The sequence below is a fragment of the Flavobacterium fluvii genome, assembly GCF_900129545.1.
In the GTDB taxonomy this organism is placed as follows: domain Bacteria; phylum Bacteroidota; class Bacteroidia; order Flavobacteriales; family Flavobacteriaceae; genus Flavobacterium; species Flavobacterium fluvii.
The window spans coordinates 115,343-346,028 of record NZ_FQWB01000004.1 but is presented as its reverse complement, the minus strand read 5'-3'; the positions used below and the strand labels follow the sequence as shown (position 1 = coordinate 346,028).

Below are 230,686 nucleotides of genomic sequence, written 5' to 3'. Positions count from 1 at the left end.
CCCAAGTCCAGAATCTCCAAGCAGTAGTTGAGGTAAGTGTACCACCTCCAACTTTTGTGTCAACATTAAGAGAAGCACCACCTAAATCTTGTCCAGAGCGCCATGGTGTATCATGATCAATTTTACGGTCAAAAGCATTTAAGCTGGGAAGTTTGTAATTTAAATCAGCAATAATTGCGTTAAATTGACGTTGTGGAACTCTTTTTGTTGGAGCAACACCAGCAACTACTTGGGCATATCCATCATTATGCTGTGTTGTAAGGTCAGCAGATAACGTAATATTGGTGTTTTCTGTTGGAGTGAAAAGTAATTGTCCTCTAAATCCTTGATTGTTAAGAGTGTTAGTTGGTTTTCCAGTTGCGGTGTTATCAATTATACCATCACGCTGTGTACCTGAAAAAGATAATCTACCAGCAATTTTTTTGCTTAATGCACCTGTAATCGAAGCTTTTGCTTGCAAGTATGCATAGTTTCCATAACTTATTTCAAAGTCGGCACCTGAAGTAAAACTTGGTTTGCGGGAAGTGATATTGAACGCACCAGAAGTTGTGTTTTTACCAAACAACGACCCTTGTGGTCCGCGCAATACTTCAATTCGCTCAACATCAATAAAGTCGAGAGTAGTTGCTGCAGGACGAGCATAATACACGCCGTCAACATAGAAACCTACCCCAGGATCGATTCCGTCATTGGTAAGTCCATAAGGAGAACCCAGACCACGAATGTTAATACCAGTATTTCTTGGGTTAGAAGAATAAAGTTGTACTGAAGGAACTAATTCTTTAATACGGTTCACGTTGAAAGCACCTGCTTGTTCTGCTTGTTTGCCAGTTACTACTGATACAGCAATAGGAATGTCTTGTACTTTTTCTATTCTACGTCTTGAAGTAACAACAACCTCAGATAGAACTTTCTCTTCACCAGTAGTAATGACAATTTGTAATGGACTAGTTGGTATTTCAGTTATTTTAATTTCTTTAGTGTTAGAACCAGCGTATTGTACAATAATTGTAAATGGAAGTTCTTTGGCTTCAATGCTAAATTTACCATAAGCATCGGTTGTAGCATTTTTGATAGTCCCTTTTAGAACTACATTTACTCCTTCTATCGGTGAATTTTGGTCATTTTTAACTAATCCTTCAAGCACGTTTTGAGCAAAGGAGGTAGAAAAAATTAATAATAAGATTAAGGTAGATATTGTTTTTGTGTAAATTGTTTTCATTATTATATATATTATATGTAATTAGTAGAGTTTAAATTAAAATTTTTTTAAATTAAAGGCAACACATACACATTATTTTATAATCCCGTTTTTCAATTTTTATGAGTGCTTGGTTTTCTAAAAATGAGAGTTTGTTTTGATTTGCTTTCATAAGTTTTATTTTGTCTTGTTGATAATGTTTTAATTCTGGATGCAAATATATAATTAATTCTATAAAATTAGTAGAGTTTAGCTTAAATTTTTTTATTTTTTTATCAAGGAGGCAATAGTAATGCCTTCCATGGCAGCCAAAGTTTTTTCTCTAATGGTTATTAACCCCAGTCTTAATAGGCATTCATCTTCAGTTTGACAATCGTGGCAAGGCTCGTAAAAATTTAAGGAAGCACAAGGAAGAAGTGCAATTGCACCATCAAATAATCGATGAATATCGGACAATGTTATGGTGTTTTTCGATTTTATGAGATAATAACCGCCTAGTTTTCCCTGTTTGCTACTTACGAAATGGCCTCTTTTTAACTCCAATAATATTTGTTCCAAAAACTTTTTTGGAATATTGGCTTCTTCTGCAATTTCGATGGTCTTGGCAATGTGGCCTTCCTCTTGTTGCGCTAGATAAAGCAGGGCTTTAAGAGCATATTTGGTTTTGTGTGATAACATATATTTCTGTTTTTATTTATTTAGACTTAGTTACTAAAAAAGAGAGCACTAATTACTGGAATCTACCAACTTCCACCTGAACCGCCACCAGAGAAACCTCCGCCGCCAAATCCACCGCCGAAGCCGCCTCCACCAAATCCTCCTCCAGAAGAACCACCACCGAATCCACCTGATCCGCCGCCAAATCCGCCGCGACCCAAATTACTCAAAATAATGACATCCAACAAACTTGGTCCACCGCCACCTGAATTTCCAGAATTTCCTCCTCCTTTTTTATTTTTGGAAGCAAGTACAAGAACGATAACAATTATGATTATTAAAGGAACGATAGGGAATTTTTTTCCTTTGGATTGTTGTTTTCTTTCGCCTTTGTATTTGCCTTTGAAAACATCGAAAAGGGCATCGGCACCTTTGTCCAACCCTTTGTAATAACTTCCAGCTTTGAATTCGGGAATGATGATGTTTCGAGTGATTTCTCCGCCAATTCCAGCCGTTAATTTATCTTCGAGACCATAACCTGGAGAGATCCAGATTTTTCTTTCGGCTTTTGCCAATAATATAATGACACCATTATCATTTTTTTCGCTTCCTCCAATTCCCCAGGTTTGTCCCCATTTTGGAGTCAAAATCCCGATATCTTCGCCTTTCAGGCTTTCTATCGTGATAACCACGATTTGTGTTGAGGTGGAGTCGGAATAACGAATGAGTTTTTCTTCTAATTGCGATTTTTCATCTACACTTAAAACATTGGCATAATCATAAACTGAAGTTTGAAAATCCGGTTTTTTAGGAATGTCAAATTGGGCAAAACTAATTTGTGTTAACAGGAAACAAACGAGTAGTTTTAGGAAAATTGAAGTAATCTTTTTTTGTAATAACATTATCCTTTAGATATTTCGTTTGATAATTCATTGGTGTCACCGTGATGGTAAGGGAAGTATTTTTGCAATTGTTCGCCGGCTTTAGTGATTCCGTCGATTAGTCCTTGCTTGAAATTTCCAGTTTTAAATTGGTTTGCCATTGCATCTTTTGTACAATCCCAAAAATCTTTGGGAACAACATCGTTGATGCCTTTGTCACCACAAATGACAAAATTATGGTCATCAACGGCAAGGTAAATCAAAACACCGTTTTTGAGATCGGTTGCATCCATTCCCAATTCGTGAAAAACTTCCAAAGCCCTGTCATAAGGAACCTTGGAAGTTGTTTTTTCTATATGGACTCTAATCTCGCCAGAAGTTTCTTTTTCAGCCATACGAATAGCTTCAACAATCGCTTGTTCTTCTTCTTTGGTTAAAAAATCTTCAACTTTTGACATTTACTTTTGAATTAGAATTTTACTTCAACAGGTTTTTCAGCACCGGCAACCGATTGGAAATATGCTTTTTCCTTGAACCCAAACATACCTGCAAATAATGAATTTGGGAAAGTTTTGATGTGCGTGTTGTAAGGCATAACCGCTTCGTTAAAACGGGTTCTGGCTGTCAGAATTTGGTTTTCCGTGCTTGCCAATTCATCTTGTAATTTCAAGAAATTGGCATTGGCTTTCAATTCTGGATATTGCTCCACGGTTACCAATAATCTTGACAAAGAACTGCTCACGCCACTTTGTGCTTGGTTGAATTGAGCCAATTGTTCTGGTGTGATGTTTTTTGGATCCACGGTTACAGAAGTGGCTTTCGCTCTAGCTTCGATAACGGCGGTCAAAGTGCTTTTTTCGAAATCGGCAGCACCTTTTACGGTATTTACAAGATTTCCGATAAGGTCATTCCTTCTTTGGTAAGACGTTTGCACATCACCCCAAGTTTGTTCCACAGTTTGACTTAAAGTCACCGCAGTATTGTTGATTCCTTTAACCCAACTGTAAATTCCAATAACCAATACAGCTGCAATAATCCAAGGTAAAAATTTTTTAAAATCCATTTTTGTTTAATTTAAGGTTTAGTATTTATTTTCTATGTTTAATTTTCATTGTTGTTGCCATCGAAATTGCCGTTTCAAAGTTCATTCTTGATATTGGTCAACTGTACTTTTATGGTTTCGAGTTTGCTGATAATGTCATATTTATCCAAAGTTTTCTTTTGTCCTTCCTTCAAATGTGTTCTGGCACCTTCGAGCGTGAAACCTCTTTCTTTTACCAAATGATAAATTAATTGTAGGTTTTTCACGTCTTCGGGTGTAAACATCCGGTTGCCTTTGGCATTTTTCTTTGGTTTGAGAATGTCAAATTCACTATCCCAAAATCGAATAAGCGATGCATTCACGTCAAAAGCCTTGGCTACTTCACCAATGCTGTAATATCTTTTGTCTTTAGATAATTCTATATGCATGTCTATTTTTTGTTTTTCATCATTTATCTGAACAATTCAAATAAAATTAGTCATAAGATTGATTTTCCTGATTCGCCAATTGTGCAATGGCAACATATTCCACCGCCGAAATATTGCCATAATAAAAGTTGAGTGGATTTACCACTTTGCCATTTTTATGCACTTCATAATGCAAGTGTGGCGCTTCCGATCTTCCCGTGCTTCCCACATAACCTATTACGTCTCCACGATTGATGCGTTGGCCGGCCCTGCATTTGTATCTGCTTAAATGTGCATATAAAGTTTCATACCCATAACCGTGTCTAATCACGATATGATTTCCGTATCCCGAAGCCGTATTGTCGGCTCTTGCCACAATTCCATCACCAGTGGCATAAATTGGAGTGCCGGTTTTAGCGGTAAAATCCATTCCTTCGTGCATTTTTCTAGCCTTGGTAAAAGGGTCTGTTCGATATCCAAAACCAGAAGCCATATTTTTTAAATTTTCGTTCCTCACAGGCTGAATGGCTGGAATTGCCGACAATAATTTGTCTTTTGCTTCAGCCATTTTCAAAATATCGTCCAACGATTTCGACTGGATGCTCAATTCTTTTCGAAGTTTGTCAATTCTTTTCGTGGTATTGGCAACCAATTGCGAATTGTCGTAACCTTCTAAATCTTTATATCGATCAGCGTCTTTAAAACCTGATTTCCGCTCCTCTTCGGGAATCGGGGAGGCGTTAAAATAGACCCTGTACAGATTATTGTCTCTTTCTTCAATCAACTCGATCACATTGTCCACTTCGTCCATTTTCTTGTTCAAGATGGCATATCGTAATTTCAAATTTTCTATTTCGCGAGCCTGCAACCTGTTTTTTGGAGTTTCAAAATAAGGCGTATTCAATAAAATCACGAAACTTAAAAAACCAAACAATGCCGAAGCCACTAAAAACAACAAAACAACTCCAATTTTCTTTCTGGTTTTTGTTATTATCTTTCTATAGGCTAGATTTTCGGAATCGTAATAATATTTTACTTTCGCCATATTTTAAAATACCCTATTTTTGCACATCGTAAAAAGGTTAGTCGAACAAATTTAATAAATGTTTCATTTTTTCAACCCTTTTTCCGATAATAAATATTTTAGTTACTGTTTTGAAATAAAGCGTCCAAATTTAGCGACGTTAGTTTGTTCTTTTTCAAGGCAAAAAATAGTTTAATAGTTTTTGCTATTGAAATATTTTTTAACAAATAAAAAGGGCAAATGAACAAGATAAATAAGATGGTTTATTTTAAAATAGTAACTATTGTGCCTTTTCCAGCTTTCCATTGCAAGTTCTCGTCATGAAATTCTTTTTTTCTAATGAGCCAGCAGGAGCTTCTTCCAGTCGCCCTGCCATCTCAAGAAAAAATAGATTTCAAAACTTCGAAGCTTTCCATTACTGTCTGGGGCATAAAATAACAAGATAATTTTAAAAAAAATTGTGCCTTAATGGCAAACATAACAAGAATATGAAATCACAAGACGTACGTAAACAATTTCTGGATTTTTTCGAAAGTAAAGGACACTTAATCGTTCCATCGGCTCCAATAGTTCTCAAAAACGACCCCACCCTGATGTTCAACAACTCAGGAATGGCGCAGTTCAAAGAATATTTCTTGGGTAACGCCACACCGAAAAGCAAAAGAATTGCCGATACTCAAAAATGTCTTCGTGTTTCAGGAAAACACAACGATTTGGAGGAAGTAGGGATTGATACCTACCACCATACGATGTTCGAAATGTTGGGGAATTGGTCTTTTGGTGATTATTTCAAAAAAGAAGCCATCAACTGGGCTTGGGAATTGTTGACAGAAGTCTATAAAATACCAAAAGACATTCTTTATGTTTCTGTATTTGAAGGAAACGCCGAAGAAAATGTGCCTTTCGACCAAGAAGCTTATGATATTTGGAAAACCTTGATTGACGAAGACCGAATTATTCTTGGAAACAAGAAAGACAATTTCTGGGAAATGGGAGACCAAGGACCTTGTGGGCCTTGTTCAGAAATTCACGTTGATATTCGTTCTGCCGAAGAAAAAGCTTTGGTTTCAGGAAAGGATTTAGTGAATAACGACCATCCACATGTTGTCGAGATTTGGAACAACGTATTTATGGAATTCAACCGTAAAGCCGATGGTTCTCTTGAGAAATTGCCTGCCCAGCACGTCGATACCGGAATGGGATTCGAAAGACTTTGCATGGTTTTGCAAGGCGTTCAGTCGAATTATGATACCGATGTTTTTACGCCACTTATCAGGGAAATCGAAACGATTACCGGAACTAAATATACAATTAAAGCAAAAGACGAAGCGGAGGAAAAAATAAATATCGCGATTCGTGTCATTGCAGATCACGTTCGTGCGGTAGCTTTTGCCATTGCCGACGGTCAGTTGCCATCGAACACGGGAGCAGGTTATGTTATCCGTAGAATTTTGCGTCGTGCGATTCGTTACGGTTTTACTTTCTTGGATACCAAAGAGCCATTTATCTATAAATTGGTAGAGACTTTGAGTACGCAAATGAGCGGTTCTTTTCCGGAAATCCGTACTCAAAAAGCGTTGTGTTCGAACGTGATTCGTGAGGAAGAGAGTTCTTTTTTGAGAACTTTGGATCAAGGATTGGTGTTGTTGGATGCCGTGATTAATACCAACTCAGGTAAAATAATCGAAGGTAAAAAAGCATTTGAATTGTATGATACTTACGGTTTTCCAATCGATTTGACGGCTTTGATTTTGTCTGAAAAAGGATTAGAATTGGACGAAAAAGGATTCCAGGAACAATTGCAATTGCAAAAGGAACGTTCCCGTGCCGCATCCAAAGTTACGACAGGAGACTGGAATGTTTTGGTTGAAGATGATGTACAGGAATTTGTGGGTTACGACCGATTGAAACACAATGTTAAAATCACCAAATACCGTAGAGTGGAAAGTGTAAAAGATGGCGAGATTTTCCAGTTGGTTTTCAACTCTACGCCATTTTATGGAGAAAGTGGAGGGCAAACGGGAGATAAAGGATACCTGGAAGCCCAAAACGGCGACATTATCTATATTGTCGATACCAAGAAGGAAAACAGCCAGACAGTTCACCTTGCCAAATCATTGCCTGAAAATTTAACCGATAGTTTTACGGCTGTTGTGGATGGAATCCAAAGAGCAAAAACATCTTCAAACCATACGGCAACCCACTTGTTGCACCAAGGATTGCGAAAAATATTGGGAACTCATATTGAACAAAAAGGTTCGATGGTACGTTCTGCTTCTTTGCGTTTTGACTTTTCTCATTTTTCTAAAATGACGGATGATGAAATTAAAGAAGTGGAGGATTTCGTGAATGCCAGGATTCGAGAGAGTTTACCGTTGATTGAAAAAAGAGCGATTCCAAAAGACCAAGCATTGCAGGAAGGTGCGATGGCCTTGTTTGGAGAAAAATATGGAGATTTGGTACGAATGATCAAATTTGGGGATTCGGTAGAATTATGTGGAGGAACCCACGTTCCTAACACGAGCGATATTTGGCATTTCAAAATTACGTCTGAAGGTGCTGTTGCTGCTGGAATTAGACGTATTGAAGCGATTACCAGTGAAGCTGCCAAAGAGTTTTTTGAATCACAATTGCTTTCTTTTTATGAAATCAAAGAAGTGTTGAAAAATGCCGTTGATCCTGTAAAAGCGATTCAAACATTGCAAGATGAAAACACTTCACTTAAAAAACAATTGGAGGTTTTATTGAAAGATAAAGCCAAGAATATGAAAGGGGAATTGGCTCAGGAACTACAAGAAGTAAACGGAGTTCAATTCTTGGCGAAACAGGTAAATTTGAGTCCAGAGGGTGCAAAAGATTTGGCTTATGAATTGGGAACTTTGGGTAAAAACATTTTCTTGGTATTGGCAACGGCCGAAGATGGAAAACCAATGTTGAGCTGTTATATTTCCAAAGAATTAGTTGCCGAGAAAAACCTGAATGCAGGAGCTGTAGTTCGTGAATTAGGAAAATGCATCTTAGGTGGAGGAGGAGGCCAACCTTTCTTCGCTACTGCTGGAGGTAAAAAAGTGGAAGGAATTCAGGAAGCTTTGGAAAAAGCAATTGAGTTTGTGAAATAAGCACTTTTAACAATAATCATTAAAAAAGGGTTTGACTTAAAAATGTCAAACCCTTTTTTTTGAATTTATTATTTGGATTTTGTATCTCTTTTCTTTTGTGCGTTTACAGCGTCTCTATAGATTTTGTATTTGGCGTCTCCTAACAGTTCTTTCATTCTTGCATTTTTAATTTTAGAATATACTTTAGCTTTTAAAATTTTCTCTTCGTCAGTAAAATCGGGGTCGGCTCTTAGTTGTTTGCCGTATTCACCACTTTCTACTATAAATTCTCTCATTTTTGCTTGTTCTTCCGGTGTTATTGCGGCTATTTTGAATACTTCTAGAAGGTCGGCTTCTTTTTTGGCTTTTGCAGCTTCTTTATCTTCTTTGGAAACGGTTTTTTCTGGGGGAGTCTTAACCGCCTCTTTTTCTTGTGCCATTGTCGTTAAAGTAAGGCATACGGCAAAAAATGTCGTCAAAAGGGTTTTCTTCATTTTATTATGTTTGTAGGTTTGGGGGTTTGGGGGTTTGTTTTAGTTGTAGGCAACTTTTACAAATGTAAATAAAAATGTAAGTCAACATAAAAAGTCTTGAAAAAAAGTAAAAAAAAAACTTCCCAATTTCTTGAGAAGTTTTGTGGGCGATGAGGGGTTCGAACCCCCGACCCCCTCGGTGTAAACGAGGTGCTCTGAACCAGCTGAGCTAATCGCCCTATTGCGTGTGCAAATATAGGGTGGTTTTTTGCTTTTGCAAAACATTTTTATGGAAATTTCCATATTTTTTTTGAAGACTATTGTATTTGGTTGGTATTTAATTTATTAAGTTGGGAATAAAATTTCAAACAAACTCCGATTCTGTCTTGGAATCGGAGTTTGATGTGAAATAGTGCCATTATTTTGCCATTGTTGGTTCGTTTCGGTAAACGTAATCACCGTGAATACCGGTAAAAGACTTTTTCATTTCGTCAAAAAAGGCTTTTCTGTCGGCTTCTTTTGGCCACGCGGCTTTTTCTAATTCATCGTCTTTGTCGCTTGATTTTTCCATATCCGACATTGAGTCAAATAAAAAGGCTTCCACGAATTCTCGGCTATCGGAACCCCAAGCATGACGGTGGGGATAATAAGCTTTAATGTATGGGTTTTTCATGGTTACCTTGTCGTTAAACTCTTTCATTTCTTTTCCTTGCCCTTGCCCATTCATTGATAATTGGGATTTGCGAAGGTATACAATCATCGGCTCTTTTGAAGTTGTTTTTAACTCTTTATAGCCTATCGTTGGGAGTGAAGTGTAAATTTCATCGGAATGGTAAGTTGTGTAAAAACTTCTTTGTTTGTCAAAAAAAGCTTTTCTTGCTGTTTCGTCCGGCCATGCTTTTTTAATTAATTCGGTTGAAATTTCATTTGCTTTTTCTATGTCTCCCCAGGTTTTGTATACTGAAATGTGTAAAATTTCAGAGCTGTTCGCCGTATAATAGTGGGTCAGGATTTCAGAGCCTATTATTAAATCATTCTTGCTGATGACTTTGTCATAATACTCCTGTTCCGTTTTTAGCCAATCGGTTCTGTTGGCATTATCGAAATTTCGATGCATGGTGGTAACTGTAATGTATACAGGTTTTGGTTCTTCTTGAGCGTTAACATTTACGCTCGCTAGAAATGTGAGAATTAACATTCCTAAAGCTAAAAATTTGTTCAGTTTCATGATTGTTTAGTTGTTAAAGAGTTAATTAATTAGAAAATTAGTATTAAAGTTAATCATTTATTAATCAACTATTTATACATAATTAACATAAATTATAAACAACAAATCATCAGATATGTTAAATTGCTGTATTTAATGGCAATTCGGCTACTACAAAGGTGCTTCCTCCAATAAAGATAAAATCATTTTTCGTGGCGATATTCTTGGATTCATTGTAAGCTTCTGTTACTGAGGGGTATGTTTCTCCAAGCAAATGGAATTTTTGGGCTTTTTCTTGTAAAATTATGGCTTCCAGTCCGCGAGGAATATTTGGTTTACAGAAATAATAAGTGGCATTGGTAGGGAACAGGGGCAAGACTTCGTCCAAATCTTTGTCGTTTACCACTCCCAAAACAATGTGTAAATTGTCGAATTTTTGTTTTTGGATTTGAGTCATCACGATTTCCAATCCATTTTTATTGTGTGCAGTATCGCAAATTATCTTTGGTGATTCTCCCAGTTGTTGCCATCTTCCTTCGAGTCCCGTGTTTTTTACTACATTCAACAAACCTGATTTGATGTCTGTTTCGTAAATTTTAAATTCCTTTTGGGAGTTTATTATGGCGATGGTTTGTAAAACCGTTTTTTTGTTGTGGACTTGATAATCCCCAATTAAATCGGATGGATAATTTTGTGAAATTAATTTGGAAGCAAAATAGATTTCCGAATTGTTTTCCTTGGCTTTTGTTTCGAACACGGGTTTTGTTTCATTGGTGTATTCTCCAATGACGACAGGGATTCCGGGTTTGATGATTCCGGCTTTTTCAAAAGCGATGGATTCTATTGTGTTGCCCAGAAATTGGGTGTGGTCCAAAGCGATATTCGTAATTACGGAAACCAATGGCGTGATAATATTGGTAGCGTCCAATCTTCCGCCCATTCCCACTTCGATAATGGCGATGTCCACTTTTTCTTTGGCAAAATAATCGTAAGCCAAACCCACGGTCATCTCGAAGAAACTCATGTCATTGTTTTCAAAAAAATGTTTGTGTTTGCTGATGAAATCGCACACAAAATCTTCCGAAATTTCGATTCCGTCAATCTTGATGCGTTCCCTGTAATCTCTCAGATGGGGAGAGGTATACAGACCCACGGTGTAACCCGCTTCCTGAAGTATCGAAGCCAACATGTGCGAAGTGGAACCTTTGCCGTTTGTTCCCGCAACGTGAATGCATTTAAGATTTTTCTGTGGATTGTCAAGATGATCGGCCAGCAAATAGGCATTGGTCAAATCTTTTTTATACGCCGAAGCACCCTGAAGTTGGTACATCGGCAATTGATTAAACATCCAGTTTATTGTTTCTTGATAATTCATTTTTATTAAAATAGGGGTGGGTTAAAATATTTTTCGTTTTTTTTAGTTTAATTGTACATCGAAAAGTATCTTTATTGCAAATTTCAAATATTTTTTAGAATTAATGAGTAAAATAATAATATATGTTTAGTTTAATACAATTACAAGCCGACACCATCGCCAATGCCGCATCAAACGTAATCATAGAAAAAATTGCCACAAACAATGAAATTTCTGTTTTACAATTTATTTTAAAAGGAGGTTTTTTCTTGATTCCAATTTCAATATTGTTATTTTATACTTTTTATTTGATTGTAGAACGCTATTTATACATTCATAGAGTTTCCAAAATCGATGCGCTTTTAATGCGAGATGTGAGGGACAATCTGCATTCGGGCAAATTGGATATGGCTCGTTCAATCGCCGAAAGAAGTAATACGGCCTCGGGAAATATCATAAAAGAGGGAATTCTTATTATTGGAAGACCGATTATCGAGATTGAATCCAATATGGATCGCGCTGCCGATATTGAAATTGGAGAGATGGAAAAACATTTGGGACAATTGGGGCTTATTGCCGGTATTGCGCCAACATTAGGATTTATTGGAACCATTTCTGGGGTTATCAAAATATTTTACAGCATCTCGGTTACCGAGGATATCAGTATTGGTAATATTTCTGGAGGACTTTACGAAAAAATGATCAGTAGTGGTGCCGGATTGTTGGTTGGTATTATTGCTTACAGCGCCTACCACTTGTTGAACGGGAAGATTGATAATTTTGCTTTGAAAATTCAAAAGCAAATACTGGAATTTGTAAATATTATTCAAAAAGCATAGCGATGTCCATAAAACGAAAAAGAAGATTCCACGCCGAAGTCGCCACGTCTTCGTTGAGTGACATTATGTTTTTCTTGTTGTTGTTTTTTCTGATTATATCGACTTTGGCAAATCCCAATGTGATTAAAATGACATTGCCAAAAGCCAAATCCAACGAGAAAACCAATAAACAATACATTAGTTTGTCTGTTACCGAAGACAAGAAATTCTATCTCGACAAGCAAGCTGTTCCTTTCGAAGAATTAGAAACGACTTTAATGTCGAAAATGAATGCCGAAAAAGACCAAACGGTTATTGTTAGAATTCCTTTTAATCTACAAGTGCAGGATTTAGTGGATGTATTGCAAATAGGAGTAAAAAACAATCTGAAATTCGTGATTGCAACCAGTCCGAAGTAAGCATCAAAATTTCACAAATAAAAAAATGCCTCGATAAATTAATTTCGAGGCATTTTTGTTTTATCAGTGAAAATCCGTTTAATACGTGTTATCTGTGGCGTCTAATCCTTTTTTAATTCAAATTGAAATTATAAATAATCTTGCCTACTTGTTTATCCGGTGCATTGCTGCTGGCATCCCATCTTGTATTCATTGCAGCAATTCTGGCTTGGTCCAATAAACATTTTGCCGTATTCGTGGTTCCTTTTATTCCTGCAATGGCGTCTATGGTTTTTCCATTTCTATCCACGGACACTTCCACAACGACTTTTCCGGTTTCATTACAAGTGTATTTTGGAGCAGGTTTAGAAATTGCTTTCCTGTTTCCCAGCGAATAACCAGTTCCATTTCCAGAACCTCCGCCACTTCCAGAGCCATAACCGCTACCTGTTCCCGTTCCGTTGCCCGTTCCATTTCCTCCACCGGTTCCGCCTCCAGAACCTCCCGTTCCGTAATATCCGTTAGAACTTAAACTTCCGTTTGATTTTCCTTTGTTTCCAGCCACATTGTCATCTCCATCGCCACCTTTATTGGAACCTTTCATGATACTTGCCAAGGCATCATTGGTATTGTTGGAAACTTTTGGTTTTTGTGCAACAACTGGCTTTGGTTCTTCTTTTAAAACAGGTGTTGGTTTTAATGGTTTTTCCTTCTGTGGAATGACCACGCTTTCCTCGGTGGAATTTTCCTGAGATAAAATAGATTCGTCTGGTGTTGCTTTCGTTGGAGTTTGTCTGGCTTTATTTTGCACGTCCAAAACTTCGCTTTTATAATTGGCACCCGATCCCAAATCGCTGTCGCCAAAGTTTATGGTAACGCCACCGCCACCTCCGCCGCCAGTTAGCTCTTCCAAGTTGGCCGGAGGCCAAAATCGGATGAAGAATAAAATCAACAACAGCGTTCCGAATAATAGTGTGGCTATTAAAAATGATTTTTTTTGGTCTGAAGAAATAGTGGAGCTCATTCGTGGTTTAAAATTTATAAAGCGTATTCGTTTTAAAAACGTTGAAAATTACTAAAAATTGTTGGCTATTGAAATGTTTGTGGCTTCCTTTTTAAAGTTAATTTCAAACTAAAAAAACCAATTGTTCCCGCTGCCAAGGAAGAAAGCAGAATGATGAATTTCGCATTGTTGATAATTGTGGCATCGTCAAAAGCCAACAAGGTGACAAAAATAGACATCGTAAAACCAATTCCTCCCAAAAAGCCTACGCCAATTATGGATTTCCAGTTTAAGTCACTCGGAAGGTTGCAGATTCCCAATTTCACGGCCAAGAAACTCAATGCAAAAATCCCCAGCGGTTTTCCCACGATGAGTCCCAAGGCTATTCCAATACTGTAATGTTGCACTAAAACTTCGCCCATATTCGAACTCAAAACGATTGCCGTATTGGCCAATGCAAAAACGGGAAGTATGATAAAAGCAACTGGCTTATGGAGGAAATGCTGCAAAATATAAGAAGTGGATTCTTTGTTTCCGTTTCCAAAAGGAATTGCAAAAGCCAATAGAACTCCCGTAATAGTGGCGTGAACACCCGAATGAAGCATAAAATACCACATTATCACGCCGCCAATTAAATAAGGAATCAAGTTTCTGACTTTCAATCGGTTGAGGATTAACAAGAAGCCAAAAATTCCCAAGGCAATTAAAAGATTGTCCCAAAACAATGCTTTGGTATAAAATACGGCTATCACCAAAATCGCTCCCAAGTCATCAATTACGGCCAAAGCGGTCAAGAATATTTTTAGGGAAGTTGGCACTCTGTTGCCTAACAACGATAATATTCCCAAGGCAAAAGCAATATCGGTTGCCATCGGGATTCCTGCTCCCGATTGCGTATTTGTGCCGTAATTAAAGGATAAATACAAAGCTGCGGGAACAAGCATTCCTCCAATTGCCCCGAAAATGGGTAAAAGTGCTTTTTTGATATTGGACAATTCTCCTTTATAAACTTCCCTTTCTAATTCCAAACCGATTAGCAAAAAGAAAATGGTCATCAGTCCATCGTTAATCCAATATTCAATAGGTTGTCCGCCTAAATTAGTATGCCAAAAATGCAAGTAGGTTGAGCCAAAAACAGAATTAGCCAATACTAATGAAATCACCGTGCAGCCTATCAATACAAGGCCACTCGACTTTTCGCTTTCGAAAAAATCTTTGAATAGTTTTGTGGTTGTATGCTGTAATTCCATTTTCTATTTTAATTAGCAAGAATAAATTATTCCCGAACTATGGTCCATTTTAGCTCCCGTTACACTACTCAAAACATTGATTTCGTCTCGTAATTTCAAAACGCCAAGCAAGGCAAATATTAGGGCTTCCTTGAATTCCAATATTTTGGCGGATGGAATGATGATTTCCATTTCGGGCAAATGCGATTGAATGCGTTCGACAAGAAAATTATTGTAAGCACCACCTCCAGTTACCAGCATTCGACCATTGCGAGTTTCAATATCTTCTAAAGCCAAAGCCGTTTGCAAAGCCACGTGTTCAGTAAAAGTACGTAATTTGTCTTCAATGGAAATTTCGTGGCTTTCGATTAGAGGTAAAATGATTCCTTTTACAAATTCAAAACCCAATGATTTAGGAAATTTTTGTTGGTAAAAATCCAATGCGTTTAATTCATTCAACAAATCGGCATTGATTTTTCCTGTTTTGGAAAGTTGTCCTTTGTCGTCATAATCCAATCCCAATTGATTGGCATAATAATTCAAAACCGTATTCACTGGCGAAATATCGAATGCGATTCGTTTTCCGTTTTGTTCGAAAGACACATTCGAAAAGCCCCCCAAATTGATGCAATAATCATATTCCGAAAATAAAATGCGATCGCCAATTGGAACCAAAGGCGCACCTTGACCTCCCAATTCTACATCCTGAACCCTGAAATCACAAACTACCGTTTGATGAATTAAAGTAGATATTTTAGGTAAATTCCCAATTTGCAGCGTAAATCCATTTTGCGGTTGATGCAAAATAGTATGACCGTGTGAGCAAACAGCATCCAAATTTTCAATTTTATGTTTTTCAATAAAAGTGGAAATGATACTTGCCAAGAGTGCGGTGTAGTCTTGGTTTAGTTTCTCGAGTTTAGTTTCAGAAAAATCTACTGCCGATTTTAATTGGTCAATCCAATTTTGGCTGTAGCCAACAGTTTCGCTTTCCAAAATTTCAAAAGCCCATTTATTGTTGATGAAATGAAATTTAATATGAGCTAAATCAACGCCGTCCAGTGAGGTTCCAGACATAACTCCGATGACATTGTAGTGTTTTTTTTTCATTGCTCAAATTTACGAATCAAAATTGAAAATTTCGGTATTTAGAAGTATCTTTGAGAGAGTTCAACATTTTTATCTTAAACTATTATGGATTTTAATCTAACCGAAGAGCAATTAATGGTGCAACAAGCCGCCAGGGATTTTGCTCAAAACGAATTATTGCCAGGTGTAATTGAAAGAGATGAAAAGGGGGTTTTTCCTGCCGATCAAATCAAAAAAATGGGAGAACTTGGATTTATGGGAATGATGGTAGATCCAAAATACGGTGGGAGCGGTCTCGACACGGTTTCGTATGTCCTTGCCATGGAAGAAATTTCGAAAGTTGATGCTTCGGCTTCGGTAGTGATGTCCGTCAATAATTCGCTTGTTTGTTGGGGTTTGCAGGAATTTGGAACCGAAGAACAAAAACAGCAATGGTTGCCGCTTTTGGCTTCAGGCCAGATTCACGGCGCTTTTTGTTTGAGTGAACCCGAAGCGGGGAGTGATGCCACTTCGCAGAAAACCACCGCCATTGATATGGGCGATTATTATTTGGTAAACGGAACCAAAAACTGGATTACCAATGGCGGAACAGCTTCGGTTTATATTGTTATTGTCCAGACGCATATAGAGAAAAGCAGCAAAGGAATCAACGCCTTGATTATGACCAAGGATATGCCAGGATTTTCCATTGGTCCCAAAGAACACAAGATGGGAATTCGGGGTTCCGACACCCATTCTTTGCAATTCAATGACGTGAAAGTGCCAAAAGAAAACAGGATTGGAGAAGAAGGTTTCGGTTTTAAATTTGCGATGAAAACTTTGGCAGGAGGAAGAATTGGAATTGCTTCCCAGGCTTTGGGAATCGCTTCCGGCGCTTATGAATTGGCTTTGAAATATTCGAAAGAGCGTAAATCCTTTGGAACGGAAATTTGCCATCATCAGGCTATTGCTTTTAAATTGGCCGATATGTTTGTAAATATAGAAGCGGCAAGGCATCTTTGTTTAAAGGCATCTTGGGACAAAGACAATCATCACAATTATGATGTCAGTAGTTCAATGGCAAAGCTTTTTGCTTCACAAACTGCCATGGACACCACCATTGAAGCCGTGCAAATTCACGGTGGAAACGGTTATGTTCGTGAATACCACGTGGAGCGATTGATGCGGGATGCCAAGATTACCCAAATTTACGAAGGCACTTCCGAAATTCAGAAAATCGTGATTTCAAGGAGTATTATTTCGGGATAATTACTAGATTATTTTATGAGAAACCCTTTCGAAAGTATAAAATCGGAAGGGTTTTTTATTTTTGAGATTTTGGTATTCAAAAAAAGCTTTATATAGTTTCTATAAAGCAAAAACTTCTTCAATATTAATTGTTTTTTAACAGTATTTGTGGTTTGTAATCGGGTTTTTTAACGTTTAGTCGTTTTTATTTGTTGTTTAATATGTATTTTTCTATGTTTAATATGTTCTTAATCATTTATGTTTCAATAAAAGGAAGTGCATAAACACAATATCGTGCATAACTACCCTGTTTAAAAATGGTTTAAAAAGACTAATTCATATTTTTAGTTGTTTTTTTGTTAAACGAAATTAATAATTACTCGATATGAAAAATTGTCTAAATAAACTTTGTGCAATTGCTGAAAGGCTTTTTCCAGATCAAGTAAAGGTTTTCGATATAAGTTCTTTGGATATAAAAAAAGCGGATGATTCGATGCTTAATCAAACTTTTTTTGAGCCCCTCTCTGAAGAAAGTCAACAAGAATTAGCCAGACAAATAGCCGGATTTTTAAATAAAGAAGATGAGGAAACAGTATATAGTTTTTTTTGGGGTAATAACGAAACAGAAAATCTTGAGGCTAAATGGTATGTTTCTTCTGCAAGATTAAAAAAAAGCGAAAATGGAACTTTTCAAAAAATTGTAATTTTTACGTATGATTTGGAATTAATAGGAGATTGCAAAGAGAAAATATATAAGGTTATGGAAGACCTGGATTTTCTAAAAAATATATATAATAAACTCGGTTTACTCACAAAAAGAGAAACTGAAATTCTGGAATTATTGGCAATGGGAAGAACTAATATTGAAATTAGTGTCAAACTTTACATTTCGGAACATACTGTAAATACACATCGGAAAAACATAAATAGAAAACTTGAAATAAGAACTTTGGCAGAATTAATGAAATATGCAGTTGTTTTTGATATGTCCACTTCCTAATATCCGAGTTATATGAAAACTAACCTGACAACCCGTGAAATAATCTGTACTAGCAGGCAGCAGCTATTTACATTGGAAAACAAGATACATAAAGGCGATTTTTCATTAGAAACAATAGGAGACTATTTGCCCGGAAATATTTTGGTAATTGATCTTACTAAAGTAGCTACTATTTATATGAACAATTGTGGTTGCAATATTCTTAAACATAATGTGGAAGAACTTGCTGAACTGGGGCCAGGCTATTTTAATCATTTTTTTGTGCCAGATGAGATAAATAAAATTGTTGCCAGTTATTACGTAATGCAAAAAAATCAGGAGAAAGAAAGAATCCTCAATTTTGTCCATCGTGTAAAAGCACTGGACGAGACTTCTTATAAATGGTATTTTGCTTCTGCAAAATTGCTATACACTCCCGGTCAATTGGTTTCCGATAAAATAATTCTTTCGGTCAATGAAGTGAATTCCTTAGGCACTGTAGCAAAAAAAATTAACAGTGTATTGGAAGAAAGTGACTGGATGAAAAAGAATTTTGCAAAATATTGCAGACTTACCCCCAAAGAAAAAGAAATTATAAGTTTATTGGTTCTTGGTAACAATAACGCTGCCATTTCTGATACTTTATTCATCACAAAGTTGACCATAAACACACACCGTCGAAATATTAAGCAAAAGCTTGAAATTAAAACCTTTTCGGAGCTTTATAAATTTGCCACTGCATTTGGTTTAAGCCCTAGTTAAGTTTACTGCAATTTTTCTTTTTATTTACCACACAAAATTTTTAAAATTCTGAGAACCGGTTTAAGTAAAAATACCCAATAGTAGGTATTTTTATTTAAACCGGTTCTAATTAAATTTGATATATAGCAGTTCCTTTAAATTCCTTCAAGATTTTTAAACACTATGGACAAAGAAATCAATGTATTGAGTAAATCCGAATTGAAAGTCTTGACGTTGATCTGCAACGGTTACACCAGTGAAACTATTGGACTAAAACTGGGTATTACAAAAAGTACCGTTCAAACGCACCGCCGCAATATGTTGCGTAAGACAGGATTTAAAAACACGCAGCAATTGGTAGGTTGGGCAGTGAGGGAAGGGTTTCTGAAGTGAATTCAAAACAACTATATCATAAAAAATATTAACCATAAAAACAAATAAAATTATGAAAAAGCTAATAACCGTAACAGCCTTTAACCTTTTATTTATGAAAAAAAATAAATTAATACTTTTTATGTTTATAGCCTTCGCTATAAATTCTTGTGACAATTTGGGAGAAGACTTAGGTGGCGACCAAACAAATAGTGACAGCACGACAGGAACTGGAACAGTCGGTACTGGAACTAGTGGAACTGGAACAAGCGGGAGTATTTATAATGGTAGTAAGCCTACTGGAAATTATTGGAGTAGAAATGATGGTGCTGGAACAGCATATCTGTCATTATCAGGTTCTATTGCTAAAGCTTGCTCTAGTGGTAAAGAAACAATTGGAACTTTTAATTCTTCCAAACCCTCTATGACTTTTACTATTGGGAAAGATGTATTAGAATTTCCGTTGTTATTTACAAACGGACTTTTAATTGTAGGAGTTCCAAATCAAGCCGTCACCACAAATAATCCAACCCAATATGTTGCGACTTCAAATTATCCTTGTGGCACAGGAGGAACTACTGCTGTTTTACACCCTAAAGGACAATTCAAAATAATTATAAATAAGCCTACAGGAAACTGTAGTAGCTTAAATACTACTTTATATCATTTAGCTTGGAAGGCTGGAACTGTTGTATCCAATAGTTATAACTCACAAGGAATTCTATCTGGTTCCAACAGAATAATAAATCAGGGATATGGTCCAGAATTTAAAAGTTCTGAAACTAGTTGGACTTATTTTTCTTACTCAGGTGAAAGTAAATTATACTGGGAATTCTTTCCAGACGCATCCCAATGGCCAAGTAGCTGTTCTCAAATTGGAGAAGCAAATATTGATTATGAGGGTCAGATAAAGACTATTATTATTTGGTAAGATGGCAATTTCTCATTTTATAATTACAAAAAGCAACAGTTGAGTTCAGAAACAACTAAAAACGAGGCGCACTCTGAAAAGCCTAACGAGTAAGAAAATTAATTTATACGATTATGAAAAACTTAAATGTAATTATTTTAGTAGTATTATCTGTAGTATTGTTTTCTTGTTCTAAAGACGACGAGGAAACAAAAGAATTTGACGGTTCAATTAAATCAATTGAAAATTTTTTCTCCCCAGAAGTTTTGACTGCAATGAGAAATTTAGGTTTTACTTTTAATACTGGGGCAAATCCTCCTATTATAAATGGGTCTTATTTAATTACACCAATGATTTCACAATCTAGTTCCGTTCCAAACGATGTAATTGGAACTGTTTATGCAGATGCTTTGCTAAAATTTTCAAATCAACTAAATGAAAAATTGATTGTTGACTATGAATCTATTCAAGGAACCTCCACACAAGTTGGGGTAAATTCTTTTATTTCTGGAATTGACAACAAATTTTCTGTTTTCTTAAAAGTTAATACTACTCTAGATGGAAATACATCCGTAATGGCAATAGCATATTCCGGTACACTGACTACCAATGGTATTGAAAATGTTCAATATGTACTGATTATGTTAGATGATAATGGCGATCCAAAAAACAATTTAATCGAAAACAACACCGGGAGATTATTTGTTGATAAAGATGGGATATCAGTTAAGCAATGAATTTTATAATAGACAGGAAATTTAATAATCTTTAACAAACAGAAAAATGAAAAGACAAATTATATTACTACTACTACTACTACTACTACTTATTTGTACAGGATTCCAGTTACAAGCTCAGGGTTCAATTGAGAAAATTACTTTAAAGGGAACTGTTTACACCGTAACCAGAAAAATACCGACCGATATGAAGGTGGTTTTTGGTACCTATATTTACGAATGGGGTAAAGAAACTGAAAAGCCGATAGTTGAATTAAACGAAAATGGAACAGGATTGTTTCAGCCACATATGGTAAATCCCATTCCAATTAAATTTTGGTTTGATTGTGATGAAAAAGGTATTGTTCGCAAACAAGAAGGAATAAATGGTCGATATGCAGTCACTCTTTTAGTTCAGTATGGAGAAAGCTCAAACGGGAATTATGCTACTGGAAGTTACGATCTTATGGGGGTAACGGTAGTCTCGGATGAAAACTATGCCGTTATTTATGGTGAGCGATTTAAAAAACTACATTAAATAATTTACGAAGTAAGTGAAAATTTAATAATTTAAATTATGAAAAAAAAATTACTCCCTATTTTAGTCGTAGTGTTCACCCAACTAATTAATACACAATACACTTACGCCCAATGGTCTTCTAACGCTGCGGTGAATAACGCCATCTGTACAGCTTTTAGTAATCAAGAACGTCCACAAATAATTTCAGATGGTAGTGGAGGAGCTATTATTACCTGGCAGGATTACAGATCATTTAATGATTACGACATCTATGCCCAGCGCATCAATGCCGGCGGAATGGTACAATGGACTGCCAATGGAGTTGCCATTTGCACAGCGACAGGTAATCAACAACGGCCAAAAATTGTTTCAGACGGCATCGGAGGAGCTATTATTACTTGGCAGGATAGCAGAAGCGGATTTGACGTCTATGCCCAGCGCATCAATGCCAGCGGAGTGGTACAATGGACTGCCAATGGAGTGGCCATTTGCACAGCAGTAGGCAGCCAATATTCTCTAAACATAGTTTCAGACGGTAGCGCAGGAGCCATTATTACCTGGGGGGATTACAGAAACGCAAGTCATGATGACATCTATGCCCAACGCATCAATGCCAGCGGTGTGGTTCAATGGACTGTCGATGGAGTAGCCATCTGCACAGCAGCTGGATTACAAGCAGATCCAACCATTGCATCAGACGGCAATGGAGGAGCTATTATTACCTGGCAGGATTACAGAAGCTTTAATGGTTATCATATCTATGCCCAGCGCATCAATGCAAGTGGAACAGTGCAATGGACTGCCAATGGAGTTGCCATTTGTACAGCGACAGGGGATCAATACTTTCCTACCATCGTTTCTGATGGCAGTGGAGGAGCCATTATTACTTGGTATACATATGGAACCATAAGTGGAAATAATAACGACATCTATGCCCAACACATCAATGCCAGCGGAGTAGTACAATGGACTGCCAATGGAGTTGCCATCAGCACAACTACAGGTAGTCAAGATATGCCAACTATCGTTTCAGATGGTAGCGCGGGGGCTATTATTACCTGGACTGATAACAGAAGTAATATTAATGATGAATATGACATATATGCCCAGCGTATAAATAGCAGCGGAACGGTACAATGGACTGCCAATGGAGTTGCCATCAGCACAGCGACAGATCGTCAACAATGGCAAACCATCGTTTCAGACGACAATGGAGGAGCTATTATTACTTGGGAAGATTACAGAAGCGGAAGTACTAATACTAACATCTATGCTCAGCGCATCAATGCCAGCGGAGTGGTACAATGGACTACCAATGGAGTGGCAGTAGCTACAGCGACGGGCAGTCAAGGTTTTGTAGCCATCATTTCAGACAGTAGCGCAGGAGCCATTATTACTTGGTCAGATAACAGAAGCAGCGTACCGGACATCTATGCGCAGCGTATAATTTCGAGTGGATCACTAGCTATTTCTGTTTTTGAGAAACAAGATATAGTAATTTATCCAAACCCGGCAACCAACATTTTAAATATTAACCTTTCTGACAAATCAGAAATAAATAAGTTAACAATCACCGATTTGTCAGGTAAAATAATAATGGAGCAAAACAATTCAAATCACTTAGATGTTCGCAACCTCTCTAAAGGAATATATGTTTTAGAGATTTTTGTTGGGGATGTAAAAGAAACTAAGAAATTTATAAAGGATTAAAAAATAACCTTAAAACCATACAAATTATGAATTACAAAAATCTCAAAATCTCAAAATCAATTTTTTTACCATTAACAATGTCTTTTTTTTCTTTTAATCTTAGAATGTTCAAAAGTAGATGGCGCATTAGATTATGCACTAGATTTTGATGGAGTATTCAAAAACAACCGTTGAGTTCAGAAACAACTAAAAACGAGGCGTACTCTGAAAATCCTAACGAGTAAGAAATATATAAAATGTAGAATTATGAAAAAATTTTATGTAATTATTTTAGGTCTTTTCACTGTAATTATTTTAGGATTACTTACGGTGGAAGTGTTTTCATAATCTATAGACAAAGAGGAAACCGAAAATCTTTAAAAGAGTAGGTGATAATTTTATGAATTAAAATTATGAAAGCATTTTACACAATCTTTTTCGTTCTGCTAATTGGGATTCTAAGTTCCCATACTGCTCGAAGTGGCAACGTTAAAAATAATTTGGTTGACTGTGAAGGTTCTCCTGATTATTTAGCTGGCTATAATGCCGGACATTTAGTTGGTTATAATCTAGGTGTTGCCGAGGGCACTAAAAATGGGTCAGCAGTTTGTTATAACGTTGGTTTTAACGCTGGTTTCCAAGATGGTTCTGCTGATGGTTATGATATTGGTTATGATGATGGATATGATGATGGTTCTAAAACCATTAACAATAATAAAATCAGCATACATCTTGCTGTTAATGTTGTTAATTCCGATTGTTATGATCTTGGTTTTGCCAATGGTCAATCCGATGGTTATAAAGCTGGTTATAATAAAGTAATAAATTCTTCTTATGGGGATGGATATGATGTTGGATATGATGATGGTTTTGGAGATGGATGGTATAATGGATATGATGATGGTTTTGTAGATGGAGGTGTCAAGATTTATAATCCACATTATAACCCCAGTGATTACCCAGATAAATACCCAAATAATAATTTGGGGTGTAATCTTCTGGGTATTTCAAGTATATCTGAAATTCAGAAGGAAAATGTAAGTTTAAATGTTTATCCAAACCCTTCAATTTATACGGTCAATCTACAATTGTCAAACAGTGTGGTCATTGATGAAATTTTTATAACTAACATTTTAGGACAAATAGTTTACCAGAAAGAAGAAAACATATCACTAATAAACATAGAAGACCTTGCGAAAGGATTGTATATAGTTGAAGCTTATTCAGATGGGAAAAAATATGCAAGCAAGTTTATAAAAGAATAATAATGTTTAGCATATTTAAGCCGGACTTTATATAATAAAGGCGTTTTCTGGAAAAGAGAAATTCCAAACTAAATTTGTTAAACAATAGATTCTTTCAATGCAAACAAAGAGTTTACAACTATTATTTTCTTAAAAAAATCCATCTGGTCATAGACTTGATGGATTTTTTTTAATTTAGCAAAATGAAAAACATCATCATCACGGGAACTTCAAGAGGAATTGGTTATGAACTGGCTTTGCAGTTTGCCAATGCCGGACACAATGTGTTGGCAATTTCCAGAAAAACACCACAAGCACTTATCGAAAACGAAAAAATCAGTTGTCTTTCCATCGATTTATCCGATGAAAATGAAATGCAGAAAGTAGAAAATTTTCTGTCACATTCCTGGAAAAAAGTGGATGTCATAATTCATAATGCAGGGAGTTTGCTGCTGAAACCTTTTTCGGAAACTTCTCAAACCGATTTCGAAAACATCTATAAAGTCAACGTTTTTGGCGTGGCCAATTTGACGCGTGTTTGTTTGCCGTATTTGCAAAAAGGAAGCCATGTGGTTACCATCAGTTCGATGGGCGGAATTCAAGGAAGCTTGAAATTCGCTGGATTGGCGGCTTACAGTTCCAGTAAAGGAGCGGTAATCACCTTGTCGGAATTATTGGCAGAAGAATACAAGGAAAGAGGAATCGCCTTTAATGTTTTGGCACTTGGGGCTGTTCAAACCGAGATGTTGCAAGAAGCATTTCCGGGTTATGAAGCGCCAATTTCGGCAAAAGGAATGGCAGATTATATTTTTGATTTTGCCCTGACCGGAAATAAATATTATAACGGAAAAGTATTGGAAGTTTCATCCAGTAATCCTTGATTCAATTAACTTTTTTGTCTTCCCGAGCGCAGTCGAGGGATTTTTATAAATGAGCGATACACTTGCGAAATACATACCGGAACATGCCGTGAAACCAATTTTTGAATTGATTGTGACCAATCAAGTTCATCTCAAAATCGTGAATGAACGCGTGACCCGTCACGGAGATTATCGAAAAGGCCCCAGTGGAAAACACGAAATAACGGTAAACGCCAGCTTGAACAAATACAAGTTTTTGATCACGTTGGTTCACGAAATTTCGCATTTGGTGGCTTTCGAAAAATTTGGGCGCAACATTAAACCCCACGGGAACGAATGGAAATATTCTTTCCAGCGATTGATGGTTCCGTTTATACGTCCCGAGATTTTTCCTGGTCATTTGTTGCCATTGTTGGCAAGGCATTTCAAAAACCCGACTGCCAGTAGCGACACTGATGCGACTTTGGTATTGGCACTCAAGCAGTTTGATAAACAAAACGATAAAAATCATATCTTTGAAATACCTTATGGAAGTATTTTCAGGATTCACAACGGGAAAATATTCAAAAAAGGGGCATTAAGAACCAAGCGTTATGAATGTGTTGAGGTAAGTTCAGGAAGAACCTATCTTTTTAATCCAAACGCAGAAGTAGAATTGTTGCCGAGTTGACAATTTTACATTTTAAATCAAAAAAATGAAAGTATAAATCTATTAACTTAAAGAAGATTTATCATGAAAAACATATTTGATTTTTTAATGATATCAGGAGTTATACTTGGAATCATCTTTATAGTTGCCACACAATTTTCTAAAAACGGAAGAGACAAGTCCATTATTTATTTGAACTTGGTAGTCTTGTTTATAATGCTCAACAATCTTCAGGCTTTAACACTCGAAACTATTTTTGTGGATGCCAATTTTTTTATCCATAGAATGCAAATTCCGTGGTATGTTCTTATTTTTCCCTCTTTTTATACCTTTTTGATTTATTATTTGAAGATCGAAAAGAAGATTTCTTCCTTTGTGTATGTATCCATTTCGCTATTTGTAATAGAAATAGTCATAAGAATTGCATTGATTCCCAATTATTTTAATGAAAACAATAATTTTTTTATTGCCAAATATGCCCAGATAGAAGAAATAGTAAATGCTTCTTATTCGGTATTTCTCTTCATAAAAGCAATTGTCATTCTTTTCAACTATTCAGAATTGTACGAACAAGTATTGGCTTTTGATAATGTAAAATGGCTTAAAAATTTCATGTTTTTTGGCAGTATAGTCATCCTTATGTGGATTTGCGCCATATTGTTGAATTTAGACAAAGTGTTAAACCCCGAAGTTTTTATTTATTATCCTTTGAGGCTAAGCAGTACGTCGCTTTTGTATTGGATTAGTTATCAGGGGTTTTATAATTATTCCTTGATGTTGGAACGTATTGAGTTAAGAAAGGAAATTATTGCCGAACCAACCATTATAAACGGGAATTCCAATACGAAAGAATCAGAAGAGGAAAAGTTTCTGATAATCAAGAATTACATTAAAAAGAACAAAAGATTTCTTGACCCTTCCTTTAGTTTGGAAAGATTGTCCTCTGAAATGGGAATAAGCACTAGTAAATTATCTCATTTGATTAATCAGGAAAGTGGATACAATTTTCCGGATTACATTAATCTTTTGCGAGTGGAAAAAGCAAAAAAGTTTCTGATAAAATCTGATTACTCCAGCTATACTATCGTGGCCATAGGTCTTGAATGTGGGTTTAACTCCAAATCCACATTTTATACCGCTTTCAAAAAATTCACGAATGTTACTCCTTCCGAGTTCAAGGAGCAATAAAACGAGCTGTCCAGATTTATCCAACTTGTCCAGATTTTTACAATTTGGGTAATGTTGGATATTCCTTTTTGGTCTTGTTTCTAATTTTGAGATGAATTTAAAACTCGAAATCATGAAAACTTCAGTCATTTATTTAATCGTCATTTCTTTTTTGTTCCAAAGCTGTTACACTTATAGAACAATAGATTTGAAAGACAGTTCACTCGTAGTTGGGAAAAATTACAAAATACGTCAAGACGCCAAGTTTGCGAAATCAAAAATGGTACTGGTTAACGATAGCACAATAACTGTTGAGGAAGGCAGCATCCAAAAAGAAATTCCAATCTCCGAAATCTCCGAAATTAAAGAAGGCGAGTTTTCCACCTTGAAAACCGTGGGGTTAGTGCTTGGAATTGGATTGGTCGTGCTTGGTGTGGTTGGAGCCATTGCAGTGGAGTCAATGGGAGATATGTCTTTTGAGTTTCCTGCGGATTTTTAAACTTCTTGAATTTTAAACCCTAGAAATCATGCTAGTTTTTATTATTTGTACTTTTTTAAAAAAGTACGGCAATCAATTGTGGATGAAGGCCAATTTGAAAACAATCCGGTTTTTCAAAGCCAACTTCCACGGCTTTCTGGCGATTCTCCTGGTTGGTTTCATGTTGTTTGTTCCTAACTGGACATCCGCGCAAAACCTTCAATTGAATTATAAAATAGTTCGATACGGGAAAGAAATCGGCTGGTTGAAACTGGAGAAAACCACCGTTGGAAACACATCCGTTTTGCTGTTGGTTTCCGAGATCAAGACCAAAATTGTTTTTCCAATTACTTTTTTTTCCAAAGAATCTTCCACTTTTGAAAAGGGAAAACTGGTTTGTTCTACTCAAATCAGAAAGTTCAACGGTTCTGTAAAATCGGAGAAACAAACCAGGCTTTTGAGAAATGAATATGAAGTTACGGCAAATGGAGAAAAGGAAAAATTATCCTTTGCAACAATTACCGAAAATTTGTTGAGTCTCTATTTTCAGGAGCCAATAAATTCTAAATGGGTGTATTGTGACAATCAACAATGCTTTGTAAAAGTGGCAAAAACTGATGATGGCGGCTATAAAGTACAGTTCCCAAATGGCAATGTCAACTGCTTTTATTATAAAGAAGGCGTGTGTGTAAAAGTAAAAATTGTGCATGGTTTTTATTCAGCGGAGGTAATTCTTGATCCTTTAAACAAAAGTTATGCAAGCAACAGATAGTTTGGTTTATGTCTTCATTTATGTGCTGTTTTTATTTGCATATCCACTGTATGTTTTAGTCCACATTTTCAACAGCAAAAAAGGAATATTGGCTTGCATTCCTTTTGGATTAATGGTTTGTTTTTTTAGCATAACATTTAATTCGTCATGGCCTGCCATACTACTGCATATTGTTTTTTCCTCGATTTACGAACTTAATTTCTGCCGATTGAATTTAATTAACCCTAAAACTGTAAAGTCATGAAAATTTTAATAACAGGCGCAACGGGATATGTAGGACACCGACTAGCCCTTACCTTGGCCGAAAGAAATAATGAAGTACATATTTTGGTAAGGAATCCGGATTCCCATAATATTCCCCAACATAAAAACATCAAGATATTTGCTGGAGATATTACCGATAAGCAATCCATGACGCCTGCCATCAAGGAATGTAAACAAGTATATCATACTGCTGCATTGGTAAAAGCTTTTGACAAAGATGCTACCCTTTTTTACAAAGTAAATGTCGAGGGAACTCGAAATCTGCTGGAATCAGCTCTTGAAACTGGTGTCGAAAAATTCGTGTTTACCAGTAGTTGCAGCGTTATAGGTCCAACTTTAAATACAGCGATGTGCGAAAATGACGAACGCATCTCGCCACTTGACAATGATTATGATGCCACAAAATATTTGGCCGAAAACTTGGTAAAAGAATATGGCAAGAAAGGTTTGCATACCGTAATTGTATCTCCATCAAAAGTGTTTGGACCAAGTGGTTTGGATACAAAAAGTATTTCCGTGAATAAAATCATCAATAGATTTATCAAAGGCGAACCCACTTTCATCCCCAAACCAGGTAAACTAATTGCTAATTTTTGTTTTATCGATGATGTGGTAGAAGGTCACATATTGGCTATGTCCAAAGGGAATGTTGGTGAAAATTACATACTTGGAGGAGAAAATATTTCTTTTTCGGAGTTTTTCCAGACGATTGGTGCGCTTTCAGAAAAGAAGAGAATGCCGATTGAAATCCCCAGGTTTGTCATGAAAATATTCTCGATGATACAATGGTTGCAATTTAAAGCAACCAACCAAGAACCATTGATAACTGAAAATAGTATTAGGCAAATTTACTGCAATAAAATTTTCAGCAGCGAGAAAGCAATCCGAAAATTAGGATATCAAATTACTCCTTTGAGAGAAGGACTTCAACAAACTATTCACTTTTTAAAAAATCAACGTTATGAAAACTAATTTATACACTTTGATAACTGGCGCCAGTGAAGGATTTGGCAGAGCATTGGCCATAGAATGTGCGTCCAGAAAAATGAACTTGATTCTGGTGGCATTGCCTGATTCCAAACTTCATTTATTGGCCGAAACATTGATTCAAAAATATGCCATTGATGTAATAGCGATAGAAAAAGATTTGTCAATTGAAGAGAATTGTACAATGCTTCATAAACAAGTGGAAGAATTGGAAATCCCTGTCAATATGCTCATCAATAACGTGGGGATAAGCAGTACTGCGTTCTTTGGAGAAGGAAGTATCGGGCTTTACCAAAAACAAGTCAAATTAAATGTGCTGGCAACTACACTGCTTACCAGCCTGTTTCTTGATATGTTGAAAGCCAATAAACCTTCCCATATATTAAATGTAGGGAGCCTGAGCAGTTTCTTTTATTTGGCAAAAAAACAAGTTTACGGTGCGACCAAATCCTATATTTACTCCTTTTCGAAAAGCCTGCGCGGTGAATTGAGTGCAGAAGGTATTAATGTAAGCGTGATTTGTCCCGGCGGCATGAACACCAATGAAACCATAATCAAGACCAACAAAGCCAATAACTGGTTGGCAAGACAATCTATCATGAATCCTGAAGAAGTTGCTCCTATAGCCATTAAAGGGCTGTTGAGCCGAAAAGAAATCATTATTCCGGGACGTATGAACAAACTTTTTTTGCTAATAGACAAGTTGTTGCCTTCCTTCCTTATTAAAATGATTGCCAACAATCATGTGAATAAATTTAAGTCCTACAGTATTGGAAATTATCCAATAAATAAAGGAGTCTATAGTGGGGTGCTGGAAACAACAAATTGACTAGGGTTGAAAAAACAATTGGTTATAATTAGGAACTAATTATAACCAATATTTTAAATATAATTATCTTTACTTTATGATGAAAAAACTACTAATTATATTGTTTTTATTAGTCTCTAATTTTTCCAATTCACAGGGATTTGTAGATTTATTCTCCATCAATTATGGGAAATCTGCGGCAACTGCTTATGAAAATAGTTCCCAGACCACGACAATTACGAATTTTGACACTAATCTTACTTTGCCAATTGAATTGAATGACAAATATGCGATTATTACAGGCGGAGATTTCAGCTTAAATAAATTGCAACTATTTCCGGATTCAGGCTACAATAATTTGTATTTAACGAGAATAAAAGCAGGAATAAACATAACCCATTCCGAACATTGGAGTGGAACTTATATTTTGCTTCCCAAAATATCTTCGGATTATGTAAATCTCGGCATGGATGATTTTTATATGGGAGGCGTGGCTGTTTTGAAATACAAGAAAAACAAAAACCTAAGTTACAAGTTTGGGTTTTACGCAAGTGATGAGGCTTTTGGTTTGTTTATTTCTCCCATCATCGGGATTTATTATTTAAATCCAAATGCCCGCTTTGAAATAAATTTATATTTACCAAACGATGGGGATTTAAATTATAAACTGACTGATAAAACTAAAATAGGTATGGATTTTGTTGGCCGTGGAAAAAGTTTCAAACTAACCACTGACGGTGTCCGTTCGAGTTATGCCGAGAATAACTCTATGGAATTTTCTTCCTACTTGCAAAATAATTCACTTAATAAAAATGTGCTTCTTCGCTTAAAACTGGGTTTTTCCACCAATAGTTTCGAAGTTTATCCGATCGACCAAAAAATAGATTTTGCAACTTCTTTATTTAAATTTGGCGACAACAGGACGCAATTAAACGGTAATTTGTCAAGCAGTCTTTTTCTGAAAATTGAGGCAATATATAGGTTTGATATTGCTTCTAGGTGATTGTTTGTGATTTAAAACTATTTTTTAAAGTTTTAAGGGAGTCAATTTTTATTTTTCTGTTTTTCACCAAATGATTTACTATTTTTGCACCCAATAAAATTTGCACTAAACAATCAAGATGAATAAAAATTATTACGCAATTATAATGGCCGGTGGAGTTGGTTCTCGATTTTGGCCAGTAAGCACAACCGAATTTCCAAAACAATTTCACGACATGTTGGGTGCGGGAGAAACCCTGATCCAGAAAACATTCAGCAGATTGTCGAAATTGATTCCGGTGGAAAATATTTTGGTGTTGACCAACGAGAAATACAATTCGATAGTATTGGAGCAATTGCCAATGGTGAAGCAAGAGCAAGTTTTGCTGGAACCTGCAATGAGAAACACGGCTCCATGTATTTTATATGCTTCCCTGAAAATTCAAAAACAAAATCCAGATGCCGTTATGGTCGTGGCGCCAAGTGATCACTGGATAGAAGACGAAAATGCTTTTGCAGCCAATTTGCAGCAATGTTTTGATTTTTGTTCCAAAGAAAACGCCTTGATGACGCTTGGAATTCAACCCACATTTCCCAACACGGGTTTTGGTTATATTGAATATGACAAAACAGATTCGAATTCGACAAAAAAAGTTTCGCAGTTCCGTGAAAAACCGGATTATGAAACAGCAAAATCGTTCTTGGAAAGCGGTAATTTCTTGTGGAATGGCGGTATTTTTATTTGGAGTGTTAAAGCCATAACCGATGCATTCGAGAAATTTCAACCCCAAATGAATGGGTTGTTTCAACAAGGATTCGAAAGTTACAATACGGCTGCCGAAAAATCTTTCATTGAAGAAAATTATGCCTTGGCCGAAAATGTTTCCATTGATTACGCCGTGATGGAGAGTGCCAAAAATGTTTATGTGCTTCCTGCCACTTTCGATTGGAATGACCTTGGAACTTGGGGATCGTTACACGAAAAATTGGACAAGGACGAAAACAACAATGCAGTGGTAAATGCAAAGGTTTTACTGCAAAATGCCTCAAGCAACATCATTAGTACATCCAAGGATAAACTGGTAATTATTGATGGTTTGGAGGATTTCATCATTGTGGATAAGGACAATGTTTTGCTGATTTATCCAAAAAGCAAAGAGCAAGAAATAAAAGGGGTTGTCAGCCAACTGAATAAATAAAAAAAAGCGGAAATTAATTTCCGCTTTTTTTATCCTTTTAAGTATGCCTCCCGAACTTTCTTGAACAAATTCGAGGAGTAAACGAAATCGACGATGCCTTCATTGTCGGTTCTGAAAATTTCTTCCTTGGTTCCTTCCCATTCTTTTAGGCCGTTTTTCAGGAAAATAATTTTTTCTCCAATTTCCATCACGGAGTTCATATCGTGTGTGTTAATAACCGTGGTAATATTGTATTCTTCGGTAATTTCCTTGATAAGGTTATCAATCAATGTTGCCGTATTTGGATCAAGTCCTGAATTGGGTTCGTCACAAAACAAGTATTTGGGATTATTTACAATGGCGCGAGCAATGGCAACCCTTTTTTGCATTCCACCCGAAATTTCGGAAGGCAGTTTATTGTGAGCGTCCACTAAAGCTACCCTTTTAAGAACAAAATCTACTCGTTTCTGAATTTTATTGTTGTTGTCCTTGGTAAACATTTTCAGAGGGAAAGCCACATTTTCGGCCACGGTCATCGAATCAAATAAGGCGCTTCCTTGAAAAAGCATTCCGATTTCAGTTCTTAATTCCCTTTTTTCTTCTGAACTAAGATCAGAATAAACCCTGCCGTCAAAAGAAATGGTTCCTACTTCGGGCGTGTGAATTCCCAATAACGATTTTAGCAATACTGTTTTTCCGGATCCACTTTGCCCAATAATCAAGTTCGTTTTTCCTGTTTCAAAAACTGCTGAAACACCTTTGAGTATTTTGGTGCCGCCAAATGATTTTTCTATGTTTTCTATTGTTATCATTAGGTCAGCAATAATTGGGTTAAAATATAATTCATCAAAATAATTGTAACTGATGTCCAAACGAATGCCACGGTACTTGCTTTACCTACTTCAAGTGCGCCGCCTTTCATGTAATACCCGTGAAATGAGGGTATCGTTGCCAATAAAATGGCGAAAACAAAGGCCTTGATAAAGGCATAGGTAACGTGGAAGGGAACAAAATTAATTTGCAAACCATCGATGAAATCCGAGCTTGTGGTAAATCCTCCGTAAACTGCCGCGATATAACCGCCAAAAGAGCCTAAAAACATGCTGATTCCAATGATGAAAGGATAAAGCAAAACTGCAATAAGTTTTGGGAATACCAGATAATTCAATGAATTTACCCCCATGACTTCCAGGGCATCAATTTGTTCGGTCACGCGCATCGATCCAATGCTGGACGTGATAAATGAGCCCATTTTTCCAGCCATAATGATGGAAATAAATGTTGGAGCAAACTCCAATATTACAGATTCCCGGGTAGCATATCCAATGATAGTTCTAGGAATAAGTGGATTGTTCAAGTTCAATGCGGTCTGGATAGAGACAACACCTCCCACGAAAAAGGAAATAAAAGCCACAATTCCGAGTGAACCAAGAATTAAATCGTCAATTTCTTTGAAGATGAGGACTCGCATTACGGACCATTTGGTCTGTTTGCTGAAAATTTCTTTCCACATCAAGAAGTATTTTCCAATTTGGGATAAATAACGAAGGAGCATCATAATTTTTAAATATTGCCAAAAATACTAAGAAGTTGTGAGTTATAAGTTATGAGTTGTGAGTTTTTAACTTAAAACAATTTCTCTTTCATTTTTTGCAAACGATACTTGCGAATAAATTTGGCTTGTTCGGTATTGACCAGCATTGGTTTTTTTGCAGATTTTGCTTTCCAAAAACCGTTGATGTAGTCAATAAACAATAATGGCTTGCCTTTACGCATCGCCAATTTCAATGAAGCGATTCCTGTTATGAAGAAACCATACCCCAAGGCGTAAAAGGCTTCTCCTTGTTTAAAACGAGCCGCCTGGTTGTAGCTGGCTCCAGTGGGTTTGAGATGTTTTACGTGCAAACTTTCGTCGGTTACTACTTTCCAATTGTAGAATTTGCAAAGCAATTCGTCCACGGTGTCCCAACCCATTGCGGGTTTGAGACCTCCAATTTGTTGAAAGGTTTCTTTTCGGTAGGCTTTGAGTGCACCTCGAATATGGTCTTTGTCGGTGAGGTTTTCCAGAATCCAATCGCCATTTTTTTCTATATAGCAGAATCCTCCCGCCATTCCAATGGTTGTATCGGATTGAAAATGGTTGATGACGGTTTCGAAATAATTGGCGGGAAAAATCAAATCGGCATCAATTTTCACGATTAAATCATAATTGTCGTCCAAGGTTTCAAATCCTTTCTGAAAAGCCTGAATTACCTTGCTTCCGGGTAAATGCTTTGCTTCCGAAGTTTTGTTTACCAAAGTGATAAAAGGATTGTCCTTGGCGAAATCCAAAACTATTTCGGGGGTTTTATCGGTAGAATTATCATTGACAACCACTATTTTTGAAGGCAAGACAGTTTGCGAAATCAAAGATTGCAAGGTCAAAGCGATAAAAGTTTCTTCGTTGTAGGTCGGTATGACGATGTAGTATTTCATTTAAAGAATTTTAGATTTGCTTCGCCAGTTCGCTGGCGCTCGGGTCAGATTTCAGATTAGCTCGTGGCTTAATCTAAAAATCAAAAAATCGTTAATCTGCAATCTTAAATCTTGATTTTTTCTGCGTAAACGATATAATATCTTGGAGTGAAAAATCGCAATAGGGGACGGAATCCAATCTTTTTTACAGGATGGGTAAATTTCTCCCTGTCGATAATTTTCCAGCCTGTTTTTTCCAAAAGCCAATCCAATTGCCAATCTTCGAACTCGTGGTAATGTCTGTCCCACATATCGGTTTTGCTGCGATAAGCTGAGGAAAACCATAAACGCAATGGGATTGAAATGAGCAATTTGTCGCATTTCACGTTTTCTAAAACGGTATAAGGATTTAGCAAATGTTCGAAGATTTCGAAAGCGGTAAAAACGGTGTAGCTTTCGTTTTGCAATGCGGTTTGGTTGTTGTCGATATCTTCGCCCGTGGTGTTTTTTACGGTATATCCGTTGGTTTCCATTATTTTGGAAAAAGGATTGGGAACGCCTAAATCGAAAATGGTTTCGGAAGTGGAAACGTGTTTTTGTAAAAATTCTAAGGTGTGTTTGAATCTTTTATTGGGAAATGTTTTTTCGTACATTATAGGTTTTTTAGCCCCGATAGCAGTGGAAATCCTTTTTGTGCCTGGGTTCGGCACAAAAGATTGCAACGGATAGCGGGAAATTGCTTCAAATAAAATTAATAGCGATATATAAAGGCATTGATGTTCATTCCTGCTCCAACGGAAGCGAAGATGAGAATGTCTCCTTTATTGACTTCTTGATTTTCTATTTTTCCTCGAATCAGCAAATCCAATAGCGTAGGTACGGTCGCCACACTGCTGTTTCCCAATTCGTGAATGCTCATGGGCATGATGTCTTTGGGGACAGGTTTGTCGTATAATTTGTAAAAACGCTCAATGATGGCTTCATCCATTTTTTCGTTGGCTTGATGAATCAGGATTTTTTTCACGTCGTCAATACCTAATCCGCTTTTGTCTAAACAGCTTTTCATGGCTGCAGGAACATTACTTAATGCAAATTCATAAATTTTTCGGCCATACATTTTGATGTAGCAAGTGTCTTCTTTTTTCAAATCTGGATTGTATGATTTTCCGAAAAATAAATAACCAGCTTCGTCATAGGCATAAGTGGCGCTTTCATAAGACAACATTCCAGTTTCGTCATCCGAAGCTTCGATTATTGCCGCTCCAGAACCGTCAGAATAAATCATGGAATCCCTGTCGTGTGGATCGACCACTCTCGAAAGGGTTTCTGCGCCGATTACCAAACAACGTTTTGCCATTCCCGATTTGATGAAAGCATTGGCTTGAAGCACGCCTTCTATCCAGCCTGGACAACCAAAAAGAATGTCGTAAGCCACACATTTTGGGTTTTTTATTTGCAGTTTGTGCTTGACACGAGTGGCCAAACTCGGGATGATGTCCGATTGTTTTGAGCCGTGTTTTACATCCCCAAAATTATGGGCAAAAATAATGTAATCAATGGTTTCAGGGTCGATTCTTGCATTTTCGATAGCTTTTAACGATGCTAAAAAAGCCAAGTCAGAAGCACATTGGTCAGAAGATGCGTAACGTCTTTTTTCGATTCCGGTGATGCTTTTGAATTTTTTGATTACGACATCATTTGGATATCCAAAAGGAGTTCCATCTTCATTTAAAAATATATGTTTACTAAAGTCTGTATTGGAAATTTTGATTTCTGGAATATAACTTCCTATTCCGCTTATTTTTATTTTCATTAGAAAAAATGTAATGGATTTAGAACAAATTTATAGATAAAAAATGATAAAACTATATAAAATTTATTATGCACGCATATAATTATATAAAAAGTTGTTTTTTGCTAAAAAACCGATTAATATTCATCAAATAGTAAAAAGTTACATTTTTATTTTCATCACGGTGGCAATCGACAAGGCTCTTGTTTTCATGTTTTCTGCAATTTGGCCTGTAAAGTTTTCGTCAATAGTTGTGTTGAAATAATGGAGCCAAATGGTGAAATGTTCTCCGGATAATTTTGATTTTTGGTTTACGTCCATATGCAGCTGCATCACGTTTTTTCGGTAACTGCCCGTGTCAAAAAGAATTTGTTCCCAGAAATCAACCAGTTCCAACAGATGGGGTTCCAAATCTATTTTGGCCACTTCGGTAAATATAAAATTGATTTTGTCGTCGATAAGTAATTTCTTGTAGAATTCACTCATCAATAAATGTAAATCTTCCCGTGTTTGAATGTCTCTCATTGGTATTGTTAAAAAAAATGTCCCGATTTCTCGAGACATTTCAGTTGTATATTAGTTTTCTATATAAGCCTCGATTGGTGCGCAACTACAAACCAAGTTTCTGTCTCCAAAAGCATCATCGGCTCTGCGAACGGTAGGCCAGAATTTGTTTTCGGCGATATAATCCAATGGGAAAGCGGCTTGCTCTCTGCTGTATGGGAAATCCCAGGTATCGGCAGTAAGCATCGCTAAAGTATGAGGGGAATTTTTCAATACGTTGTTGTTGTCTTCGATGGTTGCCGCTTCGATTTCTTTACGAATGGCAATCATGGCGTCACAAAAACGGTCTAATTCTTCCAGGTTTTCACTTTCGGTTGGTTCAATCATCAAGGTTCCTGCCACAGGGAAAGAAACCGTTGGTGCGTGAAAACCATAATCCATCAAACGTTTGGCGATATCGGTAACTTCAATTCCTTTTTGTTTAAAAGGACGACATTCCAAAATCATTTCGTGAGCCGCACGCCCCATTTCACCGGAATATAAAGTGTCGTAATGACCGTTCAGTTTTTCTTTTATGTAGTTCGCATTTAGGATAGCGTGTTCCGTAGCTTCTTTCAATCCATCGGCACCCAACATCGTGATGTAACCGTAAGAAATCAAACATACCAATGCCGATCCCCAAGGTGCTGCAGAAACGGCTGTAATAGCACTGCTTCCACCTGTTGGGATAACCGGGTTAGATGGTAAGAAAGGAACTAAATGTTCCGCTACGCAAATTGGTCCAACGCCCGGTCCACCACCACCGTGAGGGATGGCGAATGTTTTGTGAAGGTTCAGGTGACAAACGTCGGCTCCAATAGTTGCCGGGTTGGTCAAACCAACTTGTGCGTTCATATTGGCTCCGTCCATATAAACCTGTCCTCCGTTTTCGTGGATAATTTTTGTGATTTCACAAATGGCACTTTCAAAAACACCGTGAGTCGATGGGTAAGTCACCATCAAACAAGCTAAATCGTCTTTGTGCTCAATCGCTTTTTGACGCAAATCTTCTACGTCAATATTTCCGTTTTCCAATGTTTTGGTTACGATGATTTTCATACCCGCCATTGCTGCAGTAGCCGGATTGGTTCCGTGAGCCGATGATGGAATCAAAGCAACGTTTCTGTGGTGATCGCCACGTGATTGGTGATATGCACGAATAACCATTAATCCTGCATATTCTCCCTGTGCTCCTGAATTAGGCTGCAAAGTCGTTCCTGCAAAACCGGTAATTACGTTTAATTGTTGCTCTAGTTTAGACAACATTTCTTGGTATCCTTGTGCTTGGTCTAGCGGTGCAAAAGGGTGGATGTTGTTCCAAAGTGCGTTGCTTAATGGTAACATTTCGGCAGCGGCATTCAGTTTCATCGTGCAAGAACCCAAAGAAATCATCGAGTGATTCAATGATAAATCTTTACGTTCCAACATTTTGATGTAACGCATCATCGCCGATTCCGAGTGGTATTGGTTGAAAACGTCGTGTTGTAAGAAAGCTGACGTTCTTGCTAAATCCTCAGGGAAATGTACGGCTTCTGATAAAGTTTCGATAGTCGTTGCCTGCTTACCATTTGCGGAAGCGAAAATCCCAACGATTTTGTTGATATCGGCAATGCTTGTAGTTTCATTCAAAGAGATAGAAACGGTATTGTCGTCGATATAATAGAAGTTTGTCTCGTTTTGCTCAGCAATAGCACGTACTTTTTGAGCATCGGCTTTGATAACGATAGTGTCGAAGAAAGCCGTATTCGTTTGTTGTAAACCTAGTTTTTCCAATTCGTTTGACAAAGTAGCTGCTAAAGCGTGAACTTTATCAGCGATATACTGTAAGCCTTTTGGTCCGTGATATACGGCGTACATTCCCGCCATAACCGATAGTAAAACTTGGGCAGTACAGATATTGGAAGTCGCTTTATCACGTTTGATATGTTGCTCACGAGTTTGCAAAGCCATACGCAAAGCACGGTTTCCGTTGGTATCAACCGTTACCCCGATTATTCTTCCCGGCATAGAACGTTTGTACTCTTCTTTGGTTGCAAAATAAGCAGCGTGTGGACCACCATAACCCAAGGGAATTCCGAAACGTTGTGTTGTTCCAACCACTACTGCAGCTCCCATTTCTCCCGGAGGCGTTAGTTTTGTCAAACTTAAAATATCGGCTGCTACTGCAACTTTGATTTCATTTTCTGCCGCTTTTGTAATAAATGCAGTATAATCATTTACCTGACCGTATTTACCCGGATATTGAAGAATGGCTCCGAAAAATTCTGATGAGAAATCAAAAGTTTCGTGGTTTCCTACAACCAATTCTATCCCGATTGGAGTAGAACGAGTTTCTAAAACCGATAAAGTTTGAGGTAATATTTCTTCAGAAACGAAGAATTTGTTGATGTTGTTTTTCTTTTGGTCGCGCGATCTTACGTCGAATAGTAATGCCATGGCTTCCGCAGCAGCAGTCCCTTCGTCCAATAAAGAAGCATTGGCGATTTCCATTCCGGTAAGTTCAACTACCATAGTTTGAAAATTCAAGATAGCTTCTAGACGACCTTGTGCAATTTCTGCTTGGTAAGGTGTGTAAGCAGTATACCATCCTGGGTTTTCAAAAATATTTCTTTGAATAACAGCTGGAACGATAGCTTGATTGTATCCTAATCCGATATAAGTTTGAAAATTTTTGTTTTTGCTTCCCAATTCAGCAATATGATTCGAATACTCATATTCAGTCATTGCTGGGTCTAATGCAAGAGGAGTTTTTAGACGAATATCATCCGGGAGTGTTTCATAAACAAGTCGCTCTATGGAGTCAACTCCTATGGTTTTCAACATATGTTGTAAATCTGTTTCTCTCGGGCCAATGTGTCTTAAAGCAAAAGAATCTGTTTTCATCTGTGTAAAAAGGGTTGTTTTTTAAAGCCGCAAATTTACGGAGAATATTCAAAAGAAATAAGCTTCAAGGAATTGATTTTTAGGAATCTTTCAACTAAAGTTGCTAGTTGTTAACAACGTTGATTATTTTTGTGTGATGAAAGTTTTAAAAAAGGTATTCGATTTTTATATTCAAAGCAGTATTCACGTGGCTTTGTCGGTATATTCATTGGTACAAATGACTAATTTTATGTTTCACATTCCAGAAGATAAGCCGATGGCTAATTTTGCTTTTTTTGGAACTATAGTTGGTTATAATTTTGTTAAATACGACAGTTTTGCTCGAACACATAAAATAAAAATGCGCAGTAGTTTGAAACTTATCATTTTGTTTAGTGCTTTTTCTTTTTTGGCTGTTGGTTTTTACTTTTTTCAATTGCAACGGGTAACACAAATTATTTCGGTAGGCGTTTTGTCACTCACTTTGTTATACACTTTGCCCTTTTTTCCAAACCGGAAAAATGCCCGAAATTGGGCTGGTGTAAAAATTTATATTGTCTCTTTGTGTTGGGTTGGAGTGACTTTGGCTTTGCCAATCGTAGATGCGGGCATCTCCATAACCTCTGATTTTTATCTAAAAAGTGTTCAGCGATTCATACTGGTTTTTGTGCTGATTCTTATTTTTGAAATCATTGATTTAGCCAATGATGATCCACATTTGCAAACCGTTCCGCAACAAATAGGAGTGAAGCGGACTAAAAAACTAGGCTATGTTTTATTGATGATTTTTTGTGCTTTGGAACTTTTCAACAGTAATTTCAATTATCATATTGAGCATTTCGTATTGGTTATTGCCATTGCAATTATTATCGCTTTGTTTTTGGCTTTCGCCAATGAAAAACGCTCCAAATATTATACTTCTTTTTGGGTGGAGAGCGTTCCTATTTTGTGGTGGCTTTTATTGTTTTTTATTCAATAAAAAAACCGAAGTATTTCTACCTCGGTTTCTATCTGTATTCTGAAATCTTTTATATCAACCCCGCTCTCTTCAGCAAAGCATCCGGTTTTGGTTCCTGACCTCTAAAACGTTTGTACAATTCCATTGGCAATTCAGTTCCACCTTTAGAAAGTACATTGTCTTTGAATTTTGCAGCTACTTCTTTGTTGAAAATTCCTTTCTCCTGAAAATAAGCAAAAGCATCAGCATCGAGTACTTCAGCCCATTTGTAGCTGTAATATCCGGAAGAATAACCTCCTTGAAAAATATGAGAGAAGGAAACTGACATACAATTTTCGGCTACATCAGGATATAAAGTGGTTCCTTCAAAAGCTGTTTTTTCAAAAGCTTTTACATTGGTGATTTCGGTTGGATTGTTGCTGTGGAAAGCCATATCCAATAAGCCAAAACTCAATTGACGTAAAGTAGCCATTCCTTCCTGAAAACTGGCACTCTCTTTGATTTTTTCTACATATTCCTGCGGAATGATTTCGCCCGTTTCATAATGTTTAGCAAACAAAGCCAAAGCTTCTGGTTCGTAACACCAGTTTTCCATAACTTGACTTGGCAATTCTACAAAATCCCAATAAACCGATGTTCCTGATAAACTTGGGTAAGTGGTGTTGGCCAGCATTCCGTGTAATCCGTGACCAAATTCGTGGAATAAAGTGGTTACTTCATTGAAAGTTAGCAACGATGGTTTGGTTTCAGTTGGTTTGGTAAAATTACAAACATTAGAAATATGTGGTCTTTCGTTTTTGCCGTCTTTAATATATTGTGATTTGAAAGAAGTCATCCAGGCACCATTTCGTTTTCCTTTTCTTGGAAAGAAATCGGCGTAGAAAATAGCCACCAATTCGCCAAATTCGTCTTTGACTTCATAAGTGGTTACTTCTTCGTGGTATTTATCGATGTCGAATATTTCGGTGAATGTCAATCCGAATAATTTATTAGCAACAGTAAAAGCACCGTTCAAAACGTTTTCTAATTGGAAATAAGGTTTTAGTTTTTCATCATCCAAATTGAATAATTTTTGTTTCAATTTTTCAGAATAATAAGCACCGTCCCATTTCTCTAAATGGTCAATTCCGTCGAGTTCTTTGGCGAAAGCAGTTAATTCTGCAAATTCTCTTTGAGCAGCAGGTTTGGCTTTGGCTAATAAATCATTCAAAAACGATTTTACTTTGTTCGGATTTTGAGCCATTCTTTCTTCCAAAACAAAATGAGAATGCGTTTCATAACCTAATAAGTTGGCTCTTTCAAAACGTAATTTGGCAATCTTTAAAGTGATTTCCTGATTGTCGAATTCGTTGTTTTGAAATGCTTTCTTACCAGCAGCAATAGCGATTTCCTTTCTCAATTCGCGATTGTCGGCATAGGTCACAAACGGAATATAACTTGGGAAATCCAAAGTGAAAATCCAGCCTTCCAACTCTTTGCTTTTTGCCAATGATTTGGCAGCTTCAATGGTTCCTTCAGGAAGTCCTTTCAGGTCGCTTTCGTTGGTAATATGCAATTGATAGTTGTTGGTTTCTGCCAAAACATTTTCGCCGTAAGTCAGTTTTAGTTTCGCTAATTCCGTGTCGATTTCACGCAGTTTCAATTTTTTATCTTCAGAAAGTAAAGCTCCATTTCGGGAAAAACTTTTGAATTTTTTGTCCAATAAAGTGGCTTGCTCCGGAGTTAAATTCAGGCTGTCTTTTTGCTCGTAAACGGTTTTTATTCTTAGGAACAAATCTTCGTTTAACGTAATGTCATTGCTGAATTCCGTTAATAAAGGCGAAACTTCCTGGGCAATTTTTTGCATTTCATCGCAGGTTTCCGCCGAATTCAGATTAAAGAAAATAGACGATAACCGATCCAAAGCATTTCCAGAAAAATCCAAGGCTTCGATGGTATTTTCGAAAGTTGGAGCTTCAGGATTATTGATGATGGCATCAATTTCTGCTTTTGCAGCAGCGATATTTTCGATAAAAGCAGGTTGGTAATCGGCTAATTTTATTTGCGAAAATGGTGCAGTATTGTGTTTGGTTTGGAACTTTTGAGTTAAAACTTTCATAGTAATATCAATGTTTTTATTTTGTACCATTAAGAAATTAAGGTTCATTAAGATAATCTAAAACTTAATGAACCTTAATTTCTTAATGGTTTCTATAAATTTTATTTTTTTAAACCTTCGGCTGCTTTGTTAACGGCAGCTTTCAAACCTTCTTTGTAGGCTATGATTTTGTCCAACACATTTTTGTCTGAACTTCCAATGATTTGGGCAGCCAAAATACCTGCGTTTTTAGAACCATTTAAGGCAACAGTTGCCACAGGAACACCTCCTGGCATTTGCAAAATAGACAAAACAGAATCCCAACCATCAATAGAGTTGCTTGATTTTACTGGAACTCCAATTACGGGAAGCGGCGACATTGAGGCTACCATTCCAGGTAAATGTGCGGCTCCGCCAGCTCCGGCAATAATTACCGAAATACCGCGATTGTGGGCATTTTTGCTGAAATCAAACAATTTTTCAGGTGTTCTGTGTGCCGAAACAATATCGACTTCTGTTTCTATGTCAAATCCTTTCAGGATGTCGATGGCTTCCTGCATTACGGGCATATCGGATATGCTTCCCATTATTACGGCTACTTTGCTCATATTTTTTTATTTAAAGATAAAAGATTAAATCTTTTAATTTATTTACTAATTACTCTGATTGTATTCTTCACATCCTCTGCGATTTTTCGTGCGACATTGATGTCTTCGTTTACTATGGTAACGTGGCCCATTTTTCTAAAAGGACGTGTTTGTTTTTTTCCGTAGATGTGAGGTGTAACACCATTCCAGCCTAGAATAGTTTCGATGTTTTCATAAATCACGTCTCCTGAAAAACCTTCGGCACCTGATAAATTCACCATAATTCCGGCTACTTTACTGTCGGTATTTCCCAAAGGCAAATCCAAAATGGCACGCAGATGGTTTTCAAATTGCGAAGTATAACTGGCTTCGATGCTGTAATGTCCTGAATTGTGTGGGCGAGGAGCTACTTCGTTTACCAAGATTTCGTCGTCCTGGGTTTGGAACATTTCCACTGCCAAAAGACCAACGTGATTGAATTTTTTAGAAACCTCAAGTGCAATGGCTCTGGCTTTTTCGGCTACTTTTTCGTCAATCCGGGCAGGACAAATTACATATTCCACCTGGTTGGCTTCGGGATGGAATTCCATTTCCACGACAGGGTAGGTTTTTATTTCGCCGGAAGGATTGCGACAAACGATAACGGCCAATTCATTTTTGAAAGGAACCATTTCTTCGGCAATGCATTCCACGTTGGGTAAATTCTCGACGTCTTGCAGGCTTCTGATAATTTTCACGCCGTTTCCGTCATAACCAAATTCGGTACATTTCCATACAAAAGGCATCTCGAGTTTGGATTCGACAATTTCGACCACCAATTTTTTTAAATTTTTGAAGGTTTTGGCTGGAGCTGTCGGGATATTGTGTTCCAAATAAAAGTTTTTCTGGATTCCTTTATTTTGGATCAATTTCAAGGTTTTTGGCGAAGGATAGACTTTTTTGCCTTCGTTTTCCAATTTTTCCAAGGCTTCAAGGTTGACCAATTCTATTTCGAAAGTCAAAACATCGACTTGTTTGCCAAAATTATAAACGGTTTCAAAATCCATTAAATCGCCCTGGAAAAAGTGATTGCAGGCAATTTTACAAGGTGCTTCCTCGCTTGGATCCAAAACATACGTTTGAATATCAAATTTTCTGGTGTCAAATAACAGCATTTTGCCAAGTTGTCCACCACCAAGAATTCCTAATTTAAAATTGGAAGAGAAATAGTTCATTTGTTTTAGTTATTGTTTATTAACGGTCAAATGCAGTCGCTTCGCTCGTGTCATTTAGTTTATTGTTTAATGCCTACAAAGATACTTCATAATGCCCGAACAGGAAAATGCTATTTTATTTTCTTCAAAATTTCCCTTCCCACGGCTTTGTAGGCAGCAGAATGGTTGATGTAATCCTTTTCTAAAATAATTTTCAATTCGGGATGAACCCAATCGAAATGTTTGCCTAATAGATGCAATGTGCGAATAGCATAACATTTTGAAGCGACTTTAGTATTTTTAATTAACCAATCAAAACAGGTTTCGGTGATTTGTTGCAGCTGATTTTCTGAAAGTAAAATTTCTTTTTTCTTGAAATGGGCTGTTGACAACAAGAGACAAACTTTTGATACAGCACGAATGGCACCGTCATCGGTTAAGTTTTTGATATTGGAACAGATAATATCCAAATGTTCCTGAAACCATTCGGGTTTTTCATAACAAACCAATTCGAGAACCCAACAGGCTTTTGAGTTGTTTTTGTTTGACGTTTGAAAACAAAGTCGAATCAATTCAGGAAAAAGCTCGGGATTGTCCAGTACTTCATCGGCATATTTTTGCCTGCTGTCTTTGTATCCGGTTACAGAATCTAATTTTTTTTCGAACTCAGTGAACATCACTCTCTAATTTTGATTGAAAAGTACAAATCAATTATCAATTGTCAAAAGTGAAATCCCTATCTTTGCGAATTATTTTTAAATCTGAAAAATGATTCAACTTCACGATAAACAATTTGTCCCTTTTATTTCTGCACAAGAAATAGATTTTGCAATAGCTCAAATAGCCAGGCTGGTAGAAGATGATTTTGCCGAAGAAACACCTATTTTTATTGGGGTTTTGAACGGAGCTTTTATGGTTGTATCCGATTTTATGAAACATTATAAAGGAGCTTGCGAGGTGAGTTTCGTTAAAATGGCATCTTATGAAGGGACAACTTCTACCAATGAAGTAAAACAATTGATAGGTTTGGATAAGGATTTATCCGGAAGATCGGTTGTTATTATTGAAGATATAGTTGACACGGGAAACACTTTGGTTGTATTAAAAGCTTTAATCAAAAGCCATAATGTGAAACGTTTCAAAATTGCCACCCTGTTTTTTAAACCAGACGCATACTTGCAAGACATCAAAATTGATTATGTTGGAATCAGGATTCCGAACAAATTTATTGTCGGTTACGGTTTGGACTACGATGGATTAGGCAGGAATTTACCCGAAATATATCAATTGAAAGAATAAACAATTACAACACTAATAAATTACATAACTTACAATTACAAAAATGATTAACATTGTTTTATTTGGGAAACCAGGTGCAGGAAAAGGAACTCAAGCAGAGTTTTTGAAAGGAAAATACAATTTGACACATCTTTCAACAGGAGACATTTTTAGATTTAACATCAAAAATGAAACTGAATTAGGGAAATTGGCCAAAACTTATATGGACAATGGCGATTTGGTTCCTGATGAAGTAACGATTAAAATGTTGCAAAGCGAAGTGGATAAAAATCAGGATTCAGCAGGATTTTTATTTGATGGTTTTCCAAGAACAATTGCCCAAGCCCAAGCATTAGATGCATTTTTGGCTACTAAAAACGAAAAAATTACTGCCACAATTGCATTGGAAGCAGACGACGAAATTTTGGTGGCGCGTTTATTGGAAAGAGGAAAAACCAGCGGAAGAGTTGACGATCAGGATGAAGAAAAAATCAGGAATCGTTATCAGGAATACAACGAAAAAACGGCTCCTTTGATGGAGTATTATACAGGTCAAAATAAATTTTATCCAGTAAATGGAATTGGTTCTATAGCTGATATTACGGAGCGTTTGAGCACTGTGATCGAAACTCTATAAGGAACATACGTTTTCTAATCAACTATGGAAATATTAATAATATTATTTTTAATTCTCTTGAATGGTGTTTTTTCCATGTCGGAAATCGCATTGATTTCGGCACGAAAAAACAGATTGGAAACGGCAGCCAAAAAAGGCCAAAAAAATGCCCAAATAGCATTGGATTTGGCCAATTCGCCAAATAAATTCTTGTCCACAGTTCAAATAGGAATAACACTTATCGGAATTTTAACGGGTATTTATTCGGGCGACAAAATAACTACCGATGTTGAAAATTTCGTAAAAACCTTTACGGCATTGGCTCCTTTTGCAGATTCTATTGCGGTTGGAATCGTGGTTGTGATTTTGACATTTTTCTCCTTGGTTTTAGGTGAATTATTGCCAAAGAGAATTGGATTAAATCATCCCGAATCGATAGCAAAAGCAGTGGCTTTGCCGATGAAAATTGTTTCGATTATAACTGCTCCTTTTATTTGGTTGTTAACCACTTCAACTGATTTCTTGTTGAATGTTTTACAAATAAAGCCCACGGCCGACGGTAAAGTAACCGAAGAAGAAATCAAGGCAATCATCAAGGAAGGAACCGAAGGTGGCGAGGTACAGGAAATAGAACAAGATATTGTGGAGCGTGTTTTTCATATTGGAGACCGAAAAATAAATTCCCTGATGACGCACCGAAAATCGGTGATGATGTTGCCGTTGCATTCCAATAAGGAGCAGGTGAAGGAATTTATGCTAAAAGAGTTGCATTCGATTTATCCAGTTTATGGAGAAAACCACGATGATATTGTTGGGGTGGTAAATTTGAAAAACATCTTCGCTCATTTTGAAAACAGCAGTTTCAATTTGCCCGAAATTATGACCGATGCTCCTTTTATGATGGAACAAACTACGGCTTACAAAGCTTTGGAGAGTTTTAAAAAGACAGGAATTCATTACGCATTGGTTTCTGATGAATATGGTGTTTTCCAAGGAATCATTACTTTGAATGATATTTTGGAAGCTTTGGTGGGTGATGCTTCTGATTTTTATAAAGATGATTTCAAATTGATAGAAAGAGAAGATGGATCCTGGTTGGTTGACGGACATTATTCGTTGCACGATTTCCTGACCTATTTCGAATTGGATGAATTAATCAATGATTACGAAGTAACCACCGTGAGTGGATTAATAATGACTGAACTTTCTCATATCCCAAAAGAAGGGGAGAAGTTGATTTGGCAAAAATTTGAGTTGGAAGTCATTGATATGGATGGCGTGAAGATTGATAAAGTGATGGTGAAAGCCTTAAAAGTGTAAAAATAGTTTTCAGTCGCAGTTTTCAGTCTCATTGGTACTGAAAACTGCGACTGCGACTGAATACTAAAAAAAATGACAGAGGGAAATTTTGTAGATTACGTAAAAATATATGTTTCTTCCGGAAAAGGAGGAAAAGGATCTACGCATTTGCATAGAGAAAAATTTATTGAAAAAGGGGGACCTGACGGAGGTGATGGTGGTCGTGGAGGACACGTTTATTTGGTTGGAAACAAAGGACTTTGGACTTTATTTCACCTGAAATTTGCCCGTCATATCAAAGCGGGTTATGGTGGAGACGGAAGTGGAGACAGAAGTACTGGTGCCGATGGTGAAGATAAATATATTGAAGTGCCATTAGGAACCGTTGTAAAAGACAAAGAAACCGGTGAAACTTTATTCGAAATTACCGAAGATGGCGAAAAGCAAATTCTTTGTCGTGGTGGAAAAGGCGGGTTAGGAAACTGGCACTTTAGAAGTTCGACGAATCAAACGCCAAGATATTCGCAACCGGGTTTACCTGGGGTGGAAATGGACGTGATTTTGGAACTAAAAGTTTTGGCAGACGTAGGTTTGGTAGGTTTTCCAAATGCAGGAAAATCGACTTTATTGTCTGTTTTGACTTCGGCGAAACCAAAAATTGCCGATTATCCGTTTACAACTTTAAAACCAAATCTTGGTATCGTGGCTTACAGGGATTTTCAATCTTTTGTAATTGCCGATATTCCCGGAATTATCGAAGGTGCCGCGGAAGGAAAAGGTCTTGGTCATTATTTCCTGAGACATATCGAGAGAAATTCAACCTTGCTTTTCTTGGTTCCTGTTGATACGCCGGACATCAAAGCGGAGTATGATATTTTGGTCAATGAATTGACAAAATATAATCCTGAAATGCTCGATAAAGAGCGTCTTTTGGTGATATCAAAATGCGATATGCTGGACGATGAATTGAAAGCTGAATTGAAAATACAATTAGACAAAGAGTTCAAAAACATTCCTTATATGTTTATTTCATCTGTTGCCCAACAAGGTTTGACAGATTTGAAAGACAAACTTTGGAAAATGTTGAATGACTAAAAGTCAAGATTTATATTTAAAAGGGTTCTAGAAATAGAGCCTTTTTTTGTTTATAATAGTTTTGAATTTGTGTTTTAATTGCCCACAGATGTCACGGATTTAACTGATTATCACAAATTTTTTTATATTGAAATATAAATCATTTAAAAAAAAATCAGTCTACATCCGTTTGATCTGTATAATCAGTGTGCTATTATATATTAGTTGTGATATGTATCAAACAAAAACTTCAGGGTTTCAGGTATGTTGTTGGCTTCCATTTTTGGATAAATGATGTCGGATTTCAACCAATTTTCGATGACTAAATCAAAATCATCTCCCACTTCATAAACAATAGGGATTCCCATTTGCTTTAAGGCTGCTGCATTGCATTCTTGTTCGTAATGGTCACGAATGGGGATGCTCAATATTTTTTTTCCAAGGTGTAAAGCTTCTGCAGGAGTTTCGAATCCGCCACCAGTGATAATGCCGTGGCAATTAATCAGGCTTTCGTTGAACAGCTTTTGATTTACGGGATAATAGGTGATATTTCTTTCGGTATATTTGAAAGGAACGTCATTCAGGAACCAATGAAATTGGATATCCTGAAGTTTATTGAACGCTTTTTCCAAACAATCTTTTTGGAAAGAAGGCAAGTAAACCGTGATGTGTTTTAAGTCTTTGGGTTCGGCTTGCACGATTTCATCTTTGATGATGGGTGGATGAATAAAGGAATCGTATTTTTCGAAATGCAAACCGATATTCTTTGGTGATGGCGCATAATGTTTGAGGATCATTTCGCCCATAATGCTTCTTTTTTCTGGTCTTGGCGTGTTTTGGGAAACAAAACTCGCTTGATGACCAAACTGCACAGAATGAATTTTTTGCATTTTGCAAGCCAGGGAAGTTACAGAGTCAAAATCGTTGATGACAATGTCGTAATTTTTCAAAGGCAAAGAATCTGCGTCTTTGTAGATTTGGTGTGGCCTGATGTTTTTTACGATATCCCAATAATTCAATCCCCCGCATTTGCTGTAATGCAAGCTGCAACCCGCACTCCTGAATTTTATGGGTAAGTCAATATCCAGACTGGCATTGTTGCCGCTCAGAAAGAAATCTACCGAACCAAATTTTTGCAAGTAAGGATACAATTGTGTGGCCCTGCTAATGTGTCCGTTGCCTGTGGCTTGTATGGCGTAAAATATTTTCATTTGGTTTGGTGATTAATTGAAGGAATTTTTAAGATAAAATTTTGGCAATAATGTCATTAACAATAGCATCGTCTTTATTTTCTTGATTCAAATAATGAGATTTGTCATATTGATAAATCTTCCATTTTTCTTTCTTGTATTCCAATGCGGTGAGGTTTTCAACCCAATCGCCACTGTTTAAATACAAGACTTTTCCTTGTTCGTTTTGAACTTCTTTCATTTGTGGCATATGGATGTGTCCGCAAACCACATAGCTGTATTTTTTTTCGATGGCGATTTCCGCAGCAGTAGTTTCAAAATTGGAGATAAAGGAAACGGCTTTCTTTACGCTATTTTTGATTGTTTTGGAAAAACTTCGCTTCTCTCTTCCGCAAGCGACCAAAGCCCAATTGACCAAACTGTTGATCAAAATCAATAAATCGTATCCTTTTCCACCCAATTTCGCCAATATTTTGGCATACCCTTTTGTGGAAGAATCAAACACGTCTCCGTGGAAAATCCAGGTTTTCTTTCCGTCCAAATCCAAGATTAGCTTATCGACCAATTCCAGATTTCCTAAAATAAAATCGGAATATTTTCGCAAGGCTTCGTCGTGATTTCCGGTAATGTAAACCACACGGGTTCCCAAATTGGACATTTTTATGATGTAGCGCAACACCTCCATGTGGGCAACCGGAAAATAGCGTTTGCTAAAGCTCCACATGTCAATTATGTCGCCGTTTAAAACCAAGGTTTGAGGATGGATTGATTTTAAGTATTGCAGTAATTCTTTGGCGTGGCAGCCATAAGTGCCAAGATGTACATCGCTTAAAACCACCAAAGGTATTTTTCGTTTTCTTTTCATAAAAAGTTTTTACGAAAGTAGGAGGAGAATGTTAGGATAATGTTTGTTTTGTGTTAAGATTGTGCTTGTTTTTATGCTAAAAAATCTCTCTCTCCTTTTATAAATTTCCTTATTTTTGAACAATGAAACAATTTTTATCTTTCCTTTTGTTATTTCCGTTGATGGTTTGGTCACAATCCGATTATGGAAAGGCCGAAAAATTATTCGAAGCCGGGAAATACGCCCTTGCGAGACCTATTTTCGAAAGTTTTTTAAAAGAAAATCCTTCCCATTTAAAAACGATGGAATATTTGGGAGACATTGCGGGTCATCAAAAATCTTGGGACAAAGCCATGGTGTATTACCAAAAGTTGAAACAATTGAAACCCTCCGAAGCCAATTATTATTACAAATATGGTGGCGTACTTGGGATGAAAGCCAAAGAATCCAATAAATTTGCAGCCCTCGGAATGATTGGCGAAGTGAAGGAATCTTTCGAAAAAGCAATAGAATTAAACCCAAAACATATCGAAGCACGCTGGGCATTAGTGATGATTTATATTCAACTGCCTGGAATTGTTGGCGGAAGCGAGTCCAAAGCCATCAAATATTCGAATGAATTGCTTAAATTGTCGCCTGTTGACGGTTATTTGTCAAGAGGTCAAATCGACGAATATTTCAAAAGATATTCCGCTGCTGAACAACAATATAAAAAAGCAATTGCCGCAGGAAGCACAAAAGTGGGCGGGCAAATGCTGGACAATTTGCATAAAAACAAGATGAAAAAATCTGTAAAAAAGAATTAAAAATATGAGAACTCATTTTATCGCCATTGGCGGAAGTGCGATGCACAACTTGGCTTTGGCTTTACACAACAAAGGATATCAGGTTACAGGTAGCGATGATGCTATTTTTGAACCGTCGAAAACGCGTTTGGAGAAAAAAGGAATTTTGCCGGCAGAAATGGGTTGGTTTCCAGAAAAAATAACCAAAGATATTGAGGCAGTAATTCTCGGAATGCACGCCAAAGCCGATAATCCGGAATTGTTGAAAGCACAAGAATTGGGATTGAAAATCTATTCGTATCCAGAATTCTTGTACGAACAATCCAAAAACAAAACCCGCGTCGTTATTGGTGGTTCACACGGAAAAACGACCATTACTTCGATGATTTTGCACGTGATGCATTACCACAATATCGAAGTCGATTATATGGTTGGCGCACAATTGGAAGGTTTTGACACGATGGTTCATCTTACCGAAGAGAATGATTTTATTGTTCTTGAAGGCGACGAATATTTGTCTTCGCCAATAGACAGAAGACCAAAATTCCATTTGTATCAGCCGAATATTGCACTGATTTCAGGAATCGCTTGGGATCACATCAATGTTTTTCCAACTTATGATTTCTATGTGGAACAGTTTGAAACTTTTATTGCCAAAATTACCAATGGTGGAATCTTGGTGTATAATGAAGAAGATCTGGAAGTAAAACGTGTTGCCGAAGCGGCCACAAATCCAATTCGAAAAATTCCTTACACAACACCAAAATACGAAGTGAAAGATGGGGTTACGCTTTTGGAAACACCGGAAGGAGCAATGCCGATCGAGGTTTTTGGAGCGCATAATTTGAATAATTTGGCAGGGGCCAAATGGATTTGCCAGAATATGGGTGTTGACGAAGCCGATTTTTATGAAGCGATTGCCAGTTTCAAAGGAGCTTCGAAACGATTGGAAAAAATTGCCGAAGGAAAAGGAAAAGTAGCTTACAAAGATTTTGCCCATTCACCAAGTAAAGTGGCTGCAACCACAAAAGCCGTGAAGGAACAATATCCAAACCGAACTTTGGTGGCTTGCTTGGAATTGCACACTTACAGCAGTTTGAATGCCGAGTTCCTGAAAGAATACGAAGGGGCATTGGAATATGCCGATGTTGCGGTGGTTTTTTATTCGCCGGATGCGGTAAAAATCAAGCAATTGGAAGAAGTGACTTACGAGCAAATCGCCAACGCTTTCAATAGAAAAGATTTGATTATTTATACCAATCCTGCAGAATTTAAAACGTTCTTGTTCAACCAAAATCTGGAGAATTCCGCTTTGTTGTTGATGAGTTCAGGGAATTATGGAGGGTTGAATTTTGACGAGGTGAAAGGCTTGATAGAATAACTTGATAATGGAAGAAAATAATTTCCCGATAACGAATTGGTCCGAAGACGACAAACCTCGCGAAAAGCTGATGCTGAAAGGCAAAAGTGCTTTGAGCGATGCTGAATTGATTGCCATTTTGATTGGTTCTGGAAGCAGAAACGAATCGGCGGTGGGATTGAGCAAAAGGATTTTGGCGAGTGTCGACAATAATTTGAATGCCTTGGGGAAATTGACTCTTTCACAATTGATGAACTTCAAAGGGATAGGCGAGGCGAAAGCCATTTCGATTATGGCTGCAATGGAATTGGGAAGAAGGAGAAGGGCAGAAGATGCGGTGGAATTGAAGAAAATCACGTCCAGTAAAATGATTTTCGAGTTGATGCAGCCCATCATTGGCGAATTGCCACACGAAGAATTTTGGGTTTTGTATTTGAACAATTCGAACAAAGTGCTTTCGAAGTCACAACAGGGCAAAGGTGGAATCACGGGAACTTTGATCGATGTGCGTTTGGTTTTTAAAGCCGCTCTCGAATTGGGAGCAACAGCTTTGATTTTGTGTCACAATCATCCTTCGGGAACTTTGACTCCCAGCGATGCCGATAAACAAATTACTCGAAAGTTGAAAGCGGCAGGCCAGAATTTGGATATCCAGGTTTTGGATCACGTTATTGTTGCCGAGAATGGCTATTACAGTTTTAATGACGAAGGGATTTTTTAAGAAATGAAAACAACGAATACACATATAACGGACGTCTTTTTTGATTTGGACCACACGCTTTGGGATTTCGAAAAGAATTCTGCTCTTGCATTTGAAACGGTTTTTAAAATTCAAAATTTAGATATCGAGATGTCCGAGTTTCTTCCAATTTACATCCCCATGAACAGGGAATATTGGGAAAGGTATCGTAAAGACGAAATAAACCAAAAAGAACTTCGTTTTGGTAGATTGAAAGATACTTTTGATTTGCTGAAATTTGATATTGACGACGATTCAATTGTGTTTTTGTCGCAACAATACATTCATTATTTGCCAAAATTCAATCATTTGTATGAAGGAACAATTGAAATATTGGATTATTTGAAGACTAAATATAATTTGCATATAATTACCAATGGTTTTGCTGAAGTTCAGGAAAATAAATTGAATAATTCGTACATTACGCCTTATTTCAAAACTGTCACCAATTCGGAAATGGTGGGCGTGAAAAAACCAAATTCCCTCATTTTTGACTTTGCCTTGAATTTGGCCAAAGCCAAAAAAGAAAACAGCATCATGATAGGGGATTGTATTGAAGCCGATGTTCAAGGAGCTTTAGATGCTGGTTTGGATGCCATTTTCTTCAATGAAAACAATATATTTGTGACGGAAAATATAAAACAAGTGAACCATTTATTAGAATTAAAAAAATATTTATAAAACATGAAAACTAGAATCCTATTCCTGATGTTGTTTATTGCGAGCTACGGTTTTTCGCAAACGGTTAATGATTATAAAGGGGTGATTATTCCAATGAGATATGATTTGCAAAAATCCGAAAATCAGTATCGACTCCAGACATTGACAAAATTCAATTTGACAAAAGCAGGGATTCAATCTTTTTACAATAATGAACAAATTCCCGTTGAATTCAACGATAGATGCAGTCTGTTGTATTTAGACGTGAAAAAAGAAAATGCTTTTTTGATTACCAAACTGTACATCACTTTTAGAGATTGCAATAATAAAATCATTTTCCAGTCGGCTATTGGAAAAAGCAGGGAAAAAGAATTTGAAGCAACTTATACAGAAGCATTGAACGAGGCTTTTAAATCAGTGTATGCTTTGAATTACAAATACAATGGGGGAATTAATGTTAGCTCAAAAACAGCTGCTCCAGTTGTATATGCTCCCGTGGATCCTGCGACTACTCCTGCTCCTTCAGTTGCCGCTCCAGTGGCAGTGATTCCTGCCGTGGCTGTTCCGGTTGTGGCTTCCAAAAATGAGGCAAGCGAACCTAAAACTTCTGGAAATACGAGTGCAGGTATGTTGTATGCACAACCCACTTCGTATGGGTATCAATTAATCGACAGTGAGCCAAAAGTAGTCATGAAAGTGTATAAGACGTCCAATCCAGCCAGTTATATGGCTAAAAAAGGAGATGTTCAAGGTGCTTTGGTTTCCAAAGACAACCAATGGTTTTTCGAATATTATCAAGGGGATAAATTGATTTCGGAAAAAATAGACGTTAAGTTTTAGATTTCAGATTTCAGATTTCAGATTTCAGATTTCAGATTTCAGATTTCAGATTTCAGATTTCAGATTTCAGATTTCAGATTTCAGATTAAGAAGGTTAAACCTCTAATCTGAAATCTTTTTTTTACCTATATTCTGCTAACTGAAACCTGCTAACTGAAACCTGATTTAATACCCATACTTATCTTTCCAACGGTTCTTTAAAAATTCACGGTTGCTGTTCTCTCTAGAATTGTTTCCAGGATTGTAAAGAACCGTTTCTTTTATGGCGTCCGGAAGAAATTCCTGCTCTGCAAAGTTGTTGGCATAATCGTGGGAATATTTATATTCATCTCCATAGCCCAATTCCTTCATCAATTTTGTTGGTGCATTGCGCAAATGGATGGGGACTGGTAAATCTCCTGTTTGTTTTACTAATTGCTGTGCAGTTCCAATCGCCAAATAAGAAGCATTGCTTTTTGGGGAAGTTGCCAAATAAATGGCACATTGACTCAAAATAATCCTGCTTTCGGGATAGCCGATGGTGGCTACTGCCTGAAAAGTATTGTTGGCCATTATAAAAGCGGTAGGATTTGCATTTCCAATGTCTTCGCTTGACAAAATCAGCATTCTTCTGGCAATGAATTTCACGTCTTCACCACCTTCAATCATTCTGGCAAGCCAATAGACGGCACCATTGGGATCACTGCCTCGAATTGATTTTATGAAAGCCGAAACGATATCATAATGTTGTTCGCCGCTTTTGTCGTACAAAACGGTATTTTGTTGCACAAGTTCAAAAACTCGGTCATTCGTGATTGAAATTTCATCTTCATCGGATGCGTTTACGACCAGTTCGAAAATATTTAATAGTTTGCGTCCATCGCCACCCGAAAGTCTCAATAGCGCTTCTGTTTCAGTTAGTTTGATGTTTTTACGGGCTAAATAGATGTCTGTTTTCAAGGCACGCTGCAACAAAGTTTCCAAATCGTCTTTGGTAAACGCATTCAAAATATAAACCTGACAACGGGATAACAAAGCGGGAATGACTTCGAAACTTGGGTTTTCGGTCGTGGCGCCAATGAGTGTTATCCAACCTTTTTCGACGGCGGCCAATAAGGAATCCTGTTGAGATTTGCTGAAACGATGAATCTCGTCTATGAAAAGAATCGGGTTTTTTGAAGTGAAAAGTCCACCGCTTTGTTTGGCTTTCTCAATCACGTCACGAATGTCTTTCACACCCGAATTGATGGCGCTCAAAATATAAAAAGGACGTTTTGATTCTTGGGCAATGATTTGTGCCAAAGTTGTTTTTCCGGTTCCTGGCGGTCCCCAAAAAATCAATGAAGGAATAATTCCTTTGGCAATTTGTTGAGTCAAGGAGCCGTTTGGTCCAACCAAATGCGATTGACTGATGTAATCTTCTAATTTTTGTGGACGTATGCGTTCTGCCAGTGGTGCTTCCATTTTTGGTTATTCGTTTAATCGAAAATTTTGAACATTCAAATTTAGGATATTGCAACTATTAAATCTAACGATATTATGACAAACTTAGACTGTCTATTTTCTTTTTTAAATATGACAAAATAGCACTAAATTAGTTTTGGATACATTTTTGCGTAAATTTAGATATCTGATTTAATCCAAAATTCTCAATGAGCGACAACCATTTCAAATATTCCAATTCCGTTATTGCGCTCCCACTTTTTTTTGTGTGGGTCTTGTGGTTTGTATATTGGTTGCAAATCAAATATGATTTTGATTTTGATGAAAATGGAATTCTTCCAAGAATATTTTCGGGTTTGCAGGGTATTGTTTTTAGTCCATTTATTCATGCTGATATTCAGCATTTGTATAATAATTCGATTCCGTTATTAATTTTGTTGGCGGCTTTGCGTTTCTTTTATGCCAAGCAAACTTATGCTGTTATCGGTTATGGAATCTTGTTTTCGGGATTTATTACTTGGATTATTGGCAGAGAAAATTATCATATTGGCGCCAGTGGATTGATTTATGTTTTGGTCAGTTTTATTTTTTTCAAAGGAATCCAAACCAAGTATTATCGATTGGTAGCTTTGTCTCTCGCGGTGGTCGTTGTTTACGGTGGAATGATTTGGTATGTTTTTCCAAAAGTGGACGAGAATATTTCTTGGGAAGGTCATTTGGCAGGATTTATTACCGGTTTTGCACTTTCGCTATTTTACAAAACACCGGAATACAAGAGGATAATCAAATACGATTGGGAGCATCCCGATTTTGACCCGATGAGGGACAAGTTTATGCAACGATTTGATGAAAATGGCAATTTTGTAAATCTTCCAAAGATGGAACCTGAAGAAGAAATTCAGGCTTATTATTCTTCTAATCTTTCTGTAGATTACACTGTTGTGGAAAACGAAAAAAATGAATCAAAACCGGAGCTCTAATTCATTTTTTATATTTCTAGAAATCTGAAATCAAAAATCTAACTTCTCTGTCTAACCGCTTCATATAAAAAAGCGCCACAAGCCACGGAAACATTGAGCGAGCCAATGGTTCCAAACATAGGAAGTTTTGCTTTTTCATCCACTATTTTAAGAACCGAAGGGTTGATTCCCCTGTCTTCCGAACCCATAATGATGGCAACCGGTTCGTTCAAGGCTATATCATAAATATTTTGGTCTGTTTTTTCTGTGGCGGCAACTGTTTTTATGCTTGAACCTTGAAGAAAAAATATGGCATCTTTGATGTGCTCCACTTTGCAAATAGGCACATTAAAAACTGCACCAGCCGAAGTTTTTACTGTATCTCCATTTACTGGAGCCGAACCTGCTTTTTGAACAATAATTCCGTTCACGCCAGTACATTCTGCAGTTCTGATGATGGCACCAAAATTACGTGCATCCGAGATTTGGTCCAAAATCAAAAACAAAGGAATTTTTCCAGATTCAACGGTGGCTTCCACTAAATGTTCCAAGTCAATGAAACCTATTGGAGAAATTGAAGCCACGGCACCTTGATGGTTGTTTGGAGTCAAGCGATTCAATTTTTCGACAGGAACGTATGAAAAGTTAACGTTGGCACGTTTCATCACTTTCATCAAATCTTTCATCAATTCGCCGGATATTTCTTTTTGTATAAAGACTTTGTCGACTTCCTTTCCTGCTTGTATAGCCTCTATAATGGCTCGTATTCCGAATATTAAATGTTCTTTTTCCATAGGGCAAAGATATAAAAAAAAACCACCCCAAAAGGGATGGTTTTCTGTAAAAGAGGTAAAAATTAAACTTTAAAGTTTAACTAAATTAAATTTCTGATTAGGAAAACTACCTGATGCTCTTGTCCATGTTAGCACTAAATTAATGTCCCCGTTACACGTACCGACAGTTCCAGTACCTGCAACTGTAAATGAATTAGCTGCGCCTGCACCATATAGATAAGGTGCGTTTGAAACTACGGTAACAGTTGCTGTCTTAGTATCAAGAGTACACTCTAAGTAATTTGAGGCAGATGCCGCAATAGTACTTGGGTTTGTTGAGTTCATTACCCTAAATTTCAGAGTGCCATTTGCTGGATTGTAAACAACCGGCACAGTGGCGCCAACGGCGTAATCTGCCCAATCATCAACAACTACTTTGTAGTTTCCATTAAAAGTGGATGCATCAGTTAGTGTACAAGCCGTTAGATAAGTTTGTTGAACTTTAAATACCGCTGAATTGGCTATATCCGCTCCATAAAGACGAGTTCCATCATCTGCATACATTTTAAGAACTCTTCCGTCTTTTAAAGTCATTTCGGCAGAGACAATCAACGAGCTTGACTGCGTAAAATCACTGGCAGAATTTACGGTTGTAAAAGCATTCATTAAAGTGAATTGATCAAACTTAAATGTCGTTGGAAAAGTTGTGATCCCTTTTTGCAAGTAGGCTTTTTCATAGGTTGTGGTTTTTTTGTAAAATCCCACAATGTCAATTGATGCGATGTCGCCTTGGCCTGGAGAAACTGTTACGCCTAAATTGATTTTTACACCATTGTTTATTGCTATTATATTCATTGATGCTTCAGTACCTTCCGCTTTGAGCACATTAGGTACTGCACCAACTTCAAAATCCATTTTAGATTTACCGCCATCGTCTTCACAAGAAGGCATTAGTACAACAACGGTCAATATCGCGAGTATTAATTTTATTTTTTTCATAATGTCATGTTTATATTAAAGATCCCAAAATATTTTATAAGTTGTTGCGTCTTTTTGGGCAGGTGCATTTTGATTCGAATTCAACTCGCTTTGTGGCCAGAAAAAGGATACTTGAAACGGATTGTTTTGTACCGTTTGCGAATCATCTATCGGAAATGCATCACCATTGTTGAGTTGATATTCTTTTGTTGTGCTATTTGGATTTGCCAATATTGGATAACCAGTTCTTCTGTAATCGGTATATTGATCCATTGCGTCACCACAAGTACCTACCCATTTTTGGGTCATTATGATTTCCAATTTTTTTGCAGGAGTAGCAGCAGCAAATTCTGTCATTATTTTGGTTATAAATGTTGTTACTGCAGCTGAACCAGTAAGTACAGGTATCGTTTGTGTGTTGCCACTTACTTTGTTAAGAGCTACAACTTCATCTACTTTGGCAAAACTGGCTTTCATTGCTTGGTCTAATTTTGCTTCTACGGTACCAGCAGTAGTTAGTTTTCCTGCTAGAATCAATTCAGCTTGAATGTACAAGAATTCATCGTAAGTCAACATTCTGAATGGAGCGACACCAGTACCAGTTGATCCAGTCACAATAGCACCTTGTCCATCATCATATCTACCGCCTGTTTGAAAAATACCAGGGTAAGAATAAGAATTTTCGGCTGTTTTGTCTCTGTTTGGACCAACACTACCAAATCTAATAGTGTAAAATCCTGTAGATTTATCCCAATAATCAGCATTCGGATTTCCTGTGGTTGCGTTTCCTTGATCAGGAGGCAATACACCTGCTTTTAGCTGATTGAAGATAAAATACTTCATTCTAGGGTCAGGATTTGAATTGTGTATGTTTGGATTCACTCCTTTCAGGATTTCATAAAACCAAGGGCTTTGATAAGTGGAAAATTGTGTACTGTTGTATGAGTCTATGTAATAATTATTTCTTTCTTCAGGTGAAATGTTTTTTGTGTGATTAAATTGGAAATCATCGGCTATTGAGGAGAAAAAATTATTTTCGGCAATCAAGGCATTAAATCCTGCGGTGTCAAAATCGGGAGTTAATCGTACTTGATTGTATAGTTTTAATTTGAACGTATTGGCAAACTTAATCCATCTTGCTGTGCTTCCTTTATAAAACAAGTCGTCTGTACCCGGTTTCTTGGCTCCTGCATTGCTTTTAATATTTGCTTTTGCAGTTTCAATTAATTTAAAGACATCGGCATAAATTGCTTTTTGATCGTCAAATTTTGGACTTACTAGACCAGTTGTCAGCTTTGTTGCTTCAGAATAAGGAACATCTCCCCATAAATCTACAGACAGAGCTATTAAATAAGCTTTTTCAAGTTGAGCAATACCTAAATAAACCAAATCTCCAGATTCTGTTGATTGTTTTATCAAGGTTTCAATATCGGTCAAGGTCAAATAAACTTGATCCCAATCATTTTGCATATTTACATTGTCAACTTTAGTTCCATATTGGTCATACTCTTCTCTCGCAGTCATTTGATGTGTATACACGGCAAGAATGTTTCCAGAATAGTCGTTGTAATCTGTAACTCGACCTACGCCTACTTGAGTGTTTGTAAGTAAAAGTGAAAGAGGTGCGACGGTAGGGTTGTCCTTGTCTGTATTAACATCCAAGAAATCGCTACAACTAATAAAAAGTGTTGTAAGTAATAACAAAGCAATATTGTATTTGTTATTTTTTATTTTTATTAAAAGTTCCATATTTTTTTTTTTAGAATGTTAAATTAAGTTTCAATCCAAATCTTTTAGATGTAGGAGCAGCCGAGATTTCAATTCCTTGAGCTATTCCAGAACCTAAACTGGTTATGTCTGGATCGAAATTCGTGTATTTAGGCACGTTTGGTGCGAAATACCAAAGGTTACTTCCAATAAGACTCAAACTGATTTGTCCAAAAGGAGTTTTGTCAATAAAATCTTTTGGTACATCATAAGTTAAACTTAGATCACTTAGTCTGTAAACAGTAGCGTCATAAACAGATGCTTCGTCCACACTGTTTATTGCAAATGTGTTTCCACCTGCCGGAGAGAAATACAGTTCATTTTTTGATAATTGAACAGTGTTCGGAATTTGATTTCCAGCCCCATCCAATAAAGGAACTCCAGTTGTAGGATTACCATAGTATCCAGGGATTATATAAGTATGTTCCCTGTCTTCAGTATCCTTGGTTACTCCACGACCCAATAATGATTCAATAGTTGTTGAGTGAATATCACCACCTTCTTTCCAGTCAAATTGTGCTTTTAAAGTAAATCCTTTGTATGTTAAGGTATTGATAAAAGCCATTTTGAAATCCGCCTGAGGATCACCTATCCTGCCTGGTGTTGGGTCTTGAATGATTCCACCGCCTGATTGGTTAATAAGGAAGTTTCCATTAGCATCTCTCGCAAATTTTGAACCATAAAAGAATCCGTAAGGTTGTCCTACTTCAGCATATCCAACTGCATTTGGTCTTAATTCGAATCTATCTAGGCCTTCAATTAATTTGGTTACCTTATTTTCATTTTTAGTGAAATTGGTTAACAAAGTCCATTTAAAATCTTTTGTTTTGATTGGAACAAGTGTTAATGCTATTTCAACCCCTTTGTTTTCAATAGAACCTAAATTAGTATTGAAAGTTGAAAATCCACTAGATGAAGGAACGGTAATTGGAGTAATCAAATCTGTTGATTCTTTTTTGTACACACTGAAATCTAAAACAATTCTTCGTTTAAAAAACTCTAAATCTGCTCCAATTTCAAATTCTTCGGTAAACTCTGGTCTGACATCTTGATCTGCCAAACTAGTTGAGTTGCCAATTGTTGGAGTGCCATTGAATCCAACTCCTAAATCAAAAGTTTGGTTGGTAAATTCTGATGGAGCATCTCTACCCACTTTTCCATAACCTCCTCTTATTTTGGCAAAAGACAAGATGTCGCTATTCATTTTTAAGGCTTCTGTAATTACAAAAGACCCACTGATGGAAGGGTAGAAATATGAATTGTTTCCTTTTGGCAAAGAAGAACTCCAGTCATTTCTTCCCGTAACGTTTACGAATATAAATTTCTTGTAATCGAAAGTTGCATCGGCGAAAACCCCAACACTTCTTTTTTCGGTTCCAGAATCCAATAGATTTACAACGGTTTTTACATTGCTTAAATTAAAAATATCTGGAACTTTAAATTCTGTTCCTTGATTCGCGGTTCTGCTAGTACTGTTAGATAAAATGTTGTTCCCAAGAATTGCAGTTAAACCAATATCTTCAGTTAATTTGTAATTGAAGTTAATTAACAACGTTGACTCTAAATCCTGATTAGTGAAGTTATCAGTAGTTAATGCTCCCAAACCGCCATCGGCTCTTGAGTTCAAATCACGAATTTCATCTCTGTCTAATGAGTATCTGTTGAAGCCAGCTCTGTAAAAAGCATCAATATTGTCGTTAAATTTATAGGCTAAATTCAAACCGGCTACGGTTCTGTTTGTATTGGTGATAATTTGATCGTGTTCCCATGACCATAATGGGTGGTCAAATTGACCAACGTTTGGAGTAACTGATGCTCCAGTTACAGGGTGTACATAAGGCAGATTCAAATCCCAGTTTCTTGCCAAAAACAATGCTCTGGCAAATGAAGAAGAGGATCCTGTAAATTGATTTTCTCCAAAAAAGCCTCCTACTTGTTTTGTGTCAGAATAACTCATGTTGGCACCGGCCGTAAGCTTTTCTGTAAGTTTGAAAGTTCCTCCTGTTGAGAAAGAAGTTCTGTCATAAGTATTGAATGGGATATATCCATCTTGTCCTAAATCAGAAATGGTTACATTAAAACTTCCATCTTGACCTGCATAAGAAAATCCAAGAGTGTTTTCTAATATTGATCCTGTTCTAAACAAGTCTTTTACATTGTTTGGATAAGCAACATAAGGAACTGTTGGTCCAAATTGGTCTGGAAAAGCTGCAAGAATAGGAGCCCATGTGGGAATAGTTGCTATTGTGCCAAATTTTGGTCCCCAAGAACCATTTGAATTGCTATATTGAAAGTTTGCTCCTGCACCATAGGAATTTTGGTAATCAGGCAAGTTTGCAATTTCTTCAAGATATGCTCCAGAACCAAAGTTTACACTTAATTTATTTTTGGTTTGAGTGTTTTGTGAACCAGATTTGGTTGTAATAACTATAACTCCATTTACGGCTCTTGAACCATATAATGCAGCTGCGGCAGCACTTTTAAGAACGTTCACGGTAGCAATGTCATTAGGGTCTAAACTAGACAAAGCAGATTCGTATCCACCACCACCAGTAACTTGATTCGATGTGGTTACTTGAGTGTTGTTGTATGCGATTCCGTCAACAATGATTAAAGGTTGGATATCTCCACTAAAAGTAGAAATACCTCTAATTGTAATTTGGTTTGAAGCACCGGCAACACCTGTAGAAGTATTCACGTTAAGACCTGCAACTTTCCCTTGAAGAGAACGTACTAAATCTGGTTCTGAATTTTCTGTAATGTCTGCAGCTTTAATACTACTAACGCTGTATCCTAATTTTTTAGGATTTCGTTTAATACCAAAGGCTGTTACCACAACTCCTTCAAGTTCTACGGCAGTACTTTCTAATTTAACATTAAGTTTGGCTGAACTAGCTGAAACTTCGTGGGTTTTCATGCCAATGTAGCTAAAAACCAAGACTTGGCTTGGTGTTGCTTTGATGGAATATTTTCCGTCAAAATCTGTTTGAGTTCCGTTTTGAGTTCCTTTCACTAATACACTCACGCCCGGTAGAGGCAATCCTGCATTATCGGAAACAACACCCGAAACAACTCTCTCTTGCGCAAAAGTAATTTGCGCCACAAGTACTATAAATAGTACTAAGAATCCATTGAACTTTAGTTTCATTTTTGAATATTTTGAATTAGTTAAGCAAAACTCTTAATAATTTGTTAACTTTCCTAATATTTGTTTTGTTTTTTTATGCGCGCATACAAGATTTAACATTTTAACATATGTAAAGACTATTGTTATATAATGTGTATTTTAATGGGCTTAAAATTCAATATTGTAACATATTGCCACAATGGTGTTGTAGAATTTTGCTTCTTGGCTTTTTGAGGTGCCGTTTGCGAATGTTAATTTAAGTAGTCCGTTTTTGGTTTTTAATCCTGTTCCAAATCCAAATCCAAATAAATTTTCTTTGTTGTTTGTGCTTTTGTCTTCATAATATCCATAATCCATTATGGAATGAATATATAATTCCTGTGAAATGATGTAGCGATATTCTGTAATGATAGCCGTCATAAAGTTGGCTTGCAAGCTGTTTTCGGTAAAGCCTCGTATGGAATTCATTCCTCCAAAGCGGAATAGCTCATTTATTATGTAGCTGTCACTTTTCAGGAAATAATTTTGATAATTTATGTTAATGCAATTTTTCTTGTTCAAATAGAAATTATTCATCGCATTGATGTTGATGTAGGTTTGTTTGGAAGTTCCTAAAGTTTCGACTAATCCATTCGTTGTTCTTTTTCCGGTTCCTAGAGTAAGGGATAGTCTTGATTTTTTTGGAAAAGTAGAATTTGCATAATCTAATTTTGTGTATTCTAAATTCGATGTCAAAAAGGAGTTTTTGTAATCACTTATGGTATTGTTGTTCGTGTTTTGTATGTCGCTGGATTCTGTGGATTGATATCCTAGATAGATTCGGGTATTGTAATCTACAAAATAACCTAGGTCTATTGATGTTTTTGTGTTTTGGAATATGCTGTCTTGTTTGAAGATGTGAATTTGGGCTTTTAGTCCAATTGGGCTTTTAAATAAGTAAGGCAAATCGATGCTGGCTTTGAATGTTTTTTGATTGTTTCCGTCGCTTTTCCAATTCAGTGAGAATTGTTCTCCCGCTTTAAGGGCGTTTTCTAATGTTAAATCTAGATAGCCATTAAATGTTAATTTGTTGTTTTCGTTATTGGTGAAACCGATGAAGCCATCAAAAGTATTGGATTTTCTTTTTTCTAAATATACATATACTTGGGTGGTGTCTTTGGTGAATAAAATTTCTGGATATTTTATTTGGCTTACGAATCTAAATTTTTCAAAATCATCATGGATTTCGCGAACGATGTCTTGATTGAAAGGGTTGTTGTTGTATTTTCGGTTGATTTGAGTTAGATGGCCTTGTGGGAAATTGTTTTTTTTGTTGCTTTCTGCAAATTTTACGACAATTGAATTTAATTGTCTTTGTTGTCCTGATTCAAATTGTAAATCGGCATAAAGTATGTTTTTTTTCTTTTGGATATTAATCAATTTTAATTTTGCCAGAGCAAAGCCTTTTTGTTCTAGTTTGAGCAAAGTTTGATTGAGGAATGTTTCGGTTTCTTTATATGGAAGAATTATTGTGTCTTTTGTTTTCTCTAATGCAATCAGGTTTAAAAGAGTAGAATTTCTACCTATATATATATGTATTGATTTTGTTCTTTCTCCTAAGTTGAATTTTGCGGTATAACTGGAGTCGTTCTCTTTTGTGGTTTCTAATATCTGATTCTCGATGAAGCCTTTTTTTGATAGTTTTTCGGAGGTTAAATGGATTTCATCTGTTATTGATTTTATGTTGCTGTGTTTTGAATTATAATTTAGGGAATCGAGTATTTTGTTTTCGGAGTCGGAAGTTCCAGTTAATTGTAATTGAAAATTCTGGGCCGAGCAATTCAAGCCAAAAATGAATAAGGTTAAGGCGATTATAAAATGTTTCAAAATGAATTAAAATTTTAATAAATATAACGCAAAATAGTAATGTTTCATATATAAAATGCAATGATGAAAAATATCGTTGAAAATTAATGGGTTATGATTTGTTTAGTGAAAAATAATTTCTACATTTGCAACCCCGTAAAAAGCGGGAATTTTATAAACAAGTAATTTTTAGTATTTAACTATGCCAACTATTCAACAATTAGTAAGAACAGGAAGAACTCAAATCACTAAGAAGAGTAAATCGGTTGCTTTAGATTCTTGTCCTCAAAGAAGAGGTGTTTGTACGCGTGTTTACACTACAACTCCAAAAAAACCAAACTCTGCAATGCGTAAAGTAGCGCGTGTACGTTTGACAAATGGAAACGAAGTAAATGCCTACATCCCTGGTGAAGGACATAATCTACAAGAGCACTCGATAGTATTAGTGCGAGGTGGAAGGGTAAAAGATTTGCCAGGAGTAAGATATCACATCGTTCGTGGTGCGCTTGATACATCAGGTGTTGCAGGAAGAACGCAAAGAAGATCTAAGTACGGAGCAAAACGCCCAAAAGAAGCAAAAAAGTAATTTAAAAAGTTGTCCTGATATGGATGCGATTCGTCGTGGGTATATTGGTATGACATTTAATTAAAAAAAAGACATGAGAAAAAGAGCGGCAAAGAAAAGACCACTTTTACCAGATCCAAGGTTTAATGACCAACTGGTAACACGTTTTGTGAACAACTTAATGTGGGATGGAAAAAAATCGACAGCGTTTAAAGTATTTTATGATGCAATTGACATCATTGAGTCTAAAAAACAAGATGCGGAGAAACCGTCATTAGAAATATGGAAAGATGCTTTAACTAACGTTATGCCTCACGTAGAAGTACGTAGTCGTAGAGTGGGTGGAGCTACATTTCAAATTCCAATGCAGATTAGACCAGACAGAAAAATTTCTATGGCAATGAAATGGTTGATTCTTTATTCAAGAAGAAGAAACGAAAAATCAATGGCCCAGAGATTGGCTTCGGAATGTTTAGCTGCGGCTAAAGAAGAAGGTGCTGCTGTCAAGAAAAGAATGGATACTCACAAAATGGCAGAAGCTAACAAAGCTTTCTCTCACTTTAGATTTTAATTCTTAAGAAATGGCTAGAGATCTTAAATATACAAGAAATATAGGAATTGCTGCTCACATTGATGCTGGTAAAACAACAACGACGGAGCGTATTTTATTCTATACTGGAAAATCACACAAAATTGGTGAAGTGCACGATGGTGCTGCAACAATGGACTGGATGGCACAAGAGCAAGAAAGAGGTATTACAATTACTTCTGCAGCTACAACTTGTGAGTGGAATTTTCCAACTACACAAGGTAAATTATTGCCTGAAAGTTTACCATACCACTTTAATATTATTGATACCCCGGGACACGTTGATTTTACTGTAGAAGTAAATCGTTCTTTGCGTGTGCTTGACGGGTTGGTTTTCTTGTTTAGTGCTGTTGATGGTGTTGAGCCACAATCAGAAACTAACTGGAGGCTTGCAGATCAATATAGAGTTCCAAGAATTGGATTTGTTAACAAAATGGACCGTCAAGGTTCTAACTTTTTGATGGTTTGTCAACAAGTTAGAGATATGTTGAAATCAAACGCTGTGGCGATTACTTTGCCAATTGGTGAAGAAAATGATTTCAAAGGGGTGGTTGATTTGGTTAAAAACCAAGCTATTGTTTGGCATGAAGAAGGTTTGGGTGCTACTTATGATATTGTGCCTATTCCAGAAGACATGCTTGCAGAAGTAAAAGAATACAGATCTATCCTTATTGAAGCGGTTGCTGATTATGATGAAAATCTGTTGGAAAAATTCATGGAAGATGAAGAGTCTATCACGGAAGAAGAAATCAACATTGCGTTGAGAGCTGCTGTTATGGATATGGCTATTATTCCTATGATCGCTGGTTCTTCTTTCAAAAACAAAGGAGTTCAATTCATGTTGGATGCGGTATGTAAATACTTGCCATCTCCAATGGATAAAGCTGGTATCGAAGGAATTCATCCTGATGATGCTGAATTGTTGGAAGAAGATCAAACTAAAATCTTGCGTAAGCCAGATGTTAAAGAGCCGTTTGCTGCTTTGGCATTTAAAATTGCTACTGATCCATTCGTAGGTCGTTTAGCTTTCTTTCGTGCTTATTCAGGACGTTTGGATGCGGGTTCTTATGTTTTGAACACTCGTTCAGGTAACAAAGAAAGAATCTCTCGTATCTACCAAATGCATGCCAACAAACAAAACCCAATCGAATATATCGAGGCAGGTGATATTGGAGCGGCAGTTGGATTTAAAGATATTAAAACTGGAGATACATTGTGTGATGAAAAGAATCCAATTATTTTGGAGTCTATGAAATTCCCTGCACCGGTAATTGGTATTGCGATTGAACCTAAAACAAAAGCTGACGTTGATAAAATGGGTATGGCTTTAGCTAAATTAGCTGAAGAAGATCCAACTTTTACAGTTAGAACTGATGAGGCTTCAGGGCAAACAATTATCTCAGGAATGGGAGAGTTGCACTTGGATATCCTTGTGGATCGTATGAAACGTGAATTCAAAGTTGAAGTAAACCAAGGTGAGCCTCAAGTTGAATACAAAGAAGCGTTTACTAAAAAAGCACAACACAGAGAAACTTACAAAAAACAATCAGGTGGTCGTGGTAAATTCGGTGATATCGTATTTGTTTTGGAGCCAGCAGATGAAGTTGACGGTAAAACTCCTGTAGGGTTGCAATTTATCAATGCTGTAAAAGGTGGTAACGTTCCTAAAGAATATATTCCATCTGTAGAAAAAGGTTTCCGTGAAGCTATGAAAACTGGTCCTTTAGCAGGATACCAAGTAGATAGTTTGAAAGTAACTTTATTGGACGGATCTTTCCACCCTGTGGATTCTGATGCACTTTCTTTTGAACTTGCAGCAAGAATGGGGTATAGAGAAGTGGCTAAAGCTGCTGGAGCAATTATTCTTGAGCCTATCATGAAAATGGAAGTTATTACACCTGAAGAAAACATGGGAGATATCGTAGGTGATATCAACCGTCGTAGAGGTCAAGTGAATGACATGGGTGACAGAGCTGGTGCAAAAACCATCAAAGCAGATGTGCCGTTGTCAGAGATGTTCGGTTATGTAACTACATTAAGAACACTTTCATCTGGTAGAGCAACATCTACAATGGAATTTTCACACTACGCAGAAACACCTTCCAATATTTCGGAAGCAGTTATCAAAAAAGCAAAAGGAAACGCATAATCTTTAAGAAAATGAGTCAAAAAATCAGAATAAAACTAAAATCTTACGATCACATGTTGGTAGACAAGTCTGCCGAGAAGATTGTAAAAACGGTTAAAAGTACCGGAGCAGTAGTAACTGGGCCAATTCCATTACCAACTCACAAAAAACTTTTTACTGTACTACGTTCTCCACACGTTAACAAAAAAGCGAGAGAGCAATTTGAAGTAATGTCATACAAGAGATTGATCGACATTTATTCATCTTCGTCAAAAACTATTGATGCCTTGATGAAACTTGAATTGCCTAGCGGAGTTGAAGTAGAGATCAAAGTTTAAGTAGCTTACTAGTAAGAAAAGGACGCTGTTTTTAAACGAAAAATATTTTTTTGGTTCGTGTGTAAATAATGTTTACTTTTGCACCACTTTAAAAAATAGGATTCGCTTAAAAGCTGCGTTCTATATTTATATTTAATAATTAATAATTAATATTTATGTCTGGGTTAATCGGAAGAAAAATTGGCATGACAAGCATCTTTGACGAGAACGGGAAAAACATTCCTTGTACTGTTATTGAAGCTGGCCCATGTGTAGTTACCCAAGTCAGAACCAAAGGTGTTGACGGGTATGAAGCGTTGCAACTAGGTTTCGATGACAAAAACGAGAAACATTCCACAAAAGCGGCCGTTGGTCACTTTGCGAAAGCAGGAACTGTAGCTAAGAAAAAAGTCGTTGAATTCCAAGATTTTGCAAGCGAACAAAAATTAGGTGACGTTATTGACGTTTCTATTTTTGCAGAAGGAGAATTTGTAGATGTACAAGGTGTGTCTAAAGGTAAAGGTTTTCAAGGGGTTGTGAAACGTCACGGTTTTGGTGGTGTTGGACAAGCAACTCACGGTCAACACAACCGTTTAAGAGCGCCAGGTTCTGTGGGAGCTTCTTCTTATCCATCTAGAGTATTCAAAGGAATGCGTATGGCTGGAAGAATGGGAGGAGATAATGTAAAAGTTCAAAACCTTAGAGTTTTAAAAGTAGTGGCTGATAAGAACCTACTTGTTATTAAAGGATGTGTTCCTGGTCATAACAACTCTTATGTAATCATTCAGAAGTAATGGAAGCAAAAGTATTAGATTTCAACGGAAAAGATACTGGAAGAAAAGTTCAACTTTCTGATTCAGTATTCGGTATAGAACCAAACAATCACGCAGTATATCTTGATGTTAAGCAATATCTTGCTAACCAACGTCAAGGAACGCACAAAGCTAAAGAAAGAGCTGAAGTTGCAGGAAGTACTCGTAAAATTAAAAAACAAAAAGGAACTGGTACAGCTCGTGCGGGTAGTGCAAAGAATCCATTGTTTAAAGGTGGTGGAACAGTTTTCGGACCAAGACCAAGAAGTTATTCATTCAAATTGAATAAAAGCTTGAAAAGATTGGCAAGAAAATCTGCTTTCTCAATTAAAGCAAAAGAGTCGAATATTATCGTTCTTGAAGACTTCAATTTTGAAACACCAAACACTAAAAATTTCATTAACGTTTTGAAAGCTTTAGAGTTGGAGAATAAAAAATCTTTATTTGTGTTGGGCGATTCGAATAAAAATGTATATTTGTCGTCACGCAATTTAAAGGCGTCTAACGTTATAAGTAGCTTAGAATTAAGTACTTACGACATTTTAAACACTAATACTTTAGTGTTGTTGGAAGGTTCTTTAGAAGTAATTGAAGAAAATTTAAGCAAATAATAGGATATGAGCATCATAATTAAACCTATAGTAACGGAAAAAGTAACCAAAGAAAGTGAAGTTTTAAACCGCTTCGGATTTGTTGTTGACAGAAAAGCAAACAAAGTGCAAATTAAGAAAGCTGTTGAAGCTGCTTATGGAGTAACTATCGTTTCAGTTAACACGATGAACGTAAGACCGGACAGAACTACAAAATACACTAAAAGTGGACTTATCAGTGGAAAGACAAATGCTATCAAAAAAGCAATTGTACAAGTACAAGAAGGAGAAACAATTGATTTTTACAACAATATCTAAGATAAAATGTCAGTAAGAAAATTAAAACCTATTACCCCAGGTCAGCGATTTAGAGTTGTGAATGGTTATGACGCCATTACAACTGATAAGCCGGAACGCTCTTTGATAGCGCCGATAAAAAACTCTGGAGGTAGAAATAGTCAAGGAAAGATGACCATGCGTTATACGGGTGGTGGTCACAAGCAGAGATATCGTATTATTGATTTCAAACGTACAAAAGAAGGAATTCCGGCTACAGTGAAATCAATCGAATATGATCCAAATCGTACTGCGTTTATTGCTTTATTAGCTTATGCTGATGGTGAGAAAACTTATGTTATTGCTCAAAACGGATTGAAGGTTGGTCAGAAATTAGTTTCTGGTCCAGAATCTCAACCAGAAATTGGTAATACATTACCTTTAAGTAGAGTTCCACTTGGAACTGTAATTTCTTGTATCGAATTGAGGCCAGGGCAAGGGGCTGTAATTGCTCGTTCTGCTGGAACATTTGCTCAATTAATGGCAAGAGATGGAAAATATGCAACAATCAAAATGCCTTCTGGAGAAACAAGATTAATCTTGTTGACTTGTTCGGCTACAATTGGTGCGGTTTCTAATTCAGACCACCAATTAGTTGTATCTGGTAAAGCAGGTAGAACAAGATGGTTAGGTAGAAGACCGAGAACAAGACCTGTTGCAATGAACCCTGTCGATCACCCAATGGGTGGTGGTGAAGGACGTTCTTCTGGTGGACATCCACGCTCTAGAAACGGTATACCTGCTAAAGGTTATAGAACACGTTCTAAGAAAAACCCGAGTAACAAGTACATTGTAGAACGTAGAAAGAAATAATAAGATATGGCACGTTCATTAAAAAAAGGACCTTTCGTTCATTATAAGTTAGAAAAGAAAGTTGAAGAAAACATTGCCGGAGGTAATAAAGGAGTGGTTAAGACTTGGTCTAGAGCTTCCATGATTACTCCAGACTTTGTTGGTCAAACTATCGCAGTTCATAACGGTCGTCAATTTGTACCAGTTTACGTTACTGAAAACATGGTAGGTCACAAATTAGGAGAGTTTTCACCAACTAGATCTTTTAGAGGTCATGCTGGAGCAAAAAATAAAGGTAAAAAATAAGAAGCAATGGGAGTTCGTAAAAGAGAAACAGCAGATGCAAGAAAAGAGGCTAACAAGTCACTAGCTTTTGCAAAATTGAATAACTGCCCTACTTCACCTAGAAAAATGCGCTTAGTAGCAGATCTAGTAAGAGGTCAGAAGGTAGAGAGAGCACTAAATATTTTAAGATTTAGTTCTAAAGAAGCTTCAAGAAAATTAGAGAAATTGGTTTTATCTGTTATTGCCAACTGGCAAGCAAAAAACCCTGACGCTAATATGGAAGAAGCAGGCTTATTCGTAAAAACTATCACTGTAGATGGTGGAATGATGTTGAAAAGACTTCGTCCAGCTCCACAAGGTAGAGCACACAGAATTAGAAAACGTTCAAACCACGTAACAATCGTGTTAGGAGCTATTAATGATAACACACAAGCAAAATAATTAAAGATGGGACAAAAGACAAATCCAATTGGAAATAGACTTGGTATCATCAGAGGATGGGACTCTAACTGGTATGGTGGAAATGACTACGGTGATAAATTAGCCGAAGACTATAAAATCAGAAAGTACATCCATGCTCGTTTATCAAAAGCTAGTGTATCGAAAGTAATCATCGAGAGAACTTTGAAACTTGTAACCGTTACTATCACTACTGCTAGACCTGGTATTATTATCGGAAAAGGTGGCCAAGAGGTAGACAAGTTGAAAGAAGAACTTAAGAAAGTTACTGACAAAGAGGTTCAAATCAACATCTTTGAAATAAAAAGACCTGAACTTGACGCGTATCTAGTTGCCACAAGCATCTGTCGTCAAATCGAAAGCCGTATTTCTTATAGACGTGCAATCAAAATGGCTATTGCTGCTTCTATGCGTATGAATGCAGAAGGTATCAAAGTTTTGATTTCTGGTCGTTTGAATGGTGCAGAGATGGCTCGTTCAGAAGGTTTCAAAGAAGGAAGAATTCCTCTATCAACTTTCAGGGCTGATATTGATTATGCTTTGGCTGAAGCACATACTACTTATGGTAGAATGGGTATCAAAGTATGGATCATGAAAGGTGAAGTTTATGGAAAGAGAGATCTTTCTCCACTTGCAGGAATGGATAAAAAACAATCTGGAACTGGTGGTGGTAAAGGTGGTGATTCTCCGAGAGGAGACAGAAAACCTTTTAATAAAGGTGGAAAACCAGACGCTCGTAAAAGAAAGTAAATTTTTAAATTAAAGTAAAATGTTACAGCCTAAAAGAACAAAATACCGTAAGGTACAAAAGGGTAAAATGAAAGGGAACTCCCAAAGAGGGCACGAACTTTCTAATGGAATGTTTGGTATTAAATCTGTACATGAAGATGGAATGTTCTTGACCTCACGTCAAATCGAGGCTGCGCGTATCGCTGCAACTCGTTTTATGAAAAGAGAAGGACAATTATGGATCAAAATATTTCCAGACAAACCAATCACAAAGAAACCTCTTGAGGTACGTATGGGTAAAGGTAAAGGTGCAGTCGAGTATTGGGCGGCCGTTGTTAGACCCGGAAGAATTATGTTTGAAGTTGGAGGAGTACCTTTGTCAGTTGCAAAAGAGGCATTACGTCTTGCAGCCCAAAAGCTTCCTTGTAAAACAAAATTCGTTGTTGCTAGAGATTTCGAAGCATAATTAATTATATATTATGAAACAATCAGAAATAAAAGATCTTTCTGCAGCAGAGTTGCAAGAAAAACTTAACCAAACTAAGAAGGCATATGCCGACTTAAAAATGGCTCACGCTATTTCTCCAATTGAGAATCCACTTCAAATTAGAAGTGTAAGAAGAACAGTTGCAAGATTAGCCACAGAACTTACTAAAAGAGAGTTACAATAACTGTATTCTGCTGAAAGATGGAAGAAAAAAGAAATTTAAGAAAAGAAAGAGTTGGGGTTGTAACTTCAGACAAAATGGACAAGTCTATTGTTGTTGCTGAAGTTAGAAGAGTAAAACACCCACTATACGGTAAGTTCGTGTTGAAAACTAAAAAGTATCACGCACACGACGAAAAGAACGACTGCAACATTGGAGATACCGTAAGGATTAGCGAAACGCGTCCTTTGAGTAAAACAAAATGTTGGAGGTTAGTTGAAATCATTGAAAGAGCTAAATAATTATGGTACAACAAGAATCAAGACTAAAAGTAGCAGATAATACGGGAGCAAAAGAAGTTTTAACTATCCGTGTTTTAGGAGGTACCAAAAGAAGGTATGCCTCTGTTGGTGACAAGATTGTAGTTTCTATCAAAGATGCAACTCCAAACGGAAACGTTAAAAAAGGAGCTGTTTCAACTGCAGTTGTTGTACGTACCAAAAAAGAAGTGAGAAGAGCCGATGGTTCTTATATCCGTTTCGATGACAATGCATGTGTTCTTTTGAACGCAGCAGGGGAAATGAGAGGAACTCGTGTTTTTGGTCCAGTAGCAAGAGAACTTCGTGAAAAACAATTCATGAAAATTGTATCATTAGCACCAGAAGTGCTTTAATTATTTTAAGATGATAAAGCTAAAAATAAAATCAGGAGACATCGTAAGAGTAATTGCTGGAGACCATAAAGGTGCTGAAGGTAAAGTTCTACGTGTTTACCGTGAGAAAAATAAAGCAATTGTTGAAGGTGTAAATATGGTTTCAAAACACACGAAACCTAGTGCAAAAAGCCCTCAAGGTGGTATTGTAAAAAAGGAAGCTTCTATACAAATTTCCAACATATCTTTAATTGATCCTAAAACTAAGGAAGCAACTAGAGTTGGAATTAGAGTTGAAGGAGATAAGAAAGTAAGATTTTCAAAAAAATCTAATCAAGTACTATAGTAATGGCATATATACCTAGACTAAAAGAAGAATATAAGAGTAGAGTTATCTCTGCTCTTAAAGAGGAATTCGGATACGTAAACGTAATGCAAGTTCCAAAATTGGAAAAAATCGTTTTAAGTAAAGGAGTTGGTGCAGCTGTATCTGACAAAAAACTAATCGACTATGCAGTTGAGGAGTTGACAAAGATCACTGGACAGAAAGCAGTATCTACAATTTCAAAGAAAGACGTTGCGTCTTTCAAATTGAGAAAAGGGATGCCTATTGGAGCAAAAGTTACTTTGCGTGGAGAAAGAATGTACGAATTTTTAGATAGATTGGTTACTTCTGCTTTGCCACGTGTTAGAGATTTCAGTGGTATCAAAGCTACTGGATTTGACGGAAGAGGAAACTATAACCTTGGAGTTTTGGAGCAAATCATTTTCCCGGAAATTGATATTGACAAAGTAAACAAAATTTCAGGTATGGATATTACTTTTGTTACTTCTGCAAAAACAGACAAGGAAGCAAAGTCATTATTGGCTGAATTAGGATTACCTTTTAAAAAGAATTAAGACATGGCTAAAGAATCAATGAAAGCCCGTGAGGTGAAGAGAGAAAAAACGGTAGCAAAGTATGCTGAGAAAAGAAAAGCTTTGAAAGAAGCTGGAGATTCAGTAGGTTTACAAAAATTACCAAAAAATGCTTCACCGGTTCGTTTGCACAATCGTTGCAAATTAACAGGAAGACCAAGAGGTTATATTCGTCAATTTGGTATTTCACGTGTAACATTCCGTGAGATGGCAAATAATGGATTAATTCCAGGTGTTAAAAAAGCATCTTGGTAATCTCATAAAAAGTTAGTACTTTTGCAATCCAAAAAATAATTTTAATTGGTTAAAGGTTCATTTGATGAGTATCCTATGAAAACCATAACCGCAAATTTATACATATGTATACAGATCCTATTGCAGATTATTTGACGAGAGTTAGAAACGCTGTGGCTGCAAACCACAAAGTTGTCGAAATCCCGGCTTCTAATCTAAAAAAAGAAATAACTAAGATCTTATTTGATCAAGGATATATCTTGAGTTACAAATTTGAGGACAACTCTGTTCAGGGTTCAATCAAAATCGCTTTGAAGTACGATAAAGATACTAAAGAGTCAGTGATCAAAGATATCCAAAGAATTAGTAAACCAGGTTTACGTAAGTACGCAGGTTCTTCTTCCATCCCAAGAATCCTTAACGGATTAGGAATTGCCATTGTTTCAACTTCAAAAGGTCTTATGACCGGGAAACAAGCCAAGCAATTAAATGTTGGTGGTGAAGTAATTTGTTACGTATACTAATTAAAAGACTTATAAGAGATGTCAAGAATAGGTAAAAATCCCGTTGTAGTCCCTGCCGGAGTAACTGTTGAAGTTGCAAATGGCATTATTACAGTAAAAGGAAAAAATGGTCAACTGACTCAGGAGTTTTCGGACGTAACTGTAACAGTTGAAGGAGATCAAGTTCAAGTGGACAGATCATCTGATCACAAAGACCAAAGAGCAAAACACGGTTTGTACAGATCTTTAATCAATAACATGATTACTGGTGTAACAGAAGGTTTTACTAAAGAATTAGAATTGGTTGGAGTTGGTTATAGAGCTTCAAATCAAGGACAAAAATTAGATTTAGCTCTTGGATTTTCTCACAATATTGTATTGGAAATTGCTCCAGAAGTGAAATTGGAAACTATATCTGAAAAAGGTAAAAACCCAATTGTAAAATTAACATCATTTGATAAACAACTTTTAGGTCAAGTAGCTGCGAAAATCAGAGGTTTCCGTAAGCCAGAACCATACAAAGGAAAAGGTGTTAAATTTGTAGGTGAAGTATTAAGAAGAAAAGCAGGTAAATCAGCGTAAAAAATAACATTATGTCATTAACAAAACCTGAAAGAAGACAGAGAATCAGATTCAGAATTAGAAAAACAATTAGTGGTACTGCCACTAACCCAAGACTTTCTGTATTTAGAAGTAACAAAGAAATTTATGCTCAACTTATTGATGACGTAAACGGAGTTACTTTATTAGCTGCTTCTTCAAGAGAAAAAGAAATAGGAAAAGGTACTAACGTAGAAGTTGCGACAGCAGTTGGAAAACTAGTTGCAGAAAAAGCGTTAAAAGCCGGGATTGAAGTGGTAACTTTCGATAGAGGAGGTTATTTGTATCACGGTCGTATTAAATCATTAGCGGAAGGCGCGAGAGCGGCTGGACTTAAATTCTAATATAGTATGTCTAATAGTAAATACAAGAATGTAGAGCTAGTAAAACCAAGTGGTCTTGAATTGAAAGATCGTTTGGTAAGTGTAAATCGTGTTACTAAAGTTACAAAGGGTGGTAGAGCTTTTGGTTTTTCTGCTATTGTAGTTGTAGGTGATGAAAATGGAGTAGTTGGTCACGGATTAGGAAAATCTAAAGACGTTTCTGAAGCAATTGCGAAAGCAGTGGAAGACGCAAAGAAAAATCTAGTTAAGATTCCTTTGAATGGTCAATCTGTTCCTCACGAACAAAAAGGTAAATTTGGTGGAGCACGTGTGTTCTTGATTCCTGCCTCTCATGGTACTGGAGTTATTGCAGGTGGAGCTGTTCGTTCAGTACTTGAGTCAGTTGGAATACATGATGTATTGTCAAAATCTCAAGGATCATCAAATCCTCACAACGTGGTAAAAGCAACTTTTGATGCTTTATTACAAATGAGAAGTGCTTATACTGTTGCAAAACAAAGAGGCGTTTCTTTAGAAAAAGTTTTTAAAGGTTAATTCAAGGAAATTATGGCTAAATTATTAGTAAAACAAGTTAGAAGCAAAATCAACTGTCCCCTTACTCAAAAAAGAGGATTAGAGGCTTTAGGTCTTCGTAAAATGGGTCAAGTTGTAGAACACGATTCAAATCCAACTATCCTTGGAATGATAAATAAAGTTAAACACTTAGTTTCTGTAGAAGAAGCTAAATAACAAATACGTTATGAATTTAAGTAACTTAAAACCGGCTGAAGGGTCAACACACAATCAAAATAAAAGATTGGGTAGAGGAGAAGGTTCTGGAAAAGGTGGTACCGCTGCACGTGGTCACAAAGGAGCAAAATCTCGTTCTGGTTATTCTAAAAAGATTGGTTTTGAAGGTGGACAAATGCCACTTCAAAGACGTGTGCCTAAGTTTGGTTTCACAAACATCAATCGTAAAGAATACGAAGGGGTGAATCTTGACACGCTTCAATTATTGGTGGATAACGGTATTGTAACAGACGCAGTTGACATGACTGTTTATGTTGCTAATCGTTTGGCTACCAAAAATGAAATCGTTAAGATTTTAGGAAGAGGAGAATTGAAAGCAAAATTAAAAGTAACTGCTCACAAATTTACTGCTACTGCAAAAGCTGCTATCGAAGCTGCTGGTGGAGAAGCAGTGACCATTTAATTTTCCGATTAAGATGAAGAAATTTATTGAATCACTAATTAATGTTTGGAAAATAGAGGAACTAAAAAATAGAATCCTGATTACCTTGGGAATACTTTTAGTTTATCGTTTTGGAGCACATGTTACGCTTCCTGGTATTGATGCTACACAATTGACTGGATTAGCCGGACAAACTAAAGATGGAATTGGTTCAATTCTTGACATGTTTACTGGTGGTGCTTTTTCTAAAGCTTCAGTTTTTGCATTAGGTATCATGCCTTATATTTCTGCCTCGATTGTTGTTCAGTTAATGGGAATTGCGATTCCTTATTTGCAAAAACTTCAAAGCGATGGAGAAAGTGGCAGGAAAAAAATCAATCAAATTACCCGTTGGTTAACAATTGGTATTACATTGGTTCAAGCACCTGGATACATTTACAATCTTTATAGAACATTGCCTAGTAATGCTTTCTTGTTAGGATTTGATTCATTCGAATTTTTGTTTTCTTCAGTAGTTATTCTAGTTTCAGGTACAATATTTGCCATGTGGTTAGGAGAAAAAATTACTGATAAAGGAATCGGAAACGGAATATCACTGTTGATTATGGTTGGTATTTTGGCTAGATTTCCTCAAGCTTTTATTCAAGAATTCGCAGCTAGGGTTACCAATAATAATGGTGGTCCAATGTTGTTGGTTGTTGAAATAATTGTTTGGTTGCTAGTTATCATTTCTTGTATATTGCTAGTAATGGCAGTTAGAAAAATTCCGGTTCAGTATGCACGTCGTACAACATCTGGTGATTTCGAAAAAGACATGATGGGAGGTAACAGACAATGGATTCCATTAAAATTAAATGCTTCTGGTGTTATGCCAATCATCTTTGCCCAGGCAATTATGTTTATTCCAGCTGCTTTGGCAGCGTTGTCAAAATCAGAAGCTTCTCAATCAATCGTTAGTACTTTTAGTGATATGTTCGGATTTTGGTATAATTTTGTTTTTGCAACTTTAATAGTTGTATTTACTTACTTCTATACTGCAATCACTGTTCCTACCAATAAAATGTCTGATGATTTAAAAAGAAGTGGTGGTTTTATTCCAGGTGTTAGACCGGGAGTTGAAACTTCTGACTTTCTTGACAAAGTGATGTCTTTAATCACATTTCCAGGCTCTTTATTTCTTGCTTTGATAGCTGTGTTCCCAGCCATTGTAGTTAGTCTTATGGATGTTCAACAATCTTGGGCAATGTTCTTTGGAGGTACATCATTGATAATTATGGTTGGTGTCGCAATAGACACTATTCAGCAAATCAATTCATACTTGTTGAACAAACATTATGATGGATTAATGAAAAGTGGTAAAAATAGAAAAGCAGTAGCTTAATCTTATGGCAAAACAATCAGCAATAGAACAAGACGGATCGATAATTGAAGCATTGTCAAATGCAATGTTCCGTGTTGAGTTAGAAAATGGACATATAGTAATTGCTCATATATCTGGAAAAATGCGTATGCATTACATCAAATTATTACCTGGTGATAAAGTGAAACTGGAAATGAGCCCTTACGATTTGTCAAAAGCAAGAATTACTTATAGATATTAAAGATATTCAAAATGAAAGTAAGAGCATCAGTTAAAAAAAGAAGTGCCGAGTGCAAGATTGTACGAAGAAAAGGCAGATTATACGTAATCAACAAAAAGAATCCTAGATTTAAACAAAGACAAGGATAGTTATGGCAAGAATAGCAGGGGTAGACATCCCAAAAAACAAAAGAGGAGTTATCGCTTTAACCTACATCTTCGGAATTGGTAGAAGTAGAGCAGTTGAGATTTTAGAAAAAGCTCAAGTTAGCCAAGATACAAAAGTGCAAGATTGGAATGATGACGAGATCGGAGCAATTCGTGAAGCTGTATCATTTTTCAAAATTGAAGGTGAACTACGTTCAGAAGTTTCCTTAAACATCAAACGTTTAATGGATATTGGATGTTATAGAGGTATCCGTCACAGATCTGGTCTTCCATTAAGAGGACAAAGAACTAAGAACAACTCTAGAACAAGAAAAGGAAAAAGAAAAACTGTTGCCAACAAGAAAAAAGCAACTAAATAATAAGTAATATGGCTAAAGCAACTACAAAAAAACGTAAAGTTATCGTTGAATCAACGGGTGAAGCTCATATTAGTGCCACTTTTAACAACATCATTATTTCTTTGACAAACAAGAAAGGTGATGTTATTTCTTGGTCTTCAGCAGGTAAAATGGGTTTCAGGGGTTCTAAAAAGAACACTCCGTATGCAGCTCAAATGGCAGCAGAAGATTGCAGTAAAGTAGCGTTAGAAGCTGGACTTAAAAAAGTAAAGGTTTATGTAAAAGGACCAGGAAACGGACGTGAGTCTGCTATCCGTTCTTTGCATAACGGTGGAATTGAAGTGACTGAGATCATCGACGTTACTCCAATGCCTCACAACGGATGTCGTCCTCCAAAAAGACGTAGAGTTTAATACTCAAACAATATTTATAGTATAACCTAGATTGAACAACGATTATCGAAGGATAAGACCTGAATTCATAATCTCAATCTTAAACAATTTAAAATGGCAAGATATACTGGTCCTAGTACAAGAATCGCACGTAAATTCGGCGAAGCAATTTTCGGAGACGACAAAGCTTTCGAAAAAAGAAATTACCCTCCTGGACAACACGGGATGGCTAAAAAAAGAGGAAAAAAATCTGAGTATGCTGTTCAGTTAATGGAAAAGCAAAAAGCTAAATATTCTTATGGAATTTTAGAAAAACAATTCAGGAATTTATTCGAAAAAGCATCAGCTACTAAAGGTGTTACTGGTGAAGTTTTATTACAATTATGTGAAGCAAGATTAGATAACGTAGTTTTCAGAATGGGTATTGCTCCTTCTAGAAGAGGTGCTCGTCAAATCGTTTCTCATAGACACGTTACTGTTAACGGTGAAGTGGTTAATATTCCTTCTTACCACCTTAAACCTGGTGATAAAGTTGCTGTTCGTGAAAAATCTAAATCTTTAGAAGCTATCGAACGTTCTTTATCAAATTCAAGTCATGTTTATGAATGGATTACTTGGAACAATGAATTAAAAGAGGGTACTTTCGTTTCTGTACCAGCTAGACTTCAAATTCCAGAAAACATTAAAGAACAATTAATCGTAGAGTTGTACAACAAATAATAATTGACTTAGTCGAAATTTATGGCAATATTTAATTTTCAGAAGCCCGATAAAGTTATCATGATCGATTCAACCGATTTTGAAGGTAAATTTGAATTCAGACCTTTGGAACCTGGTTACGGATTGACAGTTGGTAACGCACTTAGAAGAGTTTTGCTTTCAGCATTAGAAGGTTATGCAATCACGTCGGTTCGCATCGAAGGTGTAGATCATGAGTTTTCTACTATCTCAGGAGTTGTTGAAGACGTTACCGAAATTATTCTTAATCTTAAGCAAGTACGTTTCAAACGTCAAATAGAAGATATAGATAATGAATCAGTTACTATTTCGGTTACAGGAAAAGATCAATTAACAGCTGGCGATTTCCAGAAATTTATTTCAGGTTTCCAAGTTTTGAATCCAGAACTTGTAATCTGTAATTTAGATTCTAAAATCAAATTACATTTCGACCTAACAATCGAAAAAGGTAGAGGATATGTTCCTGCTGAAGAGAACAAAAAACAAAATGCTGCAATTGGAACTATATTTACTGACTCTATTTTTACTCCGGTAAAAAATGTTAAGTATGCTATTGAAAACTTCCGTGTAGAGCAAAAAACAGATTACGAAAAATTAGTTTTTGAAATCAAAACTGATGGTTCTATCAATCCAAAAGATGCTCTTACTGAAGCTGCCAAAGTTTTAATTCACCATTTCATGTTGTTCTCAGACGAAAGAATTACTCTTGAGGCTGACGAAATCGCACAAACAGAATCATATGACGAAGAGTCATTGCATATGAGACAATTGCTTAAAACTAAGCTTGTTGACATGGATCTTTCTGTAAGAGCATTAAATTGCTTAAAAGCAGCTGAAGTTGATACACTTGGAGATTTAGTATCTTTCAATAAAAATGACCTAATGAAATTCCGTAATTTCGGTAAAAAATCTTTAACTGAACTAGATGAACTAGTGGCAATTAAAAATTTGAACTTCGGAATGGATTTGGCAAAATACAAACTAGATAAAGAATAATCTAATCCCGATTCTATCGGGGTTAAATTCATAAAGCAATGAGACACGGAAAAAAATTCAATCACTTAAGCAGACAGACTGCGCATAGAAGTTCTATGTTGGCTAATATGGCTTGTTCTCTTATTGAGCACAAACGTATTAACACTACTGTTGCAAAAGCAAAAGCGCTTAAACAATTTGTTGAGCCATTAATAACAAAATCTAAAGCTGACACGACTCACAACCGTCGTATCGTTTTTGGATACTTACGTAGCAAATATGCCGTAACTGACTTGTTCAGAGACGTAGCTGCTAAAGTAGGTGATCGTCCAGGTGGATACACTCGTATCATTAAAGTTGGAAATCGTTTAGGAGATAATGCTGATATGGCAATGATCGAATTGGTAGATTTCAATGAACTTTACAACGGAGGTAAAAAAGAAGTTAAAAAAGCAAAAAGCCGTCGTGGTGGAAAAGCCAAGAAAGCTGATGAAGCTGTTGAAGCAGCTCCAGTTGCTGAAACAGAAGCTCCGGCTGCTGAAACTCCATCAGAATCTGCAGAATAATTATGAATATAATCATTCAATAAAAATCAAGGATAAACTTTTATTAGTTTGTCCTTTTTTTTTTGATTTTTTGGAGCATAAGTTCAGTGTTTTTCATTACTTATTTCAATAGATTGAAATTTTCGGTTTCTATGAGAAATACTTCAAAAAATATAAATTTTCAAAAAACATTGCATCCGCTGTTTTAAAGAATTAAATTTGCAAAAAATTTGACTACTGATGAAACGAATTTTGCACTTTCATTAGATCATAAAAAAAATAATAGACACCAACGAATGAAATACACAACACGAAAAAGCGCCATACTCTTATTAAGCGACGGAACCATTTTCCACGGAAAATCTATTGGAATTTCAGGAACCACTTTTGGCGAAGTATGCTTTAATACCGGGATGACGGGTTATCAGGAAATTTTCACTGACCCTTCTTACTTTGGTCAAATTATGGTGGCAACCAATGCTCATATTGGGAACTACGGAGTAAATGATAAAGAAGTAGAATCTGGTGATATCAAAATTGCAGGATTGGTTTGTAAAAATTTCAGCTTCAATTTTTCACGTGAAGACGCTTCAGGAAGTTTGGAAGACTATTTTACAAAACAAAACCTAATCTGTATCTCTGATGTTGATACTCGCGGATTGGTAAGTTATATTCGTGACAATGGAGCAATGAACTCAGTAATTTGTACTGACGGAACGCCAATTGAAGAACTAAAAGCAGCTTTGGCAAAAGTTCCGGACATGAAAGGTTTGGAATTGGCATCTAAAGTTTCTACCAAAGAACCTTATTTCTTTGGAGACGAGAATGCAACTTATAAAATTGCAGCTTTGGATTTAGGAATTAAAACCAATATCCTTCGTAATCTTGCCAAAAGAGATTGTTACATCAAAGTATTTCCATACGATTCAAAATATTCAGAATTGGCAGCATTTAATCCAGATGGCTTTTTCTTGTCCAATGGGCCTGGGGATCCAGACCCGCTTTTCAGTGCGATTGAAGTAGCAAAAGAAATTTTGGCAAACGATAAACCGTTGTTTGGAATTTGTTTAGGACACCAAGTAATTGCTTTGGCGAATGGAATTTCTACATACAAAATGTTCAACGGTCATAGAGGAATCAACCACCCTGTAAAAAATATAATTACTGGAAAAGGGGAAATCACTTCTCAAAATCACGGTTTTGCCGTAAACAAAGAAGAATTGGATAATAATCCTGATATGGAAATCACGCACCTTCATTTGAATGACGGAACTGTTGCAGGAATGCGAATGAAAGAGAAAAATTGTTTCTCTGTTCAATACCATCCAGAAGCAAGTCCAGGACCGCATGATTCATCTTACTTGTTTGATCAATTTATTGAAAACATAAAAAAATAAACTTCTTAATTGAATGTTTGTTCGGATTTAAAAGCTGTCAATTTTGACGGCTTTTTTTATTTATTTTCGATTCTAGTCAATTTTTTGAACTCAACATTTTTAACAAACAAAAAATCCATTAAGCTTAAAGGATTTTTTTCTTCTAGAATTATTTTTGATTTAGTGTCTGCATCACAAAATTCTAGAAACAGGGCTATTTCTTCTGGTTTTAATTGCAATGTTTTGTTGAAATAATCTTGCGTGCAAGTGGCTGTGGCCAACTCCTTAAATTCAATTTTTGGAACGATTTCTTTATTGTTTTCTTTTTTCTTTACAATTAAACCTAAAATCATCTTGCCAATTCTAATAAAATCGACCCCGTTCTCAATTGTTCCATCATAGATTTCCCGATTTCTATATTTTCCTTTTTCTAATTTTATTTCATCGGCTACTTCTTGACTAAAATAACCCACATGACCAAGATCTACTTTAGTAATCACGACTTCCTCCAGTTGTTCTGGTTTTCGAGTCAATTTAATTACAAGATCGGGTTTGTTGATGTCTTCTTTTTCCAAAAGCAACCTTTTATAATCGTATTTTTCAGAAACAAAAACAAGCATGTCTTCCGCTTTTCCCAAAATAGTAAATTCTCCTTTCTCATTGGTAATTGTGGTTTTTTCGGTAACTAAATTGAGGACTTCAATGCCTTGAATGGGTAAATCATTGCATAAAACTTTACCTTTTACAGGCTTTTCGGTTTGAGAAAATCCAAATTGTGAAATGAATAAAAGTATGGGGATAAATGTGTTGGCTTTCATTTTTTGGAATTAGTTGATTGTAAAGCTATTTGAATTATTTTAAATTGTAGTAAAAAATGTCTATAAAGTTTTGTTAATACTAGTGAGGAAACTTGTATTGTCTGATTGAATTGTTATTTTTGTTTTCCAACAACTTTAGAACGAAATTGTTGCTGTTAACAGTGCTTTTTCTTGATTCTTAAAGCGTATATTTGGTCAAAATTAATCAGGTATACAAAATTGAATCTAATTTTAGTTTCATATATAATTAAAATAAAATATTAAAAAAATAATGCTTTTAAAATCAAGACGAATGAAATTCATAAATAATAAAATTGCACTTACTTTTTTTCTTTTACTGTTTTCAAGTGGAATTGCAATAGCTCAGGAAATTATTAAGGGAGATGCAGTTGATACCATTGCTAAAACGAAACCGAGCCAAAAGCAAAAAATTGATGGAGTAATAGCAAAAGTTGGAGATTACATTATTTTGGATTCAGACATTGATAAATCGTATTTGGAAATTTCAAGCCAAGGTGGTTCTATAAAAGATATTACAAGATGTCAAATGTTGGGAAAATTAATGGAAGACAAATTGTATGCGCACCAAGCCGTACAAGACAGTTTGAAGGTAACGGACTCGGAAGTGAAATCCTTGATGGAAGAAAGGTTGAGCTATATGGTTGAACAAATCGGTTCTATGGAGAAAGTGGTGAAGTACTACAAAAAAAGTTCCGAGGAAGAATTTAGAACTTATTTCTTTGATATTTTGAAAGAACAAAAATTGACTTCTGAAATGCAAAAGAAAATCATTGACGGTGTCGAAATAACGCCTGAAGAGGTTCGTAATTTTTTCAAAAAAATCCCTGCAGCAGAATTGCCGGTTTTTGGTGCCGAGATGGAAGTGGCCCAGATTATCGTGACTCCAAAAGTTTCTGATGCCGAGAAACAAAAAGTAATCAACAAGCTGAAAGAATTCAAAAAAGAAATTCAAGAAGGTGGATCCAGTTTTGCCACTAAAGCGGTTTTGTATTCCCAAGATCCTGGTTCCAGAGCCACTGGTGGATTTTATAAAATGAACCGAAAAACCCAATTCGTAAAAGAGTTCAAAGAGGTTGCTTTTAGCCTTGCCGAGGGTGAAATATCCGAGCCTTTTGAAACAGACTTTGGTTTTCACATTATTTATGTCGAAAAGATAAAAGGCCAGGATGTGGAACTGCGTCATATATTATTGATTCCAGCAGTAACTCCCGATGATTTGAAGGCGGCCAAAGAAAAAATTACCTTGATCAGAAAAAGAATAGAAGACAAGGAAATTACTTTTGCCGAAGCTGCAAAAACAATGTCGGACGAAAAAGAAACCAGGGCAAATGGTGGCGCTTTGATTAATCCAAGAACTCAAGACACTCGTTTTGAATTGACAAAAATGGAGCCTACTTTGTATGGGCAGATTTCAAATTTGAAAGAAAATGAAGTTTCATTGCCTATATTGGATGAAGATCAATCAGGAAAGAAAAAGTACAAGTTAATCACGGTTACGAATAGAATAGAAGACCATACTGCAGATTATGCGAAGGATTATACCAAAATAAAAGATTTGGCATTGAAAGAAAAACAATTCAAGGCCATCGGAAAATGGTTTGACGATAAAATTAAAGATACTTATATTAAAGTTAACGGAGAATACAGAGATTGTACTTTTACAAACAATTGGCTGAAAAAATAATATTGAGAAATCCGTTTGCAGATTTAAAATCCTAACCGTCACCCTGAACTTGTTGAAGGGCTAAAATCTAAAATCTTTATGTCAGACGTTGCAGCAATACATAATTTGGTTCAAAAGAGGAATGAACTAAAAAGTGAAATCGCCAAAATTATCGTGGGTCAAGATGCGGTTGTAGATCAAATTCTACTCTGTATTTTCTCTGGTGGACATGCACTTTTGGTGGGAGTTCCCGGGTTGGCAAAAACATTGATGGTTAACACTTTGGCACAAGCACTGGGGTTGGATTTTAAAAGAATCCAGTTTACTCCAGATTTAATGCCTTCGGATATTTTGGGAAGTGAAATATTGGATGAAAATCGTCAATTCAAATTCATAAAAGGACCTATTTTTTCGAATATTATTCTGGCTGACGAAATCAACAGAACGCCTCCTAAAACTCAGGCAGCTTTACTTGAAGCGATGCAGGAGCGTTCGGTTACCATTGCAGGTCATAACTATAAATTAGATTTGCCTTATTTTGTATTGGCAACCCAAAATCCAATTGAGCAAGAAGGAACTTATCCTTTGCCTGAAGCGCAATTAGATCGTTTTATGTTTGCCATTAAACTAGATTATCCTTCTTTTGAAGAGGAAGTTCAGGTGGTAAAACGAACTACGTCAAACGAAAAAAATCCAATAAATCCATTGTTTTCGGCTCAAGAAATAATTGACTTCCAACATTTGATTCGCAGGATTCCAGTGGCTGACAATGTGATAGAGTATGCAGTTACTTTGGTTAGTAAAACACGTCCGGACAATCCTTTGTCCAACGAATTCGTGAAAAATTATTTGGATTGGGGAGCAGGACCAAGAGCATCACAAAATTTAATTTTGGCAGCCAAAGCCAATGCTGCTTTTAATGGAAAATTTTCTCCTGACATCGAAGACGTGAAAGCTGTGGCAACAGGAATTCTTCGTCACAGAATCATCAAAAACTACAAAGCCGACGCTGAAGGAATTACCGAGGAAATGATTATCGATAAGTTGATTTAATTATTTGTTTTCGTTTTTCTTGGGTGTATTTTTCTTTGCGATGAGCGCGAAATAACATATTTAATGCTGTATTGCCAGAAATCAGTCAAAAACAGGCTGGCTTTTTTACTTTGTTTAGGTGGTAATTAGGTAAATAATCATTCTGATATTTAGAATTTTTCAATAAAAATCACATAATTTCATTTATTTGTAATTATAGTGTTTCAATTGTCATCTTCTGCTAAATTCTTTTTAATTCTCATCATTAATTCTTTAATTTTGCATCACAAAAAAATAAACTAAACTAAATATTGTGGCTTTTTTGATTTTGAATATAATCAAGGAAATCTGCCATTAAAATTGAAAAGACATCATTATGAATACTTATAAAGATTACATCCAAGAGATTGAAGAACGAAAAGGCCAAGGTCTTAACCCGAAGCCAATTGATGGTGCCGAATTGCTAAGCGAAATCATTGAACAGATTAAAGATTTGAATAACGAGTACAGAGCAGATTCTCTTAACTTCTTTATTTATAATGTTGTTCCTGGAACTACTCCTGCAGCTACAGTAAAAGCTAATTTTTTAAAAGAAATCGTTCTGGATCAATCAGTAGTTGCTGAAATCACGCCTGCTTTTGCTTTAGAGTTGTTATCACACATGAAAGGTGGAACTTCTATAAAGGTATTACTTGATTTAGCTTTAGGTAATGATGTTGCTATTGCTAAACAAGCTGCTGAAGTTTTGAAAACACAAGTTTATCTTTATGAAGCGGATACAGATCGTTTAGCGGCAGCATTCGAAAATGGTAATGAAATCGCTAAAGACATTTTAGAGAGCTATGCTAAGGCTGAGTTCTTTACTAAATTACCTGAAATAGCAGAAGAAATTAAGGTAGTTACTTTTATTGCTGGCGAAGGAGATATTTCAACTGATTTACTTTCTCCAGGAAACCAGGCGCACTCTCGCTCAGATCGTGAATTGCATGGGAAATGTTTGATTTCTCCTGAAGCACAAGCTGAAATCAAAGCGTTAGCAGAAGCTAATCCTGATAAGAGCGTGATGTTAATCGCTGAAAAAGGTACTATGGGTGTTGGTTCTTCAAGAATGTCAGGTGTAAACAACGTGGCACTTTGGAGTGGAAAACAAGCAAGTCCTTATGTTCCATTTATTAATATTGCTCCAATCGTTGCAGGAACAAACGGTATTTCTCCGATTTTCCTAACAACTGTTGATGTTACTGGTGGTATTGGTCTTGACCTTAAAAACTGGGTAAAAAAATTAGATGAAAATGGTAACCCTGTTCGTAATGAAAGTGGAGACCCTATTCTAGAGGAAGTTTACTCTGTTGCTACTGGTACTGTTCTTACAATCAACACAAAGACAAAAAAACTTTACAACGGCGATAAAGAATTGATTGATATTTCTAAGGCATTCACGCCCCAAAAAATTGAATTTATAAAAGCGGGTGGGTCTTACGCAATTGTATTTGGGAAAAAATTGCAAACATTTGCATCAAAGACTCTAGGTATTGATATTGTACCTGTATATGCTCCGTCAAAAGAGGTTTCTGTTGAAGGGCAAGGTCTTACAGCTGTAGAAAAAATATTTAATAAAAACGCGGTTGGAACAACTCCGGGTAAAGTTTTACATGCTGGTTCAGATGTTCGTGTTACCGTAAATATTGTTGGTTCGCAAGATACAACTGGTTTGATGACTTCTCAGGAATTAGAGTCTATGGCTGCTACCGTGATTTCTCCAATTGTTGACGGTGCTTACCAATCTGGTTGTCATACAGCTTCAGTTTGGGATAATAAATCTAAAGCAAATATTCCTAGATTGATGAAATTTATGAACGACTTCGGATTGATCACGGCTCGTGACCCGAAAGGCGTTTATCACTCAATGACTGATGTAATTCATAAAGTGCTTAATGATATTACTGTAAACGAGTGGGCAATCATCATCGGTGGTGACTCTCATACCAGAATGTCAAAAGGTGTTGCTTTTGGTGCCGACTCAGGAACTGTTGCTCTTGCATTGGCTACTGGTGAAGCTTCAATGCCAATTCCAGAATCTGTAAAGGTAACTTTCAAAGGAGACATGAAAGGGTATATGGATTTCCGTGATGTGGTTCACGCTACACAAGCTCAAATGTTGAAAACATTTGGTGGAGAGAATGTATTCCAAGGAAGAATTATTGAGGTTCACTTAGGAACTCTTAATGCGGATCAAGCATTTACGTTTACAGACTGGACAGCAGAAATGAAAGCAAAAGCTTCTATCTGTATTTCTGAAGATTATACTTTGATTGAATCTCTAGAGATGGCGAAAGGTAGAATCCAGATCATGATCGACAAGGGAATGGATAACAAAAATCAAGTTCTTAAAGGATTGATTGCTATTGCTGATAAGAGAATCGCCGAGATTATTTCAGGTGAGAAACCAGCACTAAGACCAGATGCTAACGCTAAATATTACGCTGAAGTTGTTGTTGATTTGGATCAGATTGCTGAGCCAATGATTGCAGATCCAGATGTTAATAATGCTGATGTTTCTAAAAGATATACTCACGATACCATCAGACCTTTATCTTTTTATGGAGGTGTTAAAAAAGTAGATCTTGGATTTATTGGTTCTTGTATGGTTCACAAAGGAGACATGAAAATCCTTGCTCAAATGCTTAAGAATATTGATGAGCAAGAAGGTAAAGTAGAGTTCAAAGCGCCACTAGTTGTAGCTCCTCCTACTTATAATATTGTTGATGAATTAAAAGCAGAAGGTGATTGGGAAATTTTACAAAAATATTCTGGTTTCGAATTCGACGATAATGTTCCTAAGGCTGCGGCACGAACTTCATACGAAAAAATGCTGTATCTAGAACGTCCAGGCTGTAACCTTTGTATGGGTAACCAGGAAAAAGCAGCCAAAGGAGATACGGTAATGGCAACATCTACTCGTCTTTTCCAAGGAAGAGTTGTTGAAGATACAGAAGGTAAAAAAGGAGAATCTTTACTTTCTTCTACACCGGTTGTAGTTTTGTCAACAATCCTTGGTAGAACTCCAACAATTGAAGAATATAAAACGGCGGTAGAAGGTATCAACCTAACTAAGTTTGCGCCTTCACATAAGTTGCTAGTTAAATAATCACAAGATTAGTCAATCATAATTCAAAAGCCTGAGCCATAAACTCAGGCTTTTTTTTATAACTACTCAATTTTTTTGTACCTTGTAATGTTCAAAATTGAATAACAAATTAAATATGTAAATCTTATGGCATTTGATATTGGAATGATTGAAAAAGTGTACGCAAATATGACAGCTCGTGTGGACAAGGCACGTGAGTTGGTTGGTCGTCCGCTTACATTGACAGAGAAAATTTTATACACTCACCTTTGGGAAGGGCAGCCTACCCAAACTTTTAAAAGGGGAGTGGATTATGTAGATTTTGCTCCGGATAGAGTAGCTTGTCAAGATGCAACGGCTCAAATGGCTTTGTTGCAATTTATGCATGCTGGAAAGAAAACAGTTGCTGTTCCAACAACGGTTCACTGTGATCACTTGATTTTGGCTAAAAATGGAGCTGAATTTGATTTAGCAGCAGCAAATACACAATCAAAAGAAGTTTTTGATTTCCTTTCTTCAGTATCTAATAAATATGGAATTGGTTTCTGGAAACCAGGTTCAGGAATTATTCACCAAATCGTTTTGGAAAACTATGCATTTCCTGGTGGTTTGATGATTGGTACTGATTCCCATACCGTGAATGCTGGTGGATTGGGAATGTTGGCTATCGGTGTTGGTGGTGCTGATGCGGTAGATGTAATGTCGGGAATGTCTTGGGAATTGAAATTTCCAAAATTAATAGGTGTAAAACTGACTGGAAAACTTTCTGGTTGGACTGCGCCAAAAGACGTAATTCTTAAAGTAGCCGATATTCTTACCGTGAAAGGAGGAACAGGAGCTGTTGTTGAATATTTTGGGGAAGGAGCTACTTCAATGTCGTGTACCGGAAAAGGAACTATCTGTAATATGGGAGCCGAAATTGGTGCTACCACTTCTACATTTGGTTATGACGAGTCAATGAGAAGATATCTTTCTGCAACGGGTCGTCAGGATGTTGTAGATGCTGCTGATAAAGTAGCTTCTTACCTAACTGCTGACCCAGAAGTTTATGCAAATCCAGAAACTTATTTCGACCAATTGATTGAAATCAACCTTTCTGAATTAGAACCACATATTAATGGTCCTTTTACTCCAGACAGAGGAACTCCGGTTTCTCAAATGAAAGCTGAAGCTGCTGCAAACGGTTGGCCAATAAAAGTGGAATGGGGATTAATCGGTTCTTGTACTAATTCTTCTTATGAAGATATGGCTCGTGCAGTTTCTATAGTAAATCAAGCAGTAGAGTTAGGAATAACTCCTAAAGCTGAGTTTGGGATCAATCCGGGGTCGGAGCAAATACGTTATACTATTGAAAGAGATGGTATGATTGCTGCTTTCGAAAAATTAGGAACTAAAGTATTTACAAATGCTTGTGGACCTTGTATTGGACAATGGGATAGAGCAGGAGCTGACAAGCAAGAGAAAAATACCATCGTTCACTCTTTCAACCGTAACTTCTCTAAACGTGCCGATGGTAACCCAAATACGCACGCTTTTGTAACTTCACCAGAAATGGTTGCTGCATTGGCAATTTCTGGACGTTTGGATTTTAATCCAATTACAGATACTTTGATTAACGACAATGGCGAAGAAGTGAGATTCACTGCGCCTTTTGGTGATGAATTACCTAAAAAAGGATTCGCTGTTGAAGATGCAGGATTCCAGGCACCTGCAGCTGATGGTTCAGGTGTTCAAATTTTGGTTAACGAAACTTCGGATAGATTACAGCTTTTGGCACCATTCGAAGCTTGGGATGGAAAAAATATTACAGGAGCTAAATTATTGATCAAAGCCTTTGGAAAATGTACCACGGATCATATTTCCATGGCTGGGCCTTGGTTGCGTTTCCGTGGTCACTTGGATAATATTTCAAACAATATGTTGATTGGAGCAGTTAATGCTTTTGGTCAAGCGACCAATAAAGTTAAGAACCAATTGACAGGAGAATACGACGCTGTTCCTGCCGTGGCACGTGCTTACAAAGCAGCTGGAATTCCTTCTATTGTTGTGGGGGACCACAATTACGGAGAAGGTTCTTCTCGTGAACACGCTGCAATGGAGCCTCGTTTCTTGGGCGTGAAAGCGGTTTTGGTAAAATCTTTCGCCCGTATCCACGAAACTAATTTGAAAAAACAAGGGATGTTGGGGATTACCTTTGCCAACGAAACAGATTATGACAAAATTCAAGAAGACGACACCATCAACTTCACGGATTTGGTTGATTTTGCTCCGGGAAAACCATTGACATTGGAATTCGTTCACGCTGATGGTTCTAAAGATAGTATCCTCGCAAACCATACGTATAATGCCAGTCAAATTGGTTGGTTCGTTGCCGGTTCTGCATTAAACTTGATTGCCGCTGAAGCTAATTCATAATTAATTTCAAGCATTTTATATAGAAACTCCCGAAGTGATTCGGGAGTTTTTTTTGGAGTATTTTTATTTGTTAAAATGTTGATAATAAAATAGTTGTATTTAAAAAGAGGTGTTGTTATTTTGTAATTTTAGGGGTGTTAATTTTAAATCCAATTGCAATGAAAATGTTAGTTAACGTTATTCTTCCCATTGAGCCTTTTAATTCAATGGTAAGAGATGGTTCTGTTGGTGAAATCATCGGTAGGGTGATTGATGATATTAAACCGGAGAGTATTTACTTCTCCGAACAAGACGGTAGTCGAGGAGCTGTTATGGTGGTTGAAGTTCCTGATGCTTCTGCTATTCCGTCGATTGCTGAACCTTGGTTCTTGAATTTTGAAGCACATTGTGAATTTAGAATTGCGATGACTCCCGATGATTTGAAGCGTGCCAACCTCTCCAAACTTGCCGAAAAGTGGAATGGTGTTCATGCTTGATCCTAAATTTTTTAAATAACGATACAATGCCCTGTGTGAACGGGGCATTTTTTTATGCTCTTATTTGTTAAATTGAATGTAAAGAGTTGTCTTAAAATTGCGAAATTTATATTTATGGCTTAAATTTGTTTTTCTGTTATACTTTATTGGTGGGTTTTGCCGTTAAAGTAAAACAATTATTCAATTTTTGGATGATTGCAGTTTTCTATCGCATTGAGAATTAAAAAAATGGTGCGTTAAAAGTTTAAATTTAAATTACGTTTATGAAGTATTATCAGTGCCTTTTTTTGATTGTTTTTTTTAGTAGCATAAGTCTTTTTTCACAAGAAAAATACAAACAACATACTGTAGCCAAAGGCGAAACAATCAGCGAAATTGCACAGAAATACAATGTAAAACCAGCAGCAATTTATGAACTAAATCCAGATGCCGCAAACGGAATAAAATCGAAGATGGTTTTGTTGATTCCAACAAAAACAAAAAAGAATTCCACGGTTTCCACTCCAGATACAGCAAGCAATCTTCCTGAAAACACACACGAAGTATTGCCTAAAGAAACACTTTACGGAATTGCAAAACAACACAATGTTACTATAGATGATTTGTATAAAATCAATCCGAATTTGGAAAAAGAAGGTTTGAAAACAGGACAAACAATCAAGATTCCACAAACGGCTTCAGATGATTTGGCAGTAAATAAAAAGCCTGAAAAAGGAATTGAAGTTAACAAGCAAGCCGTTACCCAAAAAACTGTTCCAAAGAATGAAATAGTTGTTGCTCCTAAAGTGGACGAAAAAACAGCAATTCCGACAGAAGGAATTGAATATGAAGTTTTGCCTAAAGAATCCTTGTATTCCATTGCCAAAAAATACGGAATCACGATTGCCGATTTGCAAAAAGCCAATCCGACATTGGAAACCAAATCTTTGAAAGTGGGTCAAAAGATTGTTGTTCCTGTAAAAGCGGATGCCAATCCGAGTGTGGTTGTAGAGAAATCAGCAGAGAAAAAAGAAGTGAAAACTGAAAAAGAGGTTGCAGTCTTGCCCAAAACCGTTGTTGATGACAAGAAAACTGAATCTGGAATTACTAGAGAAGTTTTGCCAAAAGAATCTTTTTATTCCATCGCAAAACAATATGGAATCACGATTGCCGATTTAAAAAAAGCCAATCCAGAGTTGGAAAATAAATCTTTAAAAGCGGGTCAAAAGATTATTGTTCCGGTTAAATCGGATGCCAATTCGAGTTTGGTAGAGGAAAAAAAGGTAGAGAAAAAAGAAATTAAAACCGAAAAAGACATTGCTGTCGCACCACAAGTGGTTGTTGAGGACAAGAAGCCGGAAACCGAAACAACCCACGAGGTTTTGCCAAAAGAAACCAAGTACGGAATTGCCAAACAATATGGTCTCACGGTTGCCGAATTGGAAAAACAAAACCCCAATATTGCAAAAAAATTACTGGTTGGCTCCGTACTCAAAATTCGCAGTTCTAAAGCGGTGGAAACATCTGTTCCTGTTGTTGAACCGCTTGTTGTCAAGGTCAACGATGAACCAGAAAACAAGGATTTGAATAGCAATACAAACCGAGTTTACGATGCTGCTTTTGTGGATCAATTGATTTCGAAAGCTTCCGAAAATATCGGGACACGGTATCGCTCTGGCGGAACCACGACAGAAGGTTTTGATTGTTCCGGATTGATGTGTTATACTTTTGGTAGTTACGATATCAAGTTGCCGAGATCATCCATAGAAATGGCTTCATACGGTTCGAAAATTGAGACCGAAAATGCCCAAAAAGGCGATTTGATTTTTTTCAAAACCAATGGAAGAGGGAGAATCAACCACGTGGGAATGGTGGTCGAAGTTCTGGAGGGCGAAATTAAATTCATCCATTCTGCAACTCACGGTGGCGTGATTATTTCTTCTACCAAAGAATCCTATTACCAGAAGAATTTGGTTCAGGTGAATCGGGTGTTGTAAAGATTTAATTTTGAGTTTTTTGCTGTTGAGAATTATTTTTAATCAGTTTTGATCATTTCTATTTCTAGCGTTACCCCGCCACCTTCACTTTTACATAGGATTGTATTTCCGGTAATTTTTATTATTTCTACTTTTAATTTCTGACCAATTGCTTTGGCGTATTTTGGTTCACTTACTTTTGTATATGTGAGTTCATATTCGCAATCCGATTTCCAACTTATGGAACCTTCCATTTTAACTCCAGTTGTAGTGTCTGTTTCAATTTGAATTGAATTATATCTTGTAACTTTATATTTTTTATACTCTTGTTTAGAGTATTTGAAATTGCCAGTCTTAAAATCAGAACATTTTTTTTCTTGTGCAAATGTTGAAAGGTTTATCAATAAAATAAGCCCGACAATAAATTTAATGTTAGTTTTTAGAATCATATATTTTCTATTTATTGTTTTTTTATTAAAAGCTTCTGCTAGCGCGAGCGTCCCGCTCGTGTCCATTCCAATTTATTTATCAGTCTTTGTTTTAATTGCTTTTGTTTGTGGGCACGAGCGGGACGCTAGCGCTAGCGAGGGAAGAAGAGTTTTATATGTTTTTAAACCAATCGGATTTTATTTTTACTTCTTCTACCATTTCAACATCAACTCCAAGGTTGAGCATTTTTAATCTTTCTGAAAATTCATTTCCATCAATCAAGTCGATTGGAATTGCTCCATCTCTTACCGCTTCTTTTTTCGCTTCACGTGTAAAACTTCCTGTCGTTAATATTAGTCCTTTATCAGCTCTTCCGCTCATTGCTCCGCGAAAATCACGAATGGTTGAAGAAGATACGGAACCCTGATATCTTTTGGCTTGGAATACAACGTGAAATGATAAAACACTTCCAATTTTAAATATTCCTTTCCCATCAATTCCACCGTCATTTGTTCGACCAGTAACTTCAACATTTATAAAACCTAATTCCCTTAATAATCTTTGACAAAGTCGTTCGAATTGGTCAGGTTTTATTTCACGTAATATTTTTATCAGTTTATCTTGCCAACCAAACTCTTCTATTTCTTCAGTAGTAATTTCTACTTGAGGTTCGTCAACTTCTTTTTTAGGTTTTTTATTTCTTTCTTCTTTATCTATTTTAACTACTGTTCTTTTTACCTTTTCTTTGTCAACTTCTTCTGTTTTCTGTCCTTTTTCTGTAAGCGCCCAAATCCCACGTGAAGAGTTGTCAAGTATACCATATCTTTTTAAGTAATTTCGAGCCCATGCAAGGCGATAAGCAATTTTTGTCGTGCTTTCACGATGAATTTCATTTATTTCATCTTCGCTCAACTTCAACATTTGAGCAACTTCTTCCTCAATTTCGCTTATAGAACCTGAACCTCCTAATTTCTTGAGTGCTTTGATGAGCGGATTAAATAGGTCGTCGTATTTATATTTAAAATGTTTATCCATTTTTATTGTTTGTTCAGTTTGTTTTGAGTTTTATACTAGTTTGACAATCTCTACACAATCCTACCTGATTGAGTAAGCTTAGTCTAAGGCAGGTCTTTCAAAGATATAAAAAATAGACTACAAACCATTCAAACTAATTTTCTAATTTAAAACCAACTATTCGGCTATTTCCAAAAAAAGTATATCTTTAGCCAACCAAAAAAACAAAACCAAAATAATATGCAAGACCACAGTCAAGACCATTTTAAAAGAGAACTCGGATTACTGGACGGAACAATGCTCGTGGTGGGCTCGATGATAGGTTCGGGGATATTTATTGTAAGCTCGGACATCGCCAGACAGGTGGGTTCAGCAGGATGGCTGACCTTGATTTGGCTTGTTTCTGGATTAATCACGATGATTGCCGCCGTGAGTTATGGCGAGTTGAGCGCAATGTTTCCCAAAGCGGGCGGACAATACGTGTACCTCAAGGAAGCTTACAACAAGCTGATTGCTTTTCTCTACGGTTGGAGTTTCTTTGCGGTGATTCAAACGGGAACTATTGCCGCGGTGGGTGTGGGGTTTTCGAAATTTTCGGCTTATATCATTCCCTCTTTGAGCAATGAAAATATTTTGTATGAAATAGGTTCTTTCCAATTGAATGCAGCCCAAATTGTTTCCATAATTACCATTGTTCTGTTGACTTACGTCAATAGTCGTGGGGTGAAAAACAGTAAAATAATGCAAACAATCTTGACAATTATCAAAATTCTGTCTTTGTTTGGTTTGATTGTTTTCGGTTTCCTCTTGGCTGCCAAAGCAGAAATTTGGAATGCCAACTGGGCCGATGCTTGGAGTCCTCGTTCCTTTGATGTGGACGGCGGCTCTTGGATGCCAATTGGCGGAACGGCTTTGATTGCCGGTGTGTCTGCAGCGATGGTGGGTTCGTTATTTTCAAGTGATGCTTGGGTTGGCGTGACTTTTATTGCCGGCGAAATCAAGAATCCAAAGCGTAATGTGGGATTGAGTTTGTTTTTGGGAACTTTCATCGTGACCATCATTTATATTCTTGCCAATTTGATGTATTTGGCCGTGATGCCGCTTCAAGAAATAGCCACAGTTCCTTCGGACAGGGTTGCGGTAGCCGCTTCGCAACATACTTTTGGCGATATGGGGACGATTATTATTGCCGTAATGATCATGATTTCGACTTTTGCCTGCAACAATGGTTTGATTATGGCGGGAGCCAGAGTATATTACACTATGGCAAAAGATGGTTTGTTTCTTAAAAAAGCGGCAACTTTGAACGATGCCAGTGTTCCGGCTTGGGCTTTATGGGTACAATGTATCTGGGCTTCGGTTTTGTGTTTGACAGGAAAATATGGGGATTTGTTGGATTATGTGGTCATCATTGTATTGATATTTTACATTTTGACCATCTACGGAATATTTATTCTGCGCAAGAAAATGCCGGATGCAGAAAGACCATATAAAGCTTTTGGTTACCCTTTCTTGCCGTTTTTGTACATCATTATTGCTTCGGCGGTATCCATATCTTTATTGCTGACTAAATTCTCGACTTGCGGTTGGGGCGTCTTGATTATGCTGACGGGAATTCCGGTGTACTATTTGACGAAACCGAAAGAGTAGTGGTCAGTATTCAGTTTTTAGTGTTCAGTTTGTAACTCATAAAATCTGCGTAAATCTGCGTGCCAATTATTTACTAAAACGAAAGAATAGTGTTGCTTAAGTAATTAAAAAACAGGCCACAGATAACACGGATGAAACGGATTTCCGCCGATAGAATTTAAATCCGTGATAATCCGCACCATCTGTGTCATCAGTGTGCCAAAAACAATAAAAAAATCCGTCTCGTTATAAAACTTGACGGATTTCTGTTTATATAGGAATCAAGTCTTGAAACTTAATTCTTGATGCTAATGAAATTACGCATAAACAAGATCTTCCAAAGCGGTTTCTACATCTTCAAAAGGCAAGTTCCAAGCATCGGCAACACCTTTATAGACAATCTTGCCATTGGCAACATTGAGTCCTTTTTTCAATTCTTCATTCTCGGCGCAAGCTTTTTTCCATCCTTTGTTGGCCAATTGCAAAGCATAAGGCAAAGTGGCATTGGTCAACGCCAATGTGGAAGTATAAGGAACGGCACCCGGCATATTTGCCACGCAATAGTGAACAATGTCGTCGATGATGAAAGTTGGATTTTCGTGTGTTGTTGGGGAACAAGTTTCGATGCAACCTCCTTGGTCAACGGCAACGTCAACTACCACGGTTCCGGGAGCCATTAGTTTTAACATGTTGCGAGTGATTAAATGTGGCGCTTTGGCACCAGGAATCAAAACTGCTCCAATAACCAAATCGGCTTGGGCAATGGCTTCGCGAATGTTGTAATGGTTTGACATAAGAGTCGTCACATTGGCTGGCATCACGTCAGACAAATAACGCAAACGTGGTAAACTCACGTCCATTATGGTTACTTGGGCACCAAATCCAGCGGCCATTTTTGCAGCTTGAGTTCCAACGATTCCGCCACCTAAAACGACTACTTTTGCTGGCGCAACTCCGGGAACTCCTCCAAGAAGAATTCCTTTTCCTTTCATCGGTTTTTCCAGATATTTGGCTCCTTCCTGAATAGACATTCTTCCTGCCACTTCGGACATTGGTACCAATAATGGCAAACTACGATCTGGTTTTTCAACCGTTTCATAAGCCAAGCAAACTGCTTCGCGTTCCATCATCGCATAAGTCAATGGCTCGGAAGAAGCAAAGTGGAAATAGGTAAATAGTAATTGGTCTTTTTTGATAAGCGGGTATTCTGAGGCAATGGGTTCTTTTACCTTGATAATCATTTCGGCAATGTCATAAACGGCTTCAATGGTCGGCAATAGTTCGGCTCCAGCTTCGGCATAGTCTTTGTCGCTAAAACCGCTGTTCTCTCCTGCGCTTTTTTGCACATATACACGATGTCCGTGTTTTTTGAATTCGGCTACTCCGGCTGGGGTTAGCGCCACACGATTTTCGTTGTTTTTGATTTCTTTCGGGATTCCAATGATCATAATAGTCTGGTTTAGTGATTGTATTGAAAATATATACAAATTTACAATAGAAAGAAAATATTAGGTTGAATGGGTTTGAATTAAGAAAATAACAGTTTTATTTGGTATTTTTACATAAAATATTTCTGAATCGATAGCTTTTTGTCTTTCCAAAACGAAAAAATATCTGATTTCAAATGTTTTAAATATAACAAATTAAATGTTTATTGTTATGATTTTAGACGAAACCGACAAAAAAATCCTGCGTCTCCTTCAAGTGGATGCGCATCTGACGCTGAAGGACATAGCCAATAAAATCAATCTTTCGCTTACGCCGGTTCACGATCGCGTGAAGCGTTTGGAAAAGGAGGGTATTATCGAGAAATATGTTTCGATTTTGAACAAGAAGAAATTAGGCAATAACCTGATGGTGTATTGTCAAGTGACGTTGGTCAAACAAACCTACGATGTTTCGGCAGGATTCAATCAATCCATCATGAACATGCCGGAAGTGGTCGAATGTAATTTTATTTCGGGAAGTTTCGATTATATGCTCAAAATCATCTTGCCCGATATGGAAAGCTATCACAATTTTCATCAAAAAAAGTTGTCGATTTTACCCGAGGTTTCCCTGATTAACAGTTTTTTTATTATTTCGGAAGTAAAGAGCACGACTGTTTTGCCTATTTAAAAAGTTAGCCGCAGATTCCGCTAGATTAATTAAAAAAAATCTGCGAATCTGCGGCCTGTTTTTTTAACCTAGTTGAGGGTTTCTAAATTATGATTCGAATGATTTCTCCTCGTTTATTGATCATTTCCATTTGAACGCTTTGGTTTTCGGCTTTTTTGTTCAAAAGTTTGGAAGCTGATTCGATGTCTTTAATTTTGACATTGTCGATGCTCAGGATAATGTTTCCTTTGAGGTCTTCTTCGTATTGTTTCAAGTTTTCATTGGTAATGGATTTGATTCTTGCACCACCATCCAGATGGAACCTTTTTTTGTCAGCAGCATCAATATTTTCTAATTCCAAACCTTTGAATTCCATGTTGAAAAACTCGTTTTTGCTTAGAGTGACTGGAACCACTTTGTTTTTCCCTTCCCTGATGTAGGTCACTTGCACTTTGTCGTTTGGTCTTTTGGTGTTGATGTAACCCGAAAGATCGGCATAGGTTGAGATATTTTGGTTGTCCAATTTGATGATGATGTCTCCTTTTTGCATTCCGGCTTTTTCGGCACCCGAATTTTTCTGTACTTCATCTATGTAGAAACCTTGAGTATCTTTAACTCCCAATTTTTTTGAAACTTCTCCATTCAATTCGCCTCCTTTAACACCAAGAACGCCTCTTTGCACGTTTCCAAATTCAATTAAATCATCGATAATTTTTTTGGCATTGTTGGATGGAATTGCAAAGGAATAACCGGCATAACTGCCTGTTGGAGACGAAATCATCGTGTTGATTCCGATCAATTCGCCACGGGTATTGACCAAGGCACCACCACTGTTTCCGGGGTTTACGGCGGCATCGGTTTGGATGAACGACTGGATTCCGCTGGTGTCCAGATTTCTGGCTTTGGCCGAAATAATTCCCGCCGTCACGGTCGAGGTCAAGTTGTAGGGATTTCCAACGGCCAAAACCCATTCGCCAATTTTTACCGAATCAGAATTGGCAAAGGTGGTGTAAGGCAGTTTCTCGTCGGCATTTATTTTTAATAAGGCAATATCCATTTTCGAATCGGTTCCGATGAGTTTTGCGGGATACGATTTCTTGTTGTTGAGCGTGATTTCTATTTCCGAGGCATCTTTTATCACGTGGTTGTTGGTCACGATATAACCGTCTTCCGAAATGATTACGCCGGAACCTGTCCCCACTTGTTCTTGCTGTTGACCTCCTCTAAAACCATAAAAATATTCTAAAATAGGATTAGAAACGGTTGTTCGGGAAACATTTTTTACGTGAACCACGGTGTGAATGGTTTTGTCGGCAGCTTCGGTAAAATCAACGGTTTCTGCCGATAAGCCCACTGTTCGACCATACGAATCGGGAGCTAAAGTGGTTATGGATTTGTTTTTTGAAAAATAGCCATTGTCGTCAAATAACAATTTGTAAGAACCTAAAGTTACGGCTCCACTTAACAATGACACTAAAAATAGGCTTGAAAATCGTTTCATGGTTTTATAGTTATTTAAAGAATTTACTACGTAAAATTATAAAATTTGAAATTTCAAAAAAACAGTTTAACGCTCGGTTAACAATCTTTAACGTATCATTAATATTTTGCGTTTTCTTGCCACGAAGAAGCAAAGGCGCAAAGAAAAAAGTCAAATAAGATATATGATGGTTTATTTCTATGAATTAGTGAATTAATAGTTTTTTTTAAAATTAAAACTTTGTGCCTTCGTGTCTTTGCGGTGGAAATTAACCTAATATTTTGAAATCTATTTGTACTTTTGTAACTCTTAATACATAAATAATGCAATTAGAATTCTATAAATATCAGGGAACAGGAAACGATTTTGTAATGATTGACAATCGCTCCGGGTTTTTTCCAAAGGAAAATGTACAACTTGTTGCCCGTTTGTGCGACAGACGTTTCGGAATAGGTGCCGATGGACTTATTCTGTTGGAAAACGACACCGAGACCGATTTCAAAATGGTCTATTACAATTCCGACGGAAACACCAGTTCTATGTGTGGTAATGGTGGTCGCTGTTTAGTGGCTTTCGCCAAAGATTTGAACGTGATTGCCGATAAAACAACGTTTATTGCTACCGATGGTTTGCATCACGCTACCGTTGCCAATGATGGAATCGTTTCTTTGCAGATGATTGATGTTGCCGATATAAAAAAAGAAAGCGATTATACTTTTATGAATACGGGTTCGCCACATCACGTGCAATTGGTGGAAGATTTGGAACATTATAACGTAAAAGAAAACGGAGCTGCTCTTCGTTATGGGCCTTTATATGGAAAAGAAGGAAGTAACATCAATTTTGTAAAAAAAGTCAATGAAGATACTTTCTCCCTTCGCACCTACGAAAGAGGGGTTGAGGATGAAACTTTGGCTTGCGGAACGGGAGCCACGGCGGTTGCCATTGCAATGAATGCCACGGGACAAACCAATGCTTCTTCCATTAATTTGAACGTGGAAGGCGGAAAATTAGCCGTTTCTTTTGATAAAATCAGTGATTTGTTTACCAATGTTTTCTTGATTGGTCCGGCAAAATTTGTGTTTAAAGGAGTGATTGAAATATAAACCGGAATGATAACTCTAAAAGGCGAAAACATCTACCTCCGTGCATTAGAACCCAATGATTTGGAGTTTGTTTATGCTATGGAAAATGACCAAAGTATTTGGGAAGTAAGCAATACCCAAACGCCTTACAGTCGGTTTTTGGTGAAGCAATACCTTGAAAACGCGCATCAGGATATATATGAAGCCAAACAACTGAGATTGGCGATTTGTCAGGATGAGGATTTTCCGGCACTTGGATTAATTGATTTGTTTGATTTTGACCCCAAGAATAATAGGGCAGGAATTGGCATCGTAATTCAGGGAATAGAAAACAGAAGGCAGAATATTGGTTCCGAAGCTTTGGAGTTGTTAATTCGATATGCTTTTTATCATTTGAACCTGCATCAATTATATGCAAATATTGGCACCGAAAATGTTGCGAGTATGGCTCTTTTTTCTAAATTTGGATTTCAAAAAATAGGCACGAAGAAAGATTGGAATTTAGTCAATGGAGAGTATAAAGACGAGGCTGTTTTTCAATTAATTAATCATCAACTTTAAAATTTTCAGTTTTGAATTTAAAAAAGAACATCACAATAGCATCTGTCGTATTAATATCAGGATTACTGATTTATGGAGGGATACTTGCCAATCAAATTTTTTCTAAAAACACCAAGTTTTCACAAAACGAAGTTTATGTTTTTGTGCCAACAGGTTCTACTTATGAAGATGTCAAAAAAATATTGGAACCTTTTGTTGAGAATATGAATCGTTTTGAAATGGTGGCCAATAAAAGAAGCTATCCAGAAAATGTAAAACCAGGGCGTTTTTTATTCACCAAAGGAATGAACAGTTATGAATTGGTGAAAGCGATGCGAAGCAATGTTCCCGTGAAGCTGGCTTTTAACAATCAGGAACGTTTGGAGAACTTTGCCCAGCGAGTGAGTTCTCAAATAGAGCCAGATAGTTTGACTTTGATGAATATTTTCAAAGATTCTGTTTTTCTGAAAGAAAATGGTTTTACCGACGAGAATGTATTCGTAATGTTTATTCCTAATACACATGAAGTGTATTGGAATATTACTGCCGAGAAATTCCGTGATAAAATGATCAAGGAATACCATAATTTCTGGAGCAAGGAACGAATGGCTAAAGCTGAAAAACAAGGTTTAACACCAGTTGAAGCAACGATTTTGGCCTCGATAGTGCACAAAGAATCGGTTAAAAAAGACGAAAGACCAAGAATTGCAGGGGTTTATTTAAACAGATTGAGACTTGGAATGCCGCTTCAAGCTGATCCAACCGTGATTTTTGCCATAAAAAAGAAAGACAATGATTTTGACCAAGTAATCAAGAGGGTTTTTTATAATGACTTGTTTTTGAATTCGCCTTACAATACTTATAAAGTGATTGGTCTTCCTCCAGGACCTATTGCAATGCCGGATATCACCGCTTTGGATGCTGTTCTGAATCCAGAAAAACACGACTTTATTTATTTCTGCGCCAGTGTGGATCGTTTTGGCTATCACGAATTTGCCGCTACTTTACCAGAGCACAACGTGAATGCCAAGAAATATTCAGATTGGATCAACAGTCAGGGAGTAGCAAGATAATTTTGGAGTATAAAAGGCTATACTGTTTTTTATTTTTTCTAGTGTTCCAAAGTGTTTTGGCGCAAAACTCATTCGATAATTTCTTCAAACCATCCGATTCCCTAAACAAGAAAAGACAGAACTCTGTGTTTGTTACTGAAGCAGTATTGGCGTCCGGAGCTTTGATTGGACTGAACCAGCTTTGGTATGCCGATTATCCCAAATCCGATTTTCATTTTATAAATGATAATTCCGAGTGGATGCAGATGGACAAATTGGGACATCTTTATTCTTCGTATCAAATTGGACGATTTGGTGCGGAAACCCTGAATTGGAGTGGAGTCAACAAGAAAAATCAATTGATTTATGGCGCCAGTTTAGGATTCGTATTTCTAACGGCTGTTGAGGTTATGGACGGTTTTTCTGCCGAATGGGGAGCATCGATGGGAGATGTTGTTGCCAATGCTGCAGGAACGGCTTTGTACGTTTCGCAAGAGTTGATTTGGAAAGAGCAACGTATTGTTCCGAAATTCTCTTATCACAAAACAAAATATTCCGATTATAGACCCGATTTGTTGGGAAGTACAACCCAGGAACAAATTCTGAAAGATTACAACGGACAGACGTATTGGTTTTCGGCTAATTTGCATTCTTTTGCCAAAAAATCAAAAATTCCGAAGTGGTTGAATCTTGCTTTGGGTTATGGAGCCGAAGGAATGATTGGCGAAAATGAGGGCATAAACCCGCTTATTTTTCTTTCAAAACCGTTAAAATTTAGACAATTTTACCTTAGTTTGGATTTAGATTTGACAAAAATAAACTCAAAATCCCACTTTTTGAAGACCATTTTTTCGGTTTTAAATACGGTCAAAATCCCCGCACCGACCCTTGAATACTCGCCTCAGCAAGGATTCAAATTTTATGCCTTGTATTTTTAAATATCCATAACTAACTGATTGTCAGGATTTGTATTTTTTATTGTATATTTGCACCGCAGAAATTTCAAGACGGGACAGCGTTTTGAAGAAAAACAATTTATGATAAACAAGTGGTCTTTTTATACAAGTTTGACTATTATTATTTCCTTTTTAAGCTCGGGTTTTAAACCTTCAGATTTAGATACCGACGAATGGTTTCTTGTGAATGACTCCGATGCGACTCACTACTTATTTCCCTCCCAAAAACAAAACGATTATACTGATTCAAGTGTTCCTTATACGGGAAAATTCTTTATTGGTTACAAAGAAGCCATTGCTTTCAAAGAATCACAAGGAAAATACAAAAAAGTAAATTCTCTGGGGTATTTGGGTAAATACCAGTTTGGTAAGGAAACCTTGAAAACAGTTGGAATTCACGACAGCAGGCAGTTTTTGAACAGCCCAAGAATGCAGGAAAAAGCTTTTGTGGCTCTTCTGTCCAAAAATAAATCGGAATTGAAAAACATTATCGAAAAATACGAAGGAAAAATTGTTGCAGGTATTCAAATTACTGAATCTGGAATATTGGCTGCGGCACATCTTGGTGGAGTAGGTTCGGTGAAAAAGTTTTTTAGATATAAAGGAAGCCGTTATTTTAAAGATGCTTACGGTACTTCAATACGATCTTATATGAGAGATTTTGGGGGTTATGAAACTTCTGGAATCGTGGCTGATAGTAATGCAACAGTGATGATGTAGTTTGTTTGGAACAAATTATTTTTGCATTATAAAATAAAAACAAAATAATTGATTAAAGACAAAACCTTTTGACTTGGATGTTTTTCCAAATCAAAAGGTTTTTGTTTTTTAAGAATTCTCTCAAAATTTTAATGCAATACAAATTATTTCTGTAAATTTATCGATATTAACTATAGGGTGAATGGCTGTAATTCTTTTTGAATCTGCACTTTAAAGCATTATGTCGTTTCATTGTGCATGATTTCAAATGAAATTATCAGTTAAAATTCTTGCTATCAAAATATCAAAAATGAAATCATTTTATTTCGTTGTTTGTTTTGGCTTAGGCACTTTTTTAGTGCAAGCACAGCAGAAAGTTTCTTTTAAAGACTCTCTGGATAATAAGTTGGATTTGAGTGATTGGGTAATTACGGCCAAAGGATTTATACCGATACCTGTAGTGATTACTGAACCGGCCCTTGGCGGTATTGGTGGATTGGTGGCTGCCGCTTTTATTCAACCCAACACTCCTTATTTGGATTCTATTGATGGCAAACTGGTAAAAACTCGTGTAAAGCCGCATATTTATGGAGGAGCTGGAGGTTATACGGCCAACGGCACTTGGCTTGTTGGAGGCTTTACGATGGGAGCTATAAAAAAGTGGAGGGCAAATTATCGCGTGGTTGGTGGATTAGCCAATGTTAATCTTGATTTTTACAGAAATTTTCCAAACCTTGGCGAACGTTCTTTCGAGTTCAATATGAAAACGATACCTTTTAGTGCTCATCTTGTCAAGCAAATCAATAGAAGTTCATGGTACGCAGGATTGGATTACCTTTTCCTGAAAACAGAGCTCAAAAATACAAACGTTGATTTCAATACTCCAAAAGAAGTAAATAGTGTCATAAGCCGATTGGGTTTACTGGTGGATTATGATAAGCGGGACAATGTTTTTACACCCAATAAAGGTTTTTGGCTGAATAGTTTGGTTGGTGCTTCTGAAGATTTTTTAGGCAGTGATTATAATTATGTTTTGATTAATACAGCTGGATTTGGATATATTCCTGTATCAAAGAATATTACTTCTTCATTCAGGCTCGAATACCAGCAGATTTTTGGAGATGCGCCATTTTATATGTTGCCTTACATCAATATGAGGGGAATACCCGTGATGCGTTATCAAGGAGATGTGATAGCTCTCGCAGAAACTGAGTGGAGATGGGATTTTACCAGTCGATATAGTTTGGTCGCTTTTGGAGGTGTTGCCAACGCTTTTTCAAAGCAAAGCGAGTTTGAGGATTCTTCTTGGAAAGCTTCTGGAGGAATGGGGGCAAGGTATTTAATCGCAAGAAAACTTAAATTGCGAATGGGAATCGATGTGGCTCGTGGCCCAGAAGAATGGGCGTATTACATTGTTTTTGGCACAAGTTGGAATCGTTAATTATGTCGTGTTTACATAAAAAAAAAGGCTCTCAAAATCAATTTTGGAGAGCCTTTGTGATAAGAATTCTGTTGGTCTTACATTTTGTGGATGATGAAAATAGTGGGGCGATTGTGTAAATCAACTTTTACTTTTTTCCAATCTGCCGCTCTCATCGTTTTGATGAATTCTGTTGGCAAGGTGATATCAGTTGCAACACAAATATAAGTCGATGGATTTAAGGCTTGAATGATGTCCTCCAGCATTTTGTTGTTTCTATATGGAGTTTCAATAAATATTTGGGATTGATTTTTGTCTTGCGACAATTTTTCCAAATTTTTCAAGGCTGTTTTTTTTTCGGCTTTATCAATGGGAATGTAACCATTGAACGCGAAACTTTGGCCATTCATTCCAGACGCCATAATCGCCAATAAAATAGAAGATGGGCCAACAAGTGGCACCACTTGAATTCCTTTTTCGTGAGCCAATTTTACAATCACGGCTCCAGGGTCGGCAACTCCAGGGCAACCGGCTTCGCTCATCAAACCCACATTTTTTCCTTCTAAGCAAGGTTGCAGCATTTTGGAGTGTTCTGAAACTTCGGTGTGTTTGTTCAGGGAACTCAATCTTAATGTAGCTTGAACTTTTTGCGGTTGAATGTTTTTTATGAATTTACGAGCCGTTTTTTCGTTTTCCACAATGTAATCGTCAATGAAATCAATGCTTCTTTTTATGGTTTGGGGCAAAACATCGTTGGGGTCGCCTTCTTCTCCTAAAGTGGTTGGAATCAAATAGAGTTTTCCTAAAGAAAGGTTTGGTTTCATTGGTCTTGATTTTATGAATCTTAATGATCAATTAAGATTAAAATAAGTAATTAAGCGTGTTTTTCGATTAGCTTATGGGCAATTACATCGCAAGCTTGATCGAGCATTTTATAAACCTTGTCGAATCCGTTGGCTAAGCCATAGTAAGGATCGGGAACATCTACATTTTCGCCTGGAAATAATTCGTTCAAAATGAGCTGTACTTTGTTTCTATGTTCTGGTGTTTTGGCAAGAAATACGACATCATTGTAATTGGAATTGTCCATGACATAAATGTAGTCGAAAGTATCAAAATCGCGAATTGCAAATTGTCGCCCTTTTTGAGATGAGATGTCTATGTTGTTTTTTTTGGCAGTAATAATCGAACGCTCGTCAGGCTGGCGGCCAACATGCCAAGAACCTGTTCCTGCAGAGTCTACCTTGAATTTATCTTTTGGGAGTTTGGATGCCAATATTCCTTCGGCTAATGGAGAACGGCAAATATTGCCTAGACAAACCATCAAAATCTTTACGGGCATAATGCGCTTATAACGTTAATTTTTTATTGATATCTTCGACAAATTTTTTGAATTGTTTGTCGGTGGCAACTAAATTATCAACGGTTTTGCACGCATGCAATACGGTGGCGTGATCGCGATCGCCTATTTGAGAACCGATGTTTGCCAAAGAAGCTTTCGTGAATTTCTTTGCGAAAAACATGGCTAATTGACGGGCTTGAACAATATGTCTTTTTCTGGTTTTGGATTGAAGTGTTTCTACATCCAGTTGAAAATAATCGGAGACAATTTTTTGAATGTAATCGATGGAAATTTCTCTTTTTACATTCTTGACGAATTTTTCGACAACGCTTTTGGCTAGTTCAAGCGTTACTTCTTTTTTATTGAAAGAGGATTGTGCGATCAGGGAAATGATGGCGCCTTCCAATTCTCTTACGTTCGATTTGATATTCCGGGCAACATATTCTATGATTTCTTCAGGAATTTCAACTCCGTCCCGATATAAAATATTTTTCAAGATAGAAATTCTGGTTTCGTAATCAGGTTGGTGTAGTTCCGCCGAAAGACCCCATTTGAAACGAGACAATAAACGTTGTTCAATGTCTTGCATATCTACAGGAGCTTTGTCTGAAGTCAAAATTACCTGTTTTCCGTTTTGGTGCAAATAGTTGAATATGTGGAAAAACACGTCCTGAGTTCCTGATTTTCCGGACAAAAATTGAACGTCGTCAATAATTAAAACGTCAATCAGTTGGTAGAAATGAATGAAATCATTCCTGTTGTTCTTCTTGACCGAATCAATATATTGTTGCGTGAAAATTTCTGCCGAAATATATAAAACCGTTTTTTCGGGATATTTGTCTTTGATTTCAACACCAATGGCGTGTGCCAAATGTGTTTTTCCTAAACCAACACCGCCAAAAATTAATAACGGATTAAAGGAAGTTCCGCCAGGTTTATTGGCCACGGCCATACCTGCTGAACGAGCCAGTCTGTTGGAATCTCCTTCCAAAAAATTGTCGAAACTGTAATTTGGATTCAACTGTGATTCGATTTTTAAATTTCGAATTCCAGGAATCACGAACGGATTTCTCAGTTCTGGATTAAGGTTTTTGTATGGTGCATCCACGTCTTGCGGTTTCATGGGTGCGCGATTGGCACTAGGCAATTGTTCCGTAAACGGTTGTTTATTGCCATAAGTGTTTTCCATTTTGATTTTATAGAGTAACTTTGCATTTTTACCGAGTTCTTTGGTTAATGCTACTTTCAATAATTTAACGTAGTGTTCTTCCAGCCATTCGTAGAAAAATTTACTTGGAACTTGAATATAAAGTGCGTTATCGGTAAGTTCAACTGATTTGATTGGTTCAAACCAAGTTTTGTAGGCTTGATCTTGAATGTTGTCTTTTATGAAAGACAGGCAGTTTTCCCATACTGATTGAGCAGTTTTGTTCATATATTTGGTTAAATTATTTTATTTGGGTAATCGATTATTTGATGAAAAAGGTGGTGGTTTTTTACCTTCTTTTCAGGGTAACAAATATGTGAATAAAAATCCCTAAAAAAAAATATTTCGCATGTAAATTTTATAAAAAAATATTGTATGAGGCTAAAATTTTTAATAAATAAATAATGAATTGTCATCAAGTTCAAATACGTGTTCGTTATTCAGAAACAGACCAAATGAGGGTCGTTTATCACGGAAATTATGCCCAGTATTTTGAAGTGGGAAGGGTTGAATGGCTTAGAAACAAAGGGATTTCGTATAGATGGATGGAAGAAAGCGGCATTATGCTTCCTGTGGTTTCCTTGACCATGAATTACAAAAAATCAGCTCGGTACGACGAACTTTTGACTTTAAAAACGATCTTGAAAAAACAGACGTCCGTCAGGATTGAATTTGACTACGAACTCTATAACGAGAAGGAAGAGTTATTAACAACTGGCAACTCGGTTTTGGTTTTTATGGACATGAAAACAGGAAGACCTATTGCTCCTCCTTTATATCTTTTAGAGCTTTTGAATAGAATGGAATAGAGTTGTCTATTCGTTGCGAAATAATGAAAAATAACTGTCTTTTTTGAGATTATTTCAGACCGGTTTTATTTCTATTTCAAACATGGAATTAAAGATGTCGAATATCATTTCGGCATTTTTTTTTCGGGTCACGATTTCGATTTCGCAACTCATTTCCATTTTTTGGTTCACTATTTCCACATTTTTATCCTTCACCACGCGCATCACTTTATTGATGTTCTTGTAATCGAATGATAACAGATAATGAATGTCGATTGTTTTTTCGATGATTTCGGATGTTTCGAGAGTCATTTGTGCTGCAGTTTTATAAGCAGCAATCAATCCACCAACGCCCAATTTGATGCCTCCAAAAATCCGGACAACAACAATCAATATGTTGGTAATTCCAAATGACTGGATTTGACCATAAATTGGGGCTCCGGCACTGTTGCTTGGTTCCCCATCATCATTTGCCCTGTACACTATTTTTTCGGCACCTATTTGATACGCATAACAATAATGAACGGCGTGAGGATGTTCTTTGCGCAAACTGTCGATAATGGGTTTTACTTGCTCTTCAGACTCAATGGGAAAAGCATAGCCAAAGAATTTGCTGCTCTTTTCTTTAAATAAAATTTCAGGTGAAGGGGAAGCAATAGTTTTGTAGGTGTCTTTCATTGCCATTTATCAAAGAGGCAGTTCTTTTCTTGAAAATAAATTCACGACGTCTTCCTGGCCCACTTGCAAATTCCAGACGTGAAGCCCCAACAGGAGTGCGGCATCGGTATTTTCTTTTTTGTCGTCAACGAATAAAGTGTGTTTTGCTGATAATTCGTGGTTGTCTATCAGGTAATTGTAAATTTCGGCATCGGGTTTTCTCATTCCCATTTCAAAGGAAAAATAGACTTTTTCAAAACATTGGTAAAAATCACTGTAAAAAGAAATGCCGTTTTCTTTTTCGAAAGTATCTATATGGATGGAATCGGTGTTGCTTAATAAAAACAGGCGGTATTTTTTTGAAAGTTTTTGCAGAAATTCCAATCGTTGCAAAGGGAAATCCAGAAGAATGGCATTCCAAGCCTCCAAAATTTGGTCAATGGAAGCATTTGGTATTTGTCTTTGAAAGCCCAAAAGGAAATCTTCTCTTGAGATTTGACCTTTTTCAAATTGTATGTTTAATCGATCCAATTCCTCATTCCATTCCTTTAATCCTAATTTTTTCAGGGCGTCAATAGTGGCTTGTTTATCTAAATTGATAAAAATGTCTCCAAAATCAAAAATGATGGTATTAATCATGGTTTCTAGATATTATGAGTGTGTCGTTTCCAACAGCATATTTTGTACTATTTTTTAAAGCTATAATTGGGGCTTTTGTTCCCTTTTCAAAGGAATTGTCTCCAATGAATATTCGTGCTTCATCCCAAAAGTTTCCGTCAATAAAAGTCTGCAAGGTTTCTCTGCCGCCTTCTATGATAATAGATTGGATTTGGTGTCGATATAAAACATCAATTATTTGTTGGCCTATGTTTTGTCCAAAATCAATTACTTCAAAGTTACTATTTTCTTTGTTAATTGAGGTGTTAGATTTCGAAAAAACAATGGTTTTGACTTGATTGTTGAAGATGTGGCTGTCTTTTGGAATCCGATTATTTTGATCCAAAACAATTCTGGCAGGATTTTTTCCTGTCCAATCCCTTACGTCCAACTTTGGATTGTCGTCAATAACGGTATTGGTTCCCACCAAAATGGCTTGTTCTTCGCTTCTCCATTTGTGCACTAATTGTCGTGAAAATTCATTGGTGATCCAGACTGGTTTTTGTTCTGATTTTGATAAAGGAGCAATAAAACCATCCTGGCTTTCCGCCCATTTCAAGATGATATAAGGTCTTTTCTTTTCGTGGAAAGTAAAAAAGCGTTTGTTCAGCTCGTTGCATTCGTTTTCGAGGACACCAACGGTGACGTTTATGCCAGCTTCCATTAATTTTTTGATACCGTTTCCAGCTACTTTTATGTTGGGGTCAACGGTTCCAATAACTACATTTGGAATGTTGTTTTCAATAATCAAATTGCAACAAGGAGGAGTTTTTCCGAAATGGCTGCAAGGTTCCAAACTCACGTAAATGGTTGATTTTTTCAACAGCGATTTGTCTTTTACGGAATTTATGGCATTGACTTCGGCGTGTGGTTCACCTGATTTTTTGTGCCAGCCTTCGCCTATGATTTTGCCGTCATGTACAATAACGCTCCCCACCATTGGATTGGGGTAAGTTGTTCCCAAGCCATTTTGGGCTAATTCAATGCAACGGCGGATGTATTTTTCATTGGTTTTCACAAATACAAAAGTAGTAATTTTTGAGTTTAGGATTTAGTTTTGAATCTTTGGATTAATGCAATAAACAATAACTATTTTTGTATCATTAAAACCAGCATTTCAAAAAAATGGAAAATTGGAGTATCAGAAAAATAGAAAAGAAAGACAATCAAGCGGTTGCCCAATTAATACGAACCGTTTTTGACGAATTGAATATCCCAAAAGTGGGTACTGCTTATGCCGATCCGTATTTGGATTTAATGTTTGAGGAATACAATAAGCCGAAATCGGTTTATTATGTGGTTGAAAACAATGGTAAAATTATTGGTGGAGCAGGAATGGCACCATTGGAAAAAGAAGCAGAAACCATCTGTGAATTGCAAAAAATGTATTTCTTGCCAGAAGCTCGTGGTTTGGGAATTGGAAGCCTAATGATGGAAAAATGTTTACAGGCAGCCAAGGATTTCGGTTTCGAAAAATGTTATCTCGAAACGATGCCTTTTATGCACGATGCCCAGAAGCTCTACAAGAAAGTGGGTTTTGACTACATTTGTTCGCCAATGGGAAGTACGGGTCACGTTTCTTGCCCGGTGTGGATGTTGAAGGAATTAATTTAACTTATGAGTACGAAAATAAAAGATTACAGAATCCAATTCATTCAAGAACTTTCGGCAATTTACGATGCTGGCGAAGCGGAGAGTTTTTTCTATTTGATTTTGGAAGAGAAAAAACAATTGAAGAGAATTGATTTGGCCTTGAATTCTGATTTGACTTTTTCCAATGAAGAAATTCAAGTTTGGAATTCTATTTTGGAGGAATTAAAACAAGAAATACCTATCCAATACTTGTTGGGGAAAACCAGTTTTTATGGTTTGGAATTTGAAGTCAATGAAAACGTGTTGATTCCAAGACCGGAAACGGAGGAATTGGTCGAATGGATTATTGGAGATTACTTCGTTCCTCGCAATGACAAGAAGGTTAAAATTCTGGATATTGGAACAGGAAGTGGCTGCATCGCCATTGCTTTGGCAAAAAATATCCTTAACGCCCAAGTTTTTGCGATTGATGTTTCCGAAAAAGCATTGGCCACAGCCCAAAAAAACGCCAAAATCAATGCAGTGAATGTTACTTTTATTGAAAAAAACATTCTTGAAACCGAAGATTTGGGACAGCAATTCGACATCATTGTTTCGAATCCCCCTTATGTTCGAGAATTGGAAAAACAGGAAATCAAGAAAAATGTTTTGGACAACGAACCGCATTTGGCACTATTTGTCGAAGATAATGATGCACTTGTTTTTTATAGAAAAATTGCCGAATTGGCCCAAAAAAACTTGTCTCCAAATGGACAATTATTCTTCGAAATCAATCAATATCTTGGTAAAGAAATGATGGAGTTGCTTGAAAAAATGGATTTCAAAAACATTGAATTACGTAAAGATATTTACGGTAATGACAGGATGATGAAAGGTGTGATTTGAGATATACGATATTTGATTTATCGTATATCAAATATCGAACATTGTAAATCTACTCGTATCGCAATGCTTCAATTGGGTCTAGTTTTGCGGCCTTGACGGCTGGATACAAACCAGAAACTAAGGCCACGACAAAACTGGTAATAAAAGCCGACATGATTGCACCCCAAGGAATTACAAAAGAGAAATCCATTGCTGTTGCCAAGGCATAACCAATCGAAATTCCGAAAATAATTCCTGCCAAACCACCGAGTTGACCAATAAGCAACGTTTCTATGAAAAATTGGAAAGCAATGGTTCTTTTTTTGGCTCCCAATGCTTTTCTAACGCCAATTTCTCGGGTGCGTTCCGTAACCGAAACAATCATGATGTTCATCAAGGCGATAGACGATCCGAGAACCGTGATGATGCCGATGATCCATGAAGCAATTCCCAAATATTGGGTAATACTGAGAATTCTGTTGATCAAATCGTCGCTTCTCACGACGGAAAAATTATTGTCTTGTACGGGATTCAATTTGCGAACTCTGCGCATCGTGTTGTTGGCGTCGTCAATGGCTTGATCCAGCATTTCTTTCTGGGCGACCATTACGCTTATCGTGTAATTTATATTGGGTGCGGTAAACAGGGAACGCGCCACTTGAACGGGGATTAATACCCTTAAATCCTGGCTGTTGCCAAAGGTGGAGCCTTTTTCTTTCAACACTCCAATAACTTTAAACTTGGCGCCACGAATCGAAATTATTTTGTCTATCGGGTTTACGTCCTTCAACAATCCTTTTTGAAAATCGGAACCTACAATGCAATTATATGTGTTGTTTTGGATGTCAAAACCAGTGAAATTCCTCCCTGAACTGGTTTCTAAACCCGAGTTGGTCATAAAATATTCGTCAACACCAACTATCGTGTTTTCTGGGTCGGTTTTCTGGGATTCGTATTTGATTTCAGCTGTTGAAGTGGCCGTAAAAGAAACCGAAGTTTCGGTAAAAGGATATTTGTATTTGTTTTTGAAAGCTACTACTTCAGGATAAGAAATAATGGGATTTATGATTTCTCTTTCTCCGCCGCCACGTCTTCGAGAGTTATTTTCGTATTGATTAATATTGAACGTATTGGCTCCCATCGAAGCAAAATCAGAGGACAATGTGTTTTCCAAAGCTGAAACTACAGTTAGGATTCCTACCAAGGCGGTAATTCCTATGGCAATAATCAACACGGTAAGAATGGTGCGCAACAATTGGGTTCTGATGGAACCTGTAGCAATTCGGACGTTTTCTCGAAATAGTTTAAACATAGTGCCTATTTGACACGAAATTACAATTTTTGTTACAAGTTTACTTTAGAAGATGGGATATTTATTTTAAAAACAAGATATTTGTACCCAATTTACGATTTGCGATTTACGATTTGGGATTTTGCCAAAAACATAAATAATTTCGTAAATCATAAATCAAATATTGTAAATAAAAAATGGCATCAAAACCAAGCATTCCAAAAGGGACAAGAGATTTTTCACCTGCCGAGGTGGCAAAACGTCAATATATCATCGCAACCATAAAAAGCAATTTCGAAAAATTTGGTTTCCAACCGATAGAAACTCCTTCGTTCGAAAACTCCGAAACCCTGATGGGAAAATACGGGGAAGAAGGCGATCGATTAATTTTCAAGATTTTGAATTCGGGTAAATATTTCAATGAAAATGTTTTAGTTACATTTAAAGATGAAGAAAAAAAACTTAAAAATTATTTTCAAAATCTTTATGATAAAACTAAAGAGGTAGGAAAAAACAAGATTTCGGCTAGTTTTCCTAAAGATATTCAAGATTTTCTTTCTGAAAATAACAATATAAGAGAGGCAATAGTATTTTATTTAGAAGGAGATCAAGAAGAATCCGATTTAGATGCTTTAGAAAATCAATTAAATAAGTTCTTAAATGTTCATTTAACAGAAAAGATATCTTCAAAATTAACTCCTATTATTTCCGAAAAAGCGTTGCGTTATGATTTGACCGTTCCTTTTGCAAGATACGTGGTACAACACCAAAGCGAAATTGAGTTTCCATTCAAAAGATACCAGATACAACCCGTTTGGCGTGCCGATCGTCCTCAAAAGGGGCGTTTCAGGGAGTTTTTCCAATGCGATGCCGATGTGGTGGGTTCGAAATCCTTGTGGCAAGAAGTAGAATTGGTGCAATTGTACGATTCGGTTTTTACACAATTGGGCTTGGAAGGCGTGACCATTAAAATCAACAACCGCAAAATCCTTTCGGGAATTGCCGAAGTTATTGGCGCCAAAGATAAATTAATCGATTTTACGGTGGCTTTGGACAAGCTTGATAAAATAGGCGAGGATGGTGTGAAAAAGGAAATGATTGAAAAAGGCATTGCAGAATCAGCAATAGAAAAAGTACAGCCTTTATTCAGTTTCACTGGAACCATTTCGGAAAAAATAGAAAAACTTTCTGCTTTATTGGCGGAATCTGAAGAAGGATTGAAAGGGGTTGAAGAGTTGCGATTTATTTGTGACAACGTGACCAACCTTGGTTTGAATAAAGCAGTTTTAGATTTAGATGTGACTTTGGCTCGCGGATTGAATTACTATACAGGAGCTATTTTTGAAGTTGCTGCACCAAAAACCGTTTCGATGGGTTCTATCGGAGGTGGCGGAAGATATGATGATTTGACTGGAATTTTCGGTTTGAAAGATATGAGCGGAGTAGGGATTTCTTTTGGTCTAGACCGAATTTATCTGGTTATCGAAGAATTGAATTTATTCCCAGAAACAGTGACTTCTACATCAAAAGCCTTGTTTATCAATTATGGAGAAAAAGAAGCTTTTTATTCGATGAAAGCCATCACTCAATTGAGAAGTTTTGGAGTAAAAGTAGAATTGTATCCTGATAATGTAAAGGTGGGAAAACAGTTTCAACATGCAGACAAACGCGGAATTCCTTATGCTGTTATCGTTGGTGAATCTGAAATGAATGAAGGGAAATTTGCTTTGAAGAATTTAGTTTCCGGCGAACAGGTTTTACTTGATTTTGATGGTTTGAAAAAGGCTTTGTTGTAAGCTTCAATTTTATATAAACGAAAAAACGTCTCGATTTCTCGGGACGTTTCTTGTTTGTAAAATATGGTAATCTGCTAAAAATAGTTAATTAATTTTACAAAAATGAGTTTTAAGATTTCAGTATTAATCAAGTTAATTCACGATTATTTTTTTGCTGCTTTCGCCTTTTGAAGTTTTTGTTTTTACGATATATATTCCAGATGGCAAGTTTTTTATTGGAATCTGGATATTGGTTTGTTCCTTGTCTTTAACATCAAAATCTGAAATGAACTGGCCTAGCATATTGTAAAGAGAAACTGCGTTTACCGTTGAGTCAGGAATGTTGTTCTTGATGATCAAAATTTTGTAATTGTTGGAGAACAAGACTATAATTCCATCATTTGAATCGTTTTCAGCAACGTCGAGCGTGGTTGTAGCCGCTAAACTTTCAAATGTCAACGAGAAACGATTGTCGTAGTTTCCTGTTGCAAGAGCTGTTTTAAAAGAGTTGTTTTTAAGGTCGTGATAAATTCCTTTTTCGGCATCGTGTAAATAAATTTGGGTGCTGGAAGGAACGTTTTCTGTTTCGTCAATTTTTATGGTTACCTCGCCTTCATTTGCAACGACCAAGCCTAAAGGAATTATTCGGCTAGTATTGAAATCAGGTACCCCTTGAATCACGAATTGACTGTCGTTGATTTTCCAGAACATGTCATTTTCATTGGTGTCAAACATAGGAGCATCGTAGCCTAAGTCAAAGAGATCGGTTGTGTTAGTATCGACACCAACCAATAGTTGTCGATGCGCTTCAACAGAGGAGTCGAAGCCCAATCTAATTTTTGGTTTTGTGGCGTTTGTTGTTTTGGTACTTGCCCTTGTTTTCATAAAAACTGATGTTGGAGTGCTTTCTCGCATAAATACGCGTTGGCTGTTTTTGAAATTCAGGGTTCCTCCACTAACTGTTGTTTGGGTTCCTGACAGGGCAGGATCCAAGTAAGCATCCACAAAAAATCCTTGTCCCACAGGAATGTATCGCTGCGGTACTTTTGAACCAGTTCCAGTAGATGTTAAAGTAGAGGTTGCGATGCCTTTTACTCCTCCAATTAAGGTGTAAGTGGCATAAGCACCTTCATATTCAGCAAGGTTATGATTGTTGGATAGTCCGAAATGATCCCAGAAATAAAGGGCACCATTGAAAACATTGACGCCAGCTCTGCCGGCCAAATTATCCAAAATAAATTCATCGGCATCGAGGGCGGATGGATATGGGTTTCCTACTAAATAGGTTTGGTCATAAGGCAATGGTAGCGCAATATCTCCGTTATTGGGTTTTCCGACAAAAACATAGTTTTGCAATGCATCAATTGCCGCAATTCCACCAGTTCCTTTCATGGTAAAACCTTCCCCCGTTTTTAAAAGACCAGTGTTTCCAATATAGTTCCATTGGTAATAATCTTGCCATTCGGTATTCGATTCAAGTGTTTTAGAATTGTAGGACCATATCCAACGGTTGCTTGTCAGGATAGGATTTGACAAAGTTCCATCGGCAAAAAAGGCTCCATCTCCAAAAGTTATATTTTTGGGTGTCGAAGAAATTGTTCCGTCTCTCAAAACACTTGCTGGCGAGTAGGTCGTATTGTTGATTATTCCTTGAATGTTGCTTACAGGCGAGGACCAATAATTATAATTGAAACTATTTTTTTTCCCTTGTTGGTCACGTTCAATGTATCCTGAACTGGTTACATCCAAAGTGCTTTCGATGAATTGGGTTGGTAAATATCTTTTTTGCAACAATTGTGATTCTCCCACTAGATCAATTGTCCCGTTCAATTTTAGATAATGGGTAATCCATAGACTTTGACCATCATTGTTTTCGATAGGAGCGGTAGCAACAGGGTCTGCAATGGTTAATTTCCCCGCAGTTGAAATTAAGCCTAAAACGGTAATGTCTTTGTTTCCTGAATTGATGTTGTGAGCTGTTTGTACAATATTCCAGTCTATCGGAGTCCCATTGTAACCAATGCTGTTTGGATAATCCCAGACAGAATCGCCATATTTCCATGGAGTTGTTCCAGTGCCTCTATCTGTCCAATTACCATCCCTAATTGAGGTATAAGGCAAAGGAGCGGTTTCTTCTTGTGAACTAGTGATGTTTCTTAATTTGCCATCAACTCCTTTTCCTCCAAAAGGGTTAAGATAACCACAAGCTATTTGGTTCATGCGATAATAGCCTAATAAATTGGCCCAAAGTAGAGGTTGGTCATCAATTCCATCTTTATTGGCATCAGGACCTTTAACGTCAAGGGGTATTATTTCTCCTCTGACGGCAGTACTGTTATTGATAATTTGTTGGTTCATCATTTGACGGATATGGTCAGGAGTCAAGCCTGTATTCCAGATTCGTAATTCATCCAACCAACCTGAAAAATAATTTACGGGTCTGTTTGGAGCGCTACCTGTTTGATCCATGGCACCAGCGATACAGTCAGAAGTGTTAACTATAGGTGCAGAACCAGCAGCATTTACTACTTCAATTCCGTCCACATATAATCTATAAATTCCGCTATTTCGGGTAACGGCAACGTGGTACCATCTACTGGTTGTCAATGGGAAGGGAGAAACTATTTGGCTGCCACTATTCCAATTAAAAGACAATGTGGTACCGGTTAGTCTCAAATCGTAACCATTGATAAGATTATTTGCATTTCGTTTGGAAAGGATTGTTTGTATGTTGCTTAATGGGTTTGCAGGTTGTGGATTTGGTTTTACCCAAACTTCGATACTAAAATCAGTAACCAAGCCGTAATTGTTTTTAAAAGTTACATAATCATTGGTGCCGTCAAAATCGACAACATTACAGTTAGTCAATGTTACTTGAACATCACTATAACAACCCGAAACGTCTAGTTTCCATCTCAAAATATAAACTCCTGCATCTCCTGAAAATGTAGAGGTTGGACTGGATATCTCCGAAAAACTATAGGTTCCACAGGTATTTGTTGTTGAAAAAACAGACCATTTTCCTGTTTCGCCCGTGCCTGGATCATCGCTAAAAGTATTTAGGGCCAATGGGTAAGCACCGTTGGCCTTGTTCAAGTCCGCTGATTTTGTGTTGTCGTATGCATTGAGCTGAACTGTTCTTTCTCCACATTCAGCATTGGTATATGCAATTGCTTGGCCAGCGTAGGCATAATTAACTTTTACAGTTGCAATTGCTGTTCCATCTGGATCATAGGCCCTGCATCCATTAATCAAGGATGTTGCACCATATTGGTGAACACCGGGTGCAGAAGGAGTAAAAGTGTATGCAGCTGCCAATTGATCTCTTATGATGTACTCTCCGGGTGTTCCAAGGCCATCAGTCCATTCTATGATATCGGTATAAGGTCTAACCGGAATGGTGATGTTGTCAATTGCCCAAGTACTTTCATCGGTTGTTCCAAAAAAGGTCCACTTGACCCTGACGTTGGTGTTTCCAATATATTCAGAGATGTCAAAAGAGGAGTTGTCGTTTTGAAAATTAAAATAAGTGGTGGTGGAATTATTGGATTTTGGTGCTTGGTATGGATAGGGAACGGGAGCCCAAGATTTAGCCTGAGGACTAGTTCCCATTAAATTTTGTAATACCACGGTATAGGTTAATCCACCGTCTAACGACAATTCCAGCTTGGCATAATCACCAGCGTGAAGGTTATAGGCTTGGTCAAATTGAACTGCGGCAGTTTTTAATCCTACAAGGCTAAAAATTGGTGTTTCCAAAGTTGTTGGGCCTACTCCAAAATCAGCAATGTAAGCTGCACTATTGAAATTACCATGGGCTATTCCAAATTTCAAATCATTGGAATTGTATTCGATTTTGTACAATGTTCCAACGGGATGATTGTTGGTTCCAGACCAATTATTGAATTTGGTGTTGTTTCCTGCTGCGGTCCATTGAGCACCTGCGACTTCTCCGTCTATTTTCCATTGGGTAGGATCCCATTTGTCTGGAAATTGTCCACTGTTGAAATCTCCTCCATCTCCAACATCAACAGTAGAAGTATATCCACTACGTGCCACTAAAGTAACGCTGTTGTTTAGACATATATTGAAACTATTTTGGTCTAATATAGGAGGAACATCTGGAGGAATGGCGTGTACATTTACAATATTGGAATATCTCGTACAGTTTCCTACCTGAATTAGCACCCTGAACAAAGTAGATTTAGTGTTGCTGAAATTAAAGACGATATCATAAAAATTATTGGTATTGGCAATAATACTCCATGCTGTATCTCCAGCTTCAAATTTTTCCCAACGGACAATTGAGCCTATTTGATTCGATAAATTTATTCTTATTGGGTTTTCTTCATCAGGGCAAGAAGTGATGGCAATGTTGTCACTTGGAGTCATTGAAGGAACTATGGTAGAAATAAATCCTGCCAAATTACCTCCAGAAATTGGAGGTGCAGTCAGTACTATATTTTGTGTTTGTGTTGTTATGTTTCCGTTACTATCATTATAAGTCCAAGTAACAGCTGTATTTCCTTGGGTCGTAATTGGCAATTGAGTTGTTGTGCCAGTGATTGTTCCTCGGCAATTATCAGTTGCCGTTGGAGGTGTTAAAGTATCTATTTGGCAACCTGAAATATTTAATGTTGGCAAACTTGCCAGATTTGCTACTGGCGCAATTGTGTCATCAATGGTTACATTTTGGGTTCTTGTGGTAACATTGCCATTGCCATCATTGAAAACCCAAGTGACAACATATGTTCCTTCAGTATAATAGGTTATTGCATCATTTGTTGTTCCGGTAACTGTTCCGGCACAGTTGTCTGAGGCTGTTGGGGCGGTTAATGTAATAGAACATTGTGCTGTTACATTTGACAAGGTTACTGTTGGTGCTATATTGTCGATAACCGTAACCGTAAATGAACAAGTGGTAAAGTTGCCGGCTGCATCTTCTACTCGGTATGTTGCGGTAGTGATTCCTAAATTAAATACTTTGGTTCCTAAATTGTTTATTCCAGTTGTCGCTGAACTGGCAATAGTTGCACCGGTTAATGTCCAGGTCAATTTTGTTACGGAACAGTTGTCGGCCGTGGTTGGAGTTGGTGTAACCACACTGGCAGTACAAGAAGCACTTGTATTTGCAGTTATATTTGTTGGACAAGTAATTGTTGGATTGATATTGTCGGTTACGTTTACGGTTTGGTTTGCCGTTGCGGTTCTTCCGGATCCATCAGTCACTGTCCAAATTACTATCGTGCTTCCCAACGGATAGGTTGTCGATGGATGGTTGTTTGTTACGCTTGCCACGGAACAATTATCGGCGGTGGTTGGAGTTCCGAGAGTGACTCCGGTTGCAGTGCAAGCCGTGTTGGTGGTTGCGTTTACAGCTGCGGGTGCTGTTATTGTCGGATTAATATTGTCTGTAACGGTCACGGTTTGGTTTGCCGTGGCTGTTCTTCCAGATCCATCGGTCACTGTCCAAGTCACGGTTGTGATTCCTAATGGGAAGGCGGCAGGAGCATTGTTTGTTACACTTGTTACTGAACAATTGTCATTAGTTGTTGGCGTTCCCAAAACCACGTTAGTTGAGGTGCATCCAGTATTGGTTGTGCCTGTTGTGGCTGAAGGAGCAGTGATTGTTGGATTGATATTGTCAGTTATAGTTACAGTGTATGAACAACTAATACTGTTGTTTGCCGCATCAGATACTGTGTATGTAATAGTAGTAGCTCCTAAGTTGAATACCTGTGTTCCTAAATTATTGATTCCTGTGGCTGCAGAATTGGCAACTGTAGCTCCAGTCAAAGCCCAAGTCAATTTTGTTACAGAACAATTGTCTGCAGTGGTCGGATTTGTTGTAGTTATGCTTGCTGTACAAGTTCCCACCCCAACATTTTGAGAAATATTTGCCGGACAAGTAATTGTTGGATTGATATTGTCTGTAACCGTTATTGTGAAAGAACAAGTTGCGGTGTTGTTTGCGGCATCTGTTATAGTATAAGTAGCGGTTGTGATTCCCAAGTTGAATGCTCTTGTGCCAATATTGTTAATGCCTGTGGCTGCTGAACTGGCAACAGTAGCTCCAGTCAAAGCCCAAGTCAATTTTGTTATGGAACAATTGTCTGCCGTTGTTGGATTTGTTGTAGTTATGCTTGCTGTACAAGTTCCCGTCCCAACATTTTGAGAAATATTTGCTGGACAACTTATTGTGGGATTTACATTATCGGTTACGGTTACGGTTTGAGTGGCTGTGGCAGTTCTTCCAGATCCATCGGTCACTGTCCAGGTCACGGTTGTGTTTCCTAATGGAAAGGCAACAGGAGCATTATTGGTTACCGAAGTCACGGAACAATTATCCGCAGTGATTGGTGTGCCTAAAACCACGTTGGTTGAGGTGCATCCAATATTGGTTGTGCCTGTAGTGGCTGAAGGTGCAGTAATTGTTGGATTGATGTTGTCGGTTACGATCACGGTTTGGGTTGCAGTGGCAGTTCTTCCAGATCCATCGATTATTGTCCAGGTCACGGTTGTGTTTCCTAATGGGAAGGCGGCAGGAGCATTGTTGGTTACGCTTGCCACGGAACAATTATCTCCAGTTGTTGGTGTTCCAAGAGCGACTCCAGTTGCGGTGCAAGCCGTGTTGGTAGTTGTGTTTACAGTTGCCGGAGCGGTAATTGTCGGTAGAATATTGTCGGTCACGGTTACGGTTTGGTTTGCCGTTGTGAAATTTCCGGCAGCATCGGTTACCGTCCAAGTCACGGTTGTGATTCCTAATGGGAAGGCTGCGGGGGCATTGTTTGTCACGCTTGCCACGGAACAATTATCGGCGGTGGTTGGAGTTCCGAGAGTGACTCCGGTTGCAGTGCAAGCCGTGTTGGTGGTTGCGTTTACAGCTGCGGGTGCTGTTATTGTCGGATTAATATTGTCTGTAACGGTCACGGTTTGGTTTGCCGTGGCTGTTCTTCCAGATCCATCGGTCACTGTCCAAGTCACGGTTGTGATTCCTAATGGAAAGGCAGCAGGAGCATTATTCGTTACCGAAGCTACGGAACAATTGTCATTAGTTGTTGGCGTTCCCAAAACCACATTTGTTGAGGTACATCCGACATTGGTTGTGCCTGTAGTGGCTGATGGAGCGGTTATTGTTGGAACAATATTGTCGGTCACGGTCACGGTTTGGTTTGCCGTTGCTGTATTTCCTGCTGCATCGGTTACTGTCCAAGTCACGGCTGTGTTTCCTAATGGGAAGGCGGTAGGAGCATTGTTTGTTACGCTTGCCACGGAACAATTGTCATTAGTTGTTGGTGTTCCCAAAACCACATTTGTTGAGGTACATCCGACATTGGTTGTGCCTGTAGTGGCTGATGGAGCAGTGATTGTTGGAAGAATATTGTCGGTCACGGTCACGGTTTGGTTTGTCGTTGCGGTATTTCCGGCAGCATCGGTTACTGTCCAAGTCACGGCTGTGTTTCCTAATGGGAAGGCGGTAGGAGCATTGTTTGTTACGCTTGCCACGGAACAATTATCTGCAGTGATTGGTGTGCCCAAAACCACGTTGGTTGAGGTGCATCCGACATTGGTTGTGCCTGTAGTGGCTGAAGGTGCAGTGATTGTTGGATTGATGTTGTCGGTTATGGTCACGGTTTGATTTGCCGTTGTGGAATTTCCGGCAGCATCGGTTACTGTCCAAGTCACGGTTGTGTTTCCTAAAGGGAAGGCGGAAGGAGCATTGTTGGTTACGTTTGCCACGGAACAATTGTCATTAGTTGTTGGTGTTCCAAGAGCTACTCCAGTTGCGGTGCAAGCCGTGTTGGTGGTCGAGGAAATGTTTGCCGGAGCGGTAATTGTCGGTAGAATATTGTCGGTTACGGTCACGGTTTGGTTTGCCGTTGCGGAATTTCCGGCAGCATCGGTTACCGTCCAGGTCACGGTTGTGTTTCCTAAAGGGAAGGTGGCAGGAGCATTGTTGGTTACGCTTGCCACGGAACAATTATCTCCAGTTGTTGGTGTTCCAAGAGCGACTCCAGTTGCGGTGCAAGCCGTGTTGGTGGTTGTATTTACAGTTGCCGGAGCGGTAATTGTCGGTAGAATATTGTCGGTCACGGTTACGGTTTGGTTTGCCGTTGTGAAATTTCCGGCAGCATCGGTTACTGTCCAAGTCACGGTTGTGTTTCCTAAAGGGAAGGCGGCAGGAGCATTGTTGGTTACGTTTGCCACGGAACAATTGTCGGCGGTGATTGGTGTTCCAATAGCTACTCCAGTTGCGGTGCAAGCCGTGTTGGTAGTTGTGTTTACAGTTGTCGGAGCGGTAATTGTTGGATTGATATTGTCGGTTACGGTTACTGTTTGGTTTGCCGTTGTGAAATTTCCGGCAGCATCGGTTACCGTCCAAGTCACGGTTGTGTTTCCTAATGGGAAGGCGGAAGGAGCATTGTTGGTTACGTTTGCCACGGAACAATTATCTCCAGTTGTTGGTGTTCCAAGAGCGACTCCAGTTGCGGTGCAAGCCGTGTTGGTAATTGTGTTTACAGTTGCTGGAGCGGTAATTGTTGGATTGATGTTGTCGGTTATGGTCACGGTTTGATTTGCCGTTGTGGAATTTCCGGCAGCATCGGTTACCGTCCAAGTCACGGTTGTGTTTCCCAATGGGAAGTCGGCAGGAGCATTGTTGGTTACGTTTGCCACGGAACAATTGTCATTAGTTGTTGGCGTTCCAAGAGCGACTCCAGTTGCGGTGCAAGCCGTGTTGGTGGTTGTGTTTACAGTTGCCGGAGCGGTAATTGTTGGATTGATGTTGTCGGTTACGGTCACGGTTTGATTTGCCGTTTCGGAATTTCCGGCAGCATCGGTTACTGTCCAAGTCACGGTTGTGTTTCCCAATGGGAAGGCGGCAGGAGCATTGTTGGTTACGTTTGCCACGGAACAATTATCTCCAGTTGTTGGTGTTCCGAGAGCCACTCCAGTTGCGGTGCAAGCCGTGTTGGTGGTCGAGGCAATGTTTGCAGGAGCGGTAATTGTCGGATTGATGTTGTCGGTTACGGTCACGGTTTGATTTGCCGTTGCGGAATTTCCGGCAGCATCGGTTACCGTCCAAGTCACGGTTGTGTTTCCCAAAGGGAAGGCGGCAGGAGCATTGTTTGTCACGCTTGCCACGGAACAATTGTCATTAGTTGTTGGTGTTCCAAGAGCGACTCCAGTTGTGGTGCAAGCCGTGTTGGTGGTTGTGGCAATGTTTGCAGGAGCCGTTATTGTTGGATTGGTAGTATCAACAACATTGAAAATTCTTGTTTCTACATTAGTTGCCAATGATGAAGTTGTAACTTCCAATGAAACTAAATGTTCCCCTGATAAACTAGGGGTAAATGAAGTTGATGTAGATACTGTTGCATCAATCAAGCTTCCTGAATTTATGGTTGTTGTTGATCCATTAGGGTCTCTAACTTTCCATTGGTAGGTCACATTGTTTTCTGTGCCATCATATCCTCCAGTTAAATTGATTAGGGTACAACCAGGAACAACTGAATTAGTAGCAGGGTTGGTTATTTTGGCATTTACGGATCCGCCAGCTGCAATAAGTTCTCCAAAGGAATAGGTATTAGATCCTGAACCAACACAAGTGGCATATTTGTTTGTGTCTATAAAAATTTCATCATTATTGGTGCAACTACCATTTATGGTTCCAGAAGGGCCAATTATTATAACGGCATCCGAAGCTGGTAAAATTAACCTCACTTTAGGTCCAGAGAATGTTAGGGCTCCTGTCGGGTTTATGGTAAGTAATTTTGTTGATAATGTCGTGATATGTTGATTGGATGTACCATTGCCCAAAACCAATGTGCCATTTACAATCAAGTCACCCATTGAAGTTGTTGATAAATCAGAAGGAATTGTAATTGTAGTATTGTTTGAAATAGTTACGGTGTAAGTTCCTGGGTTTTGACCTGGATAGGAAGAGGTGGAAGTCCACAAACTTCCATCCCAAGTTTCCCAAGATGAAGTGTTGTTCCAGATTGATGCTCCTATGTTCTTTGATTGGAAATCGCCAATATTTTGACTATAACCAAAAGAATAACTGAAAAATAATATAAATATAAAAAAGTAGTTTTTCTTCATAGTGTTTACATTTTAAAATTAAAAAATCTACTGTTTAGATTTTTTTGTGGTATTTTTTAATGTATACTTATTTCAAAATTAGGTATTTAAGAAAATATATTAACAAATTAAATTGTTATTCCGATTAACGGATTTGTTTAATCGATAAAATACTTTTTTTGATATAATATTTTTTTAATTTTTGTTTAAATCCAGTTTTTTGATTGTTTTTTACCCCAAAAAGAAGCTTTTTTGGGTAAAATAGGATTTGTATTTTTCTCTTGTTTGCTTTTTGATTTAAATTTGTAAAACACTTTAAATCAATGTGTTTTATTTTGTAAAAATGTTAAAATAGATATTTATTTATTGGTTTTAGGTATTTATACTGTTAAATTTTTATTTTAGAAATCATTTAATCCTGTTTTATAAATAAATAAAATAAAACATAAGTTGTTGATTTTTAATGATTTGATGTATTTAAGAAAGAAGAGGGAAAGAAAGTTTTTTTATGGATTTTTTAATTTTCAATTTATCCTGTTTTAAGGAACAATAATTTTTTGGGTAATGTCGCCATTGGCAGTTTTCACTTTGGCAATATATATTCCAGAACTTATGTTTTTTAGTGGAATTCGAATATTTTGTTGATCTTGATTTTCAATTTTCCAAGAGGAAATGGATTGACCAAGGATATTGTAAAGAGTCACTTTTTCAACCGTGATATCCAATGAGTTATTGTTTATTACAAGTATGTTTCCATTTTGAATATGTGCGATTTTGATACCATTGATCGAATTCTGTTTCACGTTTAGGGTTTTGTCTTTAAATCGAAGCGAGAAGCGGGAATCATTTGTACCGGCTGGTAAAACAACTTCATAGGCTTGTTCCCTAATGTCGTTGTAACTGTCTAAAACATTGTCATAAATGAAAATGCTCTGTCCAGTTGGCATGTTTTCCAAATCATCAATGGTGAAGGATACTTTGCCTTCGGCATCTGTTTTCACTCCAATAGGAAGGGAGGTATTTTCATCAAAAAAACCCACACCTTGAATTACCAATTGGTTTTCTCCAGCCAAAAAGTACATATCGTTAGGGAAATCATCCATATTTAATCCATCATATCCATAATCCATTTCACTGCTAGCTTTCTCGTTCATAAATCCTAACAGTACTTGTCTGTGATAATCGTTATGAGAATTGAATCCCAAACGAATTTTTTGATAATTATTGTTGTCTGTAACTGGGTCATTATCATTGTTTGGAGAGATGTTTTTACCGGCTCGGGTTTTATACATCACATTGGAATTTGAAGCATCATCTTCTTTATGAAAAGATCTTTGACTATTATTGAAATTGACCGTGCCTCCAGAACCTATTTTTCCATTTACAAAAAAGCCTTGTCCCACCGGAATATATCGGTTGGGAATTCCTCTTGACGGCGTTCCTGCTTGGCTAATGAAATCGACTCCCGATGCTGTAGGAGCTACTCCTCCAGTTAAATTTCTTTCTGCATAACCACCTTGATAATCTCTTAAAACATGGGTGTTGTTGCTGGTGTAATGTTCCCAGAAATATAAGGTGCCATCAATAGAACTTGAATTGTCATTTATAAATGCTGTTGCATCCAATGCTGATGGATAAGGGTTTCCGGTCAGCAATAATTGATCGCTACCTACAGTATTTGTAGCGATTGTTCCGTTATTTGGTTTTCCAACAAAAGTATAATTTTGGGTCCCAGTTCCAGTTCTGCTTCCTTTCATTGTAAACCCTTGACCCACTCGTATTGGGTCGGTTTCCCGTATTTGATTCCAATTGGCATATTCATTTGCATAATTATCAAAGGTATACAGCCAGTATCTTGCCAAACTTATTGGAGATGTGGGAGCGCCATCATAACCACCAACCCAAGTGATGTTTTGTGGTGTAGTTGTAGTTCCGTCTTTTAATATCCCGCCAACGGTGTAATTGGTATTGTTAGCTGTCGTATTTATTGGGTTTACCGGCGAACACCAATAGTTGTAATTGTAAAGATTGGACTGTCCTTGTTGGTCTCTTTCGATAGATCCGGTACTTGTTTCGTCCAGGTCGCTATTGGCAGTTTGTACTAACTGTGACATTCCTGCCAAATCTATTTTTCCATCTAGTTTTAGATAACTGGAAACCTCAATTTTTGAATTATTGGCTGCGCTTAATGTACTACTGTTTACCAATAATCCCAAAACAGTCTTGTTGCCATTGGAAGTAATATTATGTGATGTTTTAACGATATTCCAATCTATTTTTGTTGTGCCGTCTAGACCGTAACTATTGGGTACATCCCAAACGGGATAGTTGGTCCAAGAACCATCTGTTTCCCAGCTGCCATTAGTGCCAGAGGTGTAAGGAAGTGGGGCAGTATCGGGTTCTTGAATTAAAATACCTTTCAATTTACCATTTACTTTTATGGTGTTACCGGATTTATCCACTAAATAACCATTGCTGATATCGCTTGCTCGATTCATTTGATAATAACCAGTCAAATTAGTCCAACTTAATCCGCTGATGTTTTTAGGTATTATTGCGCCTTTTACATTGTTACTGCCATCATTTATGATTTCCTGATTCATCATTTGACGAATTTGATCAACTGTCAACGAAACATTCCACACACGGAATTCATCTGCATAACCATAGTAATAATTGTAGGGTGTGTTGGTGTTTTGACTCATCGCACCCAAAATAGAATCAACACTGTTCAATGTGGGATTTACGCCTGCAGCAGTTTTTTCCAATATTCCGTCAATGTACAATTTATAGTTGGTTCCGTCGAAAGTGACCGCAACATGATACCATCGGTTTGTGTCAATTGCATGTGTGGCGATAATGGAATTATTATTCCAATTGAATGAGATGAGGTTGTTTACCAATCTTAAATCATAGCCGTCAATTGCAGTTGGACTAAGGTGTTTTGAAATTATGGTTTGAGTGTTGGCGTTGGTTGCATTTGATTTTACCCATATTTCCAAACTAAAATTACCGCTGTTTAAATTATGGTTGTTTTTAAAATTGATGTTGTCATCGACTCCGTCAAAATTGACGACATTGCAAAGCAAAAAAGTAACCACGACATCATCTGTGGTGTTGCAAGTTGTAGTCCATCTTAAAGTGTATGCTCCAAGATTAGGGCTGTAAAATGATGAGGTTGGACTTGTGATGTCAGAAAAAATTTCTCCACCACCAGCAGGACTGCTAACAATAGACCATGATCCTGCTTTTGCTGTTGATGCTCCTAATGTAGCATATTCCCCGCCACAAGAAGCCAATTGATCAGGACCAGCCATACTGGACAAGCAAGAGCTTGCGTCTATGGCTACTTTTATCGAGCCACTTATGGGCAAATGACAAGTACTCGTGTCATAGCCTTGAAAAAAATATTTCGTAAATGAAGATCCTGAGGTGGCTCCCGTACCTGTTATGGTGCCTGTTTCCAGAGAAACCTCGGGGCTGCAACCGGCACTTAATATAATGGCGCAATCTGTTGTGACATTGAGGGTAAAACTTAAATCGGCATAGATATATTCAGGATGGTTAGCGGTTATGGGTAATGTACCTAAATTCCAGATGATTTTATTTGTTGCTGAATCAAAATAGGGAACATTAGACGTGGTAAAACCGTTGTAGGTATGGTAAGTAATTGTTGCTCCGGTATTAAAAATTGCGGTTGTGGGAATTGGAATTGCAACTATTGTATTATTCGTGGCTTCAGTACCTTCATTGGTAATGCTGAGAGAATAATTAATGGATTGCCCCGGCAATGCACTTAAAACTGGAGGGTTTGGAACGTTATTGATGGATGTTACGCTGGTTAATCCCTTGGGTTCCGGAATATAAGCATCTACGGACATTGCAAATCCGAAAATAGTATATACTTCGTATGTGGATCCAAACCTGAAAGTAGTAGAGGTCTGGTTGTTGCCTATGACTGCATTTCCAACATTCGGAATGGTAAACATGCTAAAGTCAACTCCCGTATTATTTACTAAATTGGGATTACTATTTGTAGTGCCGCCTGTCGGAATTGGGTATATGGAGGAATTAAAAAAGTTTGTGGTTGTATTGCCCGCATGGTTTAATGTTAAATAGTTGGTGGTGTTGTAGACTGCTGGATCTGCATTTAATTTTTGTACTGCCAGATAATCACTTCCCGAGTTGGTGGCAACATCACCTTCGGCTGCCATGACACCCAGTTTCATGTTTACTGGTCCTGAACCAACTGTCGTGAATCCTGAAATGGGAATTGTTCCATATTCTCCCTGAGCAGTATAAGGAGCGGCTGCGGCAAGCTGTCCGTTTACATAAGCATAGCCGTCAAAAAGGGTTACGGCTCGACTTTTCATTATAGGGTTTTCATATATAACGACCATTGACCAACCTCCCGAAAAACCGGGACTAGAATTTGTTCCTTCTTTCAGGGCGATGTCGGCAACGGTATAAGCTCCTGGTCCGTGTGCTTTCACATAATTGGTTATTTCTTGGTAACCAATGAAAATCCCACTGTCGGAAGCTCCTGGGAAACGAATTTGTGAATTTCCTGTTATGGTGGTATAATTTGAATCACCGGGACCTTTTAAAGAGACTACTTTTTTGTTGTAGTTTTTTGTAAGAGGGTTAGAAACGTTCGCAGAACTACTAGATTGATATTCAGGTTCAGTTTTGTTTTTTTGGGTGTCCCTTGTCAAACTATTAATGGTAAATTGTGCACCGTAAGTAACATTTGATGTATAAGGCGTAGTAAATGTTGCTATTCCGGAATTGTATGTAACGGGAATGTTGGATGATGCGCCATTATCAATGCTAAGTGTAACAATTGAAGAACCTGAATTATTATTGGTAAAACTAAAAGCGTAAGTATGACTATTACCAGTGAAAGTGTAAATCGGATAATAATTACTGGGTGGACCACCAGTTCCTCCTCTTGATACGGTCATTGTGTAGTTTGTGTTAGCAACCGTGGAATTATTTGAAATATTTGTGCCAAAGGAAAATGTTTCATTGTTATCGTCTGATTTTCCGGTCCAATATAAACCTGCAAAAAGAACGGTAGAGCAATTTGGGTTGGCGCTATTTTCGCCTCCATTGGAAAGTTCAAGAGTAGCCATGGAAGAATTCAAAGTAGTGGGATCGCCATCAATATCGACGTATTTCATCGCATTTCCTTCGTTATTGTTGGTGTTAGATGGGGTAACAAGAGTCAAGTTTGTGTTGCCCAACATAGTAAAATCACCCTTGACGTTATATACTTTTTGGGTAGGCGTGGCAGAGGCAGTTCTTTGCAAAAAGTTAACTTGTGGAGAAGTAGGGGCTTGTGTTTGAGCCACCCCCAAAAAGCTGCAAAGCAAGAAGGGGATTAGTATAAATATTTTTTTTAAAAAAGTAGTTTTCCTCATAGGTTTTTCGGATAAAAAATCGATGAATATTTCTTTGTCGTAAAGTAATGCCCAACTTTTTAAGTGATTCAATATCTTGTATTTATGCTAAATCTGAATTTTGGTTTAAAAAACTTATTTAGACTTCAAACATACTATTTTTTTTGTCAATATATCGTTTAAATGCATAAAAAAGCGATAAAATACACAAATTAAAATATTTTTGTAAGTTATTTTTTATGGTTTAATTAAAGATAATTGAGTCTGGTAAAGCTTGGTTGAAAAAAAAAACAGGTTTTTTTGTGTTAAAATGGAAGTAGCTCTTTTGTTTTTAGGAAAACAAATGCGATGAAATTACAAGGTAAATGCATAAGTTGTTTTATCGCGGATTTTAATAACCTGAGTTTATATATGTTTAGTAGACTACATAATGTAATGGTCGAAAATCGAAAACAACCATAATGATGCTGTTTATTTTGTTTGTTTTTTTTGCTTTAACGATTAAGCAGAAAAAAGAATAGGAAGAAGCGGAATAGTGCTAAAATATTAAGTAAATATTTTTGGAATGTGTAAATTAATATTCATTTTTTTATGGAATAAGCTTTTTGGGTTTCTCCTTGTTGTCTATGATATTTATTCACTCCTCCCTTGCCCAGCAATGGAATATGTTGGGATAAGAGAATATATTGGTCATTCATTCAAAGACAGGTATTTTTTAATTGGTTGGCAATTCAAAGTTTAAGGGGTTTAAGAATACGCTCTCGGTTTTTGTTTAATGGAATTTCCATTTGATGGTGGTTGACACTTTTTTCTTCTTAATTACTAAATAAATGTTAAATTGTTTTTAAAGTGTGATTTGTGCACTTTGATTTTCAATATAATAAGAATAGAGCCCTGTTAACAAAGGGGTTGATGGTATTGTTGAGATAAAGGTTGGTTTTGTGTGGAATTAATAATTAAAGCGTTATTTATTTTTAATAATGTAAAAAATAAAAAAAAGCAGGATAGGACAGGATAGAGGTACCTGTTTGAACACATAAATTTGGAAAGTTAATAGATTGTAAATAAAAGTTAAAGAAAGTATAAATATTTGTTCACCATTATAAGTTAATACCAAATGAAGAAAAAAATTCACTATTATTTGTTTGTCCTTCCACTACTGGCTCTCTTTGCCAGTTGTAGTCAAGAGCTGGATCCGTACTATGAACGTCCTGCAGGTCTTGAAGATCCAATTTACCAACAGTTGGAGGCGCGCGGTAATTTCAAAAGCCTGACGGCTTTAATACAAAAAGCAGGTTACAAAGATATCTTGAGTAAAGCAGGATATTGGACCATGATGGCTCCCAATGATGAAGCCTTCACAAAGTTTTTTCAAGAAAAAGGTTTCTCGGACGTGAGTAAAGTTGATTCAATCACTGCTGCCAAAATTGTGAAATTCGCTCTTATATATAATGCTTTTAGAGAAGAGAAGTTATCGGATTATCAATCCAGTAAAGGATGGGTAGTAGATAATGCTTATAGAAGAAGAACTGCATTTTATGACGGGTTTCAATCTAAAATTGTAAATGGCCAGCCGAAAGTAATTGTAGGTACGAACCGCAATGGCTCTGCCCTATATGTTGCTGGAGACAACAATAATAAGTATGTCACTTATTTCACGAATGAATATTTTGCGTCAAAACGCTTAAGTGCTGGTGATTTCAACTATTTCTATCCTACTGCAGAATATACAGGATTCAATGTTTTGGATTCAAAAGTAACCGAGGCGGATATCATTGCTGAAAATGGGGTAATTCATGAGTTGGATAAAGTAAATCTTCCTCCTTTGAATATAGACCAGTATCTAGAACAAAACCCTAATTACAGTCTCTTTCGTGATGTTATTGAAAAGAATTTGGTTCGTTATGATTTTAATCAGCAGGCTACCACGGCTTATCGTAATTATACCAAGAAAACGGATGATGTTTTTGTTAAAATGTATGATCCTACTTTGAAATTTGCGCCTAATAATGAAAATTACATGAAAGCGGAGGATAATGATGGTCAAGCGGATGCCTATACCATGATTGTTCCTGAAAATGCGGCATTTCAGACTTTTGTAAATACAGTGTTGCTTAAGAACTACTCTGCTGTTGAAAAACTGCCTATATATGTTTTTCAAGATTTGGTTAATGCCCATATGGTACAATCTGCAGTTTGGCCAACCTTGAAAGATGATTATGTTAATGCTTTGGGAGAGGAGTTGAAATTTGATTTTAACACTGACATTACGGATAAAAAAGTTTTGAGCAACGGATTCTTTTATGGCGCCAACAAAGTTCAAAAATCAAATTTATTTTACAGTGTGTACACTTCGGCTTATTTGGATCCTAAATATACTTATGCAACCAAGATATTTAATGAAGGTTCTGGTTACAAAGAAATGATTAGTAACATCAATAAAAAGTACACCATCTTTTTGCCGTCTGATGATATATTGAGAAGTCTTGGTTATAGTTTTGACAGTATAAGGGGAGAATGGAGATGGGTTAATCCTGCAAATGGAACTGCCACACAAGGTACAGGAGTAAAAAATCAATTGTTGAGACTTTTTTACAATTGCATTGTGCAAACTCCAAAAGGGGAGTTGGATAATATTGCAACTACTTCTGGAATTATTCGTACCGGGGATGAAGAACTTCCTGGGGAATACATAAAATGGAGCAACAACAAGATTTATGCAGCAGGAAATTTTGTGCCTATTGCATCGGGTGGTGCACCTGCTGTTAACGTGATAGGTAAAGAAGTGCAACAAAACGGGATAGCGTATTATGTTGACAGGTTCCCGGAATTTTCTCTTGAATTACAAGGAAAGGCAATTGAGCGTTTAGCGGCAACTAATACGGAGTTTGATGCTTTTTTTCAATATTTGAAAAACTCCACTATTTACACCGCAAGCACGGGAAAAATTGAAGGTGTGGCTTTGGGAAGCTCTTATACTTTCATAGTGCCTAATAAAGCGGCAATTGCAAGAGCGGTTGCGGCTAAAGTACTTCCGGCATCACCTCTTGCAGCAAGTCAGACGCAAGGAGAAAAAGATTTAGTTGCCGATTTTATTCGCTATCATATCATAAATAATAAAACGGTTTCAAATGATGGGTTTATAACAGGGCAACAAGAAACTTTGAGAAAGGATACAAAAGGAGACAAAACCTATGTTGAAGTAACAAGTGCTGCTGGAACCTTGTCATTTAAAGACAATTCAGGAAACAATGCAGCTGCCAAGTTTATTCTGGCTAGTAGCAACAATTTGGCAGACAGGTCCTTAATTCATTTAGTGGACAATTACCTATTACCTTAAATTTACCGAATAAAATGAGACAACTAATTAAAAATATATTTTACAGTTTTACAATTGCCTTTGTTTTATTGGCAACGTTACCTGCTTTGGCTCAAAGCAAAGCGTTATTGGTACGCGGCCAGATAGTCGATTCAGGCGATAATTTATCTATACCAGGTGCTACTGTTGTAGAACAAGACGTGGAGGGTCGTACCGTAACAGGGGTGATTACGGATATCGACGGGAATTTTGCGATACGTGTTAAAAATCCCAACAACAAGTTGTTTATTTCAACCATTGGATATAAATCCCAAACGGTGCCGATCAATGGTCGTGAGACTATTAAAATAAAATTGGTTTCCAGTACGGAGTCATTGAAGGAGATTGTTATTACGTCTGAAAAAAAGGGCAATTCAGGTTTGATGAATATTGCCGATCGTGATAGAACGACCAGTTCGGTTACCATTAATGCTGCAGATTTGGCCTATACCCAAGCGGCATCTATTGATGAGGCTTTGCAAGGACGTATGGCAGGGGTTGACATTACGGCCACAAGTGGAGATCCAGGTGCTGGAATGCAAATCCGTATTCGTGGTACTTCTTCCATTTCTGGTTCTTCTGAACCCTTGGTAGTGGTAGATGGTATGCCATACGAAACCACAATTCCGGAAGATTTCAACTTTGGTAGTGCTGATGATCAAGGGTATGCCGCATTATTGAATATTGCACCTACCGACATTGAAACGATTACTATTTTGAAAGATGCAGCCGCAACAGCGGTATGGGGATCTAAAGCGGCCAGTGGGGTTATATTGATTACCACTAAACGTGGAGGAGTAAGTGCTCCAAAAATCACCTATACTTATAAAGGGAGTTATGCCAAGTTGCCTCCTACTATTCCAATGTTGAATGGAGATCAATATTCACAATTGATTCCTGAAGAATTCATGAACAGAAATGGGGTGCCTTTGAATACTTTGAATGTAAAAGAATTTCAGTACGATCCTCAAGATGTTTATTTTTATAAAAACTATAGTCAAAACACCGATTGGATTGATGCCATCAGTCAAACCGGTTTGACGAATGAACACAACCTTGCTCTGTCAGGAGGAGGGGAAAAAGCAAGTTACTATACTTCCGTGAGCTATTTTAATTCCAGAGGGGTAACAATTGGGACTGGGTTGGAAAGGATCAGTACCAGATTGAACTTGGATTACAGGGTTTCCAGTCGTATTAAATTTAAAACGGATTTGTCCTACTCACACTCCTACACCAAACGTAATTATGTGAATACTAAAGATAACCAAGACAAATTAAGAGGTGTTGCTTATGTGAAAATGCCGAACATGAGCATTTATGAGTATAATGAAATGGGAGAACTTACTCCAAATTATTTCTCTCCACCATCAAACGTTCAGGGTACTTATCCAGGCACGTATAATCCGGTTGCCTTGGCGGAGTATGCAATTAATGATCAAATAACGCAACGTATTGTTCCACACTTTAACGTGAATGTGGATATCATTCCAAGGACATTAATGTCTACCTTTGATTTGCAATTTGATTACAACAGTACCAAGACGAAAGACTTCTTGCCACAAAATGCCACCGGACGTCCTTTTACGGAAACAGTGGTGAACAGGGCTTCTGATTCTGATGGTGATTCTTCCAGTATCATTACAAAGACAAATATTGTTTATACGCCGCAGTTAGGTGAAAAACATAGCTTAATGACTATCTTGTCGTTGCAAACAAATGACTCCCGTTATGCCTCGCACAGGGCATTAACATCAAATACGGCTTCATCCATATTAACGGATCCATCGAATCCATCGAGAACACAAAACTCGGAATTGCAATTGTATACCAATAGCAGTCAGTCCAGAAGTGTAGGTTCGTTATTGAGTGCCCAATACGGTTTGTTGGATCGTTATATCGTGAATGTTGGTTTGCGTGCAGATGGTAATTCAAAATTTGGTCCTGAAAACAGATATGGTTTATTTCCTTCCGTGTCTGCCCGTTGGAGAGTTTCAGGGGAGTCATTCATGAAGAACTTGGATTATGTGGATGATTTGAGTTTTAGAATTAGTTATGGTAAATCAGGTAGAGCGCCTCGTTATGATTATCGTTATTTTAACGTGTATGATAATTATGAAACTTCGTACTTGGACATGAATGGAGTTATTCCTGTAAATATGGAGTTGACCAATTTGCGTTGGGAGACATTAACGGGTAAAAACATTGGGTTTAACTTGCAATTGTTTAAAAAACGCGTGTCCTTGGATGTCGATTTATATCAAAATATTACCGAAGATCTGCTTTACCCAAATATTGAGGTAAGTTCACTTTCAGGGTACAATACTATTTCCGATCAAAATGCGGGAACCATGAAAAACCAAGGATGGGAGATTGGTCTTAATACCACCCCTTACAAATCGGGTAAATGGAAAGTGGATTTCAATTTCAACATTGCCAGCAATGAGAACATGATTACGGAAATATCGGAATTTTACCCATCTGAAAGTGGGAACACCGATAAAAACGGAGAATTCAAACGTTTCCTTCAAGTGGATAATCCTTTTGGTTCATTTTATGGTTATAAATTCAAGGGGGTTTATACAGATCTTGAAGCAACAAAGGCCAAAGATGCCAACGGAAATGTCATTCTGGGACCTAATGGTCAAGAAGTCTTGATGCGTTTTAATTATCCTAATACGGATTATGTATTCCAACCTGGAGATGCCATTTATGAGGACATCAATAAAGATGGTAATATAGACAGCCGTGACGTGGTGTATTTAGGAAACAGTAACCCTAAAATTACCGGGGGATTTGGTCCGAACATAACCTTTAACAATCAGTTTAGATTATTGCTTTTCTTTAACTACCGCATGAATTATGACATTGTTAACGGAACAGACATGAAAACGACCAATATGAGTGGATACAGCAATCAAAGTACGGCGGTTTTGTCTAGATGGCGTAATCCGGGTGATGTTACTGATATGCCTAGAGCGGTTTTTGGTGCAGGATATAACTGGTTGGGTTCTGACCGTTATGTGGAGGATGCTTCTTTCTTGCGTCTTCGTTCGGTTACCTTTCGTTATAATGTAGGAAAGAATATGTTGAAGAAATTGAATGTGGATGATTTAGGTTTTTATGTAACGGGTGACAACTTGTACACTTGGACAAATTATCGTGGACAAGATCCTGAGGTGGGTATGGGGTCAGGACCATTCGGTATGGCTATCGACAATGCTTCCACGCCACCTACACAACGTTTTACATTTGGTGTTTCAACTCGTTTTTAAAAATAAAATATTAGATTATGCAAACTAAAATAAAAACAATATTAGCAATCTTTGTACTTTTCGTTTCGGCAAGTTCGTGCGACGATTATTTAGATTTACGTCCTCAAGACGGGATTGTGCGTGATGAATTCTGGAAAACCAAGGAGGATATTCAGGCAGCAGTAATTGGGATTTATTCCTCATTGTTGAACTCGCCTCCTGGCGTGGACGATTTCTCGATGACCCAATACTTGTTCATGCATGGTGAATTAAGGGGAGGCATGGTTGTCGAGGGGGTTTTTGCCACCGAAGATGAAAGAGATATTCTAGAAACCAATGTTCTTCCATCCAATGCTTTGACGGACTGGTCCATCTTTTATAGAACCATCAATTATTGCAATACGGTAATTGATTTGGCACCAGCGGTTAAAAATGAGGACCCAACCTTGACTCAAGACCAATTAAATCATTTTGTTTCAGAGGCATTGGCCATCAGGGCATATATGTACTTTACTTTGGCGCGTACCTTTAAAGATGTGCCATTGAAATTGACAGCCACACTTTCTGATAAGGATAATTTTCAAATACCTGTCTCAAAGCAAGCAGATGTTTTTGCACAGGTCATCAAAGATTTGAAATTGGCTGAAGAATATGCCGTGGAAGATTATGGAAACAATGCTTCGAACAAAGGGCGTATTACGAAATATACGATAAATACAATGCAGGCAGATGTGTATTTGTGGACAGAAAGTTATCAAGAAGCACTTGATGCAACAAAAAAGGTGATTAATTCCGGTAAATACAAGTTGGTGGAATCCAATAATTCGGCTACTTGGTTTAATACAATTTATTCCAATGGAAATTCGTCTGAAGGCATCTTTGAATTTCAATATACCTCAGCCAATACAGGACCATTTTATAGCATCTTTTTTCAAAGACCGCAATTTAAAGCTTATTCACTAATGATGGATGAGGTTTATGGATATGATGTCAACGATCCTATCGGTAGAAGAGATGTTCGTGGAAATTATGCATCATTATTCGGGGCAACGGGTGAAATTATCAAGTTTACACGCTTTGATGGTGGTGAATTAAAACAGTTGCAGGATTCAAATACACACTGGTTTGTTTATCGTTATTCGGATGTATTGTTGATGCAAGCCGAAGCATTGGCAAGATTGGGACAAGGTAAAGATGCAATTACCATTATTACGGATCTTCGATTAAAACGTTGGGCTCTTGATGAAACGGATATGAGTCCTGGTGAAGGAGACACAAATGGTATCATCGATTTTATCTTGGCAGAACGTGCTCGAGAATTTGCTTTTGAAGGAAAACGTTGGTATGATGTATTGCGTATTGCCCGTGCCAATAATTACGAACGTAAACAATTGTTGATTGATTTGGCCATAGCTACAGCCCCGGTAGACAAACAACAGTCGATTATTGCAAAATTGAAAGATCCAAATAGTCATTATTTGCCTATTAACACGAATGAACTTTTTACCAATAAAGCATTAGTACAAAATCCATTTTATAAATAATTAAAAACTAAGACATGAAAAAATTATTAAGATTGCCTAGCCTCCTGAAACTTGCTTTAGTGTTTTTGACCGCTTTAGTTTTTCAGAACTGTACTCAAGTAGAGATCAAACAGACTACCGACGAAACTCTTAATATTACCGAATATTTAAGAGCCAATCAGGATTATTCCATGTTCTTGGAAATTTTGGATATTACCAACTATGCTTCATTCATGAATACTTATGGTACCTATACCATGTTTCTTCCAACCAATGAAGCAGTGAAACAATATTTGAAGGATGTAGGTGCCAATTCATTGAAAGATGTGCCATTGGCGGACTTGCAAAATATAGCCAAACTGCATATTTTGGATGCGAGAATCAATACAACCCTTTTTACCGATGGTAAGATAGCAACACCAACTATGTATGGCCAGTATCTAATAACTGGAGCAGCCAACATCAATGGGGTTTCCAGTATAACAATCAATAAAACAGCGAATATCGTAGCTTCTAACCTAGAGTTGGGGAATGGTGTTGTTCATGTTATTGACAAAGTGTTGCGTGTGGCCGACAAGACCTTGGCGCAAACCATTGAAGCTGATGTAAATCTTTCTTTGTTTACCGAAGTTTTAAAAGCCACTGGATGGTATGACAAATTAAATCAACCACTTACTTATGATGCCAGTAAAATAGGCAGTCATTTGACCGTATTGGCGCAAACCAACGATGTGTTCACTAAAGCAGGTTTTAATAGTTTGGCTGATTTGAAAGCAAGATACAGCAAATCAACAGATCCTATGAATCCAGCAGATAGTTTGAACTTGTTTGTGCAATATCATGTAGTGCCTCAATTAAATTACTTGGCCGATTTGGCAACTACACCGGTTTTTGTAACCAAAGCGCCTCTTGAGGTGATTAGTTCCAAATTAATAAAAGACGTCATCTATTTGAATCGTGATGTTTTCAATGGAATACTTGAAGAAGGTGTTCCCATATTGAGGGCACCTAGTGATGTTACTACTTCCAATGGAGTATTGCATTATGTGGATGGACACTTCACTATTAAAAAACGTCTTCCTTCGCCGGTTTATTTTGATGTATGCGATCAACCAGAATTTGCGGCAAATGTGGCTAATTATAGAAAATCCACGGGAGCATCTTTTGGTATTCCACCAGGAGGATTTGCTGATATTACCTGGACAGGAAGTAAAACATATACCCTGGATTGGAATAATTATGGTGGAGCGGTTAATGGGGATTTAATAAGAGCTACCCGTTTTCGTACTGGTTCGGGAGGTCTGAATGATATAGAATATAAAACTCCGGTAATTATTAAGGGACGTTATAAAATATGGGTGTCCTATCGTGCACACGCAAGTGGATCTTCAAATACTAAGGTGTTTTTTAATGGAGAGCAAACCTCCAGGATTCTCAATATGAAAGAATTCCCAAATGATCCTTCTGTTGTTGCAACGGGTATTGTGGACAGGGTGTATGAGTCGCAAGGCTACAAACGTCATATATTTCCATTTGTTAAGGGTGACGCGATGGTTTCTAGACTGGTAGGTATTGTTGAAGTAACGACAACTGGAAGACATTTAATTAAATTTAATACTGATGCTGGTACAAGTAGTGGTAGTGCTGACGCAGACAGGATTGACTTGATCGAATTCCGTCCTGTTGACATTGATCAAATATGGCCGAAATTTAAAAAAGGTATTAAAACGGGTATTAAAGATCCTAATGGAGATGCTAATGGAGATGGTTTAATTCAAAGAGAAGAGGCCACAAAAGGCGATAACAGTAATAGTGGTTATTAAAATTATAAAAGTGTACATGTACAAACTTAATCAAGAAAAAATGAGTTTATTAAAATTAAATTATAAAAGGCTGTTGGTTGGTGTACTGACCATAGCCTTGATCTCATGTTCCAGTCCTTGGGATGAGCGTCAGGATATTGACGATGCCAACCTAAAAGTTACCCTGGACGTGGCCATAACTAATACGGCTGGAACATCACAGTTTACAAAATTATTGGTCGAAACGGGATACGACAAGATTTTGGCAGCTTCAAAAACATACACCGTTTTTGTTCCTACCAATGAGGCCATGGCCTTGGTGGATAGTGCCATCTTGAATAATCCTGATGCACTAAAGGAATTTGTTGGCAATCATATTGCCTTGACTGCTTTTTCTTCTGTGAGAGGTACGCAGGAAACGCAAATAAAAATGTCCGGCTCCAAATACTTGGTATTCAAGGGAAGTACCATGATTGATGATGCGACGATTATCTCTGCAGACCATTATGCGGCCAATGGAGTGTTTCACGTTATTGATAAAGTACTTACTCCTAAAATGAACATTTGGCAATATGTCAATTCAAAAGCGGGAGCTTCTGCAATGAGTGATTATTTATTGAGTTTAAAAGAATTTAGTATCTATACTTCTGATATTGATGCCAAAAAAAATGCAGTCCCTGGAGTTTATTCCGATTCCTTGACCAATTCTTATTTAAGAAATGTGTACAACCTGAACAACGAGAAAAACTCCTATACATTATTTTTAATGGAGGATGCTGGGTACAATACCGAAGTGGACAAGATGAAACCTTATTTGATCAAGAAAACCAATAATCCAGCTATAGATTCTACAGCCATTTATTCAAAATATTTCACATTGAGAGATTTGGCTTTTGGTAAAAAGTATGAACTGGATAAATTGCCGGCCACTTTGACTTCAAGATTCGGGGTTGAAGTTCCCATAGACAAAACGCAAATTGTTGGACAGCCAATACGCTTGAGCAATGGTATAGTTTATATAATGAAAAAAGTGGATGTTCCTGTTGCAAAACGTTTATTGACCAAAAAAATAGAAGGAGAAAAAAGTACGGGATATCTCAATGGATCAAGTACTTATATTTCTAAACGCGATAGAATAGAACCAGATGGGATAACACGTTTCAATGATGTCTATGTCGCACCACCAAAAGATGTGTCATCGTTTATGCTGTTCTATGGAGATAAAGATTTTTTTACCACTACCTACAAAGTGTATTGGAGAGCCATAAATACTCAAACCAACGTTTTCCAGCAGTCGCTCCGCATAGGTGGAAAACTGGTGCTAACGGGTACAAAGTATGATGTGGTTGGTGCTTGGGCAACTTTTCCTTACACAAATGTAGAGCTTCTTAATTATAATGAAGTTTATTTAGGAGAAATTACATTGACACAAGCAGGTGATCTCAATTTGATTTCACTAACTGCTGTCAATACCGGTGTTGCCGGGAATAACTCTCTTAGCCTTGACTATTTGAAATTTGTTCCTCAAGTTAAATAATAATATTTTATAAAAATAGATATGTTAAACAATTTAAAAATAAGCTGTGTGGTAAGCCTGTTCTTTGCGGGAAGTCTTAGTATGCAGTTGTTCGCGCAGGCTGTTCAGGATTCGACTGTGACAGTAAAAGCAATTCCAACCTCCACTTCCAAAAACGCAAAAGGAATCAAGGTTAAAGGTGTTGTTAAAAGCGCAAAAAACAAAGTGGGTCTATCAGGAATAAATGTGGCTGTTGAAGGTTTTTCGGCCGCTATTACGAATAATGACGGAAGCTTTGAAGTTAAAGTCCCAAATCTAGATGCGAAACTTAAAATTAGTGGTGAAAATTATCAGACTAAAGTATATGCTTTGAAACAGCAAAAATCAGAAATTGAAATTTACCTCTATGAGCCTAATTATGCTCCTTCATATGAAGTGGCTAATTTACCTTCTGGAGATAAAATGCAGTATGATAACACCAATGCAACCAGTGTAGTGAATTTCGAGAAAGGTCAGTGGTCAAGTCCCGTGAATGAATCTATTGGAGGTTTTCTTCAAGGGAAAGTGGCAGGATTGACGGCTATAAGAAGTTCTGGAACGCCAGGAACTGGTTCTTATATGACAATACGTGGTTTTAATTCATTGTATGCCACCAACAAACCTTTGATCGTCGTGGATGGAATGATTTACGATGATGAAGATTATGGCTCAGGAATCGTTCAAAACAATATGTCATCACCTTTGACCAATATTGATGTTAAAGATATTGAGGATGTTACTATTATTAAAGATGGTTCTTCGCTTTATGGTACAAAAGGAGGTAATGGAGTGATCAATATTACGACTACTCGTGCTACCGAATTGTCAACCAAAATTGACTTTACCATGTACGGAGGAGTAAACCAGACTCCAGATCAGTTGCCATTGTTGGGTTCTGATGCTTATCGTACCCACCTTTCCCAATTGGAAGCGAGTCGTGGTCTGTCACAACAACAGATTGGCGCCTTGCCATACATGAATGATACAGAGGGTTCTGCGGGATATTATAAATACCACAATGATACAAATTGGCAAGACCAAGTTTTTAAATCAAGTGTAAACCAAAATTACTTCCTTAAAATTCGTGGAGGTGACGAGATTGCGAAGTTTGGTTTGTCTGTAGGTTATCTAAATAGTAAAGGTACCGTGGATAAAACCGAATCAACAAGTTATAGCACCCGTTTGAATGCAGTTTTAAGGTTGACACAAAGACTGACGATGGATGCCAACCTCTCTTTTGTCAATAATATCTCGGATCAATGGGATCAAGGTTTTGCTTATAAAACGAGCCCTATCTATTTGGCACTTACTAAATCACCTTTCTTGACACATCATGTTGTTGATGATGCCGGTGAAGTATCTCCTAATTTGGCAGACGTGGATTATTTTAATGTAAGTAACCCAAATGCGATTTTGAGTAAAGGTTTTGGAACGAACAACAATTACCGTTTCTTCGGAAATTTTAAATTCAATTATGCTTTAAACAAGGATTGGAATTTAAACACCCTTATTGGTATAACCTTCAACAAAGAACGTGAAAGCTTCTTTATTCCAGATCTAGGAGTAGCTGATATTGTGCTTCCTACTGCCATTGCTGGTAACCGTTCAGGAAGTGAAGTTCAATCGTATAACAGTATTTTTTCGGATACGTATGCAGATTATGCCAAGAAATTCAAGGATGACAATAGTTTGAATGTTCGTTTTGGGCTTAGAAGTCAAAGTAGTAAATCAGAAAGTGATTTAGGGTTGGGTTACAATTCTTCTACGGATGATTTTACTACCGTAGGAGCAGGATCTAACTTGCTACGTCATGTAGGAGGTTCTTTGGGAGAATGGAAGTGGTTGAATATTTATGCCAATGCGGAATACAATTATCGTGACAAATATTTCTTTACAACAAGTTATGCGGTGGACGGATCAAGTAGATTTGGTGACGATGCATCAAATGGATCAGAAAAATTTGCATTGATGACTTCCATAACTGGAGCTTGGTTAGTGTCATCTGAAGGCTTTATGAAAAACGTGAAAGGTATTGATTATTTAAAGCTTAGAGCTGGTTATGGTACTAGTGGTAATGATGATGTAGGAAATTATACAGCACAAACTTATTATGTTTCTCAAAATTTATTGGGTATGCAGGGGTTAGTACGTGGCAACATTGGAAATCCAAACTTGGAATGGGAAACCGTGAAAAAATTCAACGTGGGTTTTGACTTTGGTTTGTTGAATGAACGTCTAAATATTTCTTCGGATCTTTATTCCAATAGAACGGATAACATGATTGTGTACGAATCAATCAATACGGCAAGTGGTTTTGATTATGTAGTTTCGAATAGTGGTTCCATGAGAACTTTCGGAGCTGAATTGGCAGTGAGCTCCCGTATCGTTAATAGTCCTGATTTCACTTTTGATTTAGGGGTGAAATTGGCTAGTTATACCAATAGAGTACAGAGCTTGCCTAGCGGAGATATTTTTACTCAATTTGGAGGAGCCACATATATTACATCGGTTGGACAGGATGCTAATTTATTCTATGGGTTGCAAACGAATGGAGTGTATTCCACAACGACAGATGCCCAAGCAGCTGGATTGTCTCGTCGTATGCCTAATGGTGAATTAGTTCCATTTAAAGGTGGAGATATGCGATATACAGACACTAATGGAGACAAAGTTGTTGATGATAAAGACCGTGTGGTGATTGGTAATCCAAACCCGGACGTAACCGGAAGTATTTCTACCAATTTCACATATAAACGTTTCAGTCTTCAAGGTTTGTTTAATTTCTCGGTAGGTAACGACATTTATAATGGAGTACGTTACAATCTTGAAAAAATGAGTGGTTATGAAAACCAAAGCATTGCCGTACAAAATCGTTGGAGAACTGAAGGTCAAGTAACCGACATGCCGAAAGCAACTTGGGGAGATCCAATGGGGAATGCCGAGTTTTCAGACAGATGGATTGAAGACGGTTCTTATTTAAGATTGAAAAGTTTGGTATTGGGATATGATTTTAATGTCGAGAAAATGAATTATATCAAAGCCATCAAGATTTATGCCACAGCCAACAACTTGTTTACGGTAACTGATTATCTTGGATTTGACCCTGAATTTAGCGCTACATCCTCTATATTTGGTCAAGGAACCGATATTGGTTTGGCTCCTCAGTACAGAACATTCCAGTTGGGACTACGTTTAGGACTTTAATTATTTACACCACAGAAATAACATACAGATGATAACAACAATTAATACAAAAACAACAAAACGCATCCTGTCCATAGTATCGGTTATGGTGCTGCTATTTAGCCTGGGTTCTTGCTCGGACTATCTGGATGTGGAACCTGAGGACAGGCTTTCGGGGGATCAGGTATATCGTAACGTATATGATGCCGATGCCGCTGTAATAGGCATATATGGCAAATTTATGGGTCTTGCGGAACAACATGTTATTCTTAACGAAATGCGTGCCGACTTGATGACGATAACACGCAATTCCAACCCATATTTGAAAGAACTTTCGCAACATAATGTTTCGGTTGACAATCCGTATGCCAATCCAAAACTTTTTTATGAGGTGATTCAAAACTGTAATGATGTCCTTAAAAATTTCGATATCATGTTGGCTGAAAAGAAATTTACACAATCTCAATACGATCAGCGTTATGCCGATGTGGGATGTATTCGTTCATGGGTTTATTTGCAATTGGGAATACACTTTGGAAGTGTTCCTTATATCACGGAGCCTATTGCCACTTTGGAGGATGTTAAAAATATGAGCAAATATCCAAGAATTCCGTTTACCGAACTTGTAGACAAATTGGTGACTTTTACCGAAGGATTAAATTATAAAGAGATCTATGATGCACAAAGTAGTATGTTGATCACCGTTGATGGTTATTATACAAAAAAATTATTTATCAATAAAGAATGTTTGATAGGTGATTTACAACTTTGGAAAGGGAATTATTTGGCGGCAGCTTCACATTATAAAAAAGTACTGGAATCAGCTTCTCTTAGTGCCAATGATACGGAGAAATACGAGTCTTACCGCTTAAGTCTCTTTGCCGGTAGCGGTAATGTCGATTTTCTTGTTCGATATGCACTTGGAAGCGATGTTGGTTCTTTGTATAATACTGACACTCAAGGATGGAGATCTATTTTTGCTAGAAGTAGAGATGTAGTATGGAATACGGAATGGATTTGGTCATTGCCATTTGACAGTAAGTTTGCTCCTGCAAATCCTTTTATTGACTTGTTTTCAAAAAATTCTGGTAAATATTTGGCAAAACCATCGCAAAGCTCTATCGATCTATGGAATAGTCAAATGCAACGTAATGGTATTCCTTATGATGCACGTGGTACAAAATTCACTTACAATATGGTAGGAGGAGACCCTGTAATCATGAAGTATCTATACAAATATCAAGCTGTATCTGCTGCAGATCCGTTTAAAAAGGATGGGGATTGGTTTTTATATCGTGCTGAAAAATTGCATTTGAGATATGCAGAAGCGGCCAACAGGGATAATCATCAAAAAATTGCCTTTGGAATATTAAATTTTGGTATAGGTAGTGCTTACAACCCTCTTGCTCTCGATGGTAGTAAAGATGATGTAACAAATGCCATGCGTACTTTTGAAGCTTTTCCTTATGATTTTGACGCTCGTTCGGGTGATTACCCTAGATATAGAGACAATTGGTATCGTGGTGGTGGAATTAGAGGGCGTGGCAATTTAGTCGTTGCTGGAGCAATTGGAGATAACGTGATTACTACAGAAGATAATATTATCAGGGAAGCAGCTTTAGATTTAGCTTATGAAGGTAGTCGTTGGGAAGACTTGGTTCGTGTGGCTTTACGCCGAAATGACCCTTCATTTTTGGCAGACAAGGTTTATGAAAAATTGAGCAAAGAAGGAAATTCCAATGCTGGCGCAGTACGTTCCAAGTTGTTGAATGTCAACAATTGGTATTTGCCTTTTGATTGGAAATAAAATTTAACTAAATACCTTTACACTAATTTGTAAAATTGAATCCCGAAGCAATTCGGGATTTTTTTATGGTGTAAATCCGAGTAAGAATAAGTTGTGAATTACCATAAATCTATTTGAGTTAATAGATAAAACCCGTGTTGTCCCGTTAAAAAAAGACAATGAATTAATGTAATTTGTGGCTAAAAACAAATTGGTGTGTTTGTCTTCATTATGGTCTATTTGTCTTGGTTTTTTTAGTAATTTAGCAAAAGTCATTGCAAAATGCTCTCGTGAAAAATGAAATAAATTAGAAGAATAACAATTCTTTTCCAAAACTCATTTTACTCCATTTAATAAACAACATACATATACCATATCATGAAATTTCAAAACATTCTAGAGACGATAGGAAACACCCCTCACGTAAAATTGAATAAACTTTTTAATTCACATCAAGTTTGGATTAAACTGGAAAGATCAAATCCAGGAGCCAGCATCAAAGACAGAATCGCTTTGGCGATGATTGAAGACGCCGAGAAAAAGGGACTTTTGAACCCCGATACCACAATTATAGAACCTACTTCAGGAAATACCGGAATTGGATTGGCATTGGTGGCCGCCGTAAAAGGATACAAGGTTATTTTGGTTATGCCCGAATCAATGAGTGTCGAAAGAAGAAAAATAATGAATGCCTATGGTGCTGAATTTGTCTTGACGCCAAAAGAAAAAGGAACTTCGGGAGCGGTTGCAAAAGCAATAGAACTGACGGAAGCTACCCCAAATTCGTTTATGCCATCACAATTTACCAATCCAGCCAATGTTGAAGTGCACGAAAGAACCACGGCCCAAGAAATTTTGAAAGATTTTCCGGAGGGGATTGATTACCTTATTACCGGTGTTGGAACTGGAGGTCATATCACTGGTGTTTCCAAAATATTGAAACAACACTTCCCCAATCTAAAAACTTATGCTGTTGAACCTGCTTTATCGCCTGTTTTAGGCGGTGGTTTACCTTCTCCTCATCCTATTCAGGGTATTGGAGCCGGATTCATCCCTGAAGTCTTTAATGGGGAATATGTAGACGAAATTATTGCTGTCGAAAAAGACGAGGCTTATTCTTTTGCTTTAAGATTAACCAAGGAAGAAGGAATTTTTTCCGGTATTTCAACAGGAGCTTCTCTTGCTGCCGTTTCCAAGAAACTTGCTGAAATCCCAGCAGATGCAGTAATTCTGTCCTTTAATTACGATACGGGAGAAAGATACCTTTCGGTAGATGATTTGTTTTAACACTTTCTGATTTCCGCAAAACATACGAAACCTTTTTTATTGGCCACAGATTACACAGATTAGCACAGATTTTTTTAATATTTGAGAGAATCCGTGGGAATCCCTTTAATCTGTGGCAAATTTTATTAGTTTGGTATTAATCACGGATAGTCATACAAAGCTATTCGCTTTAGCTTCTAAAAATATTTTGACCACAAATTGCACAAATTTTCACAAATTAATTTGTGAAAATTTGTGCAATTTGTGGTTAATGAATAGATACTACAACCTTGCAGACTTGATCCGCTAATATTTATGCTTAATTTTTATCGCTCCACAGGTTTTGGGATTGATCCATTCTGATTCGGATTGATCCCAAAATGTGCTAAAAACAAAAAACCACCTAACTTTCGTTAGATGGTTTTCTTAAGGAGCCGGCGGAGGGACTCGAACCCACGACCTGCTGATTACAAATCAGCTGCTCTAGCCAACTGAGCTACGCTGGCGACGTATTACGGGTGCAAATATAAGGTTGAATTTTAATTTTCCAAAATAAATTCAACCTTTTTTATTGCTTTTTTTTATTGCAATCCGTTGATTTTAGCAATCAATTGATTTGCAGTTTGTTCCAATTCAACATTGATTTGTTTGAAATGTGCTTTTTTATTTTCAACGTTCTTGGTGTTTACTTTTGTGATTAAAGCATCAAAAGCGGCGATTGCCTCGTCGATCAAAGCATTGGTTTCTTCAGTTGGTTTTCCAGAAGTCGTGATTTCAAACAAGTAAACCGCTTCAATAATATCTCCTAAAACGTAGTTGATGTCTTTTTTTAAATTCTTAACGTTTGCCATTTTATTTTTAATTTTAATTTGCGATTGCAAAAGTACACATAATCTTTCTATTACCGACTATGAAATCGCCACAAACAACAAGTTTGTTGCAAACAAACACGAATAAGTAAAAGGGCGATACCATAAATGACCGCTAAAAAATAAAAATTTACATTTATGAAATGTAAATTTCTAAAATTGAAGCTTTTCCATTGAGAATGAATGTCTTCAAGGCGGCAGGAATTAAAATAGTGTCTCCTTTTTTATACTGGTATTTTGTGTCTTCGCATTCCAATTCAAAACTGCCGTCAACACACATATAGGCCGTGAAGGTGTTTCCTGTTTTGTCCACTGGAATTTCTCCGTCCAAAGGCAGGAAATTGGTCGTGAAATAAGGACAATCCACCACCTCATTTGATTGGTTTGGTGTTCTGTCGTATTTTTTGTGGGTGTCCACTTTGTTGTAATTGATGGCGTCCAAAGCCAGATCTACGTGTAATTCTCTTTGATTCCCGGCAGCATCCACTCGTTCAAAATCATACAAACGATACGTGATGTCCGATGTTTGTTGTATTTCGGCTATGACAAGTCCAGCACCGATGGCGTGAACGGTTCCGGTTTCCAGAAAGAAAACATCGCCTTCTTCCACTTTTACGTCGTCAAGAATGGAAAGAAGTGTTTTGTTTTTCAGATTTTCCAAATAGTCTTCGGCGTTGGAATTTTCCTTGAAACCAACAATTATTCGGGAATTTTTATCCGCTTGCATCACGTACCACATTTCGGTCTTGCCAAAAGAATTGTGACGCTTTTTTGCCAATTCGTCATTGGGATGCACCTGGATAGACAAGTCTTCGCGAGCATCAAGGTATTTGAAAAGCAAAGGAAATTGTTTCCCGAATTGCTGGTGCACTTCGGTTCCAAGAATTTCGTCCGGATTGTCATTGATTAATTCCGTCAATGATTTTCCTTTGTGTTCCCCGTTTGCAATAATGCTCACGTCGCCTTCAACGGTTGACAATTCCCAGCTTTCGCCGGTTATTTTCGAAGTAATCGGTTTGTTTAGAATGGTTTTTAGTTTCTCTCCTCCCCAGATTCTTTCTTTTAAAATGGGTTCGAATTGTAATGGGTATAGTTTCATTTTTATGTTTTTTCAAGTGTGTTGGCCAAAGTTCATTTAAAATGAATTGTGAAGGCAAAATTAAAGTAATGATTTTAGGATGCTATTTTGGGTTTTGTGACATCATTTTTTTAATGGTTTCCAATGCCTTCGGAATATGATTCGTGGCGTTCATGCTGTCAAAAATCAATTGGATGATTCCGTTTTTGTCTGCCACATAAGTCACTCTTCCGGGAATTAAACCTAATAAGTCTGGTTTGACTCCAAACAACTTCTTGATTTTCTTGTCGTTGTCCGAAAGCAGAATAAAAGGCAATTTGTATTGTTGGACAAATTTTTCGTGCGAAGTAATACTGTCGCTGCTGATTCCGATAACTTCTGCACCCAAATCCTTGAAATCTTCGTACTGATCCCTGAAACTGCAGGCTTGGGCGGTGCAACCCGGAGTGTTGTCTTTGGGATAAAAATAAATCACAACTGCTTTTTTGCCCACGATTGAAGCGCTGTCAAAATCGTTTCCATTGCTGTCTTTTGCCGAAAAATCGGGGATTTTGTCTCCCAGTTGCAGTGCCATTATTCTCCCTTATAGGTTACAAAATTACGTGGCGTCTCATAAAGAGTTATTTCTAAATCCAATTCGGGTTTTATTCTTTTCCTGATTTTATTCCAAATTACGACCACTATGTTTTCGGCAGTGGGATTCAGGTTTTCAAATTCGGCAACATCCAGATTCAGGTTTTTATGGTCAAAAGGTTTCTCTACTTCTTCAAAAATCAAGTCGCTCAAATCCTTGACATCCATCACGTAGCCGGTTTCCGGGTTTATTTTTCCGGTCACGCTAACGATTAATTCGTAGTTGTGTCCGTGGAAATTGGGATTGTTGCATTTGCCAAAAACGGCATCGTTTTGTTCGAAAGTCCAATCTTTTCGATACAATCGATGGGCTGCGTTGAAATGTGCTTTTCTGGATATGGTTACTCTCATGGTAAAGTTAGATTTTGAATTTCTGCATTCTGCTATCTCAAATCTGCTATCTTAAATTGTGTGTTCTTCCAAGAAATGGTAAAACTCGTCAAAAATAATTTTGAACCAAACGGTGTATATTTCTGGATGCGATTGCATGTCTTTTTGCACTTCTTCGATACCCATCCATTTCCAGCTTTCCACTTCCTCCGGGTTTATTTTTGGCTCCCCATTATAATTACCTATCATGACGTGGTCGAGTTCGTGCTCGGTCAAACCGTTGTCGAACGGGGCTTTGTATATAAAATGGAACAATTCCTTCAATTCGGTTCCAAAACCCATTTCTTCATATAATCTGCGATTTCCCGCCTGAAGATTGGTTTCGCCGTCGCGTTGATGGCTGCAACAGGTATTTGTCCACAATAATGGGGAATGGTATTTGTGCTGCGCTCGTTGCTGCAACATAATTTCATTCTGGTCATTCAATACAAAAACCGAAAATGCCCGGTGCAAAACTGCTTTTTCGTGTGCTTCCAATTTGGGCATCAAGCCAATTTGCTCGTCATTTTGGTTTACCAATATTACATTCTCTTCTTTCATAATCAATTTTAGCTTGCCAAAAATACAAAAAAAGAATTGGGAACTCCGACTTTTTGGAATTTCAACAATCGTTAAACTTTCCTTAAATGAAATATTTTTCCGATCCATACTGCAATTTCTTGTGTATATCTATTGTAAATTTACTCCATAATCTAAAGAAGGTTACCATGAAAAACATTTTTAATTATTTGATGATATTGTCTTTATTCGCTTTAAATGCGTGTGGACAATCGACCCAAAAAACACCAATAACTCCAAATTCAACAGCTATGGAAAACACGATCAGCAAACCCGGAAACCCTTATTATTCCAATACCGACACCACCAAACTGAACGTCACTGATGCCGAATGGAAAAAGGTGTTGTCGCCCGATTTGTATGCCGTTTCAAGAAATGCCGATACCGAAAGGGCCTTCACGGGAAAACTTTGGGATTCTGAGGCGAAAGGAACTTATTATTGTGCGGCTTGTGGCAACAAATTGTTTAGATCCGACCAGAAATTTGCCAGTAGTTGCGGTTGGCCCAGTTTTTTTGAACAAGAAAACAAAAACAGCGTGGTGTACAAAGAAGACAACTCCTATGGAATGAGAAGAATAGAAGCGCTTTGTGGCAGATGTGACGGACATTTAGGACATCTTTTTGATGATGGGCCAGCGCCAACAGGCAAAAGATATTGCATGAATTCCATTGCATTGGATTTTGTTCCAGAAAATGCAATAACACAAAACGGAAACAAAAACAATTTGGAAACCATCACGCTTGGTGGTGGTTGTTACTGGTGTGTCGAAGCGGTTTACGAAAATTTGGACGGAGTGAAATCAGTGGTTTCGGGATTTTCTGGTGGGAAAATTGCAGATCCCACTTACGACGAAGTTTGCTCCGGAACGACAGGGCATGCCGAAGTGGTGCAAATTACGTATGACAAAACCAAGACCAATCTTGACGAAATATTCCAGGTGTTTTTTACCGTTCACGACCCGACAACCCTCAATCGACAAGGTGCGGATGTGGGAACCCAATACCGCTCGGTAATTATGTATAAAGATGAAGTGCAGAAAAAAGCTGCCAAGTCCATCATAGATCAGTTGAATGCCGAAAAAGTATATAACAATCCAATCGTGACCACATTGGAGCCGCTTGCAAAGTTTTACGTGGCGGAAGATTACCATCAAAATTATTACGAAAAGAATCAAGAGGCACCCTATTGCCAAATGGTCATCCAGCCGAAATTAGAAAAATTTGAAAAGATTTTCAAGGCACGATTAAAAAAATAAAAATCAGGATTGAACTGTAAACCGGAAAGAGATTTCCGGTTTTTTTTATGACTTGTCGAAAGTGAATAGGTGAGTTGTACATCCATGAAAATAGTGGTTAATAAATATTTTCTATATCAGTTAAATCATATATATTTACTTAAATTATTTTTGAATCGTCATAATCGTCCCTGGTTCTTGGAGCAACTTTTCAAAAAATGATTTTGGAAACCAATTCAAATTTCAAATACAAGCCAAATGAAAACCAACTTCCAACCTCTAAAAAGATTGCTAATTTGTTCCTGTTTAATGCTGCTTTTCTCAAATTCTCTATGGGCACAACGTCCAAAAGTTGGATTGGTTTTAAGTGGAGGAGGTGCCAAAGGTATTGCGCATATTGGTGTTTTAAAGGCAATCGACAGTGCAGGACTTAAAATAGATTATGTGACGGGAACCAGCATGGGGAGTATTATTGGTGCCATGTATGCCACAGGTTATTCAGGAAAAGACGTTGAAAAGATAACCAAAAAACTGAATTGGGATGAATTATTGAGTGGCAAACCCATTTATACAGATGTCAGCATTGACGAGAAAGACGAGTTCGGTCAATATGCTGCAGAAATAGGGATTAAAAAATACAAGCCCCAATTTTCGACAGGCTTAATCGATTCACAGGAACTTTGGCTTACCCTGAACGACATGTTTTTGCCGGTTTACAACATCAAGGATTTTTCAAAGTTTAACATTCCCTTTAAATGTATTGCAGTTGATTTATCCAATGGTAAAGCCGTGGTTCTTTCCAAAGGAGACATCGTTACGGCCGTGCGTTCGAGTATGGCGATTCCCAGCGTATTTACGGCTGTCGATTATGAAAAGACCAAGCTCGTGGATGGTGGTATCGTGAGAAACTTTCCGGTTAAGGATATTAAAGAAATGGGAGCCGACATTGTCATTGGGGTAAACCTGTTTACGGGTCTTCCGGATATCGATAAATTGGATGACGTGTTGGATGTTTTTTACCAAATTACCCAATATCGGGACGCAGATGATTTGGTCGAAGAAAAAAAACTCTGTAATCTTGTCATTGAACCGCATTTGGAAAAATACAGTGCCGGCAGCTTTGATGCCACCGATTCCATTATGGATATTGGAAACCAAGTAGGAAAATTGTATTATCCTTATTTCAAACGTCTTGCCGATTCTTTAAATGCAAAATATCCCGTAGTTTATGATCCCTACGGTCGTTTGCCTAAAGTGGAATCCATTACCATAGATGAAATTAAATACGAAGGAATAGAAAAAACAAATACAGACTATTTGTTGCAAAAACTCAGTATAAAACCTGGAAATGCCTATACGGCCAAACAAATAAACGATGGTTTCAGAAAAGCTTTTGCGAGCCGTTATTATGACAACATCTATTATTCATTGGAACCAACGACTGAGGGACACGCAATATTAATCTGTAAAGTGCATGAAAAACTGCTAACCCAGATGAAAGTGGGATTGTCGTTCCATTCGTTTACGGGGGCAGCATTATTGCTCAATCTTACCACGAGAGATTTGTTGCTGAAAAAATCGCGTACCATGGCGAAATTTGCAATAGGCGAGAATTTCAGGGTATTATTGGAACACAAACAGATTTTTGGCACAAAAGCAAATAATTTTATAAACCTGAGTTGGGAGCGGCAAAACCTTCCCATGAATATATACAACGATGCACAGAAAGTATCCGTGTATGGTGTTCGGTATTCGCAGTTTGATCTTAATTACACCAGGGTCATGACAAACGATTGGAGTTTGACGGCAGGAATCAACCATCAGAGAAATGATTTTTCTCCAGACGTGGATGGCGACAATTCTTATGAAGGTTACGTGAGCAACTATTTTGCCTACTTGGCCTCGGAATCCATCACCACCGACAGGGTTAATTTTCCTACCCGTGGACATCTTTTTACTGTTCAGGCTGGCGTTGTTTTCGGAAGAAAAGCTCAAGTTGATCATACGTTGGCAGGTGGCACAACAGAAGATATTTCGAGCCTGTACAATAATGCTGCCGATTATTACAAATTTATGCTGAACTTTACCCAATTTCACCCATTGGACAAAAAATGGACTTTATTTTATACCTTGCAATCTGGAGTGTGTTTGCGCTCTCAAGGATTTATAATTGACAACTTTTATATGGGAGGAATACAGCAATTATTTAGACAGCAAATCACGTTTGCAGGTCTCAATGAAGAGCAAATCAACTCCAGTTCTACCGCCTCGGGAATGTTGGGAATGCAATATAATATTATGGGTAGTTTATTCCTGATGGGTAGAGCCAACACGGGAATCTACAATTTCAGTACTTTAAACAAAGCCTGGGATTCAAATACGGTAAAGTCAATTAATGGTTTTTCGTTGGGATTGGGCTATAATTTAGGCTTTATGCCAATGGAGCTAACAACCATGTATTCACCGGAAATAGGAAAAGTTTACACACACGTTAAAATTGGATTCGTTTTCTAAAATCAATACTTTTTGCTGGGAACCCTATCATTAAAAATAAAAAAAAAGAAAGATGAAAATAGCACTTTTTACCAATGAATTCCCACCCAATATTTACGGTGGAGCCGGCGTACACATCGATTTTTTAAGCCAAGAATTGGCCAAGTTGGCCCAAGTTGAAGTACGCTGTTTCGGAGACCAATCCGTGAAAACGGAAAGCATGCACGTGGAAGGAATCAATTCTTCGTTGACCAAAATGGTGGACGACGACAATCCACACATCAAGATGTTTCACAACATGAGTCGAAATGTAGAAATGTCGCAAGCCACGCCGGAAGCCGACGTCATTCATTGCCATACTTGGTACACGCATCTTGCCGGAATTTTCACTCGTGAATTGCTGCAATCGCCTTTGATTTTGACCACGCACAGCTTGGAAACCCATCGTCCGTGGAAAGTGGAACAACTGGGCAACGGTTATTTTCTTTCGCGATGGATAGAAAACAAAGCCTACAACACCGCCGACGGAATCATTGCCGTGAGCAAGCAAATGAAGGAAGACGTAATCGAAGCCTATGGTGTCAATCCCGAAAAAGTGACCGTAATCCACAACGGAATCGATCCTGAATTTTACAAACCAACATTCGACGAAAAGCTGCTTTTGGAATACGGCATTGACCCAAAAATTCCATTCGTGCTTTTTGTGGGGCGCATCACGCGCCAAAAAGGAATTTCCCAATTGATTGCCGCCGCCAAACATTTCAACAAGGATTGCCAAATCGTGCTTTGCGCCGGAGCGCCAGACACCAAGGAAATTGCCGAAGAAACCGAAGCCCTGATTGCCGATTTGTGCAAAGAAAGAGAAGGCGTGATTTTGATCTCGGAAATGTTGCCCCGCGACAAAGTAAAAGTATTGTACAGCCACGCCCGAGTGTTTGCCTGTCCTTCCTTGTATGAACCTTTCGGAATCATCAATCTCGAAGCAATGTCTTGCGAAACGCCGGTTGTGGGAAGCCACGTGGGCGGAATTCCAGAGATTATTGTCGAAGGAGAATCGGGTTATTTGGTGCCGTTGCAAAGCGTTTCCAGAACCGATTTTAATCCAGCCAATCCAGAAGCGTTCCAAAAAGCGTTTGCCGCCAAAGTAAATATCTTGTTGGAAGACGAAGCCCTAGCCACCCAAATGGGGAAAGCGGGAAGAGAAAGAGTGTTGAAAATTTTCAGTTGGGAATCCATCGCCAAAACCACTTTTGACTATTACCAAAAAGTGATTGACGGATTTGAGAAGGAAAAGGCTTGATGAACAAGGAATTCTTGTGAGAATTTGAAATCATAAATAAAAATAAAGCGGAACAAACCTTTGTCAATCTACCCAATTTTGGGTGTATAGGTGCTATTTTGTAGCGAGTATATATTAGTTACCAGCAAGCGCCAAGATTGCGCTAAGAATATCTTTCTTAAATTTTTAGAAAATGGATTTGCAAAAACTTAAACATACTTTATTTAATGTTAATCATATTTGTGAGCATGTTACGCATTCTAGAAATGAGATTAAGAAAATCAATTACGACGAACACTCTCACGTCTATGTCGATGTTCACCGTTTGTTAGATATCTTCATTTGTTCGTTAATGGATGAACTTATTGTATTTGAAAAGTTTGTGATTGAAGAAAACAACGACTATCTCTCTGATACTCTTTATGCCTTACAACCGTTAATTGATTACATCAATAGATTCGATTCCTTGAGAATTAAGCGAAACAAATTATTAGCTCATCATAATAGAGATCGTAAAAAAATCTTTGCTCCTTGGTGGAAAGAATTACAAGGGAAAAGATTCGCAACGACAAATGAAGAAGAAAGTATGATTTTTAGTACTGTAAAAAGTATCCATCAAGTCTTTGTAAAAAGATTTCCTAAAGAACTAGAGGAAGTTCTGGATGAGTATGACAAAGAAATTAATGAATATGAAAAATATATTATGGATGCTCACGATGTTGACTCTTTTAAAGATATAAGTCCAGTAGTCGATGAAGTAAAAAAGAGAATGAAAGAAAGAGACTTTAATTTCACTATAATGAGTAAAAAATAAAGCCTGCTGGTAACAGCGGTTTGGCAAGATTTGGGTTTTTGTCTTGATTTAAAGTTGGTTTTGTGTTTGCGAAATTAGTCTTAAAACGAAAATATATCTTAATTTAGTCCCAAACCTCGCCAAGCCAGCGGTACGTTACCACTCATTTAAATGAAAATAGCGAAAATATTAACAATTACTTTTTTATGTCTACTTGTAACGATATTCTTTGCAGGCGGTGGACACGGTACATATATTCCAGCAAAAGTAATTTTTCCTTTTACAATGTTATTAGCAAATTTAACAAACGAAATAAATTTCATTGGTATTATACTAGCTTTAATTCAAATCCCCATCTATAGCCGAATTTTAATGAATAAACTGAAATGGAAATACCTTTTGATTGGAATACATTTATTTGCAGTTCTTTTATGTTTTTACTTTAATAATGACTCATTTTGAATATAAGTAAACTCGCTAAACAAAAGACCGAATATAAAAGTATTGCAATTAGTAGTGCGTTACTTTTTGGGCTTCCGCTCGCTCGGATTTGCAAAATAGAATCTCATCGTGTTGATTGCGCAGAATTGCATTCTGTGCCCGCCAACGAGAGCTGACAAAACCATTCAAGAGGGCTAGTGTTTGAAAATCATATCCGAAGTCTCTCGATTTCGGATTTTTTTATGCCATTTTTCTAAAAAAGAATGAAGAACTTTTTTTGAATAGAGGTAACTGTTATTCTATGAGATAGTTGAGGTAATTTTTAATCGAAAATTCTAAAAAATTAACTAAATTTATATCCCTAATTTTAAAAATCAACACTATGAAGAAAATTGTAATAGCATTGGCAATCTTGATTGCAATACCGCTGATTGTAGCTTTGTTTGTGGAGAAAGACTACGCCGTGGAACGAGAAATCACCATCGACAAACCCAAACAAGAAGTTTTCAACTATGTAAAACTGCTGAAAAATCAAGACCATTACAGCAAATGGGCGACGATGGATCCCAAAATGGAAAAAACATATCGCGGAACTGACGGTACCGTGGGTTTTGTGGCGGCTTGGGACAGCAAGATTGACTCCGTAGGTGTTGGGGAACAAGAAATCAAGAAAATCGTGGAAGGCGAGCGTATCGATTTTGAACTTCGTTTCATCGAGCCTTTCGAAGCAACCGAACCGGCATTTATGACAACCGAAGCAATTTCAGAAAATCAAACCAAGGTAAAATGGGGCTTTAGCGGACACATGGACTATCCAATGAACCTAATGATGCTGTTTATGGATTTTGAAAAAATGATTGGCGACGATTTGCAAACAGGCTTAAACAACTTGAAAAGGGAATTAGAAAAGTAAGGACGTTTTAATAATTGCGCCCAATGGGCTAAATAAACTATGGAAACATTAAACTTCACGATTCAAATCAATGCCACACCAGAAAAGGTGTGGAACAGCCTTTGGGATGTAGAAAATTATAAAATTTGGACCAATCCGTTTTGCAACGGAAGTTATTACAAAACAGACAATTTTACGGAAGGAAGCAAAATACACTTGCTCACTCCAAGTGGAGAAGGAATGTACAGTGTTTTGGAAACCGTCAAAGAAAATGCTTTTTTGGCGTTCAAGCATTTGGGCGACATCAAAAATTTTGAAGAAATGCCCATTGTGGGTGAATCAGGAACTTGGACAGGTGCCATGGAAACCTACGCCTTGAACGAAATTGAAAACGGCACGGAATTGATTGTAAATGTGGATACCTTGGAAAGTTATGTTGGCTTCATGAAAAAAACGTTTCCATTGGCATTGAACGAACTTAAACGAATTTCAGAAAATTAATCATTAAAGCGATATAAAATGACAACAGTAAATGTTTATCTGAACTACGAAGGCAACTGCGAAGAAGCCTTCAATTTTTACAAATCGGTATTTGGTGGAGAATTTCCATATCTTGGATATTACAAGGATATGCCGCCACAAGAGGGAATGCCGCCAATGACTGCCGATGAAGGCAACAAGATAATGCACGTTTCCTTGCCCATCAGTGCAGAAACAATGCTTATGGGAAGCGATGTAGGAGGCGAGTGGTGTCCTAAAATCACGAAAGGAAACAATTTTGCAGTTTCCATAAGCACGGATAGCCAAGCTGAGGCCGACAGGTTATTCAACGGGCTTTCGGCAGGCGGAAAAGTGACAATGCCCATGGAGAAAACCTTTTGGGGATCCTATTTTGGAATGTTTACCGACAAATTTGACATTAATTGGATGGTAAGTTTTGACGAAAATCCGCAGAAGTAAAGAAAAACTGTAGGCAGTAGCTAGTTGCTCTGCTTCGAAAATAGAAAATTGTTTCCAAAATACCTCGGTAGCTCTGCTCCGAGGTATTTTTATTGGTGCATGTCGACAAAATGTTTTATAAATATTCGCACAGAATATCGCTGTGTTGTTTTAATTTTTCAACAAAGAACAAAAAAAGTCTTATTTTATTTTTTGTATTAATAATAAACGATATATTTGGAGAACCAAACTGGTTAACCAATATTTGTTTCTTTAAATGATTGTAATTGTGGTCGAGGATTACGTTACAATAAAACAGAATTTGATAAAGCGAAATAAGAATCTAAAATTCAGTAAATCCTTTCACAAGGAGGAAAATTATAAATAAATTATGGGCACAATAAATAAAGTACGAATAGTACTGATTATACTTTTGACTTTTTTACATCTAAATGTAAAATCACAAACACATCCAAGTTTGGTTTTGACCAAGGAAGGTGTTCGAGAAATCAGATCGCAATTGGGAAAAGTGCCGCTTTTTGATGCTTCTTTGGCAGATGTAAAAAAAGAAGTCGATGCCGAAATTGTTTTGGGCATTGATATTCCTGTTCCAAAAGATTTTTCGGGGGGCTACACGCACGAACGGCATAAAAGAAATTTTCTTATTTTGGAGAGAGCGGGTGTTTTATATCAAATATTAGAGGATGAAAAATATGCAATCTATGTTCGAGACATGTTATTGGCCTATGCCAAAATGTATCCCACTTTACCTTTGCACCCACAAGAACGTTCTTATGCCAGGGGAAAGATTTTTTGGCAAGCTTTAAATGATGCCAATTGGCTGGTATATGTGAGTCAGGCTTATGATTGTGTTTATGATTTTATTAGCCTAGCAGACCGTTCCACTATTGAAAAAGACTTGTTTAAACCTTTTGCCGATTTTATATCAATCGGTTCCCCCCAGTTTTTTAACAGGGTGCACAACCACAGTACTTGGGGTAATGTTGCAGTTGGGATGATAGGTTTAGTGATGAATGATGAGGTACTGCTGGATCGCGCCTTAAATGGCTTAAAGGATGATGGTTTACCTGCGGGAATGAAGGATAATGATGGCGGATTAATTAAAAAAGAAGGACAAAAAACAGGTTTTTTTGGCAATATTGATGAGCCTTTTTCTCCTGATGGTTATTATACGGAAGGTCCTTATTATCAAAGGTATGCCATGTATCCTTTCATGATTTTTGCCGTGGCTCTCCAGAACAGTAAACCCGACTTGAAAATTTTTGAATATAAAAATGGAATCTTGATAAAGTCGGTTTATGCCTTGTTGAATTTAACGAATTCAGAAGGAGAGTTTTTTCCATTGAATGATGGACAAAAAGGGATGTCTTATTATTCCAGAGAATTAGTCACGGTGGTAGATATTGCCTATTTATATGGAGCAAAAGATCCTTCTTTATTGTCAATCGCAGAGAAACAAGGACGTGTCCAGTTAAACAATTCAGGTATGGCGGTGGCACTTGGAATCAAGAATAATTTAGAAAAACCATTTGAAAAAAAATCCATTGATTTATCCGATGGGGCGGATGGAAAACAAGGAGGGGTCGCCATTATCAGAAATAAAAAGAATGAAGACGAATTGACCTTGGTGATGAAATATGCTTCTCAAGGATTGAGTCATGGACATTACGACAAGCTTTCTTTTTCGTTTTACAACAACGGCACAGATGTTTTGCAAGACTACGGATTGGCAAGATTTGTGAATATTGAGCAAAAAGGTGGCGGTAATTATTTAAAGGAGAACACAACCTGGGCGAAACAAACCATAGCGCACAATACAATTGTTCAAAACGAAACTTCCCATTTTGGAGGGGATTTTGAGACAGGAAGCAAATTTGCTTCCGAGAAATACCTGTTTGATGTTTCCAATCCCAAAGTTCAAATCATTAGTGCCAATGAAAACAATGCTTATCCGGGAACGACAATGCAAAGAACAATGGCATTAATCGAAGAAGAAGGATTTGAAAAGCCATTTTTGCTGGATATTATTCAATTGAATTCAAAAACTGCCAATCAATATGATTTGCCGTTCTATTATTTGGGACAATTGATGTCGGCTAATTTTGCTTATGAAACCCCAAAATCTATGGAACCTTTTGGAAAAGCAAACGGTTATCAGCATTTGTGGAAAGAAGGTTCGGCTACCTTGGCAACAGACAATTCCAAGATTTCCTGGTTGAACGAAGGAAGTTTCTATACACTAACTTCGGTTAACCAGCCCAATGACGAGGTTTTCTTTGTGAGAATAGGGGCAAACGATCCCAGCTTTAATTTAAGAAAAGAACCAGGCATCATTTTTAGAAAAAAGAATGCCCAAAAAGGCACTTTTGTTTCTGTTCTCGAAACACACGGAAACTACAATAAGGTTACTGAATTGGCTACAAATTCCTCCAGCAGCATCGCTTCATTAAAAGTGGTTTATGAAGATTCAAATTATATTGGAGTGGAAATTAAAAGCAAATCGGGAGTGACAACTCTCTTTGTTTTGGCAACAAAAAACAACAAAGCCAATCAAAAGCATCGTCTGCAAATTAACAACAAAACCTACAATTGGGTAGGAACCTATTATAAAACAACAATTAAATAAAAACAGTATGCAAAGTTTTGGAGCGAGTAAAGAATTTTTATTGGGAGATGAAATTCCATGGGAAGTAGTTGGAGAAGGAGTAAAGCGAAAAATAATGGGTTATGATGACACCATTATGTTAGTAAACGTGTCATTTGCAAAAGGAGGCATTGGCCCAATGCACGAACATTATCACGCACAAGTAACTTATGTTGTCAGTGGTCAATTTGAAATGACTATTGGCGAGGAAACCAAGATTTTGAAAGGTGGAGATTGTTTTTATATCCCGCCTCATGTGTTGCACGGAGCGATTTGCCTGGAAGACGGTGTTCTTATTGATGTTTTTAGTCCAATCCGTGAAGATTTTATGAACAAAGTTTAATAGATTATTACAGCTGAAATTACAATGAGTATGAAATTTTCAACAATCGCGGCCTTTACGGCATTTTCTTTGGTTGGGTTTAGCTACGGCCAAGATGCAGGCAAAGAGAAAAAGAAAACAGAATCGATAGATTTAACCCATTGGACTGTTACTATTCCTGAAGAAAACCCAAATAAACCAGGCCAACCATTTGATGTAGGATATCCAGAAATATTGGATTATGCAAATAACGCTACTCTTAAAAAGTATATGTATAATGACGAAAAGGATAAGTCGATTGTTTTTTATGCTTTTCCGTCAGGAACAACTACAGCCAACAGCCATTTTTCAAGAGCTGAATTGAGAGAAGTAATGGAGCCTGGCAATAAGAACGTGAATTGGACATTTGCAAAAGGAGGAGTTTTTAAAGCTACTTACGCAATGGCTGAGGTGTCGAAAGAACAAAATGGCAAGTATAGCAAGGTTATTATTGCGCAAATTCATGGAAGATTAACAGAGGAACAGCGAAATTTGATCGGACAAAAAGACAACAATGCACCACCAGTATTAAAAATATATTGGGACAATGGAAAAATTAGAGTCAAAACCAAGGTTCTCAAGAATCCAAATGCCACGGATAAAGAAATATTGGATGTGAAAGCCTGGGGCGATGATGAAGGCAGGGATTTTAAAGAAAAAGTGAATTTCGACAAATTTACCTTGGAAGTTAAAGTTTCCGACGGCAAAATGGTAGTCACGCTGAACGGTGGTGAATCGTTTGTTTATAATGACATCAACATGAAAAAATGGGGCGTCTTTGAAAACTATTTCAAAGCGGGGAATTATTTTCAATCAACAGAACCCAATGCGTTTGCCAAGGTTAAGATATACGCTTTAGAAACCTCCCATTAGTAATTTTTTGTTAAAAATCTATTCCCTGCTAAAATCAACCGACTGAATTGGTAGGTTTTAGCAGGGAATAATTCCAGTATGTTTAAATAATTTCCCCGATCTTTTTTAGTTATAAATTTCCTTGTTTTTTCCCTTCAAAAACTGCATAATATTATACTTTGATTTCTTTTGTGTTTTTTTGTGTCCAAAGAACTGTTTGCACACATTTGGATATTTGTCTACCTATTTTAGGATTATTGAATCGCTGTCTAATTCTATATTTGAAGAATTAAATTTAATTATATGTTTCAGTCTACTAAAAACAGAAATTTCGTTAATCAAAAGGTCATAATCTATGCCTTTTTTATTGCAATTTTATTTTCGTTCAACAGCCTTTCTTCTCAAGAATTACCCGAGATAATTACCAACAAGAAAATTGCCGGGCAAAATTATCTCCCAGATTTCAGTTACGCTGGATACCATTTTGGTGAAGTGAAAATTCCCCAAAAGACAGGACAAATAATCAATGCCACGGATTATGGCGTTATTGCAAATGATGGGTTGGACGACTCCAAAAACTTGATCAAAGCAATAAAAGCATCAAGTTCCATCAAAGGCGATGTAGTTTTGCAATTGCCTGCAGGCCGAATCATTTTAAGTGATATTTTGTACATTGAACGCAGCAATTTCGTGCTTAGAGGTGCAGGATCAGGAGAAAATGGAACTGAAATTTTTTGTCCAAGACCAATGATGTATTTAAAAGATCCTGAATCATTGACCGAATTGAGGGAATATCTCACCACTTTTGATAAAAGACAGCGGGAAAAAGAAAATAATGTTGACCTGCCTTTTTCACAATACGCTTGGTCCGGCGGTTTTATTTGGACACAAGTTCCCAATGAAAGAGTAAAATCGTATCTGGAAAAATACGACCCTAAATTAAATGTATTGGCTAAAGTTTTGACAGGCAAAAGAGGAGAAAATACTTTTACGGTTTCGGATGTCAATGGACTGAAAGTTGGTGAAGTTGTCGAATTGGAATTATTCAATAAAGAAGGTGAAAATGGAGAAATAATTAAAGCCTTATATAATAATGCAAACGTAAAACCGGGTTCCCATCATTGGAAATTCCCAACATTGCCCATCGTAAGGCAACAAGTGGAAATTGTTAAAATTGCCAATAACAAGGTTACAATCAAAACGCCTTTATTATTGGAAATAAAACCAAATTACCAAGCGCAACTTGTTGAGTGGAAACATTTATCGGAAGTGGGTATTGAACATCTTAGATTTACTTTTCCCGATACGCCAAGGGTTGCCCACCACGTCGAGCAAGGATATAACGCCATGTTTTTGACAAGAATATTCAATAGTTGGGTCAGTGATGTTTCGATACACAATGCGGAAAGTGGCATTCTAACCGAAGAAATTTCGAATGTGACTATAGAGGATATTACTACAGATGGAAATAATATTGCACATTATACTGTTGCAATGGGAGGTGTTCATAATGTACTGGTTAAAAATCTTAAAGTATATAATAATGCGGTTCATCCACTCAGTTTTAATACCTTTTCGACCAAAGATGTATATCAAAACTGTGAAGTTTTCACTAATGCTAATTTAGATCAGCATGCAGGAGCCAACCATCAAAATTTGTTTGATAATATAAAGGTTCATCTTAGTCCAAAGGAAGATAATAGTTATCCGCTGTTTTTGGCCGGTGGTGCTGATTATTGGAAGCCTTCCCACGGTGCTTTCACCACTTTTTGGAATATTAATGTTGCTGTTACGGGAAAGTTTGACACATCAAAACCAATTGTACTTAATGGTATGGAAGATGGTCCTTTTGCCAGAATAATAGGTGTTCACGGAAATCAAAATTTTAAATTAGAATATGGTCCCGATGCCTACATTGAATTTTTGAATCAACCCATTCAAAAAGAGCCTTCCCTATATGATTATCAATTAAAAAAACGTTTGAAATAAATTCCGTGAGGGAGTGAAAAACGGCTAAATAATTGCAATATTTAGCGAGAGTTTTAAATCTTTTCACTTCCTTTATCACTTAGAATTAATATTGATTATTCACATTGGGAAATTATTTACTGATGAAATACTAGAATGAAACATACTCTTTTTTTGCTGTCTTTTTTACTAATTACAATTGGTGTTTCTTCCCAAACCAATAAGTATCGACTAAATAATTTGTCTACTGTTGACGGTCTTTCCCAAAGTTCTGTAATTGCAATTCGTCAGGATGCCATTGGACAAATGTGGTTTGGAACCAGGGATGGTTTGAATAAATATGATGGCAGCAGATTTACAATTTACCGTAATGATCCAACGGATTCCACTTCCATAAGCAACAATGATATTCTGGCTTTGGAGGAAGATAAATCAGGAAAAATGTGGGTGGGAACTTATAATGGACTTAACTGTTATAATCCCGTTAAAAACTCTTTTAAACAATATTTTCATGCCAACAACGACAATTCGTTGTGCAACAATACGGTTTGGAGTATCAAGGAAATCAAGAATGAAATTTGGATAGGAACCTCAAGAGGATTAAGTATTTACAACAAAACCACCAATAAATTCATTACTGTTTTTCATTCCAGTCGAAACAAATCGAGTTTGTCCAATAATTTTGTTTTAAGCATCTTGGAAACGAAAAGTGGCACCATTTGGATCGGCACGGCAAAAGGCTTATGCAAATTAACCAGCAGAAAGAAGGGTGTTTTTTTGTTCCAAGAGTTCAATAGACCAGATAATGGGGAAAGTCTTTTTGTTCAAAGTCTCAAGGAAGATGTCGCCGGTAATTTGTGGATTGGAACAAAAACGAGTGGATTATATAAATTCGATGCTGTTTCTAAAAAGCTTATTTCACTTTTGGCCAATGGAAAACAAAATGGAATTGATGTTGACGTCAGATCAATAGACATAGATCGTAAAGGTGCATTATGGATAGGTGCTTATAACGGAGTTAGTGTAATGCAAAAGGACGGAGCGATCCAGAAAATATTCAACAATCCCGATAAAAAAACGAACATAACCAAAATAAAATCTGTTTTTACGGATAAAAAAGGATCCGTTTGGATTGGTACCTATTACAACGGGGTTGATATTTGGGATGTTTCCAATATCAATTTTACCAATTTGAATCAGGAATCAGGGAAGAGGGCCTTAAGTTTTGATGTTGTCAGTTCGATAGTTGCCGACAAAGACAAGAATATTTATTTTGGTACTGAAGGAGGAGGGATCACCATTCTTGACAACAAAACCGAAACCACCAGTTATCTTACCGCGAACAAAAGCAGTGAATTATCCCGAAATAATATTAAATCAATGTTTCTTTCAGACAAGGGAATATTGTGGATTGGTACTTTTTCCGAGGGATTGGAAGCATACGACATAAAATCCAAAAGATTCATCAATGAGGACATTGCACCAGATTTAAGAAAACTACTTAGGGAATCGGGTGTATATGTTATCAAAAAAGGGAGGAAGAACGATATTTTATGGTTGGGAACATTTGGTAAAGGATTGATCCGTTATGATAGTTCAAACAAGACCTATCAGGTTATGGGCAATGATAATTATTCGGATAATTTTTTATCGAACAATAGGATTAGGACGCTCTTGGTGGATAAAAAAGACAATATCTGGATTGGAACCCAAAGTGGTTTAAACCTCATAAACTTAAATGATTTAGACAACAATAATTATCAAATCAAGCATTTTTTCTTTGACAACAAGGTACTTTCAGGAGATGATATTCTTGCTTTGTTTCAAGATAAAAAAAACAGGATATGGGTTGGTACCAAAGCTAAGGGGCTCTATTTGTTTAATGGAAAAACCTTTAACAAGATTAATATAAGCGTTGGAAATTCAGCCATAACATCCATTCATTCCATTTCAGAGGATTCAAAAAATAATTTGTGGCTTAGTTCCAATTATGGAATTATTAAATACAATCCTTCGCGAAATTCCGTGATTGTTTACGATCAAAAAGATGGTTTGGTCAGCAATGAATTTAATGACAATGCTTTCTTGCAGCTCGATTCTCATAAATTCTATTTTGGAGGACCTTTGGGGGTTTCCTATTTTGACTCCAATCTTATTGCTTTAAATAGTTATTCTCCGCAGGTAATATTGACCAATTTTAAAATTAAAAATGAGTCTGTCAATGTAAATGCAAATCAAGACATTCTGGAAAAAAGCATTGCTTATACCAAATCGTTGACACTGAGTTATGACAAGGCCAATATTTCGATAAATTTTGCAATCCCAAATTTCATCAATTCAACAAATAATCAATATTCTTATCGATTGGTTGGTTTGGAAAACAATTGGACCACGACGGCAAACACGGAAGCCGTTTATACTATTCAAAAACCCGGCACCTATTTATTTGAAGTGAAAGGCGCCAACAATGACGGGGTTTGGAACAAGACTCCAACCACATTGGAAATTATTGTAGAACCTGCACCTTGGAGAAGTTGGTGGGCTTTTTTGTTTTATTTCTTGTTAATCGGGACAGGATTATACGGATTGATTTGGATCATGAAATCCAAGGAAAATCTCAAGAAAGAATTGGAATTTGAGTATATGGAAGGGGAAATCAATAAAGAAAATACCCTAGCAAAATTGCAGTTTTTTACCAATATTTCGCACGAGTTTAGAACGCCGTTGACACTGATTTTGGGACCCTTGCAACAGATTCTTTCCAATTATAATGGCACGAATGAAATGTACAAAAAACTGTTGGTGATCGAAAGCAGTGCCAATCACCTTTTGAGTTTGATTAACAGACTGATGGATTTCAGGAAATTTGAAAATAACCAATTCGTCCTGGAATCAGCCGAAGGGAATATCGTGAAATTCCTGAATGAAATATTCTTGTCATTTACCGAGTATGCAAAAGACGGAAACTACACCTATACATTCAGCACCTCGGATGAGGAAATATTGGTTTATTATGATCGGTATAAATTAGAGCGGGTTTTCTATAATTTAATTTCCAATGCTTTCAGGTATACACCAAAAGGAGGCGTAATATCGATACATATAAAAAAAGAAGAGAAGGATATTGTTATTGAAGTCGAAGATTCGGGAGTAGGAATAGCCGAAGAAAATATTGCCAAGATTTTTGATTTGTTTTTCGAAATTCCAACACACAAAAACGTGGAAACCAATTATAGTAAAGGCACGGGAATTGGTCTTTCCATTGCCAAAAATATAGTTGAGCTTCACCACGGAACCATTGATGTCAAGAATAAAGATGCCAAAGGAGTTGTTTTTAAAGTGGCGCTTCCATTAGGAAAAGAACATCTTTCCGAAAAAGAAATTTTATTGGATTTTAAAATCAGTGATGATGTTAGCCAATACTCGGCACAATTAGAAAATCAAGAAATCATTCAAGATGATGACGTGAGCGACTTGATGGTTCATGAAGACAAACTTACTATATTGATTGTGGAAGACCACAAGGTTTTGCGTTCCTTCATGAAAAATCTTCTAAAGAAAGAGTACAATATCATTGAAGCTGAAAACGGAAAAAAAGGACTTAAAAAAGCGCTTGAACATGTTCCAGATTTAATAATAAGCGACGTCATTATGCCTGAAATGGTGGGGACTGAACTTTGTGCCAAGGTGAAGGAAAACTTAAAAACCAGTCATATTCCGGTCATATTGCTTACTTCAAGATCTTCCTTGATTTATAAAATCGAAGGATTGGAAAATGGGGCAGACGATTATATCAGCAAGCCTTTCAACCTGAAAGAATTTAAGTTGAGAATTAAAAATTTGTTGGATTCCACACAACGATTAAAAGCAAAATTCTCCAGTGATGACAGTTTCTCTCCCAGCGAAATTACCGTTTCTTCTTTGGACGAGCAATTGCTTAAAAAAGCATTCAAACTGGTGGAAGAGAATATCGCCAATGAGCAATTTGACATTCCGTTTTTTAGTGCTGAACTTGGCGTAAGCCGTACCATGTTATTTACGAAAATAAAAGCATGGACAAATTTCACGCCCAATGAATTTATTCATGAAGTAAGGATGAAACGTGCAGCTCAATTATTGGAACAAAATAAAATGAATGTTTCTCAAATAAGCTATAAAGTAGGTTTCAACAACCCGAAATATTTTAGTAAATGTTTCCAAAAGAAGTATGGAGAAACCCCATCTCAATATGCGAACAAATTTTCGGAGGATTCCTAGAATAAGACAGAACTCCTTGTTTTATTGGTCAAATAACACTGTTTTGGATTTTTGAACACCCTTTTTTGAATTTTTAGAACTTGCTTCATTTCTATATTTGCGCTATGGAAAAGAGTAAAATCAAAATAATGATACTTAAGATTCTCTTGGGGTTTCTTGTAATCGCATTGAGTCTTCTTGTTATCTATTTAAATTAATTGCCGACAAGAACTCCAAATCACTATCCGAATAAGCAATTTATTAATTACACTTATGAAAAGAGTCAAATATTTAGTTGTCATATTTGTTTTTGCAGCGCTTTCAACAGCTTGTAAAACTAATGTTGGGACACGAAATCATTCAAATAAGCAAGATGTCAATGTGCTTCTTCAAAACCGATACCAGAAACTTTTGGAATATCCAATTGATTCCATTGGGTTTCCACGCAGTATGTCCTTAAAAACGGATGTTATTAAAAAAGTGCCGTCAAAAGATTGGACCAGTGGTTTTTTTGCCGGTAATCTTTGGCAAATCTACCAACTCACGGGAGATGCTCGATTCAAGGAAAGGGCGGCTGCCTGGAATGCTTTCATGGAAAAAGAAAAATTCAATGGTGCAACCCACGATATGGGATTCAAGGTTTTTTGCAGTTTTGGGAAAGGGCTTGAAGTGGAAGACAATGCAAAGTATAAAGCCATAGTTGTTAAAAGTGCCGAAACACTGATTACCCGATTTAATAAAAAAGTGGGTTCCATCAGGTCTTGGGATTTCAATAAAGACATCTGGGAGTTTCCCGTAATCATTGATAATATGCTGAATCTGGAATTATTGTTTGAGGCTAGCAAAATTTCAGGTGATGCCAAATTTAAAAATATTGCTGTCCAACACGCCAACACGACCTTAAAGAATCATTTCAGAAAAGATGCAAGCTGTTATCATGTTGTTGTGTATGACACTATTTCGGGTACAGCAAAAAACAAAGTAACCCATCAAGGGTTTAAAGATGATTCTTCCTGGGCCAGAGGTCAATCCTGGGCGGTTTATGGTTTTACCATGTGTTATCGTTACACCAAAGATCCGGCTTATCTCAAACAGGCCGAAGCTACTGCCAATTTTTTCATGCATAACAAAAATATGCCTGAAGATGGAATTCCATATTGGGATTTTAATGACACGAGTATTCCAAATGCTCCAAGAGATGCGTCTGCTGCCGCTGTAATGGCTTCTGCGCTTATTGAACTCTATAAATACACAAATAATGAGGCTTATTTGAACTATTCAAATAAAGTAATCCACGCATTGAGTTCAGATAAATACTTTTTAAATGAAACCGTAAATGGCCCTTTTATATTGGATCACAGTACCGGAAATTGGCCTAAAAAAGATGAAATAGACGAACCAATCATTTACGCGGATTACTACTTTTTAGAAGCAATAATTAGAAAAAATGTACTTTAATTTTATGAAAATCAATCTTTATAACATTGCAAATCTATTAGCACTTTTTATTCTATTTGGTTTTGGATCAATGAATGCCCAAAAAGCAGGAAGTTGGGAGCGAAGTAAAACCAACATCAATTCAGATTGGAATTATTTAGAGAATGACGCTAAAAATATATCCGAAATAGTAAATGCCGGAAATTGGGTCGGCATCAATTTGCCCCACAGCTGGAACAGCCAAGATGCTACCGATAATGAAGCGGGGTACAGAAGAAGTGCCAGTTGGTACAAAAAGAGCCTTGTTATTCCTGCTGTTGATGCGAATAAAATATACCAATTGTATTTTGAAGGTTCCAATATTACCACTAAAGTCTATGTAAACGGAAAAGAAGTTGGAGAACACATTGGCGGTTATATTGGCTTCACTTTCGACATAACAAAGTTCATAAAAGCAGGAAATAATGAAGTCTTGGTTCGTGTTGACAATAGTTACAACATTGAAATAATTCCATCCCAAAAAAGTGATTTCTTTATTTATGGCGGAATCACGAGGGATGTTTGGTTGCTGTCGATGGCAAAGAATCACATCGGCAACATTAAAATTACAACTCCAAAAGTTTCGGAGAAATCGGCGTCTTTAGTTGTGGTTGCTTCGGTTGAAAATGCTAAAAGTCCTGCTGGATTTTCCTATTTTGCACAATTGATGAATCCAAAAGGGAAAGTGGTTGCCACCAAAAAAGGAACTTTGTCAGGAGAGGAAACAACGATAGCATTCAATGAAATAAAAAATCCACAGTTGTGGGACATCAATGCACCCAATTTATATTCGGTTAGCGTTTCATTATTGGAGAATGGGAAAGTAACAGATAAAATTGACGACAAAGTAGGGTTTCGATGGTTTGAATTTAAAGATAACGGTCCCTTTTTCCTTAACGGAAAAAGAGTCCTGATTCGCGGAACACATCGTCATGAAGAACACGCTGGAGTAGGAGCGGCCATGTCCAATGAACAGCATCGAAAAGATATGGAATCCATAAAAGAAATGGGAGCCAATTTTGTACGATTGGCACATTATCCTCAAGACCCGGAAATTTACAAAGCTTGTGATGAGTTGGGATTATTGGTTTGGGATGAGTTGCCTTGGTGTCGTGGTGGAATGGGAAATGAGGTTTGGAAAAACAACACCAAAAACATGCTCGCCGAAATGATTAACCAAAATTACAATCATCCTTCAATTATTATTTGGTCTTTGGGGAACGAGATGAATTGGTTGCCTGATTTTAAAGACGGAGACAATACAGAAAAAACAAATGTTTTTTTAACTGAACTCAATGATATTGCACATAAGTTGGATCCAAACCGAAAAACGGCCATCCGAAAATATGAAGAGGGTTCTAAAATTGTGGATGTGTTTTCGCCTTCCATTTGGTCAGGTTGGTATTCCGGAAGTTATAAAAGTTACAAAAAAGCAATCGATAAATATAAATTAGATTACAAACATTTTATTCATACGGAATATGGCGGAGACAGCCATGTTGGGCGTCATTCCGAAAATCCAATTACTGGCGAAGGCCTGATAAAAACCGAGGGTTGGGAAGAAGCCATTGTTCAAACCAAAGTGGCCAATATTGCACAAATTGGGGATTGGAGTGAAAATTACATTGTTGATTTATTCGATTGGCATTTGCATATTTCTGAAAACGATCCAACATTTGTGGGCAATGCGCAGTGGGCTTTCAAGGATTTTGGAACGCCTTTGCGACCGGAAGACGACATTCCATACATGAATCAAAAAGGATTGGTGGATAGAAACGGAAATCCAAAAGATGCCTATTATGTATTTAAAAGTTACTGGAGCGACAAGCCTTTTGCCTATATCGAATCGCATACTTGGACGGAACGACAAGGTCCAAAAAACACCGCCCGCATCTTGAATGTTTTCAGTAATTGTCCTAAAGTGGAATTCTTTCATAATGGAGTTTCTTTGGGCGTGAAAACTCGTAACATTAAAAGTTATCCAGCTTCGGGGTTGACTTGGGAAGTGAATTTTGCTGAAGGGAAAAATACGCTCGTGGCTGTTGGAACAACAAAAGATGGAAAAAAAGTAACGGATTCAATTGATGTTAATTACCGATTTACTAAAAACGAGGCTGCAACAGGATTGGTTTTGTCTTCAGAAAAATTGAAGAACGGAAATTATCTAGTAACAACAATTGCCGTAGACAAAAATAATTTGCGTTGTCTGGATTATGAAGATCGCGTTTATTTTCAATGCTTGTCGGGAGGCCAAACTTTAAAAAATCAAGGGACACCAACAGGGAGTGAATCGATTAAAATGTCAAATGGAAAAGCGGCTATCGAAGTAATTCCAAATGCAAAAGACGATTCAATTGAAATGACCATTTTGAATCAAAATTTTAAAGGAGAGTATTTAAAATTCAAAAAAATATAAATAAAATAAAGCTTTCAAAGAACTGTCCTCGATGAAAACAATCAATTAAAATAGCATGATGAAAAATATAAAACTTCTCGCATTTCTTTTACTCTTCTCCAGTGTTTTTGGTGTTTCGGCGCAAAGTATAATGGGATCCGCAAATGATTTTCCAAAAACGATTGTTCTGGAAGGATCAGTTTTGCAACGCAATTACCAACTAATAATTGAAAACAATCCAGAAAAAAAAGCGGCACTCCAAAGTCTTCTGGGCAAAGCCGATAAAATCCTGAAAGAGGCAACATTATATTCGGTGATGCATAAAAAACAAGTGCCTACCAGTGGCGACAAACACGATTACATGAGCACAGGTCCGTATTGGTGGCCAGACCCGACAAAGCCTGATGGATTGCCTTATATCCGAAAAGATGGCTTGCGTAATCCGGAATATTTTGAAATCACGGATTCCCAAGAAATGGATAAAGTTGAGGATGATGCAGAAATTATGGCCTTGGCTTACTATTTTACCAAGGAAGAAAAATATGCCAACTGGGCTTCAAAAATAATTAAGACTTGGTTTTTAAATTCGGAAACAAAGCAAAATCCCAACCTTAATTTTGGACAGGCAATTCCTGGGCTAAATACGGGTAGAGGAATAGGTTTAATCGAAACCCGAGGATTGTATCGTGTTATAGATGCAGCCATTTTGATACAAGGTTCAAATAATTGGTCAAAAGACGATCATTTGGCACTTAAAAAATGGTTTTCAGACTTTTTGACTTGGCTCACGGAAAGTCCAATAGGAAAAGACGAAGCCGATGAACACAACAACCACGGGACTCATTATAGTGTTCAGGCAATTTCCTATGGTATTTTTACGGATCGTCCCGATATTGCTGTTGCCGAAATAGAAACTTTTAAAAATAGATTGGAAAGTCAATTAAAACCTGACGGAAGCCAGCCTTTCGAATTGGTAAGAACAAAATCATGGAATTATGCCAACATGAATTTGGACGGTTATTTTATCGCAGCCCGATTAGCCGAAAATAGCCAAATAGATCTTTGGAACTATCAAACCAAGGAAGGGAAGAATATAAAATCGGCTGTAGAATGGTTAATACCTTACATAAAAAAGGAGAAAAAATGGGAGTACGAGCAAATTCAAAATATAGGTTTTGGAGAAACCGTCAGGATTTTGAAAATAGCCTCTAAAAAATATTCCAATCCAGATTATGATGCCTTGGCAAAAAAAATTGATTTAAAAACTTATCAATTAGATAGTAATCAGTTGACTTTTTAATTCTATTATTTTTTTTATTTAACGGGAAGGACTCTTTACTCTTTGTGCTTCCTGTTGTCCAAAGTCAATATCAATATAGTTCTGCGTCATTAAAATCTGGTCGCAGAGCTATTTTATTTGCATTTATACTTCCTGTTTTGGATTGAAATTAAAAATAGACATTGCTTTTTTTATCTTTTCGCTCCAAATATTCTGAAAAACCATCTCTTTTTTAATAATTTTTTCTATTTGTTTAGTGGCCTAAATGATACATTCCAGAATTCATACTTAAATAAAAATCAAATCATTAGATCTTATTTGTGGTTTTATTTTTTTTGTCAGAAATAAATAATATATTTGGAAAACCAAATTGGTTAACCATTTTGGTTTTCCAAATTTGTAAAAACATCTAAATTATTTATTAACTATTCAACAAACCAAAAAGCTATTATGAAAGAAAAATTACTTAGTAGAAAAAGACTTTCAACCCTTTTTTACAGCCTGTGCTTTATGGTGCTGTTTGCAAATTCTGCAAAGGTACAAGCCCAAATCGCAACTGATGGAGATTATCGTACCGCCAAAGCATCAGGTAATTGGAGTGAGACTGATATGTGGGAAACCAGAATTGCAGGTGCATGGGCAGTTACTGCCGTTGCTCCAACAGCTACCAACAACGTTTATGTCCAAAATGGTCACACCCTAACTGTTGATGTTGCCAATGCATATTGCAAAGATTTACAGTTAAATACAGTGGGAGTTCTTGCCATAGGTGCAAATACAGTCAACGTCAGCGGAAAAATCAGGGCTTACACAACCACTTTGGGCGCTGTCATTGGGGCCGCTGTTAATGATGGAACTTTTTATAGTGATCAGACAAGCAGTACAGCACCTGCAGCGACAATGATAACAACTACAAATCCCGGTGTTTTAAAGTTTGTGGGAGGAACAAGAAATATTACGAATGCAGGTGAATGGAATGCCAATGGAACAAACAATGCAGCTGAGTTTGCTTTGGATTCAGGCGCTATAGGTAATCTTAATACTGTGGGTGTTAAATTTAATCCTGTCGTGTTTTCAAGCGGTACTATTACTACCGATGCTTTCATATCGGCCTCATCGGGAAATCTCACAATCAAAAGTGGTGCGACATTGATTTCTTCCAGATCTGGAACCAATACAGTAATTGGGAATTCCAGTACAGTTGTATGTGGCATCGTGACTATTGAAGCTGGTGGTATTCTTGAATTGACAGGAGCTGCTCCAGCCATAAATTGCACGACGTTTACAAATAACGGAACTGTTATATATAGCAGGGCAGGTACCCAAACATTGCTTCAATCAGGTTCCACCGCCTATACTATTCCTGGGACTACTCTTTTTAATAATTACAGCACATTAATATTGTCCAACGCCAGCACCAAAACTCCTTTTGCGTCTATAACGGTAAGTTCGTTGTTAAAATTTACGGGAACTGCCACGCTTGCGGCAACTGCTTCGCTTTCCTTAACAATGTTGAATGGCTCGACTGTTGAACGTAGTGTTACTTCTGGAACCTCACTTCCAAGTGCTGTCGGTGCAGTTTTATATGGTACTTCGGGCACAGATTTAATTAATGTAACCATAGGGTCAACAGTATCAAATAGTAATGAATTTGTATCTTCTCCAACACCGGGAAAAGTAGGTACCCTTACAATTAATAATGGAGTTACTTACACGGTTACAGGAGGAAGAACTGCCATCAATGTTGTAAATAATGGAATACTAGTTTTAACGACGGCTTCTTCATTTACTTTTAATGTTAATGGTACTATTTCGGGAACAGGAACAATTAGTGGACATTCTAACGTAAGTATTGCTTTTGGAGGCACAAATGACGGTAATGCGGGGACATTAAACTTTACAAGTGGCAGCCAAGTTGCCAATAACCTTACCATAAACAGAACAGGAATAAATGCTTCGGTCACTTTAGGAACACCGGTTACTGTATTAAATATAAATCCAGCCATCACAACTTTGGGATTGACAGCCGGTACATTAATTAATAGTGGATTCATGACTTTAGGGAATGGCGCCATTGTTTCGAGATCAGGTGGCAGTTTAGATGCAGCACCAGTTTTTGGAACTTCAATGACTTTAAACTATACTTCTTCAGGTGCTAAAACGGTCGGTCCTGAAATGCCAAATTCAAGTGCCATAGCCACCACTGTTAACATCAGTTCTGGCCCCGTCACTTTAAATACAACTAAAAACATAAGTACGCTAACGTTGACTTCAGGTTCTTTAACATTGAGTTCAGGTGCTAATTTGACGATTCAAAATGCATTAACCAATAATACAACTGCAGGAGCATCAGCCGTTGTAATAGAAAGTGGAGCCAACCTGATTCAGGTAAACAATGTTGCCAATACTGGTGATGTTACCGTAAAAAGAAATAGTTCCTCTTTATTTAGATTGGATTATACTATTTGGTCATCGCCGGTCACAAACGCAAGCAAGTATTTATTGGATTTTTCTCCATTAACATTACCTACAAGATTTTACAACTATAACACGAGCACCAACTTATACAATTCAGAATCAAGTACATCTACCACTCCATTTGCAACTGCAGCTGGATATCTAATTCGAATGCCAGATACTGATCCTCTTTATCCGGCAGCAATTAATTATGCAGGAGTGTTTACAGGTTTGCCAAACAATGGAGATATTCCAGTAACCTTAAATTATGTTGATGCCACTCACGGATACAATATGGTAGGAAACCCTTATCCATCGACCATTAATTCAGAAACATTTCTTGCCGCTAATTCAGCAAACATAGAAAGCACCTTGTATTTCTGGAGAAAAACAAATGGTGCAGGGGGGTCTGCTTATGCCACCTACACATTAGGAGGATCGACAACCACAACGCCAACCAGTGCTGCGCCAAATGGAACAATTCAAGTGGGGCAAGGTTTTTTTGTTCAAGCTAAAAGTGCTGCAACAGTAAATAGTTTTTTTACCAATGCAATGCGAACAACAAATACGGCAAACCAATTCTTTAAAACCAAAAATACTGTCGAAAAAAGTCGTGTTTGGTTAAACTTGACCAATTCAGCAGGTGTATTTAGCCAAGCGTTGGTAGGTTATATGACTAATGCCACTCAAGGAGTTGATAATGGAATTGACGGGAAATACATCAATGACAGTCCAATTGCCTTGACATCGAACATCAACAACGAAGATTACACCATTCAAGGTCGTGCCTTGCCATTTGACCCTTCGGATGTTGTTGCCTTAAACTTCAAGACTGATGTTGGAGGTGATTACACCATTGGACTAGACCACGTTGACGGCTTGTTCGCTGAAGGTCAAGACGTTTTTCTTAAAGACAACACGACAGGAACGGAAACCGATTTGAAAGCAGGAGCCTATACCTTCACGGCAGCGGCAGGAACAGACAACACCAGATTTTCATTGAAATACCAAAAAACGTTGAAAGTAGATGCATCATTATTCAATGAAAATAGTGTCGTCGTGTATAAAAACAAAGGAACATTGTATGTAAACTCGGGTGCAATCGCCATCAACAACATCAAAGTTTTTGACATTCAAGGAAGGTTGGTTGCAGAACAAAAAAATGTGAAGGCAAATTCAGCCACCATCAAGGATTTGAAGGCCACACAGCAAGTTTTGATTGTCAAAATAACGGCTGAAGACAATAAAGTGGTAAGCAAAAAAGTAGTGAATTAGAGCTCCTCTGGAATTTAATTAAACGAAATCATTAATTTTAAAATTAGCAAAATGAAAAATAATTTATTAAAATATTATATGGCTGCCTTTTTCTTGTGTTCCACTTTTATACTATTTGCACAGCCTGGCACGGAAGACAACGGTACTGGTTTAGAAGGCACTGACACACCTGCTGCTCCAATTGACGATTATGTTTGGGTTATGGCATTGGTAGGTCTGGTCTTTGTTTTTATGAAGTTCAGGGCAATCCAAAACAAGAAAATTAAAAGTTGAAGCAAACCTAAACCCTGTAAAAGATATTGTTTCTAATCCAGAAACCCTATTCGATAATTCGGATAGGGTTTTTATAAATAAAGTGAGTGGGGTTGAAGAATATATGAGAACTAGAAAAGCTTTAAGTATTAATACTGTCCATTATCGGTGAGTTGGACAATTTCACCACCAATTTTGTACCTCCATTATTGTATTGGATTCTAAATTTGAATAAATTTTCAAGTGTCATGTTTTATAAACTTTCGAAACAAAAAAAACTTTTTTTTATTTTTTATTTCAGAAATAAACAATATATTTGGAGAACCAAATTGGTAAACCAGTTTGGTTCTCCAAAATATAATAAAATTTTTAAATTATTATAAAACTATTTCAATCAATCTAAAACTATTATTATGAAAAGAATTTTACAATTATCTGTTTTATTGGCATTTTCTCTCTCTTATGGGCAGACGTCTCTATTCTTTGATAATTTTGACCCTGCAACATTTCCAAATAGTGTTACTTCTAATGCTGGATTCACAACTTCAACACCTACAAGTAGTGTGTCTGATGCTAAATTTACCTATACAGGATATAATAGTTCACCAGCTGGTTTTTATTTAGGATCAAGTAATGGAACTAGTGGTTTGAATTGTATTTGGAATGCAACACCTCAAACATACAGTACAAATTTAAGTATTCAAGGTTCTACACTTACTTATAGAGGTACGTCTACTGTTGCGGTACCATTAAGTAGTATAAGTGCTCCATTTACTCCGATATTAAATACTAATACGAATGTAATTACGTGGTCATTTGGTATGCGTATTAATAAATCAACTATATTAAATGTGTTGCCAGGAGCACTTAACTCTGGATTAGGGATGTGTGGAGGAGTTATTTTAGCTACGGATGCTGCCGCTAATTTACCAATTGCAACAGGTTCATCTGCTAGTGGTTATGCTGTTATATTATCGGGAGACGCCTCAGGTACTACTAACCGTGTTGATTTTGGAAGTTTTACTGGTGGTTTGAGTTATACGGCATCTCCCGAAAGCAGTACTTTTAGTAGTTTGCTAACAGTTGGTAACATACTAGTTGGTGGAAATTCTATTTCTGTAACTGTAACTTATACACCTTCCACAAATGCTTGGACTCTTAAGGTAAGACAAGACGGGTCCTCTTCTATTCCTGATCCAGATGCTACTACGGCAAACTCATATGTAACATCAACACCAGCTTCTATTGTTAATAGCTCTTATACAGGAAATACTATGACTAATATGATGTTGTTTTATAATCATAATGGTAGTAATGGTATCTATCTTGATAATATAAGAGTTAAAACTGATGCAAATCTTGGATTATCAAAATCTCAAATATCAGAATTGAAAGTATATCCAAATCCAGTTTCAAATGGGGCATTGTACATCAACTCTGCCAACAACAGCGAAAAACAAGTTGTCATCTATAATATTTTAGGGCAAAAAGTGCTTCAAACGAAAACGACTTCTGAACCAATCAATGTGTCCAGCCTTGCCAAGGGGGCTTACGTTGTAAAAATCACTGAGGACGGAAAATCGGAGACCAAAAAATTGATTGTCGAATAAAGGAAAGAGATTTAAATATAATACTTTATGCGATATTTTTTAGCAAAAAAAATATCGCATAATTTTTAAAATACGTCTATTATTAACTTCAAAAGAACTTAAAAATTGAAAAAGAGAATTTTATTACCTATTATGGCAGCAATGCTGTCTTTATCTTCATTGGCGCAAACACAAGATACCATAACTACAAAACCGGTCGTGATTCCTACGGGTTATGTGGCTAAGCTAGACGTGGTTTATACAAAAGTAAACGGCTGGGACGGAAGAACAGATTTGTATCTTAACCCCAATGCATCAAAACCTACTCCAGTTATTATCAATATACACGGCGGTGGATGGAACAAAGGAACTAAGGAATCTCAAGGTGGATTTAATACATTCTTTAAAGCCGGTTTTGCAGTGGCTAACATGGAGTACCGTTTGTCTGGCCAAGCCAAAGCGCCTGCAGCCGTAGAAGATACCCGTTGTATGTTGATTTATTTAATAAAAAATGCAAAAGAACTTAACATAGATCCCAACAAAATAGTGATTATGGGCGGAAGTGCCGGCGGTCATCTTGCTTTGATGGGCGGATTATTGGGCAACGATCATCGTTTTGACACCAATTGTCCAGGAGTTGAGAACGTAAAAGTGGCTGCCATTATTGATAAGTATGGTATTGCTGATGTTTGGGACTGGACTTATGGGCCAGAACACAAAAGTTCTTCGCCTAAATTTTGGCTGGGAGACAATGTTAAAAATGATGGTTTTATAAAATCAGTTTCACCTATTTCGTATGTGACTAAAAATAGTCCGCCAATTTTCATTGTTCACGGTGATGCAGATCCAACGGTTCCTTACCAACAGTCGGTAGATTTATACAAGAAACTTCAAAAACTGGGTGTTAAATCTCAATTTATGACCGTTGCAGGAGGTGTACACGGCAAATTTGATAAAGAAAAAAATGCCGAGATAAACAAATCAATAATTGAATTCCTTAAAACCATTGGATTTTTTAATTAAAATTACGATAGTGTCAATGGGTGTAATTTTTGTCCTAAATTGAATAAAATGAAAATACATACTAATGCAAAAGGTGCTTTGGCAATACTGTTTTTGACAACTTCTTTTTCAGGATCTGCACAAGCAATACTTAAAGCCGATGGTCCAGGAAATACCTATGAATTAATTAATGGTGTGTTGGCTCCGGGTAGTGAAGCTGTAGAGAATCCAGAATGTGTACATGCCGATTTTGGGCGACACATAGCTGAAGTTTGGGATGTAGATTTGAAAGAAAATGTTTTTGAATTTTATTCTCACGTAACCCCAGACAATGATCGATGCGAAAATTTTGATCGTCAACGGGTTGAAATTAAAACCTATGAACCTTCCCCAGATAATTTGAAAGGCACTTTGGGCGAAACAATTACCTATAAATGGAAATTTAAATTACCTGCAGGGTTTCAACCTTCGACCAATTTTACGCATTTACACCAAATAAAAGCAGTGGGTGGATCTGAAGGAATGCCCATTTTTACATTAACGGCCAAGAAGGGAAAAATCAGCAAAATGAATTTGGTTCACGACAATGTAACTGTCGTTGCCAGTGCCAATCTATCCGAATTTGAAAATGTATGGGTTGAAATTACAGAAGTAATTAAGGTGGGTGCCAATGGTACTTATTCAATGACCATAAAACGAATCAATGACGGAACTGAAATTCTTTCTTATAACAGTGCAAACATAATGACCATTAGACCTGACAATAAGTTTATCAGGCCCAAATGGGGGATTTATCGCAGTTTGAAAAAAGCCGAAGACTTGAGAGATGAAGCTGTTCGTTTTGCTGATTTTTCAATAACTGAAGGTGTCATTTCCGGTAAATAAGTTTGATGGAATCAATGCTAATAAACAGGGCCACAAGTTTCTGTTTTTTAAAACTATTTATAAAATGATGAACCTTAATTATTCACGCTTTTACATATTGGTATCATTAGTTTTAATAGGAAATTCATTTTCATCTAAAGCACAGGTTACCTTGAACGCCGACGGTCCCGGAAATACCTATGAATTAATCAACAGCGTTTTTGCGCCGGGTTATAATACCGTGGAAGATCCTGAATGTGTTCACGGTTCTTTTGGACGACATATTGCCGAAGTATTTGATACAGAATTAAGTAAAAATGTTTTTGAATTTTATATTCATGTGACACCTGATAATGATCGTTGCATTAATTTTGATAGACAACGAGTAGAAATTAAAACATATGACTCATCTCCTGATAATTTGAAAGGTACGCTGGGAGAAACTGTCACTTATAAATGGAGGTTTAAAGTACCTGTTGGATTTAAGCCTTCATCCAATTTTACGCACATTCACCAGGTTAAAGCTGTGGGTGGCGATGATGACGATCCTATTTTTACCTTGACCCTGAGAAAAGGGACACCCAATAAATTAGAACTTAACTATGTTAAAGAAAGTTCTTTAAGCACGAATAAATATAAAAATTTGGATATGTCCTTATTTGAAGGTATTTGGGTGGAGGCAATTGAAACAATAAAAATAGCTACATCTGGAACTTATTCCATTACCATTAAGAGAGTTGATAATGGAGTTACGGTGCTAAGTTACAGTAATCCAGATGTTTCCACTATCCGACTAGGAGTGGGAGGGGTTGACAACAGTTTTATTCGTCCAAAATGGGGAATATACAGGAGTTTGCTTGATCAAGCAAGTTTACGAGATGATTCTATTCGTTTCTCGGATTTTAGTATATCAGAAGGGACATTGTCTACAGAAGAATTTTCTTCGAGCATTGAAGATGTTGTTTTGTTTCCTAATCCTGTTTACGATAATTTGGAACTTTCGGATAAAATCAGGGAGAATTATGACGGTATTCAAATCTTCAATACCAATGGAAAATTAATGGGGTCCCTACAACTTGCATCCAGTAATTTGGATCTTTCCCGTTTAAGTTCAGGATTGTATTTCGTTAAATTTTTGAGAAATGGATCAGCAACGAAAGCAGTCAAGATGCTCAAAAAATAAAAATCATTTTAAATCTCCATTGTTGTAAAATTTGGGTTTTTTAAGAAACTTGTTTGACTCTAATTTGTTGTCGGTATTTTTTTCTTTTAGAACTGACAATTGATGCGAATTGCAATTGTCTTTTTTGCATTTGTATATGTGGCCAAATGATTAAATATTTTTGGTTTACTAAAAATAATAATCTAAAAAATATATATTATTTATTTTTTATTCAAAATAATAGTGATATATTTGGGCAACCAAATTGGATAACCAATTTGGTTATCCAAAATAACAAGGAAAATCATACTGTTTTATGGGTAAATATAGAAAATTTTTTTTGTAAAACTTTGTCAAAAATTATTTGAAGACACATAAAATTTTCTGTATCAAACAGGTATGATTGACGGGATAAGATTTATTGCGCTAGAACAAGTATTCAGGCTTAAAGTTCAAAGTTTTATGACGAGATTATCTAACATTGGACGATTTTATCCCTATTTAAGGATTATTGTTTATAAGCAAATTTTAATTTTGAATCGTTGAAAAACCTTATTGACAAGTTATTTAATGATACGATATTGAAATAATTTGGAATACTGTTTTTATTGACGCTTTTGGTAAAAACTATTTAATGGAATCGAAAATTAATTATTTAAAAAATCAATAACCACCTTCAATGAAATAAAAATAAGAAAAACAATTTAATTTATTTCTAAACCAAGAATCAAATTAGAAATAGCATGCAAAAACGATTAACTAAAAAACCCAATTAATATTAAAATGAATAAATTATGAAAAAACCAATTTTATTGTTTCTCTTAATTTTCACCTCTATTATTTATGCACAGACTGATAAAATAAAAATTTCAGGGACTGTGGTAGATGAAAAAGGAATGCCAATACCAAGTGTATCTGTAAACTTTGAAGACAAGGGGGTTTCAACAGATATAGAAGGTAAATATTCTATTAATGTAAAAAATTCAAAATCAGTTTTGAAATTTTCTTTCATAGGTTTCGAACCTCAAATTATTGTGGTAGGTAAAAATCAAGTAATAGACGTTACTTTGAAAGAGTCGGCAAGTGCGCTTGATGAAGTAGTAGTTATTGGATATGGTACACAAAAAAGATCTAGCGTGACTGGGGCGGTGTCAAAATACAAAAACGAAAAACTGGAAGAAGTTGCCGTGTCAAGACTTGATCAAGCTTTGCAAGGAAAAATTGCAGGGGTTTATGTTCAAAACACCTCGTCAGAGGCGGGTTCCGATACTAAAATATCAATTAGAGGAATTGGTTCAATCAATGCAACTTCAAGTCCGCTTATTGTTATTGATGGACAACCCGTTCCGGACGGATTGTCTGCATTGAACATGGCCGATGTTGAATCTGTTGAGGTATTGAAAGATGCTGCCTCTGCAGCCATTTATGGTTCTCGTGGGTCAGGTGGTGTTATATTGGTTACTACCAAAAGTGGTAAATCAGATAAAGTTCGATATTCGTTCAAATATTCAAGTGGTGTAAAATCGGCTTACAGCACATATCCTATTATGTCTTCTACAGACTATGTGGAACGCTTGTTCGCCGAACGTGATTTAAAAGCGACTGATCCAAGTGTTGTTGCGTCCACAAATACAATTTCTGCCAACAATAGGGCTACTTATGTGATTGAACAAGACATGTTGGGAGGAAAAGGGATTGATTACCAAGACGAGGTTTTGCAAACGGCTGATTTCAGAAATATCCAGTTGAGTGCCACGGGAGGAAGTAAAACGGTTCGCTATTTTATTTCTGGAGGTTACAATGGAGATGAAGGTGTAATGATTAAAAGTAATTTCGAAAAATATAATTTTCGTTCCAAGTTGGATGTCGATTTGAGTAAGAAACTAAAGCTTTCCGTAAATTTGAATCCTTCATTTTCAACGAAAGAAACTCCTTCGGAAAATTTCACCAATTTCATTCGTTACCCAAGTTTTCTGCCGATTTATCACAATGAAGCAACAGCGGCATTTGTGCATCAAAATACGCAATGGGCAAGCGTAAAAGCGGGTGATTTCTCGCATCCAAGACATTTTAATACATTGACTTATTCAGGAAAAATGCCTGACGGGACTAATTGGGGGCCAACAGTGGCAAGTCCATTTAACTCGGCACAAAATAACCCAATGGCTTCTCTTCTTAGCCAGGAAATCACTACCGACGAATATAGATTGCAAAGTAGTGCAAGTTTGACTTATAATATACTTCCGGGTCTAGATTTCAAAACAATGGCCAGTGTATACATGAATTATGGCAAGAGATTTGAATGGGCAGATAGAAACGCAACAGGTGACGGAATAGTAAATAAAGGGGTGTATATCAATAGTACTCTTATTGACTTGCTGTCTGAAAACACCTTGAATTACAAAAAGACATTTGGAGATCACTCTCTTGAGGCATTATTAGGATATACGGCCCAAAAAACCAGGGTTGAAAGATCGCAAACCACGGGTCAGGACTATCCAAGTGATGAAATTAGAACATTAAATAATGCTTTGGTTATCGATAAGGCAGGAACTTTTGGATCTAACGTCCAAACAGGTTTGTTGTCTTATTTGGCAAGGGTTAATTATGCTTATAAAAGCAAGTATTTATTGTCTGCCAGTTTCCGTGCCGATGGTAGTTCTTATTTTGGTCCTGGTCATAAATGGGGGAATTTTCCGGCTGCTTCAGCAGGTTGGGTAGTTTCCAAAGAAGAGTTTTTGAGCAAGGCAGAGTGGTTAGACAAACTTACACTTAGGGCAAGTTATGGTACTTCTGGTAATAATAGAATTCTAGATTATGGATTTGTTGATTTATTGACTTCTGCAAACTATTCATTGGGTTCAGGGACAGGTTCTTCAGTTTCAGGACAGGCACCTACATCAGGAATTCTTGCCAATCCAGATCTTACTTGGGAAACCACCTATCAAACAAATTTAGGATTGGATCTTTCTTTGCTTAAAAACAGGATTAATCTTACTGTAGATGTTTATCAGTCTAAAACCGATAAATTGCTGTTGCAACAAGCTGTGATGGCATTTACGGGTGTTCCTCTCTCATGGAACAATATAGGAAGCATGAATAATAAAGGGTATGAGCTTGAACTATCAACCACAAATGTTAAAACCAGAGATTTCAAATGGACTACTTCTGCTAATTTTTCTCATACAGAGAATAGAGTTAGAGAGTTAGGAAGTGAAGCTTATTTGAGAAACCAGGGAGAACGTACGGAGGTGTATCAATCTAAAGTGGGAGATCCATTGGTTCAATTCTATGGTTTCAAAACAGATGGGGTGTGGCTTTCACAAAAACAAATTGATGCAGCGAAAGCATCAGGTTTGACAAGTCAACTAGCTAACTTGTTTATTCCTGGAGGTTTGAAATTGGTGGATGTGAATGGGGACAACATCATTGATAATGATGACAGAACGGTAATAGGAAATCCTTATCCGGATTTTAATTGGGGAATTACGAATAACCTAACTTACAAATCATTTGACCTTAGTTTTACGTTTCAAGGTGTTCAAGGGGGAGACTTGATTAATGGAGATCCTAATTACAACGAGACAAAACAGCGTAATACAAACTATACTGCGAATCGTTGGCTAAGCGAAATGTATCCTGGAGATGGGAAAACACCTTATGAAACAGCCGGGTTCAACTGGATGCTGACTGATTATGTGGTGGAAGATGCTTCTTATTTTGCATTGAGAGAAGTCAATATTGGGTTTAATTTTCCAGAATCAATGTACAAACAACTTGGATTGAGTTCCTTGCGTTTGTATTCTTCTGGACAAAATATGTACTTCCATTCGGCTAAGGGATACAGGGGAATTAATCCAGAAGGACGTTTCAATGCAGGAGTTTATGGAACGAATCCTTTAATTGATGGATACCAAAGAGGATCTTTCCCGATACCTAAAACAGTAATCATCGGAATAGATATTAATTTTTAATTTAAAACAAACTTGATTATGAAAGCATTCAAATATATAATGGTTCTTTTATTGGCTGGTTTAACTGGATGTAGCGACATCATCGATTTATATCCGGAATCTAACATAAGCACAGCCACCTATTACTCCAATTATGGCGAGATTAGAACTGCGTTGACAGGTTGCTACAGAGGGCTTCAAAAACCCTTGTTGGAGGAATGGAAAATGTCGGAGTTGCGCAGTGACAATTCGATAATGGGTGTGCCTGGATCTACTTCGTCCGTGAATTATGATTTGAGTTTTTTGGATGAATTTTATCCATCAAGTTCTCATCAAGGTATTTATAATTATTGGTTGAATACTTATAATAACATAAGAAGCGCCAATCTTGTTTTAAATGCTGTTAAAGCAAATTATAATGCGAGTACAGGTAAAATTGAATATGAAAATGCCGCAGTTCCGGTGACAGAAGCTGAACGTAAAAGTTTGGCTGCCGAAGCTTCCTTTATCAGGGCTTACCATTATTTTAATTTGGTACGATTGTATGGAGGAGTGTTCTTGATACATGAAGCAGTAACTCCAGCAGAATCAAAAACGATAAACCGTTCTTCTAAAGAAGATATTTACAAATTGATTGAAGCCGATTTGGTAAATGCAGCAGCCTATGCCAGCAGTGCCAAGTTTGGTGTCATACCTGCTGAACTTGGACTTGCAAACAAATGGTCTGCAAAAGCATTGTTGGCCAAAGTGTATCTCACTTTAAACAGAAAAGCAGAAGCGGCAGTCTTGTTGAACGATGTTGTTTCGAATAGTGGTTATGGTTTGGAATCTTCTTATGCCAATGTTTTTTCCATTTCCAATGAAATGAACAAGGAAACACTTTTTGCCATTCGTTTCAAAGCTGGTGGTTTGGGTATGGGTAACACCCTTCCTAATTTATTTGCTCCATTAAATAGTGGTTCTGCTGTAATAAATGGAGACGGTAGCGGAAATAATACCCCTGCCGGTGAATTGAATACTTCCTACGCTGCAACAGATGTTAGAAAAGCAGTCAATATTGGGGTTTTTGGTACAGGAACAAGAGCAGTATTGTATGTTAAAAAATACATTTCAGTGGTGACGATAGCGAGAGATGCGGAGAATGACTGGCCTGTTATTCGCTATTCGGATGTGTTGTTGATGCTGGCGGAAGCCAATGGAAATACTCCTGCAAGTATGGGATTAATTAATCAAGTGCATACGAGAGCAGGTTTGACAGCCTTGCCTACCACGGTATCGACGGCTGTTTATGAAAAGGCTTTGGCAGACGAAAGAAGATGGGAATTTGCTTTTGAGAACCAACGGTTTTTCGATTTATTGAGGTTAAATGTTACCTCTACCACTTTGACGGCAGAGAAAATATTGAGCGACCACTTTGCGGTAATGTATCCTTTGCATTATTCACTATATCCTGATCCAAAGTTAAGTCTTTCAACTCTTCAAGCAAATGCAGATTCAAATCATATGTTGTTGCCTATCCCACAGTATGAAATTGATACCAATTCGTTTATAACGATTCCACAAAATGATGGTTACTAAGAAATAGTTTTAAGTTTAGTTTTTTTTAAACACCCAATATCAGCAGTTACAAAGCCTTGATATTGGGTGTTTTTTTGTTGCTTTTATAAATCTTTTAAAAAAAGATTGAAAGTTGGGAAATTTTGATTTATATTTGGTAAACCAATTTGATTAACCAATTTGGAAAACCAAAAATAATTTATAAAAACTTTAAAATTTTTAAAAATGAAAAGAATTATACCTATTAAGCGACCTGCTTTTTTTATGATTGTAAATCTTAAATTCTTTTTTTCAATTGTGGCAATAATTGCATTGAGTTTGAATATGAGTTCACAAACAGTTACAACTCTTGCCGCCTTTAAGACTGCAGTAAATGCTGCCGTTCCAGGCTCCACGATTATTGTTAAAAATGGCTCATATACAGATTTTGTTGCGTCTATTACCAAATCTGGCACGGCACAACAGCCAATTACGATTAAAGCAGAAACTGTAGGGGGGGTTACTTTGACTGGAAATTCTAATTTTGGAATTAAAAAATCAGCTTATATTAATTTTGAAGGTTTTGTGTTTAATTGTACGAGCAATAGTACTTTGATAAAATTGGAGGCATCCAATAATGTCCGAATTTCAAAAAATGTTTTTGAACAGAATGCAATAACAGCTACGGTAAAGGTAAGCTGGATTGTGGTTGTCGGGACTTTTGATGACTATACTTTTCAAATGTTGAGCCATCATAATAGAATAGACCACAATATCTTTAAAAACAAACTTACCATGGGGAATTTTATCACAATAGATGGGACTTATAATCAAGCCAGAACTGAAAATTACCAGTCCCATCATGATAGAATTGACCATAATTATTTTTACAATAACTCTCCAAGAGCCGAAAATGAAAAAGAGTCCATCAGAATTGGAAATAGTCTTTTGTGTAATTCCAGTGGTTTTACAACCGTTGAATTTAATTTGTTTGAGGAATGCGATGGAGATCCAGAAATTGTTTCCGTGAAATCGAATGATAATCTAATTCGATACAATACATTTACTAGAAGTCATGGAAGCTTAACACTTCGTCAAGGTAACAGAACTCGAGTAGAAGGTAATTATTTCTTTGGAGGAGGAAAGGCTGATGCAGTGTACGTGCCAAACCCACAAACAACTCCACCAACCACACCACAACCAATCCATACTGGAGGTATCAGGGTATATGGGACTGACCATGTTATCGTGAATAATTACTTTGAAGGTTTACAAGGGACGGTTTGGGATGCGCCAATAGCATTGACTCAAGGAGACGTGATTACTGGTGAGAGCACCGACCCTAGTCTGCATTACAGGCCTGAGCGTGTCACTATTGCATACAACACATTGGTGAATAATACGTACGGAATTGAACTGGGCTATACAAGGGCAGATGGTACGTACAATAAAAAATTGGCAGATATTAAAATTGCCAACAATTTAGTCGTTGGGTCACAAAATAATCTGGTCAGATATTTAGCAGATCAGCAGGGAGCAATAACTTGGGCCAACAATATAATGTATCCAACAGGAACTGCACAGTTGGTTACCGGTGGTCCTGCGTTTACATCTGACCAAGTATCAGTTCAGAATCCAAACCTAGCCTTAAATGGTACAATATGGAAAGCCACGAATACTTCTCCGGTCATTGCAGACGCGGTTCCTTCTTTGAATGTGAATATCGATATTGATGGTCAACCACGATTGGCAATTAGTAACGCAGGTGCGGATCATTTCAGCACCGAGCTTGTCACTTATTTTCCTGTGACAATCAACGATGTAGGTCCAAATTCACCTGAAGGAAGCCTTTCTGTCGTTACGTCAATTGCTCCCAAATCCCTACTGTACCCAAATCCAACTAAAGGACATTTTGAATTGGCCATTCCGTTTTTGCAAAATGAAATAGCAGTGGAATTAATCAATATTCACGGGCAGGTTGTCGGAAAAGGAGTTTATCCCGTGGTTTCAGGAAGGGTTCAATTAAATCTTGATAATCAGTCTACGGGTGTTTATTTTTTGAGGGTTAATTTGGACGGAAAACAAATGAATTATAAAGTAATTAAACAATAAAAGATGATGCATTATGGATAATTTGAAAAAATTTCATGATTTAATTTTTTTTAATTAAAAAAAGAAGTACATTTGGTTATCCAAATTGGTAAACCAGTTTTTAGGTCAGAAAAATAAATTATTTCCAGGTGGTTTTGTATGTAGATTATATTATATTTTATGTTGGATTTTTTTGTAATTTCGCATAAACCAATCTGGTTAACCAAATTTTTTATTTTAAAATTATAAATTATGAAATTAGAAGTACACGTAAAAAAAGATCATCGCGAGGCTATGAATAGCATAATTTCAAAAATCAGGGATTATATTAATTTCAAAAATTTGGAACCAGACGACAAGCTGCCATCGGAGCGAATGCTGTCTGAAAAGTTTGGAGTAAGCAGGAGTAGTGTTCGTGAAGCAATACAAAAATTAGAATATTATGGCATACTAAAATCAATTCCGCAAAGTGGAACTTTTGTGGCGAATATTGGAGTGATTGCCATGAATGGCATAATAGACGATATTTTGGAATTGGATGATTTTAATTTTAAATCACTGGTTGAAACAAGAATTTTGTTGGAGCTTAAAACGGTTAGGTTGGCTGCAATAAGAAGAACTTCGGATGATTTAATAAAGATTAAGGCTGCTTTACAGGCTTATACGGCAAAAGTATTAAATGGGGAAGATGCCGTCCAAGAAGATTTGCTTTTTCATTTATCTATTGCAAAAGCCAGTGGAAATGCAACCATAAACAATTTGATGTTGATAATAACTCCTGAGATTATCACCAATTTTGGGAAATACCATGTTTGCGATGAAAATCAGGCTACAATGGGGATTAAGGAACATACTGATATTTATGAGGCTATCATAGCCCAGAATCCACAGTTGGCAAAACAAAAAATGAAAGAACATTTTAAAGCACTATACCAGTATTGTTATAACATTGAATAATACACAAGCGGGAGATGAAATTATGTACAAGAAAATGAAATAATAGAACAATACGGTTTTTCATTTTTTCATAAATCTATTATCTCCTAATTAATATTTTTTTAGATTTTTAAAATCAAGTTTACCTTATTGAAAAATACAGGTACAGGGATTCTTAGGTTTATTTTTAATATAGAAACAGCTCGAAATAAAACATAATACAATGAAAGTTAAAGGATTAAGATGGATGATTATTGGACTAATATTTTTAGCCACGGTTATAAATTATATTGATAGAAGTGCGCTTTCTATTATGTGGGGCAATGAAAATGTTAAAGGTTCCATTTCTCAATCATTGGGACTTACAAAAGATGATTATGGGAATATTCTAAATGTTTTTATGGTTTTCTATGCGCTTGGGCAACTTTTTTCAGGAAAATTGTTTGATAAAGTAGGAACCCGTATAGGATATGTAATCAGTATTGGTGTTTGGGGAATATCATCCTTTATGCACTCAACGGTTCGAGGCCTATTTTCAATTGCGTTTTTTAGAAGTACTTTGGGATTATCAGAAGCGGGAAATTGGCCTGGAGGAGTGAAGAGTAATGCCGAATGGTTTCCGATAAAGGAGCGTGCCATTGCGCAAGGGTTGTTTAATGCAGGTGCTTCTATTGGATCGGTAATTGCGCCGCCTTTTATAGCCTCTCTTTTTGTTGCTTTTGGATGGAGAATTACTTTTATGATTGTGGGATCTTTCGGAATTCTTTGGATAATACCTTGGTTGCTTATAAACAAGGCAGGTCCTAAAAAACATCCTTGGATTACAGCAGAAGAACAAAAGTATATTTTGGAAGGACAAAGCATAGCTGACCAAAATGCTACCGAAGATACAAAAGGGTTAAGTCTTAAAGAAATTCTTTCGCACAGGGAATCATGGGCAATTGTTGTTGGGCGTCTATTCTTGGAGCCTATTTGGTGGTTGTTTGTGGGTTGGATGCCAATTTATTTGTTTGATGTTTACGGTTTTGACGTAAAACAAGTGGGGATGTTTGCTTGGGTGCCTTATGTGGGTGCTGCCATCGGAAGTATTGCTGGTGGATATGTTTCAGGAAAAATTATTGCCAGAACAAATTCGATTGACAAGGGAAGAAAGACCACAATATTAATTGGAGGAGTGATTATGTTGTTGGGACTAATGGCAACCATAATGTTTGCCACGACACCAGAACGTTTCGTTTCAATTGTATTTGTTGTGCTATTTGGTTTCCAGTTTTCAATTGGAAATGTTCAAACCTTGCCAAGTGATTTGTTTAGCGGAAAATCAGTAGGTTCATTAGCTGGGTTGGGAGGAATGGTCGGAGTATTTTCGGTAATCATTATGAACTTTTTAGTGCCTAAAATTGCGGTAGTATCTTATACTCCAATTTTTATAGCCATTGCGGCCTTTGTTCCCCTTGGTATTGGTGCAATTTACTTCTTTGCACGAAACATTGAATCAGTAGAAAAATAATAAAATTAAAATTAAATAAAATGAGTAAATTAAAAGGGAAAGTAGCGGTTGTAACTGGTGCAACTGGAGGAATTGGTTTCGCAGTAGCAAAAAGATTAGGTAAAGATGGATATACAGTCGTTTTAAACGGTATAGATGATGAAGCGGGAGCTCAAAGAGTAGCAGAACTTGCTGCAGAAGGTATTTCAGCAGAGTACTATAGTTTTGATGTAACAAATGATGAAGCTGTTACGGCTAATATCAATAAAATTGGAGAAAAATACGGAAAAATAGATGTTCTGGTAAATAATGCAGGTGGTATAGGTGTTAGAGCTAGATTTGAAGAGATGACAACAGCGGAATATAAATTCGTCATGGCTTTGAATCTCGATTCAGTATTTTTTGCTTCAAGAGCCGCCATACCTTTTCTTAAAAAAGGAGAAAAAGCTTCTATCATAAACTATACATCAAATGCAGCTTGGAATGGTGCTGGTCCTGGAGCTGGTATTTATGCAACCTCTAAAGGTGGGGTGCAATCTATCACAAGAGCTTTAGCTAAAGATTTAGCTGAGTACGGAATTAGAGTAAACGCAGTTTCTCCGGGTACAATAGATACCCCTTTTCACGCACAAATTAAAGCTACTAAACCTGAACTATTTGCTTCTTGGAAAAATACAATTTTGTTGGGTAGATTAGGAGAGGCAGAAGAGGTAGCTAATGTTGTGGCTTTCTTGGTAAGTGATGATGCATCCTTCTTGACAGCTGAAACTATCCAAATAGGTGGAGGTCAGGCTTTAGGTATATAATTGAATTTGGATCATATAAAAATGCCTAATTGATTTTTTAATCATTATACATTACAAGACTAAAAGCCTGCTACAATAAAATATATTATTTTTTTGATGCAGGCTTTGTTTTTTTAGGATTGGTTCTAAATCGATGAATCAATTTAATGCTTTGCTTTAACGCTTTTAATTTTTTTATCGGTCATGAAATATCTAATTTCTTTTCTTTTACTAATTTCTTCAGGTTTCACTTTTGCAAAAGTATCTCTACCCAAGTTTTTTTCAAACCACATGGTTTTGCAACGTGATGCACCCATTACAATTTATGGCTGGGCCGATGCAGGCAAAACTGTAAAAGTCAACTTTAACAACAAGAATCTAGAGACCAAAGCCAATGCAAGTGGCGAGTGGACCATACATTTTAAAGGGCAAAAAACAGGAGGTCCTTATAAAATGACAATTGCCGAAGACAATGAAATTATTTTAGAAGATGTTTATGTTGGAGATGTTTGGTTTTGTTCCGGACAATCCAATATGGGTTGGAAACTGGAAGATGCTTTAAATGGAAAAGAAGAGCTTTCGAAAGCCAATTATGAAAAAATAAAATTGCTGCAAGTCTCAAGAACTATGGCTGGTTTGCCACAAAAGGACATCGAGAAAGGGCAATGGGAAACTTGTTCTCCTGAAAATGCTTTAGGATTTTCGGCTGTTGCGTATTTTTTTGGAAGAGAGCTCTATCAAGAATATAATGTTCCAATAGGATTGATAAATTCTTCATTTGGTGGAACCAATATTGAGGCTTGGATGAGCGAGGAGATGATGGGGAAACATGAGTCCGCCAAAAAGGTGATTGCTGAAATGAAGAACATCAATTTTTCGGATGTAATTAAGAATTACAACAAAGATTTCAAGAACTGGGAAGACAAAGCGGATAAACTGGATGTTGGAATGCAAGAAAGATGGTTCGATAATTCCTATGACAAATCCTCGTGGAAAACCATAAATGTTCCAATTTTATGGGAAACTGCAAAAATAACGCCAAGCGATGGAATCGTTTGGGTTTCCAGAACTTTTGAATTGAACGAGAAAGAGTTGTCCGAGAAAGAATTCCTGTTGAGCATTGGTCGTGTTGACAATGAAGATGTCACTTACATCAATGGGAAAATTGTTGGTGAAAGTAAAATTAAAGACTTGGATCGCTTTTATAAAATTTCCAATACCCTATTCGTTGTTGGAAAAAACACGATTACGATTCGTGTAAAAAACAGTGGCGATATTGGCGGTTTCCGCAGTGCCAAAGAAGCACTATATCTACAAACAGGACAACAAAAGATTTCTTTAGCCGGTGAATGGAAATACGAAATAGGAACCAAAAATATAGAAGAAGTTCCCGTGAGACAGCATCCTAACATATATCCTACATCATTGTATAATGGAATGGTTGCACCGTTTTTGGGTATTAAAATCAAGGGCATCATTTGGTATCAAGCAGAATCAAATTCTAAAAATGCTGTTGAATATGTCGATTTATTTAAAGACATGATTACCGATTGGAGAAAAAAATGGAAATCTGATTTCACTTTTGTTTTTGCCCAATTGCCCAATTATGCAGGCCAAAATAATCGTTGGATTACACTTCGTGAATCACAAGCCAAAGCATTGGAATTGAAAAATACAGGAATGGCTGTTTTGATTGACGTGGGTGCAGATGATAATATTCATCCAATCCACAAACAGATTGTTGGAAAAAGAATGGCGACAATTGCCGGAAATCTGGCTTATGGCAAAAAAGAATGGAGTGCTTCGGCTCCTGTTTTTGAAAAATACAAAACGGAAGGAAATACACTATTGGTCACTTTTAAAAACGGAACATTTGCTGCAGAAACTCCCAAATCTGGCATTAGCGGTTTCATGATTGCCGGCAGCGACAATAAATTCTATCCCGCAAACGGCTATTTGCAAAACGACATGAAAACCATAAAGTTGAGCAGTGACAAAGTTTCAGCGCCAAAAGAAGTTCGGTATTTGTGGGATGATGCTCCAGGGAAAGTAATGCTTTATAACAAAGACGGGCTTGCAACTCCGCCTTTCAGAACCGATGATTTGTAATTACACTTTTTGATGTTATGTTGATTGAATTCTTGGTTTGTTTTAATAATTTTTAAAAATGGAATTAATGAGAAATTTGTTGTTTTTTGGTGTTGTATTTTTATTGTTTTCCTTTGGCAAAAAAGAAAACGGCAACATTATTAAAGTAAATAACCAGGAAGAGTTAAAATCCGCCATCAAGAATGCCGTTGCCGGAGAAGAGATTGTTCTTGCCAATGGTGTTTGGAAAGATGTCCAAATTAAATTTTATGGTAAAGGAACTAAAGGCGCTCCCATTGTTTTACGTGCAGAAACAGCTGGGAAAGTGACTATTGAAGGGGTTTCCGATTTGAAAATAGGAGGAACCTATCTAGAAGTGAGAGGGCTTTATTTCAAAAACGGATACACGCCTTCGAATACTGTCATTGATTTTCACATTGATTCCAAAACAATTGCCAATAACTGTAAAGTATATGATTGTGTTATCGAAGATTTCACGCAACTTAATAGAAATAAAGAAGATCATTGGATAGAATTCTGGGGAAGACACAATCAATTAGACCATTGTTATATTACCGGAAAATCAAATTCTGGACCTACAATTTTGGTGGCCTTGAAAGGAAACGAACACATTAACAACTACCATCAGATTACCAACAATCATTTTGGACCAAGACCCAGAAAAGGAGGACCACACGGTGAAACCCTGCAAATTGGAGATAGCAATACATCAATGGCGCCATCTTATACCAATGTGGCCAATAATCTTTTTGAGCGTTGTGACGGAGAGGTAGAGATTATTTCGAATAAATCCAACAACAACGAATACAGAAACAATATTTTTTATAAATGCGAGGGTTCGTTGGTTTTAAGGCACGGAAATTATTGTACCATCGACGGTAACATGTTTATTGGAGATGACAATTCTGAATTTATGGGTGGAATACGGGTCATCAATACGGGTCATCTAATCACCAACAACTATTTTTATAATATTAAAGGAAAAGAATTTAGAAGTGCTTTGGCAGTAATGAATGGCGTTCCAAAATCACCACAAAACCGGTACAATCAAGTAACTGACGTGGTTGTGGCCTATAATACTTTTCTCGATTGCAAGACTCCTTGGCAGTTTAGCGTGGGTGCAAATATGGACAAAAGTGATGTTTTGCCGGCGCAAGAAATACGTTCCGCCAGACCTGAAAGAATGATTATGGCCAATAATATTATTTTTAATCATGTGGCCGATGAGTTTCCAATAAAGGCCTACGACAAAGTTGATGGTGTTTTGTTTAAAAATAATTCAATGAACGGCGCCAACAAAAGTGAAGTCAAAGATGACGGCCTAAAAACTGAAAACCTTGCAATGTTCAAGTTGTCCGAATGGTTGTATGTGCCTACAGTAGACCAAAAAGAAGTGTATGCCGGATTTGAGTTTGAAAATATAAAACAGGATGTTTTTTCAAATAGCAGAGCAACAACAAATGGAATGGGGGCAATCGTTTTACCGGTAGACAAAAGCAAGGGTGCAATCAACAAAAAAGCCTATGGTGCACATTGGTTTTCGGATGAGACTGTATATGAAACTCCAAAAACAATTCGAGTGGCTTCAGAAAATGAATTGACCGCAGCATTGGCCAAAGCGACATCTGGAACTACAATCGAATTAAAAAAAGGAATATACAGGATTGCTGCCTCTTTGATAATTGACAAGAAAATAACGATTAAGTCCAAAGACCAAAAGAATAGAGCCACGGTAGAATATTCAGGTAAAGACAATACTTCGGCTTTCTTGATGGGAGCTAAAGGAAATTTAACTTTGGAAAATATTGTTCTCAAGGGAGGAAATGGGCAACATGCTTTTGCAACCAAGGAAAAAGAAATGTTTTCTGCGTATAATCTAAAGGTCAAAAATACGGAAATAAGCGATTTTGATTGCGTTTTAAATGCTTATAAAGATTCTTTTGCCGACACAATTTCAATAGACAACACGGTAATTAAAAAATGCAAAAGAGGATTGAAATTAGCAGATGAAAATGACGATCTAGGTGAATATAATGCCGAGTTTGTCTATATCAGGAATTCTAAATTTGAGAATATTCAAAACAACATTTTGGATTATTATCGTGGTGGCTATGACGAGTCCACAATAGGAGGAAACCTGGTTTTTCAAAATAACACCGTTGTGAATTGTGGCAAGGAAGAGAAAAGCGGGGTTTTGATAAAAACAACAGGAATTGTCAATGTAGAAATTTCAAAAAACAGTTTTCTAAACAATACCATAAAATTTATTGCAATTCTTTGGGGTGAAAAAAATCAGGAACCAAAAGAGAATTCAATCAAAAATTCAGGTGAATTTAAAATCGAACAAAATTTAAAGCAAAAAATGATGTACTAGATACAAATAACGATGGTTTTTGTGTATTGTTATTTCAAATCGAGACATGTCTTAAAAAGCAAACCCTTAAACATTTATTGTTTAAGGGTTTGTTTTTGTAATGAGGATATTATATTACTTGTTTTTGTTTTTTAATGTTAGATCAAATACAAACCAAGCGAAGGAAACAATACCTATTGCAAAGAGAACATCGCCAAAGGTACGTAGCCATTTTAAAGTAATCATGGTAGGATCTTGCATTAATTCAGCTGAACGGGCATACCACATTCCTTTTTCGATACTTTCGATGGCTTGCCAAATACCTATTGGTAGTAAACTCATCGTTGCCATTAAGAACAAACCAATATTTAGTGACCAGAAAGTGGTTTTAATTAACTTGTTGTTCCATAATGTGTTTCTATACAAACTTCTTAGCACGAATAACATCAAACCAATTCCCAACATTCCATAAACGCCAAACAATGCGGTATGACCATGAAGAGGAGTAGTGTTTAGCCCTTGAACATAATACAAGGCAATTGGAGGATTAATGATAAACCCGAATATACCAGCTCCAAGGAAATTCCAAAAAGATACGGCAAGCATAAAATAAATAGGCCATTTATAATCATCGACCCAGGCTGTCGCTTTGGAAAGTTTATAGTTATGATACGCTTCATATCCGATAAGGGTTAGCGGCACCACTTCCAAAGCACTGAATGTGGCTCCCAAAGCCATGACGGCACTTGGCGTTCCCGAGAAATACAAATGGTGAAACGTGCCTAAAATTCCTCCAGACAAAAATACTATCGTGCTAAACAATACATTTAATGTGGCTGTTTTTGTTTTCAATAAACCCAAACGAACAAAAAGGAAAGCAATTACCACTGTCGCAAATACTTCAAAGAATCCTTCAACCCATAAGTGGACTACCCACCACCTCCAATATTCGGCAATGGCAAGATTTGTTTGTCTGCCCCACATTAATCCAGCAGAATAGAAAAGAGCAATCGCGGAACAAGAAATTAAAAAAAGAATGATTAGATTTTTTTCTTCTGTTTTTCTTTTTAATATAGGAAGTAGAGGGCGAACCATTAAAGCCAACCACAAGAAAAGTCCAACCAACAAAAAGATTTGCCAAAAACGACCTAAATCAACATATTCATAACCTTGATGTCCAAGCCAGAAATTTTGAACCAAGTTTAGTTTTTGCATCACTCCAAACCATTGACCGATCATTGATCCAACAACGATTATGAGTAAAGCAATGAACAAAAAGTTTACGCCAAAACATTGAAATTTAGGGTCTTTTCCTGAAACTGCCGGAGCAATATACAATCCAGTAGCCAGCCAGGCTGTTGCAATCCATAAAATGGCCAATTGGGTGTGCCAAGTCCTGGTCACGGCATAAGGCAGGAATTTGTCTATTGGAATTCCGTATAAACCATTTCCTTCGACACCATAATGGGCGGTGACAATTCCCAACAGCACTTGTAAAATCATGAGCAAACTTACGACCCAGAAATATTTTTTCACCAAATACATGGATGGTGTCATTCCTTGTTTTAAAAGTGGATCTGATGTAGGTATTGGCAAGCTTTCTCCTTCGCCGGATTTTGCATGATAGAAAACCAATAATCCAATACACAAAATCAATGTAATAATGCTGACTCCCGACCAAGCCATTAAATCTGTGGTGGCTTTGTTTCCCACTAATTCATCTGCAGGCCAATTGTGCGTGTATGAAATATCGGAATTAGGACGTTCTGTAACTGTTGCCCAGGTTGCCCAAAAAAAGAATGCATTCATTTTGTGCATTCTATCTGCGTCCTTGATGGCATTTTTTGGAATAGCATAATCATTTCGCAATTTGTCAAATTCGGGAGAATTTGTAAACAAACCTTCATAATAATGACTTAAATATTGAATGGCCAAAACTCTATTTTCTGAAATAGTTATTGTTTTGGTATTTTCATCGTATCTATTGGTTCTCAAATCTGCTTGTAAACGTATTTTCAAGGCAGCTTGCTTTTCCTTGTCTAAAGCACTAAAATCTTTTTTAAAATCCTTTTGTGCATAAAGGTTCAATATAAATACAGCTTCTCTATGAAGCCAGTCGGCTGTCCAATCTGGTGCTACATAAGCACCGTGTCCCCATATGGTTCCCACTTCTTGGCCTCCCATACTTTGCCAAACATTTTGACCATCTTTTATTTCTTGGTCAGTAAAAATTACTTCCTTGTTTTCTGAAATTATTTTTTCGGGAATTGGTGGAGATTGTTGGTAAATTTCGTAGCCATAATAACCTAAAACTCCAAAGGAAAAGATGGCTACCAATAACAATCCAATCCATAATTTTTTTTCTTGACTCATAATTTTAAATTAATTTTTTTGGGACAATTCTTTTTCCAATTCAATTGCTTTTGGAAACAAAATATTATTCTCTAAATGAATGTGCAGGTGTAAATCTTGCTCAAATTCTTTGAGTAATGCAATTGTCACCCTATAAGTATTGCAAGCATCTTCTGGCGGAGTGTAATTATTGCTCAGTGTTTCAATTTTTCCAAATCGTTCTCCTTCCGTGGTGTGTTCATCCATCATCATTTGAATAGGGTTTTGTACGGTACCAAACTGCGGTGCTTCCCACTTGGAATTTTCTTGTTTGGTTTTAACCATTTTGCGTACACTAGGAAATAAAATGAGTTCTTCTTTTTTCATGTGCATTGCCAATTCGCCGGCAGTAGCATTGAAATGTTCGTTGATTTCAAATAATTCAGGATGACGTTCTCCGTGAACTCTACAAATTTTATCAAGGTAGGGTTTTATTTCCAGCGTTTTTTCTTGAACATAACGATGGTGTTTTTTCTCGATATAATCTGCCAATAAATCTATTGGCCAAGATTTATAATCGGTTGTATTCTCTGATTGGGATTGTATGAGTGCATTCAAATCTGAAACAACTAATTTGTCGTCAATTTTTTTTGCCTCACAAGCATCATTAATGGTTCTGTTGCCTTGACAGCAAAAGTCGATACCGTATTTTTTGAATACTGATGCAGTTCGGTAGTCTTTTGCTACCAATTCACCTATAATTTGGTCTTCTTGAATATTCATTTTTTTATAATTTAAAGTTTTATATTAATGTGTATGTTTTTTGTGATTATTTTGGACAAAAATGTCCACTATTAAATTAATTTTTTTTATCGTTTTAAAAAAGTCAATTTTTTTTCATGGTCCACGGCCAATGTTTTTACTGTAGTTGTTTCCAGCATTTTTTTGAGTTCATCCCTGACTAGTTTAAATTGATTGTGTACGGGACATGGTTTTTTTTCATTGCATTTTTTTAATCCTAAACCACAACCATTGTAAATTGAATCTCCATCAATTGCGAAAACTATAGTACTCAGCTTTATCTTTTCCATTTTTAGTAACTCCATTGAGAATCCGCCAGTAGGACCTTTGTCGGAGTTTATAATGAAACTTCGGCATAGGTGTTGCAGTATTTTTGAAGTATAAGCTGTTGGCGATTCAATTGCTTCCGAGATTTCTTTCAAACTCACTTTTCTTCCTGTCAAAGATTGTTCGGCAATGTAGATTGACGCCTTGATTCCGTATTCGCAAGCTTTTGAAAACATTTGTTCTTTTTTTACAGGACAAATGTAAGCATTTATTTTTAATAGTAGACTAATTAGTCCACTATTTTTGCGATGTGATTAATTTATGCATTTGGTTTTGGCGAATAGTTGGTCTTGAGTGTTGGGGCAAAGCCAAATATGCCAAATAGGGAAGGAGCAAATTATTGTTTAATATGGGATTGGTTTGATAAATGCAAACTGCGGATGTTTCAAAAACAATTCGGATTAACGTCAAAGAAATACAGTCAGCAAGACAAAAATCTGCTTTCTCAAAAAGGTTGGCGTGCCAAGATAGTACCTTCTGCTATCAAATTTCTGTTTTATTAATTTATTGTAAATAAGCTGTTTGTGTTTTTTGGCCAAGTAAAAATGTATCATTTGGCTGATTTTTAGAATCATTCAGCCGATTTTACAAGGGCTTGATTACGCTAAATTCGTAGTAAATCAAAGAGTGTTAGTAATTGCTTGTTTTAGAACGGACTAACAGTTTTTCGAGGGTGAACCAATACTATTAGCTAAGCAATTTTTAGATAGATTCTAATACTGCAAACACTAAAACGCAAATTTATATGCTATTTAATTTTTAACCATTAATCATTATTATTTATTATGAAAAAACAACTACTTTTTGAGTTAACACAGTCTCTTTTGCGAAAGATGTCTTTTAGAATCACTGCTTTTACAGTTTTAACCCTTTTGACGGTACAATCTTCCTTTGCCCAGAAATGGACGGTTTTAGGCTCTGGTTCGGGTTCTATATCATCAGGTGCTACTTTGTATACGAGTATTGCCGTAGTAAATAACGGAGCGGTTTACACTCCTTATGTTGCATTTACGGAGGCAACTATAGGAAAGGTAAAAAAACGATTATCTGATGGTACTTGGTCGGATGTAAGCACAGGCCTTCCAGGAACAGCCGTTACATACACACGTTTATTTTCCAATAGCCTTGGTGAATTATTTATCACTTATATCGATGGATCTTCAACGCCTGTTAATAGATTAGCGATAAAAAAATTAGATTTTAATGATTCAACCTGGAAATCTATAAATAACGACGATGCCAACACATTATATGTTTCAACTAATAGTGCCAACCCAAATACAAACAGCAATTTTACCTCTGCCAATCGTTGTTCTATAGTTTTTGATTCTTCCAACACTCCTTATATTGCTTATGTTGAATCAAATAATCCATATCTAAAAAAATTCGATGGAACAACATGGGTAAATGTTGGTACCCAGCCTATTTCGGCAGACGTGGCAATTTCACCTGATTTAGCATTAGATTCTAATGGTTACCCTTGGGTTTCCTATACTAAATTAGCAACTACAGGTGCAACTACAGGATCAATTTCCTTGTTCGGTTATAATGGTAGTGTATGGACTGATTACTCACCTTCAACTCCTATCACTAGTACCCGTTTTACCTGTATTTCATTTAAAGACACCAATACCTTATATTTAGGTTATGCGAACACTTCATCCTCTACCAGGGCAACAATTGTTGCTTGTAACAAATCATTACCTGCCGGAACCGGATGGGGATTGGCTACGGCTATTGGAACCAATTCTGCCTCTTATATAAGTATGATTAAAGATAATTCGGGAAACTTGTATTGTGCTTTTCGTGATGCTTTTACTGCAACCCCTACAAAAATTTCACCAAGAGTAATGTTTTTAGGTACCAGCCAATCTGTTTGGACAGAATTGAAAGATCCTTCCGTTACTTATGGTATAGAAGAACAAACTCTTTGGCCTTCAATTGCAATAGGTAATGCTTCTTATCCTTATGTAGCGTATTCTACCAATACTACTCCAACCTTAGCTACTGCCCGTGTATTTGATCCATTAATCAAATCTTCGGCAGTGACTGCAATTACTTCTACTACAGCCACAGCGGGTGGAGAGGTGTTGTCAGGAGCAACATCAGTTGGGACTGTAACGGAGCGCGGAATTGTTTATGGGCTTACCTTCAATCCCACAACTGCTGATACTAAAATTGTAGATGGCGCAACGACCACAGGCATGTATACAAGCCCAATTACGGGGCTTACAGATGCTGTGACCTATCATGTAAGAGCCTATTTATTTTTAGTAACGGAGCTGTTCCTGAAGTCTTGACCACTGTTTATGGCTACGATGTTAGTTTTACTGCCGGAACTTTGTCTACTGATTCTTTTGAAAAATCAGATTTAGTAAAAGCATATCCTAACCCAACGAATGACATTGTAACGGTTAGTTTGCCAGATGCTGCTGTTGTCGAAAAAATAGCAGTGTACAATAGTTTGGGACAATTAATGCTTACGGAAGCAAAAAGCACCGTTTCGCTTCAGCATCTTGCCAAAGGAACTTATTATCTTACGATATATACATCCGAAGGGAATTTTGCAAAAAAGATTATTAAAAAGTAGTCTTTAAAAATTAAAACAGGAAAGGATAAAAACGGATTTATGCTGATTTTGAATATAAATCCGTTTTTTAACCTGTGTCCAATTCTATGAATTATAGTCAACTTCTTTAAGGAAAGACATTAATAAAAACCCAGATAGGCTTAATCTTCCAAAGGAATAAAGGCTGTCTGGTTATTCTTTATAATTACATTCAAGGAATTATTGCCCTTTAAAAATCAAATTATTAAAAAAAAAACCATTTGATCATCAAAATGAAAAAACAATTAATTTTAGATTTTACGCAGTTTCTTTTCCGAAAGATGTCTTTTGGAATCGCTGCTTTTACAGTTTTAACACTGTTGACAGTGCAATCTTCCTTTGCCCAGACATGGAATATATTAGGCAATGAAGCACAGATAGCCTCTGCAACTTCCCTATATACCAGTATTGCTGTAGTGAATAATGGAGTTGATTTTATTCCTTATGTTGCATTTACCGAAAGTGGTGTGCCAAAAGTAAAAAGACGTTTAACCGACGGAACTTGGGAGCAAGTCGGTGCAAACCTAAGCACTAGTGCCACTTATACCCGCCTTTTTACTGATGCAATTGGTGACTTGTACGTCACTTATATTGATGGTTCTGCAGGTTCTAAATTAGCCGTAAAAAAATACGACTATATTAATGGAACTTGGGGTGCCTTAAATCCTGATGACAGCAATACAGTTTATGTTTCCACAGGTAATGCGGGTATGGGTTCAGTAAGTGGGTTGCAACCAGCTCATCGTTGCTCTTTAGCATTTGATTCCTTCAACACCCCCTACATTGCCTATATTGAATCAGGCATGATACCTTATGTCAAAAAATTCAATGGCACGGCATGGGAAACTGTTGGTACAGGTGCTGTTACTACAGGCTTTGCAGCAGCACCTGGTTTAGTCATTGATGCTACAGACAAACCCTGGTTAGTGTTTCTCAAATTAACTGCCACTACTGATGGTTCAGGTACTGTTGGATTATACAGTTTTAATGGTAGTACTTGGACTGAATCGGTAAATCCAACTCCTATCACAAGTGTCCGTCATCCCGCAATTGCTGTTAGAGATGCTAGTACACTTTGTATCGCTTATTTTAGTACTGCAAATACCAATAGAGCTACTGTTACTTCATTTGACAAATTAACTAACACTTGGAGTTCAGCAACGACTATAGGAACAAGAGATTCCCCTTACATCAGTTTAATTAATGATAATTCAGGAAATCTCTATTGCTCTTTCCGTGACAACGTAAGTACAACATCGGTTCTTGCCATTAGAGTATTCTTTTTGGCTGCTGGAGCTGCTTCATGGACAGAATTAAAAGACCCTACTGTTCCCAATGGTGTTGACCAAACCGGCACAAGCTGGCCGGCTATTGCCATAGGTGATGCAGCTTATCCTTATGTGGTATATACCAAAACAAATTCGAGTAGCGTGGTGTCTCCCATTGCCAGGATGTATGTACCGCCGCCGCCACCGGCAACACTTACCACTAACAATATAACCAATATAACCACTACCACAGCTGTGGCAGGAGGTAATATTACCTCCGACGGAGGAATAGCAATAACCGAAAGAGGTGTGGTGTATAGCAATAGTAACTCAACTCCTACTACGGCAGACTCTAAAGTTGCCGATACTAGTGGCGGAATGGGGAATTTCTCGGTTTCACTCACTAACCTTACTCCTGGAACATTTTACCACACCAGAGCCTATGTCATTAATGGTGGAGCTCCTGTTTATGGCAACGTAGTTAGATTGAGCAGTTTACAAATACCTGATGCGGTAGTATCAACTTCTAAACAGGTTGAATACTTAACTAGAGGACTAGTTGCTGTTAAAAAATCCAGTTCCGTATTTTTAAGTTGGAGACTTCTTGGTACCGACCCGTCAAATATTACATTTAATGTGTATAGAGATGGGGTAAAAATTAATTCTAGCCCTATTACTACTTCAACTAATTATACTGATAACTCGGGAACTATAAGCAATACTTATGCCATTAGCCCTGTAATCAGCGGAGTTGAAGGTACCCAAACAAGTCCAACAGCAGTTTGGTCAACTAAACATCTATCCATACCTCTTCAAATGCCACTAGGTGAAACTTTACCTGACGGACAGACTTATACTTATACTGCCAATGATGCCTCTGTAGGTGACGTTGATGGTGATGGTAATTATGAAATCATTTTAAAATGGGAACCTACCATTGCTAATCACAATTCAGGTGGTTATAGTGGTAAGCAAATTTTTGATTGTTATAAACTAGACGGAACAAAACTATGGCGTATCGATTTGGGCTACAATATGAATGGAGGCCCTCATTACAACCCATTTATGGTGTATGACTTTGACGGAGACGGAAAAGCCGAAATGATTCTAAAAACAGCAGACGGTACCGTTGATGGTGTCGGGACTGTAATTGGGAATCCCAACGTAGATTATCGCAATAGCTCTGGTTGGGTACAACAAGGCCCTGAATTCCTAACTGTTTTTAACGGATTAACTGGTGCTGCCATGGCAACCGTACCTTACCAACCCGCTCGTGCTAACACCTCCGATTGGGGAGATAGTTATGGTAACCGTCAAGATCGTTTTGTATCGGCTGTAGCCTATCTTGATGGTGCAAGACCAAGCTTGATAGTGGGACGTGGATATTATCAAAAACTAATGCGTGCAGCTTATGACTGGCGCAATGGGCAACTTACACTACGTTGGGTTTTTGATAGTAAAGATTCTACTCATCCTGAATACAACGCTTATTCCGGACAGGGGAATCATCAAATGACCATTGGTGATGTGGATGGTGACGGTAAGGATGAAGTAATTAATGGTTCCAGTGTCATTAATGACGATGGAAAACCACTTTGGACTTATAGAATGGGGCATGGTGATGCATTGCACATGACCGACATGGATTTAGACCGTCCTGGGCAAGAAATTTGGATTAATCTGGAATCTCCAAGTAGCTATACTCCAATGGGGCTTAGACAATACGATGCCAAAACAGGACAAACCAATTGGGGAATTGAAACCAGTGGCGATGTGGGACGTTCTATGGCTGGCGATATAGACCCTAACTACAGAGGTTATGAAATGTGGGGTTCTTCAGGTGATTCCGTATATGATGTCAAAGGAAATCCAATTAGTACCTACAAACCAACTTATAACTCCGGAATTTGGTGGGATGGTGATTTAGGTCGTGAAATAGCTGATAAAAACGTCATAGATAAATGGGATTATATAAACAAAAAACCAACTCGTCTATATACTATTTATAATGACTATCCTGTTACGTCAAACAATGATACAAAAGCGAATCCTTGTCTGCAAGCAGATATTTTGGGAGATTGGAGAGAAGAAATTATGCTTCGTAAATCCGACAATACCGAATTGGTCATTTTTACAACAGATATCCCAACAACTTATCGCATCCCAACATTGATGCACGACCCACAGTATCGTACAGCTATTGCTTGGCAAAATTCAGGCTACAACCAACCTCCTTATCCAAGTTATTATTTAGGGTATGATATGGCTATTAATTCTACGACAGGCAATATTGTAACACCTACACCTAATATTTTTGTAGCAAAAACTAATAGTTTAGGTTTATTACCTAATGGGCAGATGACATCATCAGCAATGAAGGTTTATCCTAATCCGACTTCAGGTTTGTTTTCATTACAATTAGACAGCGTAGAATCTGGAAAAGCAACCGTAAAGATTGTTGCCTTGAATGGGCAAATTGTTAAACAACGTGATGTTTTATTAACAGGGCAAAGTCAAACGGTTTTGTTTGATATCTCTGCTGAGGCAGTTGGGGTGTATTTGATAAAAGTTACTACTAAAGCAGGTGAAACTACACAAAAAATCATATTACAAAAATAGAGCATGATAAATGGCAAGGCGGCACGTCCATCAAAGGAACGAGCCGCCTTTTTTTAATAGATAAAATGAGGTATATTTTAGTTTTTGTATTGGCCTATTTTGCGCCATCATTTATGAAGTCTGGGGAACTATTGGCGCATATTAGCAAGACAATCTATCTTCAGGGCAAAGTGGGAGAAAAGACGTTGGTTATAAAAATGTTGTGTTACGATGAGTCTCCCATTAGAGACATGACTTATTTTTTTGATGATGCCAAAAAAGACTGTTTTTTTAAAGGCAGAATTATGGGTAATGCTTGGCGGTTCTATCCAGAATCCGTAGCGGTAAACCAAGCTCCAGAAAATAAAGAGGAGTTGTTGATTGCCGAAAACAAGAACGGTTCCTGGAAAGGGTATTGGCTTGATAGTACAGGAAAAAAAATCAATGTCAATCTAAATCCGATCAATAGTATTCCCGCATCTAAATTCAATTATTTTTCCCAGATGAATGATTTGGATTCTTATGAGACATACAAGATTTCAAAAATTAATCTGACTAAAGGAAAAACAGAAAAAACTTTAAAAAATGTTTCAATTGACTGGTTTTTGGAAAAAGAATCGGGAATATCCTTTTTTAGATTGAGTAGCTTGAACAAGAAATTGAAAGTGGATAATCTAAATGTAGCTCTTGAAACTATGCATTTGGCACTTATACAAAACTATTTGCGTTCTAGGCCAGATAGAAAAGAGTTAAATGTATCGGCTGAAATTCTGTATTTGACCAAAGATTTAATTAGCTTCAAAATAATTTCGAATAGTATTTTTAAAGTACAAAATCCTTCCAAGTCACAGCAGTTGGTTACTTTGGATATTCAAAGTGGAAAACAGATAGATTTGGAGAGTCTGGTATGGTTTGGAAAAAAAACAGACAAAAAGCCTTCTGCAAATGATGTTCAAGGGATCTATGAGTATAGAAAGTATGTTTTTGCCTCTAAAATTTTTTCGATATTGAAAACACTTTATCCAGATAAAATGAAAAATACTGTTTGTGGATTAAATAAAGTAGATGCCTGGGCAGTACCTGCCTATGCAGTAACGAAGAAAGGATTGTTGTTGGGGTTTTTTCCTTCCGGGAATTGCAGTATTCTTGATTGGGCAATTATTCCGTATAAGTCGCTAACGCCGTATTTAGAAAAAAAATACAGTTTAAGTGTCCTAAATTAAAACCCTAATTTTTATCATAATTTAAATCTTTTAATTACTTACCAAGTTAAAATTTATATGTGCAAAAATAAAATTATTGGTTTATTCGTGCTGCTATTTTTTTTGGGAAAAGGATCGGCAATGGCGCATGCTTTACCCGATAGTAAAGCACAGCTCATCGTTGAAAAAGAACAGATTTTAATTAAATTCAGTACTCCATTGGAAATAGTGGAGAAAGCCTATAAAAAACCTGTTTTGCTTCAATCATCAATGGAGCTAGATAATTTAAAACACTATTATTTAAAACATATTCTGGTAACAGATTCCTTGCGTAGTTCATGGAATGTCAGTGTAGGTTCTATTTTAATTAATGAAAATGAAGTTCCTGTTGTGGGTAAATACAAGCAAGTTATTGCCTCTATATATCTTAATCCAAGTAATAGTAATAGTCTGAGAAATTTTGATCTTTCTTGTGATATTATCATACATCAAATCCCGACTCAATCTATTTTGTTTTCAGTAGACCAAGATTGGCAAAAGGGAATTGTACCCGAAAACTCAAAACAAATAGGAGTAATAGCGTTTGATTCCCAAACGGGAACAATACGCCCTTTAAAAATACAATTAGGACACGGAACATGGTTTGCGGGTTTTAAAAGTATGGTAAAATTGGGAATGCAACACATTAAAGAAGGAACAGATCATTTGCTGTTTTTGCTCGTTTTATTGTTACCAGCCACACTTGTGGTAAACCGTAAAAAATGGGGAGGCTTTGGAGGTGTAAAGTATAGTATTGTAGGGTTGTTAAAAATAGTGACCGCATTTACAATCGGGCATTCGATTACTTTATTGATAGGCGCATTGGGCTGGTTGCATTTACCTTCTGAACTAGTTGAGGTGCTCATTGCCTTTTCGATCTTGATTTCGGCAATACATGCCATTTATCCTCTTTTTCCCGGAAAAGAAGTTTATGTAGCGGCTGGTTTCGGCTTGATTCATGGCTTGGCTTTTGCCAGTATTCTGGTAAATCTTAATTTGGATACAAGTGAAATGGTTTTGAGTATATTAAGTTTTAATATCGGAATCGAATTGATGCAACTTTTTGTAATAGGCATTACCGTTCCGTGGATTATTTTGCTAAGTAAATCTTCAACTTACAACTATGTGCGAAACCTTTTGGCAGTGTTGGCAGGAATAGCGGCATTAGCATGGATCTCCGAACGGATTACGGGACATTCCAATTGGATTGCTGTTTTTATATTAATAAGTACCCAGTATGCTCCATATATAATAGGAATGTTGGCGATTACTGCTTTAATTATAAATGTTGGACAACGAATTAAATTAAAAAAAAGATAATTTAAACCCATTGGCATTGCAACTTACATGGCAGCTTTTTAACGGCTTATGATGTGTTATGAGTGTTTTTTACTAAGTTTACCACCTTAATCCATAAATCAAATAATTTTTAAATAATTGTAAATTTTAATTTACTTACCAATTACTTTTTATGCGCACATTTTTCAAAATAGTTGTTTTTCTGACGCTCTTGTTTTCGGGTGAGTGCATTGTTGGGCAAAATGTCAATTTTGAATATCTTACCGTAAAAGACGGTTTGCCTCAAAGCACGGTAAGGACAATTGTCAAGGATAAATATGGCTTTATGTGGTTTGGTACCTGGAATGGACTTTGTCGTTACGATGGGAACAAATTTAAAGTCTACAAAACCATTCCCGGCGATTCTACATCCATAGGCAATAACAGAATCCATTATATATACAAGGACGGCAAAGGCATCTTGTGGATTGCAACATTTAACTCTTTTATCTGCAGGTATAATTACAAAACAGACAATTTTACCCGATTTAAAACAAACCAAGTACCACAGGTAATTCACGATTCCACCAACCGACTGCGCAGTTTAACGGTATTTAAAAAATATGCCAATTTTTTGAAATTGCATATTGGTCCATTCGAACCATCACAAACTAAAGAACATATTGTATTTCAGACGAAGGCCAATAATGAAGGCGGACTCAACGATAATAATGTTAACTGTGTCTATCTTGATGATTCAAAAATTATATGGCTTGGTACTGCAACGGGTGGAGTGAATAAAGCCGACTTGAATGCGAAAAAATTTCATGGATTTTCAGTTGCTTCAAAGGATAGAAGTGCTGTTAATACCCCAATTCGAACAATGTTGGCTGATAAAAACGGAATTTGGCTAGGAACCCAGGATGATGGTTTGCTGTTCATCAATCGTAAAACCAAAGCAGAAACGTATTTTGTCAATGAACTTTCGGGTAAAAGCATTCGGTCCGTTTTTAAAGATAGCCGTGGTGATATCTGGATTGGGAATCGTTCAGGATTGGATAAATATGATATTCGCAGTAAAAAAATAATAAATTATTTCAGGGAGAAGGCTGGAAGTGATTCTCAAATGAATCGTTTTTTCGCCATTGCCGAAGATCCTGTTGACCATTCTCTCTGGTTTGGGAATTACAACGGAATTTTAAAATATGATAGACAGACGAATAAATTTGAGAAGCAATCCCTTCAGAAATATTTTACAAGGTCGGCCGCAGGTTGCCTATTTTTCGATTCAAAAAATAATTTGTGGATAGGAACCGAATATTCGGGACTGATTCAATTAAAGCGTGATCCCCGAACACAGAAATGGACAGATACCATTGCTTATAAAGAGGACGGCATTAATCCTGTACTCCCCGATGAGCGGGTTTATTCGGTTGCCGAAGATGCGCAGGGGAATATTTGGGCAGGAACGGCAAATGGGCTTTGTAGAATCAATCCTAAAACGCAAAATGTAAAATTATTCACAACGGCAGATGGACTTTCTGATCAATATATTGCAAAAGTTTTGTCTGATAGAAAGGGAAATATATGGATTGGACACAAAAAAGGATTGTCAAAGCTCAATACGAGAACGAATCAAATTCGGAATTATTCAGTCAGGGGAAGCCACCATGATTATGAGTTTATGGATGGCTCGGGATGTATCGAACCAAGTACCGGAGAATTGTTTTTTGGGGGAATTGATGGTTTTGTTTCATTCCGCCCAGAGGAAATTACCGATAATCTTAATCCGCCCATAGTGGCATTAACTGATTTTGAGGTTTTAAACAAAACGGTAAAAATCGGGGAAGAAATTAATGGAGAAGTTATTCTGACGGAAGCTTTGAATCTGACCAAAACAATTACTTTAGGTTATGAGGATAAAAGTTTTTCAATAGAATTTGCAGCATTGGATTATTCCGGTCCGTCAAAAAGTCGATATGCCTATCAACTGGAAGGACTGGATAAAGACTGGATTTATACCGATGCCTCAAGAAGGATTGCGACTTATGCCAATCTTCCATCGGGAACTTATACCTTCAAGGTGAAAGCGGCTAACAGTGATGGGGTTTGGAATCTAAAACCGAGAACACTCGAAATTATAGTATTGCCGCCCTGGTGGAGAACCTGGTGGGCTTATTCGTTGTATTTAATGTTGTTAGGAGCTGTTGCTTACTTTTTGTACCGCATTTTTAAGACGAAACAAGAGTATAACCGCAGGATACTGATAGAAAGTTTGAAAGCAGAAAAAGCTCAGGAATTGGACGCATTGAAATCCCGTTTTTTTACGAATGTTTCCCACGAATTCCGTACGCCTTTAACCCTGATTATTGATCCGTTGGAATCGCTATTGTCAGGAAAATTATCCAACGATAAGGCGAAAGAGTATTATGGTGTGATGCATCGAAATGCAGCACGATTACTGGTTTTGATCAATCAATTTTTGGATTTTAGAAAACTGGAATCAGGAAATTTGAGTTTAAAAGTGCATAAGGGAGATATTGTGGCTTTTGTACGCAATGTAATGGCTGCCTTTGAGTTTCAGGCACAACAAAAAAATATTGATTACAGACTGGAAACAGATCTCAACGAACTGCAATTTGGTTTTGATGCTGACAGCGTAGAAAAAATACTCTACAACCTGATTTCTAATGCTTTTAAGTTTACTCCCGAAGGAGGAAGAATTGTCATCGGTTTAAGTGTTTCTCCGGAAAATCAGGAACACATTATACTATCCGTAACAGATAATGGTATGGGAATTCCTGCCGACAAACTGGACAAGATTTTTGAATCCTTTTATCAGGTTGAGGATAACGATAGGGCAGATATTGTCGGGACTGGTGTAGGTTTATCACTTACCAAAGAGCTTGTAATGTTACACAAAGGGAACATTACGGTTAGCAGTGTACCTTATAACGAAACCTGTTTTACGGTAACATTGGCGAATCTTACAGCAACAAACCCATATTTGGAATCAACGGAAAACATTGTGGATTTTCAACCAAGGGAAAATGCTGAAGAAGTTGTTTTGAAAACCGAAGAAAAGAAATCCCAATCAGACACTCCCATCATTTTGATTGTGGAGGATAATGATGAAATTCGAAATTATATCCGGATGAATTTGGGTGGAGATTATAAAGTCATTGAAGCAGCAAACGGACTGCAAGGTTTAGAAATGGCTATGGATACCATCCCTGATTTAATCATCAGCGACATTATGATGCCTGAACTTAATGGTTTGGATTTTTGTCGAAAACTAAAAACCAACGAAAAAACCAGTCACATCCCGGTAATATTGCTTACGGCCCAGCAATCTGAACAATATCAGATGGAAGGCTATGATACGGGGGCAGATGCTTATATTTCGAAGCCTTTTAGTTCGGCTATGTTGCTTGTTCGCATTAAAAATCTCATCGAATCGAGACGAAAACTTCGGGAATTATTTAATAAGGCAACAGGTTTCAATCCACTTGTGTTGGGAACCAATGCTGCCGATAAAGCCTTTTTAAGTAAAGCTACGGCTTTGATCGACGCCAATCTTTCCAATGAAAATTTTGATGTGGAATGGTTGGCTTCCGAAATGTTTTTGGGGCGTACACAGCTTTATCGAAAAATCAAGGCGCTTACTAACCAGTCTGCACAGGAATTTATTACTACTATCCGCTTAAACAAAGCTGCCGAAATGCTTCTGGAAGGAAAACTTGCTGTGGGTGAAATTGCCTTTATCGTGGGTTACACGGATCCGACAAGTTTTGGTCGCGTGTTTCAGAAACAGTACGGGCTTACGCCAAAAAAATACAGTCAGCAAGGAAAGAATCCGCTTTCTTAAAACAGCTTGGCGCACTAAGATTATCTAATATAATTAAGTTTAAGGATTCGTCAGTTCGAGTGTTTTATTAAAAATGCGATAGCTTTTTTAATAAAATGTATCGAGAACACTACTTCTTAGATAAACTTCTCGATACAATTTTTAATAGTAAAGCTGTCGCATTACTATTAAAAACCACTCGAAGTGACGGTATAATGGTTCAACTTAATGGTGTTGGATATAGTATCTTGCTTTCAAATCTCTGTATTTTTTAATTTTTTGTAAATAAGTTAATTGTGTTTTTTGGATAAATAAAAATGCATCATTTGGCTGATTTTTAGAATCATTCTGCCTATTTTACAACTGCCTTTTTATACTAATTTCGTAGTAAATCAAAGACTGTTCGTAATGACTTATTTTAAGAACGAACATTATTTAACCACATAATTTTTAAACTGAATTTAATGATAAAACATTCATATCTATTTTTTATTTCAGCAATATTTTTTTTCAATTTGGCTTTGGCTCAAAACGAGATCAAGAGTAAGGAAACATCAACTGGCTTTAAGTTTGACTTTGGCTCAGGTAAAACCGAAGCAGGTTATATCAAAATACTTCCTGAAACTACATATACTCCTGAGAAGGGATATGGAATTGATTTTGTAACGACAGCAACAGCTAATTCAAAAGAAGGAAAACGGCCTTTGACTGATGGCCATCTTACCTCTGATAAACCTTTTTATTTTTCGGTTAAGTTGCCGGAAGGGAACTATCGTGTTAAAGTAACATTAGGAGATGATTCAGCGGTGTCAGAAACAGTAATTAGAGCCGAGAATCGTCGAATGATGGTCAATAGATTGCAAACAGAAAATGGAAAGCACAAGGTTGTTGAGTTTACGCTTCATATTCGTGACAGTATCATTAGAGGTGGAAAATATAAAAAAGTAAGTCTTAAGCCAAGAGAAAAAGATAATTATCAATGGGATGATAAGTTAACGTTAGAGTTTAATGGTTCAAGTCCAAAGGTGAATGCTGTCGAAATTTATCCGGAAAATAGTACTGTTGCCACAGTTTTTTTAACAGGAGATTCTACAGTGGTAGACCAGTCCAATGAGCCATGGGCTTCTTGGGGGCAAATGATTCCTGCATTTTTTAAGCCAGGTGAAATTGCAGTTGCCAATTATGCCGAGTCAGGTGAAACTTTGAGTAGTTCCATTGCGCAGCACCGATTTGATAAAGTGTATAGTTTGTTGAAAGCCGGTGATTATGTTTTTATAGAATTCGGACACAATGACCAAAAACAAAAAGGGGAAGGATACGGAGCATTTAAAAACTACAAGAAAAATCTTGAAGCTGTAATAGGTGAAATAAAGAAAAAAGGAGGAATTCCTGTGTTGGTAACTTCTGTTCAAAGAAGAAAGTTTGATGAGAATGGCAAAATTGTTGAAACTTTAGGTGAGTATCCAGAAGCAGTTAGAGTAACAGCAAAAGAACAAAATGTTCCCATAATTGATTTGAATGCCATGTCTAAAATTATGTATGAAGCCTTGGGTGAAAAAGAATCTATTAAAGCATTCGTTCATTTTCCTGCTAACATGTTTCCCGGTAAAGACAAGCCATTGGCCGATAACACGCATTTTAGACCTTATGGAGCTTATGAGATATCTAAATTGGTTGTTAAAGGGATTAGAGATGCTCATTTGAAATTAGCCAATTCAATTTTAGCTATTGTACCTGAAATAGATCCGGCAAAACCGGGAGCTTATGAAGAATTTTATTGGCCTTTAAGTCCGCTTAAAGAAGTGGTAAAACCGGATGGAAATTAATTTTTTAAAATAAAAATGATGAAAATAAGCTTTAAAAAATACAGTCTGTTATTGTTGTTCCTAAATTGTTTTTTTGCATTTGCTCAAGAAAAAGAGAACAGAACAAAATATTTTCCTAATAAAGAAGAAAAAGTAGTTACCATTCCTAATAAATCAAAGGTTTGGGTTTTTATGATGGCGGGGCAGTCTAATATGGAGGGACGTGGTTTAGTCGAGCCTCAAGATACTATTGCTAACGATAGAATTTTAACCATAAATAGTAATAATGAATTGGTTCTTGCCAAAGAACCAATTCATTTTAGTACTCCAGCCTACAGAGGTTTAGATTGTGGAATGTCTTTTGCAAATGAATTGTTGAAAAGTGTTCCCAAAGATGTAGTTATACTATTGCTGCCAACCGCAGTGGGAGGTAGTCCAATTGAGAAATGGATAAAAGATTTACCTCACAGAAAAATAAACCTCTATTCAAATTTTAAAGAAAAATTGGAATTAGGAAAACAATATGGGACTATAAAAGCAGTATTGTGGCATCAGGGAGAATCAGATGCGAATGCAGCAGGAATCTCAAATCGCGACCAAAATCTAAAAACCCTGTTCGCTTCTTTTAGAAAAGACATTGGCAATGAAAAATTACCAATATTAATTGGCGAAATAGGCTCTTTTTCAAAAGAACCTCAATTGTGGGCTGAAATAAATAAAGCAAATTATAAATATATCCAAGACGACAAATATGCCGACATAGTTGAAACTGCTGATTTGAAAGACAAAGGAGATAAAGTCCATTTTGATGGTGAAAGTCAAAGAGAAATGGGCAAAAGATTTGCAGCAAAGTATATTGAAAAGTTTTATAAATAGGTTTTAAAAGAATATTATGAATCGAAAATCATTATCACAAATTATCGTCGCTTTATTTATAGTTATTGGATGCGCTGAATTACAGGCACAAAGAATAACAAATAAATTAACAATAGTTCCACAAACTAAAACGGGTGCTTTTCCATTAGTCGAAAAAGGGATTGTTCCTTCAATACTTACCGATAAAGCAGATGCTGAGGTAGTCTCAATCGTTGCCAATGCCGTTGCTTCGGATATCGGACTAATCAGTGGTGTTATGCCTCAAGTTGTAAATAAGAGAACCAATGAAGAATACCTTATAATAGCAGGGACTATCGGAAAATCGGCTGTTATTGATGACTTGATTAAATCTGGGAAATTGGATGTTTCTTCTGTTAAAAACAAATGGGAATCCTACACGATTACCACGATTAATACTCCTGTGGCCGGCGTCAAACAAGCATTGGTTGTTGCTGGTAGTGACCGAAGAGGAACCGCTTATGGTTTGTTTGAAATTTCGAAACAGGCAGGCGTTTCTCCTTGGGTTTGGTGGGCTGATGTTAAACCAACGCCAAGAAAATCATTGTATGTTTTACAGGGAACATTGGTACAAAAAGAACCTTCGGTTAAATACAGAGGAATATTCATTAACGATGAAGACTGGGGTTTGAATCCTTGGGCAGCTAAAAATATGGATACCGATATTAAAGATATTGGACCTAAAACTTATGCCAAAGTTTTTGAATTATTGCTTCGTTTGAAAGCTAATTTAATCTGGCCAGCTATGCATGATAGTACCAAAGCATTCTGGTATTATAAACAAAACCCTGTTGTAGCGGATAAATATGCTATTGTAATGGGGTCTACACATTGCGATATGATGCTGCGCAGTAATACATTTGAATGGCAACATAATTTTGAGAATGAATACGGACGAAAACCGGGCGAATACCGTTATGACACTAACAAATCAGAGGTGTGTAAATACTGGGAAGACCGTGTAAATGAAGCTAAAAATTACGAAGCCATGTATACTGTGGGTATGCGTGGAGTACGTGATGGCGAAATTACAGGACCTGAAACCAAAGAGGGGAAAATAGCTTTGGTGGAAAATGTCATTGGAGACCAAAGAAACATTTTCAAAAAATATTTTGGTTCAACTACTAATGCGCTTCAAATTTTCTGTCCGTATAAAGAAGTATTGGGATTGTATACTGCGGGTTTAAAAGTACCTGATGATGTGACCCTGGTGTGGACCGATGACAATTATGGCTATATACGCCAATTATCAAACACAGCCGAACAAAAAAGAAGCGGTTCCAGCGGAATTTATTATCATTTATCATATCTAGGAGGGCCACATGATTATACCTGGTTGTCTTCTAATTCACCTTCTCTAATAGCTTACGAAATGACAAAAGCGTATCAGTTTGGAGCAGATAAATTTTGGGTTGTGAATGTGGGGGATATCAAACCTGCCGAATTAGAAACTCAGTTCTTTTTAGATATGGCTTGGGATGCAAAAAAATGGACTCCTGAAAATGCAACCCAGTATGTGCAAAGTTGGGCAGCAGTGACCTTTGGTACAGCATTTGCCGTTGAAATTGCCGCCATCAAAAACCAGTATTACCAACTGGCTCAAATTGGAAAACCGGAGCACATGGGAATGCTGCAATTTGATCATGAATCTAAAACAAAAAGATTAGCAGCTTACGCAAATCTGATTGAAAAAGTAAACACGGTAAAAAGTCGTGTTCCAAAATTGCTTCAGGATGCTTTTTTCCAATTGATAGAATATCCTGTAAAAGGAGCGGCCTTAATGACTCAGAAATTCTTCTATGCGCAGATGAGTTTAGAAGTGGCTGAAACCAATAAAAAATTGGCTTTGGACTATTCGCAAAAAACAAAAAATGCTTTGGAACAAATTATTAGTCTGACGCATCATTACAATAAAGAAATTGAAAATGGCAAATGGGATGGTATCATTACATATGCTCCCAGAAATCTGGAAACCTATGCGATGCCTAAAATTGCCAATCCGGAAATCTTAAGTGATTCGTTGCGAAATCCTGCAGCATTTGATAAAAGATATATAGAAAAAGTAATTACTACAATTGAAGCGGCTAAGTCACCTAATGTGGTTTCTTTGAGTGCTTCCGATTTTAAGAATAAACAAGATATTCCTTCCGATAAAATAATTACTGTTGATGGACTGGGTTTAAACGGAAAAAGTATTTCCCGCTATCCGTTTACCGGAAAATCATTTAAAAATGAGGAATATACACAAGCTCCTTATGTGGAATATAAAGTGAATTTAAAAGCTGGAGAATATCAATTATCACTAAAAAGTCTTCCAACCAAAACGATTAACAAAGAAAGAAATCTCAATATGGTATTGGTTATCAATCAACAAGCCCCTAAATTTGTAGATGCGGATACTTCTAAAAAGGATAAACACTGGACAATGAGTGTGGTTAGAGGATATTTTGAAAAAATACTTCCTTTTAAAGTTGAAAAAAAAGGTGAGACTACAATTCGCATCTATTTACAAGATACAGGTTTGGCTTTAAGCCAGATTGATATTGATAAATTATAAAAAATCTACAGAATGAAGCTTAAAAATAGTTTTAAAAATGTCATTTTATTCTCTTGCTGTCTCTTTGTTTTTATGGCTTTTAGCCAAAACAAACAGTCAAAATTCTGGTCGTCTTCAAAGGAGGCTTTAAAAGAAATGGAGCAAATCAGGAAATTGATAAAGGCTCCAAAATTTAAAAACACAGAATACCTGATAACCGATTTTGGGGCTAAAGCCGATGGTGTAACAATGAATACTGAGGCTTTTAAAAAGGCAATCGAAGCCTGTAATGCCGCTGGAGGAGGTAAAGTAGTAGTTCCTTCGGGAAATTTCCTTACGGGACCTATTTACTTAAAGAGTAATGTTAATCTGCATCTAAATGAGGGTTCAACAATTCTTTTTTCACAAAATCCAAAAGATTACGCTATTGTATTGACCCGTTGGGAGGGAATGGATTGCATGAATTATTCGCCACAGATATATGCTTATGGAGAAACAAATATTGCGATAACAGGTAGTGGAACCATTAACGGTAATGCTGATAAAACGCATTGGTGGCCTTGGAAAGGTCGTAAACAATACGGATGGAAAGAAGGAACACCAAATCAATTGCCGGCTAGAGATAGTTTGCATCTAATGATGAAAAAAAATGTAGATCCCAGAAAACGTGTTTTTGGGGAAGGTCATTATTTAAGACCTTACATGATTCAGCCCTATAACTGTAAAAATCTATTGATTTCTGGTGTCACCTTAATTGATTCGCCAATGTGGTTTTTAAGTCCGGTCATGTGTGAAAACATCACTATAGAAAAGGTCAGAATAGATTCAGAAGGACCTAATACTGACGGCATTGATCCTGATGCCTGTAAAAATGTACTCATTAAAGATTGTTATTTAAACACCGGTGATGATTGTATTGCAATTAAATCAGGACGTGATGAGGATGGTAGAGGAAACAAGAAACCTGCCGAGAATCATATTATTGAAGGTTGTGAAATGAAAAATGGGCACGGCGGAATTGTAATTGGTAGTGAAATTGCAGGAGGAGCTAAAAACATTTATGCCATCAACTGTAAAATGGACAGTAAAAATCTGGATAGAGTACTGCGTGTTAAAACCTCATCCTCTCGTGGTGGGATTATCGAAAATATATTTTTAAAAGATATTACTGTAGGAAGTTATGGCGAATCGGCGATTCATTTCAATATGTTTTATGAAAATCCAGGAAATTTTATGCCTGTAATCAGAAATATTTGGATTGAGAACATGAATGTTGAAAAAGGAGGTGAATACGCCGTTTTTGTTGATGCTTACAAGGAATCTCCTGTGACCAATTTAAAAATAGTGAACTGTAATTTTAAAGGTGTAAAACAGTCTTTTAATGTCAATCACGTTAAAAATATGGAATTGCAAAATGTGACTATAAATGGTCAACTTGCAAAATTTTCAGATACTCCAAAAACGAAATAAAACATAAAATGAAATTAAAAAACATATTATATGCCTTTTCTCTTTGTTGTTTTTCAGCAATTAATGGGCAGACACAATCTTCGGTAAAAAAAAAAATTCAGTATCTCTCAGGGACGGATGTAAAGAATACCAAAACCTGGGATTTCTGGGTAACTGCTGGTCGCAATAGCGGTAAATGGACTACTATTCAGGTGCCGGGGCATTGGGAACAGCAAGGTTTTGGAGGTTACAATTACGGAAGAGACAATGTTACCAATGGAAAAAATTTTCGCTACCATGATGAAAAAGGATTTTACAAGTATGAATTTGAGGTTCCAGCTTCATGGGCCGATCAGGAAGTAAATATTGTCTTTGAAGGTTCAATGACGGATACCGAAGTGAAAATTAACGGAAAGTTGGTTGGACCTGTACATCAAGGATCTTTTTATCGATTTAAATACAATATTGGAGATAAATTAAAATTGGGTCAAAAGAATTTATTGGAAGTGTTGGTAAGCAAAATGTCTGCTGATAAATCGGTAAATGGAGCCGAACGTTTGGCTGATTATTGGATTTTTGGCGGGATTTTTAGACCGGTATATTTAGAGGCTTTACCTAAGGCGAATATAGCATGGACTTCTATTGATGCCAAGGCAACAGGTTCTTTTAACATGAATGTTCATTTGAACAACAAATTAGATGGATACGATGTTCTTGCCGAAATTATGGATGCCAAAGGTTCAGTAGTGGGAACTACAACTGCCAAAACCACCGCGACAGATTCGATTGTTAACCTTAAAACTACGGTTAAGAAACCGCTACTTTGGTCGGCAGAAAGTCCTAATTTATATAGTGTAAAAGTTTCTCTTAAAAAAGGGGCTGACAAAATTTATGAAACTTCGGATAAGTTTGGCTTTAGAACTATTGAGGTTCGAAAAGAGGATGGAATTTATTTGAATGGAACCAAAATAAAAATTAAAGGGGTCAATAGACACGTGTTTTGGCCGGAATACGGGCGTGCCACGTATCCCGAAGCCGATTTAATTGACGTGAAATTGATTAAGGAAATGAACATGAATGCGGTGCGATGTTCGCATTATCCTCCGGATAAAAATTTTCTTAGAGTTTGTGATTCCTTGGGACTTTATGTGATAGACGAATTGGCTGGTTGGCAAAAAGCCTACAGCACTAAAGTTGGCGAGCCTTTGGTGAAAGAAATGGTAATTCGGGATGCGAATCATCCATCCATTATTTTCTGGAGTAATGGAAACGAAGGGGGACATAATTTTGATTTTGGCGATGATTTTGGAAAATACGATGTGTCGAATCGCACGGTGATTCATGCACACCATAAACCCGGAAATGCCATTAATGGCATCGACTGCAATCATTACGAAGGCTACTACAGTACCCAAGAAATTGTTTCAGGACCAAATATTTATATGCCAACCGAGTTTTTACATGCCATGCAAGACGGTGGTGCCGGAGCCGGTTTGGCAGATATGTGGGAGTTGCATTGGAATTCCAAAAAAGGGGCGGGAGGTTTTATTTGGGATTTTGCCGATGAAGGCATCATGCGAACAGACCTGAACAATAGGATTGATGTAAATGGGAATAACGCTGCCGACGGAATTGTAGGGCCTCACAGGGAAAAAGAAGGCAGTTTTGATGCCATTCGAGAGATTTATTCTCCGGTACACATTACCCTTAAAGAATTAGCAGGAGATTTTAAAGGAGAAATTCCTGTTGAAAATCGGTATCATTTTACCAATTTAAATGAGTGTAACTTCCAGTGGGAATTAATCAATTTTAACGGGAAACAGGAGGATGAAACCGGACATACCATTGTAAAAACAGGAAATTTTGTTGGGCCAAATATTGCAGCTGTTGCTAAAGGAGTTTTAAAACTGGAGCTTCCGGCTGATTGGAAAAACAGTGATGCCCTGACTTTAAGAGCTATTGGAGCCGATAAAAATGAAATTTACCGCTGGGTTTGGAAAGTAAAATCGAATGCAGATTTATTAAAACCTATTTTAACGGCTGAAGCTCCAAAAACGGTTGCAGTTAAGGAAGAAGGAAACATTTTGACAGTAACAGCCAATGCTATTTCAGTAAGTTTTGATAAAAAAACGGGTGAATTGTCAGGGGTTAAGAATGATAATGGTTCGGCAATTTCATTCAAAGACGGGCCTGTTTTGGTAAGTGGAACTTCGACTTTTACAGGTTTAAAACACTTTAAAGAAGGAGAAGCTTATGTAATTGAAGCAAGTTATACAGGGAACCTGAATTATGTGCGTTGGAAAATGCAACCTACGGGATGGTTGGAAATGGATTATCAATATACGCTCGATGGAGAATATCCTTTTGCAGGGATTACTTTTAGTTATCCGGAAGGATTGGTTATGGGTGCTAAATGGTTGGGTAAAGGACCTAGTCGTGTGTGGAAAAACCGTTTGCAGGGCGTTACTTTTGATGTTTATGAAAACCGAAATAATTCTACACATACAGGCAGTTCGCCATGGATTTACCCAGAATTTAAAGGTTATTTCTCTGAAATAGTTTGGATGGAACTGAGCACGTTAGAAGGAAAGTTTACCGTTGCTTCTCCTGACGAAGACATGTTTGTGCGTTTATTTGATTTCTATGGAATAAATGCCAATAGGCCTCATCCACAATTACCAGTTGGAGATATTTCTTTCCTGGATGCCATTCCAGCGGTTGGTTCAAAAATGGGAATTAGTGATGCCGAGGTTAAAAAATTAGGCCCAAATAGTGAATTAAATTCGATTCATAAACCAATTAAGCGTAGTTTGTATTTCTATTTTGGTTCTCCAAAACTAAAGGAGAAAAGGGAAGAGAAATTGCCAAGGTAAAAAATACTTATTTTGTAGATGGAATTTCATTTTCTGTAAATATCCTTTTTGTAATCCCAATTTTTGAAATTCCTTACTCCTTTTCGTCACTCTAATATTTAGGTCTGGAGGTTTTGATTGTTTGAAATAAACAAAAAACCCTTAAACATGAATTGTTTAAGGGTTTGTTTTTTGAAAAAAAACTTGAATTTTTTATTAATATTCCCATCTAACGAAAGCTTCCATCGCCGCATAAGTGGCAAGTCCGAGTTGTTTGTAGAACGTCGCAGTTTCGCTGTTTCTGTCCTCTGCTCTTTGCCAAAACTCCCTGGCATCTGATCCTTGGAAGACCACACCGTCTTTTTGGGATTGGTGTTTGAATATTCCGTGTCTTTTTTCCAATACCTGGTCTGGGCTCATCGGCACTGCCATTTCAATCTCGTCAATTCCCCATTCCTGCCAAGCACCTCGGTATAACCAAACCCAACAGTCTTTCATGAAGTCTTTCGGTTTTAATTGTTTCACGGCTTCAAAAATAGCGTCCAGACATACTTTGTGTGTTCCGTGTGGATCGGCTAAATCACCTGCAGCATAGATTTGGTGTGGTTTTACTTTTTCGATAAGATCCACGGTGATTTGGATATCTTCTTTTCCCAAAGGTTTTTTCTCAATGGCTCCTGTTTCATAAAAAGGAAGTTCCATGAAATGAATCTGACTGTCTGGTAAACCTACAAAATGGCTCGTGGCACGTGCTTCTCCTTTTCGAATCAATCCTTTGATGTAACGGACTTCCGGGATGTCAATTTCGCTGGCTTTTTTGTTTTTAAGGAATGTTTCTGCCTTTTTGTAAATAGTGTCGGCTTCAACACTTTTTATGCCAAATTTTTCATTGTAATCAAGTACAAAATTGGCAAAACGCAATGCTTCATCATCGGCAACAGCAATATTTCCTGATGTCTGATAGGCCACATGCACTTCATGACCTTGTTGTTGCAGTCTCATGAAAGTTCCTCCCATACTGATGATGTCATCATCTGGGTGCGGACTGAAAATCAGCACTCGTTTTTTTGCTGGATTGGCCCTTTCGGGTCTGTTTGAGTCATCCGCATTGGGTTTCCCCCCGGGCCATCCGGTAATCGTATTTTGTAATTTATTGAATATTTTGATGTTGATGTCGTAAGCCGGTCCGGAATCGGCCAATAAATCGCTCATCCCGTTTTCAATATAATCCGCATCGGTAAGCATTAAAATTGGCTTTTTTAAATGAAGAGCCAAAGACAATACCGCTTTTCGAATCAATTTGTCGGTCCAAACAATTTTTTCCACCAACCAAGGAGCGTTGATTCTTGTCAGCTTTGAAGAGGCCTCCCTGTCTAAAACAAAAACCGCATTCTTGTGTTCCTGCAAAAAGGAAGCCGGTATTTGATTAGTCACCGTACCTTCAACAGAAGCTTTGATGATGTTGGATTTTCCTTCTCCCCAAGCCATCAGTATAACCTGTTTGGCTTCCATTATTTTTTTAACTCCTAGTGTGATTGCTGTTCTTGGTGTGTTGCTCAATCCCGAAAAATCGCCACTGGCAGCCACTCTTGTGATGTGGTCCAATGCCACCAATCTCGTTTTTGAATTCTGCAACGAACCCGATTCG

186 protein-coding genes and 2 tRNA genes (2 of these 188 cut by a window edge) are annotated in these 230,686 nt (G+C 37.1%); 131 read left to right on the top strand and 57 right to left on the bottom strand.

All coding sequences use genetic code 11. The features are described 5' to 3' along the window. The 7 genes from BUC16_RS11370 to BUC16_RS11340 all read right to left on the bottom strand — a co-directional run. Positions 1-1,222 carry the beginning of a TonB-dependent receptor gene (locus BUC16_RS11370; protein ID WP_073370666.1) on the bottom strand. Its footprint begins 1,361 nt before the window's first position, so only the first 1,222 of its 2,583 coding nucleotides appear in the window; its start codon is at positions 1,220-1,222; its stop codon lies beyond the left edge, outside the window. A gap of 243 nt (positions 1,223-1,465) precedes the next feature. Beyond that, positions 1,466-1,879: an RrF2 family transcriptional regulator gene (locus BUC16_RS11365; RefSeq protein ID WP_073370664.1), complete on the bottom strand. Its 414-nt coding sequence runs from the start codon at positions 1,877-1,879 to the stop codon at positions 1,466-1,468. A 62-nt stretch (positions 1,880-1,941) separates the two neighbouring features. Beyond that, positions 1,942-2,760, bottom strand: coding sequence for a TPM domain-containing protein (locus tag BUC16_RS11360; protein WP_073370663.1), 819 nt, complete (start codon positions 2,758-2,760; stop codon positions 1,942-1,944). Continuing rightward, positions 2,760-3,197, bottom strand: a complete 438-nt coding sequence (locus BUC16_RS11355; protein WP_073370661.1) for a TPM domain-containing protein — start codon at positions 3,195-3,197, stop codon at positions 2,760-2,762. Before BUC16_RS11355 ends, BUC16_RS11360 begins: the two co-directional genes overlap by 1 nt. 11 nt (positions 3,198-3,208) lie before the next feature. After that, positions 3,209-3,802, bottom strand: coding sequence for a LemA family protein (locus tag BUC16_RS11350; RefSeq protein ID WP_073370660.1), 594 nt, complete (start codon positions 3,800-3,802; stop codon positions 3,209-3,211). Positions 3,803-3,876: 74 nt separating this feature from the next. Next, a complete protein-coding gene (locus BUC16_RS11345) occupies positions 3,877-4,209 on the bottom strand; it encodes a MerR family transcriptional regulator (RefSeq protein WP_073370658.1) in 333 nt (110 codons plus the stop codon). Positions 4,210-4,255: 46 nt separating this feature from the next. After that, complete coding sequence (locus BUC16_RS11340) at positions 4,256-5,233, bottom strand: M23 family metallopeptidase (RefSeq protein WP_073370656.1); 978 nt, start codon at positions 5,231-5,233, stop codon at positions 4,256-4,258. Positions 5,234-5,700: 467 nt separating this feature from the next. On the opposite strand from BUC16_RS11340, the gene alaS reads away from it, so the two are divergent. After that, positions 5,701-8,331 carry an alanine--tRNA ligase gene (alaS, locus tag BUC16_RS11335; protein WP_073370655.1) on the top strand — a complete coding sequence of 877 codons (2,631 nt, stop codon included), beginning with the start codon at positions 5,701-5,703 and terminating at the stop codon, positions 8,329-8,331. 68 nt (positions 8,332-8,399) lie between these two features. Here alaS and BUC16_RS11330 read toward each other — a convergent pair whose 3' ends face one another. From BUC16_RS11330 to BUC16_RS11315, 4 genes are all read right to left on the bottom strand, one after another. After that, the gene (locus tag BUC16_RS11330; RefSeq protein ID WP_141226141.1) at positions 8,400-8,804 is read right to left on the bottom strand and encodes a hypothetical protein; all 405 of its coding nucleotides are present in this window, start codon (positions 8,802-8,804) and stop codon (positions 8,400-8,402) included. Between the two features lie 143 nt (positions 8,805-8,947). Further along, positions 8,948-9,022: transfer RNA gene (locus BUC16_RS11325), tRNA-Val, on the bottom strand. A gap of 179 nt (positions 9,023-9,201) precedes the next feature. Further along, on the bottom strand, positions 9,202-10,011 hold the full coding sequence (locus BUC16_RS11320) for a hypothetical protein (protein WP_073370652.1): 810 nt from the start codon (positions 10,009-10,011) through the stop codon (positions 9,202-9,204). Positions 10,012-10,129: 118 nt separating this feature from the next. Beyond that, on the bottom strand, positions 10,130-11,365 hold the full coding sequence (locus BUC16_RS11315; protein ID WP_073370650.1) for a bifunctional folylpolyglutamate synthase/dihydrofolate synthase: 1,236 nt from the start codon (positions 11,363-11,365) through the stop codon (positions 10,130-10,132). A gap of 122 nt (positions 11,366-11,487) precedes the next feature. Between BUC16_RS11315 and BUC16_RS11310 the strand changes: the two genes are divergently transcribed. Next, positions 11,488-12,183 carry a MotA/TolQ/ExbB proton channel family protein gene (locus BUC16_RS11310; protein WP_073370648.1) on the top strand — a complete coding sequence of 232 codons (696 nt, stop codon included), beginning with the start codon at positions 11,488-11,490 and terminating at the stop codon, positions 12,181-12,183. Positions 12,184-12,185: 2 nt separating this feature from the next. Continuing rightward, on the top strand, positions 12,186-12,581 hold the full coding sequence (locus tag BUC16_RS11305; protein WP_073370647.1) for an ExbD/TolR family protein: 396 nt from the start codon (positions 12,186-12,188) through the stop codon (positions 12,579-12,581). 112 nt (positions 12,582-12,693) lie between these two features. On the opposite strand, the gene BUC16_RS11300 is transcribed toward BUC16_RS11305, so the two are convergent. From BUC16_RS11300 to BUC16_RS11290, 3 genes are all read right to left on the bottom strand, one after another. After that, positions 12,694-13,584 (bottom strand): hypothetical protein, encoded by an 891-nt coding sequence (locus BUC16_RS11300; RefSeq protein ID WP_073370645.1) that lies wholly within the window; start codon positions 13,582-13,584, stop codon positions 12,694-12,696. 65 nt (positions 13,585-13,649) lie between these two features. Then, the gene (gene nhaA, locus BUC16_RS11295) at positions 13,650-14,813 is read right to left on the bottom strand and encodes a Na+/H+ antiporter NhaA (protein ID WP_073370644.1); all 1,164 of its coding nucleotides are present in this window, start codon (positions 14,811-14,813) and stop codon (positions 13,650-13,652) included. A gap of 12 nt (positions 14,814-14,825) precedes the next feature. After that, on the bottom strand, positions 14,826-15,902 hold the full coding sequence (locus BUC16_RS11290) for an anhydro-N-acetylmuramic acid kinase (RefSeq protein ID WP_073370642.1): 1,077 nt from the start codon (positions 15,900-15,902) through the stop codon (positions 14,826-14,828). A gap of 84 nt (positions 15,903-15,986) precedes the next feature. Here BUC16_RS11290 and BUC16_RS11285 point away from each other — a divergent pair, with 84 nt between their 5' ends. The 18 genes from BUC16_RS11285 (at position 15,987) to BUC16_RS11200 (ending at position 32,444) form a co-directional block, all read left to right on the top strand. Beyond that, positions 15,987-17,129 (top strand): acyl-CoA dehydrogenase family protein, encoded by a 1,143-nt coding sequence (locus tag BUC16_RS11285; RefSeq protein WP_073370641.1) that lies wholly within the window; start codon positions 15,987-15,989, stop codon positions 17,127-17,129. Positions 17,130-17,493: 364 nt separating this feature from the next. Further along, a complete protein-coding gene (locus tag BUC16_RS11280) occupies positions 17,494-18,108 on the top strand; it encodes a response regulator transcription factor (protein WP_073370639.1) in 615 nt (204 codons plus the stop codon). A gap of 12 nt (positions 18,109-18,120) precedes the next feature. Continuing rightward, positions 18,121-18,849, top strand: coding sequence for a response regulator transcription factor (locus tag BUC16_RS11275; protein ID WP_084546153.1), 729 nt, complete (start codon positions 18,121-18,123; stop codon positions 18,847-18,849). A 162-nt stretch (positions 18,850-19,011) separates the two neighbouring features. Continuing rightward, positions 19,012-19,221, top strand: a complete 210-nt coding sequence (locus BUC16_RS11270; RefSeq protein ID WP_073370636.1) for a helix-turn-helix transcriptional regulator — start codon at positions 19,012-19,014, stop codon at positions 19,219-19,221. 52 nt (positions 19,222-19,273) lie between these two features. After that, the gene (locus BUC16_RS11265) at positions 19,274-20,131 is read left to right on the top strand and encodes a hypothetical protein (protein WP_073370634.1); all 858 of its coding nucleotides are present in this window, start codon (positions 19,274-19,276) and stop codon (positions 20,129-20,131) included. Between the two features lie 113 nt (positions 20,132-20,244). After that, the gene (locus tag BUC16_RS11260; RefSeq protein WP_073370633.1) at positions 20,245-20,847 is read left to right on the top strand and encodes a hypothetical protein; all 603 of its coding nucleotides are present in this window, start codon (positions 20,245-20,247) and stop codon (positions 20,845-20,847) included. Positions 20,848-20,893: 46 nt separating this feature from the next. Next, positions 20,894-21,364, top strand: a complete 471-nt coding sequence (locus BUC16_RS11255) for a hypothetical protein (protein ID WP_073370631.1) — start codon at positions 20,894-20,896, stop codon at positions 21,362-21,364. A gap of 39 nt (positions 21,365-21,403) precedes the next feature. Beyond that, positions 21,404-23,056 (top strand): T9SS type A sorting domain-containing protein, encoded by a 1,653-nt coding sequence (locus BUC16_RS11250; RefSeq protein ID WP_073370629.1) that lies wholly within the window; start codon positions 21,404-21,406, stop codon positions 23,054-23,056. Between the two features lie 392 nt (positions 23,057-23,448). After that, complete coding sequence (locus tag BUC16_RS11245) at positions 23,449-24,300, top strand: T9SS type A sorting domain-containing protein (protein ID WP_073370628.1); 852 nt, start codon at positions 23,449-23,451, stop codon at positions 24,298-24,300. Between the two features lie 182 nt (positions 24,301-24,482). Further along, positions 24,483-25,160 carry an SDR family NAD(P)-dependent oxidoreductase gene (locus BUC16_RS11240; protein WP_073370626.1) on the top strand — a complete coding sequence of 226 codons (678 nt, stop codon included), beginning with the start codon at positions 24,483-24,485 and terminating at the stop codon, positions 25,158-25,160. 49 nt (positions 25,161-25,209) lie between these two features. Beyond that, complete coding sequence (locus BUC16_RS11235) at positions 25,210-25,809, top strand: SprT-like domain-containing protein (RefSeq protein ID WP_073370625.1); 600 nt, start codon at positions 25,210-25,212, stop codon at positions 25,807-25,809. 63 nt (positions 25,810-25,872) lie between these two features. After that, entirely contained in the window at positions 25,873-26,976 is a 1,104-nt protein-coding gene (locus BUC16_RS11230; RefSeq protein WP_073370623.1) for a helix-turn-helix domain-containing protein, read from the top strand. Between the two features lie 112 nt (positions 26,977-27,088). Next, positions 27,089-27,454, top strand: coding sequence for a hypothetical protein (locus BUC16_RS11225; RefSeq protein ID WP_141226140.1), 366 nt, complete (start codon positions 27,089-27,091; stop codon positions 27,452-27,454). A gap of 28 nt (positions 27,455-27,482) precedes the next feature. Beyond that, on the top strand, positions 27,483-28,205 hold the full coding sequence (locus BUC16_RS11220) for a DUF6134 family protein (RefSeq protein WP_141226139.1): 723 nt from the start codon (positions 27,483-27,485) through the stop codon (positions 28,203-28,205). A gap of 240 nt (positions 28,206-28,445) precedes the next feature. Then, positions 28,446-29,441: an NAD-dependent epimerase/dehydratase family protein gene (locus BUC16_RS11215; RefSeq protein WP_073370618.1), complete on the top strand. Its 996-nt coding sequence runs from the start codon at positions 28,446-28,448 to the stop codon at positions 29,439-29,441. Further along, positions 29,431-30,285 carry an SDR family NAD(P)-dependent oxidoreductase gene (locus BUC16_RS11210; protein ID WP_073370617.1) on the top strand — a complete coding sequence of 285 codons (855 nt, stop codon included), beginning with the start codon at positions 29,431-29,433 and terminating at the stop codon, positions 30,283-30,285. The genes BUC16_RS11215 and BUC16_RS11210 overlap by 11 nt, the downstream gene beginning before the upstream one ends. A gap of 76 nt (positions 30,286-30,361) precedes the next feature. Continuing rightward, positions 30,362-31,267 carry a DUF6268 family outer membrane beta-barrel protein gene (locus tag BUC16_RS11205; RefSeq protein WP_073370615.1) on the top strand — a complete coding sequence of 302 codons (906 nt, stop codon included), beginning with the start codon at positions 30,362-30,364 and terminating at the stop codon, positions 31,265-31,267. A 118-nt stretch (positions 31,268-31,385) separates the two neighbouring features. Next, positions 31,386-32,444 carry a mannose-1-phosphate guanylyltransferase gene (locus BUC16_RS11200; protein ID WP_073370614.1) on the top strand — a complete coding sequence of 353 codons (1,059 nt, stop codon included), beginning with the start codon at positions 31,386-31,388 and terminating at the stop codon, positions 32,442-32,444. A 29-nt stretch (positions 32,445-32,473) separates the two neighbouring features. Here BUC16_RS11200 and BUC16_RS11195 read toward each other — a convergent pair whose 3' ends face one another. The 7 genes from BUC16_RS11195 to gcvP all read right to left on the bottom strand — a co-directional run bounded on the left by BUC16_RS11195 (position 32,474) and on the right by gcvP (position 40,095). Next, the gene (locus BUC16_RS11195; RefSeq protein WP_073370612.1) at positions 32,474-33,235 is read right to left on the bottom strand and encodes an ABC transporter ATP-binding protein; all 762 of its coding nucleotides are present in this window, start codon (positions 33,233-33,235) and stop codon (positions 32,474-32,476) included. Then, the gene (locus BUC16_RS11190; protein ID WP_073370610.1) at positions 33,235-33,981 is read right to left on the bottom strand and encodes an MlaE family ABC transporter permease; all 747 of its coding nucleotides are present in this window, start codon (positions 33,979-33,981) and stop codon (positions 33,235-33,237) included. Before BUC16_RS11190 ends, BUC16_RS11195 begins: the two co-directional genes overlap by 1 nt. Before the next feature lie 68 nt (positions 33,982-34,049). After that, positions 34,050-34,898, bottom strand: coding sequence for a glycosyltransferase family 2 protein (locus BUC16_RS11185; protein ID WP_073370609.1), 849 nt, complete (start codon positions 34,896-34,898; stop codon positions 34,050-34,052). 104 nt (positions 34,899-35,002) lie between these two features. Then, a complete protein-coding gene (locus tag BUC16_RS11180) occupies positions 35,003-35,530 on the bottom strand; it encodes a methyltransferase (RefSeq protein ID WP_073370777.1) in 528 nt (175 codons plus the stop codon). Between the two features lie 98 nt (positions 35,531-35,628). After that, on the bottom strand, positions 35,629-36,690 hold the full coding sequence (locus BUC16_RS11175; protein WP_073370607.1) for a 3-oxoacyl-ACP synthase III family protein: 1,062 nt from the start codon (positions 36,688-36,690) through the stop codon (positions 35,629-35,631). 141 nt (positions 36,691-36,831) lie between these two features. Next, the gene (locus BUC16_RS11170) at positions 36,832-37,194 is read right to left on the bottom strand and encodes a group III truncated hemoglobin (protein WP_073370606.1); all 363 of its coding nucleotides are present in this window, start codon (positions 37,192-37,194) and stop codon (positions 36,832-36,834) included. Between the two features lie 51 nt (positions 37,195-37,245). After that, positions 37,246-40,095 (bottom strand): aminomethyl-transferring glycine dehydrogenase, encoded by a 2,850-nt coding sequence (gcvP, locus tag BUC16_RS11165; RefSeq protein ID WP_073370604.1) that lies wholly within the window; start codon positions 40,093-40,095, stop codon positions 37,246-37,248. Between the two features lie 136 nt (positions 40,096-40,231). Here gcvP and BUC16_RS11160 point away from each other — a divergent pair, with 136 nt between their 5' ends. Beyond that, positions 40,232-41,053, top strand: coding sequence for a UbiA prenyltransferase family protein (locus BUC16_RS11160; protein WP_073370602.1), 822 nt, complete (start codon positions 40,232-40,234; stop codon positions 41,051-41,053). A 49-nt stretch (positions 41,054-41,102) separates the two neighbouring features. On the opposite strand, the gene BUC16_RS11155 is transcribed toward BUC16_RS11160, so the two are convergent. From BUC16_RS11155 to BUC16_RS11140, 4 genes are all read right to left on the bottom strand, one after another. After that, a complete protein-coding gene (locus BUC16_RS11155) occupies positions 41,103-43,130 on the bottom strand; it encodes a M3 family metallopeptidase (protein ID WP_073370776.1) in 2,028 nt (675 codons plus the stop codon). Between the two features lie 101 nt (positions 43,131-43,231). After that, the gene (gene purE / locus BUC16_RS11150) at positions 43,232-43,717 is read right to left on the bottom strand and encodes a 5-(carboxyamino)imidazole ribonucleotide mutase (RefSeq protein WP_073370601.1); all 486 of its coding nucleotides are present in this window, start codon (positions 43,715-43,717) and stop codon (positions 43,232-43,234) included. Positions 43,718-43,755: 38 nt separating this feature from the next. Then, the gene (locus tag BUC16_RS11145) at positions 43,756-44,910 is read right to left on the bottom strand and encodes a 5-(carboxyamino)imidazole ribonucleotide synthase (RefSeq protein ID WP_073370599.1); all 1,155 of its coding nucleotides are present in this window, start codon (positions 44,908-44,910) and stop codon (positions 43,756-43,758) included. Between the two features lie 110 nt (positions 44,911-45,020). Next, positions 45,021-45,566, bottom strand: a complete 546-nt coding sequence (locus tag BUC16_RS11140) for a HEAT-like fold family protein (RefSeq protein ID WP_073370598.1) — start codon at positions 45,564-45,566, stop codon at positions 45,021-45,023. A 91-nt stretch (positions 45,567-45,657) separates the two neighbouring features. Between BUC16_RS11140 and hpt the strand changes: the two genes are divergently transcribed. The 4 genes from hpt to obgE all read left to right on the top strand — a co-directional run bounded on the left by hpt (position 45,658) and on the right by obgE (position 49,177). Continuing rightward, complete coding sequence (gene hpt, locus BUC16_RS11135; RefSeq protein WP_073370597.1) at positions 45,658-46,188, top strand: hypoxanthine phosphoribosyltransferase; 531 nt, start codon at positions 45,658-45,660, stop codon at positions 46,186-46,188. Positions 46,189-46,231: 43 nt separating this feature from the next. Next, a complete protein-coding gene (locus BUC16_RS11130) occupies positions 46,232-46,804 on the top strand; it encodes an adenylate kinase (RefSeq protein WP_073370596.1) in 573 nt (190 codons plus the stop codon). Between the two features lie 24 nt (positions 46,805-46,828). Then, complete coding sequence (locus tag BUC16_RS11125) at positions 46,829-48,103, top strand: hemolysin family protein (RefSeq protein ID WP_073370595.1); 1,275 nt, start codon at positions 46,829-46,831, stop codon at positions 48,101-48,103. A gap of 72 nt (positions 48,104-48,175) precedes the next feature. Then, the gene (gene obgE / locus BUC16_RS11120; RefSeq protein WP_073370594.1) at positions 48,176-49,177 is read left to right on the top strand and encodes a GTPase ObgE; all 1,002 of its coding nucleotides are present in this window, start codon (positions 48,176-48,178) and stop codon (positions 49,175-49,177) included. Between the two features lie 200 nt (positions 49,178-49,377). On the opposite strand, the gene BUC16_RS11115 is transcribed toward obgE, so the two are convergent. Beyond that, positions 49,378-50,367 carry a glycosyltransferase family protein gene (locus BUC16_RS11115; RefSeq protein WP_073370593.1) on the bottom strand — a complete coding sequence of 330 codons (990 nt, stop codon included), beginning with the start codon at positions 50,365-50,367 and terminating at the stop codon, positions 49,378-49,380. A 28-nt stretch (positions 50,368-50,395) separates the two neighbouring features. Then, on the bottom strand, positions 50,396-51,211 hold the full coding sequence (locus BUC16_RS11110; protein ID WP_073370592.1) for a UDP-2,3-diacylglucosamine diphosphatase: 816 nt from the start codon (positions 51,209-51,211) through the stop codon (positions 50,396-50,398). A 122-nt stretch (positions 51,212-51,333) separates the two neighbouring features. Between BUC16_RS11110 and BUC16_RS11105 the strand changes: the two genes are divergently transcribed. From BUC16_RS11105 to BUC16_RS11085, 5 genes are read left to right on the top strand one after another with little or no spacing between them, the layout of a single operon-like run. Further along, on the top strand, positions 51,334-51,996 hold the full coding sequence (locus tag BUC16_RS11105; protein ID WP_073370591.1) for a tetratricopeptide repeat protein: 663 nt from the start codon (positions 51,334-51,336) through the stop codon (positions 51,994-51,996). 4 nt (positions 51,997-52,000) lie between these two features. Then, entirely contained in the window at positions 52,001-53,356 is a 1,356-nt protein-coding gene (locus BUC16_RS11100; RefSeq protein ID WP_073370590.1) for a UDP-N-acetylmuramate--L-alanine ligase, read from the top strand. A 7-nt stretch (positions 53,357-53,363) separates the two neighbouring features. Further along, positions 53,364-54,056 carry a RadC family protein gene (gene radC / locus BUC16_RS11095; protein WP_073370588.1) on the top strand — a complete coding sequence of 231 codons (693 nt, stop codon included), beginning with the start codon at positions 53,364-53,366 and terminating at the stop codon, positions 54,054-54,056. 3 nt (positions 54,057-54,059) lie between these two features. Further along, positions 54,060-54,755 (top strand): YjjG family noncanonical pyrimidine nucleotidase, encoded by a 696-nt coding sequence (locus BUC16_RS11090; RefSeq protein WP_073370587.1) that lies wholly within the window; start codon positions 54,060-54,062, stop codon positions 54,753-54,755. A 3-nt stretch (positions 54,756-54,758) separates the two neighbouring features. Continuing rightward, on the top strand, positions 54,759-55,574 hold the full coding sequence (locus BUC16_RS11085) for a hypothetical protein (protein ID WP_073370585.1): 816 nt from the start codon (positions 54,759-54,761) through the stop codon (positions 55,572-55,574). Positions 55,575-55,739: 165 nt separating this feature from the next. Here the strand turns inward: BUC16_RS11085 and BUC16_RS11080 are convergent, their stop codons facing one another. Next, positions 55,740-57,017, bottom strand: a complete 1,278-nt coding sequence (locus BUC16_RS11080) for a replication-associated recombination protein A (RefSeq protein ID WP_073370584.1) — start codon at positions 57,015-57,017, stop codon at positions 55,740-55,742. Positions 57,018-57,205: 188 nt separating this feature from the next. On the opposite strand from BUC16_RS11080, the gene BUC16_RS11075 reads away from it, so the two are divergent. After that, positions 57,206-57,976 carry a rhomboid family intramembrane serine protease gene (locus BUC16_RS11075; RefSeq protein WP_073370582.1) on the top strand — a complete coding sequence of 257 codons (771 nt, stop codon included), beginning with the start codon at positions 57,206-57,208 and terminating at the stop codon, positions 57,974-57,976. A gap of 38 nt (positions 57,977-58,014) precedes the next feature. Here BUC16_RS11075 and rlmB read toward each other — a convergent pair whose 3' ends face one another. The 5 genes from rlmB to BUC16_RS11050 form a co-directional block, all read right to left on the bottom strand. Then, positions 58,015-58,749: a 23S rRNA (guanosine(2251)-2'-O)-methyltransferase RlmB gene (gene rlmB, locus BUC16_RS11070; protein WP_073370581.1), complete on the bottom strand. Its 735-nt coding sequence runs from the start codon at positions 58,747-58,749 to the stop codon at positions 58,015-58,017. 69 nt (positions 58,750-58,818) lie between these two features. After that, positions 58,819-59,727 (bottom strand): hypothetical protein, encoded by a 909-nt coding sequence (locus BUC16_RS11065; RefSeq protein ID WP_073370579.1) that lies wholly within the window; start codon positions 59,725-59,727, stop codon positions 58,819-58,821. Positions 59,728-59,742: 15 nt separating this feature from the next. Continuing rightward, positions 59,743-61,455: a SusD/RagB family nutrient-binding outer membrane lipoprotein gene (locus BUC16_RS11060; protein WP_073370578.1), complete on the bottom strand. Its 1,713-nt coding sequence runs from the start codon at positions 61,453-61,455 to the stop codon at positions 59,743-59,745. A gap of 10 nt (positions 61,456-61,465) precedes the next feature. After that, positions 61,466-64,621 carry a SusC/RagA family TonB-linked outer membrane protein gene (locus tag BUC16_RS11055; protein WP_073370576.1) on the bottom strand — a complete coding sequence of 1,052 codons (3,156 nt, stop codon included), beginning with the start codon at positions 64,619-64,621 and terminating at the stop codon, positions 61,466-61,468. A 147-nt stretch (positions 64,622-64,768) separates the two neighbouring features. Beyond that, entirely contained in the window at positions 64,769-66,466 is a 1,698-nt protein-coding gene (locus tag BUC16_RS11050; protein ID WP_073370575.1) for a BamA/TamA family outer membrane protein, read from the bottom strand. Between the two features lie 181 nt (positions 66,467-66,647). Here BUC16_RS11050 and rpsL point away from each other — a divergent pair, with 181 nt between their 5' ends. From rpsL to carA, 33 genes are all read left to right on the top strand, one after another. After that, complete coding sequence (rpsL, locus tag BUC16_RS11045) at positions 66,648-67,031, top strand: 30S ribosomal protein S12 (RefSeq protein WP_007136570.1); 384 nt, start codon at positions 66,648-66,650, stop codon at positions 67,029-67,031. A gap of 73 nt (positions 67,032-67,104) precedes the next feature. Further along, positions 67,105-67,581 (top strand): 30S ribosomal protein S7, encoded by a 477-nt coding sequence (rpsG, locus tag BUC16_RS11040; protein WP_035668130.1) that lies wholly within the window; start codon positions 67,105-67,107, stop codon positions 67,579-67,581. 10 nt (positions 67,582-67,591) lie between these two features. Continuing rightward, on the top strand, positions 67,592-69,748 hold the full coding sequence (gene fusA, locus BUC16_RS11035; protein WP_073370573.1) for an elongation factor G: 2,157 nt from the start codon (positions 67,592-67,594) through the stop codon (positions 69,746-69,748). Between the two features lie 11 nt (positions 69,749-69,759). Then, positions 69,760-70,065, top strand: coding sequence for a 30S ribosomal protein S10 (gene rpsJ, locus BUC16_RS11030; RefSeq protein ID WP_011963470.1), 306 nt, complete (start codon positions 69,760-69,762; stop codon positions 70,063-70,065). Between the two features lie 155 nt (positions 70,066-70,220). Then, complete coding sequence (rplC, locus tag BUC16_RS11025; RefSeq protein WP_073370571.1) at positions 70,221-70,838, top strand: 50S ribosomal protein L3; 618 nt, start codon at positions 70,221-70,223, stop codon at positions 70,836-70,838. Further along, positions 70,838-71,467: a 50S ribosomal protein L4 gene (gene rplD, locus BUC16_RS11020; protein ID WP_073370570.1), complete on the top strand. Its 630-nt coding sequence runs from the start codon at positions 70,838-70,840 to the stop codon at positions 71,465-71,467. Before rplC ends, rplD begins: the two co-directional genes overlap by 1 nt. 6 nt (positions 71,468-71,473) lie before the next feature. Beyond that, positions 71,474-71,764 carry a 50S ribosomal protein L23 gene (gene rplW / locus BUC16_RS11015; protein ID WP_073370568.1) on the top strand — a complete coding sequence of 97 codons (291 nt, stop codon included), beginning with the start codon at positions 71,474-71,476 and terminating at the stop codon, positions 71,762-71,764. A 6-nt stretch (positions 71,765-71,770) separates the two neighbouring features. Next, complete coding sequence (rplB, locus tag BUC16_RS11010) at positions 71,771-72,595, top strand: 50S ribosomal protein L2 (protein ID WP_035668122.1); 825 nt, start codon at positions 71,771-71,773, stop codon at positions 72,593-72,595. A gap of 6 nt (positions 72,596-72,601) precedes the next feature. Beyond that, positions 72,602-72,880, top strand: a complete 279-nt coding sequence (gene rpsS, locus BUC16_RS11005) for a 30S ribosomal protein S19 (protein ID WP_024981511.1) — start codon at positions 72,602-72,604, stop codon at positions 72,878-72,880. Positions 72,881-72,886: 6 nt separating this feature from the next. Next, the gene (gene rplV / locus BUC16_RS11000; protein ID WP_073370567.1) at positions 72,887-73,300 is read left to right on the top strand and encodes a 50S ribosomal protein L22; all 414 of its coding nucleotides are present in this window, start codon (positions 72,887-72,889) and stop codon (positions 73,298-73,300) included. A gap of 6 nt (positions 73,301-73,306) precedes the next feature. Further along, the gene (gene rpsC, locus BUC16_RS10995; RefSeq protein ID WP_073370566.1) at positions 73,307-74,068 is read left to right on the top strand and encodes a 30S ribosomal protein S3; all 762 of its coding nucleotides are present in this window, start codon (positions 73,307-73,309) and stop codon (positions 74,066-74,068) included. A 19-nt stretch (positions 74,069-74,087) separates the two neighbouring features. Continuing rightward, the gene (gene rplP, locus BUC16_RS10990; protein WP_073370564.1) at positions 74,088-74,513 is read left to right on the top strand and encodes a 50S ribosomal protein L16; all 426 of its coding nucleotides are present in this window, start codon (positions 74,088-74,090) and stop codon (positions 74,511-74,513) included. A gap of 13 nt (positions 74,514-74,526) precedes the next feature. Further along, entirely contained in the window at positions 74,527-74,718 is a 192-nt protein-coding gene (rpmC, locus tag BUC16_RS10985; protein WP_073370563.1) for a 50S ribosomal protein L29, read from the top strand. Positions 74,719-74,735: 17 nt separating this feature from the next. Next, positions 74,736-74,996, top strand: coding sequence for a 30S ribosomal protein S17 (rpsQ, locus tag BUC16_RS10980; RefSeq protein ID WP_073370561.1), 261 nt, complete (start codon positions 74,736-74,738; stop codon positions 74,994-74,996). A 2-nt stretch (positions 74,997-74,998) separates the two neighbouring features. Continuing rightward, complete coding sequence (gene rplN, locus BUC16_RS10975; protein WP_007803649.1) at positions 74,999-75,367, top strand: 50S ribosomal protein L14; 369 nt, start codon at positions 74,999-75,001, stop codon at positions 75,365-75,367. A gap of 10 nt (positions 75,368-75,377) precedes the next feature. Then, positions 75,378-75,692, top strand: a complete 315-nt coding sequence (rplX, locus tag BUC16_RS10970) for a 50S ribosomal protein L24 (RefSeq protein WP_073370560.1) — start codon at positions 75,378-75,380, stop codon at positions 75,690-75,692. 2 nt (positions 75,693-75,694) lie between these two features. Next, entirely contained in the window at positions 75,695-76,246 is a 552-nt protein-coding gene (rplE, locus tag BUC16_RS10965) for a 50S ribosomal protein L5 (RefSeq protein WP_073370558.1), read from the top strand. A gap of 3 nt (positions 76,247-76,249) precedes the next feature. Then, complete coding sequence (gene rpsN, locus BUC16_RS10960; RefSeq protein WP_073370557.1) at positions 76,250-76,519, top strand: 30S ribosomal protein S14; 270 nt, start codon at positions 76,250-76,252, stop codon at positions 76,517-76,519. A 104-nt stretch (positions 76,520-76,623) separates the two neighbouring features. Beyond that, positions 76,624-77,022, top strand: a complete 399-nt coding sequence (gene rpsH, locus BUC16_RS10955; RefSeq protein ID WP_073370555.1) for a 30S ribosomal protein S8 — start codon at positions 76,624-76,626, stop codon at positions 77,020-77,022. 18 nt (positions 77,023-77,040) lie between these two features. After that, complete coding sequence (rplF, locus tag BUC16_RS10950; protein WP_073370554.1) at positions 77,041-77,583, top strand: 50S ribosomal protein L6; 543 nt, start codon at positions 77,041-77,043, stop codon at positions 77,581-77,583. 11 nt (positions 77,584-77,594) lie between these two features. Further along, complete coding sequence (gene rplR, locus BUC16_RS10945) at positions 77,595-77,945, top strand: 50S ribosomal protein L18 (protein WP_026707004.1); 351 nt, start codon at positions 77,595-77,597, stop codon at positions 77,943-77,945. A gap of 6 nt (positions 77,946-77,951) precedes the next feature. Beyond that, positions 77,952-78,479: a 30S ribosomal protein S5 gene (gene rpsE / locus BUC16_RS10940; RefSeq protein WP_035668102.1), complete on the top strand. Its 528-nt coding sequence runs from the start codon at positions 77,952-77,954 to the stop codon at positions 78,477-78,479. A 12-nt stretch (positions 78,480-78,491) separates the two neighbouring features. Then, positions 78,492-78,674 carry a 50S ribosomal protein L30 gene (rpmD, locus tag BUC16_RS10935; RefSeq protein WP_027310825.1) on the top strand — a complete coding sequence of 61 codons (183 nt, stop codon included), beginning with the start codon at positions 78,492-78,494 and terminating at the stop codon, positions 78,672-78,674. A gap of 10 nt (positions 78,675-78,684) precedes the next feature. Then, the gene (rplO, locus tag BUC16_RS10930) at positions 78,685-79,137 is read left to right on the top strand and encodes a 50S ribosomal protein L15 (protein WP_073370552.1); all 453 of its coding nucleotides are present in this window, start codon (positions 78,685-78,687) and stop codon (positions 79,135-79,137) included. A 13-nt stretch (positions 79,138-79,150) separates the two neighbouring features. Beyond that, the gene (gene secY, locus BUC16_RS10925) at positions 79,151-80,497 is read left to right on the top strand and encodes a preprotein translocase subunit SecY (RefSeq protein WP_073370550.1); all 1,347 of its coding nucleotides are present in this window, start codon (positions 79,151-79,153) and stop codon (positions 80,495-80,497) included. A gap of 4 nt (positions 80,498-80,501) precedes the next feature. Further along, positions 80,502-80,717: a translation initiation factor IF-1 gene (gene infA / locus BUC16_RS10920; RefSeq protein WP_007136545.1), complete on the top strand. Its 216-nt coding sequence runs from the start codon at positions 80,502-80,504 to the stop codon at positions 80,715-80,717. Positions 80,718-80,728: 11 nt separating this feature from the next. After that, positions 80,729-80,845, top strand: a complete 117-nt coding sequence (gene ykgO, locus BUC16_RS10915; RefSeq protein WP_073370549.1) for a type B 50S ribosomal protein L36 — start codon at positions 80,729-80,731, stop codon at positions 80,843-80,845. Positions 80,846-80,847: 2 nt separating this feature from the next. Continuing rightward, positions 80,848-81,222, top strand: a complete 375-nt coding sequence (gene rpsM / locus BUC16_RS10910) for a 30S ribosomal protein S13 (protein WP_073370546.1) — start codon at positions 80,848-80,850, stop codon at positions 81,220-81,222. An 8-nt stretch (positions 81,223-81,230) separates the two neighbouring features. Next, entirely contained in the window at positions 81,231-81,614 is a 384-nt protein-coding gene (rpsK, locus tag BUC16_RS10905) for a 30S ribosomal protein S11 (protein WP_073370545.1), read from the top strand. A 93-nt stretch (positions 81,615-81,707) separates the two neighbouring features. After that, the gene (gene rpsD / locus BUC16_RS10900; RefSeq protein WP_073370543.1) at positions 81,708-82,313 is read left to right on the top strand and encodes a 30S ribosomal protein S4; all 606 of its coding nucleotides are present in this window, start codon (positions 81,708-81,710) and stop codon (positions 82,311-82,313) included. Between the two features lie 21 nt (positions 82,314-82,334). Beyond that, on the top strand, positions 82,335-83,327 hold the full coding sequence (locus BUC16_RS10895; RefSeq protein WP_073370541.1) for a DNA-directed RNA polymerase subunit alpha: 993 nt from the start codon (positions 82,335-82,337) through the stop codon (positions 83,325-83,327). 38 nt (positions 83,328-83,365) lie between these two features. Then, positions 83,366-83,872, top strand: a complete 507-nt coding sequence (rplQ, locus tag BUC16_RS10890) for a 50S ribosomal protein L17 (protein ID WP_073370540.1) — start codon at positions 83,366-83,368, stop codon at positions 83,870-83,872. A 275-nt stretch (positions 83,873-84,147) separates the two neighbouring features. Further along, positions 84,148-85,248 carry a glutamine-hydrolyzing carbamoyl-phosphate synthase small subunit gene (gene carA / locus BUC16_RS10885; RefSeq protein WP_073370774.1) on the top strand — a complete coding sequence of 367 codons (1,101 nt, stop codon included), beginning with the start codon at positions 84,148-84,150 and terminating at the stop codon, positions 85,246-85,248. Positions 85,249-85,304: 56 nt separating this feature from the next. Here the strand turns inward: carA and BUC16_RS10880 are convergent, their stop codons facing one another. After that, positions 85,305-86,045 carry a BamP family beta-assembly machinery protein gene (locus tag BUC16_RS10880; protein ID WP_073370538.1) on the bottom strand — a complete coding sequence of 247 codons (741 nt, stop codon included), beginning with the start codon at positions 86,043-86,045 and terminating at the stop codon, positions 85,305-85,307. 271 nt (positions 86,046-86,316) lie between these two features. On the opposite strand from BUC16_RS10880, the gene BUC16_RS10875 reads away from it, so the two are divergent. From BUC16_RS10875 to BUC16_RS10840, 6 genes are all read left to right on the top strand, one after another. Beyond that, entirely contained in the window at positions 86,317-87,750 is a 1,434-nt protein-coding gene (locus tag BUC16_RS10875) for a peptidylprolyl isomerase (RefSeq protein ID WP_073370537.1), read from the top strand. A 78-nt stretch (positions 87,751-87,828) separates the two neighbouring features. Further along, complete coding sequence (locus tag BUC16_RS10870) at positions 87,829-88,782, top strand: AAA family ATPase (protein WP_073370535.1); 954 nt, start codon at positions 87,829-87,831, stop codon at positions 88,780-88,782. Between the two features lie 355 nt (positions 88,783-89,137). Further along, positions 89,138-91,909, top strand: a complete 2,772-nt coding sequence (locus BUC16_RS10865; protein WP_073370534.1) for a bifunctional aconitate hydratase 2/2-methylisocitrate dehydratase — start codon at positions 89,138-89,140, stop codon at positions 91,907-91,909. 126 nt (positions 91,910-92,035) lie between these two features. Then, complete coding sequence (locus BUC16_RS10860) at positions 92,036-94,303, top strand: aconitate hydratase (RefSeq protein ID WP_073370532.1); 2,268 nt, start codon at positions 92,036-92,038, stop codon at positions 94,301-94,303. Positions 94,304-94,461: 158 nt separating this feature from the next. Continuing rightward, entirely contained in the window at positions 94,462-94,779 is a 318-nt protein-coding gene (locus tag BUC16_RS10855; RefSeq protein ID WP_073370530.1) for a panthothenate synthetase, read from the top strand. A gap of 263 nt (positions 94,780-95,042) precedes the next feature. Beyond that, a complete protein-coding gene (locus BUC16_RS10840) occupies positions 95,043-96,755 on the top strand; it encodes a C40 family peptidase (RefSeq protein WP_084546152.1) in 1,713 nt (570 codons plus the stop codon). Between the two features lie 38 nt (positions 96,756-96,793). On the opposite strand, the gene BUC16_RS10835 is transcribed toward BUC16_RS10840, so the two are convergent. Then, positions 96,794-97,183 (bottom strand): hypothetical protein, encoded by a 390-nt coding sequence (locus BUC16_RS10835; RefSeq protein WP_141226138.1) that lies wholly within the window; start codon positions 97,181-97,183, stop codon positions 96,794-96,796. Positions 97,184-97,334: 151 nt separating this feature from the next. After that, positions 97,335-98,198, bottom strand: a complete 864-nt coding sequence (locus BUC16_RS10830; RefSeq protein WP_073370527.1) for a restriction endonuclease — start codon at positions 98,196-98,198, stop codon at positions 97,335-97,337. A gap of 219 nt (positions 98,199-98,417) precedes the next feature. Between BUC16_RS10830 and BUC16_RS10825 the strand changes: the two genes are divergently transcribed. Next, entirely contained in the window at positions 98,418-99,827 is a 1,410-nt protein-coding gene (locus BUC16_RS10825; RefSeq protein WP_073370526.1) for an APC family permease, read from the top strand. 296 nt (positions 99,828-100,123) lie between these two features. Here the strand turns inward: BUC16_RS10825 and ald are convergent, their stop codons facing one another. After that, positions 100,124-101,254 (bottom strand): alanine dehydrogenase, encoded by a 1,131-nt coding sequence (ald, locus tag BUC16_RS10820; RefSeq protein ID WP_073370524.1) that lies wholly within the window; start codon positions 101,252-101,254, stop codon positions 100,124-100,126. 211 nt (positions 101,255-101,465) lie between these two features. Here ald and BUC16_RS10815 point away from each other — a divergent pair, with 211 nt between their 5' ends. After that, complete coding sequence (locus tag BUC16_RS10815) at positions 101,466-101,924, top strand: Lrp/AsnC family transcriptional regulator (RefSeq protein WP_073370771.1); 459 nt, start codon at positions 101,466-101,468, stop codon at positions 101,922-101,924. Between the two features lie 82 nt (positions 101,925-102,006). Here BUC16_RS10815 and BUC16_RS10810 read toward each other — a convergent pair whose 3' ends face one another. After that, the gene (locus BUC16_RS10810) at positions 102,007-103,404 is read right to left on the bottom strand and encodes a Do family serine endopeptidase (RefSeq protein ID WP_073370523.1); all 1,398 of its coding nucleotides are present in this window, start codon (positions 103,402-103,404) and stop codon (positions 102,007-102,009) included. A 302-nt stretch (positions 103,405-103,706) separates the two neighbouring features. On the opposite strand from BUC16_RS10810, the gene dapF reads away from it, so the two are divergent. From dapF to BUC16_RS10780, 6 genes are all read left to right on the top strand, one after another. Further along, positions 103,707-104,489 carry a diaminopimelate epimerase gene (gene dapF, locus BUC16_RS10805; RefSeq protein ID WP_073370521.1) on the top strand — a complete coding sequence of 261 codons (783 nt, stop codon included), beginning with the start codon at positions 103,707-103,709 and terminating at the stop codon, positions 104,487-104,489. A gap of 6 nt (positions 104,490-104,495) precedes the next feature. After that, positions 104,496-105,029 (top strand): GNAT family N-acetyltransferase, encoded by a 534-nt coding sequence (locus tag BUC16_RS10800; RefSeq protein ID WP_073370519.1) that lies wholly within the window; start codon positions 104,496-104,498, stop codon positions 105,027-105,029. Between the two features lie 11 nt (positions 105,030-105,040). Further along, entirely contained in the window at positions 105,041-106,081 is a 1,041-nt protein-coding gene (gene mltG / locus BUC16_RS10795; protein ID WP_073370518.1) for an endolytic transglycosylase MltG, read from the top strand. Between the two features lie 41 nt (positions 106,082-106,122). Next, positions 106,123-106,998, top strand: coding sequence for a DUF2279 domain-containing protein (locus BUC16_RS10790; protein WP_244534358.1), 876 nt, complete (start codon positions 106,123-106,125; stop codon positions 106,996-106,998). A 99-nt stretch (positions 106,999-107,097) separates the two neighbouring features. After that, positions 107,098-107,736, top strand: a complete 639-nt coding sequence (locus tag BUC16_RS10785) for a peptidoglycan-binding protein LysM (RefSeq protein ID WP_073370769.1) — start codon at positions 107,098-107,100, stop codon at positions 107,734-107,736. Positions 107,737-108,025: 289 nt separating this feature from the next. After that, a complete protein-coding gene (locus BUC16_RS10780; RefSeq protein ID WP_084546175.1) occupies positions 108,026-109,156 on the top strand; it encodes a BamA/TamA family outer membrane protein in 1,131 nt (376 codons plus the stop codon). A 77-nt stretch (positions 109,157-109,233) separates the two neighbouring features. Here the strand turns inward: BUC16_RS10780 and BUC16_RS10775 are convergent, their stop codons facing one another. The 3 genes from BUC16_RS10775 to dnaA are packed head-to-tail and all read right to left on the bottom strand — an operon-like array spanning position 109,234 to position 111,912. Continuing rightward, positions 109,234-109,959 (bottom strand): SAM-dependent methyltransferase, encoded by a 726-nt coding sequence (locus BUC16_RS10775; protein WP_073370513.1) that lies wholly within the window; start codon positions 109,957-109,959, stop codon positions 109,234-109,236. 50 nt (positions 109,960-110,009) lie between these two features. Next, positions 110,010-110,477, bottom strand: a complete 468-nt coding sequence (locus BUC16_RS10770; protein WP_073370511.1) for a low molecular weight protein-tyrosine-phosphatase — start codon at positions 110,475-110,477, stop codon at positions 110,010-110,012. A gap of 7 nt (positions 110,478-110,484) precedes the next feature. Then, the gene (dnaA, locus tag BUC16_RS10765) at positions 110,485-111,912 is read right to left on the bottom strand and encodes a chromosomal replication initiator protein DnaA (RefSeq protein WP_073370509.1); all 1,428 of its coding nucleotides are present in this window, start codon (positions 111,910-111,912) and stop codon (positions 110,485-110,487) included. Positions 111,913-112,088: 176 nt separating this feature from the next. On the opposite strand from dnaA, the gene BUC16_RS10760 reads away from it, so the two are divergent. Further along, a complete protein-coding gene (locus BUC16_RS10760) occupies positions 112,089-112,493 on the top strand; it encodes an acyl-CoA thioesterase (RefSeq protein ID WP_073370507.1) in 405 nt (134 codons plus the stop codon). A gap of 54 nt (positions 112,494-112,547) precedes the next feature. On the opposite strand, the gene BUC16_RS10755 is transcribed toward BUC16_RS10760, so the two are convergent. Genes BUC16_RS10755 through ribD form a run of 3 tightly spaced genes read right to left on the bottom strand, consistent with a single transcriptional unit; the run spans position 112,548 to position 114,804 of the window. After that, a complete protein-coding gene (locus tag BUC16_RS10755) occupies positions 112,548-113,156 on the bottom strand; it encodes an IMPACT family protein (protein WP_073370505.1) in 609 nt (202 codons plus the stop codon). Positions 113,157-113,159: 3 nt separating this feature from the next. Then, positions 113,160-113,768, bottom strand: a complete 609-nt coding sequence (locus BUC16_RS10750; protein ID WP_073370504.1) for an HAD family hydrolase — start codon at positions 113,766-113,768, stop codon at positions 113,160-113,162. After that, a complete protein-coding gene (gene ribD / locus BUC16_RS10745; RefSeq protein ID WP_073370502.1) occupies positions 113,761-114,804 on the bottom strand; it encodes a bifunctional diaminohydroxyphosphoribosylaminopyrimidine deaminase/5-amino-6-(5-phosphoribosylamino)uracil reductase RibD in 1,044 nt (347 codons plus the stop codon). The genes BUC16_RS10750 and ribD overlap by 8 nt, the downstream gene beginning before the upstream one ends. Positions 114,805-114,911: 107 nt before the next feature. Between ribD and BUC16_RS10740 the strand changes: the two genes are divergently transcribed. Beyond that, positions 114,912-115,400 (top strand): GNAT family N-acetyltransferase, encoded by a 489-nt coding sequence (locus BUC16_RS10740; RefSeq protein WP_073370501.1) that lies wholly within the window; start codon positions 114,912-114,914, stop codon positions 115,398-115,400. Between the two features lie 3 nt (positions 115,401-115,403). Next, entirely contained in the window at positions 115,404-116,264 is an 861-nt protein-coding gene (prmC, locus tag BUC16_RS10735; RefSeq protein WP_073370499.1) for a peptide chain release factor N(5)-glutamine methyltransferase, read from the top strand. Positions 116,265-116,313: 49 nt separating this feature from the next. Here the strand turns inward: prmC and BUC16_RS10730 are convergent, their stop codons facing one another. Continuing rightward, the gene (locus BUC16_RS10730) at positions 116,314-117,555 is read right to left on the bottom strand and encodes an ABC transporter permease (RefSeq protein WP_073370498.1); all 1,242 of its coding nucleotides are present in this window, start codon (positions 117,553-117,555) and stop codon (positions 116,314-116,316) included. Between the two features lie 176 nt (positions 117,556-117,731). Between BUC16_RS10730 and hisS the strand changes: the two genes are divergently transcribed. Next, positions 117,732-119,330, top strand: a complete 1,599-nt coding sequence (hisS, locus tag BUC16_RS10720; RefSeq protein WP_141226137.1) for a histidine--tRNA ligase — start codon at positions 117,732-117,734, stop codon at positions 119,328-119,330. A gap of 132 nt (positions 119,331-119,462) precedes the next feature. Here hisS and BUC16_RS10715 read toward each other — a convergent pair whose 3' ends face one another. Both BUC16_RS10715 and BUC16_RS10710 read right to left on the bottom strand, forming a co-directional pair. Then, positions 119,463-129,413 carry a RemA C-terminal-like gliding motility protein gene (locus BUC16_RS10715; protein ID WP_073370496.1) on the bottom strand — a complete coding sequence of 3,317 codons (9,951 nt, stop codon included), beginning with the start codon at positions 129,411-129,413 and terminating at the stop codon, positions 119,463-119,465. A 518-nt stretch (positions 129,414-129,931) separates the two neighbouring features. Next, the gene (locus tag BUC16_RS10710; RefSeq protein WP_073370494.1) at positions 129,932-134,887 is read right to left on the bottom strand and encodes a RemA C-terminal-like gliding motility protein; all 4,956 of its coding nucleotides are present in this window, start codon (positions 134,885-134,887) and stop codon (positions 129,932-129,934) included. Between the two features lie 1,024 nt (positions 134,888-135,911). Between BUC16_RS10710 and BUC16_RS10705 the strand changes: the two genes are divergently transcribed. From BUC16_RS10705 to cysK, 8 genes are all read left to right on the top strand, one after another. After that, positions 135,912-138,134 (top strand): fasciclin domain-containing protein, encoded by a 2,223-nt coding sequence (locus BUC16_RS10705; protein ID WP_073370492.1) that lies wholly within the window; start codon positions 135,912-135,914, stop codon positions 138,132-138,134. Between the two features lie 14 nt (positions 138,135-138,148). Then, positions 138,149-141,424, top strand: coding sequence for a SusC/RagA family TonB-linked outer membrane protein (locus tag BUC16_RS10700; protein WP_073370490.1), 3,276 nt, complete (start codon positions 138,149-138,151; stop codon positions 141,422-141,424). 17 nt (positions 141,425-141,441) lie between these two features. Beyond that, the gene (locus BUC16_RS10695; protein WP_073370489.1) at positions 141,442-142,947 is read left to right on the top strand and encodes a RagB/SusD family nutrient uptake outer membrane protein; all 1,506 of its coding nucleotides are present in this window, start codon (positions 141,442-141,444) and stop codon (positions 142,945-142,947) included. A gap of 14 nt (positions 142,948-142,961) precedes the next feature. After that, positions 142,962-144,749, top strand: a complete 1,788-nt coding sequence (locus BUC16_RS10690) for a fasciclin domain-containing protein (protein WP_073370487.1) — start codon at positions 142,962-142,964, stop codon at positions 144,747-144,749. A gap of 40 nt (positions 144,750-144,789) precedes the next feature. Further along, on the top strand, positions 144,790-146,265 hold the full coding sequence (locus BUC16_RS10685) for a fasciclin domain-containing protein (RefSeq protein ID WP_170860867.1): 1,476 nt from the start codon (positions 144,790-144,792) through the stop codon (positions 146,263-146,265). 21 nt (positions 146,266-146,286) lie between these two features. Continuing rightward, positions 146,287-149,487 (top strand): SusC/RagA family TonB-linked outer membrane protein, encoded by a 3,201-nt coding sequence (locus BUC16_RS10680; protein WP_073370484.1) that lies wholly within the window; start codon positions 146,287-146,289, stop codon positions 149,485-149,487. A 28-nt stretch (positions 149,488-149,515) separates the two neighbouring features. After that, complete coding sequence (locus BUC16_RS10675; protein ID WP_073370482.1) at positions 149,516-151,273, top strand: RagB/SusD family nutrient uptake outer membrane protein; 1,758 nt, start codon at positions 149,516-149,518, stop codon at positions 151,271-151,273. A gap of 357 nt (positions 151,274-151,630) precedes the next feature. Next, complete coding sequence (gene cysK, locus BUC16_RS10670) at positions 151,631-152,539, top strand: cysteine synthase A (protein ID WP_073370481.1); 909 nt, start codon at positions 151,631-151,633, stop codon at positions 152,537-152,539. Positions 152,540-152,950: 411 nt separating this feature from the next. Here the strand turns inward: cysK and BUC16_RS10665 are convergent. The 6 genes from BUC16_RS10665 to idi form a co-directional block, all read right to left on the bottom strand. Continuing rightward, positions 152,951-153,024: transfer RNA gene (locus tag BUC16_RS10665), tRNA-Thr, on the bottom strand. Positions 153,025-153,099: 75 nt separating this feature from the next. After that, positions 153,100-153,369, bottom strand: coding sequence for a hypothetical protein (locus BUC16_RS10660; protein ID WP_073370479.1), 270 nt, complete (start codon positions 153,367-153,369; stop codon positions 153,100-153,102). 154 nt (positions 153,370-153,523) lie between these two features. Next, a complete protein-coding gene (locus BUC16_RS10655) occupies positions 153,524-154,492 on the bottom strand; it encodes a type I phosphomannose isomerase catalytic subunit (protein WP_141226136.1) in 969 nt (322 codons plus the stop codon). Between the two features lie 76 nt (positions 154,493-154,568). Next, positions 154,569-155,039: a peroxiredoxin gene (locus BUC16_RS10650; protein ID WP_073370475.1), complete on the bottom strand. Its 471-nt coding sequence runs from the start codon at positions 155,037-155,039 to the stop codon at positions 154,569-154,571. Then, positions 155,039-155,449, bottom strand: coding sequence for a 6-pyruvoyl trahydropterin synthase family protein (locus BUC16_RS10645; RefSeq protein WP_073370473.1), 411 nt, complete (start codon positions 155,447-155,449; stop codon positions 155,039-155,041). Before BUC16_RS10645 ends, BUC16_RS10650 begins: the two co-directional genes overlap by 1 nt. A gap of 51 nt (positions 155,450-155,500) precedes the next feature. Then, complete coding sequence (idi, locus tag BUC16_RS10640; protein ID WP_073370767.1) at positions 155,501-156,028, bottom strand: isopentenyl-diphosphate Delta-isomerase; 528 nt, start codon at positions 156,026-156,028, stop codon at positions 155,501-155,503. Positions 156,029-156,195: 167 nt separating this feature from the next. On the opposite strand from idi, the gene BUC16_RS10635 reads away from it, so the two are divergent. The 29 genes from BUC16_RS10635 (at position 156,196) to BUC16_RS10485 (ending at position 203,224) form a co-directional block, all read left to right on the top strand. Beyond that, positions 156,196-157,302, top strand: coding sequence for a bifunctional methionine sulfoxide reductase B/A protein (locus tag BUC16_RS10635; protein WP_084546151.1), 1,107 nt, complete (start codon positions 156,196-156,198; stop codon positions 157,300-157,302). A 237-nt stretch (positions 157,303-157,539) separates the two neighbouring features. Beyond that, positions 157,540-159,795: a patatin-like phospholipase family protein gene (locus BUC16_RS10630; protein WP_073370472.1), complete on the top strand. Its 2,256-nt coding sequence runs from the start codon at positions 157,540-157,542 to the stop codon at positions 159,793-159,795. 52 nt (positions 159,796-159,847) lie between these two features. Then, a complete protein-coding gene (gene glgA, locus BUC16_RS10625) occupies positions 159,848-161,074 on the top strand; it encodes a glycogen synthase (RefSeq protein WP_073370470.1) in 1,227 nt (408 codons plus the stop codon). Positions 161,075-161,246: 172 nt separating this feature from the next. Continuing rightward, positions 161,247-161,867: a hypothetical protein gene (locus BUC16_RS10620; protein ID WP_073370469.1), complete on the top strand. Its 621-nt coding sequence runs from the start codon at positions 161,247-161,249 to the stop codon at positions 161,865-161,867. Positions 161,868-162,669: 802 nt separating this feature from the next. Next, the gene (locus BUC16_RS10610) at positions 162,670-163,200 is read left to right on the top strand and encodes an SRPBCC family protein (protein ID WP_073370466.1); all 531 of its coding nucleotides are present in this window, start codon (positions 162,670-162,672) and stop codon (positions 163,198-163,200) included. 39 nt (positions 163,201-163,239) lie between these two features. Next, positions 163,240-163,680 (top strand): SRPBCC family protein, encoded by a 441-nt coding sequence (locus tag BUC16_RS10605; RefSeq protein ID WP_073370464.1) that lies wholly within the window; start codon positions 163,240-163,242, stop codon positions 163,678-163,680. 18 nt (positions 163,681-163,698) lie between these two features. After that, positions 163,699-164,139, top strand: a complete 441-nt coding sequence (locus tag BUC16_RS10600) for a VOC family protein (protein WP_073370463.1) — start codon at positions 163,699-163,701, stop codon at positions 164,137-164,139. 370 nt (positions 164,140-164,509) lie between these two features. After that, positions 164,510-166,765, top strand: coding sequence for an alginate lyase family protein (locus BUC16_RS10595; RefSeq protein ID WP_073370461.1), 2,256 nt, complete (start codon positions 164,510-164,512; stop codon positions 166,763-166,765). 7 nt (positions 166,766-166,772) lie between these two features. Beyond that, positions 166,773-167,126: a cupin domain-containing protein gene (locus tag BUC16_RS10590; protein WP_073370459.1), complete on the top strand. Its 354-nt coding sequence runs from the start codon at positions 166,773-166,775 to the stop codon at positions 167,124-167,126. A gap of 30 nt (positions 167,127-167,156) precedes the next feature. Continuing rightward, a complete protein-coding gene (locus BUC16_RS10585; protein WP_073370457.1) occupies positions 167,157-168,017 on the top strand; it encodes a polysaccharide lyase family 7 protein in 861 nt (286 codons plus the stop codon). Between the two features lie 282 nt (positions 168,018-168,299). Next, the gene (locus BUC16_RS10580) at positions 168,300-169,985 is read left to right on the top strand and encodes a DUF4955 domain-containing protein (RefSeq protein ID WP_073370456.1); all 1,686 of its coding nucleotides are present in this window, start codon (positions 168,300-168,302) and stop codon (positions 169,983-169,985) included. A gap of 135 nt (positions 169,986-170,120) precedes the next feature. Further along, positions 170,121-174,221 carry a two-component regulator propeller domain-containing protein gene (locus tag BUC16_RS10575; RefSeq protein ID WP_073370450.1) on the top strand — a complete coding sequence of 1,367 codons (4,101 nt, stop codon included), beginning with the start codon at positions 170,121-170,123 and terminating at the stop codon, positions 174,219-174,221. Positions 174,222-174,473: 252 nt separating this feature from the next. After that, positions 174,474-175,658, top strand: coding sequence for a glycoside hydrolase family 88 protein (locus tag BUC16_RS10570; RefSeq protein WP_073370447.1), 1,185 nt, complete (start codon positions 174,474-174,476; stop codon positions 175,656-175,658). Positions 175,659-175,662: 4 nt separating this feature from the next. Beyond that, on the top strand, positions 175,663-178,092 hold the full coding sequence (locus BUC16_RS10565) for a glycoside hydrolase family 2 protein (RefSeq protein ID WP_073370765.1): 2,430 nt from the start codon (positions 175,663-175,665) through the stop codon (positions 178,090-178,092). Positions 178,093-178,147: 55 nt separating this feature from the next. Then, complete coding sequence (locus BUC16_RS10560) at positions 178,148-179,371, top strand: alginate lyase family protein (protein ID WP_073370445.1); 1,224 nt, start codon at positions 178,148-178,150, stop codon at positions 179,369-179,371. Between the two features lie 429 nt (positions 179,372-179,800). After that, a complete protein-coding gene (locus BUC16_RS10555) occupies positions 179,801-183,082 on the top strand; it encodes a RemA C-terminal-like gliding motility protein (RefSeq protein ID WP_141226133.1) in 3,282 nt (1,093 codons plus the stop codon). Positions 183,083-183,133: 51 nt separating this feature from the next. Beyond that, the gene (locus BUC16_RS10550) at positions 183,134-183,355 is read left to right on the top strand and encodes an Fjoh_0651 family PID-CTERM protein (RefSeq protein WP_073370442.1); all 222 of its coding nucleotides are present in this window, start codon (positions 183,134-183,136) and stop codon (positions 183,353-183,355) included. 392 nt (positions 183,356-183,747) lie between these two features. Further along, positions 183,748-184,944 (top strand): T9SS type A sorting domain-containing protein, encoded by a 1,197-nt coding sequence (locus BUC16_RS17480; RefSeq protein WP_084546150.1) that lies wholly within the window; start codon positions 183,748-183,750, stop codon positions 184,942-184,944. A gap of 105 nt (positions 184,945-185,049) precedes the next feature. Next, positions 185,050-185,946 (top strand): alpha/beta hydrolase, encoded by an 897-nt coding sequence (locus BUC16_RS10540; protein ID WP_211517989.1) that lies wholly within the window; start codon positions 185,050-185,052, stop codon positions 185,944-185,946. A gap of 48 nt (positions 185,947-185,994) precedes the next feature. Then, positions 185,995-186,810 carry a polysaccharide lyase family protein gene (locus BUC16_RS10535; protein ID WP_073370439.1) on the top strand — a complete coding sequence of 272 codons (816 nt, stop codon included), beginning with the start codon at positions 185,995-185,997 and terminating at the stop codon, positions 186,808-186,810. 64 nt (positions 186,811-186,874) lie between these two features. After that, positions 186,875-187,972, top strand: coding sequence for a T9SS type A sorting domain-containing protein (locus BUC16_RS10530; protein ID WP_244534357.1), 1,098 nt, complete (start codon positions 186,875-186,877; stop codon positions 187,970-187,972). A 773-nt stretch (positions 187,973-188,745) separates the two neighbouring features. Continuing rightward, the gene (locus BUC16_RS10520) at positions 188,746-191,925 is read left to right on the top strand and encodes a SusC/RagA family TonB-linked outer membrane protein (RefSeq protein WP_073370435.1); all 3,180 of its coding nucleotides are present in this window, start codon (positions 188,746-188,748) and stop codon (positions 191,923-191,925) included. Between the two features lie 18 nt (positions 191,926-191,943). Beyond that, positions 191,944-193,482, top strand: a complete 1,539-nt coding sequence (locus BUC16_RS10515) for a RagB/SusD family nutrient uptake outer membrane protein (protein WP_073370433.1) — start codon at positions 191,944-191,946, stop codon at positions 193,480-193,482. Between the two features lie 204 nt (positions 193,483-193,686). After that, the gene (locus BUC16_RS10510) at positions 193,687-195,552 is read left to right on the top strand and encodes a chondroitinase-B domain-containing protein (RefSeq protein ID WP_073370432.1); all 1,866 of its coding nucleotides are present in this window, start codon (positions 193,687-193,689) and stop codon (positions 195,550-195,552) included. A 231-nt stretch (positions 195,553-195,783) separates the two neighbouring features. After that, complete coding sequence (locus tag BUC16_RS10505) at positions 195,784-196,488, top strand: FadR/GntR family transcriptional regulator (protein ID WP_073370430.1); 705 nt, start codon at positions 195,784-195,786, stop codon at positions 196,486-196,488. A 202-nt stretch (positions 196,489-196,690) separates the two neighbouring features. Beyond that, on the top strand, positions 196,691-197,977 hold the full coding sequence (locus BUC16_RS10500; protein WP_073370428.1) for an MFS transporter: 1,287 nt from the start codon (positions 196,691-196,693) through the stop codon (positions 197,975-197,977). Positions 197,978-197,997: 20 nt separating this feature from the next. After that, positions 197,998-198,762 (top strand): SDR family NAD(P)-dependent oxidoreductase, encoded by a 765-nt coding sequence (locus BUC16_RS10495; RefSeq protein ID WP_073370427.1) that lies wholly within the window; start codon positions 197,998-198,000, stop codon positions 198,760-198,762. A 183-nt stretch (positions 198,763-198,945) separates the two neighbouring features. Further along, positions 198,946-200,850, top strand: a complete 1,905-nt coding sequence (locus tag BUC16_RS10490; protein ID WP_073370425.1) for a sialate O-acetylesterase — start codon at positions 198,946-198,948, stop codon at positions 200,848-200,850. Between the two features lie 58 nt (positions 200,851-200,908). Then, positions 200,909-203,224: a chondroitinase-B domain-containing protein gene (locus tag BUC16_RS10485; RefSeq protein WP_317614994.1), complete on the top strand. Its 2,316-nt coding sequence runs from the start codon at positions 200,909-200,911 to the stop codon at positions 203,222-203,224. Between the two features lie 114 nt (positions 203,225-203,338). On the opposite strand, the gene BUC16_RS10480 is transcribed toward BUC16_RS10485, so the two are convergent. The 3 genes from BUC16_RS10480 to BUC16_RS10470 all read right to left on the bottom strand — a co-directional run bounded on the left by BUC16_RS10480 (position 203,339) and on the right by BUC16_RS10470 (position 206,838). After that, on the bottom strand, positions 203,339-205,576 hold the full coding sequence (locus BUC16_RS10480; RefSeq protein ID WP_073370424.1) for a nitric-oxide reductase large subunit: 2,238 nt from the start codon (positions 205,574-205,576) through the stop codon (positions 203,339-203,341). Positions 205,577-205,585: 9 nt separating this feature from the next. Next, positions 205,586-206,317 carry an iron-sulfur cluster repair di-iron protein gene (ric, locus tag BUC16_RS10475; RefSeq protein WP_073370422.1) on the bottom strand — a complete coding sequence of 244 codons (732 nt, stop codon included), beginning with the start codon at positions 206,315-206,317 and terminating at the stop codon, positions 205,586-205,588. Between the two features lie 86 nt (positions 206,318-206,403). Then, complete coding sequence (locus tag BUC16_RS10470) at positions 206,404-206,838, bottom strand: RrF2 family transcriptional regulator (protein WP_073370421.1); 435 nt, start codon at positions 206,836-206,838, stop codon at positions 206,404-206,406. Between the two features lie 609 nt (positions 206,839-207,447). On the opposite strand from BUC16_RS10470, the gene BUC16_RS10460 reads away from it, so the two are divergent. The 11 genes from BUC16_RS10460 to BUC16_RS10410 all read left to right on the top strand — a co-directional run bounded on the left by BUC16_RS10460 (position 207,448) and on the right by BUC16_RS10410 (position 229,059). Then, positions 207,448-208,962: a hypothetical protein gene (locus BUC16_RS10460; protein ID WP_141226131.1), complete on the top strand. Its 1,515-nt coding sequence runs from the start codon at positions 207,448-207,450 to the stop codon at positions 208,960-208,962. Continuing rightward, positions 208,959-209,252, top strand: coding sequence for a T9SS type A sorting domain-containing protein (locus tag BUC16_RS10455; RefSeq protein ID WP_073370416.1), 294 nt, complete (start codon positions 208,959-208,961; stop codon positions 209,250-209,252). Before BUC16_RS10460 ends, BUC16_RS10455 begins: the two co-directional genes overlap by 4 nt. 251 nt (positions 209,253-209,503) lie before the next feature. Next, complete coding sequence (locus BUC16_RS10450) at positions 209,504-213,157, top strand: rhamnogalacturonan lyase family protein (protein ID WP_141226130.1); 3,654 nt, start codon at positions 209,504-209,506, stop codon at positions 213,155-213,157. Positions 213,158-213,222: 65 nt separating this feature from the next. Next, complete coding sequence (locus BUC16_RS10445; protein ID WP_141226129.1) at positions 213,223-214,359, top strand: hypothetical protein; 1,137 nt, start codon at positions 213,223-213,225, stop codon at positions 214,357-214,359. Between the two features lie 57 nt (positions 214,360-214,416). After that, positions 214,417-215,697: a HupE/UreJ family protein gene (locus BUC16_RS10440; protein ID WP_073370411.1), complete on the top strand. Its 1,281-nt coding sequence runs from the start codon at positions 214,417-214,419 to the stop codon at positions 215,695-215,697. Positions 215,698-215,848: 151 nt separating this feature from the next. Further along, entirely contained in the window at positions 215,849-219,523 is a 3,675-nt protein-coding gene (locus BUC16_RS10435) for a hybrid sensor histidine kinase/response regulator transcription factor (RefSeq protein WP_073370409.1), read from the top strand. 443 nt (positions 219,524-219,966) lie between these two features. Then, complete coding sequence (locus BUC16_RS10430; RefSeq protein ID WP_084546148.1) at positions 219,967-221,328, top strand: rhamnogalacturonan acetylesterase; 1,362 nt, start codon at positions 219,967-219,969, stop codon at positions 221,326-221,328. Positions 221,329-221,343: 15 nt separating this feature from the next. Beyond that, positions 221,344-222,183, top strand: coding sequence for a sialate O-acetylesterase (locus tag BUC16_RS10425; RefSeq protein ID WP_141226128.1), 840 nt, complete (start codon positions 221,344-221,346; stop codon positions 222,181-222,183). Positions 222,184-222,199: 16 nt separating this feature from the next. Then, on the top strand, positions 222,200-224,758 hold the full coding sequence (locus BUC16_RS10420) for a glycosyl hydrolase 115 family protein (protein WP_073370406.1): 2,559 nt from the start codon (positions 222,200-222,202) through the stop codon (positions 224,756-224,758). Positions 224,759-224,770: 12 nt separating this feature from the next. Beyond that, the gene (locus BUC16_RS10415) at positions 224,771-226,207 is read left to right on the top strand and encodes a glycoside hydrolase family 28 protein (RefSeq protein ID WP_073370404.1); all 1,437 of its coding nucleotides are present in this window, start codon (positions 224,771-224,773) and stop codon (positions 226,205-226,207) included. An 8-nt stretch (positions 226,208-226,215) separates the two neighbouring features. Next, on the top strand, positions 226,216-229,059 hold the full coding sequence (locus BUC16_RS10410) for a glycoside hydrolase family 2 protein (RefSeq protein ID WP_073370403.1): 2,844 nt from the start codon (positions 226,216-226,218) through the stop codon (positions 229,057-229,059). Between the two features lie 195 nt (positions 229,060-229,254). Here BUC16_RS10410 and BUC16_RS10405 read toward each other — a convergent pair whose 3' ends face one another. Continuing rightward, positions 229,255-230,686: the 3' portion of a glucosamine-6-phosphate deaminase gene (locus BUC16_RS10405; protein WP_073370401.1), read on the bottom strand. The gene runs 497 nt beyond the window's last position; 1,432 of the gene's 1,929 nt are visible here — the last part of the coding sequence; its start codon lies beyond the right edge, outside the window; it ends in the stop codon at positions 229,255-229,257.

Excerpts from the sequence above, each read along its gene's own strand:
- BUC16_RS11365 (WP_073370664.1), bottom strand. The coding sequence starts at position 1,879 with ATGTTATCACACAAAACCAAATATGCTCTTAAAGCCCTGCTTTATCTA.
- BUC16_RS11360 (WP_073370663.1), bottom strand. The coding sequence starts at position 2,760 with ATGTTATTACAAAAAAAGATTACTTCAATTTTCCTAAAACTACTCGTT.
- BUC16_RS11355 (WP_073370661.1), bottom strand. The coding sequence starts at position 3,197 with ATGTCAAAAGTTGAAGATTTTTTAACCAAAGAAGAAGAACAAGCGATT.
- BUC16_RS11350 (WP_073370660.1), bottom strand. The coding sequence starts at position 3,802 with ATGGATTTTAAAAAATTTTTACCTTGGATTATTGCAGCTGTATTGGTT.
- BUC16_RS11345 (WP_073370658.1), bottom strand. The coding sequence starts at position 4,209 with ATGCATATAGAATTATCTAAAGACAAAAGATATTACAGCATTGGTGAA.
- BUC16_RS11340 (WP_073370656.1), bottom strand. The coding sequence starts at position 5,233 with ATGGCGAAAGTAAAATATTATTACGATTCCGAAAATCTAGCCTATAGA.
- alaS (WP_073370655.1), top strand. The coding sequence starts at position 5,701 with ATGAAATCACAAGACGTACGTAAACAATTTCTGGATTTTTTCGAAAGT.
- BUC16_RS11330 (WP_141226141.1), bottom strand. The coding sequence starts at position 8,804 with ATGAAGAAAACCCTTTTGACGACATTTTTTGCCGTATGCCTTACTTTA.
- BUC16_RS11320 (WP_073370652.1), bottom strand. The coding sequence starts at position 10,011 with ATGAAACTGAACAAATTTTTAGCTTTAGGAATGTTAATTCTCACATTT.
- BUC16_RS11315 (WP_073370650.1), bottom strand. The coding sequence starts at position 11,365 with ATGAATTATCAAGAAACAATAAACTGGATGTTTAATCAATTGCCGATG.
- BUC16_RS11310 (WP_073370648.1), top strand. The coding sequence starts at position 11,488 with ATGTTTAGTTTAATACAATTACAAGCCGACACCATCGCCAATGCCGCA.
- BUC16_RS11305 (WP_073370647.1), top strand. The coding sequence starts at position 12,186 with ATGTCCATAAAACGAAAAAGAAGATTCCACGCCGAAGTCGCCACGTCT.
- BUC16_RS11300 (WP_073370645.1), bottom strand. The coding sequence starts at position 13,584 with ATGAGCTCCACTATTTCTTCAGACCAAAAAAAATCATTTTTAATAGCC.
- nhaA (WP_073370644.1), bottom strand. The coding sequence starts at position 14,813 with ATGGAATTACAGCATACAACCACAAAACTATTCAAAGATTTTTTCGAA.
- BUC16_RS11290 (WP_073370642.1), bottom strand. The coding sequence starts at position 15,902 with ATGAAAAAAAAACACTACAATGTCATCGGAGTTATGTCTGGAACCTCA.
- BUC16_RS11285 (WP_073370641.1), top strand. The coding sequence starts at position 15,987 with ATGGATTTTAATCTAACCGAAGAGCAATTAATGGTGCAACAAGCCGCC.
- BUC16_RS11280 (WP_073370639.1), top strand. The coding sequence starts at position 17,494 with ATGAAAAATTGTCTAAATAAACTTTGTGCAATTGCTGAAAGGCTTTTT.
- BUC16_RS11275 (WP_084546153.1), top strand. The coding sequence starts at position 18,121 with ATGAAAACTAACCTGACAACCCGTGAAATAATCTGTACTAGCAGGCAG.
- BUC16_RS11270 (WP_073370636.1), top strand. The coding sequence starts at position 19,012 with ATGGACAAAGAAATCAATGTATTGAGTAAATCCGAATTGAAAGTCTTG.
- BUC16_RS11265 (WP_073370634.1), top strand. The coding sequence starts at position 19,274 with ATGAAAAAGCTAATAACCGTAACAGCCTTTAACCTTTTATTTATGAAA.
- BUC16_RS11260 (WP_073370633.1), top strand. The coding sequence starts at position 20,245 with ATGAAAAACTTAAATGTAATTATTTTAGTAGTATTATCTGTAGTATTG.
- BUC16_RS11255 (WP_073370631.1), top strand. The coding sequence starts at position 20,894 with ATGAAAAGACAAATTATATTACTACTACTACTACTACTACTACTTATT.
- BUC16_RS11250 (WP_073370629.1), top strand. The coding sequence starts at position 21,404 with ATGAAAAAAAAATTACTCCCTATTTTAGTCGTAGTGTTCACCCAACTA.
- BUC16_RS11245 (WP_073370628.1), top strand. The coding sequence starts at position 23,449 with ATGAAAGCATTTTACACAATCTTTTTCGTTCTGCTAATTGGGATTCTA.
- BUC16_RS11240 (WP_073370626.1), top strand. The coding sequence starts at position 24,483 with ATGAAAAACATCATCATCACGGGAACTTCAAGAGGAATTGGTTATGAA.
- BUC16_RS11235 (WP_073370625.1), top strand. The coding sequence starts at position 25,210 with ATGAGCGATACACTTGCGAAATACATACCGGAACATGCCGTGAAACCA.
- BUC16_RS11230 (WP_073370623.1), top strand. The coding sequence starts at position 25,873 with ATGAAAAACATATTTGATTTTTTAATGATATCAGGAGTTATACTTGGA.
- BUC16_RS11225 (WP_141226140.1), top strand. The coding sequence starts at position 27,089 with ATGAAAACTTCAGTCATTTATTTAATCGTCATTTCTTTTTTGTTCCAA.
- BUC16_RS11220 (WP_141226139.1), top strand. The coding sequence starts at position 27,483 with ATGCTAGTTTTTATTATTTGTACTTTTTTAAAAAAGTACGGCAATCAA.
- BUC16_RS11215 (WP_073370618.1), top strand. The coding sequence starts at position 28,446 with ATGAAAATTTTAATAACAGGCGCAACGGGATATGTAGGACACCGACTA.
- BUC16_RS11210 (WP_073370617.1), top strand. The coding sequence starts at position 29,431 with ATGAAAACTAATTTATACACTTTGATAACTGGCGCCAGTGAAGGATTT.
- BUC16_RS11205 (WP_073370615.1), top strand. The coding sequence starts at position 30,362 with ATGATGAAAAAACTACTAATTATATTGTTTTTATTAGTCTCTAATTTT.
- BUC16_RS11200 (WP_073370614.1), top strand. The coding sequence starts at position 31,386 with ATGAATAAAAATTATTACGCAATTATAATGGCCGGTGGAGTTGGTTCT.
- BUC16_RS11195 (WP_073370612.1), bottom strand. The coding sequence starts at position 33,235 with ATGATAACAATAGAAAACATAGAAAAATCATTTGGCGGCACCAAAATA.
- BUC16_RS11190 (WP_073370610.1), bottom strand. The coding sequence starts at position 33,981 with ATGATGCTCCTTCGTTATTTATCCCAAATTGGAAAATACTTCTTGATG.
- BUC16_RS11185 (WP_073370609.1), bottom strand. The coding sequence starts at position 34,898 with ATGAAATACTACATCGTCATACCGACCTACAACGAAGAAACTTTTATC.
- BUC16_RS11180 (WP_073370777.1), bottom strand. The coding sequence starts at position 35,530 with ATGTACGAAAAAACATTTCCCAATAAAAGATTCAAACACACCTTAGAA.
- BUC16_RS11175 (WP_073370607.1), bottom strand. The coding sequence starts at position 36,690 with ATGAAAATAAAAATAAGCGGAATAGGAAGTTATATTCCAGAAATCAAA.
- BUC16_RS11170 (WP_073370606.1), bottom strand. The coding sequence starts at position 37,194 with ATGAGAGACATTCAAACACGGGAAGATTTACATTTATTGATGAGTGAA.
- gcvP (WP_073370604.1), bottom strand. The coding sequence starts at position 40,095 with ATGAAAACAGATTCTTTTGCTTTAAGACACATTGGCCCGAGAGAAACA.
- BUC16_RS11160 (WP_073370602.1), top strand. The coding sequence starts at position 40,232 with ATGAAAGTTTTAAAAAAGGTATTCGATTTTTATATTCAAAGCAGTATT.
- BUC16_RS11155 (WP_073370776.1), bottom strand. The coding sequence starts at position 43,130 with ATGAAAGTTTTAACTCAAAAGTTCCAAACCAAACACAATACTGCACCA.
- purE (WP_073370601.1), bottom strand. The coding sequence starts at position 43,717 with ATGAGCAAAGTAGCCGTAATAATGGGAAGCATATCCGATATGCCCGTA.
- BUC16_RS11145 (WP_073370599.1), bottom strand. The coding sequence starts at position 44,910 with ATGAACTATTTCTCTTCCAATTTTAAATTAGGAATTCTTGGTGGTGGA.
- BUC16_RS11140 (WP_073370598.1), bottom strand. The coding sequence starts at position 45,566 with ATGTTCACTGAGTTCGAAAAAAAATTAGATTCTGTAACCGGATACAAA.
- hpt (WP_073370597.1), top strand. The coding sequence starts at position 45,658 with ATGATTCAACTTCACGATAAACAATTTGTCCCTTTTATTTCTGCACAA.
- BUC16_RS11130 (WP_073370596.1), top strand. The coding sequence starts at position 46,232 with ATGATTAACATTGTTTTATTTGGGAAACCAGGTGCAGGAAAAGGAACT.
- BUC16_RS11125 (WP_073370595.1), top strand. The coding sequence starts at position 46,829 with ATGGAAATATTAATAATATTATTTTTAATTCTCTTGAATGGTGTTTTT.
- obgE (WP_073370594.1), top strand. The coding sequence starts at position 48,176 with ATGACAGAGGGAAATTTTGTAGATTACGTAAAAATATATGTTTCTTCC.
- BUC16_RS11115 (WP_073370593.1), bottom strand. The coding sequence starts at position 50,367 with ATGAAAATATTTTACGCCATACAAGCCACAGGCAACGGACACATTAGC.
- BUC16_RS11110 (WP_073370592.1), bottom strand. The coding sequence starts at position 51,211 with ATGAAAAGAAAACGAAAAATACCTTTGGTGGTTTTAAGCGATGTACAT.
- BUC16_RS11105 (WP_073370591.1), top strand. The coding sequence starts at position 51,334 with ATGAAACAATTTTTATCTTTCCTTTTGTTATTTCCGTTGATGGTTTGG.
- BUC16_RS11100 (WP_073370590.1), top strand. The coding sequence starts at position 52,001 with ATGAGAACTCATTTTATCGCCATTGGCGGAAGTGCGATGCACAACTTG.
- radC (WP_073370588.1), top strand. The coding sequence starts at position 53,364 with ATGGAAGAAAATAATTTCCCGATAACGAATTGGTCCGAAGACGACAAA.
- BUC16_RS11090 (WP_073370587.1), top strand. The coding sequence starts at position 54,060 with ATGAAAACAACGAATACACATATAACGGACGTCTTTTTTGATTTGGAC.
- BUC16_RS11085 (WP_073370585.1), top strand. The coding sequence starts at position 54,759 with ATGAAAACTAGAATCCTATTCCTGATGTTGTTTATTGCGAGCTACGGT.
- BUC16_RS11080 (WP_073370584.1), bottom strand. The coding sequence starts at position 57,017 with ATGGAAGCACCACTGGCAGAACGCATACGTCCACAAAAATTAGAAGAT.
- BUC16_RS11075 (WP_073370582.1), top strand. The coding sequence starts at position 57,206 with ATGAGCGACAACCATTTCAAATATTCCAATTCCGTTATTGCGCTCCCA.
- rlmB (WP_073370581.1), bottom strand. The coding sequence starts at position 58,749 with ATGGAAAAAGAACATTTAATATTCGGAATACGAGCCATTATAGAGGCT.
- BUC16_RS11065 (WP_073370579.1), bottom strand. The coding sequence starts at position 59,727 with ATGAAAAAAATAAAATTAATACTCGCGATATTGACCGTTGTTGTACTA.
- BUC16_RS11060 (WP_073370578.1), bottom strand. The coding sequence starts at position 61,455 with ATGGAACTTTTAATAAAAATAAAAAATAACAAATACAATATTGCTTTG.
- BUC16_RS11055 (WP_073370576.1), bottom strand. The coding sequence starts at position 64,621 with ATGAAACTAAAGTTCAATGGATTCTTAGTACTATTTATAGTACTTGTG.
- rpsL (WP_007136570.1), top strand. The coding sequence starts at position 66,648 with ATGCCAACTATTCAACAATTAGTAAGAACAGGAAGAACTCAAATCACT.
- rpsG (WP_035668130.1), top strand. The coding sequence starts at position 67,105 with ATGAGAAAAAGAGCGGCAAAGAAAAGACCACTTTTACCAGATCCAAGG.
- fusA (WP_073370573.1), top strand. The coding sequence starts at position 67,592 with ATGGCTAGAGATCTTAAATATACAAGAAATATAGGAATTGCTGCTCAC.
- rpsJ (WP_011963470.1), top strand. The coding sequence starts at position 69,760 with ATGAGTCAAAAAATCAGAATAAAACTAAAATCTTACGATCACATGTTG.
- rplC (WP_073370571.1), top strand. The coding sequence starts at position 70,221 with ATGTCTGGGTTAATCGGAAGAAAAATTGGCATGACAAGCATCTTTGAC.
- rplD (WP_073370570.1), top strand. The coding sequence starts at position 70,838 with ATGGAAGCAAAAGTATTAGATTTCAACGGAAAAGATACTGGAAGAAAA.
- rplW (WP_073370568.1), top strand. The coding sequence starts at position 71,474 with ATGAGCATCATAATTAAACCTATAGTAACGGAAAAAGTAACCAAAGAA.
- rplB (WP_035668122.1), top strand. The coding sequence starts at position 71,771 with ATGTCAGTAAGAAAATTAAAACCTATTACCCCAGGTCAGCGATTTAGA.
- rpsS (WP_024981511.1), top strand. The coding sequence starts at position 72,602 with ATGGCACGTTCATTAAAAAAAGGACCTTTCGTTCATTATAAGTTAGAA.
- rplV (WP_073370567.1), top strand. The coding sequence starts at position 72,887 with ATGGGAGTTCGTAAAAGAGAAACAGCAGATGCAAGAAAAGAGGCTAAC.
- rpsC (WP_073370566.1), top strand. The coding sequence starts at position 73,307 with ATGGGACAAAAGACAAATCCAATTGGAAATAGACTTGGTATCATCAGA.
- rplP (WP_073370564.1), top strand. The coding sequence starts at position 74,088 with ATGTTACAGCCTAAAAGAACAAAATACCGTAAGGTACAAAAGGGTAAA.
- rpmC (WP_073370563.1), top strand. The coding sequence starts at position 74,527 with ATGAAACAATCAGAAATAAAAGATCTTTCTGCAGCAGAGTTGCAAGAA.
- rpsQ (WP_073370561.1), top strand. The coding sequence starts at position 74,736 with ATGGAAGAAAAAAGAAATTTAAGAAAAGAAAGAGTTGGGGTTGTAACT.
- rplN (WP_007803649.1), top strand. The coding sequence starts at position 74,999 with ATGGTACAACAAGAATCAAGACTAAAAGTAGCAGATAATACGGGAGCA.
- rplX (WP_073370560.1), top strand. The coding sequence starts at position 75,378 with ATGATAAAGCTAAAAATAAAATCAGGAGACATCGTAAGAGTAATTGCT.
- rplE (WP_073370558.1), top strand. The coding sequence starts at position 75,695 with ATGGCATATATACCTAGACTAAAAGAAGAATATAAGAGTAGAGTTATC.
- rpsN (WP_073370557.1), top strand. The coding sequence starts at position 76,250 with ATGGCTAAAGAATCAATGAAAGCCCGTGAGGTGAAGAGAGAAAAAACG.
- rpsH (WP_073370555.1), top strand. The coding sequence starts at position 76,624 with ATGTATACAGATCCTATTGCAGATTATTTGACGAGAGTTAGAAACGCT.
- rplF (WP_073370554.1), top strand. The coding sequence starts at position 77,041 with ATGTCAAGAATAGGTAAAAATCCCGTTGTAGTCCCTGCCGGAGTAACT.
- rplR (WP_026707004.1), top strand. The coding sequence starts at position 77,595 with ATGTCATTAACAAAACCTGAAAGAAGACAGAGAATCAGATTCAGAATT.
- rpsE (WP_035668102.1), top strand. The coding sequence starts at position 77,952 with ATGTCTAATAGTAAATACAAGAATGTAGAGCTAGTAAAACCAAGTGGT.
- rpmD (WP_027310825.1), top strand. The coding sequence starts at position 78,492 with ATGGCTAAATTATTAGTAAAACAAGTTAGAAGCAAAATCAACTGTCCC.
- rplO (WP_073370552.1), top strand. The coding sequence starts at position 78,685 with ATGAATTTAAGTAACTTAAAACCGGCTGAAGGGTCAACACACAATCAA.
- secY (WP_073370550.1), top strand. The coding sequence starts at position 79,151 with ATGAAGAAATTTATTGAATCACTAATTAATGTTTGGAAAATAGAGGAA.
- infA (WP_007136545.1), top strand. The coding sequence starts at position 80,502 with ATGGCAAAACAATCAGCAATAGAACAAGACGGATCGATAATTGAAGCA.
- ykgO (WP_073370549.1), top strand. The coding sequence starts at position 80,729 with ATGAAAGTAAGAGCATCAGTTAAAAAAAGAAGTGCCGAGTGCAAGATT.
- rpsM (WP_073370546.1), top strand. The coding sequence starts at position 80,848 with ATGGCAAGAATAGCAGGGGTAGACATCCCAAAAAACAAAAGAGGAGTT.
- rpsK (WP_073370545.1), top strand. The coding sequence starts at position 81,231 with ATGGCTAAAGCAACTACAAAAAAACGTAAAGTTATCGTTGAATCAACG.
- rpsD (WP_073370543.1), top strand. The coding sequence starts at position 81,708 with ATGGCAAGATATACTGGTCCTAGTACAAGAATCGCACGTAAATTCGGC.
- BUC16_RS10895 (WP_073370541.1), top strand. The coding sequence starts at position 82,335 with ATGGCAATATTTAATTTTCAGAAGCCCGATAAAGTTATCATGATCGAT.
- rplQ (WP_073370540.1), top strand. The coding sequence starts at position 83,366 with ATGAGACACGGAAAAAAATTCAATCACTTAAGCAGACAGACTGCGCAT.
- carA (WP_073370774.1), top strand. The coding sequence starts at position 84,148 with ATGAAATACACAACACGAAAAAGCGCCATACTCTTATTAAGCGACGGA.
- BUC16_RS10880 (WP_073370538.1), bottom strand. The coding sequence starts at position 86,045 with ATGAAAGCCAACACATTTATCCCCATACTTTTATTCATTTCACAATTT.
- BUC16_RS10875 (WP_073370537.1), top strand. The coding sequence starts at position 86,317 with ATGCTTTTAAAATCAAGACGAATGAAATTCATAAATAATAAAATTGCA.
- BUC16_RS10870 (WP_073370535.1), top strand. The coding sequence starts at position 87,829 with ATGTCAGACGTTGCAGCAATACATAATTTGGTTCAAAAGAGGAATGAA.
- BUC16_RS10865 (WP_073370534.1), top strand. The coding sequence starts at position 89,138 with ATGAATACTTATAAAGATTACATCCAAGAGATTGAAGAACGAAAAGGC.
- BUC16_RS10860 (WP_073370532.1), top strand. The coding sequence starts at position 92,036 with ATGGCATTTGATATTGGAATGATTGAAAAAGTGTACGCAAATATGACA.
- BUC16_RS10855 (WP_073370530.1), top strand. The coding sequence starts at position 94,462 with ATGAAAATGTTAGTTAACGTTATTCTTCCCATTGAGCCTTTTAATTCA.
- BUC16_RS10840 (WP_084546152.1), top strand. The coding sequence starts at position 95,043 with ATGAAGTATTATCAGTGCCTTTTTTTGATTGTTTTTTTTAGTAGCATA.
- BUC16_RS10835 (WP_141226138.1), bottom strand. The coding sequence starts at position 97,183 with ATGATTCTAAAAACTAACATTAAATTTATTGTCGGGCTTATTTTATTG.
- BUC16_RS10830 (WP_073370527.1), bottom strand. The coding sequence starts at position 98,198 with ATGGATAAACATTTTAAATATAAATACGACGACCTATTTAATCCGCTC.
- BUC16_RS10825 (WP_073370526.1), top strand. The coding sequence starts at position 98,418 with ATGCAAGACCACAGTCAAGACCATTTTAAAAGAGAACTCGGATTACTG.
- ald (WP_073370524.1), bottom strand. The coding sequence starts at position 101,254 with ATGATCATTGGAATCCCGAAAGAAATCAAAAACAACGAAAATCGTGTG.
- BUC16_RS10815 (WP_073370771.1), top strand. The coding sequence starts at position 101,466 with ATGATTTTAGACGAAACCGACAAAAAAATCCTGCGTCTCCTTCAAGTG.
- BUC16_RS10810 (WP_073370523.1), bottom strand. The coding sequence starts at position 103,404 with ATGAAACGATTTTCAAGCCTATTTTTAGTGTCATTGTTAAGTGGAGCC.
- dapF (WP_073370521.1), top strand. The coding sequence starts at position 103,707 with ATGCAATTAGAATTCTATAAATATCAGGGAACAGGAAACGATTTTGTA.
- BUC16_RS10800 (WP_073370519.1), top strand. The coding sequence starts at position 104,496 with ATGATAACTCTAAAAGGCGAAAACATCTACCTCCGTGCATTAGAACCC.
- BUC16_RS10785 (WP_073370769.1), top strand. The coding sequence starts at position 107,098 with ATGATAAACAAGTGGTCTTTTTATACAAGTTTGACTATTATTATTTCC.
- BUC16_RS10780 (WP_084546175.1), top strand. The coding sequence starts at position 108,026 with ATGAAATCATTTTATTTCGTTGTTTGTTTTGGCTTAGGCACTTTTTTA.
- BUC16_RS10775 (WP_073370513.1), bottom strand. The coding sequence starts at position 109,959 with ATGAAACCAAACCTTTCTTTAGGAAAACTCTATTTGATTCCAACCACT.
- BUC16_RS10770 (WP_073370511.1), bottom strand. The coding sequence starts at position 110,477 with ATGCCCGTAAAGATTTTGATGGTTTGTCTAGGCAATATTTGCCGTTCT.
- dnaA (WP_073370509.1), bottom strand. The coding sequence starts at position 111,912 with ATGAACAAAACTGCTCAATCAGTATGGGAAAACTGCCTGTCTTTCATA.
- BUC16_RS10760 (WP_073370507.1), top strand. The coding sequence starts at position 112,089 with ATGAATTGTCATCAAGTTCAAATACGTGTTCGTTATTCAGAAACAGAC.
- BUC16_RS10755 (WP_073370505.1), bottom strand. The coding sequence starts at position 113,156 with ATGGCAATGAAAGACACCTACAAAACTATTGCTTCCCCTTCACCTGAA.
- BUC16_RS10750 (WP_073370504.1), bottom strand. The coding sequence starts at position 113,768 with ATGATTAATACCATCATTTTTGATTTTGGAGACATTTTTATCAATTTA.
- BUC16_RS10740 (WP_073370501.1), top strand. The coding sequence starts at position 114,912 with ATGGAAAATTGGAGTATCAGAAAAATAGAAAAGAAAGACAATCAAGCG.
- prmC (WP_073370499.1), top strand. The coding sequence starts at position 115,404 with ATGAGTACGAAAATAAAAGATTACAGAATCCAATTCATTCAAGAACTT.
- BUC16_RS10730 (WP_073370498.1), bottom strand. The coding sequence starts at position 117,555 with ATGTTTAAACTATTTCGAGAAAACGTCCGAATTGCTACAGGTTCCATC.
- hisS (WP_141226137.1), top strand. The coding sequence starts at position 117,732 with ATGGCATCAAAACCAAGCATTCCAAAAGGGACAAGAGATTTTTCACCT.
- BUC16_RS10715 (WP_073370496.1), bottom strand. The coding sequence starts at position 129,413 with ATGAAGAAAAACTACTTTTTTATATTTATATTATTTTTCAGTTATTCT.
- BUC16_RS10705 (WP_073370492.1), top strand. The coding sequence starts at position 135,912 with ATGAAGAAAAAAATTCACTATTATTTGTTTGTCCTTCCACTACTGGCT.
- BUC16_RS10700 (WP_073370490.1), top strand. The coding sequence starts at position 138,149 with ATGAGACAACTAATTAAAAATATATTTTACAGTTTTACAATTGCCTTT.
- BUC16_RS10695 (WP_073370489.1), top strand. The coding sequence starts at position 141,442 with ATGCAAACTAAAATAAAAACAATATTAGCAATCTTTGTACTTTTCGTT.
- BUC16_RS10690 (WP_073370487.1), top strand. The coding sequence starts at position 142,962 with ATGAAAAAATTATTAAGATTGCCTAGCCTCCTGAAACTTGCTTTAGTG.
- BUC16_RS10685 (WP_170860867.1), top strand. The coding sequence starts at position 144,790 with ATGAGTTTATTAAAATTAAATTATAAAAGGCTGTTGGTTGGTGTACTG.
- BUC16_RS10680 (WP_073370484.1), top strand. The coding sequence starts at position 146,287 with ATGTTAAACAATTTAAAAATAAGCTGTGTGGTAAGCCTGTTCTTTGCG.
- BUC16_RS10675 (WP_073370482.1), top strand. The coding sequence starts at position 149,516 with ATGATAACAACAATTAATACAAAAACAACAAAACGCATCCTGTCCATA.
- cysK (WP_073370481.1), top strand. The coding sequence starts at position 151,631 with ATGAAATTTCAAAACATTCTAGAGACGATAGGAAACACCCCTCACGTA.
- BUC16_RS10660 (WP_073370479.1), bottom strand. The coding sequence starts at position 153,369 with ATGGCAAACGTTAAGAATTTAAAAAAAGACATCAACTACGTTTTAGGA.
- BUC16_RS10650 (WP_073370475.1), bottom strand. The coding sequence starts at position 155,039 with ATGGCACTGCAACTGGGAGACAAAATCCCCGATTTTTCGGCAAAAGAC.
- BUC16_RS10645 (WP_073370473.1), bottom strand. The coding sequence starts at position 155,449 with ATGAGAGTAACCATATCCAGAAAAGCACATTTCAACGCAGCCCATCGA.
- idi (WP_073370767.1), bottom strand. The coding sequence starts at position 156,028 with ATGAAAGAAGAGAATGTAATATTGGTAAACCAAAATGACGAGCAAATT.
- BUC16_RS10635 (WP_084546151.1), top strand. The coding sequence starts at position 156,196 with ATGAAAAACATTTTTAATTATTTGATGATATTGTCTTTATTCGCTTTA.
- BUC16_RS10630 (WP_073370472.1), top strand. The coding sequence starts at position 157,540 with ATGAAAACCAACTTCCAACCTCTAAAAAGATTGCTAATTTGTTCCTGT.
- glgA (WP_073370470.1), top strand. The coding sequence starts at position 159,848 with ATGAAAATAGCACTTTTTACCAATGAATTCCCACCCAATATTTACGGT.
- BUC16_RS10620 (WP_073370469.1), top strand. The coding sequence starts at position 161,247 with ATGGATTTGCAAAAACTTAAACATACTTTATTTAATGTTAATCATATT.
- BUC16_RS10610 (WP_073370466.1), top strand. The coding sequence starts at position 162,670 with ATGAAGAAAATTGTAATAGCATTGGCAATCTTGATTGCAATACCGCTG.
- BUC16_RS10605 (WP_073370464.1), top strand. The coding sequence starts at position 163,240 with ATGGAAACATTAAACTTCACGATTCAAATCAATGCCACACCAGAAAAG.
- BUC16_RS10600 (WP_073370463.1), top strand. The coding sequence starts at position 163,699 with ATGACAACAGTAAATGTTTATCTGAACTACGAAGGCAACTGCGAAGAA.
- BUC16_RS10595 (WP_073370461.1), top strand. The coding sequence starts at position 164,510 with ATGGGCACAATAAATAAAGTACGAATAGTACTGATTATACTTTTGACT.
- BUC16_RS10590 (WP_073370459.1), top strand. The coding sequence starts at position 166,773 with ATGCAAAGTTTTGGAGCGAGTAAAGAATTTTTATTGGGAGATGAAATT.
- BUC16_RS10585 (WP_073370457.1), top strand. The coding sequence starts at position 167,157 with ATGAAATTTTCAACAATCGCGGCCTTTACGGCATTTTCTTTGGTTGGG.
- BUC16_RS10580 (WP_073370456.1), top strand. The coding sequence starts at position 168,300 with ATGTTTCAGTCTACTAAAAACAGAAATTTCGTTAATCAAAAGGTCATA.
- BUC16_RS10575 (WP_073370450.1), top strand. The coding sequence starts at position 170,121 with ATGAAACATACTCTTTTTTTGCTGTCTTTTTTACTAATTACAATTGGT.
- BUC16_RS10570 (WP_073370447.1), top strand. The coding sequence starts at position 174,474 with ATGAAAAGAGTCAAATATTTAGTTGTCATATTTGTTTTTGCAGCGCTT.
- BUC16_RS10565 (WP_073370765.1), top strand. The coding sequence starts at position 175,663 with ATGAAAATCAATCTTTATAACATTGCAAATCTATTAGCACTTTTTATT.
- BUC16_RS10560 (WP_073370445.1), top strand. The coding sequence starts at position 178,148 with ATGATGAAAAATATAAAACTTCTCGCATTTCTTTTACTCTTCTCCAGT.
- BUC16_RS10555 (WP_141226133.1), top strand. The coding sequence starts at position 179,801 with ATGAAAGAAAAATTACTTAGTAGAAAAAGACTTTCAACCCTTTTTTAC.
- BUC16_RS10550 (WP_073370442.1), top strand. The coding sequence starts at position 183,134 with ATGAAAAATAATTTATTAAAATATTATATGGCTGCCTTTTTCTTGTGT.
- BUC16_RS17480 (WP_084546150.1), top strand. The coding sequence starts at position 183,748 with ATGAAAAGAATTTTACAATTATCTGTTTTATTGGCATTTTCTCTCTCT.
- BUC16_RS10535 (WP_073370439.1), top strand. The coding sequence starts at position 185,995 with ATGAAAATACATACTAATGCAAAAGGTGCTTTGGCAATACTGTTTTTG.
- BUC16_RS10530 (WP_244534357.1), top strand. The coding sequence starts at position 186,875 with ATGATGAACCTTAATTATTCACGCTTTTACATATTGGTATCATTAGTT.
- BUC16_RS10520 (WP_073370435.1), top strand. The coding sequence starts at position 188,746 with ATGAAAAAACCAATTTTATTGTTTCTCTTAATTTTCACCTCTATTATT.
- BUC16_RS10515 (WP_073370433.1), top strand. The coding sequence starts at position 191,944 with ATGAAAGCATTCAAATATATAATGGTTCTTTTATTGGCTGGTTTAACT.
- BUC16_RS10510 (WP_073370432.1), top strand. The coding sequence starts at position 193,687 with ATGAAAAGAATTATACCTATTAAGCGACCTGCTTTTTTTATGATTGTA.
- BUC16_RS10505 (WP_073370430.1), top strand. The coding sequence starts at position 195,784 with ATGAAATTAGAAGTACACGTAAAAAAAGATCATCGCGAGGCTATGAAT.
- BUC16_RS10500 (WP_073370428.1), top strand. The coding sequence starts at position 196,691 with ATGAAAGTTAAAGGATTAAGATGGATGATTATTGGACTAATATTTTTA.
- BUC16_RS10495 (WP_073370427.1), top strand. The coding sequence starts at position 197,998 with ATGAGTAAATTAAAAGGGAAAGTAGCGGTTGTAACTGGTGCAACTGGA.
- BUC16_RS10490 (WP_073370425.1), top strand. The coding sequence starts at position 198,946 with ATGAAATATCTAATTTCTTTTCTTTTACTAATTTCTTCAGGTTTCACT.
- BUC16_RS10485 (WP_317614994.1), top strand. The coding sequence starts at position 200,909 with ATGGAATTAATGAGAAATTTGTTGTTTTTTGGTGTTGTATTTTTATTG.
- BUC16_RS10480 (WP_073370424.1), bottom strand. The coding sequence starts at position 205,576 with ATGAGTCAAGAAAAAAAATTATGGATTGGATTGTTATTGGTAGCCATC.
- ric (WP_073370422.1), bottom strand. The coding sequence starts at position 206,317 with ATGAATATTCAAGAAGACCAAATTATAGGTGAATTGGTAGCAAAAGAC.
- BUC16_RS10470 (WP_073370421.1), bottom strand. The coding sequence starts at position 206,838 with ATGTTTTCAAAAGCTTGCGAATACGGAATCAAGGCGTCAATCTACATT.
- BUC16_RS10460 (WP_141226131.1), top strand. The coding sequence starts at position 207,448 with ATGAAAAAACAACTACTTTTTGAGTTAACACAGTCTCTTTTGCGAAAG.
- BUC16_RS10450 (WP_141226130.1), top strand. The coding sequence starts at position 209,504 with ATGAAAAAACAATTAATTTTAGATTTTACGCAGTTTCTTTTCCGAAAG.
- BUC16_RS10445 (WP_141226129.1), top strand. The coding sequence starts at position 213,223 with ATGAGGTATATTTTAGTTTTTGTATTGGCCTATTTTGCGCCATCATTT.
- BUC16_RS10440 (WP_073370411.1), top strand. The coding sequence starts at position 214,417 with ATGTGCAAAAATAAAATTATTGGTTTATTCGTGCTGCTATTTTTTTTG.
- BUC16_RS10435 (WP_073370409.1), top strand. The coding sequence starts at position 215,849 with ATGCGCACATTTTTCAAAATAGTTGTTTTTCTGACGCTCTTGTTTTCG.
- BUC16_RS10430 (WP_084546148.1), top strand. The coding sequence starts at position 219,967 with ATGATAAAACATTCATATCTATTTTTTATTTCAGCAATATTTTTTTTC.
- BUC16_RS10425 (WP_141226128.1), top strand. The coding sequence starts at position 221,344 with ATGATGAAAATAAGCTTTAAAAAATACAGTCTGTTATTGTTGTTCCTA.
- BUC16_RS10420 (WP_073370406.1), top strand. The coding sequence starts at position 222,200 with ATGAATCGAAAATCATTATCACAAATTATCGTCGCTTTATTTATAGTT.
- BUC16_RS10415 (WP_073370404.1), top strand. The coding sequence starts at position 224,771 with ATGAAGCTTAAAAATAGTTTTAAAAATGTCATTTTATTCTCTTGCTGT.
- BUC16_RS10410 (WP_073370403.1), top strand. The coding sequence starts at position 226,216 with ATGAAATTAAAAAACATATTATATGCCTTTTCTCTTTGTTGTTTTTCA.